This window comes from Hymenobacter seoulensis, from assembly GCF_054780535.1.
The window spans coordinates 1,268,091-1,498,776 of record NZ_BAAGWD010000001.1 but is presented as its reverse complement, the minus strand read 5'-3'; the positions used below and the strand labels follow the sequence as shown (position 1 = coordinate 1,498,776).

General features: G+C 54.5%; 191 protein-coding genes, 3 tRNA genes and 1 pseudogene (1 of these 195 running past the window's edge). 91 read left to right on the top strand and 104 right to left on the bottom strand.

Going from position 1 to position 230,686, the window contains the following annotated elements; translation table 11 throughout:
• Positions 1–802, bottom strand: partial view of a pyruvate kinase gene (gene pyk, locus ACYVHC_RS06415; protein ID WP_460612837.1) — the 5' portion only. It extends 638 nt beyond the left edge of the window; 802 of the gene's 1,440 nt are visible here — the first part of the coding sequence; it begins with the start codon at positions 800–802; its stop codon lies off the left edge, out of view.
• A gap of 156 nt (positions 803–958) precedes the next feature.
• Positions 959–1,387 carry an IPExxxVDY family protein gene (locus ACYVHC_RS06410; protein ID WP_460612836.1) on the bottom strand — a complete coding sequence of 143 codons (429 nt, stop codon included), beginning with the start codon at positions 1,385–1,387 and terminating at the stop codon, positions 959–961.
• A 162-nt stretch (positions 1,388–1,549) separates the two neighbouring features.
• On the opposite strand from ACYVHC_RS06410, the gene ACYVHC_RS06405 reads away from it, so the two are divergent.
• The 7 genes from ACYVHC_RS06405 (at position 1,550) to lgt (ending at position 8,593) form a co-directional block, all read left to right on the top strand.
• Complete coding sequence (locus tag ACYVHC_RS06405) at positions 1,550–1,786, top strand: acyl carrier protein (RefSeq protein ID WP_019948606.1); 237 nt, start codon at positions 1,550–1,552, stop codon at positions 1,784–1,786.
• A gap of 104 nt (positions 1,787–1,890) precedes the next feature.
• Complete coding sequence (gene fabF, locus ACYVHC_RS06400; RefSeq protein WP_460612835.1) at positions 1,891–3,144, top strand: beta-ketoacyl-ACP synthase II; 1,254 nt, start codon at positions 1,891–1,893, stop codon at positions 3,142–3,144.
• Positions 3,144–3,893, top strand: a complete 750-nt coding sequence (rnc, locus tag ACYVHC_RS06395) for a ribonuclease III family protein (protein WP_460612834.1) — start codon at positions 3,144–3,146, stop codon at positions 3,891–3,893. Before fabF ends, rnc begins: the two co-directional genes overlap by 1 nt.
• Positions 3,894–4,432: 539 nt before the next feature.
• Entirely contained in the window at positions 4,433–6,367 is a 1,935-nt protein-coding gene (gene nadE / locus ACYVHC_RS06390) for a glutamine-dependent NAD(+) synthetase (RefSeq protein WP_460612833.1), read from the top strand.
• Positions 6,368–6,568: 201 nt separating this feature from the next.
• A complete protein-coding gene (locus ACYVHC_RS06385; RefSeq protein ID WP_460612832.1) occupies positions 6,569–7,189 on the top strand; it encodes an RNA polymerase sigma factor in 621 nt (206 codons plus the stop codon).
• A 4-nt stretch (positions 7,190–7,193) separates the two neighbouring features.
• On the top strand, positions 7,194–7,478 hold the full coding sequence (locus ACYVHC_RS06380; protein WP_460612831.1) for a hypothetical protein: 285 nt from the start codon (positions 7,194–7,196) through the stop codon (positions 7,476–7,478).
• Positions 7,479–7,600: 122 nt separating this feature from the next.
• Complete coding sequence (gene lgt, locus ACYVHC_RS06375; RefSeq protein ID WP_460612830.1) at positions 7,601–8,593, top strand: prolipoprotein diacylglyceryl transferase; 993 nt, start codon at positions 7,601–7,603, stop codon at positions 8,591–8,593.
• A gap of 88 nt (positions 8,594–8,681) precedes the next feature.
• Here the strand turns inward: lgt and fbaA are convergent, their stop codons facing one another.
• The 3 genes from fbaA to yidD form a co-directional block, all read right to left on the bottom strand.
• A complete protein-coding gene (gene fbaA / locus ACYVHC_RS06370; RefSeq protein WP_460613135.1) occupies positions 8,682–9,770 on the bottom strand; it encodes a class II fructose-bisphosphate aldolase in 1,089 nt (362 codons plus the stop codon).
• A 167-nt stretch (positions 9,771–9,937) separates the two neighbouring features.
• Complete coding sequence (locus ACYVHC_RS06365; protein ID WP_460612829.1) at positions 9,938–10,846, bottom strand: hypothetical protein; 909 nt, start codon at positions 10,844–10,846, stop codon at positions 9,938–9,940.
• Positions 10,847–10,975: 129 nt separating this feature from the next.
• Positions 10,976–11,197 carry a membrane protein insertion efficiency factor YidD gene (yidD, locus tag ACYVHC_RS06360; RefSeq protein WP_460612828.1) on the bottom strand — a complete coding sequence of 74 codons (222 nt, stop codon included), beginning with the start codon at positions 11,195–11,197 and terminating at the stop codon, positions 10,976–10,978.
• Between the two features lie 135 nt (positions 11,198–11,332).
• On the opposite strand from yidD, the gene ACYVHC_RS06355 reads away from it, so the two are divergent.
• The 3 genes from ACYVHC_RS06355 to ACYVHC_RS06345 all read left to right on the top strand — a co-directional run bounded on the left by ACYVHC_RS06355 (position 11,333) and on the right by ACYVHC_RS06345 (position 16,956).
• Positions 11,333–13,639: a S46 family peptidase gene (locus ACYVHC_RS06355; RefSeq protein WP_460612827.1), complete on the top strand. Its 2,307-nt coding sequence runs from the start codon at positions 11,333–11,335 to the stop codon at positions 13,637–13,639.
• A 309-nt stretch (positions 13,640–13,948) separates the two neighbouring features.
• Positions 13,949–14,851 (top strand): PorV/PorQ family protein, encoded by a 903-nt coding sequence (locus ACYVHC_RS06350; protein ID WP_460612826.1) that lies wholly within the window; start codon positions 13,949–13,951, stop codon positions 14,849–14,851.
• Positions 14,848–16,956: a ComEA family DNA-binding protein gene (locus ACYVHC_RS06345; protein ID WP_460612825.1), complete on the top strand. Its 2,109-nt coding sequence runs from the start codon at positions 14,848–14,850 to the stop codon at positions 16,954–16,956. The genes ACYVHC_RS06350 and ACYVHC_RS06345 overlap by 4 nt, the downstream gene beginning before the upstream one ends.
• Before the next feature lie 97 nt (positions 16,957–17,053).
• Here the strand turns inward: ACYVHC_RS06345 and ACYVHC_RS06340 are convergent, their stop codons facing one another.
• The 5 genes from ACYVHC_RS06340 to ACYVHC_RS06320 form a co-directional block, all read right to left on the bottom strand.
• Positions 17,054–20,584: a reprolysin-like metallopeptidase gene (locus ACYVHC_RS06340; protein ID WP_460612824.1), complete on the bottom strand. Its 3,531-nt coding sequence runs from the start codon at positions 20,582–20,584 to the stop codon at positions 17,054–17,056.
• A 346-nt stretch (positions 20,585–20,930) separates the two neighbouring features.
• On the bottom strand, positions 20,931–22,889 hold the full coding sequence (locus ACYVHC_RS06335) for a DUF3857 domain-containing protein (RefSeq protein WP_460612823.1): 1,959 nt from the start codon (positions 22,887–22,889) through the stop codon (positions 20,931–20,933).
• 4 nt (positions 22,890–22,893) lie between these two features.
• Entirely contained in the window at positions 22,894–24,936 is a 2,043-nt protein-coding gene (locus tag ACYVHC_RS06330; RefSeq protein ID WP_460612822.1) for a DUF3857 domain-containing protein, read from the bottom strand.
• Between the two features lie 174 nt (positions 24,937–25,110).
• Positions 25,111–27,141 carry a hypothetical protein gene (locus ACYVHC_RS06325; protein WP_460612821.1) on the bottom strand — a complete coding sequence of 677 codons (2,031 nt, stop codon included), beginning with the start codon at positions 27,139–27,141 and terminating at the stop codon, positions 25,111–25,113.
• A 91-nt stretch (positions 27,142–27,232) separates the two neighbouring features.
• A complete protein-coding gene (locus ACYVHC_RS06320; protein ID WP_460612820.1) occupies positions 27,233–28,432 on the bottom strand; it encodes an MFS transporter in 1,200 nt (399 codons plus the stop codon).
• Between the two features lie 230 nt (positions 28,433–28,662).
• Here ACYVHC_RS06320 and ACYVHC_RS06315 point away from each other — a divergent pair, with 230 nt between their 5' ends.
• Positions 28,663–30,336, top strand: a complete 1,674-nt coding sequence (locus ACYVHC_RS06315; RefSeq protein ID WP_460612819.1) for a catalase — start codon at positions 28,663–28,665, stop codon at positions 30,334–30,336.
• 70 nt (positions 30,337–30,406) lie between these two features.
• Here ACYVHC_RS06315 and ACYVHC_RS06310 read toward each other — a convergent pair whose 3' ends face one another.
• Complete coding sequence (locus ACYVHC_RS06310; protein WP_460612818.1) at positions 30,407–31,975, bottom strand: hypothetical protein; 1,569 nt, start codon at positions 31,973–31,975, stop codon at positions 30,407–30,409.
• A 199-nt stretch (positions 31,976–32,174) separates the two neighbouring features.
• Between ACYVHC_RS06310 and ACYVHC_RS06305 the strand changes: the two genes are divergently transcribed.
• A complete protein-coding gene (locus ACYVHC_RS06305; RefSeq protein WP_460612817.1) occupies positions 32,175–32,435 on the top strand; it encodes a hypothetical protein in 261 nt (86 codons plus the stop codon).
• Between the two features lie 78 nt (positions 32,436–32,513).
• Here the strand turns inward: ACYVHC_RS06305 and ACYVHC_RS06300 are convergent, their stop codons facing one another.
• Both ACYVHC_RS06300 and ACYVHC_RS06295 read right to left on the bottom strand, forming a co-directional pair.
• The gene (locus tag ACYVHC_RS06300) at positions 32,514–33,242 is read right to left on the bottom strand and encodes a hypothetical protein (protein WP_460612816.1); all 729 of its coding nucleotides are present in this window, start codon (positions 33,240–33,242) and stop codon (positions 32,514–32,516) included.
• A gap of 90 nt (positions 33,243–33,332) precedes the next feature.
• Positions 33,333–33,704 (bottom strand): thioredoxin family protein, encoded by a 372-nt coding sequence (locus ACYVHC_RS06295; protein ID WP_460612815.1) that lies wholly within the window; start codon positions 33,702–33,704, stop codon positions 33,333–33,335.
• A 143-nt stretch (positions 33,705–33,847) separates the two neighbouring features.
• Between ACYVHC_RS06295 and ACYVHC_RS06290 the strand changes: the two genes are divergently transcribed.
• The 3 genes from ACYVHC_RS06290 to ACYVHC_RS06280 all read left to right on the top strand — a co-directional run bounded on the left by ACYVHC_RS06290 (position 33,848) and on the right by ACYVHC_RS06280 (position 37,028).
• A complete protein-coding gene (locus ACYVHC_RS06290; protein WP_460612814.1) occupies positions 33,848–35,725 on the top strand; it encodes an ABC transporter ATP-binding protein in 1,878 nt (625 codons plus the stop codon).
• Between the two features lie 24 nt (positions 35,726–35,749).
• On the top strand, positions 35,750–36,241 hold the full coding sequence (locus ACYVHC_RS06285) for a GNAT family N-acetyltransferase (RefSeq protein WP_460612813.1): 492 nt from the start codon (positions 35,750–35,752) through the stop codon (positions 36,239–36,241).
• A 175-nt stretch (positions 36,242–36,416) separates the two neighbouring features.
• Positions 36,417–37,028 (top strand): DUF4136 domain-containing protein, encoded by a 612-nt coding sequence (locus tag ACYVHC_RS06280; RefSeq protein WP_460612812.1) that lies wholly within the window; start codon positions 36,417–36,419, stop codon positions 37,026–37,028.
• Between the two features lie 43 nt (positions 37,029–37,071).
• Here ACYVHC_RS06280 and ACYVHC_RS06275 read toward each other — a convergent pair whose 3' ends face one another.
• The 4 genes from ACYVHC_RS06275 to ACYVHC_RS06260 form a co-directional block, all read right to left on the bottom strand.
• Positions 37,072–38,052, bottom strand: a complete 981-nt coding sequence (locus tag ACYVHC_RS06275; protein WP_460612811.1) for an XdhC family protein — start codon at positions 38,050–38,052, stop codon at positions 37,072–37,074.
• Between the two features lie 110 nt (positions 38,053–38,162).
• The gene (locus tag ACYVHC_RS06270) at positions 38,163–38,660 is read right to left on the bottom strand and encodes a hypothetical protein (RefSeq protein ID WP_460612810.1); all 498 of its coding nucleotides are present in this window, start codon (positions 38,658–38,660) and stop codon (positions 38,163–38,165) included.
• Positions 38,609–40,930: a xanthine dehydrogenase molybdopterin binding subunit gene (locus ACYVHC_RS06265; protein ID WP_460612809.1), complete on the bottom strand. Its 2,322-nt coding sequence runs from the start codon at positions 40,928–40,930 to the stop codon at positions 38,609–38,611. Before ACYVHC_RS06265 ends, ACYVHC_RS06270 begins: the two co-directional genes overlap by 52 nt.
• 95 nt (positions 40,931–41,025) lie before the next feature.
• Positions 41,026–42,489, bottom strand: coding sequence for an FAD binding domain-containing protein (locus ACYVHC_RS06260; RefSeq protein WP_460612808.1), 1,464 nt, complete (start codon positions 42,487–42,489; stop codon positions 41,026–41,028).
• A gap of 280 nt (positions 42,490–42,769) precedes the next feature.
• On the opposite strand from ACYVHC_RS06260, the gene ACYVHC_RS06255 reads away from it, so the two are divergent.
• Positions 42,770–43,708, top strand: coding sequence for a hypothetical protein (locus ACYVHC_RS06255; protein ID WP_460612807.1), 939 nt, complete (start codon positions 42,770–42,772; stop codon positions 43,706–43,708).
• A gap of 83 nt (positions 43,709–43,791) precedes the next feature.
• Here ACYVHC_RS06255 and ACYVHC_RS06250 read toward each other — a convergent pair whose 3' ends face one another.
• A complete protein-coding gene (locus ACYVHC_RS06250; RefSeq protein ID WP_460612806.1) occupies positions 43,792–44,385 on the bottom strand; it encodes an HD domain-containing protein in 594 nt (197 codons plus the stop codon).
• Between the two features lie 105 nt (positions 44,386–44,490).
• On the opposite strand from ACYVHC_RS06250, the gene ACYVHC_RS06245 reads away from it, so the two are divergent.
• Complete coding sequence (locus ACYVHC_RS06245) at positions 44,491–47,202, top strand: cyclic nucleotide-binding domain-containing protein (RefSeq protein WP_460612805.1); 2,712 nt, start codon at positions 44,491–44,493, stop codon at positions 47,200–47,202.
• Positions 47,203–47,268: 66 nt separating this feature from the next.
• Here the strand turns inward: ACYVHC_RS06245 and ACYVHC_RS06240 are convergent, their stop codons facing one another.
• The 4 genes from ACYVHC_RS06240 to ACYVHC_RS06225 all read right to left on the bottom strand — a co-directional run bounded on the left by ACYVHC_RS06240 (position 47,269) and on the right by ACYVHC_RS06225 (position 50,545).
• Positions 47,269–48,315 (bottom strand): adenylate/guanylate cyclase domain-containing protein, encoded by a 1,047-nt coding sequence (locus ACYVHC_RS06240; protein WP_460612804.1) that lies wholly within the window; start codon positions 48,313–48,315, stop codon positions 47,269–47,271.
• Positions 48,305–48,706, bottom strand: coding sequence for a response regulator (locus tag ACYVHC_RS06235; protein ID WP_460612803.1), 402 nt, complete (start codon positions 48,704–48,706; stop codon positions 48,305–48,307). Before ACYVHC_RS06235 ends, ACYVHC_RS06240 begins: the two co-directional genes overlap by 11 nt.
• Positions 48,707–48,794: 88 nt before the next feature.
• Positions 48,795–50,186, bottom strand: coding sequence for an ATP-binding protein (locus ACYVHC_RS06230; protein ID WP_460612802.1), 1,392 nt, complete (start codon positions 50,184–50,186; stop codon positions 48,795–48,797).
• Positions 50,187–50,263: 77 nt separating this feature from the next.
• Positions 50,264–50,545 (bottom strand): hypothetical protein, encoded by a 282-nt coding sequence (locus tag ACYVHC_RS06225; protein WP_460612801.1) that lies wholly within the window; start codon positions 50,543–50,545, stop codon positions 50,264–50,266.
• A 238-nt stretch (positions 50,546–50,783) separates the two neighbouring features.
• Between ACYVHC_RS06225 and ACYVHC_RS06220 the strand changes: the two genes are divergently transcribed.
• Entirely contained in the window at positions 50,784–52,769 is a 1,986-nt protein-coding gene (locus ACYVHC_RS06220) for a peptidylprolyl isomerase (RefSeq protein ID WP_460612800.1), read from the top strand.
• 96 nt (positions 52,770–52,865) lie between these two features.
• Here the strand turns inward: ACYVHC_RS06220 and ACYVHC_RS06215 are convergent, their stop codons facing one another.
• Positions 52,866–53,207 (bottom strand): cupin domain-containing protein, encoded by a 342-nt coding sequence (locus tag ACYVHC_RS06215; RefSeq protein WP_460612799.1) that lies wholly within the window; start codon positions 53,205–53,207, stop codon positions 52,866–52,868.
• A gap of 183 nt (positions 53,208–53,390) precedes the next feature.
• Between ACYVHC_RS06215 and ACYVHC_RS06210 the strand changes: the two genes are divergently transcribed.
• Together ACYVHC_RS06210 and cysK are read left to right on the top strand one after the other, a co-directional pair.
• Positions 53,391–54,227, top strand: coding sequence for a serine O-acetyltransferase (locus ACYVHC_RS06210; protein WP_460612798.1), 837 nt, complete (start codon positions 53,391–53,393; stop codon positions 54,225–54,227).
• A 77-nt stretch (positions 54,228–54,304) separates the two neighbouring features.
• Complete coding sequence (gene cysK / locus ACYVHC_RS06205; RefSeq protein WP_460612797.1) at positions 54,305–55,228, top strand: PLP-dependent cysteine synthase family protein; 924 nt, start codon at positions 54,305–54,307, stop codon at positions 55,226–55,228.
• 135 nt (positions 55,229–55,363) lie between these two features.
• Here the strand turns inward: cysK and ACYVHC_RS06200 are convergent.
• From ACYVHC_RS06200 to ACYVHC_RS06185, 4 genes are all read right to left on the bottom strand, one after another.
• Positions 55,364–55,437 (bottom strand) — tRNA-Ala (locus tag ACYVHC_RS06200).
• 166 nt (positions 55,438–55,603) lie between these two features.
• A complete protein-coding gene (locus ACYVHC_RS06195) occupies positions 55,604–59,089 on the bottom strand; it encodes a TonB-dependent receptor (RefSeq protein WP_460612796.1) in 3,486 nt (1,161 codons plus the stop codon).
• A gap of 241 nt (positions 59,090–59,330) precedes the next feature.
• A complete protein-coding gene (locus ACYVHC_RS06190) occupies positions 59,331–62,483 on the bottom strand; it encodes a TonB-dependent receptor (RefSeq protein ID WP_460612795.1) in 3,153 nt (1,050 codons plus the stop codon).
• A gap of 144 nt (positions 62,484–62,627) precedes the next feature.
• Positions 62,628–63,311: a C40 family peptidase gene (locus ACYVHC_RS06185; RefSeq protein WP_460612794.1), complete on the bottom strand. Its 684-nt coding sequence runs from the start codon at positions 63,309–63,311 to the stop codon at positions 62,628–62,630.
• Positions 63,312–63,356: 45 nt separating this feature from the next.
• Here ACYVHC_RS06185 and ACYVHC_RS06180 point away from each other — a divergent pair, with 45 nt between their 5' ends.
• Positions 63,357–64,766, top strand: a complete 1,410-nt coding sequence (locus ACYVHC_RS06180; RefSeq protein WP_460612793.1) for an FAD-binding oxidoreductase — start codon at positions 63,357–63,359, stop codon at positions 64,764–64,766.
• 405 nt (positions 64,767–65,171) lie between these two features.
• On the opposite strand, the gene ACYVHC_RS06175 is transcribed toward ACYVHC_RS06180, so the two are convergent.
• Complete coding sequence (locus tag ACYVHC_RS06175) at positions 65,172–65,675, bottom strand: acyl-CoA-binding protein (protein WP_460612792.1); 504 nt, start codon at positions 65,673–65,675, stop codon at positions 65,172–65,174.
• A 129-nt stretch (positions 65,676–65,804) separates the two neighbouring features.
• Here ACYVHC_RS06175 and asnB (ACYVHC_RS06170) point away from each other — a divergent pair, with 129 nt between their 5' ends.
• The 13 genes from asnB (ACYVHC_RS06170) (at position 65,805) to ACYVHC_RS06110 (ending at position 84,673) form a co-directional block, all read left to right on the top strand.
• A complete protein-coding gene (gene asnB / locus ACYVHC_RS06170; protein ID WP_460612791.1) occupies positions 65,805–67,712 on the top strand; it encodes an asparagine synthase (glutamine-hydrolyzing) in 1,908 nt (635 codons plus the stop codon).
• Positions 67,713–67,793: 81 nt separating this feature from the next.
• Positions 67,794–69,131: a UDP-glucose dehydrogenase family protein gene (locus tag ACYVHC_RS06165; RefSeq protein ID WP_460612790.1), complete on the top strand. Its 1,338-nt coding sequence runs from the start codon at positions 67,794–67,796 to the stop codon at positions 69,129–69,131.
• Positions 69,132–69,202: 71 nt separating this feature from the next.
• A complete protein-coding gene (locus ACYVHC_RS06160) occupies positions 69,203–70,150 on the top strand; it encodes a UDP-glucuronic acid decarboxylase family protein (RefSeq protein WP_460612789.1) in 948 nt (315 codons plus the stop codon).
• Between the two features lie 406 nt (positions 70,151–70,556).
• On the top strand, positions 70,557–72,326 hold the full coding sequence (locus ACYVHC_RS06155) for an ABC transporter ATP-binding protein (protein WP_460612788.1): 1,770 nt from the start codon (positions 70,557–70,559) through the stop codon (positions 72,324–72,326).
• A gap of 45 nt (positions 72,327–72,371) precedes the next feature.
• Positions 72,372–73,508, top strand: coding sequence for a glycosyltransferase family 4 protein (locus tag ACYVHC_RS06150; RefSeq protein ID WP_460612787.1), 1,137 nt, complete (start codon positions 72,372–72,374; stop codon positions 73,506–73,508).
• A 41-nt stretch (positions 73,509–73,549) separates the two neighbouring features.
• Positions 73,550–74,494 carry a hypothetical protein gene (locus ACYVHC_RS06145; RefSeq protein WP_460612786.1) on the top strand — a complete coding sequence of 315 codons (945 nt, stop codon included), beginning with the start codon at positions 73,550–73,552 and terminating at the stop codon, positions 74,492–74,494.
• Positions 74,495–74,520: 26 nt separating this feature from the next.
• The gene (locus ACYVHC_RS06140) at positions 74,521–75,651 is read left to right on the top strand and encodes a glycosyltransferase family 4 protein (RefSeq protein WP_460612785.1); all 1,131 of its coding nucleotides are present in this window, start codon (positions 74,521–74,523) and stop codon (positions 75,649–75,651) included.
• On the top strand, positions 75,644–76,789 hold the full coding sequence (locus ACYVHC_RS06135) for a glycosyltransferase family 4 protein (protein WP_460612784.1): 1,146 nt from the start codon (positions 75,644–75,646) through the stop codon (positions 76,787–76,789). The genes ACYVHC_RS06140 and ACYVHC_RS06135 overlap by 8 nt, the downstream gene beginning before the upstream one ends.
• A 34-nt stretch (positions 76,790–76,823) precedes the next feature.
• Positions 76,824–78,674: an asparagine synthetase B family protein gene (asnB, locus tag ACYVHC_RS06130; RefSeq protein ID WP_460612783.1), complete on the top strand. Its 1,851-nt coding sequence runs from the start codon at positions 76,824–76,826 to the stop codon at positions 78,672–78,674.
• Between the two features lie 839 nt (positions 78,675–79,513).
• Positions 79,514–80,497 carry a glycosyltransferase family 8 protein gene (locus ACYVHC_RS06125; protein WP_460612782.1) on the top strand — a complete coding sequence of 328 codons (984 nt, stop codon included), beginning with the start codon at positions 79,514–79,516 and terminating at the stop codon, positions 80,495–80,497.
• Positions 80,498–80,524: 27 nt separating this feature from the next.
• Positions 80,525–81,427 (top strand): hypothetical protein, encoded by a 903-nt coding sequence (locus ACYVHC_RS06120; RefSeq protein ID WP_460612781.1) that lies wholly within the window; start codon positions 80,525–80,527, stop codon positions 81,425–81,427.
• Positions 81,428–81,526: 99 nt separating this feature from the next.
• Positions 81,527–82,717, top strand: a complete 1,191-nt coding sequence (locus tag ACYVHC_RS06115; RefSeq protein WP_460612780.1) for a glycosyltransferase family protein — start codon at positions 81,527–81,529, stop codon at positions 82,715–82,717.
• 888 nt (positions 82,718–83,605) lie between these two features.
• Positions 83,606–84,673 carry a glycosyltransferase family 4 protein gene (locus ACYVHC_RS06110; RefSeq protein ID WP_460612779.1) on the top strand — a complete coding sequence of 356 codons (1,068 nt, stop codon included), beginning with the start codon at positions 83,606–83,608 and terminating at the stop codon, positions 84,671–84,673.
• On the opposite strand, the gene ACYVHC_RS06105 is transcribed toward ACYVHC_RS06110, so the two are convergent.
• Positions 84,625–85,989: a hypothetical protein gene (locus tag ACYVHC_RS06105; protein WP_460612778.1), complete on the bottom strand. Its 1,365-nt coding sequence runs from the start codon at positions 85,987–85,989 to the stop codon at positions 84,625–84,627. The two genes, ACYVHC_RS06110 and ACYVHC_RS06105, sit on opposite strands and share 49 nt — an antisense overlap.
• A gap of 17 nt (positions 85,990–86,006) precedes the next feature.
• Positions 86,007–87,263: a tol-pal system protein YbgF gene (locus ACYVHC_RS06100; protein ID WP_460612777.1), complete on the bottom strand. Its 1,257-nt coding sequence runs from the start codon at positions 87,261–87,263 to the stop codon at positions 86,007–86,009.
• Between the two features lie 348 nt (positions 87,264–87,611).
• Between ACYVHC_RS06100 and ACYVHC_RS06095 the strand changes: the two genes are divergently transcribed.
• From ACYVHC_RS06095 to obgE, 5 genes are all read left to right on the top strand, one after another.
• Positions 87,612–88,289: a M20/M25/M40 family metallo-hydrolase gene (locus tag ACYVHC_RS06095; RefSeq protein WP_460612776.1), complete on the top strand. Its 678-nt coding sequence runs from the start codon at positions 87,612–87,614 to the stop codon at positions 88,287–88,289.
• Positions 88,290–88,489: 200 nt separating this feature from the next.
• Positions 88,490–90,664, top strand: coding sequence for a sodium-translocating pyrophosphatase (locus tag ACYVHC_RS06090; protein ID WP_460612775.1), 2,175 nt, complete (start codon positions 88,490–88,492; stop codon positions 90,662–90,664).
• Positions 90,665–90,800: 136 nt separating this feature from the next.
• Entirely contained in the window at positions 90,801–91,340 is a 540-nt protein-coding gene (gene hpt / locus ACYVHC_RS06085; protein WP_460612774.1) for a phosphoribosyltransferase, read from the top strand.
• A gap of 119 nt (positions 91,341–91,459) precedes the next feature.
• Positions 91,460–92,083 (top strand): nucleoside monophosphate kinase, encoded by a 624-nt coding sequence (locus ACYVHC_RS06080; RefSeq protein WP_460612773.1) that lies wholly within the window; start codon positions 91,460–91,462, stop codon positions 92,081–92,083.
• Positions 92,084–92,203: 120 nt separating this feature from the next.
• Positions 92,204–93,292 carry an Obg family GTPase gene (obgE, locus tag ACYVHC_RS06075; RefSeq protein ID WP_460612772.1) on the top strand — a complete coding sequence of 363 codons (1,089 nt, stop codon included), beginning with the start codon at positions 92,204–92,206 and terminating at the stop codon, positions 93,290–93,292.
• Between the two features lie 95 nt (positions 93,293–93,387).
• Here the strand turns inward: obgE and ACYVHC_RS06070 are convergent, their stop codons facing one another.
• Entirely contained in the window at positions 93,388–93,762 is a 375-nt protein-coding gene (locus ACYVHC_RS06070) for a hypothetical protein (RefSeq protein WP_460612771.1), read from the bottom strand.
• Between the two features lie 192 nt (positions 93,763–93,954).
• On the opposite strand from ACYVHC_RS06070, the gene ACYVHC_RS06065 reads away from it, so the two are divergent.
• The 8 genes from ACYVHC_RS06065 (at position 93,955) to ACYVHC_RS06030 (ending at position 101,167) form a co-directional block, all read left to right on the top strand.
• Positions 93,955–94,584 (top strand): nucleotide exchange factor GrpE, encoded by a 630-nt coding sequence (locus ACYVHC_RS06065; RefSeq protein WP_460612770.1) that lies wholly within the window; start codon positions 93,955–93,957, stop codon positions 94,582–94,584.
• Between the two features lie 28 nt (positions 94,585–94,612).
• Complete coding sequence (gene dnaJ / locus ACYVHC_RS06060; protein ID WP_460612769.1) at positions 94,613–95,755, top strand: molecular chaperone DnaJ; 1,143 nt, start codon at positions 94,613–94,615, stop codon at positions 95,753–95,755.
• Positions 95,756–95,970: 215 nt separating this feature from the next.
• Positions 95,971–96,480 (top strand): RNA polymerase sigma factor, encoded by a 510-nt coding sequence (locus ACYVHC_RS06055; RefSeq protein ID WP_460612768.1) that lies wholly within the window; start codon positions 95,971–95,973, stop codon positions 96,478–96,480.
• A complete protein-coding gene (locus ACYVHC_RS06050) occupies positions 96,480–97,106 on the top strand; it encodes a hypothetical protein (protein WP_460612767.1) in 627 nt (208 codons plus the stop codon). Before ACYVHC_RS06055 ends, ACYVHC_RS06050 begins: the two co-directional genes overlap by 1 nt.
• A gap of 84 nt (positions 97,107–97,190) precedes the next feature.
• Positions 97,191–98,129 carry an ABC transporter ATP-binding protein gene (locus ACYVHC_RS06045; RefSeq protein WP_460612766.1) on the top strand — a complete coding sequence of 313 codons (939 nt, stop codon included), beginning with the start codon at positions 97,191–97,193 and terminating at the stop codon, positions 98,127–98,129.
• 15 nt (positions 98,130–98,144) lie between these two features.
• A complete protein-coding gene (locus ACYVHC_RS06040; protein ID WP_460612765.1) occupies positions 98,145–99,473 on the top strand; it encodes an ABC transporter permease in 1,329 nt (442 codons plus the stop codon).
• A 142-nt stretch (positions 99,474–99,615) separates the two neighbouring features.
• Positions 99,616–100,497 (top strand): ChaN family lipoprotein, encoded by an 882-nt coding sequence (locus tag ACYVHC_RS06035; RefSeq protein ID WP_460612764.1) that lies wholly within the window; start codon positions 99,616–99,618, stop codon positions 100,495–100,497.
• A 34-nt stretch (positions 100,498–100,531) separates the two neighbouring features.
• Complete coding sequence (locus tag ACYVHC_RS06030; protein ID WP_460612763.1) at positions 100,532–101,167, top strand: hypothetical protein; 636 nt, start codon at positions 100,532–100,534, stop codon at positions 101,165–101,167.
• On the opposite strand, the gene glpK is transcribed toward ACYVHC_RS06030, so the two are convergent.
• Positions 101,160–102,668, bottom strand: a complete 1,509-nt coding sequence (gene glpK, locus ACYVHC_RS06025) for an FGGY family carbohydrate kinase (RefSeq protein ID WP_460612762.1) — start codon at positions 102,666–102,668, stop codon at positions 101,160–101,162. The two genes, ACYVHC_RS06030 and glpK, sit on opposite strands and share 8 nt — an antisense overlap.
• 209 nt (positions 102,669–102,877) lie before the next feature.
• Positions 102,878–104,500: a glycerol-3-phosphate dehydrogenase/oxidase gene (locus ACYVHC_RS06020; protein WP_460612761.1), complete on the bottom strand. Its 1,623-nt coding sequence runs from the start codon at positions 104,498–104,500 to the stop codon at positions 102,878–102,880.
• A 125-nt stretch (positions 104,501–104,625) separates the two neighbouring features.
• Between ACYVHC_RS06020 and ACYVHC_RS06015 the strand changes: the two genes are divergently transcribed.
• From ACYVHC_RS06015 to ACYVHC_RS06000, 4 genes are all read left to right on the top strand, one after another.
• On the top strand, positions 104,626–105,084 hold the full coding sequence (locus ACYVHC_RS06015) for a GNAT family N-acetyltransferase (RefSeq protein ID WP_460612760.1): 459 nt from the start codon (positions 104,626–104,628) through the stop codon (positions 105,082–105,084).
• 157 nt (positions 105,085–105,241) lie between these two features.
• Entirely contained in the window at positions 105,242–106,054 is an 813-nt protein-coding gene (locus ACYVHC_RS06010; RefSeq protein WP_460612759.1) for an MBL fold metallo-hydrolase, read from the top strand.
• Positions 106,055–106,080: 26 nt separating this feature from the next.
• A complete protein-coding gene (locus ACYVHC_RS06005; protein WP_460612758.1) occupies positions 106,081–106,944 on the top strand; it encodes an alpha/beta hydrolase in 864 nt (287 codons plus the stop codon).
• Between the two features lie 116 nt (positions 106,945–107,060).
• Positions 107,061–107,942, top strand: a complete 882-nt coding sequence (locus ACYVHC_RS06000) for a 3-keto-disaccharide hydrolase (RefSeq protein ID WP_460612757.1) — start codon at positions 107,061–107,063, stop codon at positions 107,940–107,942.
• 76 nt (positions 107,943–108,018) lie between these two features.
• Here the strand turns inward: ACYVHC_RS06000 and ACYVHC_RS05995 are convergent, their stop codons facing one another.
• Positions 108,019–110,214, bottom strand: a complete 2,196-nt coding sequence (locus ACYVHC_RS05995; RefSeq protein WP_460612756.1) for an Ntn hydrolase family protein — start codon at positions 110,212–110,214, stop codon at positions 108,019–108,021.
• A 224-nt stretch (positions 110,215–110,438) separates the two neighbouring features.
• On the opposite strand from ACYVHC_RS05995, the gene ACYVHC_RS05990 reads away from it, so the two are divergent.
• Positions 110,439–110,852, top strand: coding sequence for a hypothetical protein (locus ACYVHC_RS05990; RefSeq protein ID WP_460612755.1), 414 nt, complete (start codon positions 110,439–110,441; stop codon positions 110,850–110,852).
• 76 nt (positions 110,853–110,928) lie between these two features.
• Here the strand turns inward: ACYVHC_RS05990 and ACYVHC_RS05985 are convergent, their stop codons facing one another.
• Positions 110,929–111,282 (bottom strand): HesB/IscA family protein, encoded by a 354-nt coding sequence (locus tag ACYVHC_RS05985; protein ID WP_460612754.1) that lies wholly within the window; start codon positions 111,280–111,282, stop codon positions 110,929–110,931.
• 259 nt (positions 111,283–111,541) lie between these two features.
• On the opposite strand from ACYVHC_RS05985, the gene ACYVHC_RS05980 reads away from it, so the two are divergent.
• Positions 111,542–112,078, top strand: coding sequence for a DUF7935 family protein (locus ACYVHC_RS05980; RefSeq protein ID WP_460612753.1), 537 nt, complete (start codon positions 111,542–111,544; stop codon positions 112,076–112,078).
• 101 nt (positions 112,079–112,179) lie between these two features.
• Here the strand turns inward: ACYVHC_RS05980 and bshA are convergent, their stop codons facing one another.
• Both bshA and ACYVHC_RS05970 read right to left on the bottom strand, forming a co-directional pair.
• On the bottom strand, positions 112,180–113,319 hold the full coding sequence (gene bshA / locus ACYVHC_RS05975) for an N-acetyl-alpha-D-glucosaminyl L-malate synthase BshA (protein ID WP_460612752.1): 1,140 nt from the start codon (positions 113,317–113,319) through the stop codon (positions 112,180–112,182).
• 263 nt (positions 113,320–113,582) lie between these two features.
• Positions 113,583–116,537 carry a glycoside hydrolase family 3 N-terminal domain-containing protein gene (locus ACYVHC_RS05970; RefSeq protein WP_460612751.1) on the bottom strand — a complete coding sequence of 985 codons (2,955 nt, stop codon included), beginning with the start codon at positions 116,535–116,537 and terminating at the stop codon, positions 113,583–113,585.
• 316 nt (positions 116,538–116,853) lie between these two features.
• On the opposite strand from ACYVHC_RS05970, the gene mutL reads away from it, so the two are divergent.
• The 3 genes from mutL to ACYVHC_RS05955 all read left to right on the top strand — a co-directional run bounded on the left by mutL (position 116,854) and on the right by ACYVHC_RS05955 (position 120,943).
• Positions 116,854–118,923, top strand: coding sequence for a DNA mismatch repair endonuclease MutL (mutL, locus tag ACYVHC_RS05965; protein WP_460612750.1), 2,070 nt, complete (start codon positions 116,854–116,856; stop codon positions 118,921–118,923).
• Between the two features lie 120 nt (positions 118,924–119,043).
• Positions 119,044–119,826 carry a rhomboid family intramembrane serine protease gene (locus ACYVHC_RS05960; RefSeq protein WP_460612749.1) on the top strand — a complete coding sequence of 261 codons (783 nt, stop codon included), beginning with the start codon at positions 119,044–119,046 and terminating at the stop codon, positions 119,824–119,826.
• Positions 119,827–120,049: 223 nt separating this feature from the next.
• Positions 120,050–120,943, top strand: a complete 894-nt coding sequence (locus ACYVHC_RS05955; protein WP_460612748.1) for a rhomboid family intramembrane serine protease — start codon at positions 120,050–120,052, stop codon at positions 120,941–120,943.
• Positions 120,944–121,111: 168 nt separating this feature from the next.
• On the opposite strand, the gene mdh is transcribed toward ACYVHC_RS05955, so the two are convergent.
• Positions 121,112–122,053: a malate dehydrogenase gene (mdh, locus tag ACYVHC_RS05950; RefSeq protein WP_460612747.1), complete on the bottom strand. Its 942-nt coding sequence runs from the start codon at positions 122,051–122,053 to the stop codon at positions 121,112–121,114.
• 196 nt (positions 122,054–122,249) lie between these two features.
• Positions 122,250–123,578, bottom strand: a complete 1,329-nt coding sequence (gene tilS / locus ACYVHC_RS05945; protein WP_460612746.1) for a tRNA lysidine(34) synthetase — start codon at positions 123,576–123,578, stop codon at positions 122,250–122,252.
• Between the two features lie 192 nt (positions 123,579–123,770).
• On the opposite strand from tilS, the gene ACYVHC_RS05940 reads away from it, so the two are divergent.
• From ACYVHC_RS05940 to ACYVHC_RS05905, 8 genes are all read left to right on the top strand, one after another.
• Entirely contained in the window at positions 123,771–125,471 is a 1,701-nt protein-coding gene (locus ACYVHC_RS05940) for an OstA-like protein (RefSeq protein ID WP_460612745.1), read from the top strand.
• A gap of 88 nt (positions 125,472–125,559) precedes the next feature.
• Positions 125,560–126,387, top strand: a complete 828-nt coding sequence (locus ACYVHC_RS05935; RefSeq protein WP_460612744.1) for an outer membrane protein assembly factor BamD — start codon at positions 125,560–125,562, stop codon at positions 126,385–126,387.
• A gap of 95 nt (positions 126,388–126,482) precedes the next feature.
• Positions 126,483–126,827: a DNA-directed RNA polymerase subunit omega gene (locus ACYVHC_RS05930; protein ID WP_460612743.1), complete on the top strand. Its 345-nt coding sequence runs from the start codon at positions 126,483–126,485 to the stop codon at positions 126,825–126,827.
• 199 nt (positions 126,828–127,026) lie between these two features.
• Positions 127,027–127,611: a phosphopantothenoylcysteine synthetase/decarboxylase family protein gene (locus ACYVHC_RS05925; RefSeq protein WP_460612742.1), complete on the top strand. Its 585-nt coding sequence runs from the start codon at positions 127,027–127,029 to the stop codon at positions 127,609–127,611.
• Between the two features lie 65 nt (positions 127,612–127,676).
• Complete coding sequence (locus ACYVHC_RS05920; RefSeq protein WP_460612741.1) at positions 127,677–128,330, top strand: phosphopantothenoylcysteine synthetase/decarboxylase family protein; 654 nt, start codon at positions 127,677–127,679, stop codon at positions 128,328–128,330.
• Positions 128,323–129,246: a DUF4835 family protein gene (gene porD, locus ACYVHC_RS05915; protein WP_460612740.1), complete on the top strand. Its 924-nt coding sequence runs from the start codon at positions 128,323–128,325 to the stop codon at positions 129,244–129,246. The genes ACYVHC_RS05920 and porD overlap by 8 nt, the downstream gene beginning before the upstream one ends.
• A gap of 162 nt (positions 129,247–129,408) precedes the next feature.
• Positions 129,409–131,082, top strand: coding sequence for a DNA repair protein RecN (recN, locus tag ACYVHC_RS05910; protein WP_460612739.1), 1,674 nt, complete (start codon positions 129,409–129,411; stop codon positions 131,080–131,082).
• A 146-nt stretch (positions 131,083–131,228) separates the two neighbouring features.
• Positions 131,229–132,050 carry an enoyl-ACP reductase FabI gene (locus ACYVHC_RS05905; RefSeq protein WP_460612738.1) on the top strand — a complete coding sequence of 274 codons (822 nt, stop codon included), beginning with the start codon at positions 131,229–131,231 and terminating at the stop codon, positions 132,048–132,050.
• Between the two features lie 61 nt (positions 132,051–132,111).
• On the opposite strand, the gene ACYVHC_RS05900 is transcribed toward ACYVHC_RS05905, so the two are convergent.
• The 4 genes from ACYVHC_RS05900 to ACYVHC_RS05885 form a co-directional block, all read right to left on the bottom strand.
• On the bottom strand, positions 132,112–132,726 hold the full coding sequence (locus ACYVHC_RS05900) for a DUF3885 domain-containing protein (protein WP_460612737.1): 615 nt from the start codon (positions 132,724–132,726) through the stop codon (positions 132,112–132,114).
• A gap of 46 nt (positions 132,727–132,772) precedes the next feature.
• Positions 132,773–133,177 (bottom strand): ACT domain-containing protein, encoded by a 405-nt coding sequence (locus tag ACYVHC_RS05895; protein WP_460612736.1) that lies wholly within the window; start codon positions 133,175–133,177, stop codon positions 132,773–132,775.
• A gap of 91 nt (positions 133,178–133,268) precedes the next feature.
• Positions 133,269–134,477 (bottom strand): porin family protein, encoded by a 1,209-nt coding sequence (locus tag ACYVHC_RS05890; protein ID WP_460612735.1) that lies wholly within the window; start codon positions 134,475–134,477, stop codon positions 133,269–133,271.
• Between the two features lie 193 nt (positions 134,478–134,670).
• Positions 134,671–135,078, bottom strand: a complete 408-nt coding sequence (locus ACYVHC_RS05885) for a hypothetical protein (protein ID WP_460612734.1) — start codon at positions 135,076–135,078, stop codon at positions 134,671–134,673.
• 188 nt (positions 135,079–135,266) lie between these two features.
• Here ACYVHC_RS05885 and ACYVHC_RS05880 point away from each other — a divergent pair, with 188 nt between their 5' ends.
• Positions 135,267–135,683: a tellurite resistance TerB family protein gene (locus ACYVHC_RS05880; RefSeq protein ID WP_460612733.1), complete on the top strand. Its 417-nt coding sequence runs from the start codon at positions 135,267–135,269 to the stop codon at positions 135,681–135,683.
• Between the two features lie 81 nt (positions 135,684–135,764).
• On the opposite strand, the gene ACYVHC_RS05875 is transcribed toward ACYVHC_RS05880, so the two are convergent.
• The 9 genes and pseudogenes from ACYVHC_RS05875 to ACYVHC_RS05835 all read right to left on the bottom strand — a co-directional run bounded on the left by ACYVHC_RS05875 (position 135,765) and on the right by ACYVHC_RS05835 (position 145,457).
• On the bottom strand, positions 135,765–137,018 hold the full coding sequence (locus tag ACYVHC_RS05875; protein WP_460612732.1) for a M1 family aminopeptidase: 1,254 nt from the start codon (positions 137,016–137,018) through the stop codon (positions 135,765–135,767).
• A 184-nt stretch (positions 137,019–137,202) separates the two neighbouring features.
• Positions 137,203–137,901, bottom strand: a complete 699-nt coding sequence (locus ACYVHC_RS05870; protein WP_460612731.1) for a hypothetical protein — start codon at positions 137,899–137,901, stop codon at positions 137,203–137,205.
• 225 nt (positions 137,902–138,126) lie between these two features.
• On the bottom strand, positions 138,127–139,194 hold the full coding sequence (locus ACYVHC_RS05865) for an SDR family oxidoreductase (protein WP_460612730.1): 1,068 nt from the start codon (positions 139,192–139,194) through the stop codon (positions 138,127–138,129).
• 182 nt (positions 139,195–139,376) lie between these two features.
• Complete coding sequence (locus ACYVHC_RS05860) at positions 139,377–140,384, bottom strand: hypothetical protein (protein ID WP_460612729.1); 1,008 nt, start codon at positions 140,382–140,384, stop codon at positions 139,377–139,379.
• Positions 140,385–140,541: 157 nt separating this feature from the next.
• Complete coding sequence (locus ACYVHC_RS05855; RefSeq protein ID WP_460612728.1) at positions 140,542–140,946, bottom strand: SH3 domain-containing protein; 405 nt, start codon at positions 140,944–140,946, stop codon at positions 140,542–140,544.
• 57 nt (positions 140,947–141,003) lie between these two features.
• On the bottom strand, positions 141,004–142,815 hold the full coding sequence (locus tag ACYVHC_RS05850; protein WP_460612727.1) for an ABC transporter ATP-binding protein: 1,812 nt from the start codon (positions 142,813–142,815) through the stop codon (positions 141,004–141,006).
• Positions 142,816–143,100: 285 nt separating this feature from the next.
• Positions 143,101–143,391 (bottom strand): annotated as a pseudogene (locus ACYVHC_RS05845) (GIY-YIG nuclease family protein).
• 113 nt (positions 143,392–143,504) lie between these two features.
• A complete protein-coding gene (locus tag ACYVHC_RS05840) occupies positions 143,505–144,482 on the bottom strand; it encodes an alpha/beta hydrolase family protein (RefSeq protein ID WP_460612726.1) in 978 nt (325 codons plus the stop codon).
• Positions 144,483–144,659: 177 nt separating this feature from the next.
• Positions 144,660–145,457 carry an alpha/beta fold hydrolase gene (locus tag ACYVHC_RS05835; protein WP_460612725.1) on the bottom strand — a complete coding sequence of 266 codons (798 nt, stop codon included), beginning with the start codon at positions 145,455–145,457 and terminating at the stop codon, positions 144,660–144,662.
• A 356-nt stretch (positions 145,458–145,813) separates the two neighbouring features.
• Between ACYVHC_RS05835 and ACYVHC_RS05830 the strand changes: the two genes are divergently transcribed.
• A complete protein-coding gene (locus tag ACYVHC_RS05830) occupies positions 145,814–147,391 on the top strand; it encodes a M28 family metallopeptidase (RefSeq protein ID WP_460612724.1) in 1,578 nt (525 codons plus the stop codon).
• A gap of 79 nt (positions 147,392–147,470) precedes the next feature.
• Here the strand turns inward: ACYVHC_RS05830 and ACYVHC_RS05825 are convergent, their stop codons facing one another.
• The 6 genes from ACYVHC_RS05825 to ACYVHC_RS05800 all read right to left on the bottom strand — a co-directional run bounded on the left by ACYVHC_RS05825 (position 147,471) and on the right by ACYVHC_RS05800 (position 152,204).
• Positions 147,471–148,925 carry a carbohydrate-binding protein gene (locus tag ACYVHC_RS05825; RefSeq protein ID WP_460612723.1) on the bottom strand — a complete coding sequence of 485 codons (1,455 nt, stop codon included), beginning with the start codon at positions 148,923–148,925 and terminating at the stop codon, positions 147,471–147,473.
• Between the two features lie 467 nt (positions 148,926–149,392).
• The gene (locus ACYVHC_RS05820) at positions 149,393–150,004 is read right to left on the bottom strand and encodes a hypothetical protein (RefSeq protein WP_460612722.1); all 612 of its coding nucleotides are present in this window, start codon (positions 150,002–150,004) and stop codon (positions 149,393–149,395) included.
• 118 nt (positions 150,005–150,122) lie between these two features.
• Positions 150,123–150,404, bottom strand: a complete 282-nt coding sequence (locus ACYVHC_RS05815; RefSeq protein ID WP_460612721.1) for a hypothetical protein — start codon at positions 150,402–150,404, stop codon at positions 150,123–150,125.
• 16 nt (positions 150,405–150,420) lie between these two features.
• Positions 150,421–151,281, bottom strand: a complete 861-nt coding sequence (locus ACYVHC_RS05810) for a dienelactone hydrolase family protein (RefSeq protein ID WP_460612720.1) — start codon at positions 151,279–151,281, stop codon at positions 150,421–150,423.
• A gap of 221 nt (positions 151,282–151,502) precedes the next feature.
• Positions 151,503–151,874, bottom strand: a complete 372-nt coding sequence (locus ACYVHC_RS05805; protein ID WP_460612719.1) for a cupin domain-containing protein — start codon at positions 151,872–151,874, stop codon at positions 151,503–151,505.
• A 96-nt stretch (positions 151,875–151,970) separates the two neighbouring features.
• Positions 151,971–152,204, bottom strand: a complete 234-nt coding sequence (locus ACYVHC_RS05800; RefSeq protein WP_460612718.1) for a Kazal-type serine protease inhibitor family protein — start codon at positions 152,202–152,204, stop codon at positions 151,971–151,973.
• 258 nt (positions 152,205–152,462) lie between these two features.
• Here ACYVHC_RS05800 and ACYVHC_RS05795 point away from each other — a divergent pair, with 258 nt between their 5' ends.
• On the top strand, positions 152,463–152,897 hold the full coding sequence (locus tag ACYVHC_RS05795) for a CsbD family protein (protein ID WP_460612717.1): 435 nt from the start codon (positions 152,463–152,465) through the stop codon (positions 152,895–152,897).
• 188 nt (positions 152,898–153,085) lie between these two features.
• A complete protein-coding gene (locus ACYVHC_RS05790; RefSeq protein WP_460612716.1) occupies positions 153,086–153,445 on the top strand; it encodes a YtxH domain-containing protein in 360 nt (119 codons plus the stop codon).
• Positions 153,446–154,120: 675 nt separating this feature from the next.
• On the opposite strand, the gene lysS is transcribed toward ACYVHC_RS05790, so the two are convergent.
• The 7 genes from lysS to ACYVHC_RS05755 all read right to left on the bottom strand — a co-directional run bounded on the left by lysS (position 154,121) and on the right by ACYVHC_RS05755 (position 163,120).
• Positions 154,121–155,683, bottom strand: a complete 1,563-nt coding sequence (lysS, locus tag ACYVHC_RS05785; protein WP_460612715.1) for a lysine--tRNA ligase — start codon at positions 155,681–155,683, stop codon at positions 154,121–154,123.
• A gap of 215 nt (positions 155,684–155,898) precedes the next feature.
• Entirely contained in the window at positions 155,899–156,936 is a 1,038-nt protein-coding gene (locus tag ACYVHC_RS05780) for a hypothetical protein (RefSeq protein WP_460612714.1), read from the bottom strand.
• A gap of 240 nt (positions 156,937–157,176) precedes the next feature.
• Entirely contained in the window at positions 157,177–159,324 is a 2,148-nt protein-coding gene (locus ACYVHC_RS05775; RefSeq protein WP_460612713.1) for a carboxy terminal-processing peptidase, read from the bottom strand.
• 328 nt (positions 159,325–159,652) lie between these two features.
• Entirely contained in the window at positions 159,653–160,510 is an 858-nt protein-coding gene (locus ACYVHC_RS05770; RefSeq protein ID WP_460612712.1) for a hypothetical protein, read from the bottom strand.
• A 190-nt stretch (positions 160,511–160,700) separates the two neighbouring features.
• Entirely contained in the window at positions 160,701–161,069 is a 369-nt protein-coding gene (locus ACYVHC_RS05765; protein WP_460612711.1) for a hypothetical protein, read from the bottom strand.
• 120 nt (positions 161,070–161,189) lie between these two features.
• Entirely contained in the window at positions 161,190–162,383 is a 1,194-nt protein-coding gene (locus tag ACYVHC_RS05760; RefSeq protein ID WP_460612710.1) for a proline dehydrogenase family protein, read from the bottom strand.
• Between the two features lie 281 nt (positions 162,384–162,664).
• The gene (locus tag ACYVHC_RS05755) at positions 162,665–163,120 is read right to left on the bottom strand and encodes a hypothetical protein (protein WP_460612709.1); all 456 of its coding nucleotides are present in this window, start codon (positions 163,118–163,120) and stop codon (positions 162,665–162,667) included.
• A 124-nt stretch (positions 163,121–163,244) separates the two neighbouring features.
• Here ACYVHC_RS05755 and aroB point away from each other — a divergent pair, with 124 nt between their 5' ends.
• Together aroB and ACYVHC_RS05745 are read left to right on the top strand one after the other, a co-directional pair.
• Entirely contained in the window at positions 163,245–164,285 is a 1,041-nt protein-coding gene (gene aroB, locus ACYVHC_RS05750) for a 3-dehydroquinate synthase (RefSeq protein ID WP_460612708.1), read from the top strand.
• 283 nt (positions 164,286–164,568) lie between these two features.
• A complete protein-coding gene (locus tag ACYVHC_RS05745; RefSeq protein ID WP_460612707.1) occupies positions 164,569–165,654 on the top strand; it encodes a 3-phosphoshikimate 1-carboxyvinyltransferase in 1,086 nt (361 codons plus the stop codon).
• Positions 165,655–165,735: 81 nt separating this feature from the next.
• Here ACYVHC_RS05745 and ACYVHC_RS05740 read toward each other — a convergent pair whose 3' ends face one another.
• The 6 genes from ACYVHC_RS05740 to ACYVHC_RS05715 form a co-directional block, all read right to left on the bottom strand.
• Positions 165,736–166,542 (bottom strand): TroA family protein, encoded by an 807-nt coding sequence (locus ACYVHC_RS05740; RefSeq protein WP_460612706.1) that lies wholly within the window; start codon positions 166,540–166,542, stop codon positions 165,736–165,738.
• A gap of 96 nt (positions 166,543–166,638) precedes the next feature.
• On the bottom strand, positions 166,639–167,709 hold the full coding sequence (locus ACYVHC_RS05735) for a M42 family metallopeptidase (RefSeq protein ID WP_460612705.1): 1,071 nt from the start codon (positions 167,707–167,709) through the stop codon (positions 166,639–166,641).
• 42 nt (positions 167,710–167,751) lie between these two features.
• On the bottom strand, positions 167,752–168,264 hold the full coding sequence (locus ACYVHC_RS05730) for a GNAT family N-acetyltransferase (protein WP_460612704.1): 513 nt from the start codon (positions 168,262–168,264) through the stop codon (positions 167,752–167,754).
• Between the two features lie 10 nt (positions 168,265–168,274).
• A complete protein-coding gene (locus tag ACYVHC_RS05725; protein ID WP_460612703.1) occupies positions 168,275–169,843 on the bottom strand; it encodes an acyl-CoA carboxylase subunit beta in 1,569 nt (522 codons plus the stop codon).
• A gap of 232 nt (positions 169,844–170,075) precedes the next feature.
• Complete coding sequence (locus tag ACYVHC_RS05720) at positions 170,076–172,697, bottom strand: ATP-dependent Clp protease ATP-binding subunit (RefSeq protein ID WP_460612702.1); 2,622 nt, start codon at positions 172,695–172,697, stop codon at positions 170,076–170,078.
• A 124-nt stretch (positions 172,698–172,821) separates the two neighbouring features.
• Positions 172,822–173,478, bottom strand: coding sequence for a WbqC family protein (locus ACYVHC_RS05715; RefSeq protein WP_460612701.1), 657 nt, complete (start codon positions 173,476–173,478; stop codon positions 172,822–172,824).
• A 245-nt stretch (positions 173,479–173,723) separates the two neighbouring features.
• Between ACYVHC_RS05715 and ACYVHC_RS05710 the strand changes: the two genes are divergently transcribed.
• On the top strand, positions 173,724–174,611 hold the full coding sequence (locus ACYVHC_RS05710) for a hypothetical protein (RefSeq protein WP_460612700.1): 888 nt from the start codon (positions 173,724–173,726) through the stop codon (positions 174,609–174,611).
• Positions 174,608–175,516 carry a lysophospholipid acyltransferase family protein gene (locus ACYVHC_RS05705; RefSeq protein WP_460612699.1) on the top strand — a complete coding sequence of 303 codons (909 nt, stop codon included), beginning with the start codon at positions 174,608–174,610 and terminating at the stop codon, positions 175,514–175,516. The genes ACYVHC_RS05710 and ACYVHC_RS05705 overlap by 4 nt, the downstream gene beginning before the upstream one ends.
• Before the next feature lie 80 nt (positions 175,517–175,596).
• Here the strand turns inward: ACYVHC_RS05705 and ACYVHC_RS05700 are convergent, their stop codons facing one another.
• Complete coding sequence (locus tag ACYVHC_RS05700) at positions 175,597–176,226, bottom strand: L-threonylcarbamoyladenylate synthase (protein ID WP_460612698.1); 630 nt, start codon at positions 176,224–176,226, stop codon at positions 175,597–175,599.
• A 329-nt stretch (positions 176,227–176,555) separates the two neighbouring features.
• On the opposite strand from ACYVHC_RS05700, the gene mltG reads away from it, so the two are divergent.
• From mltG to ACYVHC_RS05665, 7 genes are all read left to right on the top strand, one after another.
• On the top strand, positions 176,556–177,629 hold the full coding sequence (gene mltG, locus ACYVHC_RS05695) for an endolytic transglycosylase MltG (protein ID WP_460612697.1): 1,074 nt from the start codon (positions 176,556–176,558) through the stop codon (positions 177,627–177,629).
• Positions 177,630–177,705: 76 nt separating this feature from the next.
• The gene (locus ACYVHC_RS05690) at positions 177,706–178,194 is read left to right on the top strand and encodes an acyl-CoA thioesterase (protein ID WP_460612696.1); all 489 of its coding nucleotides are present in this window, start codon (positions 177,706–177,708) and stop codon (positions 178,192–178,194) included.
• Between the two features lie 79 nt (positions 178,195–178,273).
• Positions 178,274–179,239, top strand: a complete 966-nt coding sequence (locus ACYVHC_RS05685) for a YihY/virulence factor BrkB family protein (protein ID WP_460612695.1) — start codon at positions 178,274–178,276, stop codon at positions 179,237–179,239.
• Between the two features lie 118 nt (positions 179,240–179,357).
• Positions 179,358–179,444: transfer RNA gene (locus ACYVHC_RS05680), tRNA-Ser, on the top strand.
• 74 nt (positions 179,445–179,518) lie between these two features.
• Positions 179,519–179,603, top strand: a tRNA-Ser gene (locus tag ACYVHC_RS05675).
• Positions 179,604–179,781: 178 nt separating this feature from the next.
• On the top strand, positions 179,782–180,141 hold the full coding sequence (locus tag ACYVHC_RS05670; RefSeq protein WP_460612694.1) for a hypothetical protein: 360 nt from the start codon (positions 179,782–179,784) through the stop codon (positions 180,139–180,141).
• 32 nt (positions 180,142–180,173) lie between these two features.
• Positions 180,174–181,439, top strand: coding sequence for a PAS domain-containing protein (locus tag ACYVHC_RS05665; protein ID WP_460612693.1), 1,266 nt, complete (start codon positions 180,174–180,176; stop codon positions 181,437–181,439).
• Between the two features lie 107 nt (positions 181,440–181,546).
• On the opposite strand, the gene ACYVHC_RS05660 is transcribed toward ACYVHC_RS05665, so the two are convergent.
• The 4 genes from ACYVHC_RS05660 to ACYVHC_RS05645 all read right to left on the bottom strand — a co-directional run bounded on the left by ACYVHC_RS05660 (position 181,547) and on the right by ACYVHC_RS05645 (position 187,898).
• The gene (locus ACYVHC_RS05660) at positions 181,547–182,713 is read right to left on the bottom strand and encodes an efflux RND transporter periplasmic adaptor subunit (protein ID WP_460612692.1); all 1,167 of its coding nucleotides are present in this window, start codon (positions 182,711–182,713) and stop codon (positions 181,547–181,549) included.
• A gap of 73 nt (positions 182,714–182,786) precedes the next feature.
• Complete coding sequence (locus ACYVHC_RS05655; protein WP_460612691.1) at positions 182,787–184,046, bottom strand: TolC family protein; 1,260 nt, start codon at positions 184,044–184,046, stop codon at positions 182,787–182,789.
• Positions 184,047–184,101: 55 nt separating this feature from the next.
• A complete protein-coding gene (locus ACYVHC_RS05650) occupies positions 184,102–187,263 on the bottom strand; it encodes an efflux RND transporter permease subunit (RefSeq protein WP_460612690.1) in 3,162 nt (1,053 codons plus the stop codon).
• 218 nt (positions 187,264–187,481) lie between these two features.
• Positions 187,482–187,898, bottom strand: coding sequence for a hypothetical protein (locus tag ACYVHC_RS05645; protein ID WP_460612689.1), 417 nt, complete (start codon positions 187,896–187,898; stop codon positions 187,482–187,484).
• A gap of 280 nt (positions 187,899–188,178) precedes the next feature.
• Here ACYVHC_RS05645 and ACYVHC_RS05640 point away from each other — a divergent pair, with 280 nt between their 5' ends.
• Entirely contained in the window at positions 188,179–189,447 is a 1,269-nt protein-coding gene (locus ACYVHC_RS05640; RefSeq protein WP_460612688.1) for a zinc dependent phospholipase C family protein, read from the top strand.
• A gap of 68 nt (positions 189,448–189,515) precedes the next feature.
• Here the strand turns inward: ACYVHC_RS05640 and ACYVHC_RS05635 are convergent, their stop codons facing one another.
• The 4 genes from ACYVHC_RS05635 to ACYVHC_RS05620 form a co-directional block, all read right to left on the bottom strand.
• Positions 189,516–189,701 (bottom strand): hypothetical protein, encoded by a 186-nt coding sequence (locus ACYVHC_RS05635; protein ID WP_460612687.1) that lies wholly within the window; start codon positions 189,699–189,701, stop codon positions 189,516–189,518.
• A gap of 238 nt (positions 189,702–189,939) precedes the next feature.
• Positions 189,940–191,367, bottom strand: coding sequence for a TolC family protein (locus tag ACYVHC_RS05630; RefSeq protein ID WP_460612686.1), 1,428 nt, complete (start codon positions 191,365–191,367; stop codon positions 189,940–189,942).
• A 53-nt stretch (positions 191,368–191,420) separates the two neighbouring features.
• Positions 191,421–194,507 (bottom strand): efflux RND transporter permease subunit, encoded by a 3,087-nt coding sequence (locus ACYVHC_RS05625; protein WP_460612685.1) that lies wholly within the window; start codon positions 194,505–194,507, stop codon positions 191,421–191,423.
• Between the two features lie 112 nt (positions 194,508–194,619).
• The gene (locus tag ACYVHC_RS05620) at positions 194,620–195,783 is read right to left on the bottom strand and encodes an efflux RND transporter periplasmic adaptor subunit (protein WP_460612684.1); all 1,164 of its coding nucleotides are present in this window, start codon (positions 195,781–195,783) and stop codon (positions 194,620–194,622) included.
• Positions 195,784–196,052: 269 nt separating this feature from the next.
• Here ACYVHC_RS05620 and ACYVHC_RS05615 point away from each other — a divergent pair, with 269 nt between their 5' ends.
• Complete coding sequence (locus ACYVHC_RS05615) at positions 196,053–196,409, top strand: MGMT family protein (RefSeq protein WP_460612683.1); 357 nt, start codon at positions 196,053–196,055, stop codon at positions 196,407–196,409.
• Positions 196,410–196,596: 187 nt separating this feature from the next.
• On the opposite strand, the gene ACYVHC_RS05610 is transcribed toward ACYVHC_RS05615, so the two are convergent.
• The 8 genes from ACYVHC_RS05610 to xseA all read right to left on the bottom strand — a co-directional run bounded on the left by ACYVHC_RS05610 (position 196,597) and on the right by xseA (position 202,043).
• Positions 196,597–197,025: a response regulator gene (locus tag ACYVHC_RS05610; RefSeq protein WP_460612682.1), complete on the bottom strand. Its 429-nt coding sequence runs from the start codon at positions 197,023–197,025 to the stop codon at positions 196,597–196,599.
• Positions 197,022–197,834, bottom strand: coding sequence for a sensor histidine kinase (locus ACYVHC_RS05605; RefSeq protein WP_460612681.1), 813 nt, complete (start codon positions 197,832–197,834; stop codon positions 197,022–197,024). The genes ACYVHC_RS05610 and ACYVHC_RS05605 overlap by 4 nt, the downstream gene beginning before the upstream one ends.
• 51 nt (positions 197,835–197,885) lie before the next feature.
• On the bottom strand, positions 197,886–198,686 hold the full coding sequence (locus tag ACYVHC_RS05600) for a hypothetical protein (RefSeq protein ID WP_460612680.1): 801 nt from the start codon (positions 198,684–198,686) through the stop codon (positions 197,886–197,888).
• 6 nt (positions 198,687–198,692) lie between these two features.
• On the bottom strand, positions 198,693–199,103 hold the full coding sequence (locus ACYVHC_RS05595; RefSeq protein WP_460612679.1) for a hypothetical protein: 411 nt from the start codon (positions 199,101–199,103) through the stop codon (positions 198,693–198,695).
• Positions 199,104–199,136: 33 nt separating this feature from the next.
• Positions 199,137–199,769, bottom strand: a complete 633-nt coding sequence (locus ACYVHC_RS05590; protein ID WP_460612678.1) for a hypothetical protein — start codon at positions 199,767–199,769, stop codon at positions 199,137–199,139.
• A 78-nt stretch (positions 199,770–199,847) separates the two neighbouring features.
• Complete coding sequence (locus ACYVHC_RS05585; protein WP_460612677.1) at positions 199,848–200,234, bottom strand: hypothetical protein; 387 nt, start codon at positions 200,232–200,234, stop codon at positions 199,848–199,850.
• Positions 200,235–200,321: 87 nt separating this feature from the next.
• Positions 200,322–200,540 carry an exodeoxyribonuclease VII small subunit gene (xseB, locus tag ACYVHC_RS05580; protein WP_460612676.1) on the bottom strand — a complete coding sequence of 73 codons (219 nt, stop codon included), beginning with the start codon at positions 200,538–200,540 and terminating at the stop codon, positions 200,322–200,324.
• Between the two features lie 12 nt (positions 200,541–200,552).
• Complete coding sequence (gene xseA / locus ACYVHC_RS05575; protein ID WP_460612675.1) at positions 200,553–202,043, bottom strand: exodeoxyribonuclease VII large subunit; 1,491 nt, start codon at positions 202,041–202,043, stop codon at positions 200,553–200,555.
• A 331-nt stretch (positions 202,044–202,374) separates the two neighbouring features.
• On the opposite strand from xseA, the gene ACYVHC_RS05570 reads away from it, so the two are divergent.
• A complete protein-coding gene (locus tag ACYVHC_RS05570) occupies positions 202,375–204,489 on the top strand; it encodes a M13 family metallopeptidase (RefSeq protein ID WP_460612674.1) in 2,115 nt (704 codons plus the stop codon).
• A 105-nt stretch (positions 204,490–204,594) separates the two neighbouring features.
• Positions 204,595–204,972, top strand: a complete 378-nt coding sequence (locus tag ACYVHC_RS05565; RefSeq protein WP_460612673.1) for a hypothetical protein — start codon at positions 204,595–204,597, stop codon at positions 204,970–204,972.
• Between the two features lie 70 nt (positions 204,973–205,042).
• Here ACYVHC_RS05565 and ACYVHC_RS05560 read toward each other — a convergent pair whose 3' ends face one another.
• From ACYVHC_RS05560 to ACYVHC_RS05550, 3 genes are all read right to left on the bottom strand, one after another.
• Positions 205,043–205,801 (bottom strand): peptidylprolyl isomerase, encoded by a 759-nt coding sequence (locus ACYVHC_RS05560; RefSeq protein ID WP_460612672.1) that lies wholly within the window; start codon positions 205,799–205,801, stop codon positions 205,043–205,045.
• Positions 205,802–205,969: 168 nt separating this feature from the next.
• Positions 205,970–206,875, bottom strand: a complete 906-nt coding sequence (locus tag ACYVHC_RS05555; protein WP_460612671.1) for a manganese catalase family protein — start codon at positions 206,873–206,875, stop codon at positions 205,970–205,972.
• 354 nt (positions 206,876–207,229) lie between these two features.
• Positions 207,230–208,480: a zinc dependent phospholipase C family protein gene (locus tag ACYVHC_RS05550; RefSeq protein WP_460612670.1), complete on the bottom strand. Its 1,251-nt coding sequence runs from the start codon at positions 208,478–208,480 to the stop codon at positions 207,230–207,232.
• A gap of 183 nt (positions 208,481–208,663) precedes the next feature.
• Between ACYVHC_RS05550 and ACYVHC_RS05545 the strand changes: the two genes are divergently transcribed.
• A complete protein-coding gene (locus ACYVHC_RS05545; RefSeq protein WP_460613134.1) occupies positions 208,664–209,701 on the top strand; it encodes a hypothetical protein in 1,038 nt (345 codons plus the stop codon).
• A gap of 64 nt (positions 209,702–209,765) precedes the next feature.
• Here ACYVHC_RS05545 and ACYVHC_RS05540 read toward each other — a convergent pair whose 3' ends face one another.
• Together ACYVHC_RS05540 and ACYVHC_RS05535 are read right to left on the bottom strand one after the other, a co-directional pair.
• Positions 209,766–210,293, bottom strand: coding sequence for a CinA family protein (locus ACYVHC_RS05540; protein WP_460612669.1), 528 nt, complete (start codon positions 210,291–210,293; stop codon positions 209,766–209,768).
• 95 nt (positions 210,294–210,388) lie between these two features.
• Positions 210,389–211,684 carry an amidohydrolase family protein gene (locus ACYVHC_RS05535; protein ID WP_460612668.1) on the bottom strand — a complete coding sequence of 432 codons (1,296 nt, stop codon included), beginning with the start codon at positions 211,682–211,684 and terminating at the stop codon, positions 210,389–210,391.
• A 185-nt stretch (positions 211,685–211,869) separates the two neighbouring features.
• Here ACYVHC_RS05535 and ACYVHC_RS05530 point away from each other — a divergent pair, with 185 nt between their 5' ends.
• Positions 211,870–212,121, top strand: coding sequence for an acyl-CoA-binding protein (locus ACYVHC_RS05530; protein ID WP_460612667.1), 252 nt, complete (start codon positions 211,870–211,872; stop codon positions 212,119–212,121).
• Positions 212,122–212,204: 83 nt separating this feature from the next.
• Here ACYVHC_RS05530 and ACYVHC_RS05525 read toward each other — a convergent pair whose 3' ends face one another.
• Together ACYVHC_RS05525 and ACYVHC_RS05520 are read right to left on the bottom strand one after the other, a co-directional pair.
• A complete protein-coding gene (locus ACYVHC_RS05525; protein ID WP_460612666.1) occupies positions 212,205–212,489 on the bottom strand; it encodes a CDGSH iron-sulfur domain-containing protein in 285 nt (94 codons plus the stop codon).
• 115 nt (positions 212,490–212,604) lie between these two features.
• Positions 212,605–213,120, bottom strand: coding sequence for a GNAT family N-acetyltransferase (locus ACYVHC_RS05520; RefSeq protein ID WP_460612665.1), 516 nt, complete (start codon positions 213,118–213,120; stop codon positions 212,605–212,607).
• Positions 213,121–213,274: 154 nt separating this feature from the next.
• Here ACYVHC_RS05520 and ACYVHC_RS05515 point away from each other — a divergent pair, with 154 nt between their 5' ends.
• Positions 213,275–213,958 carry a hypothetical protein gene (locus ACYVHC_RS05515; protein ID WP_460612664.1) on the top strand — a complete coding sequence of 228 codons (684 nt, stop codon included), beginning with the start codon at positions 213,275–213,277 and terminating at the stop codon, positions 213,956–213,958.
• A 95-nt stretch (positions 213,959–214,053) separates the two neighbouring features.
• On the opposite strand, the gene ACYVHC_RS05510 is transcribed toward ACYVHC_RS05515, so the two are convergent.
• Complete coding sequence (locus ACYVHC_RS05510; protein ID WP_460612663.1) at positions 214,054–214,512, bottom strand: hypothetical protein; 459 nt, start codon at positions 214,510–214,512, stop codon at positions 214,054–214,056.
• 128 nt (positions 214,513–214,640) lie between these two features.
• On the opposite strand from ACYVHC_RS05510, the gene ACYVHC_RS05505 reads away from it, so the two are divergent.
• On the top strand, positions 214,641–215,264 hold the full coding sequence (locus ACYVHC_RS05505) for a deoxynucleoside kinase (RefSeq protein ID WP_460612662.1): 624 nt from the start codon (positions 214,641–214,643) through the stop codon (positions 215,262–215,264).
• Positions 215,265–215,337: 73 nt separating this feature from the next.
• Here the strand turns inward: ACYVHC_RS05505 and ACYVHC_RS05500 are convergent, their stop codons facing one another.
• The 5 genes from ACYVHC_RS05500 to ACYVHC_RS05480 all read right to left on the bottom strand — a co-directional run bounded on the left by ACYVHC_RS05500 (position 215,338) and on the right by ACYVHC_RS05480 (position 221,603).
• Complete coding sequence (locus ACYVHC_RS05500; RefSeq protein ID WP_460612661.1) at positions 215,338–216,009, bottom strand: DUF2461 domain-containing protein; 672 nt, start codon at positions 216,007–216,009, stop codon at positions 215,338–215,340.
• Positions 216,010–216,100: 91 nt separating this feature from the next.
• Complete coding sequence (locus ACYVHC_RS05495) at positions 216,101–216,856, bottom strand: DUF547 domain-containing protein (protein WP_460612660.1); 756 nt, start codon at positions 216,854–216,856, stop codon at positions 216,101–216,103.
• A 361-nt stretch (positions 216,857–217,217) separates the two neighbouring features.
• A complete protein-coding gene (locus tag ACYVHC_RS05490; protein WP_460612659.1) occupies positions 217,218–218,039 on the bottom strand; it encodes an MOSC domain-containing protein in 822 nt (273 codons plus the stop codon).
• A 218-nt stretch (positions 218,040–218,257) separates the two neighbouring features.
• On the bottom strand, positions 218,258–219,904 hold the full coding sequence (locus ACYVHC_RS05485) for a S8 family peptidase (RefSeq protein WP_460612658.1): 1,647 nt from the start codon (positions 219,902–219,904) through the stop codon (positions 218,258–218,260).
• A gap of 325 nt (positions 219,905–220,229) precedes the next feature.
• A complete protein-coding gene (locus ACYVHC_RS05480; RefSeq protein WP_460612657.1) occupies positions 220,230–221,603 on the bottom strand; it encodes a T9SS type A sorting domain-containing protein in 1,374 nt (457 codons plus the stop codon).
• Between the two features lie 1,164 nt (positions 221,604–222,767).
• On the opposite strand from ACYVHC_RS05480, the gene ACYVHC_RS05475 reads away from it, so the two are divergent.
• From ACYVHC_RS05475 to ACYVHC_RS05460, 4 genes are all read left to right on the top strand, one after another.
• A complete protein-coding gene (locus ACYVHC_RS05475; protein ID WP_460612656.1) occupies positions 222,768–225,335 on the top strand; it encodes a PIG-L family deacetylase in 2,568 nt (855 codons plus the stop codon).
• A gap of 87 nt (positions 225,336–225,422) precedes the next feature.
• Positions 225,423–226,094 carry a phosphatase PAP2 family protein gene (locus ACYVHC_RS05470; RefSeq protein WP_460612655.1) on the top strand — a complete coding sequence of 224 codons (672 nt, stop codon included), beginning with the start codon at positions 225,423–225,425 and terminating at the stop codon, positions 226,092–226,094.
• A 41-nt stretch (positions 226,095–226,135) separates the two neighbouring features.
• Positions 226,136–226,291: a hypothetical protein gene (locus ACYVHC_RS05465; RefSeq protein WP_460612654.1), complete on the top strand. Its 156-nt coding sequence runs from the start codon at positions 226,136–226,138 to the stop codon at positions 226,289–226,291.
• Entirely contained in the window at positions 226,288–227,991 is a 1,704-nt protein-coding gene (locus ACYVHC_RS05460; RefSeq protein ID WP_460612653.1) for a sodium:solute symporter family protein, read from the top strand. Before ACYVHC_RS05465 ends, ACYVHC_RS05460 begins: the two co-directional genes overlap by 4 nt.
• A 116-nt stretch (positions 227,992–228,107) precedes the next feature.
• Here ACYVHC_RS05460 and ACYVHC_RS05455 read toward each other — a convergent pair whose 3' ends face one another.
• The 3 genes from ACYVHC_RS05455 to ACYVHC_RS05445 form a co-directional block, all read right to left on the bottom strand.
• Positions 228,108–229,001 (bottom strand): DUF2911 domain-containing protein, encoded by an 894-nt coding sequence (locus ACYVHC_RS05455; RefSeq protein WP_460612652.1) that lies wholly within the window; start codon positions 228,999–229,001, stop codon positions 228,108–228,110.
• 103 nt (positions 229,002–229,104) lie between these two features.
• Positions 229,105–229,659, bottom strand: a complete 555-nt coding sequence (locus tag ACYVHC_RS05450) for a hypothetical protein (RefSeq protein ID WP_460612651.1) — start codon at positions 229,657–229,659, stop codon at positions 229,105–229,107.
• Between the two features lie 18 nt (positions 229,660–229,677).
• Positions 229,678–230,211 carry a YcxB family protein gene (locus tag ACYVHC_RS05445; protein WP_460612650.1) on the bottom strand — a complete coding sequence of 178 codons (534 nt, stop codon included), beginning with the start codon at positions 230,209–230,211 and terminating at the stop codon, positions 229,678–229,680.
• Positions 230,212–230,686 lie beyond the last annotated feature (475 nt).

Genomic DNA, 230,686 nt, shown 5'->3' with positions numbered 1-230,686 from the left:
TGAGCTTCTGGGCCATGGGCACCTCTTCCATCTTCACCTCTACGCCCAGGTCGCCACGGGCTACCATTACGGCGTCGGTCAGGGCAATGATTTCGTCGAGGTTTTTGAGGCCTTCGGGCGTTTCGATTTTGGCAATCACCTGCGCGCTCTTGCCGCTTTCGGCAATCAGGCTCTTAATAAAGCGGATGTCCTCGGCGCGGCGGGCAAAGGAAAGCGCAATCCAGTCCACATCGTTTTCCAGACCAAACTTTAGGTCTTCAATGTCCTTTTCCGTCATCGACGGAGCTGATACCTCGGAGTCAGGCAGGTTGATGCCTTTGCGGGGCTTTACCGTGCCGCCATAGATTACTTCTACATCTACTTCCTTGTCGCGGTCAGTGGCCAGTACGCGCAGCTCAATCTTGCCATCATCGATGAGAATCATGTCGCCGGGCTTCACGTCGCGGGCTAGGCCCAGGTAAATCGTGCTCAGGCGGGTAGCCGTGGTGGTTTCTTTCTCACCGCACACCAGCTTGATCTTGTCGCCGGCTTTAATTTCAACGGAGCCGCCTTCTACCTCACCCAACCGGATTTTGGGGCCCTGTAAATCCTGGAGCAAGCCCACGTTCATGCGCATGTCCTTATTAAGGCGGCGCACCGTGTTGATTACTGACAGGTGGTCTTCGTGGCTGCCATGAGAAAAGTTAAGCCGGAATACGTCTACGCCTTCCCGCATCAGCATGCCTAGCTTCTCGTAGGTATTAGAGGCGGGGCCAACGGTGGCAATGATCTTGGTTTTATTAAAATGCGGACGAGTTTCCATGTGTATTTTTTGCGTTCTGGAATTTCTGAAAAGGGCAAACATGCAGCATCCTGAGCCGGACCAAAGGCCTGCTGCTTAAGGCATAATCGGTTTAGACCAACAGGGTGCCTAGTACAGAGGCCTACGTTACGCTCAGGATGGCGGAGGTATTCAGGCTCAAAAGAGCAGATTTTCTTTGAATTTAAGGTCATTTGGGTCAAACTGGCTGACCAGTTGCACCTCAGGCAGCGCCGACAGCTGCACGAGCAACTCTTTGGGCGAAAGTAATCCGGAGCCGCTGCTTACCTGTAGCAGGTAATCGTACTCTTTAATATCGGGGGCTAGAAAGGGCTTTTTCAGCGGCGACGGATCAAGGGAACGGTTGCGTAGCAGGCGTAGCGTGTAGTGCTCTGTAGCGTGCATATAGTTGCTGATGACTAGGCGGCCCTTCGCCAACAAGTCATACACAATGTCCTGTTGCTTAACCAGGCGCAGGTGCAACGCCCGGTTCAGTACCCAGGCCAGCGTGTGCTCCCGCGTTGAGGAAACAAGCCCGAACAGGTCGAACTCGCAGTCGTATTCCACATCCAGCGTAAGGGTTTTCATGGGCGGCGGCAAAGGAAAGGAAACGCAAAAATAAGCACCGCAGTACCCCCACGGAACTCCCCTGGCCATAATCTTGTACCCGGAAGATTAGGGGGATGAAGTTTGACAATGTTAGCGAAGATGGTGTTATTTGTGCCGAGTTTTCCTTAAACCCCCACGGAAATGTCTGAAATTGCAGAAAAAGTAAAAGCCATCATCATTGATAAACTCGGCGTAGAAGCTTCGGAAGTTACTCCAGAGGCTAGCTTCACCAACGATCTGGGCGCTGACTCGCTGGATACCGTAGAGCTCATCATGGAGTTCGAAAAAGAATTCAACGTGTCTATCCCCGATGATCAGGCCGAGAATATCGGTACCGTGGGCCAGGCTATCAGCTACCTCGAAGAGCACGCCAAGTAATTCGCGGCACGCTTTTCTACCCTTAAAGTGCTTACCGGCCGGCCTGCCGCCGGCCGTTTTGCTTTTCTACTGATTTCCTTTCTTTCGCTTCTCTGAGCCAGCCTATGTCTCTTCGGAGAGTTGTCGTGACCGGCCTGGGTGCCATAACCCCGCTGGGTAACACTGCCCCCGCATATTGGGAGGGCCTGCAAGCCGGCGTGAGCGGGGCCGCCCCCATCACCCGATTCGATGCCAGCAAGTTCAAGACTCGCTTCGCCTGCGAAGTGAAGAACTATAATCCGGATACGTACTTCCCCACCAAGGAAGGCCGGAAGATGGACATCTTCACCCAGTTTGCCCTGATTGCTGCCGATGAGGCCATTAAGGATGCCAAACTGGACGAAGAAGGCATTGATAAAGACCGGGTAGGAGTTATTTGGGGCTCCGGTATCGGTGGTCTCACGTCCCTGCAAGCCGAGTGCATTGCCTTCGCCAACGGCGACGGTACCCCGCGTTTCAATCCTTTCTTCATCCCGAAGATGATTGCTGACAGCGCGTCGGGCAACATCTCTATCCGGCACAAGTTTCGCGGTCCAAACTTCGTAACCACCTCGGCCTGCGCTTCTTCTTCTGACTCTATCATCTCGGCCTTCAATTACATTCGCCTGAACATGGCTGATGTGGTAGTGACGGGTGGCTCGGAGGCGGCTATCACCGAATCGGGGGTAGGCGGCTTCAACGCCCTCAAGGCCATGAGCGAGCGGAACGACTCCCCGGAGTTAGCCTCACGCCCCTATGACAAGGAGCGCGACGGCTTTGTACTGGGCGAAGGAGCTGCTTCGCTGATTCTGGAGGAGTATGAGCACGCCAAAGCCCGCGGCGCCAAAATCTACGCCGAGCTGATTGGCGGGGGTATGTCGGCCGATGCCTACCATATTACGGCTCCGGACCCTGAGGGTAACGGCGTAGTACTGGTAATGCAGAACGCGCTGCGTGATGCAGGTATTAAGCCGGCTGATGTTGATTACATCAACACCCACGGCACCAGCACTCCACTAGGTGATGGAGCCGAGGTAAAAGCCATCCAGAAAGTGTTTGGCGAAGATGCCTACAACCTGAACATCAGCTCGACTAAGAGCATGACGGGGCACTTGCTAGGCGGTGCGGGCGCTATTGAAGCGGTAGCCTGCATTCTGGCTATGCAGCACAACGTGGTGCCACCTACCATCAACCACTTCACCGACGACCCGGAACTGGACCCCAAGCTGAACTTTACGTTCAACAAGGCGCAGCCCCGCGAGGTGAACGTGGCCATGAGCAACACCTTCGGGTTTGGCGGCCATAATACGTCCGTCATCTTCCGCAAACTCCGCGACTAATGCCCAGGCCCGGTCAGCCCCTGCCGTTGTTCGGCTTTTTTCGCCGACTGCTGGGTCGTGACCGGGCCTTCCGGCAAGCTATTGCCACCCTCACGGGTCACACGCCCGATAATGTGCGCCTGTATCAGCTGGCCTTTACGCACTCCTCGGTAGTGCGCCAGCAGGGTGACCAAGCGCGCCACCAAAGCAACGAGCGCCTAGAGTTTCTGGGTGATGCCGTGCTAGGCACGGTGGTAGCCGAATACCTATTTCGGAAGTTTCCATATGAGCAGGAAGGCTTTTTGACGGAGATGCGCAGCCGCATTGTAAATCGGGAAAGCCTCAATGCCATTGCCCTCAAAATTGGGCTAGATAAGCTGGTGCAGCTAGATGCAGCCCAGGGCCGCGCGGCCAGGTCTCGCTCCGTAAATGGCAACGCCCTAGAAGCCTTAGTGGGCGCAGTTTATTTAGATCAGGGCTACAAAACGGCCCGCAAGTTTGTGCTCAGCCGCCTCATCAAGCCCTATGTGGATGTGAAGGCCATGACGCAAACCACCACCAACTTCAAGAGCAAGCTGATTGAGTGGGCCCAGCGCAACGGCAAAAACCTGCGCTACGACCTTACCGGCGAAGCCCGCCCCGGCGGCGTAATGGAGTTTTCGGCTACCGTGCTACTAGATGAGAATTCAGTGGCAACCGGCATGGGCCTCTCCAAAAAGCAAGCCGAGCAGCTAGCCGCCGAGCGCGCGCTGGAAGTACTAGGGGTGTAGGAGTAACACAATGAGAGGTTGCCTGCATTTTCTGGCCTTTTCTCTGCTGATTACATTCGGACTTGGAAGTTTGTACTACATATACGATGTATGGCAACGGGTCGAAAAGCCTGTTGTGGTAATTATGCGTTCCAGCAATGAAGACTGCGACAGTGAATTTCGTTGTGTTTGGAGGATTGAGAACGTTGTAGAGGGACACCTGACAACAGCGCAAACTACTTCTCTTTGCTATCTAATGAACAGCAAAAGGAGCTACAGCAAGCGTGATAGCACAGAATGGATTAGAGTGGAAGGAATATATACCAATGAAAATGGGCAGTCTTTCTATGCTGATTGCAGAGGAACCCTACGGTTTTATGATAACTCTGTAGAGGTTACTGCTTCTTCACATTTCAAGTAGTTGTAATGTGTCCTCTGCAGGCTAAAATCATAACAACGACATAGCCTGTAGAGGGCGTAATGTTTTCGTGGAGGGCGCAGAGGGCAACCCGAACCGGGTAAATGGAGTTGATTTGCAGAATAAACTTCTTTCCTGACTTATGCGAATAGCCGGCGCCGCCCTCAACCAGATACCTTTCGACTGGACTCATAACCTACGAACCATCCGCGAAGCCATTGAGCAAGCCAAAGCTGCTGGCGTAGAGCTGTTGTGCCTGCCCGAGCTGTGCCTCACCGGCTACGGCTGCGAAGACCTGTTTCTGAGCGACTGGCTCCCGGAGTCAGCGCTGGCGCACTTGCAGCAAATCCGACCCTGGACTGACGGCATCTGTGTGGTAGTGGGCTTGCCGATACGCTTGAGCCACCGGACCTACAATACGGCTGCGGTACTACGTGATGGGCAGATTCTGGGCTTTGCCGCGAAGCAGTTTCTGGCCAATGATGGTGTGCACTATGAGCCGCGCTTCTTCTACCCCTGGCCTGCTGGCGAAACCACCACCGTGCAGTGGGAAGGGGAGGAGTGGACCCTTGGCGACATGATATTTGAGCACAAGGGGGTTAAGTTCGGCTTCGAGATTTGTGAGGATGCGTGGCGGCCCGATGAGGTGCGGCCTGCGGCCCGTTTGCGGGGCCGAGTGGATATGATTGTGAATCCCTCGGCCAGCCACTTTGCCATGAGCAAAACGGACCTGCGCTATAAGTTGGTGCTGAATGCCTCACGCAACTTCAACTGCACGTATCTCTACGCCAATTTACTAGGCAACGAAGCCGGCCGGATCGTGTACGACGGCGAGATTCTGGTGGCGCGCAATGGGCACTTGCTGCTGCGCAATCAGCTCATGAGCTTCAAGGAAGTAGATATGGAATGCGTGGATGTGGATTTCACCACCGAGCAAGTGCGCGCTGAGGAAATTCAGCCGTTGCCCGTTCCGGATGAGTACCGGGAGCTAAATCAGGCGCTGAGCTTGGCCTTGTTTGACTACCTGCGTAAAGCGCGCAGCCGTGGCTTTGTGCTGAGCCTAAGCGGGGGCGCCGACTCTGTGATGTGCGCCGTAGCCGTGGCAGAGCTGGTGCGCCTAGGCACCACTGAAATCGGAACCGCGGAGTTTATGCGCCGCTCCGGCTGCTTTACCACCGAGGAAATCGAGCGACTAGCTGGCCCGGCGGCTCCAACCCCTGATCAGAACACGCCTGGCCCCAAGGATGCCTCCCACTCGGAGCCTAGTCCCGATCAGGCCGCCATCAACAAACAGCTAACCCGCCGCTTGCTCACGTGCGCCTATCAAGGCACCGTTAATTCTTCCGACGATACGTTTAACTCAGCCAAAGAGCTAGCCGATTCCATTGGAGCCGTGTTCTACAACTGGACCATTGATGACGAAGTAACCGGCTACGTAGGCAAAATTGAACATGCCTTGGGCCGGGAGCTTACCTGGAAAACCGACGACTTAGCCCTGCAAAACATTCAGGCCCGGGTACGCGCCCCTAGCATCTGGCTGCTGGCCAACGTGCAAAATTGCTTGCTCATGACGACTTCGAACCGCTCGGAGGCTAGTGTGGGCTACTGCACCATGGATGGCGACACGGCCGGCTCCATCTCGCCCATTGCCGGCGTAGATAAGGACTTCGTTAAAAAGTGGCTGCGTTGGGCCGAAACCGAGCTAAACTACCCGGCACTGCGACATGTGAATAGTTTGCAACCCACTGCCGAGCTGCGCCCCCTGGAAGACAAACAAACCGACGAGCGCGACCTAATGCCATACGTGCTGCTCAACCGCATCGAGCGCCTAGCTTTCTACGACCGGTTAAGCCCTAAACAGGTGCTAGCAACGTTGGTGCAAGAAACCCCCGATGCCGACGCCGAGCAGCTGAAAACTTACGTGAAGCGTTTCTATAGCCTTTGGAGCCGCAACCAGTGGAAGCGCGAGCGGTACGCACCGGCTTTCCACCTCGACGATTACAACGTAGATCCGCGCTCCTGGCTGCGCTTCCCTATTTTGAGCGGCGGCTACACGGAGGAGTTGAATCAGTTATAGGTGCCAGGTAGCTGAGGCTGCGGTAGAAGGCAGGATGTTTTTTATATTTCTATTTCAGTACTAGGTAGTTGAAAGAAATATGGCCGCATTGGCGCAAGTTTTACGCGCCAATGCGGCCTAAGCAGATGTACCCTCAGTCGTCACCGGAAAAACCGGGTGCTGTCAAGGTGTCGTTTTTACCGTTCACTTCTCGCTTCGCTGGTGTATACCCTTCCGCTGCCTGTCGCTCACCGCGTTGTTTCTCCTGAGCACTGCTCCGCTGGTTCTATCGATGCTGAGTTGGTAGCGCAGTTGCAACAGGGAAGCGAAGAGGCGTTTCGCACGCTGGTAGAACGGTATCAGCATCGTATTTACCGCACCGTGCTGGCCCTGCTTCGGTCGCCGGAAGATGCCGAAGACGTAGCTCAGGAAGTGTTCGTGGAAGTCTACCGAACCATCGGCCGGTTTCGGGGTGAGGCGGCCCTGAGTACGTGGCTGTATCGGTTGGCCACTTCGCGGGCTCTGAAACACCAGCAACGGGCCCGCGCTCAGAAGCGCTTTGCCTATTTCACCAGTCTGCTAGGCTTCGACAACCAGGTGTTGCACGAGCCGGCTGATCATGCGCACCCGCAGGCGCAACTAGAGGGGCAGCAGCAAGTAGAGGTGTTACGCGCCCACATTGCCCGCCTGCCCGCCCAGCAACAGGTAGCCTTCACGCTACGCCACGAGCAGGAACTGAGCTACGAGGAAATAGCAGCGGTTCTCAACACTACGGTGCCAGCCGTAGAGTCGCTGCTGTTTCGCGCCCGCAAAACGCTCCGCAATCATCTTAACCTTCTCTAGCGCCATGCCTGATTCTGCCACTCGCCTCACTCCCGATGAAGAATGGGAAAACCTGCTGCACCAATGGCGTACTCAGCAGCATCCCCAACCGCGGCCTTTCTTCTACAATCGGGTGCGCGCCCGGCTTACTGGCGAGGCAGCAGTGGCGCCTCAGCTGCTGCCTACCTGGCTGCGCTGGCCCAGCTACGCCGTTATGCTGGGGTTTATACTGCTGCTGAGCGGCGACGGCGCTGTGGTGCGCTCCGGTGAGCCAGCCGGCCAGGCGCAAACCTATCCGGGCGGCCGATAAGCCTGTTTACCCGCTCACTGCTGGGCCTACTTACCATATTCCGCGCTTGCCTTGGCGTAACACTATAGGCACAGCTGAAACCCTTTCCGTACTTTCGGACCTCTAATCCTTTCTTTCTGCTTATGAGTTTCCTGAGCGCCATTCTGTGGAGCCCCAATCCTATCCTCGCGGAAATCGGGCCGCTAACCCTGCGTTGGTATGGCCTGCTGTTTATGTCGGGCTTTGTGGTAGGCACCTTTATTCTGGGCCACGTCTACAAATCCGAGAAGGTGTCGCCACGCTGGGTGGATGTCATTACCATTTATGTGCTGCTGGGTACCGTGCTGGGTGCCCGTCTTGGCCACGTGTTTTTCTATGATTGGGCTTCTTACAAAGACCAGCCCTGGGAAATCCTGAAGATCTGGCATGGCGGCCTGGCCAGCCATGGTGCTACCATCGGTATCATCTTCGCGGTGTGGCTGTTTAGCCGCAACAACAAGTTTGATTGGCTTTGGACGCTCGACCGGATTGTGCTGGTAGTAGCCGTAGGCGGCGCCCTCATTCGGATAGGTAACCTGATGAACTCCGAAATTGTAGGCCGCCCGACCGATGTTCCCTGGGCCTTCGTGTTCCCGCGCGACGTAGAGCACCTGCAGAAAGCCACCGCCGACCAAGCCGTTCCGGCCGGTTCTGTAGCCGTACAGCGGGCGCGTCAGGCCGATGGCGAAGTAACCTTCGAAACGCAACCAGCCGGCGCTACTGTGGCCTCCGGCACGGAGGTAGCCGTACCGCGCCACCCCACTCAAATTTACGAGTCGCTGTTCTGCGTAGTGCTGTTTGCGCTGCTCTACAGCATGTGGAACCGCACCAAGGAGCGCACGCCGCGCGGTCAGCTGTTTGGCTTGTTTGTGGTGCTGCTGTTCTCGTTCCGCTTCCTAGTAGAGTTCCTCAAGGAAGACCAGGTAGCGTTTGAGCAGGACATGAGCCTGAATATGGGCCAGTGGCTGAGCGTACCGCTGATTTTCATTGGCCTGTGGGTAGTATGGCGCGCCGGCAAAGACCCGCAAAACCCCTACGGCTACGCCCCGCGCGACCTGGAGGAGGAAGAAGCCAAAGCCGCTATCCAGACTCGCTAGGGTAGAACTGGCCCCCAACCCCATCAGCATACAAAAGCCCCTTGCTCATGTGAGCAAGGGGCTTTTGCTTAAGTGGCTACCTAGTAAACTAGGGGCGACGATTCACGGCGTTCAGGTCTTCGAAAGCCGACTTCAGGCGCGTAACGAAGGTTTTTTCGCCTTCCCGCAGCCATACGCGCGGGTCGTAGTATTTCTTATTCGGTGAGTCTTCGCCGGTGGGGTTACCAATCTGGCTTTGCAGGAAGCCTTCGTTCTTCTGATAGTAGTTTTTGATACCATCCCAGAACGCCCACTGCAGGTCTGTGTCGATGTTCATCTTGATGGCGCCGTAGCTGATAGCCTCGCGGATTTCCTCCTGCGACGAGCCCGAGCCACCGTGGAACACGAAGTTGATGGGTCGCTCGTCCTGCAGGTTGTACTTCTCCTTCACAAACTCCTGCGAGTTTTTCAGGATAACGGGCTGCAGCTTCACGTTGCCGGGCTTGTACACACCGTGCACGTTGCCGAACGCCGCCGCAATAGTAAAGCGCGGGCTAATTTTGCTCAGCTCCTCGTAGGCGTAGGCCACTTCTGAAGGCTGGGTGTAGAGCTTGCTGGAGTCCACGTCGGAGTTGTCCACGCCGTCTTCCTCGCCGCCGGTTACGCCTAGCTCAATTTCCAGGGTCATGCCCATTTTGGCCATGCGCTCCAGGTACTCTTTGCACACTTCAATGTTCTCCTCAATCGGCTCTTCCGAGAGGTCGAGCATGTGCGAGCTGAACAGGGGTTGGCCGTACTGCGCGAAGTGCTTTTCGCCGGCTTCCAGCAAGCCATCAATCCAGGGCAGCAGCTTTTTAGCCGCGTGGTCGGTGTGCAGAATCACGGGTACACCATAGGCTTCGGCCATCAGGTGCACGTGCTGCGCGCCCGAGATGCCGCCGGCAATGCTGGCCTGCTGCTTATCGTTGGGCAAGCCTTTGCCCGCGAAGAACTGGGCGCCACCATTAGAAAACTGAATAATAACCGGCGAGTTTAGGTCTCGGGCGGCTTCCAGCACGGCGTTTACCGTGTCGGTGCCCGTTACGTTCACGGCGGGCAGCGCGTAGCCATTGGCTTTGGCGTGTTCGAAGAGCTGCTGCACTTCGTCGCCGTGCAGCACGCCGGCGCGCAGGCCGGTGAGGGTGGTTTGTTCAGCCATTGGTTGGATGATGGTGACGCAGGCTAGGGAAAGGCCGCGCCGGGTTTTGGTATCTAAAGCCAAACTTAAGGAAAGAATAGGGCCCATCCACAGCCTAACCTCCAACAGAAGAAAACCTTCTGCTGCAAGCCGCCCTGGATAGGCCCCGAAACGTGAGCATTCTGGCCCTAAAACGCGTATTTATACAAAGCCCCCTGTTCGCTGCTAATATAAAGAGTGCCGTCGTCGGTGAACACGGCGCCTTCGGTCTGGCCGGCACCTTTCAGCGAAATCCGCTGGGGCGTTGCCTTCAGCAGTTCTTCAAAGCTGCCGCCTTCCAGCACAAACATTTCCTGGCGGGCTAAAAGCACCAACCGCTTACCGTTCGGGCTAAGGGCAGCATCCGTTACTTCACCCGGAATGGCTAGCTTGGTAACGGCTTTTGCCGTGTAGAAGCCCGGCTGATCGGGCACGGAATACACTTTGCTGGTCTGGCCCTGGCCCCGGTCTTTGGTAAACAGATAGATGTTGCCAGCGTGCCAGAGGGTAGCCTCACAGTCGAAGTTCTGGTCGGCTTTAGCCGGCGGAAAATCCTGCTGATCGGGGTACTTTAGCTTGATTTCCTGGACTTGCTTGGGGTTACTAGGGTTGAGGCGATAGATAACTAGGTCGCGGCGGTTGTTATTGTTGTTACCCACGTCGCCGATATAGAGGTTGCCCTGCGGGTCGCGCGCAATACTTTCCCAGTCGTCGCCTTCCACCGGAACGGGCAGCTCGCTGAGCGTGCGGCCCTGGGCATTAATCTTAAAGAGAATGGGGCGCGCGCCTTCGTCGCCGTGGGTGTAAAAGGTGTTGGGAGCGCCGGCCAGGGCCAGCCCCGAGCTTTCGGGCACGCCATCCATATTGCCTAAGCGAGTAAGGTTGGCGATATCTGCCACGCCTTTTCCTTTCTTACCCTTCTTCTTGCCCGATTTTCCACCTGACTTCTCGCCTACTTCGCCCCCCATCGGCTCGTCGGCCGCGTTTTTGGTTTGAGCTTCGGAACAGCTGCTGAGCAGAAAGGCCGCCACAGCGGCGGCAGAAAATAAAGTGCGCATAAAGAGGTGGAGCAAACTGAAAAAAATGCTGCTGCAGCTACGCGCTACAACAGCAACACAACCGCTTATACGAGGAAAGAGTGAAAGGGTGAGGTTTGACCTTCTGCCGGGCCTAGGCGGGGTGGGCTCTTAGGGCACTGGGTCGTAGCCGTGCCCGCCCCAAGGGTGGCAGCGGCTGATGCGCCGCAACGCCAGCCGCCCCCCGCGCCACGGGCCGTACTTGGTTACTGCCTCCACAGCGTAGGCCGAGCAGGTGGGGGTATAGCGGCAAGTAGCCGGTTTCAGGGGCGAAATCAGGTAGCGGTACACCCACAGCAACCCCAATACCAACTGACGGACTAGGTACGACATATCTGCAAAGAACCACAAACCCCACCGAATGATTGCGGCAGATGATTAGCGCGACGTTGCCCTTCGCAGCATTTCGTAAATTCGGCCGCCGGCCTGGCCGGTATCATTCCTTTCCCTTACTCTACTATTCCACCCATGCGTACCAACCATTGGGCGAAAGCCCTGCTCCTGACGCTGCTGCTGCCCCTGGCGGCCCACGCCGATGAAGGCATGTGGCTGCCCCTCTTCGTGAAGCGCCTCAACCAGGCCGACATGCAGAAGAAAGGCCTCAAGCTCACGGCGGAAGAAATCTACGATGTGAACAATGCCTCGCTGAAAGATGCGGTGGTGCAGCTTGGCGGCTTTTGCACCGGCGAGTTTGTGAGCAGCCAGGGCTTGCTCCTGACTAACCATCACTGCGGCTACGACGCCATCCAGAGCCACAGTACGCCCCAGAACAACATCCTGCAAAACGGTTTCTATGCCGCTACTAGGGCCGAGGAAAAGCAGAACCCCGGCCTGTTCGTGGATATTCTGGTGCGCATGGAAGACGTAACCGGCAAAGTGCTGGAAGGCCTCACGGCGGCTACTCCTGAGCAGGAGCGCATGGCTACCGTGCAAAAGCGCCAGCGCGAGCTAGCCGAAGCCGCCAAGGAAAACGGCCAGTACGTAGCCTACGTGCGCGACATGTTCGGCGGCAATGAGTACTACCTCTTCATTTATCAGCGCTTTGGCGATGTACGCCTGGTAGGCGCCCCGCCGGAAGCCGTAGGCAAGTTCGGCGGCGACACCGACAACTGGATGTGGCCACGCCACACCGGCGACTTCTCCATGTTCCGGGTGTATGCTGATAAAGACAACAAGCCCACCGCGGGCCCGCAGGAAGGCAACGTGCCCTACGTGCCCAAAAAGCACCTGCCCGTAAGCCTACAAGGCGTAAACGAAGGCGATTTTGCGATGGTGTTCGGCTTTCCGGGCCGCACACAGCGCTTTTTGCCCGCCGCCGGCTTGCAGCTCACCCTCGACCAAACCAACCCGGCCCGCATTAAGCTCCGCGATACCCGCCTGAAGCTGTGGAAGGAAGACATGGACCAGAACGCGGCGCTGCGGCTGAAATACGCCTCGAAATACGCCAACATTGCCAACTACTGGAAGTACTTTATCGGCCAGAATGAGGGAATGAAGCGCCTGAAAACCGTGGACGCCAAAAAAGCCGAAGAAGCAGCCCTGGCCCAGTGGATTGCCCAGGACCCCGCACGCCAGCAGCAGTACGGCGAGGCCCTGAACACCATCAACCAGGCGTATGCGGGCATGCGGGAATACAACCTAAGCACGCAGTATGTGAATGAAGGTGCCTTTGGTACCGAGATTATTACGCTGGCGGCCCGCATGATGCCCCTGGCCAGCACCCTAAAAGCAACGCCTACTGACAAGGTTGCCATCAGCAAAGCCGTAGCCGACCTGAAGGAGCCCGTAGCGGAGTACTTCAAGGACTACAGCGCCCCCACCGACAAGAAGGTGTTTGCCGCCCTCATGAGCCTCTACATGCAGGATGTGCCCAAAGCTCAGCAGCCCGACGTGTTTCAGACGGTGCAGAAGCAGTACGGCGGCTCGATGCAGAAGTACGCCGATTATGTGTTTGCCAACTCCTTCCTGACCTCGGAAGCCAAGGTGAATGCCTTCCTGGCCAACCCGACCCTAGCAAAACTGGAAGCCGATCCGGCCTACAAAACCTACCAGTCGGTGTACACCAACTATGTGCAGAACATTGTGCCCAAGCTGCAAGGCTTGCAGGCCGGACTGGGCCGGGCCAACCGCCAGTACGTAGCCGCCTTGCGCGAGAAAAACAGCACCAAGGTGTACTCACCCGATGCTAACTCGACCATTCGCCTGAGCTACGGCTCGGTACGCCCCTACAAAGGCCGCGACGCCGTGTCTTACGACTACAAAACCACGGCGCAGGGCATCTTGGAGAAGGAAGATGCCAGCAACCCCGAGTTTATGGTGCCCCAGAAAGAGTTAGAACTGCTGAAAATGAAAGATTATGGCCGTTTCGCGGATAAGCAAGGCAACCTGCCCGTGGCCTTCATCACCGACAACGACATTACGGGTGGCAACTCCGGCTCGCCCGTTATCAATGGCCGCGGCGAGCTGATCGGCTTGGCCTTTGATGGCAACTGGGAAGCCATGACCGGCGACCTGGCCTACGACCCCGAGCTGAAGCGCTGCATCAACGCCGATATTCGCTATGTGCTTTGGTGCATTGAGAAGCTGGGCGGTGCCAAGCACTTGGTAGATGAAATGACGGTAGTAAACAACGGTCCCAACCCCGGCGTTGGTGCTGCTACGGCCACTTCCGCTGCACCTGACATGAGCGACGTGGAAAAGATGAAGGTGAAAACCGACAAAGGCGGCAAAACCAAAATCAAGCGCAAAAAGGAAAAGGACGCGGCCGTGTTGTAATCACTAGGCCCAGCCCAACCTCAAAGCCCCGGTACCACATGGTGCCGGGGCTTTTTTGTGTTTCTATAGCAAGCTTGAGGCAGCTGCTACTGAAAGTAAAACTCATAGAGGCAGAGGTCGCGCCACTACCTCAACCGTGCGGCGGTTTAGCTGAACAGTAGGGGTAGCAACGGCCCCAACCTGAGGTAAAGCTCCACATAACAAGCCCTGGGTAGCTGCGTAGTTTTTCTCCGGAAAGGTGGCTGGCGTGCTAGTAAGCTGCTTTTCTATCGTCCTGCTTGGTTGGTGTTCGGCTGTTTACGTCAGTGTATGAGGAAGTTATATCTAACATTTTTAGTGCTTAGTGGAATATGGTGTGGTGCGCAGGCCCAAGGCAACGGGCCGGGTGTATGGGGTGCCCGGGCGGCCGGGCTGGGGCAAATAGGAACCGTACTGGAAGAGGATGGGTGGGCCGGCGCTGGCAATGCTGCTGCCCTAGGTAGCCTAAGGCTCCTAACCGTCGGGGTAGGGGCCGAAAACCGGTACCTGCTTCCGGCCCTGAACACTGTAGCGGTGGTGGCGGCTATGCCCCTAGGTCCTCGAAATGCCGCAACTGCTCCGGTAGCCGGAATTCCGGAGGCCATAGCGGCCGCTACGGCTCCGCGCTACGGCGTGCTAGGCTTTACGGCGCAACGCTTTGGCGGCAAACTGTACTCCGAACAGCGCCTGGGCCTGGGCTATGGCTACCGATTAGGCACCGTGCGGGTAGGCGCGCGAGTAGAGGTGCTGCAAACCAGCTTCGAGGGGCTAGGCAGCCGGCGCGTGGTAGCTGCCTCGCTGGGCGGGCAGGCCGATATCATTCCGCGCAAGCTCACCTTTGGCGCTACCCTCTATAACCTTAACCAAGCCCGTCTGGCGTCTTACCAGGATGAGCGAGTACCAACTGTGCTGCGGGCCGGACTAGCGTGGCGAGCCTCTGAGAAAGTACTGCTGCTGGCCGAAACGGAGAAAGACGTGGAGCAGGACGCCGACTTTAAAGCGGGTCTGGAGTATGTGCCGGTGCCCGTACTAGCGTTGCGCGCCGGCCTGTCTTCGCTGACGGGGCAGCTGACGGGCGGGGCTGGTTTTCAGGCTGGGCAGTTTCGGATTGACTACGCCGCCGGCTGGCACGAAGCGCTAGGGCTCAGCCAGCAAGTAAGTGTAGCGTGGCAGCATGAACCCAAGCAGCCATGAGGTTCCGGCTTTCCAAGGGGCTAGTGGCCTTCCTGCTGCTAACCCGTACCGCCGGAGCCCAGGACTTCCAGCGCCCCGCCGTCCCCGACCTCGACCGCCTTACCCAGGAGCTTTTCGCCGAAATCGAGAACGATGAAACGCCCTACGAGGACCTCTACGAAACACTGCTGCAGTACTACCAGACGCCACTTAACCTTAACACGGCAACCCGCGAAGAGCTGCGAGGCTTGCTGCTTTTCTCTGAAACCCAGATAACGAATCTGCTAGAGCACCGCCAGCGCAACGGCGCTTTCCTGAGCCTGTATGAGCTGCAAAGCGTAGATGGTCTGGACCTACGAACCATCTACCGGGCAGCTCCTTTCATTACGGTCGTGAACACGAATATGCAGGCCAGCCGGGGGCCACTCTGGCAGCGCGTGCTTCATGAGGATAACAATGCCCTGTTTCTGCGCTACGAGCGCACGCTGCAAAGCCGAAAAGGATACGACAGCCCCGATACCGTGCGCGGAGGCCTGCCTGCCACCCGCTACCTCGGCTCCCCCGATAAACTGTTGGTGCGCTACCGCGTGAGCCATAGCAAAGACTTTAGCCTAGGATTTACGACCGAAAAAGATGCCGGCGAGCAGCTCGCCTGGGACCCCGCTACCCGCCGGTACGGCGCCGATTTCCACTCGGCCCACCTGGTACTGCAGGAGCGGGGCCGCCTGAAAACGCTGGCCCTCGGCGACTACCAACTTCAGTTCGGGCAAGGGTTGCTGCTTTCATCGGGGCTTTCGGTGGGTAAGGGGGCCGAAACGATTACAACCCTGCGCCGGAGCTCGGTAGGCGTGCGTCCCTACTCCTCGGTGCTGGAGAATACGTTTTTTCGCGGGGCGGCGGCTACGGTAGCGCTTTCGTCCACGGTACGCGCCACGGCGTTCGTCTCGCGCAAGCGCATTGATGCCTCTGTGCAGCAGGCCCAAGATTCGTTGGCCGATTTCAGCGAATTCTCCTCCGGGCTGCTGCTCACAGGCTTCCACCGCACGCCCACCGAGCTAGCGAACCGGCAGGTACTACGCGAAACCGTGGGCGGCGGCAACCTCAGCTACGCCAGCCGCAGCGGCGACCTGCAAGCCGGCCTTACCGCCATCGGGACGCACTTCAACAAGCCCCTGCAGCGCCGCGACGAGCCATACAATGCCTATGAGTTGCGGGGCCAGCGTACCCTAGCGCTCGGGGCCAACTACAGCTATGTGTGGCGCAACCTGCTGCTGTTCGGCGAAACGGCCCGCAGCAGCAGTGGCGGTCTGGGCACGGTAAACGGACTGCTGGCTAGCCTGGCTCCTGCCGTTGATGCCGCGGTGCTTTACCGCCACTACACGCCCGATTTCCATACCCTCTATGGTAACGCCCTCAGCGAAAACTCGCGTAACATCAATGAAAGCGGCTTATACCTGGGGCTGAAGTTGCGGCCGGTGGCGCGGTGGGAAGTCTCGGCGTACTACGACCGGTTTCGGTTTCCGTGGCTGCGCTACCAAGCCGGGGCGCCCAGTACGGGCCACGACTGGCTGGTTCGGGTGGCGTTTACCCCTAGTAAAACCAACCTGCTTTACCTGCAGTTGCGCCAGCGCACCAAAGCCTATGATGCCGACACGCTACGGCCAGCGCCGCTGCTGGTGCCCACGCGCCGCCAAAGTTTGCTGCTCTTCTATGATTCCAGCCCGCTGCCCATCCTCAGCCTGCGCACCCGCCTGCAGGGCACTGAGTATCGTGAAGACGAAGGCCCGGCCCGCCACGGCTACGTATTGGCCCAAGATATAACCTTGCATCCGGCGCGTCGGCTGCGCCTATCGGCCCGCTACGCCCTCTTCGATACCGATGATTACGATACGCGCCAGTATGTTTTTGAGCAGGATGTACTCTACGCTTTTTCCATTCCGGTTCTCTCAGGCCAGGGTACCCGCACCTATGTTCTGGCGCAGGTTGATATAAACCGCCACCTCACACTGTGGCTGCGCTACGCCGATACGCACTACCGCCATCAAAACACGGTCGGCTCTGGGCTAGATGAAATTCAGGGCGCGCGGCGGTCCGAGATAAAATCCCAGCTCCGTTACCGGTTTTAGGCACCGCCCGCGGCAAAAACACTAGGTCCTGAAAACCAGCAAAGCGGCTCCGGATACTACCGGAGCCGCTTTGCTGGTTTGGTAAAAAGACTAGGGCTTATTGCTTCAGCAACTGTACTACGGCCGCGCCCTCGGGTAAGTCGAGATGCAGGTGGTAAAGCCCCGTGCTGAGGTGACGCAAGTCCAGAGAATACTGCAACGTGGCGGTGCCCTTCGTGAGAGTTTGCGCGGCTACCTGCCGGCCTAACGCATCAGTTACCCGCAGTGCTACCGGGCCGCGCTGGGCATTGGCCAGGCTGATGGTATACAGGCCCGTACTAGGGTTCGGATATACGTCAAGCCCATCTACCACCAGGGCGCTGATAACGCCCGTAATTGTGGAAATGGTCTGGCAGCTTTCGTTGGAATACGCCGAGTTGCCGGTGGCATTTACGGCGCGCACGCGGTAGCAATACGTGCCATTGGTGCTTACCTGGTCAGTATAGGCCGTGATGTTGGCCGGTACGGTAGCAATACGGGCAAAGGCGCCGCCATTACGGGCCCGCTCCACCTCGAAGCCCGTTTCATTGCCAGACTTATCCAGCCACAGCATATCAATGCTGGCTACGTTGTTGGTAAGGGTAGGCGTGAGGGTGGCCAGGGAGGTGGGGGCTGCTGGCAGCTCGCCTACCGTGCACACCTCTAGGGTCCAACCCGTAAGGGTACCTCCGTTGCCAGCGGTGTTGTCCGTTACGCTCAGCGTCCAGTCGCCGGTGGCTGGCTCGTTCAGCAGGTCAGAAAAGGAGTTGGCGGGACGCACGGTTGCCCCACTGGCAAGGGGGCAGGCTATGGCTGCGGCTGCGGCTTCATCAAAAGTCAGGCTGAGATTAGCCGTGCCCGGGCAAGCGCGCGAGAACAGCACTACCCGCCGGCCAGCGGGGCTGGTCAGGGCTATTTCCAGCTCGCCTACATTGGGGTGCGTAATGGCCACGTTCCGGACCCGGATGGCCGACACCCGCTCGGTATTATCTATCCGGATAGACGAGTTAGCCGTGGAGGCAGCCGCCGTGGAAATGGTGCGCGGAACCTGCGTGGCTGCCACGCTCAGGCAATTCTGGGTGCCCGTGGTAAAGGCTACCACCGCCGAGTAAGGAGCGGTAGTGCAGGGGCTGAGGGCGCGTACGCGCACATAGTACGTAGTAGTGGGTTGCAGCGCCGTCGGATAGGTAAAACTGGTGCCCGTGATACCCGTTTGGGTCAGCACTACATTCGTGAAGGCGGCATTGGTAGCTACCTGCACCTCGTATGCGGTAGCGTTCGGAACGGCACCCCACGTAAATCGAGGCCGCAGGGTAGTAGTGCCGCCCGCGGCAGGAGCTGTAATGGTGGCGGCTTGGGTAGCGGCCGGTAGCACCGTCAGGGGGATATCCAGCACCCTGACAACGCCGCCGCTAGTGCCCGTCAGCCGAATGATATACGTACCTGCCGCTGCAGTGCTGGTAGCGCTGAAGGTTGCCGTGGTGCTTGCCCCGGCTTGCACCGTGGCGCTGGCAAAACTCACGGTTACGCCGACGGGCAGGTTGGTAGCGGCTAGGTCAACGGCGCCGCTGAAGTCCTGTAGTTTCCCCACCGCAATAGTGCGGGTGCTGGATGTTCCCGGGCAAAAAGAAAGCGGTACCACCCCGCAGCCTGCGCCCTGCAAAAAGAAGGTGGGAGTAGTGGATGTCTGAACCGTGAAATTCTGATTTGAGATGTCGAAGAAAATGCCGCCACTGGCCTGCACCCTGATGCGCGCCGTGCCGGTTGCCGTTACGCTGGCAGGTAGCGTCACGGTTTCGCAGCCGTCGTTGGGGGTGTTGGCCAGCAGCGTGGTAGGGTAGGTAAGGCCGCCGTTGGTTGAGAGCAGAATATCAACGTTGGCCGCGCTGATGGGCGCTTGGTTGGTGTTGGCCACGTTCCAGGTTACCTGCTGCGGAGCCCCCACCAGCCACGTGGTGCCGGTGTTAGGAGCCGTAACTACAAAGGGCCCAGCTGTCCCAATCACGGCCACGCTCATGGAGTCGTAGTTGGTGCCGCCACCACCGGTGCGGTTGTCGCGGGCGACCAACCGGAAAATCAAGCGGCGCCCATAGCTAGGCAGCAGCTCGCCCCGGGTTTGGGTATTGTTGATGATATCTGAAAGGCGAGGAAAAGTGCGCGTTGGGGTTGAAATCGGAATGAATGCCCGGAAAATGGGTGCGTCGCCGGAGGGCGCGTTGGGTACGCCGGCTGGACCCAGGTTGAATTCTTCCCACGAGTAGGTCAGCGCATCCCCATCGGCATCGGTAGCCGAGCCCGTCAGGGTGAACGGCGTGCCTACCGGAACAGCGTAGTTGCGGCCCGCATTCACCACGGGTGGGGTGTTGCCGGTGGATGTTTTAACCCCGCAATTGCCAGCGCCATTGATGTGCGCTACAATCTGGTCGATGCTGTATGAGTGAAAATACGGGTCGGAGGTTGGCTGAATATCATCGGCGCCGCAAATGCCCGCGTAGGCCATAATCGTGCTGCCGGAGCCGGGCTCATACGCCGCCGTGTTCGAGCGGTTGCCACCCCCGCAGTTTCCGGTCTGGCTGTTAAAGGTGTGGTCGGCGCCAAACTGATGGCCCATTTCGTGCGCTACGTAGTCTACATCGAAGGCATCATTAATGGGCGAGGGAGAGCCGGTAACGCCGCGCGCCTTACCCGATACGCACACCGAGGGCTTCTGGGCAATGCCGCCGCCGCCGGTGCTGAACACGTGACCGATATCGTAGTTGTTGTTGCCAATGCGCTCATCCACCGTAGTTTGGTTTTGGTTGAGCATGGCCGAGCCGCTGTTGTTCGTGTACGGGTCGGTATCGGGGTCGAGGAAAATCAACGTGTCGTTGTTGCCCACCAGCACCAGCCGTACGGCCAACTCGCGCTCATAAATGCCATTGATGCGGTTGATGGACGCTACCATGCCCGCCATTGCGCCTGCCACGGTTCCGCCATGAAATGCCGTGTATTCGGCGGTGCAGGCCAGCGCTAACCGAAAGGTGTGCAGCGTACCGCCATTGGCTACGGCCTGCCGGGCCGCCTTTGCCAGCGGGGCAGCCACGCCGATTTCCTCAGCAGCGGATGTTTCGCACACAAACGGAAACGCACCCCGGTTCATGGCGCGCCGCTCAAAAACCAGGTGCACGTTCTGGCCGCGTACGGCCGGGTCAATGAAAACCGTTTTGTCGGGCGCCATAATCATGGCATGAAACCCATCAGGGCTGATATCGAGGCGGGCAGTTGCCGCCGGGTCATCAATGCCCTGGGCCGCGTAGGTATGAATGCTAGGAAATTTGGCGGCCAGCTCCGGCGCCATCACCGGTGTCTGCACCACCCGAAACCGTTGCGAAGTGCCATCGGGTAGGGGCAGGGAAATAACCGTAGGGGAGTTGCGGGCCGCCACCGTGCGCTCAGTAGGGGCCGGGTTGAGGGCCGCCTGCAGGGTAGTAAGCTGAAAGGTAACGGAGCGGAAGTGAGACAACGGCTGAACTGCCTGCCGGGCCGCCGCGGGTAGCTGGGGCGCATCAGCCCATAGTACCCGTTGGGCGCTGGCTGTCGGAAGAAAGGCTATCCAACTAGCTAACAGCACGCATCCGGTCAGGAATGGCTGCCAGGCCCATCGGCTAAGAGTAGGAGTTATTGGCATAGAGGCAGAAAAATCAAGCGAATAGTAGCAGCAAAAAGCTGCTCTAATGTAAGGTTTTAGCTTCGGGCGGCGTAGGCTTCAGCCCTATAAATTTGGTGGAGTTTACCGCTCGGGGAGGGCTAGTAACTGCCTGCGTAGCGAGGTGGTTCTGCTGACAGAGAGCAGTTACTAGGTGTTCTGGCGGTGCAAAATGCCGCTGCACACAGGCTGGGCACCACAAAAAAACACGTCCGTCGGAATGCGGCGGACGTGTTCACGAGGTAAGCTTTGCTGAAACTTCTGCGCAGTATTAGGCGTCGGTTTTCAGCAGTACCAACTGCGCTTTATCAGCCGCGCTGATCTTGCGCCGAAACTCCAGATAGGCCGGATAATCGGTGCGGGAAAAGCGGGTACGGGGCATTTGCAGCTGGCGGATGTATTGAATGGTGCCATCGGGCAGGGCCTGGTGCTGACTCGAATAGGTGCCAAACGGGGTGGTGAGCTTTACAGGATTTGGGAGCTGCTCTGGGCGCAGACTAGCCGGAATGTGCAGGCGTACCGTGTCGGTTTGGGTAAGTGCGTGGTCCAGCCACAAATCGGCCTGGCGCTCACCTACCGTGGCTGCTGGCGCCGAAAGCCGGCTCACCAGATTGGGCGTCACGAATACCCGCTTGCCACTTGGAGGTGCCAGGGAGGGTAGCGTCAGGGCCAGGTTTTCCGTTAGGCCCGGAATGGGCGCGCCGGACGCTGTGTGGCGGAACGATACTTTGGTAAGTGTGAAGTTCGGTAACTGCAACCGGCTGCTGACGTGCTTTTTCTGCTCGGCCAAATCAAGGCTGGTGATGCCCGAAATAGCGTCGTACTCCAGGCCGGTGCGCAAGGTGCGCAGGGTAGCCGTGGCATTTCCCTGCGCATCCAAGTACACGTCGGCTAGTCGTTCGCGGCGGTTCTCGGCGGCACCATAGCGTGGGGTGGGTACCAGCTTGCCGCCTTCGGGCAGCAGCAGCAGGGCATGGCGGTTGCCCGTGAAGCCGCCCATGTAGCCGAAAGGATTGCTCTGGCTGGTGCATTCCAGCCACACGGTATCGGGCTTCGCACTTTTCTGCAGCGGCACGCACAGCACCACGTGGTTGAACTGGGAGCTGGGGAAATCCGTCCGGATATCCTGCTCATCAGAACCTGCTTTTACTAGGGCCGCGTGGGAGGTAATGCCGGCTACCCCTAGCAGCGCTTTGCAATAGTTGGTGAGGGCTTTGCAGTCGCCGTAACCATTAGCAGCTACCGAGGAAGCCGGGAAGGTTTGCCACCCCCCGAGGCCTAGCTGAATGGAAATGTAGCGCGTGTTGGCTTGCAAAAACTCGTACACCTTCCGGATGCGGGCACGCTCATCGGTTTCGCCTTGTACCAGCGCCGTAATGCGGGCTTGCATCTCGGGCGGCAGCGCGTCACGACCGGCGTTCAGCTCATAATTCCAGCGGCTCAGGTCGGCCCAGGAAGTGAGCTTGCCGGGGTGGCCTTGCACCTCAAACTGCGAGGGAGCGGTAAGCACAACGGGCGTCAGTTCCCCCACCGAAGGCGCATCGGGCTCCTCTTCGCGAGCGGCCAAGTCGTGCACCTGCCACTCGTAAATTTCCTGGCTTCCTTGGGTGCGGCGCGCTAGGGCGGCTCCGGTCGGCAACCGCAGCTCTTGGTAGCGCAGGGCCATGCCCGTGGGCATCAGTACCTTAAAGGAGGCCTGCTCTACGCTGAGCTGCTCCACGGGCTGCGGCTGCCAGGTAGAGTAAAATAAGGGGTTATCCGAAACCACTTCGTACTCGAACTCCGCCGTGTACGGGTAGGTAGGCTGACTTAAATCGGCCACCCGGCCGCGGGCGTCGCTGGCCAGGCTAAACCCATCCGAGAGGCTGATATCGTGCACATCGGCGGAGCGCAGCTGGCGTAGTAGGCGGCCGTTGGCATCGTATACGCTGCCGCGGAAATAGCTGATGCTGTTGAGCTGGCTATAGTACACCAGCTCACTGGCCCAGCGGGCGCCGGCCTCATCAAGCACCGTAACCGCCCGCCGCACCGTTTCCACAGTGCGGCCAGCTGATTTTACCAGCAGCGTTTCCTCATGAAGCCGCACAATGGCGTGGGCATTTTCCCGCAGAGCAGCCGGCAGCGTGGCCACGGCATACTTGGGGGCAGGGCCATAGGCAGCCTGCGCCTGCGGCAGGCTGAACGACATGAGGGCCGCAACTGCGGCGAAGGGTAGCAAACGGGTGCGCATCAGCTTATACTTTCTTCTTGAGGACCAACCGCTCACCCTGCTTAGCCATCATGCGGGCAAAAAACTCACGCAGGTAAGCATATTCCTCGGCTGAGTATTCCGGGCGCCCTAGGCTCATGCGGCTCATAATCTGGATGGTGCCCACGCCGGGCTGCACGGCGTAGGTAAAGCGGCCGCCACCCTCCGGAATTTCAACCACCATGTTTTTGGGCGTTTCCTCCAACTCAAAGCCAGCGGGCAAGGTCACGTTCAGCATGATGGTCTCATCAAGCCCGGCCCCGAAGTTCACCGGAAAACGGCGATTTTCGTGCAGGAAGGGGTTTTTGTCGGTGCCGAAGTCGCGGAGCGGGCTGAGGTAGATGGTGCCCACCGGTGCGTCGCCGCCGGCCGAGGCAAACTCGTAGTCAAGGGTGAGCGGGCGGTTAAGCACATCTTTTTCCTTGAATGTAAACTTGGGAATGCTCCAGCCTTCGTGGTTGGCGGTAAGTTCCTCCACGTATTTTTTCTCGCCCAGCTTGCGGAGCTTATCCCGTTGATCGAAGGCCAGATAGCCGCCGTGTTCTTGGTGCACCTTGCCCGTAAGGCCGCCCTTGTCATCTACCAGAATATTGATCTGGCGGTAGGTGAGCATGCGCTCAGCTGGTTTCAGCTCTACCCAGCGCGAGTCGGTGGCTTTGGCCATTACAAGGCGGCCAATTCCGTTTAGGCAGCGGTAGGGCAGCATGCCGCAGGGTGCCAGCTCCTCGGTGGCATCAACCAGCATCTCCTTGCCTTCGGGCAGCGCTACGTGAGCAATCACGTAGTTGAAGCGGCTCATCAGGGGCACGTTGGTTTCCATGCGGCCGTGGTTGCGAGTGCTCAGCAGTACGGGGTTGGCCGTTAGGCCTGCTTCGCGCAGGGCCGCAATCAGCAGCAGATTTACGTCGGCGGCCGAACCGGTTTTCTGGTCGTAGACCCGGCGGATGTTACCTGAGGCCATTACGCCATTGTTACCATTGTGCTTTACGGCTCGGCGTACTAGGTCATGAATGGCGGCAACCCGGGTGGCGGGGTCAGCGTGCTGCGCCATAAGTGGCGTAAGCTGCTCTTTCAGAAAGCCAGCGCGGCTCAGCTGGGCCCCGAAGTTATCTTCGTTGAGAAGCTCCCGCTCAATTTTCTCCCAGGAGTTGGCTACGGGCTTGTAGGCCTCGTTCGGCCATTTCGTGCCGGCTAACTCAAAGTCGATTTTGGCGATGTAGTCGTTGGTGGTGGTCATGTAGGGCTCCTCGCGCATGGCTGGCACGTTCTTCATGGCCCAACGGTAGTTGGTCACGCGGGGCGTTACGGTTTCTGCCCCGCCTGATTCGCGGTTGCCACGCAAATCCGTGCTTGCCGACCAGCGGATGGTGTACTGGGTCAGGCCTTCGTTGCGCTCCTGCACTTCCAGCGGCTCATAGCCTTGCATCAGCATCTTGTAGTCGAAATACTCCGGAATGGCGGCGCGAAACTCGCTCCAGCGCACCGGAATATCCGATTGAAAAGTCCAATCCTGAAAGTTGAAGGTAAACGCCGACGATACGGTGTAGGCAAACTCCACAATGGAGCCTTCCCGCACGTTGGGCATCGTAAACTTGCGGATGGTTACGTTCGGGGTGCTTTCTTCGCGGAAAATGGACTCTGAGTTAAGCTTTTCCTTCACCACCTGCCCATTCGTGAGGTTGTAAGTGAAGCCTTTCAGGTTCATCAGCTTTTCCTCGGAGTTGCCGCGGTGGTAAAGCGGAATTTTGACGGTAGCGTAGTCATAGCCGGCTTTCTTCAGAATTTTGATTCGGGCCACGCGCTCAAACACCACGCGAAAGCCCTCTTCCGCGTACTCGAAGCGGGAACGGCCAAAGTCGCAGAGCACTACGGCAGGGGCGGTGCTGTCGGCCACGAAGTTTTCGGCGGTGAGGTCACGCTCATCAATCTTCCCGAACTTAATCGGGTCGGTCTGGGCCTGCGCCAGCGATACGGACGAACCGCTGCAAATACCGGCTAGTACCAGCCGGCGGAGTAAAGGTTGAATCATATAAACTCAGGTAAAGTACTTGTGACGACAATGGATACATTTCCTGGCTTCGCCTCCTACAAAGAGCCTGAAACCGGAAACAGCATGTTACAATAGGGTAGTGAGCAGTAGAGCGAAGGAGCGGGGTACTAGTGGTATTTGGGGCAGCAGCACTAACAGAACGAGAGCCCTACGTTACTGCCGTTGCAGTACAATGGGCTCGGCAAACTTGGCCATGGCGCGGGTATATAACTCGCGTATGGCTTGGTATTCTTCTGCCGTGTACTGGGTTTTGTTCAGGTGCAACCGCCCGTTTATAGCCAGGCTTTGCGGCGTAGCGCGGTTGATGGCATAAGTAAAGCTGCCTCCGTTGTTAGGCAGTGCTAGGGTAAGATTAGCCGGCAACTCCGTTGCCGAATAGCCACTAGGCAGCGTTAGCTCCACTAGGTACTCCAGGCGGCGGGCGTTGGCCAGGTCCACCGGATACAGGCGGTCGGGACTTTGAAAGGGGTTAGTGGCCAAGCCTAGCTGCTGAATGGGCCGCACATATAAGGTAGTAGCCGCCTGCTCGGCGCCCGGTAAATGGGTAGTAAGCTTGAGGGCCACGGGCTTGGTCACGTCATCAACTACAGCTTCGGCTTTCTCAATCTGCCACTCGGGGTGGCCCTGTTGCCACTGCTGGCGCAAGGCCGGCAACGGCAGGCGGTGCTCGGCGGCCGCATACCCGGCATACTCCTGGCGTACAGTACCCAGTAGGCTACCCTTCGCATCAAGTGTAAGCTGGGCATGGGTATACCGCATATGCGGCGTGGTGGTAGCAAGGGGCACCCACCGGCCCGCGGGCCCTAGCAACCTACCTTGCCCGTTCAGGCAGTTTTCGGGTAGCAAGTCGGGTGGTAGGGTAGGGTCAGTGGCATCGAGCAGCAGCTGCTTGTTGCCAGGCAGAGTTACATGGGCCGCCACATAGTTAAACTGATTCAAAGCGGGCATTTCCGTCTGAATTTTGCCGTGGCTGCGGGTACTCAATAAAAGCGGCTGCGCATCCAAGCCAGCCTCACGCAGGGCGTGAATTAGAAGTAGGTTTATTTCAGCAGAATTGCCTTGGCGCAGCTCCTGCACCTTTTTAGGTGTATTAAGCGCGTGCATAGAAGTCCTGCCATTGTACCCTACGGCTTGCTGAATTAACAAGCGTACAGCAGCTGCCCGGGCACTAGGGTCCGGAATGGTGCGAAGTGCCGTTGCACCGCTGGCAAGTGGAGAACTGCGCTGTAGATATTGTCCAAATGCCTCCCGTTCTAATAGCTCCTTTTCAATTTGTGCCCAGGTGCCCACAATGTAACTAGGGGCGCGGTTAGGGTCAAACTGAACACGCTCCAACTCAAAGTCAACCCGGCTTAGATAATCATGTTCTGTAGTAAGGAATGACTCTGCCTTGAAGGGCGGGACATCCTTTAGTACCCAGCGCCGGGTCAGGGCTTGAGTGGAGATATTATACGCTTGGTCGGCGGCAGCAGAAGTACCACCATAGCCGTTGTCGGTTGTTTCCCGGTAAGCCGTTGAATAAGAAGTGGAGCCAGTTTCATTTACCGCAAAGGGTATATATGAACGCGTCATTTCCTTGTAGGCCATGAATCCAGGAATTTGCACCCGGTACTCACTCCAACGTACTGGAATATGCTGCTGAAACTGCCAATCCTGCAGATTGATCCAAAAAGGTGAGCGAACCACGTATGTAAACTCCAAGATGGAGCCTTCGCGCACATTGGGTAGCGTGAAAGCGTACTCACTGTGGCGATCATCTAGCTTGCGGCTGAATACTGCTTCGGTTTTGAGCGGATCTTTGCTTAGATCCTTGCCATTGAGATTATACGTGAAGCCTTTGAGTTGCTGAATCTGCTCTTTTCTACTGTAGTCGGGGTCATGGTACAGTTCAACCCGCACCGTGGCGTTATCGTAGCCCGCTTTCTTCCGGACGATCATGCGCACGGTGCGCTCGAAAAACCACTCAAAGCCATCCTGCCCGCCTTTGAGTTTTGATTGACCAAAGTCGCAGAGTATTTCGGCGGCGGCGGAATCGGGGCGGGAAAGGATGACGGCATCTTCTTTGGCATCGAGCTTACCAAACCGAAGCGGAACCTCCTGTGCTTTCAGGATAGTTGGGGCAGCGAGCAGCAGCAAGCCGCTCAGAACTCCGCGCCAGTAAGCGGGAGCGATACACGTTAACATCAGAACACGGATAAATTATACCTGATAGGCCGGCTAGCACTCCGGCAGCGAAGTAAAGCTAGGGAAAAGTATAGCGCAGAACAAGCTCCCTTTACTCGTGCTGTACAGCTTTGTGGCGGCCGAACACTAGGTACGCCAAGCCCAACAGAACGGAAGCGGCGCTGAGGCCGTGCACCAACGGCAAACGCGCTGGCTCATTGGCATATAGCCAGCCGGCCAGCAAGGCGCCTAGGCCAATGCCGGCCTCCAAGGCTATGTACATGGTAGCCACGGCCCGGCCCCGCCGCTCGGGGTGGCTCAGGTCTACCGTCCAGGCGTATAGAGTGGGCGAATTCAGGCCCGTAGCCAACCCGAACAAGATAGCACCGCCCAGAAACAAGGGTGTGGTGGTAGCCAACGCCAGCAGCACCAACGATACCACCATGAGCGCCGAGGAGCCAATGAGTACGGGCACTCGGCCGTAGCGGTCGGAAGCGCGGCCGGCCAGCAGGCGCACTACCAGGGAAGCACCCGTGTAGCAGGTATAAAACAAACCCTTGCTGCCATGGGTGAGGCCAAGCAGACGGCTTTGGTCTGGAATTACCGTCAGGACGGCGCCAAACGGAAACAGGCACAGCAGCGTTGCCACGGCCGGAGCCAGCACACGCGGCTCCAGCACTTCGTTCCAATCAAGGCGCAGCAGGCTCCAGCTGAAGCGCTGGCGCTGGGCCTGGGGCAAGGTTTCCGTCATGGTGCCCTGCACTACCAAGCTTAGTAGGGCCAGGCCTGAGGAGCAGTAGAACATGGTGTTCAGAGAAAACTGCTCGGCCAGAAACGAGCCTAGGGCTGGGCCGGCGGCCATGCCTAGGGAGCCCGCCACTCCGAGCAGCCCCATGGCTTCGCCGCGGCGGGCGTACGGAATAATATCAGCAATGAAGGCGGCTGTGCCCGTTGGCTTAAAGCCCGTGCTAAAGCCGTGTAGCAGCCGCAGGCCCAAAAAGGCCGCTACTGTAGCCGTGAAGGGGTAAAAGAAGCCGCAGACAAAGCACACCAATGAGCCAAACACCATTACCGGAATGCGACCCACAGTATCGGCCAGCTTCCCGCTGAATGGGCGCGAAAGGCCCGCTGTAAGCGTAAACAAGGCGATAATGAACCCTTTGTACTCGGCTCCGCCTAGGCGCGTGAGGTAGTCGGGCAGTTCAGGTAGGAGCATGTTGAAGCTCATGAAGAACAGCAACGACGACAGGCACATCAGCCAGAAGCCAGGCGTGTACACGCGCGCAGAGGAGGGAGCAGAGGTAGCGGGCATTTCGGGGGCAAAGGTAGCCTCTCAAGCCAAGGTGGCGCGGTGCTAGCTCCCAATTTTCCCGAAAGTATGCTGTTTGATAGGATTTTTTGAGCTAGTAATTGGGTTAGATAGAGGAGATTAGCCGACGAGTATCAACAGAAGCCAAAATTCTTTTGGAGAAAAATTCTCCACTAGGTCTGCTCCCGGTCGTATCTTCACTGTACTACATCCATCATTCATTCTCTATTTGTATGGCACAAGATCAGCAGAGTCAACCGCAGAACGGCACCTCCGGCAATGGCACGGGAACTGCCGTGACTGGCGCCGGCACCTCGCACGACCAGCGCACCGCCGACGGCGAAAATGCTCAAACCTTAACCACCCGCCAGGGTCACCCACTTACCAATAACCAGAACCTGCGCACCGTGGGCAGCCGCGGCCCCGCCACGCTGGAGAACTATCAGTTCCTGGAAAAAATCAGTCACTTTGACCGGGAACGGGTTCCGGAGCGCGTAGTGCACGCCCGCGGCGCCGGCGCGCACGGCGTGTTTGAGGCGTATGGCAAGGTAGGCGACGAGCCGATTGAAAAATATACCCGCGCTAAGCTGTTCAATACCGCCGGCAAGCAAACGCCGGTGTTTGTGCGCTTCAGCACGGTGGGCCACGGCGGCCACTCGCCGGAAACCCTGCGCGACCCACGCGGCTTTGCCGTGAAGTTCTACACCGAAGACGGCAACTGGGACCTGGTGGGCAACAACCTGAAGGTGTTCTTTATCCGGGATGCCATGAAGTTTCCGGACCTGATTCACTCTCAGAAGCCCGATCCGGTAACGAACCGCCAGAGCGGGGAGCGAATTTTCGACTTCATTGCCAACACGCCGGAAGCCATGCACATGGTTTCCTTCCTGTTCTCGCCGTGGGGCATTCCGGCCAACTACCGCCAGATGCAGGGCTCCGGCGTGAACACCTACAAGTGGGTGAATGCCCAAGGCGAAGCGGTGCTGGTGAAATACCACTGGGAGCCGCTGCAGGGCATCAAGAACCTAACGGCTCAGGAAGCGGAAGCCATTCAAGCCAAAAACTTCAACCACGCTACCCAGGACCTGTTCGACAACATTAAAGCCGGCAACTTCCCGCAGTGGGAGCTGTGCGTGCAGATTATGTCGGATGATGAGCACCCTGAGCTGGACTTCGACCCCTTGGACGACACCAAAATCTGGCCCCAGGATCAGTTCCCGTTCCTGCCCGTGGGCAAGATGACGCTCAACAAAAACCCCGAGAACTACTTTGCCGAGGTAGAGCAGGTCGCGTTTGGTACGGGTGTGCTGGTAGATGGCCTGGATTTCTCGGACGACAAAATGCTACAGGGGCGCACGTTCTCGTACTCCGATACGCAGCGTTACCGTGTGGGCACCAACTACCTGCAGTTGCCTATCAATGCGCCCAAAAAGCACGTGGCTACCAACCAGCGCGATGGTCAGATGGCCTACCATGTTGATTCGGCGCCCGGTCAGAACCTGCACATCAACTACGAGCCCAGCAGCCTGAACGGCCTGAAAGAAGCGCCACGCACGGCTCCGGACCATATGCCCGAGTACACCGGCCGCTTGGTTCGCCAAACGCTGGACCGCACCAATAACTTTAAGCAAGCCGGCGAACGGTACCGCTTGCACGAGGATTGGGAGCGTGACGACCTGATCAACAACATGGTAGGTGCCTTGGCCGACGCCGACCGAAGAGTGAGCGACAAAATGGTAGAGCTGTGCACCAACTGCGACCCGGATTGGGGCCAGCGCCTCGCCGATGGGTTGCAGAAAGCCCGCAGCAGCATGCACGCCGCCGGCGGCAACCAATACAATGAAGCACAGCAGGCACAAGCCGTAGAGCAAGCCGAAGCCGTCTCGCACGAAGCGAAGCCGTACTAAGCCGCTTTTTTGCTTAGCAGAAAAAGGCCTCACCAACTGGTGAGGCCTTTTTATGTCGGTTTAGGTTTTGCTAGGGGGTAGGTTGCTCCGAAGTGCTCGGTACGGAGTCGGGCTCAACCGGGGCCGCGGTAGGCGCCAGAATTTGGGCGGAGTCCGGAGCTTGCTCATCGGAGGTAAGGTTTTCCTCGGACGAGGAGCTAGTAGCCTCGGCGTCCTCAGGTTCAGGTGGTGTAGAGTCCGACGACACGACGAGCGTATCAGGTTGAATATCGGAAAGGGAAGGAGCGGTAGCTGATGCTGCGGGTTGGTCTTCGTCTGCGGCTGATTTTTCGGTTTTGGGGCGGGAAGGCCGCTCGCGCCACTTTTCTGAGAGTTGCACCGTGCCCCAGATAGCGCCCCCCAACACGGCCAACGCGACACCCAGCACCATAACTGCGCGGGGCCACTGCAGCCGCCACGAAGGCCGCCGGATTAAATTGCCAGCAGCTGACCGAACAACGGATGGAGCAGGAGCGCTTGGAACTGGCTGGGTAGGGTTTGGGCTAGCTGGAGCCCTAGTAACCGGAGCGGCCGCAGGCAGAGCCCCTGGGGCAGGGGCGCTCTGCAACTGCTCAATTAGCTGCCCCAATTGCCGAATTCGGGCATCCAGCTCTTGGTTACGCGCTGCCGACTCGGCCTGCGTGGCCCGAATGGCTTCTTCCAGCTGGTTTTTTTCCTGGGTTTCGGCGGCTAGGCGGGCCTGTAGTCCGGCTACTTCAGCGGCGGCCGATGGCGCTTGGTTTAGCTTGGCCCGCAGCTCCTCAATGCTTCGTTCCCGCTCGGCTTCGCGGGCCTCCATTTGTTGGCGTTGCTGCGCTAGCTCTGTGCGCACCTGCTGGCTGAGCTGCTCCAGGCGCTGCAACTCCTGCTGGCTGGCCGCTACGGCCTCAGCGGCGGAGCCATACGGGGCATCATGCGGAATGTCGCCGGCACCTAACCAGCTCCACAGCTGGCGGGCCTTCTGCTCCCAGTAGCCGCCGGTTGGGTTGTCGTCGAGGGCATGGCTAGAAGCGTTGGGGCTGGAAGACGTGGAAATGCTGACGGCCCAGGCCGTGAGGGCCGGAGGCGAGAGGTTGAGGGAGGAGTTGCTGAGCTGCCGCAACCGCCGGTTCAGCTGCGTAAGGTGGCTGACCAGCTGAAAGTTTTCGGCGCCCGGCTTGCGTCGCAGGTAGCTTTCAACCCTCGGGCTGAACTGTACCGCGCCGGCAAACAACACCAGGCCCGTCACGTCCTCGGGGTGCACAAAGGCCGGCGCCAGCTGACCGCTGAGCCAGGAGGCTACGGCATCCTGCTGATTCAGAAACTGCTCGAAGGGGTTGGCGGCGTGCTCATCGCCGTGTAGCGTGTAGGAGCCCAGGTGCCAGGCGCCCGCCTCCTGGTCCGGAATATCTAGCAAGCCACCCTGAGGCACAAACAGCAGCACCGTGATGCTGCCAGGCCGCACCAGCAAAGCATCTACTACCTCGCCTTCGACCTCAAAGTTGCCTAGCAGAATGGTGGGAAAAGCGGTAGGTTCTGCCTCCAGCGCAGCCAGTACGGCCTGATATTGCGCCTGGCGGGCAGAATCTTCGAAGGGAGCGAACAGAAAGCTATGCAGCATGGGCAGTGCGGGTGGGCTGCCTCTAACGCAGGCCCAAAAGGAAAGGTACGGAAGCGAGGCAATATGTGCTGCAGGGTGCTCTGCGGGAGCTTCAGAAACCACTCATTAGGGGCTGTTAGGGCTCTTGCAGGCTACCTCAACACTATACCACTTCTAAAAAGCCGCCGTACACTATCCCAGATCCAACTATTCAGATGCTATGCCACTCCACGAGCAACTCGACAAGAAACTAAGCAAAACCTATGAGCCTTCTTCTCGCATTGATGATGTGTTCAAGGGCTACGACATTACGTTCCTGACCAACGAGCACGGCGAACCGGTTACGCTGTTTTTCGGGAAGCGCCGCCCCGATGGCTCAATATCAGGAGAACGGTTTACCCGCACCATTAAGCGCGAGCCTGGCAGCCTAGTAGTGAGGCACAGCCACTGGGATAACCAAGGCAAGATTATGAACCGATAACGCTTATTTGCTAGGGGAACCTGTACCCAAACCTTTTACTCAGAACTGCGGCCCGCAGGAACAACTCGTGAAAACTGGCTATTTCTTGCGGGCCGTTTGTATTTCGGCGAGCAGGGCCGTTGCGTCGTCACTCTTTTCCTGCTTTTGTTGCGCTAATGCCACGGCGGCACGGGCCACAGCAGCAGCCTGCGTTTCTTGGTGCGCTTGGTGCAGCAGCTGCGCGTGCAGCAAGGTGTTCTCGTAGGTTTTTTCTTGGCGCAGCAATATTGGCATAAACTTCAGGGCCAGGCCCAACGCCTCTTGCTGGCGCGCTAGCCCCTGTTCCTGCCCGAAGTAGTGCACATAGGTGGCTGTTTTGCGCAAGGTATACGCATCAGGATTAGGGCGGCGGGCATGGCGCAAGGTGGCACCGGCGTAAGCCACCCAGTCGCGGCGGGCTTCCAGAAAATTGATGGTGGCCAGGCTGTGGGCCCGGGCCGTATCCAGGAAGCTGGTGGTTACTAGGTGCCGCACGCGGCTGAAGGCGGCGGCATCCTTGCTTTTGCCGGCTTCTGCTGCCAAGCGAGCTAGTAGGCGCTCGGCCTTGCGCTGCACCTCACTAGCTGGGTAGTACCTCTGAAACGTCGACTGGTTCTGGAGGAAAAACTCGTTAGTTGCGGCACTAGTTTGCGTGAAAAGAAAGCGCAGATTTTTCTCTGACCGAAGCTGCTCCGCAGATTGGGTGGCCAGGTATTCAGTTAATATGCGGCTCTGCGGGCTTTGGGCCTCCGACGAAAACTCCAGCGCCCGGCTATAGGCATACAGCAAATCCGCGGTACGCTCGCCAGCTTGGTAGCGGCGTTGCAGCGCATAGAAAGCCGATTCCGGAACGAAAGCCGCCTTGGCATCGGCTATAAACTAGGCGGCGGGTTTTGCTCCCAGGCTTCGGTGCAGCGGTTGGCCGGTTGCATCGAGGTAGAGATACGTCGGGAAGCTGGCTATATCGTAGCGCCTGGCGAAGGCCGTATCCGTTGTGATGTTGACTTGGTAGCTTATAAATGTGCGGTTGTAGTGGGTGGCCGCGGCGGCATCCTGAAACGTGGTGGCCTCCATTTCGCGGCAAAAATGGCAACCCGGCGAGTACGCGTACACAAAAACCGGCTTGTGCTCCTGGCGCGCTTGCTTCAGCACCACCTCCCACGGGCTAGCGGCAAACCGAATGACCTGGTTCTGGGCCCAACTTGGCAACGTCAGCAAACAGAAAAGTATGGCCAGAGTAACGTGTTTCATTCTAGAGAAGTAATACATCGGATAGTGGAATACAGAGCGGCCCGGCCGCTGATAACACTCGAAATATAGCGCGTTTGCGCAACAGTGCCTGCCAAAACGGCCGCCCACGTACTTCGGCCTGAAGTGTGCCGTATAGCCAGTGTATGGCTCGTTCTGACTCTTTCTTTTCTACTATATCCGCCAAAAAACCGCGCCCCGATGGCAAGCCCAGCCTTACGGTGCGGGAGCGGTTTTCGGCCCTCAAAAACCTACCGGAATTTTTACGCCTGATCTGGCAGACCAGCCCAGCCCTCACGCTCGGCAACGTAGGCCTGCGTCTGCTGCGGGCCGCGTTGCCGGTGGGCATGCTGTATGTGGGTCAACTCATCCTTGATACAGTAGTGCAACTGAGCCGCCAGCCGGCCACGGAGCGGGAGCTGACCCCGGTACTGACCCTAGTGGCGTTGGAGTTTGGGCTGGCTGTGCTTTCCGATGCGCTAGGCCGCGGGGTGGCCCTGCTCGATTCGTTACTCGGCGACCTGTTTGCCAACCAGACTTCGGTACGCCTGATGCAGCACGCCGCCGAGCTGGATCTGGATCAGTTCGAGGACAGCACGTTTTATGATAAGCTGGAGCGCGCCCGCCGCCAAACCCTGTCCCGAACGGTGCTGATGGCCCAGGTACTCAGCCAAGCCCAGGACAGCATTACCATGGTGTTTTTGGCCGTGGGTCTGGTGGCTTTCAACCCATGGCTGCTGCTGTTGCTGCTGGTGGCGGTTGTGCCGGCCTTCCTGGGCGAGTCGCACTTCAATGAGAAAAGCTACTCCTTGGTGCACGGCTGGACGCCCGAACGGCGCGAGCTAGACTACCTGCGCCAAACCGGCGCCTCCGACGAAACGGCTAAAGAAGTTAAGATTTTTGGGCTTTCAGGGTTCCTGATTGACCGGTTTCGCACGCTGTCGGATCAGTTTTACAACCAGAACAAAGCCCTCGTGATTCGGCGGGCCGGCTGGGGTACGTTTTTCGCGGCTATTGGGGCAGGCGGCTATTACGCGGCCTACGTGTACATCATCAGCCAGGCCGTGCGCGGACAGATTTCTATTGGCCAACTGACGTTTCTGGCGGGCTCGTTCGGGCGCATGCGCGGGCTGCTGGAAGGCATTCTGAGCCGGTTCAGCTCGGTGGCCGAAGGGGCGCTGTATCTGCAGGACTTCTTCGATTTTTTCCACCTAGAGCCGCGCATCCGGCGCAATGAGGCCCAACCTGTCCGGCCGTTCCCCAACCCCATCCGGGAAGGGTTCCGGTTTGAAAACGTGGGTTTTAAATACCGCAACGCCGAAAAATGGGCCTTGCGCAACCTCAACTTCACGCTGCAGGCCGGCGAAAAACTAGCCTTGGTAGGCGAAAACGGCGCCGGCAAAACCACCCTGGTAAAGCTGCTTGCCCGCCTCTACGACCCTAGTGAAGGCCGCATTCTGCTCGATGGCTACGACCTGCGCGAGTACGACCCCGCCGAGCTGCGCCAGGAAATTGGCGTAATCTTCCAGGATTTTGTGCGGTTCCAGTTGCCGGCCGGGCAAAACCTAGCCGTGGGCCGCATCGAGCAGAAAGACAACCGCCCGCGCATTGAGCTGGCGGCCTCGCAAAGCCTGGCCGATTCGGTGATTGCTAAGCTGCCCAACGGCTACGACCAAATGATTGGGCGCCGCTTCAACGGCGGCGTAGACCTGAGCGGTGGTGAGTGGCAGAAAATTGCCCTGGGCCGAGCCTACATGCGCGATGCTCAGCTGCTCATCCTCGACGAGCCCACCGCCGCCCTCGATGCCCGCGCCGAGCATGAGGTGTTCCAGCGCTTCAGCGACCTGACCAAAGGCAAAACCGCCGTGCTCATCAGCCACCGCTTCAGCACTGTGCGCATGGCCGACCGCATTTTGGTGATTGAGCACGGCCAGTTTGTGGAAATCGGGAGCCATGAGGAACTGTTGGCCCGAGGCGGCCGCTACGCCGAGCTGTTTCAGTTGCAGGCTGCCGGTTACCGATAAAGTGCGGGGCAGTAACTTGGTCCTATGCAGATAGACTACCATTTCTGGCCCGTTTTGCCCACAGAGGATGCCGCTGCCTTTGAGCCTTTGGTGGCGTTGCTGGCCGAAGTCCTGGAAAGCACACCCACCAGTGTGGCAACTGATTTGCGCTACCGCCAAGGCCAGCAGCCAGTGCAGGCGTGGCTTGCCTCAGTAAATGGCCAACTGGTAGGCTGCAAGCTGGGCCATGAGCGGCAACCCGGGCACTACTACAGCTGGCTGGGCGGCGTGTCGCCAGGCTACCGCCGCCTCGGCGTTGCGGCCGCCCTTATGGAGCAACAGCACGCTTGGTGCCAGGAGCACAACTACCGCCGCATCCGGACGCAAACCTTTAATAAGTGGCGGGCCATGCTGCTGCTGAACCTGCGCCACGGCTTCGATATTGTAGGGACGATACAGGCGGCACGCGGGCTAACCATTGTCCTGGAAAAAGTGCTGGCACAAGAAGCAATGCCGCCTCCGGTACTAGCATCCTAATGCGCCCAAACCCAGGTTAAAATTGCCCTGCGTTTTTTTAAGTAAACCAGAAGCTTGCCCTACGCATCTCAAAAGCACTTCAGGAAAGAAAGACAGAATTTTACTGCTGATAATCAATCGATAAGCAACTTCATTTCGTAAATTGGAAGTACGTCTTTTTTCATTTCCAGTGCCTATGAAATTGCTTGCTACTCTGCTAGCCGGCGGCGGCTTGTTGCTGTCGGGCTGCCTGATGTCGCGCGAAGCTCGCGTGGAATCTGATTACAGCTACTCGGGGCATTTTCGCCGCTACCGCACCTACGAATTCATCAGTGGCGACGGCATCAATTCCGATACCAGCCGGCTGGGAGAAGCCCTGCGCGACGCCATCCGGACCCGGATGAAACTACAGGGCTACCGGCCCGCCAAGCGCCGTGCCGATCTGCTGGTGAACTTCCGGTTATTTGAGGGCGACATGCGCTTTAGAGGTTACGCGCAGGAAGACTTCACGAGGTGGGTGAAAAATGGCAACATCGAGGACGATGAAACTCCGCGTGAAGGCCGCAAAGGCTACCAACCCGTGCGCATGCTCCTTTCGGAGGGCACCCTACTTGTAACCCTGATTGATAACCAGACCAATCGGGCCGTGTGGAATGGGTATGCCTCCGGTGTAAGCGTGCCCCCCGGCCCGCAGGGTGAAGTAGTGCTGCGGCGCTCCGTGCGCTCCATTTTCGACCAGTACCATGTGTTTACAGAAGGCTACCTGCAAGGCAATAATGGCGGCGGTGGCTCAGAAACCGAAAACTAGCCTTGCCGCTGCGCGCTGCAGTTTACTAGCGCCCTGAAGAAGGTTACCGGTTGCGTTCCTGAATGATTTCGGCCGCTATACTGATGGCAATTTCCTCGGGGGTGCGGCTATGGATGGGTAGCCCGATCGGCGCCCGCAGGCGGGCCAGCTGTTCTTCCGGCACACTTTCGGCGCGCAGCGTACCTAGTAGCTCCGCTATTTTGGCCGCGCTGCCCAGCACACCCAGATACCGAACCGGATGCTGGAGCAGCTGGCGCAGTGCTACTAGGTCGGAGCGGTAGCCAAACGTCATCAGAACAACATAGTGGTTCGGGCCTCCGGGGATTTCGCGGGCTAGCTCTTCGTAGCGCACGGTGCGCTTATGATGCGCAAAGGTGTTGCTTAAATGCGTGTTCAAGCACGGTCGGTCGTCTAGCACCGTCAGCTCAAAATCAAGCATGCTCAGCACCTTCGATAAGGCTAGGCTCACGTGGCCGGCCCCTACAATAGTGGCGTGGTCGCGAAAGCCTAGCCGCTCGCTATAGTACCAGTCGGGGCCGGGCCGGAACTGAAACGTGGGCGCCGTGCTGCCGGGCAGTACCTGCAAGCCGTGTGCCGCCGATAACTCCAGCTGGGCCGGGGCCAACTCGCGCAAGGCCCGCTTGCACTCTACCACCGCCGGTAAATCAGAAGCCCTGAGCGGGAACACCAGCACCCATTGCTCGCCGGAGCAAATCATGCCGGAGCGGTCAGCGGAGGCTGCTTTCTGATGGATTTGCTGGCGGAGCAGGGGCTGCGGGGCGTCGTCGCGGAGCAGTGCGCGGGCCAGCTCCACAAACTTGTGCTCCATGATGCCGCCCCCAATGGAGCCGGCCAGACTAGCGGCCGTTACCGTCATTTTGAATCCTTGGCGGCCGGGGCTGCTGCCTTGGCTGGCGGGCACGCACAGCAACGCCACCGGAATGCCGGCCCGTAGGTTGGCGGCCGCGTGTTGCCACACGAGCAGGTCGCGCGGGGCCGGTGGCAAGTCAGGTACGAAATCCAATGTGGGGTAAGTAAACGAAATGGAAGTAGGTTGTGTGGCTACCAGCTTTCGTGAGGTAAACCAATGAGCGTAAGACAGGTTTGAGCAGCCACGGCACCTAGGTTACTTGGTTAGAGCCAAACGGCACTCACGGCATAATACACCGCCATCAGGCCCGAAAACACAGCACTGGCCACAAACCGCCACTCAGCCGATACTTTGTTCTGAATAAAGTAGTTGGCGCCCAACGAAGCCGGAATATTAACCAGAAACGACCGGGTTGCGAGCGGCAGCAGGCCTAGGGTTATCTGCTCTGGGTGGCCAGAAAACAGCCGCAGAAACACGTAGTGCCGCGCTATCCAGAGCGGGTTGAAATACAGCAACGACAGGGACGCGCGCAGCAGTTTCGTGGGCCAACTGGCTTGGGCGCTAGGCGGAACCCGGCGGTCAAGCCAGCGGAAATACGCGGGCACCTCAGTCGAGTAAAGAAGGCCGCCCACCAGTGCCATACCCAGCAGACGCTCCCACGAAAATTGGTGCAGCAATAGTGCCGCTACGGTGTCGCCGGCGGCGTAAATCAGGAAGCCGCGGAAGTGGTTGCGTAGTTGGATGGAGCGGGTGAGTGCCAAGCGTGGGTGGTAGAAGGGGCGTCGGGGTAGAGGTTCAGAAGTACTTTTTCCGGCGTCATGGGAGCGGAGAAAGGCAGCGGAGCATCGGGGCGGAAGGCTCGTACGGCGTCGCGCAGGGCAAAGTAGGTGCCAATGCCATACATCAGCGGGGGCTCGCCCACGGCCTTGGAGCGCATGACGGCCCTAGGGTGGCCGGGCGTATCTAGGAAATGCACATCCAGCACCTTAGGTGCCGAGTAAAGGTCCGGAATTTTGTAGGAGTTCAGCGAGTTGCTGAGTAAGCGGCCCTCCTCGTTGTACACCAGCTCTTCCAGCGTCATCCAGCCAATACCCTGCACGGCGCCGCCTTCAATCTGGCCGCGGTCTACAGCCGGGTTTAAGCTCTGCCCGAAATCGTGCGCAATGCGTACGGCCTCTACCTCATAGGTGCCGCGCAGGCAATCAACGCGCACCGTGGTGAGGGCAGTGCCATACACGTGGTAGGCAAACGGGTAGCCCTGATTGGTTTCCGCATCAAAATGCAAATCGGGGGTAGCGTAGTGGGCGTTTTCGGAGAGGCTGATGCGCTGCCAATACGCCGCTGAAACTAGTTTTTCCCAGGTAGTATCGGCGGGAGTGCCGGCGGCTAGCACCTGCTCGTTTTCAATATGCAGGCCTTCGTAGTCCATTTTCAGCTCCGTGGCGGCTAGGCGCAAGAGCCGTTCACGCAGGGCCAAACAAGCCAGCTCCGTGGCCTTGCCGTTCAGGTCGGCGGTGGCGGAGGCAGCAGAAGGCGAGGTATTGGCCACGCGCGTGGTGTTGGTGCTTTCTACCTTGATGCGGCCTAGCGAAATGCCTAGGGTTTGGGCTGCCACCTGGGCAATTTTCGTGTTCACGCCCTGGCCCATTTCCACGGCACCCGTGCTTACACCCACTGAGCCATCGGTGTAAATGTGCACCAGCGCCCGCGCTTGGTTCATGGCGGTTTTGGTGAAGGAAATGCCAAAGCAAATCGGCATTACGGCCAACCCCTTCTTCACTAGCTTGTGCGCAGCATTGAACTCCGCCACCTCTTGGCGCAGCGCCGGCAGGTTGTAGAGGTCAGCAGCAGTATCCCAGGCTTGCTCGGCGTGGCAGCCTTCCGTGGGCTGGCGGTACGGAAACAGGTCGCCTTCCCGGAGCAGGTTGCGGCGCTGAATGTCACTGGCTTCTACCCCCAAGCGCTCTGCCGCACAGGCAATGGCCGACTCAATTACAAACATGCCCTGCGGTCCGCCAAAGCCCCGGAAGGCCGTATTGGGCGGCAGGTTGGTGCGGCAACTGTAAGCCGTGGCCGTTACGTTCGGAACAAAGTAGGTGTTGGTGGAGTGAAATAAGGTCCGCTCCAGAACGGCCGGCGATAAATCGGCAGCGGCACCGGCGTTTTGGTAGAAAGTAGCCTCGTAGGCTACAATCCGCAGGTTTTCGTCGAGCCCGATTTTGAAGTCGGAGGAGTAGGGGTGGCGCTTGCCGGTCATGCGCATGTCGGCCATGCGGTCCAGCACCAGCTTTACGGGGCGCCGGGCCACAATGGCACCTAGGGCCGCCAGGGCACCCCACGGCGTGGCCTGGTCTTCTTTACCGCCAAAGCCGCCGCCTAGGCGCGTCACGTCGACTTCCACTTGGTGCATGCCGAGGCCTAGTACGCGAGCCGTGTGGCGCTGAACAGCCGTGGGGCCTTGCGTAGAGGAAACAATGCGCACGCCGCCCATTTCGGTGGGAAAAGCGTAAGCTCCCTGCGTTTCGATGTATAAGTGCTCCTGTCCACCCGACTCTGCCACGCCCTCGAAAACGTGGGCGCAGTGTGCCCAGGCCGCTGCTGAGTCGCCGATGCGGAAAGTGCGCGGTGGCACAATCAGCTCGTTTTGGGCGGCCGCCACCCTAGGGTCCACTATCACCGGCAAGGGCGCTACCGCTACCCGCACGTGCGCCAGAGCCGCATGGGCAGCATGCTCGGAGTTGGCCAGGACCAGGGCTATGGGCTGACCCCGGAAATGCACGTGGCCTTCGGCCAGCAACGGCTCATCGGGCACGATGCCGCCAATCTGGTTTTCACCCGGAATATCAGCAGCCGTGATAACGCGCACTACGCCGGGCTGTAGCAGAGCCGCTGAAGCATCAATGGCCAGCAGCTGGCCGTGCGCCACCGGTGACTCAACTACCGCAGCGTACAACGTGCCGTGCTGCACCGGAATATCATCGAGGTACTGAGACTCGCCGCGCACGTGGCGGTTCGGATCGAGGTGGTTCATGCAAAAAAGGGTGGGAAGTGGGGGCGGTAAGAGAGGGGAGAAGCAAAAGCGAGCGGTGCGTACTAGGCCTTGGATGACCAGCAACCGCCAGGCAATTACTCCGGCACTCCCGCGCCAAAGTGAGCCGTCAGGAGTTGGCGCAACAGCAGGCGCTTGTACTGCTCGGTGCCCCGCACGTCGCTGATGGGGCTGATTTCCTGCTGGGCCAGTGTGAGGGCCTGCTGCATAGTTTCAGTAGAAAGCGGCTTTCCTACCAGGCTGGCGGCGGCGCGGCGCAGCAGCAGCGGAATAGGCCCCACGCCGCCAGCCGAGAGGCGGGCCTGCTGCACTACCCCGCCCGAGAGGCGCAACCACGCTGCCGTGTTCACGCTGGCAATATCGAGGTGGGTGCGCTTCGAGACTTTTTCGAAGTTGAACACATCATCAGCTAGGGGCGCCGGAAACCGAATGCTAAGCACCTGTTCATCGGGTGCTTTCGCCAGCTTCTTGTAGTCGAGATACAGCTCCGAGAGCAACAACGTGCGGCGCTGCCCCAGGGCAGCTTCCAGCTCGATTTCGGCTCCCAATGCTAAAAACATGATGGTTAAGTCGCCGATGGGGGAGGCGTTGATGAAGTTGCCGGCCACGGTACCCATCTGGCGGATGGGCGTGCTGCTTACTAGCTTCAGAAAACGCGGCAACTCCGGCAGAACCTCCAGAAAAATGGGTGATTCCATGAGCTGCTGGGCCGTAGTGGCAGCCCCCAGAATAATGGTGTCAGCTTCCCGACGAATGCCGCGCAGGTGGCGTTGGTCGTACACCAGCTCAACAGGAACGGCGCGTACCTGCTCGGGGCGTTGTACCAGCAAATCGGTGCCACCACCGAGAATTTGCGCCCGCACGGCCGCTGCGGCATCTAGGCCATTTGATGGGTTTGGGCCTTGGGTAGGGCTAGTAGCTTCAGTGCCACCCGTTGCGGCGGCTGCCTCGGCGTTGCGCAGGGCCGCGAGCTTACTAGGTATGCCAGCGAAGTAAACCGGCACAAACCCCTGCTCCGCCAGCCACGGCAAGGGCGAAACGGCTGGACGCTGCTCTAGGTGCTGCTGCAACTGCGCTGCTGCCCGCTCTAGGCTTTTGTAGCCCGTGCAGCGGCAAATGTTGCCATCAATGGAAGCCAGCACCGAGGTAGGGGTACTAGGCTTTTCACTCAGGGCGTGCCCCGTCAACGACATTACGAAGCCTACCGTGCAAAAGCCGCACTGCGAGCCGCCTTCCGCCACAATGGCCTGCTGCACGGGCGTGAGGGCCGTGCGCGCCGCATTGATGCCCTCTACCGTTACCACATGCTTGCCGTGCGCATTGCCCAAGGGAGTCAGGCAGGAGGTCATCGACTGGTACTGCACTACCTCGCCGCCAGGCGCCAACTCACCCACCAACACCGTGCAGGCTCCACAATCGCCTTCACGGCACCCAATTTTGGTGCCCGTCAGGTGCTGGTTGTAGCGCACGAAATCGAGCAGGGTGCTGCCGGCTGGCTGGTCGGTGCGGATAAGCTGGTCGTTGAGGTAAAACTGAAGCATGGGGTGGCGGAAAAATCAGAAGCGGAAAGGAAAGTTACGGGAATTTAAGGTTTTGTCGCACCTATTTGCGCTTATCCGTACAGGGAGGTGGAGGGTGCTTTCGGTGGTATTTGCTTGAGCAGCAAGGTTGTAGCCGGTGAGGCGTGCGCTAGCCAATGCATTGGCGTAAACCTCTTGCGGCCAGCTGCCGGAGCCTCACCTACTACAGAGCTGCGCGGCTTTTTCTACTTTCGGCCTGGTTTTAGCCACGAGGCACCCTAGGCCTATTTCCTCTCCCCCTATGAAATCATTCTCCTCTCTTCGTGCTGCGCTTACCCTGCTGGCCGGGGCTGGCCTGCTGTTTACAGCGTCGTGCACCTCGCCCCGCGCTATTGTGAGCACCGGCAAAGTAACGCCCCGCGGCGAGTTTCGGGTGGGCGGCAACATGGCTTTTAGTGTGCCCACTGAAACCCTCAGCAAAACCGGCTCGGCGCTCCTGACGGCGGCCCGCGAAACGGCCAACAAGGATACCGTTCAGTACAACCAAACCATTGAAAAGCTGCAGATTGCGGCCTTGGCTTACGTGCTGGATCCGGTGCGCCCCAACTCCGACCTATACGTGCGCTATGGCCTCATTGAGCGGCTGGATGTGGGCTATAAGTATGGGTTTGGCTCGCACATTTTCGATGCCATGTACCAGTTTATGGGCCCCACCGGTACACCCGAAAACCCCGGTAGCCGCCAGGCGGGCACCACCTACGGCAGCATCGGGTTGCAGTTTGCCACCCAGCGCGCCAAGCTACCCAGCATTCCTTTCCTCGATAACGTAGCTGATTTCCTGGGCTTTCGGGCCAGCCGGCAGGATATTATTATCCCGCTCGTTTTCAGCCAATCACTAGGCACTGAGGAGGAAATAGGCGCTATTTCGTACGGTGTAATGTATGCGCACAGCTTCTTTAAATACGGATTCCAGCCCACCAACCTCTATAATGGGCCCGGCAGTGGCTCGGTGAGCAGCAAAATTCCTTCGCTTCCATCGGCCAAAAACAACTTTGGCTCGTTTGGAGCCTTCTTCAACGCCAAGCTGGGCTACCGCTACGCCTACTTTATTCCGGCCCTCTCAGTATACTACCAGAATTACGGCGAGTACCAACTGCTCAACAACAAATCCACCAAGCTCAGCGGCCTCACATTCATTCCGAGCCTAGGCGTACAGTTCCGGATTCCAGGCAGCCGCTAGGCACTTCTTGGCCTCAAACTGAAAGCCCTGCCACGGTTGTGGTAGGGCTTTTTTATGCCTTATTGCTCACCGCCCGGGGTGTACTAGCCTTCCGTAGTAAGCCAAGTCCGCAGCTCAGCCAAGCGTGCTTGCTTTTCAGCTTCGCGGCGGTGCAGGGCGCTAGCGGTCCAGTAGGAGTGTGCCTCCAGAAATTTCACCTGTATCTGGTTCCAGGCGCGCTCATCGGCTACCATATTTCGCTGCCGCAGCTCCGCATACAGCGTCTGGCTGATGGGCCAGAAATCGGGGCGGCCAAGGTAGTCGAGGTCGGCGTCGCAGAGCAACTGGGCCAGTACGGATGGGCCTGGGCTTTGAGGTACCTGCGTGGCCATAATCATCTGGCAGATAAGCACCACGTGCGCTTCTGAAAACCCAAAGCCGGGCAGCACCTGCCGCACTATCTCGCAGCCACATGCCTCGTGGCCTTGGTATGCGGTCAGGAAGCCTACATCATGATACAATGCGGCTACACGCAGCAGTGCCAGGTCTTCGGGGTCGGAAATACCTTCGGCCGCGGCCAATGACTGCGCCTGTTCCACTACATCGAGGGTGTGGTGCAGGCCGTGATAATACAGGGTAGGGGGCAAGTGCTGACGCAGCTGATCGAGCACGTACGCTTCGGCGCGTGGGCAGTCCATGGTGGGGTAGAGAGGAAATATCCGTCTCTAAGTACAGGAAAAATCCGGCTTCGTGCGACTGCCCCTCCTATCTTGCAACTTCTCAGCACCAGCTTTCTTTCTCGAATGACATTACTTGCGCGTTGGCAGCAGCTACTAGGTATCCGGCCCGAAGAAGGCCGGACGGTGGGGCTGTTCTTTCTGCACAACTTTTTGCTTGGCATCGGCACCATTCTCGTGTACGTGTCGGCCAACGTTATCCTGCTCGAAAATAACCCCGAGCGCAACTTGCCGCTGGCCTATGGGGTAGCGGCGGTGCTGATGATGGTAGCGGGCAAAATATACGCGCACTTCGAGCACCACTTAGGGTTGCAGCGCGTGGCGGTGCGCGTGTTGCTGGCCGTGGTGGCCCTTACAGGCGTGCTTGGCGTGCTGGTGGCCGTTGGGCACTCGGTGGCGGCGGCCGTGGCTATTATGGCAGGCTACCGCGTCATTTATCTGCTCACCAACCTAGAGTTTTGGGGCGTGTCGGCGGTGGTGTTTGATGTGCGCCAAAGCCGCCGCTTGTTCAGCGTCATCAGCTCCGGCGATATGCCCGCCAAGGCTCTCGGCGCCGTGTTGGCCATCCTGATTCATCATCACACCGACTTGCTCTGGCTGTTGCTCACCGCATTTGGCGCCTACATTGGGGCGTTGCTGGTATTGCAGGCTACGGGCCGGTTGCACCTAGTAGAGGCCCGCTCGGCCGCCCGCGCCCTTCGCTCCGAAACGGTAGCGCCGGCTTTGCAGCGCTGGTTTGGGAGCAGCCGCCTGGTGCTATCCATGTGCCTGAGCATGCTGGCCGTAGCCGCCGTGAACACCGGCATCGAATACACCTTCTTCGTAAATGTAAAGCAGCGCTTTCATGATCAGGCCCTCGTGATGCGCTACGTAGGCAACGTGCTGGTCCTGACGTATTTGCTGGCTCTCGTGTTCAAGTTGCTGCTCACGAGTCAAACGCTTGACCGTATCGGATTCCGCGGCACGCTACTAGCGTTGCCTGCCACCATATTAGTTGGGCTGGGCCTGTTTGGGGTGTTCCAGTACATTGGGGCCGATGACAGCTTGATGCTCCTGTATTTCTGCGGCCTGTTTCTGGCCCTGGAAATCCTGCGCCGCGCTGTGTTTGATCCGGTATTTCTGGTGTTGTTTCAGCCCTTGCCGGCCCATGAGCGGCTGCAGGCCCACACGCTGGCCAAAGGCTTTTATGAGCCGCTGGGCATGGGCCTGGCCGGCGTGCTGCTGTACGCCAGCCACAGCGTGCCTCAACTCAGCCAAGGCCTCACGTTTGCCTGGATGAGCCTGCTGATGTTAGTGGCGCTAGGCATGCTTTACCGCACCTATGGCCATTACCTGGCGGAGCTGCAACACGCCGTGAGCCGGCGCTTTGCCGGTCCGGATGAAATTCCGATGCCCTCCACCAACGGACATGCCCCCGGCCCAAACCCCACACCCGTACCCGATGCCGCCGCTATTCAGGCCTTAGTAGCAGACCTCGCCACCAAAAGCACCCGCAGCGCGGCTACTAGTCACCTGCTCCAGCTCGGAGAAGCAGCCTTGCCAGCCTTAACTCAAACCCTAGGCACCAGCACCGACGAAGCTCAGATCAGGCGCGTGGCCTTGCTATGCGGGCATGTGCAGCACCCCCAAAGCCGCCAGGCCCTGGTAACGCTAGCTCAACGTCCCGAGCTGGTCCGGCGCGAAGCCGCGCTGCGGGCTCTGCGCAGTTTTGATCCGGCCCCTACTGATGCTGCGGTGTTTCAGGCCTTGGTGCAGGAGGAACTGCAGCGGGCCCAGCAGTTGCTGCAAGGGCAGGCCACTACCCCCCATGCGCGCCTGCAAACCAGCCTTGAGTACGAGCTTACCCGCCTGCAGCAGCGCCTGTTTGGCTTGTTGTTGCAGTTGTATCCGCCCCAGCTCATTGCCGATGCCCAGCGCGGGGTAGTGCACGCCGCGCGGGAGCGGCAAGCTAATGCGCTTGAAATTCTCGATAACCTGATTCCGCGGCCGATGTACCAGGCCCTGCAAACGCTGTTGGAAATAGCGCCGGCATCTGAAAAAGCACGGCGGTTTGCTGCGCTACTAGGTCCTGCGGGCAAGGCAACCCCCAGCATCGTGCACAGCATAGTAGAACAGGGTGAGCACACTTTCTCCGACTGGACCGTGAGCCTGGCCCTGAGCACGTGGCAGCCCACGCCCTACACCATTGAGCTGGTACTACCCCATTTACACAGCGCAAGCCGGCTGGTACGAGAAAGTGCGGTAGCTGCACTCGAGCAGTTTGCGCACAATGCCCCTGAGCGCTACCAAAACCTGTTGGCCGCTCACCCCTCGTTATTATCCTTGCTTATGAGCCACCACGCCACCACGTCCTTCTTGCCGGCTACGGAGCTGGTACAGCTTCTCAAAAACACTGCCCTGTTCTCTGCTACCCCCGAAAACGTGCTTAGCAGCATTGTGCCTATTATGAAGGAGGTGGAGTTTGCGGATGGCCAGCAGATTTTTGCCAAAGGCGACCTAGGGACTTCACTTTTCATTGTGCACCAGGGCGAGGTAGGCATTTTCACCGGTAGTCAGCAGTTAGCCACTTTCCGGCCCGGCGACTTCTTTGGCGAATTGGCTCTCCTGGATGCCGAGCCCCGTTCGGCTACGGCCATAGCCCAAGGCAGGGTGGTAGCGTTCCGCCTCGATCAGGAAGACTTCTATGATGTGATGGAAGAGCGCAGTGAAGTGTTGCGCAACATTCTGCGCGTGCTTTGCCAGCGCTTGCGCCGCCAGAACGAGAAAATGCAGGCCTAATAAAACAGTCGAGGGTTTACTAGCCCCAGTGTGCTAGTAAACCCTCGGCCGCCTAGGTATATCTGGCTAGGCTACTACCTCGTAAATCATGACGGGCTGCACCTTGTTCTTGAGGGTAACTTCTTTGATGGGCTTGCACTGAAACGACTCTTTCAGCCGCTGATAGGTAGCCTCGGTAATGATAATCTGGCCCGGAGACGCCACGGACTGCAGGCGCTGGCTGATGTTTACATTATCCCCGATAACGGTGTAATCGAGGCGCTTCAGCGAGGCGGACCCAATGTTGCCCGATACCATTTCGCCGGTGTTGATGCCAATGCTGACCTCTGGCTGGTAGGGCTTGCCATTCGGTAAGGTGCTTTGGTTGGCTTGCACCACCGTACGCACCGCCAGCGCCGCATCCACAGCGCGGTCGAGGTGGTATTCGCCGCGGAACACGGCCATCACGGCGTCGCCCATAAACTTATCCACGTAGCCGCCTTGCGCAATAATCTCCTTCACCATCTGGTCGAAGTAAGTGTTGAGCATGGTTACCACATCAGCAGGGGGGAGTACTTCCGACAGCGACGTGAAGCCGCAGATATCAATGAATACCACCGTAGCCTCTACGGTTTCGCTGGCCATGAGCTGGTTTTCAAAGCCGGGCTTGCCTACAAAGTTGAGCACGGTTTCATCCACGTACATTTTCAGGATGTTGTTTTCCTGAATGGCGCGCAAGGTTTCGCGCAGCTGCTTTACGTGCGCCGCTGTTTTGTCCATGGTCACTTCCAGGTCCTGAAAGTCCACGGGTTTAGTCACGAAATCGAAAGCGCCGCGGTTCATGGCCGTCCGGATATTCTGCATGTCGCCGTAGGCGGACACCATCACCGTTTTCAGCACCGGGTTCACTTCCTGCAGCTTGGTCAGCAACGTTAGGCCATCCATCACCGGCATGTTGATGTCGGACAGAATAATATCCAGATCGGGATGCGCCTGCACGGAATCCAGGGCTTCCTGGCCGTTGTGGGCGAAGGTAAACTCGTAGTTTCCCTCCCGAATTTTGCGGCGGAATTTCTGCTTGATGAGCAGCTCTAAATCTGCCTCATCGTCTACAACCAGAATTTTAGTTTTCATGGTGGGCTAGCGAGATGAGTTTTTCTTTGAGGGCGGCAAAGTCCACGGGCTTGGTCAGGAAATCGTTGGCTCCCAGCTCCAGGGCTTCGTTTCGGCTATCGTCGTCGCCATAGGCCGTAATCATCATAACCAGCGGAGCCGCCGGAGGGGGCGGGGCCAGGTATTCCTTCTTGATCTGCTTGAGCAGCTCCAGGCCGCTCATGCCGGGCATGTTGATATCGGATAGAATCAGGACGACTTCGGAGGCATGATCGTGCAGGTAGGCAAGAGCCTCCTCACCCGAATACGCAAACGTGAACGAGAACTCGCCGCTGCGGATTTCGCGCCGGAAGCGTTGCTCGAACAGGGTGCGTACGTCCATTTCGTCGTCAACAACCAGTATTTTTATCATGAACTAAGGCTGCCGAAGCAGACAATGAGAGAAGTAAACATGAAAGACGGCAAAAAGCAGCAACTGGCTGTGTAGGATACTACAACAGTTACTTCGCTTTTTCGCCGCGGGGTAGGGTAATAATAAACTCCGTGCTTTCTCCTTCTACCGTTTCCACCTCCAGCGTACCGCCGTGGCCCTTCGTGACGATGTCGTAGCTGAGCGAGAGGCCCAGGCCCGTGCCCTCGCCGGTGGGTTTGGTAGTAAAGAAAGGCTGAAATATTTTTTCGACCAGAGCTTCGGGAATGCCCGTGCCGTTGTCGCGGACCCGCACCTGCACTTCATCAGAAGGCAGGCACCGGGTAGTTACCGTTACGGTAGGAGTGTAGTTAGGCAGTTTCAGGGCCTGCTTTTTCTGCACAGCGTAAAAAGCATTCGTGAATAGGTTCAGCAGCACGCGGCCTAAGTCCTGCGAAATGGCCTCGATGGAGCCCGTGCGCTCATCCAGATCGGTTACGAGGGTAGCGTTGAAAGTTTTGTCTTTGGCGCGCAGGCCGTGGTAAGCTAGGCGCAGGTATTCGTCGGCCAGCAAGTTCAGGTCAGTAGATTGCCGCTCGCCGTTGCTGGCCCGGCTGTGCTCTAGCATACCGCGCACAATGCTGGCCGCCCGCTGCCCGTGGTGCGTGATTTTCTGCAGGTTCTGCTTTAAGTCATTAAGCAAATCGGCTTCCAGGGCAGGGTCGCGGTCAGGGTTGTTCTGCTCTTCTTCCAGCTCCGTCACCAGCTCCGTACTCACATCCGAGAAGTTGGTAACGAAGTTGAGCGGGTTCTGAATTTCGTGGGCAATGCCGGCCGTAAGCTCACCGAGGCTGGCCATCTTTTCGGCCTGAATAAGTTGGGCTTGGGTGGTTTTTAGCTCTGTCAGGGCGTGGCGCAGTTCCTCGGCCTGCTGGGTAAGCGTGGCCGTGCGCTCGGCAACAAGTCGTTCCAGCTCGGCATTCTGGGCCTCAATCAGGCGCTTGGCTTTTTCATCTTCTTCGCGGGCTATACGTTCTTTTTCCAGGTTTTTCTTTTGACTGCGAGCAATCAGCAAGAAGGTAAATAACCAGATAAAGGCAAACCCTTTGGAGTTTTCCAGCGAGTCATCGTACTCTTTCAGCAAGCTGGCGCCGCCCAAGGCTATCAGGAGCTCCACGAGCGAGTAGAGCACAAACGGAGCCACTGCCAGCAAGAGGGTGCGGGCCGGCCGGTAATCGCGCACTTGGAACAACACAAGAACCACGGTTCCCAGCACAAAAAGCATGTAGAGCTCATCCAGCTGATCGGACTTCCATTGGATGGCTCGTGCCACTACAAACAGGAGCAGGCCCGGAAGCCATAGCCAGTTAAGCAGCCGATTTTGTACAGGTAAGCGTGTTGGTAAATCCAGAAACCGGCGCAATCCTCGTACGATGAGCAAGGCTACTCCCACACTGAGCAATACATCGGCATTAAGATTCATGGGTGAAGCAAGTGAAGGAGGCAGAGGGGGTTAAGAGCGGCGGCGGAGAAAAGCTTCAGCTTCCTGAAGAAGCAAAATCAGTTGGGTTTGGAAGGGGATTTGTCATCGGAGGAGAAAAGGCGGGGCAGGGGCACTTTCAGAATTAGCACCGGATTGCTGGTGGTGCGTGGGCGGCTGCGTTCCGTAATGGTTTTCACCTTTCCTTTCTCTTTAGAGCTCAAGATGCCCACATATTCCCCGATGAGGCCAACCACCGTGGGTAACGTCAGGTGCACCGTCAGCTCTTTCTGAGTGCTAACCGGAGCAGCTTGCCCAGTGCGGCTTTGTGCCTGGCTACTCAGGGTAGCGAGAAGCAGCACAGCAGACAATAAACCTAATTTGACACCCGACATCGATACTATAATTACTGCTGTAAATATGCCACTATAAACTAGTATCCCTATATCTGCCGCCGGCTTTTTGCTTTCCGGGCCGGCTTTAGCTCCGTCAGTACAGATGAGTTCTATTTCTGCTAGGGTCTTTTCGGGCTGAAACCGCCGCAAACTGCCCGGTGGCTAGGGCGAAAACTTGCCGAAACCCTCCTACCTTGGGGCTACTATGATGTACTCAGCCCTGTATCGGGCGGCCGTGCTACCGGCTGCTTTCAGTTGTCTGTTAATGGCTAGCTGCACGCCCCGGCCTAGTGCCACTAGGGTGGCAGCGGCACCCAACCGCTTTGCCGCCGACTCGGTGCTGCGGCGCATTGCCACCAGCCAGGATGAGCGCCGTACGGGCGTGCTGCTGTTGTATCTCACGAATTCCAACACGGCCTACCGGCAGGCAGCCGCCGAAGCCCTAGCCTCGGTGCAGGACAAAACCGCCACGCCCTCGTTGCTCACGCGCCTGCAAGACCCCGAGCCAAGTGTGCGCCGGGCCGCCGCCTATGCCCTAGGCCAAACTGCTGACTCAACCGCCGAAGCCGGCCTAACGCAGCGCATCAGCACCGACCCCGATGCTGTAGTGCGGCGCTATGTGCTGGAGGCATTGGGGCGTTGCACCTCGCGGGCGGGGCTAGTAACGCTCACGCGCCTGCCTGCCTCGTTGGCTTCTGATACGGCCGCTCTGAGCGGACAAGCGTGGGGGCTCTATCGGGCTGGGTTGCGTGGTCTTACCTCCGAGGCCGCTGTAGTGCGCCTAGTGCAGCTGCTAGGCCGCGACAAGCCCGTAACCGCCCGGTTGGCCGCCGCCAATGCCCTAGCGCGTACGCGCGGGCTCAATCTGGCTCCTTACGTTCCGGCTATAAGCGCGGCAGCGCAGCATGATCCGCATTATGCCGTGCGCAGCGGTGCCACCTCAGCCCTGAGCAAAGCCGCCACCGACCCTACTGTGCCGGGTATATTAGCTGCCCTAGCCCGCCGCGACCCAGATTATCGGGTGCGGGTAAGTGCGTTGCGTGCCCTGAGTGCCCCCATGTACGCACCCGTAAAGGAGGCCGCCTGGGATGCCCTGACTGATGCCAATGCTCAGGTGGCCTTATCAGCAGCTGAGTTTTTTCTGGCTCACGCCACTAACGAGCCCGGAACCTTATTTCTGGAGAAAGCCAACCGCTTGGAGCAATGGCGCGTGCGGGCCACGCTACTAGCTGCCGCGCTGCGCCAAACCGGTCCGGAGCGCCCCGCCATTCAGCGTGCGGTGCAGGAGCGCTACGCCGCGGCCACTAGCCCTTACGAAAAGGGGTACCTGCTGAAAGCCCTAGGCGAAGACCCCGCCGCCTTCAATTTTGTGCAGCAGGCCACGTTTGCGCCCAACCAATCGGTAGTAATTGGTACGTATGGCATGGAAGCCTTGGTAGCTATGCGCCACCAGGCAGGCTTTCCTGCTACCCTACAAGATGACTTTGCCCTGACCTTGCGACGCGGTGTGTTGAGTGGCGATGTGGCCCTCATGGGTACGGCCGCTGAAGCTATCCGGGACCCCAAGCTGGACTTGCGCCGGGTACTATCCAACCCTGATTTCCTGTTGCAAGCCCGCGACCGGTTGACTCTCCCGCGCGACCTAGAAGCGTGGCTTTCGTTGCAGCAGACCATTGATTTCCTGCAAAACCGCCCCGCTACGGCCGCGCCCATTGCCAAAGCTGCCACGCACCCCATCGATTGGGGAGTCGTGAATACCATCCCGGCCGGGCAGCGTGTGGCCGTGCGCACATCCAAAGGCGACATAGTAATGCAGTTGCTGGTGGAGCAGGCACCAGGCTCCGTCGCCAGCTTTGTTGAGCTGCTGCGAAAAGGCTTTTACGACGGCAAAAACTTCCATCGTGTGGTTCCCAACTTTGTAGCTCAGGGTGGCTGCCCCCGTGGCGACGGCTGGGGCAGCTCCGACTATAACCTCCGCTCCGAGTTTGCCGATTTACGCTACGGAGAAGGCGCCGTGGGGCTAGCGTCAGCGGGCAAGGATACCGAAAGCTGCCAGTGGTTTATCACGCACGCCCCCACGCCCCACCTCGACGGCCGCTACACCATCTTCGCGCAGGTAGTGCAAGGCATGGATGTCGTCAGCCGCCTCGATATTGGCGACCGTATTGAGAAAGTAGAGCTCATAAACTGATGTGCTGATACCAGAACCTGGAGAAAGCTTCGCCCACCAAAAAGCCCCAACTACATGTGTGCAGCCGGGGCTTTTTGTATAACATGCAAAAGCGGATTACTCTTCGTCGCGGCCGTGGGCCTGCGCGGGTGGGGTAGTGGCTTCTACTGCCGAAAAGGCTTCCAGTATTTTATAGGTGTGCGAGGCTCCCTTGGGCACCACCCAGGAGTTACCGGGTTCTAGCACAACCATCTGGCCTTCAATGTGCAGCTCGGCACGGCCTTTTAGTACGTAGCCCACGGTTTCGTATGGCCGTGAAGAAGGCTCTTTTGCTTCACTAGGTTGCTCATCTTCCCAGAGGCGCATGGCCACATGTACGCCCGAGGCTAGGTATTTTTCGCCATCGGTGCCGGTAGGGGAGAAGCGGGAATCAACTTTGGTGATGGTGGTATCAGCCATGAGATAAGTGAGTAAGGTGAAATACTAGTAATTCTCCAACCTAACGCGGTCCAGCTACAGGAGGTTGCTATTGGTGTTCAGGCAAACCTTACTTTCGCTGGGTGGTTAAAAAAAGTCGCCGACGGCTTATCTTCCACTTGTTGGCAGTTAAACGCAGGCCTTGGCCTTTTTTGTAGTGTAGTTATGCTTTCTCTTGATCAGGAGTTCCTACAGGAACTAGCCGAAGCGCATCGGCTAACGGCCGCTCCACTGCCGGCCGCAGCCTTTTGCCAACTGGCCGAAGACCTGCTAGATCTGCTGTTCCCGGAGCGCTCCGTGCGCCCCCTCCGCGACTCCGATGCAGTAGCCGCTACCCTGCGCCAGTTGCAAGATGATTTGACGGTTTTGCTGCGGGCAGTGCCTACGCCTCAGCCGGCGCCGGAGCTAGCCAGCGCCCTCATGGCCGGGCTCCCGTTACTGCGCGCAATGCTGCTGCAGGATGCCGCCGCTATTGTTGAGGCGGATCCTGCGGCTCAGGGCATGGCAGAGGTGGTAGGTACTTACCCGGGTTTCTATGCTATAGCCATGCACCGCTTTGCCCACGGCCTGCACCAGCGGGGCGTGCCGCGGGTGCCACGCATCCTGAGCGAATACGCGCACCAGCGCACCGGCATCGACATCCATCCGGGCGCACGTATTGGTCCTTCCTTTTGCATTGACCACGGAACCGGCCTAGTAATTGGCGAAACGTGCGTAATTGGCTCTCACGTCAAGATTTTTCAGGGCGTAACACTAGGTGCCCTTAGCGTGGCAAAGCACCTGCAGGGCATCAAGCGGCACCCCACCATCGAGGACCATGTGGTGATTTACGCCGGAGCCACTATTTTGGGCGGCAGTACCACGGTGGGCAGCCACAGCATCATCGGGGGCAATGTGTGGCTTACCGAGAGCGTGCCTTCGCACTCCCGCATTTACCATCGCGCCCAGATCCACGTTACCCGCACTCAGGACCCCACCGAGGACATCATGTTTTCCATCTGAGCAGTGAGCTACAGCTCGTCTTCGGGCCTGCCTGCTGCTTCTTTGCCTATTGATCATTCATTCATTTACTCAACCTAATGAAAGCCAACTCCATTCTCGATACCATCGGCAACACGCCTCTGCTACGCATTAATAAGCTGTTTGCTCATCGCCCCGATGTAGAAGTGTGGGTAAAGCTGGAGCGCGCCAACCCCGGCGGCAGCATCAAAGACCGCATTGCCCTGAGCATGATTGAGCAGGCTGAGCGAGATGGTATTCTGACGCCCGATAGCCTGATTGTGGAGCCTACCTCCGGCAACACGGGAGTAGGGCTAGCCATGGTGGCCGCCGTAAAAGGCTATAAGCTTACCCTAGTAATGCCCGAAAGCATGAGCATTGAGCGCCGCCGCCTCATGGCCGCCTACGGTGCGAACCTGGAGCTGACGCCCCGCGAGAAAGGAATGAAAGGCGCCATTGAGAAAGCCAACGAACTAGTGCGCGACACGCCCGGCGCCTGGATGCCGATGCAGTTCTCCAACCCAGCCAACATCAAAGTACACGCCGAAACCACCGCCCAGGAAATTTTGCGCGATGCTCCGGAGGGTGGCTTCGATTATCATATTACCGGCGTGGGCACCGGCGGCCACATTACAGCCGTAACGGAGCAGCTAAAGCCTCACTTCCCGAATATGAAGACGTTTGCCGTAGAGCCGGAGCTTTCGCCGGTAATCAGCGGTGGCGCTCCTGGCCCGCACCCTATTCAGGGTATTGGTGCCGGCTTCATCCCCGAAAACCTCCACACCGATGTGCTGGATGGTACCATTCAGGTGAGCCAGCAAGAGGCGTTTGAATATGCACGTCGGGCTGCTCGTGAAGAAGGTATTTTCATGGGCGTATCGTCGGGTGCGTCGCTGGCGGCGGTGGCCAAAAAACTGAACGAGGTGCCCCAGGGTGCCCGTATTCTCACTTTCTGCTACGATACCGGCGAGCGTTATTTGTCAGTAGAAGGCCTGTTCGTGTAAGTACTAGGCTATTAACTCAAGCAAAGTGCCCGTACTGGCTAGCCGGTACGGGCACTTTGCTTTTTACCGCGGGCGTCGAAACCCCTAGGCAACAAAAAAAGCCCAACCGGTAGGTTGGGCTTTTGAGTACGGGAGTGGAGAATATCGGAGTCGAACCGATGACCTCTTGCATGCCATGCAAGCGCTCTAGCCAGCTGAGCTAATCCCCCGTTTTATAGTTCCATTCGCCGGTTGCGTTTGGTGTGACAAAAGTACGGTGCCTTTTTGAATCTGCAAGTCTTGAAGGTAAAAAAGTGGAAAATAATTGCGCGTATGGAACTAAAAAAAGGGGTTGACGCTAGCGTCAACCCCTTTTTGCAAAGCTAAACCGTTGGCTTAGTTGAAGATGTAGCGCAGGCCAATCTGTCCCTGCCAACGCGAACCAATTCCGCCGGTATCATCGCGGAAGGTTTTGCTGAGCGGAACACCCGGTGTTACCGTGGTGGTGCCGTTCACCGTCCGAGAGGAGGGGTTCGTCAGGTAGCGGTACTCAAAAACAGGCTGACTATCAGCGTTGTAACCAGCAAAAGTCAGCGGGTTCACGCGGTTGGCCGTCTGGAAAGTACCCCAGTCGCTGTTGATCAGGTTGCCAACGTTGAAGATGTCGATGCTTACCTGCAGGCTATGACGATTCTCACCGATGTTAGTGAATATATCTTGCAGCAAGCGTACGTCGAGGCGGTTCTGCCAGGGGCGTACGGCACCGTTACGCTCCGCGTATTGGCCGCGGCGGGAGCTTAGGTACTTGTCCTGGTTGATGTACGCGTCCAGGTCAGCCCACTGCTGAGCTGCGGTATAGCGGCCACCGCCCTGAGCAGCCGTCAAGTTAATGTCGCGCAGGTTGATTTCGCTCTGCGTGCGGGGTACGTACATCAGGTCGTTCGACGTCTGGTTGTCGCCGTTCATGTCGCCGGAGTACACATACGAGAAACGGCCGGCAGGAGCAGCTTCAAAGAACAGCGAAAGGGTAGTGCCTAAGTGGCCCAAGTACTCCTTGCGGTACGATGCCGAACCGATGATACGATGCTGCTGCAGGAAGTTAGAATAGCTCAGCGCTTCTGCGTTCGGGTCGCCGGATACGGCACGGTCACGCCAGATAGATTGAGCAATCGAGCCGCCATCATTTACCGAACGCGAATCAGAGTACGTATAGGCAGCGCTCAGGTACAAGCCAGCATCGAATGACTTCTGCAGCTGGCCTGTCACGGCGTACGAATAGCCTTTGTTCGTGTTTTTCATCAGGATAGCATCACTGATGTTCGGATTAGTAGCAGAAGCACCACCACGGCCCGCGTAAATCTGGTAGTTACGGGTAGTAGCCGCCAAACCGTTCGTTATCACCACCGGGTTGTTAACGGTGTAGAAAATAGGCCGGGTATCGGCGCCGCTAGCGCGGTTGTAAGGAGACTCCTCGCTGCCGGGCAGGTTCACGTTCTGATGATACACCGCATTCAGGTCGCGGGTATAGAAGGCTTCCAGCGTACCGATGATGCCACCAGGTAGTTGCTGGTCGATAGCCAGGTTGGTGCGCCACACCTGCGGGAATTTGAAGTCCTTGTCGGTAACAGCCAAGTTGTAAGCCGTATTGGCGCTAGCATTCTCCGGACGGTAGGCATCTACACTAGGGTCGAAGTACGATGGAGTGCCCGTTACGGGGTTCACAGTAGCCGAGCCGCTCAGGCTGTACGAGCCGAACTGCACACCGTTATTGCTAGCCTGGTTCGAAAGCCAAACGAAGGGTACCCGGCCGGTAAAGATACCCGTACCGCCTCGTAGCTGAGTCTTCTTGTCGTCGTTTACATCCCAGTTGAAACCAACGCGGGGCGAGAACAGAACCTGCTTTTTGGGTACAGCGCCGGTGTTGATCTTCACTCCGTCGCGGAAGGTCAGGTTGGCCGCAGCCGTGTTCTGTGTCAGGTCTGAAGTCAGGAACGGAAGGTCAGCCCGCACCCCGTAGGTTACACGCAGGTTGTTACGCGGCGACCATTCGTCCTGGGCATACAGGCCAAGCTGGGCTGCTTCAATGTCGGCGAAGGGGAAGGCGCCGCCAGGAATAGCAGAGTACTGCAGGTTGTAGCGAGCTGGGCCCGGACGCGTTTCGCCAGGAGCTAGTGCAGTCAGTGAGCCCGAAGTCCGGTCGTAGTTGAACCCAGCGGAAGCGTAGAAATCTTCCAGTGAGTTGAACGAGTAGTTACCGTAGTAGTTCGGCGCAAAGCCGTTCCGGAACTTGTAGTATTCGTTATAAGTACCAACCGTTACGTTGTGCTTACCGAGGTAAGCCGTGAAGTTGTCACCAATCTGGTAAACGTCTGAGTTCAGGATGTTGAAAGCCGAGAAAGGCTCGTAACCAAATGAAGTCAGCGAGTTAGAGGCGTTAATGCCATTTAGGCCGGCGCCCGTGCTACGTCCAATGCTGGTTCCAATATCAACCAGCGGGAAAATACCGCCGCTGCTTTCGCGGTAATCGCGGAAAGCCGAGTAACCTGCCGTCAGGTTGTTGCTGTACTTACCACCACCTAAGGTGCTGTTCAGTTCAGCAATAAACGAGTTGAGGTTGTTATTGATAGTGTAGTAAGACGACGAGAATGGCAAGCCAAACTGCGACTGGGAACGCTGATTATTGATAGCTCCCGAGGTGCTTGGTGGAATATCCGCGTACGACTTCAGGTAGTTGTACTTGATGTTGAAGCGATGATTCTGGTTGATGTTCCAGTCAAGCTTCACCGTCGCCTTGTCACTGTTTGAACGCAGCTGATAGTTCTCGTAAGCGCCAGCATTGTAGCCATACTGCTGCTGCAAGAAGTTACTCAGAATGTCCAGTTCACGTGCCGAAGCTTGTGACGTCTGGGAGCCAGCTACTGGTGGCGTCTCAGAGCGGTTGGCCGTGAAGTTACCAGTCGGCGGGTCGTTACGACGCTCGCGCTCGGCATTCACGAAGAAGAACAGCTTGTCCTTGATGATAGGACCACCTACCCGGAAACCTTCGTTATGCAACCGGAAGTCAGGGTAGTCCTGCTTGAAGTCGCCTACTTTGCTACCTACAAAGTTCTGGTCGCGGTAGAAGCCGTAAAGCGAGCCCGACACTTTGTTGCTACCGGAGCGAGTCACTACGTTAATGCCAGCACCCGTGAACGAGCCTTGGCGTACGTCGAAGGGCGCAATGCTCACCTGAATCTGGTCGATGGCATCCAGCGAAATGGGCTGTGCACCAGCTTGGCCGCCTACCGTTGATTGCAGACCGAAGGCGTTGTTGAAAATGGCGCCATCAACGGTAATGTTGTTGAAGCCACTGTTGCGGCCACCAAAGCTTTGGCCATTAGCCTGGGGCGTAAGGCGGGTAAAATCGTTCAGCGAACGGTTCAGCGTAGGCAGGCGCTCAATCTGCTCGCGCTGTACTGTCGTTGCCGCGCCGGTTCGGCCAGCGTTGATAATAGGGTCCTGACGGCCGCTTACTACCACCTCACCCAGTACCTGTTCTGATTCGCTCAGGTTAATGTCCAGGCGCTGGTTCTGGCCTAGGCTTAGGGAAATATTTTCCCGCACCGCTTCCTTGTAACCTACGAAGGTTACCCGTACCGTGTAGGGTCCCCCTACACGCATGTTTTGCAGGTTGAAGCGACCTTCTGAGTTAGTAGGCGCTACGTACTGCGTGTTGGTAGGCGTGTGCACCGCAATAACTGTCGCACCGGGCAGGCCTTCGCCAGCTTTGTCGGTGATGACACCGTTCATTGCTGCTGTGGTAGTACCCTGTGCCCAGCTTACGTGTGCTGCCAAAACAGCCAGCGGCACCAGAGCTACAGAAGCGTAAAGATTGCGTTTCATAAAGGGGGATTAGTGAAAATCGACTGCAAAATTAAGGCACTGCTTTCAGGACCAATGTTATTAAAATGTTATTAATAATTGACTGGATAGAGATTAGTACTATTATAATTATTGCGTGAGTATATCTAATACGCTTGATATTGTTAAGGAGCTAAGTAGGAGATAAACAACATAAAAAAGCGGGCGGAGAATATCTCCGCCCGCTTCCGGGGTTGCACTAAAGCAAGTTGATCAGGAATGCTTAGTTGAAGCTGTAACGAACACCTAGCTGGCCCTGCCAACGCGAAGCGAAGGGAGCAATGTCGTAGCCACGGTTGCCGTTGGCAGCGAAGGTAGCAGGGAACGAGAAGGTCGGACGGACGTTCGGTCCACCTGTCGTTTCTGGACGCAACAGTTCGATTGCGTTGTTAGCTACGAAATACTGACGGCCCCAGTCATTGTTCAGCATGTTGCCCAGGTTTTGGATATCAAAGCTGATTTGCAGGCTGTTCTTTTTGCCTCCAGCAGTGAAGTTAAAGTCCTGTGCGATACGAATGTCAACCTGGTGCGTCCAGGGAGTACGAGCAGCAAAGCGCTCGGCGTACTGACCACGGTTGTTACGCAGGTAAGGATCGTTCTCGATGAAAGCTTCCAGCTGATTCTGAATTTCAGCCAAAGAACGGGTGTCCGTAGAACCGCTAGTTACTAGCTGAATTTCAGCGGCATCACGCGCATTGCGGGGGATGTAGATCAGGTCGTTTCCGAAGGCGCCGTCGTTGTTCAAGTCACGTCCACCCTGGCCATACACGTAAGCAATTGGCGAACCAGCCAAGCCTTCGTAGATAACCGAGATGTTGGTAGCCAGCTTATCAGCAGCGTAGCGGAAGGTGTAGCCACCGGTAGCCAGCACGCGGTGACGACGGTCGTTGGCTGAGAAGCCCAGCTCTGGGTTGTTCGGATCGAACTGTACTTGGTTGAACTGCCAGTTAGACAGAGCCGTGCTGCTAGCACCGCTGTTCACTTCTTTCGACTTGCCGTAGGTATACGCCACCGAAGTGTTCAGACCATTGGTGAACTGCTTCTGCAACTGTACAGTAGCGTTGTAGCGGTAGCCTTTGTTCGTGTTTTCCAGCAGCAGAACGTTGGTATAATCATTCGGATACACACGGCGGGCGCTTGGATACACAGGGCGCTGATCCGGTCCGGCCAGACGGCCGTTTGGAGCTACAAGGTTAATGTTCTTGTAGTAGATGTCGTTCAGCGTCTTGGTGTAGATACCTTCTACTGTGGCAACGATGTCTCCGGGCAGACGGAAGTCAACGGCCAAGTTCGAGCGCCATACCTGGGGAAGCTTGAAGTCTTCGCTTAGTACGTTGATTTCCGATGTACGAAGAGCACCTGAGCTGTACGTAGCTGGAATCTGCGAAATGTTGGTTTCAACAGTAGCTGGGTTCTGTACGTCAACGGCACCCTGAATCAGGCCGCTGTTGGTGAAGCTGTTCGAAATCCACACAAACGGTACCCGGCCGGTAAATACACCTGTACCACCACGTACCTGCAGTTTCTGGTCATTGTTTACATCCCAGTTGAAGCCTAAGCGCGGAGCCCACAGCAGCTGACCGTTTGGTACGTTCTGGGTGCTGATTTTGGAGCCGAAGCCTACGTTCACTTTCTCATTGTTCCCTGGCTTGTCGAAGAAGAACGGTACATCCAGGCGTACCCCCATCGTCAGGCGTAGGTTTTCCAGCGGAGAGAATTCGTCCTGGGCATAAATGCCCATCTGCATGGCGCTGAAAGAAGCCTCACCATTGTTGGCACGGGCATAAGAAGCCTGCACCCGGTTGGGCTTGCTGTCAAGGAAAGCCTGCAATGTGGGGAACTCGTAGTAACCAACCCCGTTGTTGATAAACAGGTTACGGAACTTGAAGAACTCGTTGTGCGTGCCAAGCGTCAGGTTATGCTTGCCAATCGTCTTGGTCACGTTGTCCGTGAGCTCAATAATGTCCTGGTCCAACTCATTGAAACCAGAGCTACGCTCGGTACCGAAGGTGTAGAGGTTACCCGCTTCACGAATTGCGAAGGTTGGGAATAGGGTGCCGGGCGTATCGCGCTTATCGCGGATGCGGGTATAGCTCACCAGCAGTTTGTTGGAAATACTTCCCAGGCTGCTGTTTAATTCAGCAACGCTGCTGTTGGTGGTGTTGTTGAATTTGTAAGCGTTGCTGCCAAAACGCAGGGAAGAAGAGCCGCGCGTAATGTTGTCGTCGAAAGCCTCAACAAAGTTGTGACGCACCGTCAGCTGGTGGTTCTGCGACAAGTTGAAGTCTAAGCGCCCAAAAATCTTGTTGCTTTCTGTCCGGCGGTTGATTTCACCGAATTCACCTACGTTGTAGCTATAACGCGAAGCAGCAGTGCTGGCAATCGTGTTGATAACGGTCTGATCGATACGTGAAGCAGAAGTGCCAGGTGTAAACGCTAGTGGCTCGCTGCGACGGCTAACTTCGCCGTTCAGGAAGAAGAAGATTTTGTCCTTCACGATGGCGCCGCCTACGCGGGCACCCGTCTGGTAGTTATAGAACTCAGCAGCCTTCGTGCGGGGCTCAGTTACGCTTTTGCCAACGATGTTCTCGTTGCGACCAAAACCGTAGATAGAAGCTGACAGGTCGTTGGTACCGGAACGCGTTACGGCGTTGATGCCGCCACCGGTAAAGTTACCAAGCGTTACATCGTAAGGAGCCAGTACGATCTGGAGTTCCTGGATAGCATCCAGCGAAATAGGCTGAGTGCCGGATTGACCGCCGGGAGTACCGCTACCTGCCAGACCAAATACGTCGTTGTTTACCGCTCCGTCAATGGTGATGTTGTTGTAGCGGTTGTTCGAGCCACCCAGTGAGCTGCTGCCGCCACCATTGGACTGGGGTGTGAGGCGAGTAAAGTCCTGCAGGCTGCGGTTCAGGGTTGGCAGGCGCTGAATCTGCTCGCGCGATACCGAAGTAGCTGCACCGGTCCGGCCCGAGTTAATTACTTGGTCGCGGGTGCCGCTTACTACTACTTCACCCAGAGTCTGCTCTGATTCGCTCAGGTTAATGTCCAGACGCTGGTTCTGGCCCAATGTCAGGAAGATGTTCTCGCGTACCGCTTCCTTGTAGCCTACGAATGAAATGCGCACGGTGTAAGGACCGCCTACGCGCATGTTCTGCAAGCTAAAGCGACCTTCTGAGTTGGTAGGCGCTACGTACTGCGTGTTGGTAGGCGTGTGCACCGCAATAACTGTCGCACCGGGCAGGCCTTCGCCAGCTTTGTCGGTAATGACACCGCTCATTGCCGAGGTTGTGGCTCCCTGCGCCCAGCTTGTGTGCGCTGCCAAAACAGCCAGCGGCACCAGAGCTACAGAAGCGTAAAGATTGCGTTTCATAAAGGGGGATTGGTGAAAAAAAGAGGTATGCTGAGAAAAACTAGGTTCAAAACTAGGGCTTCAAAATTTGAAGCCCATTGCGTTAATGCTGCATAGCCACAGCACCTTCACAGCTACTTTTCGGCGCAAAGGTAAGAGGGAAATTCACAATATTGGTCTTACTGCCTTAATGAATCTGCTGAGGTAGTAATCTGTCTCCAATGCGTTTTCTACAACTCCTAAGGAGCTGGAGGAGTGAATGAACTGTACACTTTCCGGAGAAGCCTCGGTGACTAAGCCGACGTGAGTTATGGTATTGCTGCCAGGTGAAGCTCCGAAAAATACCAAATCACCAGGCCGCAAGTCCTGAGGGCGTACTGGATTTCCCCAGAGAGCTTGTTCATTGCTGGAGCGCGGGATGTCCACATTAATGGCCGCGAAGGACTCATGCAGTAGCCCTGAGCAGTCCATACCCAGCCGGGTAGTGCCACCGTATTTGTAGGGAGTGCCCTGGAAAGAGCGTGCCGTTTCGATAACGGCGGATAATTGTGCGGGCACATTAGCCGGGAATGCGCGGCCAGCAGGGCGGCGCGCCACCACTTTTCTTTTGCCAGCGGCCGTTGAGGTCTTCGATTTTGACTTTACCGTAGCGCGGGAAATGCCGCGCTTTCGCTCCGCCGCTTTCATGCGCGCCATGTCACGCGCCGAGTAATACCGGCCGTTTCGGTAGTTTACTTTGCTGGTGCTGCTACAAGCGGCCAGCCAACTCACAAGTACCAGCAAAAAGACGGCTAGAAGTGGACGATGCCACTGCGCCGAATGCCGTACCTTCGTAACGTTTTCCCGCATTGGGCGCAAAGATAAGCGTAGCGGTCATTTTACTTACGAATACTCATGGAATTTCAAGTTTTGACTCCTGCGCTACTAGCCGAGTTTGAGGCTATTGTAGGTTCTGAGCATGTATTGACAGCCCATCGCGTGGAGGCGGAGGTATACGCCGATTATGGCCGAGACCATACGGAAGACCTTCATTTTGCGCCTGATGTGGTGGTTCGGCCGGCGAATGCCGAGCAGATCAGTGCTATTGTACGCCTGTGCCATCAGCACCATATTCCGGTAACGCCCCGGGGGGCTGGTACAGGGCTGAGTGGAGGAGCTTTGCCCATCCATCAGGGGCTAGTGCTGAGCACAGAGCGTCTCAACAAGATTATTGAAATAGACGAACGGAACCTGCAGGCTACCGTCGAGCCGGGCGTAGTTACAGAGGTATTCCAGAACGCCGTGAAAGAGGTGGGACTGTTCTACCCACCGGACCCCGCCAGCAAAGGCAGCTGTTTCCTAGGTGGTAACTTGAGCGAAAGCAGCGGCGGACCTAAGGCTGTTAAATACGGCGTCACGAAGGACTACGTGCTCAACATGCAGGTAGTGCTGCCCACCGGCGACATTATCTGGACGGGGGCGAATACGCTCAAAAATGCCACCGGCTACAATCTCACGCAACTGCTGGTAGGCTCCGAAGGCACACTGGGAATTATTACCTGTATCGTTTTCAAACTGCTGCCTTATCCGCAGCAGAATATCCTGATGCTAGCCCCGTTCCGACAGGAAATGCAGGCGGCCGAAGCTGTATCTGCCATCTTCAGAGCGGGTATTGTGCCTTCCGGGCTGGAGTTTATGGAGCGGGAAGCCATTGAATGGTCGTCGCGTTACCTCAATATTCCGCTTAATCTGCCGCCAGATGTGCGTGCTCACCTGCTGATTGAACTGGACGGCCAGGATCTGGATCAACTCTATAAGGAAGCCGAAGCCGTGTACGCTGTACTTGAGAACTATGATGTAGATGAGATTTTGCTGGCCGATACGGCTGCTCAAAAAGATGATCTGTGGCGTATCCGGCGCAACATCGGCAATGCTGTCCGCTACAACTCTGTGTACAAAGAGGAGGATACCGTAGTGCCGCGCGCTGAGCTGGCCACGCTCCTGAACGGCGTTAAGGAAATAGGGAGCCGCTACGGTTTCAACTCGGTCTGCTACGGCCATGCCGGCGACGGCAACCTGCACGTCAATATTATCCGTGGAGAGCTAGACGATGAGATGTGGCACAACGGACTGCGGCAGCCTATATCCGAGATATTTGAGCTGTGTGTAAAGCTGGGCGGCACTATCAGCGGCGAGCATGGCATTGGGCTGGTCCAGAAGCCCTACATCGGTATTGCCATCGGGGAGGCACAACTCAACCTAATGCGCGGCATTAAGCAAGTATTTGACCCGCACGGCATCATGAATCCGGGTAAAATATTTTAGTAGGGCCCGTGTGTATCAGCTGCCTCAGCGGAATGTTTTACCGGCCGCTAGTAGTGAGAATAGGAAATAAGCTCTGAAGCTAACTTTCACTAGCAGCAAACTGGCTACTTAGTAACTACTACTAAGAGGACAGAAACATTCGACACAGGCAGTTACTAGCCCCTGCAGTTGCCCAAGCCCGTATGGCGCCATCTTAATAAGTAGGAAGCTTCTGGTAGGCACTCGTCACAGTGCGCCCTCATGAAATCCGGCGCCAAATCAGTGGCGACGTACCCTATGAAACACCAGTTGCTAAAGGAAGCAATGCTTTACCCTTGAGAGCTACCTAGTAAATGAGAAGCCCGCTTAGCACTAGCACTAGTGCTAAGCGGGCTTCTCATTTACTAGGTCTGAAAAAGCCGCAAACTATATATCCTTTTGCTCACCTTTTAGCGCGTCCTCACCTCCATACGGGGCGCCGGCGGTAATATCGCCTTGTAGTCCACCCTGCGATACCCCGGGGGAGGAGTCGGGCTGACGGGAAGTGGTCGTGTTGATATCAGAGTTTACTTGGGAGCCAGTAGCGGGCTGGCCGCTGCCAGTAATAACGCTGGCCTGCTCGCCTACGGGCCCTGCTATTTCCTGAACTTTCTGGATGTACTGCCGTTTGGCGTCATCTTCACTGGTGCCCTTAAACCGGCTCCAGGAGTCCCACTGTGCCTGCGACATGCCTTGCGGGCCGCTTGGATTATCCGGTGAGTCGTCGCCTACAATTTCGCCCGACGTGTCGTGGTCGCCTTGGGTGGCTTGTTTGTAAAGTCCGTATAAATCGGTCATATGAGCAGCCGCTTGGTCGCCGGGTAGGTTATCAACGCGGGAAACAGCTGCTTCAAATTCTTGCTGGAGGCTCATCTGGTCTTGCAGGTTCATAATAGGGCTGGATTGTGGGAAATGAAGGGTTTTACCTGGAGTGTACTAGCGAGCCTACGCTTTAGTTGCGAGCCTAACTTATAGTTTTTAGAAACCGAAGTCCCATTAGTTCGTACTTTTGCCCGCCTTATGTGTGGAATCTCCGGAGTATTCGCTTTTACTGATACGGGTCGCAACTCACTAGCTTCGTTGCGTGCCTCAACCGACGCCATTACCAGCCGTGGCCCTGATTCCCAAGGGCACTTCATGTATGAGCGGTGCGGCTTGGGCTTTCGTCGGCTAGCTATTCTCGACCTCACCGCCGATGGTAATCAGCCCATGACGGATGAGTCGGGCCGGTATACTATTGTCTTCAATGGCGAGATTTTCAACTTTAAGGAGCTGCGCCAGAAGCTGGTAAGCAAAGGCCACCGCTTTCATTCCCAAACCGATACAGAGGTAGTACTGCACCTGTATATGGCGGAAGGCCGCAACTTCCTGAAAAAGCTGAATGGCTTCTTCGACTTTGCCATCTACGACAAAGAGGAAGACTCCATTTTCCTGGCGCGTGACCGAATGGGGGAGAAGCCCCTGCTCATTTACCGCGACGAAGATAAACTGCTGTTTGCCTCCGAAATGAAGTCGTTACTTGCGTTGGGAATACCGCGTAAGCTCGATTATGTTTCGTTGAGCCATTATTTGCAGCTCAATTATATTCCGGGTCCTGCTACTATCTTCAAAGGCGTCAAGAAGCTTTTGCCAGGTCACTACCTATATGTGAAAGGCAAAAAGGTTGTGCGTAAGCGCTGGTACAAAATTCCGTACGACGCCAAAAAGACTGAAAGGAACAAACTCACCTACGAGCAGCAGCAAGCCAAACTAGTTGACCTGCTCGATGATGCAACAGCTCGCCGCTTGGTGGCCGATGTGCCGGTAGGAGCTTTCCTGAGCGGCGGTATCGACTCGTCCGTAATTGTTGCCCTAGCTACTAGGCATACCCAGCAGCTGAACACTTTTAGCATTGGGTACCGCGATGAGCCTTTCTTCGACGAAACCAAGTACGCCAAGCTGGTTGCCGATAAGTACAAGACAAACCATACCGTCTTCTCGCTCACCAACCAAGACTTGTACGACCATATCTTCGATGTGCTCAATTACATCGATGAGCCCTTCGCCGATTCGTCGGCCCTAGCCGTATACATCCTTAGCAAACGCACCCGCGAAAAGGCTACCGTCGCATTATCCGGTGATGGGGCTGATGAGCTGTTCGGAGGTTATAACAAGCACATGGGCGAGTTTCAGGTGCGCCAAGGTGGGTTTAAAGCAGAAGCAGTCACGGGTCTGAACTTACTATGGGATGTGCTGCCCAAGTCGCGCAACTCCTTCTTTGGCAACAAAGTCCGCCAGTTTCAGCGCTTCTCACGCGGTATGCTGTCCGGCCCAAAAGACCGGTATTGGGACTGGGCTTCCTTTGCTTCAGAAAAAGATGCCCGCGGCTTACTGAGTGCCTCATCTCGCCGAAAAGTGGGCAAGAAACTGGCTGAAAAGCGCCGGAAAGACTTACTAGAAGACTTACACTCTGATGGAGACTTGAATGAGGTCTTGCTCACGGATACCAAGCTAGTACTGCCGTACGACATGCTAACCAAGGTGGATCTGATGAGCATGGCCAATTCCCTAGAAGTACGCCCACCCTTCTTGGATCCTAACGTAGTACAGTTCGCATTTTCGATTCCTGTCTCTAGTAAAATTGACGGGAAAATGAAAAAGAAAATAGTGCAGGACGCTTTTCGCCCCATGCTACCCGAGGAGCTATACAAGCGTCCCAAACATGGGTTCGAAGTGCCGCTGCTAAAGTGGTTTCGCGGTGAGCTGCGTCCTCTAATTGAAGATGACCTACTCTCCGACGCGTTTATCGAATCTCAGGGCATTTTTGACGTAGAAGCCATTCGCGGCCTGAAGCGCCAATTGTTTTCTTCCAGCCCTGGCGACGTGCACGCTCGTGTTTGGGCCCTCATTGTATTTCAGTGGTGGTGGAAAAAGCATATGCTAGCTTAGGACAAGAGGGCAAGCTTGTGAATACTGAATCCACAAGTTGTAGATAGTCCAACGAAAGATTTACATCACATTTCTTCCCATATGAAAATCGCAGTTGTAGGCACTGGTTATGTAGGCCTTGTCACGGGTACCTGCTTCGCGGAGGTTGGCATTGAAGTTACATGCATTGATATTGACCAACGTAAAATTGATAACCTACATAAAGGTATTCTGCCAATTTACGAGCCTGGCCTGGAGGAGATGGTCACTCGCAACGTAAATGCAGGCCGTCTCCAGTTTTCTACAAAGCTCAGTGAAGCCATTAAGGGCTGCGACGTAGCATTTATCGCGGTCGGGACCCCCCCCGGCGAAGATGGTTCAGCTGATCTGAAGTACGTACTAGCTGTAGCTCGCGAAATAGGAGAGTACATGACGAGCTACGGAGTTATTGTAACTAAGAGCACAGTACCAGTAGGCACGGCAGCTAAAGTTCGTAAGGAGATTGAAAATGCCTTGGCAAAACGCGGTGAGAATATTGAGTTTGATGTAGCATCAAACCCAGAGTTCCTCAAGGAAGGAGCCGCGATTGACGACTTCTTGAAACCAGATCGTATTGTTATTGGAGTTGCTTCTGGGCGTGCAGAAGAGGTAATGAGCCGTTTGTATAAGCCTTTCTTGCTGAACGGTCACCCCATCATCTTCATGGACATTCCTTCAGCTGAGATGACGAAATATGCTGCCAACTCAATGCTAGCTACTAAGATTTCGTTTATGAACGATATTGCTAATCTCTGCGAAATTATGGGCGCTGATGTGAACATGGTTCGTAAAGGCATTGGCTCTGATGCCCGGATTGGTACTAAGTTCATTTACCCAGGTATTGGTTACGGAGGATCATGCTTCCCTAAGGACGTGAAAGCCCTAATCAAAACTGCTTCTGAAAATGGCTATCAGATGCAGGTATTGCAAGCAGTTGAGAGTGTAAATGAAGGTCAGAAGGAAGTGCTTTTCAACAAAGTGATGAAGCATTTTGGTGGTAACCTGAAAGGTAAAAAGATGGCTGTTTGGGGACTTTCATTCAAGCCTAAAACAGATGATATGCGTGAGGCACCATCTCTTGTAATCATTGAAAAGTTGCTCGCAGAAGGATGTACAGTTTCGGCTTATGATCCAGTTGCTATGCCTGAGGCAAAACACACTCTCGCTGATAGCATCACATATGCCAAAGACCAATTTGATGCCCTTGTTGATGCTGATGCTCTGCTTGTAGTGACCGAGTGGCCTGAGTTCCGTTCTCCCTCCTTTGAGGTTGTAGGACGCCTACTAAAAGAAAAAGTAATTTTTGATGGTAGGAACATATATGACCCACAGGAAATGCAGGAAGCCGGCTTTGCTTACCACTGTATTGGAATTCGTACCACACACCATGAGCCTGCATAAACCAACTGAAGTACTTATCAAGTAATTGGTTTGCTTACTTCGTTAGGTGTTCAACTTGACCTACAAAAATTATGTCTGAAAAAAAACGCGTCCTGATTACGGGCGGTGCGGGCTTCTTGGGCTCCCATCTCTGTGACCGATTCCTTGCCGAAGGCTACCATGTCATTGCCATGGATAACCTCATCACCGGTGACCTGAGCAATATTGAGCACTTGTTCGGCAATGAGGACTTTGAATTTCATAACGCCGATGTATCGAAGTTTGTGTTCGTGCCTGGCAAACTGGACTATATCCTGCATTTTGCCTCGCCCGCTTCGCCTATTGATTACCTTAAAATTCCGATTCAGACGCTGAAGGTAGGCTCACTGGGTACGCATAACTTGCTAGGTCTAGCTCGTGTGAAAGGTGCCCGTATGCTTATCGCTAGTACCTCAGAGGTATATGGCGACCCGGAAATTCATCCCCAGGTAGAAGAATACTTCGGAAACGTTAACCCCGTAGGTCCCCGCGGCTGCTACGACGAGGCTAAGCGGTTCCAGGAAGCTATTACGATGGCCTACCATAATCACCATGGTCTAGAAACCCGCATCGTTCGTATCTTCAATACCTATGGCCCACGCATGCGCCTCAACGACGGCCGCGTGCTGCCGGCGTTCCTGAGCCAAGCTCTGCGTGGTGAAAACCTGACAGTATTTGGTGATGGCTCTCAGACACGTTCCTTCTGCTATGTTGATGATCTGGTAGAAGGTATTTATCGCCTACTACTGAGCGAATATGCTCTGCCCGTGAACATCGGTAATCCCGACGAAATTACTATCAAGGAGTTTGGTGAAGAAATTGCCCGCCTTACAAATGTAAAATTCAAACCTGACTATCGTCCACTACCTGAAAACGACCCTTTGAAACGGCGTCCTGATATTACAAAAGCTAAGGAACTTCTAGGCTGGAAACCGAAAATAGACCGTGCTGAAGGATTAAGGCGTACACTTGAATATTTTAAGGAGTCATTAAATAAATGAATTAAGTTGATATGATAATTTTGCCAAAAAGTGCGGTGATTGTAGATCAAATAATTTATGTTATGATTAATTCGGCAATATTAATGGTATCTTCTTGATAAACTACCATTAATATATATTTATCTAAACCAATAAAATAATTAATGCCGTTACATGTAACGGCATTAATTATTTTATTGGTTTAGATAAATATATATTAATGGTAGTTGTAATCAACATAAACTATTTAATTGTTAATAGGAATTATAATATAAAAGCATAGTAGTTTTATTGATATTGTTAATGGTATATAATAATATAATTCAGTTGTAGATTTTTCGTACCTTTGTATCCTAAGATTAACATGTTGCGCTTGTTGTGATGCGCTAAGTGTTTGAAGCTTTCAATTTTTGAAAACCTGATTTGCATGGATACTGGAATCATAGGCTTTAGTTTTAAAAGCATTCTGCATTATCTTACTTCCTCCCAGCAGCGCGAAGCTATCTGGATGTTCGTTCTATTACTAATATCTTCATTTTTAGATGTAATTGGCTTGGCGGCGCTAGTGCCTGTAATGATGGTTGCAGCAGAGCCAGGAGGAATTCAAAAAAATGAAATAATTTTATTTGTTTTTAATACTTTAAACTTTAGTTCTGAAAAATATTTTTTAATATTTTTAATAGTGTCTATATTTATATTTTTTCTATTCAAAAATTTATTTTCAGCGTGGGTCAACTATTTGCAAACTTTATTCACGGCAAAAGTCGGGTTGCAAGTAACGGAAACACAACTCAATAAATATCTTCATTTCCCGTTTTGGCATTTTAATGATTTAGGATCATCTAGTTTAGTTAATAACATTATTTATGTCCCTAGTTCTTATGTGAATGGAATAATTAGGCCAATATTTGTCTTGTTATCTGAAGTGTGCATTGTTATCGTTATAGTGATAGGCATTTTGCTGTATAAGCCTTTTCTATTATTTATTTTAGGCGTAGTATTATTGCCAACAACTTTACTAACGTATAAAGCACTGCGAGGTAAATCGCAAAAAATCGGAGATAGGCTTAACGCATTACGGCCAGAGACAATGAGTATTGTTAATGACTTGTTTACTGGATTTGTGGAATTGAAACTAGCTAATAAGCAATATGCATTTAGAGACGCGGCTATAGCAAAACAGCGAGAAGTGCAAAAATTGGATGCAGAATCTTATTTATACTCCTTATTGCCTCTTAAATTAATAGAAATGGTTGCAATATTAGGAGTGTTAACTATCTTTTTGTATGCTATTTTAGTGCCAGGTAACTCTGCAAATTTAATTGCTCTTGTTGGTTTATTCGCAGCCGCTGCTTACAGGCTGATGCCTTCAGTGAATAGAATTCTCACAGCCATGATTCAATTGAAGTCCTTTCAATATACAATTGAGAGTCTAGAATCTTTTAGTGGGGATGAGTATAACGAATCGCCAGAGCTAGATCAGAAACCTTTGCATTTTAATAAAACTTTAGAATTTAAACATTTACAATTTGGTTTTCCTCAAGAAGAAGTGCCAACGCTCAAAAGCATTGACTTAACCATAAATAAGGGTGAAAAAATTGGTTTCATCGGTAGTTCTGGTTCAGGCAAAACAACGCTGATGAATGTGCTTTTGCGCTTTTATAGAGAGCAGCAGGGTTGTATATTAGTAGATGGAATCCCTTTACTACCTACTTATTTAGTGGCTTGGCATAGAATAATTGGGTATGTTAAACAAGATACGTTCCTGATGGAAGCATCTATAAAGGATAATATAACATTGGGAGATGATAATGTGGATGAGGATAGACTGGTTTATGCTATAGAACAAGCATCCCTGCTTAATTTTATAAACACTTTACCGAATGGAATAAACACATATATAGGTGAACGCGGATCAAAACTGTCAGGAGGGCAACGGCAAAGGATTGGAATTGCTAGAGCAATGTATAAGCAAACCCAAATATTAGTATTAGATGAAGCTACAAGCGCTTTGGATAATGAAACAGAGAGAGAAGTAAATGAAGCAATTAATAAGCTGTCTAATACAGATATGACAATCTTGATAATTGCTCACCGAATAACCACTCTTCGTGAATGTGACAGAATATATGAGCTTGATAATGGACGAGTTATAGCTGAACATAAATATTCTGATCTAATTAATCAAATTATCTAATAAAGGGATATTTAGGATTTAAAAAATGAAAATATTGTTTCAAAAATGAGAATTGCTTTTGTTGCTTTAATGAGCAATGCTCCTTGGGGAGGAAGTGAGGTCTTATGGACTAAGACAGCATCTTATGCCTTAGATAAAGGGCATGACGTTTTTTTTTCAACTTATAATTGGCCAGCTCTTAATACAAACATTGAGTTGCTAATTAAAAAAGGGGCTATGTATTACTTAAGACCATTATATAATTTGCAATCAAGGATAATAAATAAGATATGCAAAAAGGTGGGTTTGGAATTCTCCGAAATATCTGCGTTAAAAAAATTTAATCCTGATCTTATTTTATTTAATCAGGGGGGGGCATATACATTAATGTATCATAGTGAACTTATAGATTACGTTAATGAATATAAAGTGCCATACGCATTAATTTGTCATAGTTATACTGATAACCCGACTTTAGATAAAAAACAGAGAAACTTTATTAATAGTATTTTTGCTAATTCTAAAAAAATATTTACTGTCTCTACTTCACAAGTTTCAATAATAGAAAGGCAGTTAGCTGCAAGAATACTTTCTAATGTAATAGTTCAAAATCCATGGAATATTCCAAAGATCAATCCTCTTCCATTTCCTAGTGAGACTTTAGATATACCGCAATTTGCTTCAATAGCAAGCTTAACAGTTCACACTAAAGGGCAAGATCTTTTATTTGAGGCATTAGGGTCTACAAAATGGAGACAAAGGAGCTGGGTGCTAAATTTATTTGGGGAAGGACCCGATAAAGAGTATCTAGAAGATTTAGCTCTATTTTACGGCATAGGTGATAGAGTGAAATTTCATGGACATGTGCAAGATATAGTTAAAATATGGTCTTTTTGTCACCTCTTGATATTGTCATCCCGAATTGATTCAGGTCCAATGGTTGTAGTAGAAGCAATGATTTGTGGGCGACCTGTAGTAGCTACTCCAGTTGGACTGGTAAGTGATTGGCTGAGTCCTGGCTTAACAGGATATATTACACATGGAATTAGTTCAAATGCTATTGACGAATCATTAGAGATGGCATGGGAGAATAAATCTGATTGGGAAAAAATTGGGTTACATGCATCTATATCTGCGGCAAAGCAGATTGATGTGGATCCAGTAAATACCTTCTTAGATCATTTGATCACAAGTGGTAACTAGCTTAATCAATAAAGGGTAAAGAATGCCTAATTTGGAAAAATATGAAAACTTTTGTCAGTCTTGCACATACTAGAGAAATTGAATATCAAAGAGCTGTATTCTCTATACTGAGCTTCAGTGCATGGAATGATAATAATGACAAAATTAGATACATACTTTATACTGATAATAAAGAATATTTTACAAAATACTTTCAACACTTAAATATTGAGTTTGTTGAACTTAATATGCGTACGATCAAGGAATGGATGGGTCCTGATCAATATGTACATAGGCTTAAAATAAAGTCTATGTTAGATTCATTTACTAAATATAATAATGATGATTTGTTTTTTATGGACTCGGATACTTTTACTTATAACAGTGTAGAAGGTTGGCTTGATAAGTTTGCTGATGGTAAAGCACTAATGTATGCAAAAGAATATTCTTTTGAAGAAGCAAAATTGTGGGGTAGCACTTCAGTGAAAGATTTTGAACCTGAAATAAATAATAAGACCTATATAATTAATAATAATGAATATTCATTTAAAACCAATCAATATTCATGGAACTCTGGTGTAATTGGGCTAAGCAGTACTGATTGTAACTTATTAAGAGATGTATTAGAAATATCAGATATTTTTTATAAAAACACAAAAGTTTTTTTTGTTGAGCAATATTCATTTTCATTGATATTTCAAACACGTATATTATTGGATGGTTCCACTGAATTTATACATCATTACTTTTCAAAAAAGAAATATATTGATAAGTATGTATTAAAATTTAACAAAGATATTTTGAGTTATAATTTAATATCAGAAAAAAAAGATTTTATAAAAAAATATACATCTGATTTAAATGCTATTGTTCAAGCAAATCCTAATTGGGATGAATTGCCTAAGATAAAAGATAAAGTCAACCTATTTTTTAAAAGAAATGGTGATATAAGTTTGATAAAAGACGTTCTATACATAATAAAAATCAAGCTGAAAAAGTATCTATAATACTACTAATTTAAGAGAAATGGAGTATGTCAAAGCTGCAAAAAAAAATAACATACATAGTTTCCGATGTTAATAAGTCATTTGCCATGGAATGGATGGCACAATACATTAATTCCGATTCGTTATCTGTTTCGTTTATCTTACTAAATAAGAGTACTAGCCATTTTGAAAAATGGCTATTAAAAATGAATATACCTACATACTTTGTTAAATATAAGTCTAAAATAGACTTTTTTAGAGCTTTTTGGGAAGTAAGAAGTCTGCTTAATAAAATTAAACCAGACATAGTACATACCCATTTCTTAGATGCTAATCTTGTGGGCTTGTCTGCATCTTACTCTTTAAGTATAAAAAAAAGACTTTATACAAGACATTCATCTACTTTTCACCATGTATTCTTTCCGAAAGGGGTTCTCTATGATAAGATCATAAACTGTTTAGCTACTGACATAATTGCGATTTCTAAAGTAGTTCGAGATTATGTACTTATTAAATTAGAAAAAGTGCCATCTAATAAAATTCATTTGATTCACCATGGTATAGATATTTCTAAATTTAATAATTACAATCGATTAGTTGTGGATAAACTTAGACTTAAATATAATGTAAATAATCATTATCCTGTTATTGGAGTAATTGCAAGGTATATTGAATGGAAGGGCATACAGTACATTATTCCTGCATTTTCAAATATAAAAAAGAATTATCCTAATGCTTTGCTTGTTCTAGCAAATGCACGGGGAAGTTATAAGAACGAAGTTTTAAAATTATTGGACACGCATTTGGATGTTGACTCTTATAGAGAGATACAGTTTGAAGAAGAATTGCCAGAATTATATCAACTATTTGATATATATGTTCATGTTCCTATTTCTGATCATATCGAAGCATTTGGTTTAACTTATATCGAGTCACTAGCTGCTAAAGTTCCTTCCATCTTCACACTTTCTGGCATAGCTTCTGAATTTATTGTAAATAGAAAAAACGCTTTAGTCGTTCCTTTTTGCGACAGTGCGACTATTGAAAATGCTTTAGAAGAATTATTGCAAGATTCATGCTTGAGAAATGAAATATCGGAAATGGGTTATAATGATGTTATTGATAATTTTTCGATTCAAAGATATATTGAAAACTTAAAAAATATATATAATGAGTAAATTTAAAGACAAAAGAATGAGGCTTGCATATGTGGTTTCTGGTGTTGACCGTATGATAAGTTTAGAATTGACAATTGACGCATTGTTATCACATGGCGTCGATGTATATGTTGTAATTATTCAGCCTGCAAGCGATAATTTCGAAAAGTATTTGCTTAAAAAAAATGTTAATTATGAAGTTATAGATTATGCTGATAAAAAAATAAAATGGCTGTCAATAATTTTGCACATATGTCAATATCTAAAAAAATATCATGTTGATATTGTTCATTGTCACTTTCTTTTAGCTGGAATACTGGGGTTGACAGCTTCGTATATAGCTGGTATACGTACCCGGATATATACTCGTCATCATGGTGCTGAGCATCATATATCCGGGGGATATGGGATTCAATTAGATAAAATTACAAATGCATTATCTACACATATTGTATCAATATCATCCGTTGTCAGAAATATATTGATAGATCGTGAAGGAGTCAATTCAAAAAAAATAATTAATATTCCTCATGGCCTGAATTTATCTCTGTATGATAATATTTCAAAAGAACGCTTAGAGCTACTTCGTTTAAAATATAACATTGGCCTCAATTATTACCCCATTATTGGTGTTGTGTCTCGTTATGATAAGTTGAAAGGGATACAACATACAATTGGTGCATTTCATGAGGTGCTAATAGAATATCCAAATAGTCATTTAATCTTGGCAAATGCTCGCGGCAGTTACACGAATGTTATTAAGAAGCTTTTAAAAGATCTTCCTAAAAATAGTTATACTGAAATTGAATATGAGTATGATAGCGTAGCACTGTATAAGATATTCGACATTTTCGTACATGTTCCTGAATCATATGAGTACGAATCTTTTGGATTAGTTTATATTGAAGCGTTAGCTTCCAGAATACCATCTATTTTTACCTTATCTGGCATTGCAAATGAATTTATAAAATCAGATAAAAATGCGTTGGTAGTTCCCTATTCAGACGAGCACGCTATTGCTTTATCTGTTAAACGAATCATTCGTGATACTAGTTTAGCTAATAATATAGTTTTACAAGGATATAATGATGTGCATGAATTGTTTCAATTCGATGATTATTTTATTAAATTGAAACAATTGTACTTGAATCACGTATAAGATATTTCTCGTTTCCTCTTAACTTCTAGTTTTTGTGTGCGGCATTGCAGGTTTTTTTAACATCAATAGTGATTTAGGCGAAGTTGATCTTCGTAAAATGACTAATTGTATTTCACATCGTGGGCCTAATGCTGATGGCTATTTTCTAGATCAATCAGTTGGGCTTGGCCATCGGCGTTTAAGTATTCTAGATCTTTCTGCTGCTGCTAACCAGCCAATGTTTTCACATGATGGTAGATATGTGATTATATTTAATGGGGAAGTATATAATTTTAAAGAAATAGCTTCTTCTTTAAATGTTGAAATGAATACCACTTCCGATACGGAAGTTATTCTTGAAGCATATATTCAATTAGGAGTTGATTTTGTTCACCTCTTGAATGGAATGTTTGCGATTGCAATTTACGATAAAGAAAATGATTCTTTAGAAATATTTAGAGATAGATTAGGTGTTAAACCTGTTTATTACTTTTATGATGGAATCAAATTTATTTTTGGATCAGAATTAAAAACAATTCTTTCTATTAAATCCATTCGAAATGATTTAACTGTTGATCATGAGGCTGTTAAGTTATTTTTGCATTTAGGTTACATTCCTCGTCCATATTCGATTTACAAGGAAATTAGAAAAATGGATTCGGGTTCGTATATTAAAATTTCTAAAAAAGAATTCTTTCAATTGCCTTATTGGGAAATAGAAAAAAAAATATCTGCCTCCGTCTTAAGTGATTATGACGAAGCTAAAGAAGAACTCAAAAAGTTGTTAATTAGCTCTGTAGGATATAGAATGATTGCGGATGTGCCGTTTGGTACATTTCTAAGTGGTGGAATTGATTCCAGCTTAGTCACTGCTATCGCCCAATCTTTATCTTCAAAACCAGTTAAATCGTTTTCAATAGGATTTGAATCTACAAAACATGATGAATCACAGTTTGCTAAGGCTGTAGCTCATGAACTAGGTACTAACCACCATGATTTTTTAGTAACTCATAAAGAAGCTATAGAAGTAATTTCCTCAATCGGTACTATTTATGATGAACCATTTGCTGATTCATCTTGTGTCCCAACATTAATGGTGTCAAAGCTTGCTAGACAACATGTTACAATGACACTGTCTGGTGATGGTGGAGATGAATTGTTTCAAGGATATGGAATGTATACTTGGGCAGATAGAATGAATGCTTCTGGATTTAATTTGATTAGAAAGCCAGCAGCTTTTGTGCTGGACAAAATGGGTAGTCGATATAAGCGTGTAGCTCAGCTAATTGACTATCCCAGTATGGAACATATACGTAGCCATATTTTTTCTCAAGAGCAGTATATGTTTTCAAGTCTTGAATTGGATACATTACTTAGATCCGATTGGAACGCCTCTGCATATTTACAAGAAAAGTGGCCATGGCCTTCAGGCCGGCTTCCAACTGCTGCAGAGGAACAAGCTTTATTTGATATGCAATATTATTTACAAGATGACTTGCTTGTAAAAGTAGATAGAGCTACAATGCGCCATTCACTAGAAGCTCGGGTTCCACTACTAGATTACCGTATTGTAGAGTTTGCCCTTAATGTCTCACCTCAACTTAAGGTAAAAGGCGGAGTGACTAAATATTTATTGAAAGAAATATTATATGATTATCTACCTAAAAGAATGTTTCAGCGCCCTAAATGGGGATTCTCAATACCTTTGGGGGATTGGTTAAGTAATGAACTTCACTACCTAATAGATGAATATTTATCTGAGGATACTATTATAAAAGTAGGAGTTGTTTCTTTTCACGAAGTCAAAAAGCTAGTTAAGCGATTTGATAATGGTGAAAAACACCTTTATAACAGAATCTGGCTTCTCATTGTTTTGCATCAATGGTTTGTTTTTAATAAAATTTAGTCATTATATTTATTATGATAGTAACTGCAGTGAAAAGACATGTAGAGTTAATTTAAATATAGTTTGCTAGTTGTAATTAAATCGGGTAAACTATTTTAATGTGTGATGATGACTATGCTTCTGGAATACGCAAAGTTTGTGTTCATATTTTATTATACTAATTTTGCGACAACATTATAAGGATAGATATTACGATCTGATGTACTAGCTATAGGCTATATCTTGAGAACATTAGTAACCAATAAGCAATTTCTAGTTATTAACCTCTCAACCTTTGGTAAAGAAGTAAGCACTTAATATTTAAGCTTAATTGTGCACCTTGAAATAAGTAATTTGCGGTTGATCGATACGTCACCCTAGTTGCCTAATCTAAAATTCGGCGTAAAACATATTTAAATGTTTTAAATTAAGTTATAGCATAAGTTTTGCCTCTCATCCAAGGTTGTATAGCGCGGCTTACTTCTTAACTATGTTCGAACCGAACATAGTTAAGAAGTAAGCCGCGCTTTGCTTGCTTAATGATAGGCCATAGAAATATTGCCTAGAGGTAATCAGTGTTGCTTACAACTGTCTTCAAACTAGATTTAATTGCATTGGACTATAGTTCGCTGACTTGATTAAAAAAAATGAAATAATGGCCATACATTGGTATGTGGGTTATACGAATTAGTAAATATGGTGCTCTGCTGCGTTTGTTCTAAGAAAGTTGTTGCTCTCGTCTCTTATGATAAGCTTTATATTAATTTAAACTTATAATCATATTTTCCTTTCTTGTTACTTTGTTTCTAATACATTTTGTATATTTGTGGAGAAAATTTTTTTTTAATTGAACTTAAAGTATGAAAAATATTAAAAGTGATAATGGCGTCGTGAATATTGCTGCAGCATTTGATCAAAACTATATTGTTCCATTTTATGCCTTAGTTTCATCTATTAATAAGCACAACTATAATAACTATATTAACATGCATTGCTTTGCTACGGGTTTATCTCAAGACCAAAGAGATGATTTAATTCTATTTGCAAACGAATTGTCTATGAAATTATTGTTTCATGACATTGATGAAAGCTCAACTGATGAATTTATTTTGCCAGAAGATACTCATTTTACTAAGGCTACTTATTATCGTTTATTTTTTCCAGAAGTTTTAGCAAAACAAGGTGTAGATAAATTTATTTACCTGGATATTGATATTATTGTAAATGGAGATTTACGGGAGCTTTATGAAACAGATTTAGGAGACTATTCCTTAGGTGCTGTTCCGGATAGCTTGACGGTATTCAATGGAGCGCGCATTGATCTTGGTATTTATAAAAGCGAAGACTATTTTAATGCTGGAGTTCTATTTGTAAACGTTAATAAATGGATTGAGCAAAGAGTAACAGAAAGAGCTATTGAATATTCCATTAAATACCCTGAAAGAATCATTGTTGCAGATCAAGATTGTTTAAATGGGGTTTTAGTCGGTAACTGGAAAAAACTCGATAACAAGTTTAATTTGATTCCGAAAGATTTTGGTGAATATCATATGTCGCTCAAAGAAATAAAGCACGCTATAAATGGTGCTATTGTAATTCACTTTGCAGGCGGTTCAAATAGCCAATATTCATCTAAGCCGTGGTCTGTTTTATGCAAAAGCCGTCTACAATATCTTTACTTTGATGCATTGAAAAATGTGCCAAAAAAATATAATAATAAATATTTAGATAAAATTATATTATCTAAAAACTTTAAAAGTTATATGAAAATAAAAATTTCTCATTTATACTTTAGCCATCCTGTATTTGCTGTCGTATGGAAAAAAATAAAAAAATTAAAGTAATTGAAATTTGACTCGTATTTCTGCATCATGAAAAACAAAACAAACTTAGTGTATTGGGGGACTGGTGGGGAAGTTGTTTATAGGCAGATTGTATTTTCAATTTTTACATTGTTGTATCATGTTGAATTTAATTTAAATCAAATAAAAATTGTTATTTATACAGATAATAATAGTTTCTTTCAAAAATGGCTTTCTGGTGTAGATTTTGATATTGAAATTTTGCACTACGAAGATGAAGTGAAGTACAAAGGGGAGTATAATTATTTGTATAGGATAAAGCCTTGTATTATAATAGATCAATTAGATAAAGGTGCAAATAAAGTGTTCTTTGTTGATAGTGATACGTTTTTTATGAAATCTCCAATAGCTCTTTTTAATATAGTGAATGAAGAAATTAGTGTGATGAATATAAATGAATACGATTTAATTGATGCTGGAGATGATGAATTAATTTCTTGGCTTCATATTAGAAAGGCAGTTAGAAATAAAGTTTTTAATATAAGAGGAAGTGAGTTTAATATCCCATTTTCTGCTCGAATGTGGAATTCAGGAGTTATAGGAATAAATAATAATAATAAAAACTTGTTAGAGGATGCGGTTTTATTGATCGATCAAATTTACAATAATTATCCTGCGTTTCATTCCGAGCAATTTGCTATTGGATATTTATTGTCAAAATGCACTAGGTTATTAGAATCTGAAGATTATATATATCATTATTTTTTTGGAAACAAAAAACAAATAATTAATCATCACTTAAATAAATTCTTTAAATCACACAGGCCTGGTGCGTTACATAACAATATTAATGATTCGTGGGCGCTTGTTTTGAAGAGAGATGAATTATTGCTTCCAACTCCATCTCTAATGGATCGATTAGTATTGCGTATTAATCTAATTAAAACAGTTGCATTTAAAGGGCATCTCTGATTTTTTTGATAATGCCTAAATTTCCTTTGCAATTCACATTCGTAAACAATCCAAATGTCCAGTTCTGCACCTCGTGTACTTTTTGTTTCATACGATGGTATGACTGACCCCCTAGGCCAGTCGCAAGTGCTACCGTACCTAGTAGGTTTGTCTAAGGCTGGATATAAGATTACGCTACTATCCACTGAGAAGAAGGGCCGGTTTGCGCAGTATAAAGATATTATTAGGGATATTACTGAGAGGGCGGGAATTCGCTGGGAATACATTTTTTTCACACGTAAGCCCCCTGTATTTGCTAAATTTTACGATCGGTACCAGCTACGGCAAAAAGCGTTAGCTCTGCATGAAGAAGTGCAGTTCGATATGACGCATTGCCGAAGCTATGTCAGCGCGGAAGTTGGATTGTTCTTGAAGCAGAAATTTGAAGTCAAATTCCTGTTCGATATGCGTGGGTTCTGGGTAGATGAACGGGTGGAGGGAGGAATGTGGAATCTGCAGAATCCTATTTACCGCCGTGCTTACCGCATGTACAAGCATAAAGAGACCGAATTTATTGCCGCTGCTGATGGTATCATTAGTCTCACAGAGAATGGCAAGGGTGAGATGATGACTTGGCCATCTTACCCTGGAACACCAATTACTGTTATTCCTTGTAGCGCCGACTTTTCAATATTCCCATTGCTGACGGATCATGACCGCCAAACTGCACGTCAGAAGTTAGGTTATGGTATCAATGAATTGGTGATTAGCTACTTAGGATCTGTTGGCGCATGGTATTTGTTGGACGAGATGTTAACTCAATTCGCAGTAATCAAGAAACATTATCCAGGTGCAAAAATGTTGTTCGTCACTCAAGAACCTAGTGAGATGGTATTAGCGGCGGCACGCAACATTTCCGGCTTAACTGACACAGACTTCATAGTAAGGCCCGCCACACGCAAAGAGGTACCGGAATTAGTGGCAGCTTCAGATGTAAACTTGTTTTTTATTAAGCAGAGCTATTCTAAGAAAGCCAGTTCACCCACAAAGCTTGGCGAGATACTAGCAATGGGCCTGCCCGTAATCTGCAACGACGGGGTAGGCGATGTTGCAGACATTATTTGGCAGACAAATGGTGGCACTATTGTGTCTAACCTGAATGAGGTCGGGTATGAAGCGGCAGCTCGTAGCATCCCAGAATTGCTACAAAAAGATGGCGCTCTCCTGCGGCAGAAAGCTCAGAAATACTACGATTTAGAAACTGCTATTGGGCGTTACAAAGGCGAATATAAGCGTCTGCTTGGTAGGTAATGGCAAGAAGATGTTGGTACCTGCGGCCGAAAGCTACTTTGCGACGTGAAAGTAAAGCGCCTGATTGATAAGCCGAATCTTTAATTCTTAACCCTGTAAAAGTTTTACCAGCTAGAGACCCTACAATATCAATTACGAGCAAGAAAACTTCTAAAGCGGAAGCAAAGTAAATAGTAGCGTTCGCGTAGCCTAGCACGTTAATCATAAAATAGCTGAGCATCATAATGAGATTTAGTGTAAAGGGTCCATAGACCAGTACCAGGCTAAAGCAATTTATTAGCCGAGGAGGCTCGTCAAAACTATATGGTAGTCTATATAAGCCTGGTTTAAATTAGCGCGGCAACTTAGAATATGATATACTTAGTCCATTAACGAGCGTGAAATTACTTATATCGTAAATATAACTGTTAACAACTTCTTAATTGCTGCAGCCTAATCATGATTGTCGTACTCTATCTATACTGTTATCAAAATTGCAGGGCATATATACTGATTTCCAAAATATTGTGAAAGCAAGAAGTTTTTTAACTACACGCTACGGATTTAAAACTAATTCTTATACGGCTGGTCAACTGTATTACTGCTATAGGTTGCCAGAATAATTTTATAAAATAGTCCAGATATTGAAAAGTTATTTTTTTTGAATTAGTTTAAGTGATAGTATATTCTAAATTATTATTCTCTGCTACTACAAATAGGATAGGGAAATAGAGAATATAAAAAAAATACGGTGGAGGGGTGACATTACCGTTAGATTTCTAATTCTTTTCAAGGTTTTAACGAACGAATCCGAATAAAGCATGAACAAGAAGTAAGGCTTCTTGTACCTTTGCTGGCTGCGCTAGGCCTCACTTACAGGCCATGTCAGTCTTTTCCTTGTATAAAGTTATGAAAATCCTTTTTGTAGTTCCTTATCCGGCCGGTAAAGCCCCATCTCAACGTTTTCGATTTGAGCAATATTTGCCGTTGCTCACAGAGGTCGGGCATACTTGGCATTTAGCTTCGTTTATCAACTTGGCTACCTGGAATATTTTATATAAGTCGGGGCACACGTTAGCCAAAGCATGCGGTATCCTAATGGGTTTCCTGCGTAGACTTGTGTTGCTGTTCAGCGTGCCTCAATACGATTACGTGTTCATTCATCGAGAGGCATCGCCTATAGGACCTCCCATATTTGAGTGGGTAATAGTTAAAATGCTAAAAAAGAAAATTATATATGACTTTGATGATGCTATTTGGCTACCTAATACTTCAGATGCTAATAAGATAGTAGCTGGTGTTAAATGGCATCATAAGGTGGAGGGTATATGCCGTTGGGCATATAAGGTAAGCTGTGGAAACGATTATTTGGCTGCTTACGCTAGGCAGTTTAACAGCCACGTAGCAGTAAACCCAACTACTATTGATACAGTGAACCTTCATAATAAGGTGCGTAATCAACTTACAGACGACCGTCTAGTAATTGGTTGGACAGGCACACACTCAACGCTAAAGTATATAGAGCAAGTTGTGCCTGTGTTAAGCAAACTTGAACAGGAGTTCGACTTCGAGTTCCGAGTAATTTCCAATCAGCCACCAAGCCTTCCACTTAAGTCACTGGTATACGTGCCATGGAAAAAGGAAACCGAAATTGCTGATTTACTCCAATTTCACGTAGGGCTGATGCCACTAGAAGACGATATATGGGCTAAAGGTAAATGTGCCTTTAAAGCCCTGCAATATATGGCCCTTGGTGAGCCCGCGCTCGTTTCGCCTGTGGGAATGAACACAGAAGTAGTCCAAGATGGCTACAACGGCTATATCTGCACAAACGCAGAAGATTGGGAAAATGCGTTGAAAAAATTGCTGCAAGAGCCTAACCTACGTAATGAGCTAGGTAGAAACGCGCGTCATACAATTGAAAAGCACTACTCAGTTACTGCTAATTTGCCTAATTTTCTTGCTCTTTTTAAATGATTAGGATGACGAGCAGATTTTAGCGCTCTAGCCTTTATTTGCATGATATAGAGCGCACTTAAGTAAAAGGGCATTAAGGGGATCTTATACCGCACCAATGTCCCAAAATTTCCGCTATTAACACCTACACCCACTGCGAATATTATAGAAAAAATAAAGCAAAAGGACAGAATAGGTTCACTTCCAATTAAGCGAAAACTCTTCCATATTCCTGTTTTGTAAAATAAGCTAATAGTTAAATAGATGAAAAGTGTGGCTTCTAACGCAGAGAGCAGCATTACTGGGTTTCTGGCTTCAAAAATAAAAGGCCGGAATAGAGATATCACAATAGCTTGAGGAGCAACTTTAACTATTGAAGAAGCTGATCCATCAAACTCGCCTATATCATACGCAGAACCACTTACTTGCTGTACAGCAAGATATTGGTTGTTTATTTTACTTCTTTCGCCAATCTTTTCTAGGTCATATTTTTCATCTCCAGCTGTTAAACTTGTTGCACCAAATGCTCCAGCTGTTAAGCCAATAACTATAAGTAGAGGTTTAAGCATTATTCGTAAAGTACGTGATTTTATTCTTTGACTATTTTCGTTGAATACCCAAAAAAGTGCTGGTGGAAGAAAAGAAAGTAAAATATAGACCTTTACAGAAATAATGATATAAGCGCCTAATGAGCCTAGTAAAATAGAAATAAATAAATTGCGACGGTAAATGGTAGCATGATAAAATCCGTAGAATACCCAGCCTAATGCTCCCATACATAGTGAGTCCTTCATTAATCCGGACCCCCAAAAGAAAACGGAAGGCAAAAAAAACACTGCGATTGACAACTTCTTATACGCTAAAGGGAATATTCTTAAAAAAGTCAAATACATAGCCCACATCCCAGAAAAGCTTGTGAGAGCAAAAAATAAGCTTATAATGGTGTATGTGTTGAAACAAAATAGTGCAAAAAAGGAGGCAATTTTAATGACAAAAAACTCTGTAGGAGCACGGTACCATATCATCATGTTAGCATAATTAGTAGTATCAGGATCATATTCTCCATTAGAAAATAGTAATTTCATCCCGATTGATGGCGATTCCATGAAGGCACTATATACAATTTTAACATGATTGTAATAATTAAATGTATCACCACCCCCGTAGTAAAATTGATAAACAAGGCCTAAACCAATAGCGCCTATAAATTTCACAGTTAGTGCTGGAATAAAATATTTACGCGTGAGCGCGTTTGTAAAGCGCCTACGAACAGCGAAGGCAACGCCGTAGAATAGCGCTAAATAAAAGGGTGTGAGAAATAAATCCTTAAGTTCCATGTATTGGGCAGCCTTTGCTACTTTCGATTGTTCTTCAAGTACGCTTTTGCTTCCTTGTATTGTTCCGAATCATGATCGGATTTGTCAAGGACTACAGAATAGTAGCGGCGAGCTGCTGTAATATCCTTTGTGCGGTCAGCGAGGCGGGCTAGTGCTAGGTTGGCAAAGAGGTAGAAGCCATATTTCGTTTCACCGTTTGTTTCGGCAAATACGAGGCAGCGTTGGTAGTACTCCTTGGCCTTTGCTAGATCCTTATAGCGGTTCTGCATAAGATAGCCAAGGAAGTATGTTGCGTAACGGCCGCTGTTGGCTTCATAGCCTGGTAGACCACGATTCAGTTTGTCTAGAATTTCGCGGCTGACACGTTCGCATTCTCGAAACTCACCTTGCCGGAAGCAGGCATTGGCATAAATGCGTTGTAGGTATCCGTTATCCGGGTAAGTGGTAGCCAGGTAGCGAGCCACTGGCATAGCTTGTTCTGGCTTGTCCTCTTCATTTAGGAGGATTCGCATCAGAAAGACTCGAGCCTCCGGGCCTACGTAAAATCCGTTATCAGCCACATTGCGCAACTGCTGTAGGCCTAATTGCTTGTTGCCCTTTGGGAAAAACAGAAGTACTGGCTTTAGAAGCGGGTAATTATCAGGAATCCAGACGGCGTAATAATTGAATAGGGCCTGGCCAAATAAGAACTCAGGACTCAGGCCGTTGGCCTCCTTGCTTTTATCGAGGTACGTAAGGGACCTTTTGGCTCCTACTGTTGCTTTGCGCCAGTCGCGACGCTCGGCGTGTAGGCGGGCATCAAAGCCGTAGCCAGCAGCCAAGAAGAAGCAGGCTTCGTAGTTTCGGTTATCAGCTTGGTATAGTGCTTCGCCTTTTGTGATGGCGGTATCCATGTAAGCGAAGAAAGTCTTGTCGTACTGGGTGGTTTGAATTCCCGACGGCATAATTTTCCACCATGTGCTCAGCCCCATTAGGAAATAGGGCATGGGATGATTGGGGTAGCGACGGCGCAGGCTGCGAAATTGGCGTTCAGCTTTGTCGTACTTAAAGTTGTAGAGGTTATAAACGGCTCCTTCTAACTCCGTTTGAATATCTTTATCTAATAGCAGCCATCCTTTGGTGTCAATTGCATTCGGCGCTACATCTACATTTTCCAGTTGTACCTGCTGCAGTGAATCCGATAAGGGAGCGGGGCGAGCAGTGTCAGGCACCTGTGCCCATCCTGCCCAGGGCAGAAGCAATAGTAACAGGATAAAATGGAGTCGTAGGAGCATAGACATATCGGACTACAATATCAAATACAGGCAGAAAAACGCCCCACCCAGCTCATCCGAACAGCTAAAGTAGAACATTTGACCTAGGTTTGGACAAATAAGATACATCCTATGCAGCTTTTACAAGCCCTTTGTCAGATAGCAGCACCTTCAGGAAATGAAGCTCCACTGACCCAGTACTTACTTCGCTACATTCAAGAGCAACAGTCAACTTGGCATAGGCAGCCAACTGTACTAGCTGGGGGAGAGTTCCAAGATTGCATTATTTTAATATTCGGAGAGCCGCGCACAGCTGTATTTGCTCACTTGGATAGCATTGGCTTTACGGTTCGTTACGGGAAACAACTTGTGCGAATTGGAGGGCCTGATGCCGAAACCGGATACCACCTTGTCGGGCATGACTCAGGTGGAGACATCGAGTGTACACTACTAGTTGATGAAGAAACCGAGGCGCTGAGCTACGACTTTCATCGGGATATTGATACCGGAACGGAACTGACTTTTCGGTGCGACTTCCGGGAAACAGACACAACGGTGCAGAGTTGCTACCTAGATAATCGGCTTGGAGTGTGGAATGCGTTGCGTTTGTGCGAGACTCTAGAGGATGGCATCGTGGCTTTCTCGTGTTGGGAAGAGCACGGCGGTGGTTCAGTGGCGTATCTGGCTCGCTATATCTATGAAACGTATGGCGTGCGCCAAGCCTTAATTTCGGATATAACCTGGGTAACGGAAGGGGTTCAGCCAGGGAAGGGGGTAGTGATTTCCTTGCGCGATTCTCTGATTCCGCGGCGAAGCTACGTGGAGCGAATCCGACGGATTGCGCGGGAGGCGGCTATTCCGCATCAGCTGGAAGTAGAGGGTAGTGGCGGCTCCGATGCCAAAGAACTACAACACGGCGCTCAACCCTGGGACTGGTGCTTTATAGGTGCACCGGAAGACAATGTGCATACGCCACATGAACTGGTGGATAAGCGCGACATTGAAAGCATGCTAGCTTTATATAAAGTGCTGATGCAGCAGCTATAGCAGCTGTTTAGGGCCGATAAGTATACTTCAAGAGCCGGATAGCTAGTGCTGCAGCACTAGCTATCCGGCTCTTCTGCTTATTACTAGCCCCTGATGTGGTGGTAAAGCTTGAGGATTAGCCAATAAACTCTATTTTACCTGCCTAATCGTTCCTTGCCAGTTCTCACTCTCCCAAACACTTCAACCTATTCCTACCGTTTATGATGAATTTTCTTTACGTAGTGCCGGCGCTAGGTGTACTGGCGTTGCTTTTTACATGGCTACGCTCTGGCTGGGTGACTCGGCAGGATGCTGGTGATGAACGGATGCAAACCATTGCCGGCTACATTGCCGATGGGGCCATTGCCTTCCTCAAAGCGGAGTATAGGGTGATGATCATCTTTGGGTTGCTAGCCTCCGCATTCCTGTTTTACCTAGGAAGCACCGGCGAAAAATCAAGTCCAGTTATTGTAATTGCCTTCCTGATTGGAGCCGTTTTCTCGGCGCTGGCCGGCTTTATTGGGATGAAGATTGCTACCAAAGCCAACGTGCGCACTGCCCAGGCAGCCCGCACTAGCCTGAGTCGAGCCCTGAACGTGTCGTTTTCGGGTGGTTCGGTGATGGGAATGGGGGTAGCAGGCTTGGCCGTGTTGGGGTTAGGCTCCCTCTTCATTGTGTTCTACCAGATGTTCGTGGTGAGCCGAGGAGGAACCGCCAACGGTATTGAGATGGAGACGGCTCTAGAAGTGCTGACTGGTTTCTCACTCGGGGCTGAAAGCATTGCGCTTTTCGCGAGGGTAGGGGGCGGTATCTATACCAAAGCGGCCGACGTAGGAGCAGACCTAGTAGGGAAAGTAGAAGCCGGCATTCCAGAAGATGACCCTCGCAACCCCGCTACCATTGCCGATAACGTAGGTGACAACGTGGGTGACGTAGCCGGTATGGGTGCCGACTTGTTTGGCTCTTATGTAGCCACGATTTTGGCTACCATGGTGCTCGGGCGGGAAGTAATAGCCCGAGGCGACGAGTTTCAGGGGCTTTCACCCATTCTGCTGCCGATGGTAATTGCCGGTATGGGCATTGTGGCCTCTCTCATCGGTATTCTGATGGTGCGAGTGAAGGAGGGCGGCAACGTGCAGGCAGCCCTCAACTTAGGTAACTACATCTCGGTGCTGGTGTCGGCGGTGGCTTCGTACTTCATTATTCGCTGGATGCTACCCACCGAAGACCTGACCATTCGGGGCGTCACGTTTAGCTCGATGGATGTGTTCTATGCGGTGGTAGTAGGCCTGGTGGTCGGCACGCTTATGAGCATTATTACGGAGTACTACACGGCTATGGGCAAGCGGCCGGTACTGAGCATTGTGCGCCAAAGCAGCACGGGGCATGCTACCACCGTTATTGGTGGCCTGGCAGTGGGAATGGAAAGCACGGTGCTCCCAATTATTGTGTTGGCAGCGGGCATTATACTGAGCTTTGAATGCGCTGGCCTGTATGGGGTAGCCATTGCAGCGGCCGGCATGATGGCTACTACCGCTATGCAACTGGCTATTGATGCCTTCGGACCCATTGCGGATAACGCCGGCGGCATAGCCGAAATGAGCGAGCTACCCAAGGAAGTGCGCGAACGGACGGACATTCTGGATGCGGTTGGTAACACTACGGCGGCTACCGGCAAGGGCTTCGCCATTGCTTCGGCGGCCCTGACGTCCCTTGCCCTATTTGCGGCCTTTATGGGAACGGCCAACATCACCTCCATCGATATCAGCAATGCCCGCGTGCTGGCGGGGTTGTTTGTAGGCGCCATGATTCCGTTCATCTTCTCGGCGCTGGCTATTTCGGCCGTGGGCCGTGCGGCTATGGCCATGGTGCAGGAAGTGCGCCGGCAGTTCCGTGAAATTCCCGGCATTATGGAAGGCACCGGTCGGCCAGAGTACGAGAAATGCGTGGCTATTTCTACCCAGGCGGCTATTCGGGAAATGATGCTGCCTGGCGCCATTGCCTTGGTAGTGCCGGTAATTGTGGGCTTTACGTTTGGGCCCGAAGTACTTGGCGGAACCCTGGCCGGCGTAACGGTTTCGGGCGTGCTGATGGCCATGTTCCAAAGCAACGCGGGCGGTGCCTGGGACAACGCCAAAAAGTCGTTTGAGAAAGGCGTGATGATTGACGGCACTATGCAGTACAAAGGCTCCGACGCCCACAAAGCATCCGTAACTGGCGACACCGTGGGTGACCCCTTTAAGGATACGTCGGGCCCTAGCATGAACATTCTCATTAAGCTCATGAGCATCGTGTCGTTGGTAATTGCCCCGCACATTGCTGCCCCCGAGCGGGGCGTGGCCAAAGCAGAAGTTGTGCCTGCTAGCCATCAGGTTATCGTAAACCAAATCAAATAAGTGCTGGCCTAAGGTTGAGCTGGTTTTGACCCCTAGTAATCAGACTCAAAAGTCAGGAAGCCGCCTTCTCACCGGGGAGGGCGGCTTTTTTCTGCTACCTTTGGCCGCCCGCTCACCACGGACCAACCCCTAACGGATGAACCCGGAACACATTTCACTGCACAACAAGCAGTTTGAGCCCTACCTGAAAGCTGCTGAGCTTGCGGCCGCTATCAAACAAGTAGGTGCCCGCCTCACGCACGACTACGCCGGCCAAACGCCCATGTTTGTAGCCGTCCTCAACGGCTCATTTATGTTTGCCGCTGATCTGCTGAAAGAAGTAGCCCTCGATTGTGAGGTATGCTTTATTCGGGTAGCCTCGTACCAAGGTACCAGCAGCACCGGCGAGGTGAAGGAAGTACTAGGCCTCACAGAGGACCTAACCGGTCGGCATGTAATTATTCTGGAGGATATTGTGGATACCGGTCATACCATGCGCATGCTGCTTGATATGCTTTCGGAAAAGAAGCCCGCTTCGCTGGAAGTGGCTACCCTGTTTCTGAAGCCCGAGTGTTTGCAGCATGAGCTTTCTATTCGGTACGTGGGCCTAAGCATTCCCAATGATTTCATAGTTGGGTACGGCCTCGATTTCGACGGGCTGGGCCGTAATTACCCCGACGTTTACAAAGCCGTGTAAGAAGCAGCTTCCGGACTAGGTAGCTAAAATTCGCTAACGTCCGTAGAGGCTTTCCTATTCGTTGCTTATATTTCCAAAACCCACCCGATTTTCCTTCCTCGCGTAACTCACCGCTACACATGCTGAATCTCGTGCTCTTCGGCCCGCCCGGCGCCGGCAAAGGAACGCAAAGCCAGAAGCTGATTTCCCGCTATAACCTGGTTCACCTCTCCACCGGCGACCTGCTGCGTGCCCAGATTTCTCAGGGCACTGAACTTGGCCTGCGTGCCAAAAAGCTCATGGACGAAGGCTTGTTAGTACCTGATGAGGTAGTAATCGGCATGATCGGGAGTGCCCTGAAAGATAACAAGCAAGCCGCTGGCTTTATTTTCGACGGCTTTCCGCGTACTGTGCCACAGGCCGAAAGCCTTGACCGGCTCTTGACGGAACACGACACCAAGGTCTCGTGCATGGTAGCGTTGGAAGTAGATGAGGAAGAACTGGTGAAGCGCCTGCTGGAGCGCGGCAAAACCTCGGGCCGCCCCGACGACCAAGACGTAACCAAAATCCGCAAGCGTGTAACGGTATATAATACTGAAACCGCCCAGGTAGCCGGCTACTATGCCGAGCAAAAGAAATTCCATGCTCTGAATGGCATTGGCGACATCGAAACCATCTTCGGGCAGATCTGCACCATCCTCGATGGGCACCTGCCCGCCGCTACCGAAGACAGCCGCCAAGCTACCGACGAAGTAAAAGCGTAACTTTGCGTTTCTAAATCGCAAAACTCTGTTCCTCTGAGCCTGCGAAGGGGCCTTAATCTATGATTCAGGTCCCTTCGCTGCGTGTAACCCGGAGGACAGAACTTCTCAACAACGCGCAGCATGGCTTCGAATAATTTCATTGATTACGTTAAAATAAATTGCCGTTCGGGTAAAGGAGGGGCGGGTTCGCACCACTTTTTCCGTGCTAAAGGCCTGCCCAACGGTGGCCCCGATGGCGGCGACGGTGGCCGCGGTGGCCATATCATTCTGGAAGGCAACTCCCAGCTCTGGACGCTGCTCCACCTGCAGTACCAGAAGCACCTGATTGCCAAAGCCGGCGAAAATGGCGGCGAAAACCTGCGCAGCGGCGCCCAAGGCGACGATATCATCATCCAGGTACCTTTAGGTACCATTGCCCGTGATGCCGAAACCGGCGAGAAAAAGTTGGAAATCACGGAGCACGGTCAGCGCCTTATCCTGACGCCTGGCGGCCGCGGTGGCCTCGGCAACGACCACTTTAAGTCAGCTACCAACCAAGCGCCCCAGTACGCCCAGCCCGGCGAGCCCGGCATTGATGAATGGGTAATTCTGGAGCTGAAGTTGCTGGCCGATGTGGGCCTAGTAGGTTTCCCGAATGCGGGCAAAAGCACGCTGCTCTCGGTGGTATCAGCTGCTAAACCTAAAATTGCCGACTACGCTTTCACGACCCTTACGCCCAACCTGGGGGTAGTAGCCTACCGCGACTACAAGTCGTTTGTAATGGCGGATATTCCCGGCATCATTGAAGGCGCGGCGGAAGGAAAGGGCCTAGGCCATCGTTTCCTGCGCCACGTGGAGCGCAACTCCATCCTGCTGTTCATGATCAGCTGCGACTCGCCCGACATTAACGCCGAGTACAACGTGCTGCTGAGCGAACTGGAGCAATTTAACCCCGAACTGCTGGAAAAAGAGCGGCTGCTGGCCATTACCAAGTCCGATATGCTGGACGAGGAACTGGAAGCCGAAATTCGCGAAACGCTGCCTACCGATCTGCCTACTGTCTTCATCTCCAGCCTGACGAATAAGAACATTCAGAAACTGAAAGATTTGATCTGGGACGCGATACAGCAAACTCGCCGCGACGCGCCTGAGTCGGCACGCACAAGCTACCGCGAAGAAGACGACTATTCTAACCTCAGCGAAGAGCAGGACGAAGACCAAAACGCTTAACGCAGCCGCTGGCGCAGCTCAGTTACAACTTCTGCGGGATCTTGTTGCTTACGGTGCTTAGCATGTTGGTTGCGAATCTTACTCCTTTACCTTCTTCAGAGCAGGCGGAGTACCGGTAGCACTACGCACACCAGGAACAAGAGAAGCCCATACGCAATGGTTGCTCTCACGGCAGTGCGTTTGATGATAGCAAGAATGAAAGCTATGCAGGGTGCCATCAAGAGTAGCCAGCCAAGCAAAGCACTTGCTGTATAAGATTGGGCACTGCGGTAATGATTTCCTCCTTCACCAACCATGGCTTCCGAGCCAAAGCTGTAGCTGGCAATTGTTTTTGGGTCAGCTATAACAGCAATTGTAAACCATTCGCTGAAGCTCATTGCCCAAATCAACGTTGCAAGAAAAGTCCCGGGAAGTAGCACTGCCCATGAAACGGCCTTCGTCGCAGGCGCTGAAGAGAGAGCGGAGTTCATGCTGTCAAGTAAACAGTTAGCACTTCCAATTACAATAAATACCTTATTCCATCAGGAAGAAGTAGACAGTTATGCCAGGAGCATTGACTTTACGCCACTGCGTCTGAACTAACTGCCCAACTACTGCGGTTTCTGTGCCACAATGACAGCCAACTAGGGTTTGGCAGGTTCCTTGTGCCCTAGTGAAACCCTATGTCTTCCCGATTCAACCCGTTCCGACGATTTCAAGCGAAAATGGCTGACGATAAAAACATCCAACCCGACGAAACCCAAATCGACCCGACGAATGCCGCTACTGAGCAAGTAGCTGGCGAGCTGCCGGAAGAGCCTAATGCCCCCGAAATAGGGGAGGTGGAAGGTGATGCTCCAGCCGCAGCAGGCTCGAAAACTGAAGCCGAGTTGGCTGATTTAAAGGATAAATACCTGCGCTTAGCCGCCGAGTTTGAAAACTACAAGCGCCGCACCACTAAGGAGCGCGCCGACCTGTTCAAATCGGCTAACCAAGAACTGATGGTGGCACTGCTGCCCGTGCTGGACGATTTTGACCGGGCCCGCCACCACACCAAAGACACCGATGATGCCAACGCTGTGCGCGAAAGCATCGACATCATTCATAACAAGCTCCAGAAAACCTTAAACCAGAAGGGCCTAGCCCCCATGGATGCCAAAGGTGGCGCTTTCGACCCCGATCTGCACGAGGCCATCACTCAGATTCCGGCTCCTTCGGAAGACCTGAAAGGCAAGATTGTAGATGAGGTAGAACGCGGCTACTATCTCGGCGACAAGGTTATTCGCCACGCCAAAGTGGTGCTGGGGCAGTAACATTTAGCGACGCGCACTTTCAATTGCCATGGCAACGAAGCGAGATTATTACGAAATACTGGGCGTAGCCAAAAACGCTTCGGGCGACGAGATTAAGAAGGCGTACCGCAAGGTGGCCATCAAATATCACCCCGATAAAAACCCCGACGACCCGAGTTCCGAAGACAAGTTCAAGGAAGCCGCGGAGGCCTACGAAGTCCTGTCGGATGAGCAGAAGCGAGCCCGTTACGACCGTTTCGGCCACCAAGGCATGGGCGGCAACGGTGGCGGTCCGAACATGGAGGACATTTTCTCCCAGTTCGGCGACATCTTCGGGGGTGGCGGCTTCGAGGGCTTCTTCGGGGGCGGTGGCCGCGGCCAACAGGGCGGCCGGCGCGTGCGCAAAGGTTCGAACCTGCGCATTAAGCTCAAGCTCGACCTAGAGGAAATTGCCAACGGCGTTGAGAAGAAGATTAAGGTGAAGCGCTATGTAGCGTGCAACACCTGCTCGGGCACTGGCGCCAAAAACGGCACCGACCTCAAAACCTGCGGTACCTGTAACGGCCAAGGCCAGGTGAAGCGCGTGGTGCAAACTATGCTCGGCCAGATGGTAAGCGCCTCTACGTGCCCTACCTGCGAAGGCGAAGGTAAAGTAGTAACCAGCAAGTGCGATGTATGCCACGGCGAAGGCCGGCAACTGCACGAGGAAGTTATTCCGATCAATATTCCGGCGGGCGTCGCTGAAGGCATGCAGCTGAGCATGAACGGCAAAGGCAACTTCCCGGAGCGCGGCGGTGTACCCGGCGACCTACTCATTCAGATTGAGGAGGAGCCGCACGAAGTGCTCAAGCGCGACGGCAACAACATCATGTTCGAGCAGTATATCTCGTTCGTGGATGCTGCGCTGGGCGCTAGCATTGAGGTGCCGACCATTGAAGGCAAAGTGAAGATTAAGGTTGACCCAGGTACCCAGCCCGGTAAAATCCTGCGTTTGCGCGGCAAAGGCATCAAGGACATCAACGGGTACGGCCGCGGCGACCAGCTGATTCATCTGAATGTCTGGACGCCGAAAACTGTAACCGGTGAGGAGCGCGACCTGCTGGAAAAGCTGCGTGACTCGCGCAACTTCACTCCGAACCCCGGCAAAAATGAGAAAGGCTTCTTCGAAAAAGTGAAGGAGTATTTTCAATAGATAATCGAAGCTAGCGGAATAGTTTACTAGCCCCTTATCAGCTTTAAACCCGTTTCTCAGTTGTGAGGAGCGGGTTTTTTGCGTGTATAGACCTAGTAGCCTGCTGCCTTTTTAGCGCCGGGGTTGGGGCGTGTATATAGCCTAGTAAAAATATTTTTGCGGGAAGCTGTAATGCCAGCGCGGGGGTAGCGACCTATGTAGCAAATCTTCCTCTTATGGCATCTGTTGCTCCTTCTCCGGATTTTGTGGCCGCCCTCAACCAGTACCAGCCCCTGCTGCAGCGGGTGTGCCGCGTGTACTGCCCCGAGCCCGACGACCGCCAGGATTTGTACCAGGAAATAGTGCTGCAGTTGTGGCGGGCCTGGCCCAGCTACGAGGCCAGGGCCGCCGCCAAAATCAGCACGTGGCTATACCGAATTGCCTTAAACGTAGCCATTTCCGACCTGCGCCAACGGACCCGAAAACCGCCACCTACTCGCTTTGGAGATGCCGTGCCTGATGTAGCCACCCCACCCGAAGGTGGCCCCGATGCAGAAGACCTAGCCCAGCTCTACCAAGCCATTGAGCGGCTCTCGGATGTAGAAAAGGCCTTTGTGCTGCTCTATTTGGAAGAACGCACTTACGAGGAAATGGCCGACATCCTCGGCATCACCCAAAACAACGTGCGCGTGAAAATGCACCGCGTGCAAGACAAACTCCGTCAACTCTTAACGCAACCTGTCTAATGGAACTCGATACGTTTCGCCGCAGCTGGCAGCAGCCAGTTTCAACTGATGCTACTGCCGCTTTTGATGCTGTTACCTTGTCGCAACTACTGAAGCGTAACACCTCTGGCTCATTGCCCAACTTGGTGCGCAATGCCCGCCTGGAAATAGGGTTTACAGTGGCGCTCTTGCTAGTGACCTGTGTAGGGCTGTTTTATGCCAAGCAGGCTGCCAATCAAGCTTCTTTTATCTGGATTCTGATTCTGTGTCTGGTTAGCCTAGTGTCGTATCACCGCTACCTGTTCAATGGCATCAAAGGCCTAGGCAATGCCAGTGCTACTGTGCGCGAGAATGTGGCACAGCAAGTAGAGCGGATTCGGGAAGTGATGAACCGTTCGTACCGTTCGGCGCTGTGGTCATTGCCAATATCCTTCGGTATTGGGTTTTACTTTTCTTTGACTAATGCGCTGGCTACCTATTCGGGCAAGCTGTTGCTGATGCAGCTGGCAGTGCTGGTAATTGGTTACGGGCTGGTGTGGTGGTTTACCCACTGGCTGATGGCGCGGTTTGCGCGGCAGTATTTGCAGGAGCTGTACGGCCAGCACCTCGACCGGCTGGAAGCTACGCTACGAGAGTTGGGGGAGTAAAGCGGCCGGTTGGTTGAATTGCTAGGCCACTGATATAGTAAAACCTCTACATTAGTCGTTGCCAATCAACTACACCTTTCTACCGTGCAACCCATTCTTCAAGCCATCAACGTACGCAAGGCATACGCCCAGCACGTGGCCCTCGACGGCGTCAGCCTCGATATTCCGGAGCGCAGTATTTTCGGCCTGCTGGGGCCCAATGGCGCCGGCAAAACTTCACTCATTCGCATCATCACCCAAATCACTGGCGCCGACGAAGGCGAAATCAGGGTGCGGGGCGAAAAGCTGCACCCTGGCCATATTGCCCAAATTGGGTACTTGCCCGAAGAGCGCGGGTTGTACAAGAAAATGAAGGTAGGCGAGCAGCTGCTGTACCTGGCCCGCCTCAAAGGCCTAACCCGCGTTGATGCTACCCAGCGCATCAAAAACTGGCTGGAGCGCCTCGATATCAAGGCGTGGGCCGAGAAAAATGTGGAGGACCTCTCGAAAGGCATGCAGCAGAAGGTGCAGTTTATTGCCACTGTGCTGCACGAGCCCAGCATCATCATCCTCGATGAGCCCTTCTCTGGCTTCGACCCCATTAATGCTAACTTGATTAAGGATGAGATTCTGAAGCTGCGCGAGCAGGGCGCAACCATCATCTTCAGCACGCACCGTATGGAGTCGGTAGAGGAGCTCTGCGACAACATTGCCCTGATTAACCGCAGCCGCAAGGTGCTCGATGGCTCCGTGCGCGACATCAAGGATACCTTCAAAACCCAAACCTACGTGGTGGAGGGCAAAGGCCGCCCCATGGTGCTGCACCCCGATTTTGAAGTGCTGGAACACCACGAGCGCGAAAACGGCCACTTCTACGATATCATTAAGCTACACGCCGGCACTACCTCCAACGACCTGCTGCGCTACCTCATCGGGAACGTGGAAGTGCACGCGTTCCGTGAGCTGATTCCGAGCATCAATGATATTTTCATTCGTCGGGTGCAGGAAACGATGCCCGAAAGTCTGGTAGAAGCCACCGTTTAATTCTGAGCCCTCATCATGGACAAAATCATACTCATATTTCAGCGCGAATACCTCACGCGGGTGCGCAAGAAAAGCTTCATCATCATGTCGCTGATTGGGCCGCTGCTCACGGTGGCTTTGTTTGCCGTGCCTGTGCTCATTGCCAAGATGTCGGATAGCGGCAAGGTAGTGGCCGTGTCCGATGCCGGCGGCATGTTTGCCGATAAGCTGCCCGAGGACAAGGGCGACATTCGGTTTGTGCGCACCTCGTCTGACTTGGCTACGGCCAAAGGAGAATTCCAGAAAGCCAAATACGATGCCCTGCTGTTTGTACCGAAACTGGACCTAGCCAGCCCCAGCGGAATTCAGGTGTTTTCGCGCAAAGGGCTCGGTTTGTCACTAGAGCGGGATATTAAGAGAGCCGTTGACAATGCTGTAGAAACCAAACGGTTAACCCAGGCTGGTATTGAGCGCGCCGTTCTCGACAACATGAAAGCCGATGTGGACTTGCAGACGGTTAGCTTGAGTGATGAAGGCGAGCGTAGCTCTAGCACCGGTGTGAGCACGGGCGTAGCCTACGCCTGCGGCTTCCTGATTTACATGTTCATCTTTATCTACGGCATCCAGATTATGCGCGGCGTGATGGAGGAGAAAACCAACCGCATTGTGGAGGTGGTTATTTCCTCGGTAAAGCCGTTTCAGCTGATGATGGGCAAAGTGCTGGGCATTGCAGCCGTGGGCTTCACGCAGCTGGGACTGTGGGTGCTGCTCTCAATTGGCATCTCCTCGGCCATGGCTGGCTCCATCAGCCCCGATAAAATGGTGCAGAACCGGGTAGAGCGGGTTAATGCTGCCGCAGGGGCTAGCACCACGCAAGCCAAGGAAACCAAAGAAGAGGGCAACAAAATGATGCTGGCCTTAAAGCAAGCCGATTTGAATGTGCCCCTGCTGGTAGGTTGCTTCCTGTTCTACTTCCTTGGCGGCTACCTGTTCTATGGGGCGCTGTTCGGGGCCATCGGCTCGGCGGTGGATAGTGAAACCGATACGCAGCAGTTTATGCTACCCGTCACGATGCCGCTGGTGCTCACCTTTGTAGTGTCGCAGGCTGTCCTGACAACCAACCCCAACGGTACGGTGGCCTTCTGGATGTCGATGATTCCGTTCACCTCGCCCATTGCCATGATGATGCGTCTGCCCTTTGGTGGCGTGCCCATGTGGCAGCTGGGCCTCTCCATGCTGTTCCTGATTTTGGGCTTTATGGGCACCATCTGGCTGGCAGCCCGCATCTACCGCGTGGGCATCCTGATGTATGGCAAGAAAGTAACCTATGGCGAGCTGTCGAAGTGGATGTTTTATAAAGGCTAAGCTGTGGCGCTGGCTGTAAAACAGCCGGAGGCAGAAGTATTCTGAACAACCTGGGCCCCGGTAGCTGTTAAAAAGCAGCTGCCGGGGCTTTGTGCTTATGTTTGCCCTAGTCTTTTTCAGCCGCCTCCCTTTGCTTGTTTGTATGAAGAGAACCTACCTGCTGCTACCGCTGCTGTGCCTGCTGATGAGCTTCACGATGAAAGCCGACGATAAACCCGCCTACCGCCTGTTTACGGGCGCGGGCAAAGCCACTGGCTACGACAAAATGCTGAAAGAGCTGGCTGCCGCCGATGTGGTGTTTTTTGGCGAGCAGCATAACGACCCTCTGGCGCACTGGCTGGAGTTGCAGGTAACCAAGGACCTAGTGCGCCTGCGGCAGGGCCAGTTGGTGCTAGGCCTGGAAATGTTTGAGCGCGACGTGCAGCCCCTCGTAGATCAGTACATTACCGGCGAGCTAGACGATAAAGCCTTCGAAGAGCAAAGCCGCCCCTGGCCCAACTACGCCACCGACTACAAGCCGCTGATGCTATTAGCCCGGCAACAGAAATTTCGGGTCGTGGGTACCAACGTGCCGCGTCGCTATGCCTCGCAGGTAGCCAAAGGCAGCCTCACCGCCCTGAACGAGCTTCCTGAAGCGGAAAAAGCCTGGATGGCTCCCTTACCAATAGCTGTTGATTTTGAGCTGCCGGGCTATAAGAACATGGCCAAGATGTTTGGCGGTGATGCCGCCCACGCGGCCGGCGTGCAGAATATCATTCAGGCGCAAGCCCTCAAGGATGCTACCATGGCCCATTTCCTCAACCAGGCCCGCCCCGAGGGCCACTTGCTGCTCCACCTCAACGGCGCCTACCACTCCGATAACCACGACGGCATACTAGCCTACCTGCGCCAGCAAAACCCCAAGCTGAAGGTGCTCACCATCACGACCGTCTCGCAGGAGCAGCTGAGCAAGCTGGATAAGGAACACGCACAAAAGGCCGACTTTGTGCTGGTAGTACCCGCCGACATGACCAAAACGTATTAGCAGCTGGTCGTCATCTGCTTTACTAGCCCTCACCATGATATCAACCCTGAACCCAGGCGCCCTGCCCAACGCCGCTACCCTCCAGCGCCTCTGCCAATCCTTGGCTGCTCTCGATGCCATTAACTCCCAGGAGCTGGAATACCGCTACTACACCTACAGCCCCAACTGGGACGAACATGAGGCGCTGTTTGAAATGAGCGACGGCGAAGGCGACCAGATGTTGGTGTTGTTCCGGCCCGAAGGGTGCTGCATCAACGGTTACCTCGAAGATTTTGAACAGCCCGACAAAGCGCAGGTAACACGCGGGCTGCCGGCAGCTTTTGAGGAGTTTATGCTAGGAGAGCCCGTAAACTCCATCGGAACCACCTTCTGCCTGTGGTATACGCCCGAGCACGGCTGGCAAACCGGTGTTATTGATAATGAAGATGATGGCTCGGAGGAGCTGTTGTTTATTTTCGATGGAGAGCCGGCTACCTACGCTGCCTGGGCCAACGAGTACTTCATCGACGAAACCGACCGCGACCCACTAGACGAGACCGCCGTGGCCGGCATTTACCAGCACGAGCCCGTAACGCGGGAGCTGGTTAAAGAGCTGATTGACCCCTTAGAAGACTGGGCGCAGCTGGAAACTGACTTGCAGGGCATCGGCTACCCCTATAACTTCAGCTAACCGGCCGAGCCTGGGCCCATACCTGAAGTGCCTGCACGGCCCGGTGCCAGTCGGCAATGGCTTGCTTAATGCCGGCGCGGTTGGCGTTTGGCCGGAAGGTAGTGTCGGGTTGCGCTAGGCCCTGAATTTCCTCAAAGCTGCTCCAGAAGCCAACCGCCAGGCCCGCCAGATAGGCGGCCCCAAGGGCGGTGGTTTCGGTGATGCGCGGGCGAATGATGCTCGTGTTCAGTACATCGGCCTGAAATTGCATCAGCAGGTTGTTGGTTGAGGCGCCACCATCAACGCGCAGCTCCACCACGGGCAGGCCCGAGTCGGCTTCCATGGCCCGTAGCACATCCATGGTCTGAAACGCTATGGCTTCTACGGCGGCCCGCGCCACGTGGGCTGCCGTAGTGGCCCGGCTCATGCCAAAGAGAGTGCCGCGGGCATAGGGGTTCCAGTGCGGCGCGCCTAACCCGGCAAAGGCCGGCACAAAGTACACGCCCTCGGTGCTGCTGACCTGCCGGGCCAGCTTCTCTACCTCCGCCGACGTTTTGATAATGCCCAGGTTGTCGCGCAGCCACTGGACCACGGCTCCGGCCATGAAAATGCTGCCTTCAAGCGCGTACTGCACTTGCCCGTTGATTTGCCAGGCCACGGTAGTCAGTAGCTTATTCTGAGAGATTTTGGGCTCGGGGCCACTGTTCATTAGCAGAAAAGAGCCCGTGCCATAGGTGCATTTCACCATGCCGGGGCTGGTGCATTGCTGCCCGAACAAGGCCGCCTGCTGGTCGCCGGCAATACCTGCAATCGGGATTTTGGAGGCGAAAACGGTGGTTTTGGTTGCGCCATACACCTCGCTCGATTGCCGCACCTCGGGCAGCATGCTTCGCGGAATATCGAACAGGCTGAGCAGCTCCTCATCCCACGCCAGCGAGTGAATGTTGAAGAGCATAGTGCGGGAGGCATTGGAAACGTCGGTGATGTGCAGCTCGCCCTGCGTGAAGTTCCAGATAAGCCAGGTATCCACGGTGCCAAAGGCCAGCTGCCCCGCCTCTGCTTTCTTGCGGGCCCCGCGCACATTATCGAGAATCCAGCGGACTTTGCTGGCGGAAAAGTAAGCATCGAGCAGGAGCCCGGTTTTTGCCTGAATCCGTTCTTCGTGGCCTTCGGCGCGCAATTGGTCGCAGTATTCGGCGGTGCGGCGGTCTTGCCACACAATGGCGTTGTAGATGGGCTTGCCGGTTTTGCGGTTCCAGACCACTACCGTTTCGCGCTGGTTAGTAATGCCAATGGCGGCAATGCTCTTCCCGTTTTTGCCAGCCTTCACAGTAGCCTCGGCCGCTACCCCCGCCTGCGTCGACCAGATTTCCAGCGGGTCGTGCTCTACCCAGCCGGGCTTCGGAAAAATCTGGGTAAACTCTTTCTGTGCCCGCGCCACCACGCGCCCTTTCTTATTGAATACAATAGCCCGGGAGCTGGTTGTGCCTTGGTCGAGAGCCAGTATGTAGTGCGCCGCCATGAAAGAGTAGGGTAGAGGTGGAGGAGTAAGTACTGATCAGCAAAAAGAAGAGGGGCTGATACTCAAGGAGGATATGCTAAGTAGGTAGCGCATCAAGCTAGAGTACCGAGGAACCTCGTGTGCTGACGTTGCCAAAGTAAACGCAACGGTTAGAGCGAGATGCTTCGACATGCTCAGCATAACAGTCAATTTTGGCTGCTTTACATCAGTTAACCAGCCGTGGCTATTACGGTGGCCGGTTTATCCTGCAACACATACTGCTGTGCTACTGCTGTAAAAGTCGCTACCTGCTGCTCCTGCCACTGTGGGGTTCGGCCAAGTTCTTGGGCTAGTAACGCGGCTACCGTAGGCGCCATCCGGATAGCGGCACGGGCATCGAGGAATAGTACCCGCACCCGGCGGGCCAGCACGTCTTCTACGGTGCGAGCCATTTCGTAGCGGGCGGCCCACACTACCTCGGCCTGCACAAACTCCAGGGTTTCATCTAGTTTCTGACCTAGGTTAGGCTGCTCAACAATAAGCTGATGCAAGGCGGGCTGATCGGAGCCGTACACGTACAGGTGCTGGGTATAGTCGGAGGTAGGTTGCGCGCCGTGGATGGGCAGGTGTGCGGTTTGGCTGGCGGCGGGGGGGAGTCGGCCAAGGGCAATGGCCTTGTCCATGGTGTCCTCGCCCATGCGCCGGTAGGTGGTCCATTTGCCGCCCGTGATGGTAATCAGGCCCGAAGCCGATACCAGAATTTTGTGGCTGCGCGAAATCTCCTTCGTCTTTTCGGAGTTGCCTTGCGGAGCGGCCAGCGGCCGAAGTCCCGCGAAAACACTGAGCGCGTCGGTACGTTGGGGCGCGCGGGTGAGGTAGCGGCCCGCAGTGCGCAAAATAAAGTCGATTTCTTCTTCCAGCGCCTGGGGCTCCGGGCTGTGCTGCTGGAGTGGCGTATCGGTAGTACCGAGGACCACGCGGCCGTGCCACGGCACCGCGAACAGCACGCGCCCGTCTTCGGTTTTGGGTATCATCAGGGCGTCATCACTGGGCAGAAACGACTTATCGAGCACAATATGCACGCCCTGGCTGGGCCGCACCAGCTTCCGGCTGCCAGGTGCATCCAGCTGCAGAATGTCATCCACGAAAACGCCGGTCGCATTCACCACCGCTTTGGCCTGAAGCTCATAGGTAGCGCCGGTTTCCTGGTCAGTAGCTTTTACCCCCGAAACTTGGCCCTGTTCATCTTTCAGCAGCCCAGTTACTCCAACGTGATTGAGCAGCGTGCCGCCGTGCTCGAGGCAGGTTTGGGCCAAATTGATGGCTAGGCGCGCATCATCAAACTGCCCATCGTGGTAGAGCACGCCACCTCGCAGGCCTTGGGGCTTGAGGTTGCCTAGGCGGCGCAGCGTTTCGGCCTTGCTCAGATGCACCGAGGCACCCAAGCTCAGCTTGCCAGCCAGCAGGTCATAGAGTTTCAGCCCGATGGTGTAGAACGGGCCACCCCACCACTCGTAGTTCGGAATGATGAAATCTTGATTTTTGACCAGATGCGGCGCATTTTTCAGTAGCAGCCCGCGCTCATACAACGCCTCTCGTACCAACCCCACGTCGCCCTGCGCTAGGTAGCGCACACCGCCGTGTACCAGCTTGGTGCTACGGCTGCTAGTACCTTTCGCGAAATCAACCTGCTCTAACAGCAAGGTTTTGTAGCCTCGACTAATGGCATCGAGCGCTACGCCCAACCCCGTGGCGCCGCCGCCAATTACAAGCATATCCCAGATGAGCTGGGTGCGCATCTGCTGCACTAAGTGTTCCCGCTTGTAATTAATTTCGGAGAGGTTCAGAGGCATAAGGAGGGTAGCAACTGTAGCTCGACGGCTCAGGGTGTGCTACAGCATCAACGTATTGCGCCGTAAATGGATAATTTCAGCCGCGCGCTGCCCTACAAAGCCTGCTTATATAACGCCATTTGCCCATGATATTTCGCGAGGCCCTGGAGGCCGACATTCCGCAGCTCTCTACGGTGCGCCTTTCAGTACAGGAAAATCGCCTTTCCAACCCGGCCCTGGTCACGCATCAGCATTACGTGGACTACCTCACCCAGCGCGGGAAAGGCTGGGCGTGCGAAGTAGACGGCAGAGTAGTTGGCTTTGGCATTGCTGACTTACTAGGCCACAGCATTTGGGCGCTTTTCGTGCTGCCAGAGTTTGCCGGCCTAGGTATCGGCAAAGAGCTGCACCGGCTCATGCTAGGGTGGTATTTCGCCCAAACCTCCGAACCCATCTGGCTCAGCACGTCCCCTGGTACCCGCGCCGAAGAGTTTTACCGCCGCCAAGGCTGGCAGGCTACGGGCCGGACCACCAGCGGCGAGATGCGGTTTGAAATGACGGTGGGGGAGTGGGATGGTAGAACTACGATCTATCCTCTTATTTAAAATCCTACCCATGCGCTTCAATGCTAATGCCGCGATACTCGCTTATGCTTTCGTTTTACTTAGTCAGCTAGCGTGGGCGCAAAAGGTCCAATCCAGTTTTACCGTAGTACCGCTCGGCGTAAAAGGTGGTCTGCAGGAAAGCAATCTTTCGGCCTACTTGGTAACACCAACTGGCTCAACGTCCTACGTGTGTTTGGATGCCGGAACGGTGTATAGTGGCGTCGAAAAAGCCATCAGCAATAAGGTGTTTTCTGCTCCGGCCGGTGAGGTAGTGCGCAATCAGATTAAAGCCTACCTTATTTCCCATGCCCACCTCGACCACGTAGCCGGCCTGCTCCTGAATGCCCCCGACGATGCGCCGAAAAGCATCTACGGCCTACAAAACTGCCTCACTACCATCCAGAACGACTATTTCAATTGGCGGGCCTGGCCTAACTTTGGGGATGGCGGCAACCTGCCGGCTCTGAAGAAGTACCAGCTGCGCGAGCTAGAGCCCCAGCAGGAAGCGGCCATTGAAAACACGGCCATGAGCGTGCAGGCGTTTGCACTAAGTCATGGCAAGCCCTACCAAAGCGCCGCGTTTCTGGTGCGTAGCGGCCGCAGCTACCTGCTTTACCTCGGCGATACCGGCGCTGACGCGGTGGAACAAAGTCAGAATTTGCGCGCGGTGTGGCAGGCCGTGCAGTCCTTGGTGAAAGCCTATCAGCTCAAGGCTATCTTCATTGAGGCTTCTTACCCCAACACGCAGCCAGAGAAGCAGCTATTCGGTCACCTCACGCCGGCGCTACTGATGCAGGAAATGGCGGCACTAGGCCAGCTGACTGGGCCAACCGCTTTACGTGGCCTGCCAGTGGTTATCACGCATAGTAAGCCCGGCAATGAAGCCGTCATCAAAAAGCAGCTCACCGAAGCCAATAAGCTACAGTTGAAGCTGGTATTTCCAGAACAGGGGCGTCGACTGGAATTTTAAAAGGTGTTATCTGCTAGCTTAGCTGCATGCTTCACTCCCCTCTGCGCACATCGTTTCTAGGCCAGGCTATGCTGTTTATTCTGGCGTTGCTGGTATTCTCTGCTCAGGCGCAAACTCAGCCGCCCAAGCGTGAGCCGTTCGTGCTAGGCCACATCGACCGCATTAAGTCGGTACAGCTGAATGAGGAGCGAGTGCTCAATATCTACCTGCCCGACGGGTACGACGCCGACCCCAAGGTGAAGTACCCCGTAATTTACCTGCTGGATGGTTCTGCGGATGAAGACTTCATCCATATAGTAGGGCTAGTGCAGTACCTGACGTTTCCCTGGATTGATGTGCTGCCCAAGTCCATTGTAGTGGGTATTGCCACCGTGGATAGAAGGCGCGATTTTACCTTCCCAACCCACAATGCTAAGGATCTAAAGGACTACCCGACGACGGGTAAGTCGGCGGCTTTTATGCGCTTTCTTGAGAAAGACCTGCAGCCCTACATGGAGAAGACATACCGCACCAATGGGCAAAAAACACTCATAGGTCAGTCGTTGGGTGGCTTGTTTGCTATGGAGGTGCTGCTGAAAAAGCCAACGCTTTTTAATACCTACGTTATTGCCAGCCCTAGCCTGTGGTGGGATGATGAATCTTTGGTAGCTCAAGCCCCCAGCTTACTAAAGCAGTCCTCAGCTGCTACGCCCGCCAACGTGTTCGTGGCCCTCGGCAACGAAGGCCCTGAAATGAAGAAAGCAACGGAAGCTATGGTGGCTACGCTGCGCGCTACGCCTGCAAGGGTCGGCCGCATTGACTATGTGCCGTTCTCGGAGGAAACGCACGCCACTATTCTGCACCGAGCAGTGTATAAGGCACTAGAGACGCTGTACAAGAAGGCGAAATGATACAGTATTATTTGGGTGGATATTATCTAACCATCAGGTAAGGCTAGGGCCCTCGTACATCATGCTTCGGAATCAGTAGATTGGGTGCGTTATCCATCTACTAGGTATTTCGCCCGATGAGAAATTCTATAACCTTGGTTTGCGGGGCTATCCTGCTGCTTGCCTCTACTTCCTCTATTGCTCCCAAAGAATGGGAACCCCTGCTCGATAAAAAACTGAGTAAGTGGCAGACCTTCCAGAGCTACCGCCATCAGGTGGGCTACCGGGGCCAGCAGCCTACCGATGCGCTGGGCCAGCCGTTAGCACCAATTGGCTACGGTAAGAATGAGGCAAATGTCTTCTCTGTGGTGATGCAGGAAGGTGAGCCGGTGCTGCGCATCAGCGGCGAAATTTACGGCTGCGTGTTCACCAAGCAGGATTTCCGTAATTATCACCTGAAGCTGATGGTAAAGTGGGGTGCTAAAAAGTGGGTACCCCGGCTAGATGAGCCTCTGGATAGCGGCATTCTGTATAACAGCCAGGGCGAATGCGGTGTGGACTACTGGCGTAGCTGGATGCTCAGCCAGGAGTTTCAAGTGTCGGAGGGGCTACGCGGTAATGCCATGGGTGACTTCTGGTGCATCGCTAACTCTACGGCCGATATCAGAGCGGCTTACAACAAAACCAACGACACACTTCGCTATAACCCAGCCGCTACTCCAGTAACTATGGGCAGCGGCGGCCCGGGGTTCTGCCAGGCTGCCGCCAACTACGAAGTGCCGAATGGCCAATGGAATGAACTGGAACTCATTAACGTGAACGGGCAGAGCGTGCACATCGTCAATGGCCACGTTGTGCTAGCTGTTAACAACTCTGGCACCGTTGTCAATGGCCAGCGTCAGCCGCTTACGTACGGCAAGATCCAATTACAAAGCGAGGCCGCCGAAGTGTTTTACAAAAACATCTTGATCAAACCTCTGGATGCCATGCCGGCCCAGTACGCCAAGTACTTCGATTAACAGCACATAGCAGGTCAGCAACAAAAATCCCCGGCTGTAACAGATGGGGATTTTTGTTGCTGACCTGCCTAGGCCACTACTGACCCGGCGAGTACGTTCGCTTGGCGTGTTTCTTTATGTCTTCGGGGTAGAATAGTACGTCCTTGAAGTCTTCCTCAACATATAGGCCCGCCTGATCGGTGAAATGGGGGGAGGAGGGCTGGTTGTTGTTGCCGCCAGCGAGCACCGAGCGGGCTTTGATGCGCGGGCCAAACTCTACTACTGCAATAAAGCTGTTACCCACGTCGCCGTAGCGCTTTTTGGTGCCAGGGCGGGCTTTGGAGCCGAAGGCAGCTAGGGAGCCCCAGGCAGAGGAAGCGAAGGCCACCGGTAAGCTGGGTTTCTGATCGTCGTAGGTTTCCTCAATGTTGCCGGTAAGGCGTTGAAAGCGGTTCACTTCGCCCCAGGGCTGCTTCCAGGTGCCGAAGTCGCGGGTTAATTCTTCAAGGGTTTCCTGAAGGGCGGCTACCTTTTCCGGAGGCGTAGTTTTAGCAATAGTAAATTTAGTGAAGCTGATATAGTCGAGGGGCTGATTAGCGGTGGCGCGGGTGCGGCCCAGACGCAGGATTTTCTCGCCCCAATAAATGGCGAGGGTTTGCGCTACCGAGGATTTGCTGTAGCGCTTGTCCCAGCCCTGCAACAGCTTCATGGCTTCTACCACGTCGCCTTCTGGTGGGTTGGAGCTATCCACTACAAACTGAAAATCCTTGGCTAGCGCCGGAATCAGCTCCTCGAACCCGGCCAGATAGGGGTCTTTGGCGGCGGCTATCAGGGTATCGAGGGTGAAGACTTTCTTGCGGCTGAGCACCCGCACGGCATTGATGCCGCGGTAGTTTTCCGCGTCGGGAGCCATATAAGCCGGGTACTTTGCTTTGGTGGGGCTACTAGGGCCAGAAACGGTGAAAGGCGTAGCATTACAGTTTTGGATCCAGCCGCTGGCTGGGTTTACTACTTGCACTAGGTCCTCGGGCTTGTGCAAGCCCTGCCACTCGGTTTTGGGGTTACTGCCATCTACCGGCTGGCTCCAGTCAAACTGCGGATCACGTTTAGGCATGAAGTTACCGTGCCAGTAAGCAATGGTACCTTTGCTATCGGCAAAAACGGTGTTGTTGGACGCATTGCCATTGAGCTTCATCGTTTCCCGGAAGCTAGCGTAATCGGTAGCTTTGGTGCGCAGGTAGGACTGCTCCAGCGCCTCCAGCGGCGTATCCATCATGCGCACCGTCACCCACTTAGTATCAGCCTGCTGGCCTACCACGGGGCCGTGATGCGTGCGGTAGGTAGTAAACTCCTTGCGCAAGATTTTGCCGTTTTGCTTGTAGGGAATAGAGAGGGTAGTCGTCTGGACGGGCCGCAGCTTCTGGCCGTAGCGGTAGTAGTACTTGCCGTCTTTCTTCTCCACCGTTTCCAGGTACTCATCCATGGAGTCGGCTTGGCTGGAGGTGTGCATCCAGCCGCAGTGTTCGTTAAAGCCCTGGTACACAAAAAACTGCCCCCACGTTACGGCCCCATACGCATTCAGGCCCGCTTGGCTGCTCACTTGCACCTCGGGGCGGAAGTAGAAGGAGGTATGCGGATTGATAAGGAGCAGGGCATGGCCGCTGGCACTTTTGGCAGGCGCGATAGCAAACCCATTGGACCCAACGGGCTCCCGCTCGGCCTTCTCAAAATCGGGGCGCTGCCAGGAAGTGGACTTGCGGTTGGCGTAGAAGTTTTTGAGGCGCTCTAGCGGCACTACACTGATGTTGCCGCCAATGCTGCCTTCGCTAAACATCAGCGGCATCCAGGGCTGGAAGCGGCGCAGCAGTCTCGGCTGCACGTTGGGATGCGTATAGAGGTAGTAATTGGTGCCGTCGGCGAAGGCGTTGAGCAGTTGCTTCATCCAGGCCGGGCTTTTCTGGTAGATGATGATGGCCTGGGTGCTATCCATGAACAAGCGGGCCCGCAAATCGTGGTAAATGGCTGATTCGCCTTCTACTTCCGCTAGCCGGCCTATGGCATCCAGGTAGTTGGTTTCCACCCTCGGAAAATCGTCTTCACACTGGGCATAGAGCAGGCCAAATACGGCATCGGCGTCGGTTTTACCTTGCACGTGCGGCACGCCCCAGGTGTCGCGGGTGATGGTGACTTGCTTGGCTTGCTGCTGCCAGCGGGCAATTTCAGCGGGCGTAAACGCTTGGGCTTGGGCCGCAGTAGCAGCTAGTACAAGGCCTAGAGGAAGAAAACAACGCATCAGGCAAGGAAAATAAATGGACAGCGCGCCACAGGCGTGGCCGCAGCGCTAACTTACTGCCAATATCCTCTATCCCGCGCACACCACAAACAGCCTGGGAATGGTAAGCGGGTAGCTAACAGCATACCCAGATAAGCAAAGGCAACCCAAACGCCAGAACCACACTAGTGGTTAGCGGATTTTACTAGGCCTTACTACCTCACAAACTGCCTCAGAGCGCCACCATGTCCCAACTGTTTCGCGTAACCTTCTGCGACCCATTCGATCCGGATATTCTGGAGCTTGGTGAAATGGACCAGGAACAGATTCGCGCTTTTTTAGACACGATTCCCTGGGCCGACTTACTGCGGAAAATGGAAACCCGGCCGGCAAGCGAAATACACTTTTCGCCTTCTCTGGAGGTCGAAAATCAGCAGAAGCACGGAATTTCCATCTCAGTTGCTGGTAAGCCCGACGACTATGAATTCTTACTGTTCTACCAACGGCCTAAGGTAAAAAAGTACTTTTTCGGCTTATTTTCACTTGATTGGAAGCAGTACTTATCAGATATAACCGGGCAAACCATACAGGATGCCGAGGATTGCCTGGAAGCTCTACTAGCTGGCGATTTAGCCTATCTTGACCGGAGAATCCGGTAAACAAAAAGTCCCGGCTGCTAGGCCAGGACTTTCGGTAAAGTGGTTTGACTGCCGAAGCAGGGTAGGTGGCAGCGCTCTACGATGAGAACGAAGAGCCGCAGCCGCAGGTGCTTTTTGCCTGGGGGTTGTTGAACACAAAGCCGCGGGCGTTAAGGCCGTCCTGGAAGTCAACTTCCATTCCGAGCACATACATGGCGTGTTTCTTATCCATGATGAGGGTTACGCCATCGAGGTCGAAGGTTTCGTCCTGGTCTTTGGGTTTATCGAAGCCGAGCAGGTAGCTCATGCCGGAGCAGCCCCCGCCCTGCACACCAACGCGCAGGCCGTATTCGCCGGGCACGTTTTTCTCGGTGAGAATATTTCGAACCTCCGCCAGCGCGCGGGAAGTGAGGCTGATGGGAGCAAGTTTCGTGGAGACGGCCGTTGCCATAGTATGTTCGTCTTAAGAGAAGTAAGGCTGCAAATATACGAAGCCCGCGGCAGTCGCCTTACTTTCCCACCTAAGGGATAGGCACTACACGTAACACAAGCTTCGTTTCGGGGTATAACACGAAGCGTAGGCCCTCGGTTCACCTATATTTGCAAAGCCTTGCGTAGCTCCAGCCGCGCGCTTTTTTCTCGGTTGTCATCTTACTGGTAAGCGCCAAGCTGGAGTTGTGCGCTACCCCCGCACGGCCACTCTAGCCCCCATGGATTCTACTTCCTACCTCTTCGATCTGCTCAAGATTATTCTGCCGTCCCTGATTGTGGCTGGGGCTATCTACTTTCTGTTTCAGCAGTTTTTGGAGAAAGAACAACAACGCCGCCTGATTGAGATGCGCATGGAGGCGAGCAAAACCACGCTGCCCTTGCGTTTACAGGCCCTGGAGCGCGTAACCTTACTGCTGGAGCGCATTTCGCCCAATAACCTGCTGGTGCGTGTAAGCAGCGCCGGCCTGCCTGCCTCTGACTATCACCGCCTGCTCTTGCAGGAAGTGCGTGCCGAGGTCGAGCACAACCTCAGCCAGCAGCTCTACATGCAGCCCGAAACTTGGGCTGCCGTAAAGCAAGCCCAGGAAAGCGTGGTAAACCTAATCAGCTCGCAGTTTCGCAGCCTGCCCAACCCGCAGGAAGCCCGCGGCCCCGAGCTAGCCCGTCGTATTCTGGAAAGCCTCATGGCCGACCAGGCTGACCCCACAGCAGGCGCCCTGCTTGCCGTAAAGCGTGAAGCGGTAGCTATGTTCTAGGTCGCCGAAGCGCACGAACCCTACAAGCGAATCCCGCTGGCCGTCAGAGCAATTTCTCTCTGACGGCCAGCGGGATTCGCTTGTTTTGCAGTACTTGGGGGCTATACGGCAGCTAGTGTGGCATTGATAGCGCGCTGGTAGCAGGCCTCGTACAGCGGCACAATTTTATCTACGTCAAAGGTTTCGGCGTGGGCGCGGGCAGCTGCCTTAAAGCGGGGCAGGTTGTCGTCCTGCAACACATACAAGGCATTTTTTACCATGTCCTCTACGTCGCCGATGTTGCTGACCATGCCCGTAATGCCGTGCTCGTTCAACTCCGGGATACCGCCGGCGTTCGTACTGATAACCGGAACCTCGCAGGCCATGGCTTCCAGCGCCGCTAAACCAAAGCTTTCCTTCTCCGACGGCATCAGAAACAGATCAGCAACACTGAGCACTTCCTCTACCGCCTCCAACTTGCCCAAGAAGCGGACATCGTTGCTGAGCAGGCCCAGGTCGCGGCAGATTTTCTCGATGCGAGGCCGGTCGGGCCCGTCGCCGACCAGCAGCAACTTGGCGGGCATCTGTTTGCGCACGCCATCAAAAATGTGCACTACGTCTTCTACCCGCTTCACGGAGCGGAAGTTAGAGGTATGTACCAGCAGCTTTTCCCCTTCCGGCGCAATGGCCGCCTTAAAGTGACCCTTGTTCAGCTTCTGGAAGCGGGCGAGGTTAATGAAGTTAGGAATCACTTCAATGTCCTTCTCAATGGCGAAGTACTCGTAGGTTTCGCGGCGCAAATCAGCCGATACCGACGTAACTCCATCCGATTGGTTGATGCTGAACGTCACGACGGGCTCATAGCTGGCATCTTTGCCCACCAGTGTAATGTCGGTGCCGTGTAGGGTAGTAACCACCGGAATGCGAATGCCACGCGTGAGCAGAATCTGCTTGGCCATGTAGGCAGCCGAGGCATGCGGAATGGCGTAGTGCACATGCAGTACATCCAGCTTCTCATTCTGCACAATGTCTACCATTTTACTAGCCAGCGCCAGCTCATAAGGCGGGAACTGAAACAGCGGATACGGCGGAATGTACACCTCGTGGTAAAACAGATTCTCGTTAAAGAAATCGAGACGGACGGGCTGGCTGTAGGTGATAAAGTGTACCCGATGGCCTTTCAGGGCCAGGGCCTTGCCCAGCTCAGTAGCCACGACGCCCGAGCCGCCGAAAGTAGGGTAACAAACAATGCCGATATTCATGAGAAGCTTCTGCTGGCCCCGTTCTGGTTAAAGAGCGGGTGAGGGGTAGGGAGGTAAAAAACGGATGGGCAGGCCTGGATAGCTAGCCTGCAACGGACACCGCTACAGCAGAACTGTTGCGGCGGAGTAGTCAGGGTAATGTAAAATTCTTGTCAGGAGGCAGCGGAATTTGGTTGGAGCTACAAAAAACTGGCGGCAAGACAACCCATTCGGATGTCTTGCCGCCAGTGCGTTTCAAGAGGCTAGTAAAGTCGGACAACAAATCATGTTTTCTGCAACGACTTGTAAATCACGTCGTGAATACGGGTACGGATGTTGTACTGACGCAGCTTGTTGTTGCCCGCGTCAGGATACACTCGGTTAGAAAGAAAGATGTAAAGGATTTTGTTTTCGGGGTCCATCCAGACGCAGGTTCCGGTGAAGCCCGTGTGACCAAACGTGGTGGCCGGCGAGAGGTTGCTGGTGGGGCCTTCGGGTTTACTAGGGTCTCCCCGGTCCCAACCCAGTGCGTGCCGGTTGCCGGCTACGGTGGCCCTAGCAAACTCGGTTACAACCGGCGTCTGGAAGAAGCGCTGCCCGCCGTAGCGGCCGTTCTGCATGTTCATCTGCATGAGCACGGCCAGGTCGTTGGCGTTTGAAAACAGACCCGCGTGCCCACCTACGCCCCCAATCATGGCAGCCGTTTGGTCGTGCACGGTCCCCTGTAGCAAAGCACGGCGGAAATACGTGTCGTTTTCAGTAGGCGCAATGCACGACTTCGGGAATTTCTCCAGCGGGTTGTACGTCATTGTGCCTAGGCCCAGGGGCTGATAGAAGGTCTTCTGCAAGAATTGGTCGAGGGGCTGCTGCAGTACTTTTTCGGCTACCCGCTTCAAGATGATAAAGCTTAAGTCGGAATACTCAACCGGATATTTGCCTTTCACTTTAGGAAGCAATCCGGAGCGTTGCACCCATGTCCAGACGGAGTCCTCAGTCGTGCGCAAGCTATACATCTCCGGGGTCACCTCCCGCGAGAACTCCGCCGACTCGGTGCTAGCGTAAAACGTAGGCTTCGGGCCAGATTTCGTGATGGTACGCTCCCAAGTCGGGATACCAGCCTTAAGGCCCGCCTGGTGCATCAGCACCTCGCGCACCGTCATGTCGCGCTTGTTGGTGTTTTTTAGCTCGGGCAGGTAAGCCGCTACTTTATCGTCAATGTTGAGTTTGCCCTGGTCTTTCAGGTACATAATAGCCTGCAGGGTGCCCGCTACCTTCGTTACCGAAGCCAAGTCATATAAGGTGCTGCTATTGATAGGCTGCGACTTATCGTAGGTGCAATAGCCGTAGCTTTTGTCGAAGACCACCATGCCATCCTTGGCCACCAGCACCTGGCAGCCCGGCGCCGCCGCATACGCCACCGACTCTAGCGCTACGTTGTCAATCTGGGCTAGCACACGCGAGTCGAAGCCAGCAGCTTCGGGCGTGCCGTAGCGGAGTCGTTTGAAATCTGGCGTGGGCAAACCCATTCCGGCCTTCAGGGTTTCAGATACCGTTACGGGTAAGCGGCCTTTGGCAGGCAAGGCACCAAACAGAACCTGAGGCACCACCAACTGAGCCGGGTAATTGTCTTCGTAGCCGCACACCAAGTTGCGCTGGCTTTCCAGAAACTTCAAAGCGTAAGCGTTGCCAAAGGCCACAACTACCGTTTTAATGTTTTTATTGGCCTGCAGCTCTTTCAGAAACTTGAGGGCCCCTTCGCCAATCCCGTAGTTATGGGTGGGCGTGTTGTTCATGTTGTGCAGGCTCACCACCACCACGTTGTAGGGCGAGAGGCGGCCGCTGATGCGGGCAAACGTCGAGTCAACGGCATAGCGGTTTGGCACCGCATACACCGGGCCGCTCTGATACTTGCCCATGATTTCCTTATACGTCGGCGCATCAGAGCCGATAGTAACGGACGCAATCCGCAAGGTATCAAGGCGCAGGAATGGAATCAGGTCGTCTTCGTTTTTGACCACGGTGGTGGCATGCTCATAAATCTGTTGCTGCACCAGGCGGCTCAGGGGCCGGTTCAGGTTGGTCATCAAATTCGGAACATCAATTGGCTGAAGACGCGTCAGGCCGGCCCAGTATTTGGCGCGCAGCATTTTGCGCACCCGCAGGTCGATATCTGTCTGGTCGATTTTACCGGCTGCCACGGCCTCCTTTATTTTCTGGATGGCCATCGGCACATCTTCCGAGAACAGCAGCACATCGTTGCCGGCAGCCAATGCTAGTGCATCCAGTTCGCCGGGTTTGTAGAGGTCGGCAACGCTCTTCATGTTGAGCGCATCCGTAAACACGAGGCCGCGGTACGCCATTTTCTCTTTGAGCAGGCCCGTTACCAAGTTTTTAGAAATGGTAGCTGAAAGGCTGCGTACGGTATCGAGCAGGGGCATGTAGAGGTGACCCACCATTACGCCCATTACGCCTTGCTCAAAGGCTTTCTGGAATGGATATAGGTCCACGTTGGTAAGCCGAGCCATGTCGGAGTTGATAACCGGCAGGGCCACGTGCGAGTCTACGTCGGTGTCACCATGACCCGGGAAGTGCTTTACTACGGCCATTACGCCGTGGTCTTGCAGGCCCCGGATGTAGCTAATGCCGCGCTTGGCTACTTGCTCTTTATTCTCACCGAACGAGCGGTTGCCGATAACCGGGTTGCTTGGATTGGAGTTGACGTCGATGACGGGCGAAAAGCTCACGTGCACCCCCAGCGTCTTCATTTTGAGAGCAATTTCGCGCCCCATCTGGTACACGTACTGGTCGTCGTCCATGGCGCCTAGGGTCATACCTTTGGCAAAGTGCATGGACGAATCTAGGCGCATATCCAGGCCCCATTCAGCATCCATGGCCACCAGCAGGGGTACCTTGGCGGCGGCTTGGTAGCGGTTGGTGAGATTGGCCTGCCGGCGCGGCCCGCCCTGCAGGAACATTAGTCCCCCGATGTTATAATTTTTGATCAGGAACTCCGTGTACTGGACGTGTTTGCGGTCCTTGTTGGAGTAGGCGGCCACCATAAACAGCTGGCCCAGTCGTTGATCAGGAGTAAGCGAGTTATACACGCTGTCAACCCAGTTCTGCTCGGCCGCCGTCATGGGTCGTATGCCTTCCTCTTCGCGTGGTGCCGAAGAGGAAATAAGCAGACCCATAATGGCCAGTACTAGCAGGAAGAGTCCAATCCGAAAGTCTTTGAGCATCGGCTCCGGTGGTTCGCGCTGAGGTGAAGGTTAGATAAAAGGCGAGTCGAAAAGCCCTACTTTTGCCTCTCCAAAAAGGGTGCCGGGTAGTGCCTCTGACCGGGCGCCGGGCCATATTAACTGGCTTTCGACTCCCTGCCTTCCTCACTTACCAACGCATAAGACTAAGAATTGGTCTTATGCCAGACACACAAAAGTTGGCCACAAACTTACGGATAATTTCCCGACGACGGTTGTTATCAAGCGGATAGCTCTGTTGGAGTACTCATAAAACGTGGTCCTTTTTTCGTTGATTTTGCCTTCATTTCGATAGTACATGGCAGATATTATTCAATTATTGCCCGAATATTTAGCCAACCAAATTGCAGCGGGCGAAGTGGTGCAGCGCCCAGCTTCGGCGGTAAAGGAGCTGCTCGAAAACGCAGTAGATGCCGGTGCCACGCAGGTGCAGCTGATTGTGAAGGAAGCTGGCAAGCAGCTGGTGCAGGTGGTAGATAACGGACTGGGCATGAGCCCGACCGATGCGCGCATGAGCTTGGAGCGCCATGCCACCAGTAAAATTCGTACCACCGAGGACTTGTTCCGCATCCGAACCCTAGGGTTTCGGGGCGAGGCGCTGGCTAGTATTGCGGCGGTAGCGCAAGTGGAAATCCGGACCAAGCAGCGCGACCAGGACACCGGCTCGTTGCTTTTGGTGGAAGGCTCGCAGATCAGTAGCCAGCAGCCCGTTGCCTGCCCCGATGGTACCAGTATTGCCGTCAAGAACCTGTTTTTCAATGTGCCCGCCCGCCGAAACTTCCTGAAGAGCAACGCGGTAGAAATGCGTCATATCCTGGATGAATTTCAGCATGTGGCCCTGGCCAACCCGCACATTAGCTTCTCGCTGTTTCAGAACGACCTAGAGGTATTTAACCTGCCAGCGGGCAAGCTGAGTCAGCGGATTGTGTCGTTGCTGGGCAATGGCTACAAAGAGCAACTGGCTCAGGTAGAGGAGGTAACCCCATTTATTGCGGTGAAAGGCTTTATTGGCAAGCCGGAATCGGCGAAGAAAAGCCGCGGCGACCAGTTCTTCTTCGTGAACAACCGCTTCATCCGCTCGGCCTACCTCAACCACGCGGTGCTGACTGCCTATGAGGGCTTGTTGCCTAAAGACACACACCCGTTTTACGTGCTGTTTCTGGAGCTTGACCCGAAGACCATCGACATCAACGTACACCCCACCAAAACGGAAATCAAGTTCGAGGACGAGAAGACCGTGTACGCCATTGTGCGAGCTGCCGTGAAGCAAAGCCTAGGCCTGCATAACATGGCGCCATCCTTGGACTTTGACGGCAACGTAAACTTTGGCCCAATTCAGCCGTTGCGCCTTTCCGGCAATGAGCGCAACCCCTTCGCCGATGATTTTCAGCCCGATGCGCTGGCCTCGGCGGCGGCGCGGGCAGCCGGCACCTCTGGCAGCTCGCGTGAGAAAGCAACCGGCTCCGATGCCTATGAGCGACAATTGCCGCCTAGGCCCACGGAGCAGGCCAAGCGCGAGCTCGAGAATTTCTACAAAAGCCTAAGCCAGATTAGTGTACCCGATGTGGAGCACGAAGCTACGGCCGTGGGCGTGCCTGTGCCTTCTGCGGCGGCAGTGGTTTCAACGCAACCACTAGCTAGTGAAGTGGCACCAACTCAACCGGAAGCGGACGAGGTGGCTGGAGCAAGTGCCATTGGGTTGCCCGAAGCAGAGGAGCTAGCGGCGCCAGAGCAACTAGTACTACCCGGCGTGACGGCCTCAACCCCCGAGCTTCCCCTGCGCGAATCCTCCACGGGGCCGGGCAACAAAGTGCTGCAACTGCATCAGCAGTATCTGCTGCTGCCTGTGAAGTCGGGGATGATGCTGATTGACCAGGTGGCGGCCCGGGAGCGGATTCTGTTTGAGCAGTATGCGCAGGCGCTGGAGCGCGAGGTTAGTGCCTCGCAAACGCTGCTGTTTCCGCGTACCATCACCTTCACGCCACAGGACTTTGCCATTCTGCGCGAAATAGAAGAGCCCCTGCGTGCGCTGGGTTTCCGCTTTACTGACTTCGGCAAGCACACTATTGCGGTAGAAGGCATTCCGGCCGATGTGCCGGCCCGCGACGAGAAAGAGCTACTGGAAGGTCTGATTGAACAGTTCCGGACGCATGCCGGCCCCATGAAGCTGAACCGCCGCGAGCAGATGGCCCGCGCCCTAGCCCGCCGGGTGGCCGCAACTGCCGCCGGTTCGCGCCTTTCGGAGCTGGAAATGACCACGTTAGTGGATAAGCTCTTCGCCTGCCAAGTGCCCAACTACACGCCCGATGGCCGCCGCACCATTGTGCTGCTGGAGCTGGGGCAACTACAGGAGCTGTTTCGGCGGTAGCGGAAGGAGCAGGGGCTAGGCCGCCTTTGGGTGGCAAATGCCGTACGTAGTTCCGTTGCTACCGGAGCCAGGCCCTATCTTGCCCCGCGAAGTCATTTATTCTGCGCTAATCCGTCGTTCATGTTTCAGCTTACTCCTACCGTTCGCAACCTGCTTATCGCCAATGTGGCGGTGTTTTTTCTGAGTACGCAGTTGCGCGCGCTTGGCATCCTGAACCTGTACCCCATTGGCTCGCCCAACTTTGGCGCCTGGCAGTTCGTGACTTACATGTTCATGCACGCCAACATCGGGCACATTTTTTCCAATATGCTGGCGCTGGCAGCCCTAGGGCCGATGCTGGAGCAGCGGTGGGGGGCCAAACGGTTTCTAACCTATTGGCTGATTTGTGGGCTAGGAGCTGGTATGCTCTACAACGGCTTGCGCACCTATGAGCTTAACCGTATGCAGCAGGACATCGAGGTGTTCCAGCAGGACCCCACGGATGTACATCTCAAGGACTTCGTGGAGCATAACCTGAGCAATAATGGGGAAGCTTTTGATCCGGTAATTCGTCAGCTTCATACTACTCCCGACGACCAGAAGCTTATTCAGGGCGTTGTGACAACTATGAATACCATTTACGAAAGCAGCCTCAACAGCCCCATGCTGGGCGCTTCGGGGGCCGTGTTTGGCATTATGCTGGCGTTTGCCTTCTTCTTCCCGAATACGGAGCTAATGATCTTTCCGCTCCCCATTCCAATCAAGGCCAAGTATTTCGTGATACTATATGGTCTCTACGAGTTCTATTTTGGAGTGCACCGTGTGCCGGGCGATAATGTGGCGCACTTTGCCCACCTAGGCGGAATGTTGGTTGGCTTGGTGGTGTTGCTGCTGTGGCAACGCAACCGCACCAGGCTCTACTAAGTATCTGGTTACTGGCTGCACCCAACTGCCACTCCGGCAGAATGGCTTCACTAAATAAGTAGCCATTTCCAGTCAGTTACTAGCCCTGTTTTGTTTACAAGCCATAAAGCTGCCAGTACGTGTGGCAGTGTGGTAGCTTGCACGAAAATTGTGGAAATTCCCGTCCCAGCCAGATACATTCCCTTCCTCATCCGGCTAGGTTCCAAATCTGCCCCACCTCCCTATGAGTATTGCCAACGATATCCGCACAGCGTTTAGCAAGCGGGATAATGCCCTGAACCAGCTGCTACTGCTGAATGTGTTGGTGTTCATTGCATTCATCCTGTTGCGGACGGTGATTTTCATCCTGACTAAAGACCGCAACGGGCACTTGCCTGTACTGGAGTGGCTAGCGGTTCCCTCGGTGCCAGCTACCCTGCTTACGCGCCCCTGGACACTGCTGACGTACAGCTTTATCCATTTTGATTTCTTTCACATCTTGTTCAACCTGCTGAACTTGTACTGGTTTGGTGCCCTAGTGCGCGAGTACTTGGGCGACCGGCGCCTCGTGAGTCTGTATGTGTTAGGGGCAATAGCAGGAGCTGCACTGTATCTGCTGGCGTTCAACCTGATTCCGGCTTTTAAAGGCACTCCCGCCATTTTGTACGGTGCCTCGGCCAGCGTTACGGCCATCGTTTTGGCTGCTGCTACCTTGCTGCCTGACTACACGTTTAGCATTATTTTCATTGGGCCGGTTCGTATCAAATACATAGCGGCCGTAGTAGTTATACTGAGTATTGCCGGCATCAATGGCGGCAACCCCGGCGGCGAAATCTCTCACTTGGGCGGCGCACTGTTGGGCTTCATCTTCGTGAAGCAGTTGCAGGCTGGCCGCGACCTAGGCCGCCCGGTGCAAGCCATTGGCGATTGGGTAACGCGTATTGCCACGGGGCGCCCTAACCTGCGAGCTACGCGGGGCGGCGCCGCTCCAGCTCCTGCTGCCGCGCCCAAAAAAGGTGTTATAGCTAAACCCGAGCAGGATGAAATCGACTTGATTCTGGACAAGATTTCGCGCTCCGGCTACGAAAGCCTCTCGAAAGACGAAAAGCAAAAGCTGTTCCGCGCCAGCCAGAAGTAACAGTAATGTACCTTTGGAATGCTAACAAGAAAGCCCGCTGATGGTGTCAGCGGGCTTTCTTGTTTAGGGGAGGGCTAGGCCTTCTAGCTTAGGCAAGCGCCGGAGCTTAAACAAAACCGGCTGCTCCGCTCACGCGAAACAGCCGGTTTCTAAACACTAGGTACGAAACTAAGCCGAAGCCTTGCTCATGTTGTCCAGAGCATCCATCACCTCTTTCACGTGGCCGCGCGAGGTTTCTAGCATTGCTTTCTCCTCATCGTTCAGCTGTAGTTCGATAACCTTCTCGATGCCGTTTTTGCCGAGGATAACCGGAGCACCCAAGTACACGCCGTTAATGCCGTACTCGCCCTGTAGCTCAATGCACACCGGGAACACCCGGCGCTGGTCGCGGACAATGGCTTCTACCATTTGCGCAGCGGCTGCACCTGGCGCATACCAGGCTGAGGTACCCATCAGTTTTACCAACTCGCCGCCACCGTTGGTGGTGCGAGCCACAATGGCGTCCAGTTCGGCCTTGCCGATCAGCTCGGTTACAGGGATGCCGCCAACCGTGGTGTAGCGGGGTAGGGGAACCATAGTGTCGCCGTGGCCACCCATGAGTACCGCCTGAATGTCTTTGGGGCTCACGTTCAGGGCTTCAGCTAGGAACGCACGGTAGCGTGCGGTGTCCAGGATGCCAGCCATGCCGAATACCTTTTCGCGGGGCAGGCCGGAGGTGAGGTGCGCTTGATAGGTCATCACATCAAGCGGATTGCTTACAATGATGATGATGGCGTTAGGAGAGTATTTTACAACCTGCTCGGTTACCGTTTTCACGATGCCAGCGTTAGTAGAAATCAGGTCGTCGCGGGTCATGCCGGGCTTGCGGGGCAGGCCCGAGGTAATAACTACCACATCGGAGTTAGCGGTGCGGCTGTAGTCGCCGGTTACGCCTACGGTGCGAGAGTCGTAGCCGATGATGGGGGCTTTCTGCCAGATGTCGAGGGCTTTGCCTTCGGCGAAACCTTCCTTGATGTCAACCAGAACAATTTCGTTGGCAATTTCGCGGGTGGCCAATACATCGGCGCAGGTTGCCCCTACGTTGCCGGCTCCAACTACGGTAACTTTCATTGGGTAAGGAATTGGGTGTGAACTGTGGGTTTGGGCCGTAAAGCTAACCCAAAACGAGTTTCGGCAAACCCAAACCAAGCGAAAGTTCGCTGCAACTACCCAACTGACTGAGCTTGTGGTGAAAGCAAAAGCCCGGCCTAGGCTAGTGAGGGTAGCGCAAGCCGGACCTTCGTGGTTTTGTAACCACACGGGTGAATTACATGCGCCGCACTACCAAAACACGCTCTGTTTCCTCGGTCACCTTAAACCGGTCGTCGGGACGGAAACCAATAACCCAGGCAATTTTGCCATCGGCGGAAACCAGCACTTGCACGTTTTCTTTCAAGTTGAGCGGTACTTTCTGATCAATTAGAAAGTCAGAAAGCTTCTTCTTTCCTTTCATCCCAATGGGCATAAACCAGTCGCCCTCCTGCCAGGCGCGCACCGTGAGCGGGAACTTCAGCGCATCAGCATCCAGGGCCGCTATGGCCTTGCCTTTCGGAATGTCATAGCCTTCGGTTACTTCTACTAGCTCGGTGCGCAGGTGCAAGCCGTCGATTTTCAGGGCTTCCTGCCCGGCTTGCAACTGGTGCGTCCCAAACTTTGTGAGGTTGCGTGGCGTGATGACCAGCTGCTCCCGGTCTTTCACCAGCAGGTGCGTCGGCGACTCAAAGCGGCGCCCCGACTCCGCCCCGAAGCTCTGCACAATGTCCTTCACTACTAGGTACGAAAAGCCGAAAGGCCGCAGCAGCTCGTGCAGCACCACGGCCGTGGCCGCCGTTTTCTGCAGCATCCGGATGTCGAGGTAGGTGGCTTCGGGCTCGGTGCGTTGGGCCTGGCTGGCGGTTTCTTCCACGTAGCGGCGCACAATTTCTTCGGCCCCACCCACGCGCTCCGCCGTGATGCTCATCGTATGGTCGAGGGAAGGATTGATGTCGCGCAGCACGGGGAGTACCTCCAGGCGCAGGCGGTTGCGCTGGTACACGGGGCTGTCGTTGCTGGCATCTTCGCGCCAGATCAGGCGGTTTTCCACCACGTAATCATACAGGTCAGGCTTGCTGACGGCTAGCAAAGGGCGCACGAGGTAGCCCGATTTGGGCCGGATGCCATGCAAACCAGCCAAGCCCGTGCCGTGGGTGAGGTTGAGCAGCATGGTTTCGGCCGTGTCGCGCTGGTGGTGGGCGGTGGCAATGTAGTCGTAGCCCTGTGTTTTACGGATGCGCTCAAACCACTCGTAGCGCAACGCCCGGGCCGCCATTTGGGTAGATATGCCTTCTTGCTCGGCAAACTTCTTGGTCTGGAAAAACTCGGCGAAGTACGGCACCTCGTATTGCTTGGCCAGCTTGCGCACAAACTCCTCATCGGCATCGGCTTCCTCGGCCCGCAGCCCAAAATGGCAGTGCGCTAGGGCAAACTCAGCGCCCAACTTATGCAGCACATGAGCCAGCACCACCGAGTCGAGGCCGCCGCTGACGGCTACCAGCAGCTTATCGGTGGGAGAGAAGAGGGCGTGTTCTTGAATATACTGTTGAATCCGTTCGAGCATGGGGCAAGGTGGGTGAAGAAGCGGGGCAGAAGGTCCGGAGGGGTTTAACCTCTTAGCAGGCCTAGTAACCTGGGCCATTAGAAGAGGAATTACGTCGGGAGCTATACCAGAGAGCTTTATTGAGTGCTGAAAAAACGTACTATTCCACAAAGAAAACCGTTAGCAACGGCCCTTCTGTACCTTTGCACTGAAATGTCGTTCCCGAAGCCTCTTTTTCTCTTTCTGCTCCTGCTACTGCCGAGCCTGGTTTGGGCCCAGCAACGTCCCGCTGCGCGCCCCGCCGGAGCCGCGCCTGTTCCGCAAAAAGGTCAGCAAATTGAGCTGCTAGGGGCCGGCCAGCTGGAAGGCGGCACCTTTAATGGTATTGAAATCCGGAAGCTGATTGGCAACGTGAGCTTCCGGCAGGGCACTACGCTGCTCTACTGCGACTCGGCCTACCAGTACACCGAGCGCAATGCGCTGGAGGCGTTCAGCAATGTGCGCATCATCCAGAACGATACCATTACCATCACTGGCGACCAAGGCACCTATGATGGCGACACGCGCAAAGCCCGCATGACCGGCAACGTGACCATGCGCGACCCGCGCATGACGCTCACCACCCAGCTGCTCGACTACGACCTCAACCGGAATACGGCTTACTACAGCACCGGCGGCCACCTCCAGGATCCGGAAAATACGCTGGACAGCCGGTTTGGCTACTACAATACGCAAACCAAAGTGTTCAGCTTTAAGCGTGATGTGAAGCTAGTAACCCGGGAGAACACCATCGATACGGATACGCTGCAGTACAACACGGTCAGTAAAATTGCCTACTTCTTCGGGCCCACCCGCATCAAGGGCAAACAAGGGAGTGTGTACGCCGAAAACGGTAATTATAACACAGTTACCAAGGTATCGAACTTTGCCCGCAACGCCAAGATCGAAACGCCTAACTACCTGCTCGGCGGCGACAAACTCTTCTACGACGAAGCCCGGCAGTATGGCTTGGCCACCGGTAACGTCTCGATGACTTCCAAGAAGGACAACATCGTGATTCGCGGCGACGTGGGCAAATATTGGCGCGCCGATGGCCGGGCCAAGGTGTATGGCAACCGCGCCGTCATGCGCAACATCAACGATAAGGACACGCTGTACTTGGCCGCTGATACGCTGGTCAGCCTCGAAGGCCGTCCGCCCCAAAACAAAGCCGGCGTGATTTACGCCTACCGTAAAGTGCGCATCTTCCGCACCGATTTGCAGGGCCGCTGCGACTCCCTGACCTACGACCGGCAGGATTCCATCATCTACCTCAGCCACGACCCAGTTCTCTGGAACAACAAAAACCAGCTCACTGCCGACTCCATGCAGATTCAGCAGCGCAAGGGAAAAATTGACCAGATGCGCCTCTACGGCCGGGCTTTCACTATTGGGCAGGACACACTGCTAAACTTCAACCAAGTGAAGGGCCGCACCATGGTGGCGTACTTCGGCGAGAAGTCGATAAAAAAAATTGATGTGGTTGGCAACGCCGAGAGCATCTACTATGCTCTTGAGGGAGACACGGCCGTGTCGGGGGTCAACAAGTCCTTATCCGCGACTATGACAATGCGGTTTGCCCAAAGCAAGCTCCAGAATATCACGTTCCGCACCAACCCCGAAGCCAGCTTTATTCCGCCGAATGAGCTAAAGGCCGAAGAGGCCAAGCTGACGGATTTCCGCTGGCGGGCTACGGAACGCCCCACCCGTCGCCAAACGTTAGGCAAGCACTTTGCGCCCCCCGCTAAACCCAAAAAGAAAGCAGTGCCAGCTAAAAAGGCTCCTGTCAAGAAAAAGGTTACTGCTCCTAAAAAAGCAGCGCCTGCAACACCAAAACCGGCTGCTCCAAGCAAGCAACCCGTCGTGAAAAAATGAGGTGGATGCCGGGTAATGCACTGGGGTTTAAACGCCACCACTGCCTAGTATTAGTTGCCTCACCGATTATCCTTACCTTTGCGCCCTTATGCTGTCTTTCCGTCCTGCCTTTTTAGTTCTGTTATTGAGCGCCTTGCTGCTCGGGTCTTGCACCGGCTATCAAAAGCTGTTGAAGAGCACCGACGTCAACAAGAAGTATGAAGCTGCCATTCAGTACTATGATAAAGGCGACTTTTTCAAGGCTGGCACGCTGCTCGAAGAATTGATTCCGCTGCTAAAAGGCCGCCCCGAGGCGGAAAAAGCCCAGTTTTACTTTGCTAATACCAACTACAAGCAGCGCAACTACACGCTGAGCGCCTACTACTTCAAAACGTTCTACGAGACGTACCCCAACTCGCAGTTCGCTGAAGAAGCGGCTTTCATGCAAGCCAAATCGTTGTTCCGCGACTCGCCCGATTTCCAGCTCGACCAGACGAACACGTACTCAGCGCTGGATGTCATCCAGGATTTTCTGAACCGCTTTCCCGAAAGCCGTTTCCGCGCCGAAACCGACGGTATGTCGCAGGAGCTGCAGAAAAAGCTGGAAAACAAAGCCTTCCGCGGTGCCAGCTTGTACTATGATTTGCGCTACTACCAGTCGGCCGTGACGGCGTTTACGGGCTTTCAGCAGCAATACCCCGCTTCGGCCTATGGCGAGCAGGCCGCTTTCCTGAAGTTGAGCGCCCAATACGACCTAGCAAAAGAAAGCGTAGAGGAAAAGCAGCGCGAGCGGTACCTGGAGGCCATTGCCTTCTACCAGAACTTCGTAGATGCTTTCCCGCAAAGCAAAAACCTGAAAGAAGCGGAGCGCATGTACGATGCCGCCCGCGACGAAGTAGCCAAATTGAAAACAGCCGAGTCGACGGCTGCTAATTAAGGCGCAGGAAGTGCCAACGCCGATTTATACCGGCACCACAAGCACTTTCCGCACATTTACCTTACCTTCTGCACATTCATAACACATCAGATAAGATGAAAACTCCGAACAGCGTACCAGCTTCCATCGTGACCCGCAATATGTCGGATTTCACCCACGAAACCGGCAACGTGTATGAGAGCCTGGCTATCATCTCGAAGCGTGCAAACCAGATTTCTGTAAAGCTGAAAGAAGAGCTGAACGGCAAGCTGGCTGAGTTTGCTACCACCGTAGATAACCTCGAAGAGGTGTTTGAAAACCGCGAGCAAATCGAAATTTCTAAGCACTACGAGCGTCTGCCTAAGCCTACTAACTTGGCAGTAGAGGAGTTTCTGGAAGGCAAGATTCACTACCGCACGCCTGCTGAAGAAGAGCAGCCTGAGGCCCGCAAAGCCGAGTAGCGCACGGACTTAGCTCACTAAAAACGGATTACACGGACGCAGTTAGTTGCTGGTTCGTGTAATCCGTTTTGTTTGGTAGCTATGGCAGGCTGCTTGGGTAGCTCTAAGGGGTTTGTGTACTTTGGAGGCCTAGTAGCCAAGTCAGTTTAAGCGCAGAAGGGAGCTAGCGAAAGGTGGTTTGTTAACATGAAGACATCGGATGCAGTCAATTAACTCTGTGTTGCAGGGGCGTAAGATTTTGCTGGGCGTTAGCGGCAGTATTGCGGCATATAAGTCGGCGGTGCTGGTGCGCTTGCTGGTGAAGGCTGGAGCTGAAGTGCAGGTTATTCTAACGCCCGCCGCCGCGGCCTTCGTCACGCCCCTAACCCTCGCCACGCTCTCCAAAAATCCGGTTCTGCAGGGCTTCCTGAAAGATGAACGGGCTGGCGAATGGCACAACCATGTGCACCTGGGCCTCTGGGCCGATGCCTTGGTGGTGGCACCGGCCTCGGCCAACACACTCGCGCATCTCGTCAACGGCCTCTGCGATACGCTGCTGGATGCCGTTTATCTCTCGGCTCGCTGCCCCGTGTTTGTGGCTCCGGCCATGGACCTAGATATGTATCAGCACCCGGCTACCCAAGCTAACCTAGCCCGTCTGCGCCAGTACGGCAATACAGTGTGGGAGTCACCGGCGGGCGAGCTGGCCAGTGGCTTAAGCGGCCCGGGCCGGATGCTGGAACCAGAGGACATGGTGACGGAGCTAGAACGGTTTTTTTCAGAACCCGCTATCTTGTCGGTCTGAGGCGAGGGATAGTATTTTGCTAGCTTCCTTCTGACCATAAACCTCCCGCTACTTAGCTCTCCAGAATGCGCGTTCTTATTACTGCCGGTCCTACGTATGAGCCCCTGGATCCGGTTCGCTTTATTGGCAACCACAGCACCGGCAAAATGGGCTACGCACTGGCCGAAACATTTGCCGCCAACGGAGCTGAGGTAGAGCTGGTAAGCGGCCCCACCAACCTGCCCAACCCGGCCCACCCTAACATCCGAACCCAGCGCGTACAAACCGCCGATGAGATGTTTGCCGCCGCGGCCGCCCTAGCGCCCGCCGCCGATGTATGGGTGTTTGCGGCCGCCGTTGCCGACTACAAACCCGCGCAGGTAGCGGAGAATAAGATTAAAAAGCAGGGCAACACGCTCACGCTGGAGCTCGTCAAGAACGTGGACATTGCCGCTACATTAGGCGAAATGAAGCGGCCCGAACAATTTTCGGTGGGTTTTGCGTTGGAGACAGACAACGAGCTGGCTCATGCCCTGGATAAGCTGCGGCGGAAGAATTTTGATATGGTAGTGCTGAACTCCTTGCGCGATGCCGGCGCTGGCTTCAAGCACGATACCAACAAGATAACGCTGCTGGAAGCCAACGGGGGCCTGACTACCTTTGACTTGAAGCCCAAAGCAGAGGTAGCCCTCGATATTGTGCGTACCGTTTTAGCCCGCCTGCAACCCCACCATGCGTAACCTCTGCCTGTCGTTTCTGCTGCTCTGCTTGCCTTTTCTGGCCCGTCCTGCCCAAGCGCAGGAGCTACAGGCTGAGGTGAGCGTGACTACCGAGAATGTAACCATCTCGGACCGTCAGCTGGTGCAGCAGATGCGCAACGACATGCAGACGTTTCTGAACACGCGCACATTCACCAACCAAACATACCGGCCGGCAGAGCGCATTCGGTGCCGCTTTTTCGTGGGCATTCGCTCTATTCCACAGAATGGCACTTACGTAGCTACCGTGCGGGTGCTGAGTACGCGCCCCGTGTATGGCACCGGGTACGAAACCAACGTGCTGAGCTTTACGGACCCCAGCTGGACGTTTGCCTACTCCCCGCAAAACCCGATTGACTACTCGGAAAACGTATTCGTCGGCAACCTGTCCTCATTGCTTTCTTTTTACGCCTACATTATCATTGGCATGGATCAGGATAGCTTTGCTTCCCTGAGTGGCTCGCCCTATTACGACCGCGCCCGGACCATCCTGACCAATGCCGCCTCCCAGAACACCACTAGTGAGGTAGATGAAGGCTGGAAAGATGCTAGCAGCGGCAACCGTTATTGGCTGCTCAACAACCTGCAGGACCCACAACTAGAGGCATTCAGAAAGGGCAGCTATGCGTATTATCGTCAAGGCATGGATGTGTTTATCACCAAGCCCGAGGAAGCCCGTGCCAGCATGGTAACAGCCCTGCAAGGCGTGCAGCAAGCAGTGCAGCGCCGGCCCGGAACGGTGCTGGCTCGTGCGTTCTTCACTACCAAAGCCGACGAAATTTCCAACGTATTTCGTACTAGCCCCGATCAGCAGCAGAAAACCCAAGTAGCAACCCTGCTTTCGGAGGCCGACCCCACCAACTCAGCTAAGTACCAATCCATTCTGCGGCAGCCGTAGCGCTAGTTTTAGGTGCTAAGAAATATTTTTGGCGAATAAAGTTAGTAACTAACTAAATGAGCTAGTAGCTTTGCTAAAGCTACTAGACCCGGTTGTGCCCGGACCGTAGCTTTTCTCATTCATTAGCTACGGCCGGGTTCCCGGCCCTCATGTTGGATTGCTATGTTGGTTGACCTGCGCATCCGTAATTACGCCCTGATTGAGCAGCTAGAGCTGCAACCTTCAGCTCTTCTCAATATTATCACCGGCGAAACTGGGGCCGGCAAATCCATTATGCTGGGTGCCATTGGGCTGCTGCTGGGCAATCGGGCCGACTCACGCATGCTCTTCGATACGGAGAAGAAATGTGTGATTGAAGGCCAGTTTGACATCAGTGGCTACCAGCTCCAGGATATCTTTGAAGCCGAGGATCTGGACTACGACACGCAATGCATTCTGCGGCGAGAGGTAAGCCCCGCTGGCAAAAGCCGGGCGTTCGTGAATGATACCCCCGTAACGCTGGAAACCCTGCGCAACATCGGCGCAAACCTCATGGATATTCATTCCCAGCACGATACGCTGTTGCTTGGGGATGCCGTGTTTCAGCTGAACCTGCTGGACCTTTATGCCGGCTTGGTGCCTAGCAGGGCGCAGTACAGCAATGCTTACCGTCAATACCGCAAGTTGGAAGCCGACTTGAAATGCCTCGAGGACCAAGTAGCTCAGGCCAACAAGGAGCTGGATTATCATAGCTTTTTGCTGAACGAGCTGGAAGATGCCCGCCTTGATAATGAACACCAGGATGAGCTGGAGCAGGAAGTAAAAGAGCTGGAACACGCCGAAGAAATCAAGTTCAAGCTCACGAATGCCCTTCAGAGCCTGACGGAAAGCGAGTATTGCGCTACCGGCGCCATGAAGGAGGCTGCTTCTTTACTAGGGCAGATTTCAGCTTATTCTGAGCAGGCCCGTGAGCTAAAACATCGTCTCGATTCCTGCCTAATTGAACTGCACGACATTGCCAACGAAATAGAGGTAGTAGAGCGCCGCACGGAAGGCGACCCTGCCCGCATTGATGAGCTGCAAGGCCGCCTGAATGTGCTCTACAGCCTCCAGCGCAAGCACCAGGTGCGTGATGTAGTAGCCCTGCTGGCTGTCCGCTCTGAGTTGCGGGATAAGGTTAGCTCGGTGCTCAACCTAGATAAGCAGATAAACCGCCTGCGCCGCGAATCAGAAGGAGCCTTGGCCGCCGTTCGGAAACAAGCTACGCGTCTTTCGGAGGCTAGGCGTAAGGTGTTTCCGAAGTTCGAGAAGGAGCTGGTTTCGTTGCTTTCAGACTTGGGCATGCCTAACTCGCGCATTGTGGTGCAGCACCAGGAAGGCGCGCCCGCAGCGAGTGGTATTGACGTTATCAGCATCCTGTTCACGGCCAACAAAGGTGCCCAGCCTCAAACGTTGAGCAAAGCTGCATCCGGTGGTGAGTTCTCGCGCCTAATGCTGTGCATCAAGTACATGCTGGCGGATAAAACTGCCTTGCCAACCATCGTTTTCGATGAAATTGATACGGGTATCAGCGGTGAAATTGCGGTGAAAGTGGGCCGAATGATGCAGCAAATGGCCAAGAAGCATCAGCTCATTACCATCAGCCACTTGCCGCAAATGGCCGCGGCCGGCGACACGCACTATTTCGTGTACAAAGAAGACCGTGCCGACCGCACTGTGAGCCGCATCCGGATGCTGAACCTAGAGGAGCGCATTCAGGAAATTGCTCAGATGATTTCCGGTGCCAAGCCCAGCCAGCACGCCTACCAAAGCGCCCGCGAGCTATTAGCCATGGGCGGCGAGGAATTGGTAGGATAGAATGTGAAGGGGAAGAATTGTGACGTTGTGAATAGCTAACTTGGCGCCGCATAACTGGCCTTGCGCGGGTTGCTCTGGGCATTATATCAGAGGCAGCAGCAGGGCTATCTATCGTTCACAACTTCACAAGCTCACAACTTCACCACATGTCTAACAACCTACTCGCTGGCAAGGTCGGCATCATTTCTGGTGCTCTAAACGAGGAATCAATTGCCTGGAAAGTAGCCCTGAAGGCCCACGCCGAAGGTGCCCGCTTTGTGCTCACCAACGCCCCGCTGGCCATGCGCATGGGCGAAATCAACAAGCTTTCGGAGCAGTGCAACGCGCCCATCATCCCGGCCGATGCTACCTCCATGGAGGATCTGGAGAAGCTGTTCAGTGGCGCCCAGGAGCAACTCGGCGGCAAAATTGACTTTGTGCTGCACAGCATTGGCATGAGCGCCAACATCCGGAAGGGCAAGCACTACGGCGAGCTAAACTACGAGTGGTACCAGAAAACGCTGGATGTGTCGGCCATGTCGCTGCATCGCATGCTGGCCGTGGCTGAAAAGCAGGATGCCTTCAACGAATGGGGCTCGGTAGTAGCCTTGTCGTACATCGCGGCCCAGCGTGCCTTCCTTGACTACACCGATATGTCGCAGGCTAAGGCGATGCTGGAAAGCATTGCCCGCAGCTACGGTCAGCGCCTCGGCAAGCTGAAGAAAGTGCGTGTGAACACCGTTTCGCAGTCGCCCACTAAAACCACGGCTGGCACCGGTATCAGTGGCTTCGATGCTTTTTACGAGTACGCCGACCGCCTTTCGCCGCTAGGCAACGCCCCGGCCGAAGCCTGCGCCGATTACTGCGTTAGCCTGTTCTCGGACCTGACCCGCTACGTGACCATGCAGAACCTGATGCACGACGGCGGCTTCAGCACCACTGGCATCTCGGAGGAAATTGTAGAGCTGATTACGAACAGCAAGGCCTAGCCCACGAACGTCAGCAAAGTAGAAAGCCCGGCCAACTTGGTCGGGCTTTTTTGTTGTCGAACTAAGTGAAGAGCGCAGTAATGCGCGTACGGTCATAATCCAGAATTAATTCGTTGTAGGCTTCATAAAGGTGGAGTAATGACTCTGCATCAGGGCCTAGTATATCCAGGCCACGGTCGTCGTACATGTGGAAAGCCAGACCCGTGCGCTGATTGAGAAAGAATACCTGACCATGAAGGGCTGGGGTCCTACAGAAGTCCTGGTTCGCAATTGCCGCCAGAATAGCAGCGTGTGGAATTTGCGAAGCACTCGTAACAAAGTGTGCTCTCGACCATTGATGGGGAGCAAAAAAGTGAGGATAAACGATGCGTTGAAAATGCACATCGGCTTTCCGGACCGAGAGCTGTTGGATCAGGAAGTTGCTGTTTCTGAGCCGGTGCCTTTTGTAGCGTGAATACTGATAGACTACCAGAACTGAATCAGTAGGTGCGAAGACTGCTTGAAATAGGAGGGACGCTCTGCGGACTACTTCCTGAAAGTATGCATCGTCAGAAGTAGCCAGTGCATCATCCTGTAAGTCAAAGCGAAGGTAGATTGGCCAGTTATGGAACAGGGGGGCAGCAAGTCTCAGGCTGGGATACTGTCGCCATAAAAACTGTGCTAGTGCATTGGGCATAGTTTGCCTAATCGCATGGAAAGAAATATTGGTGGAATACGTCCGCTTATTGAGCTGCGCTAGCCGATAGTTGCTGCAGCACCCGCAGGGCTTTTTCAGCGTCGGGTTGAGCCACGAAAATGTGGTCGTGGTAGAAGCCGGCTACCACGTTGCAGCTGATGTGGGCGGCGGTCAGGGCCGTGGCGAAAGCAGCTGTAAGGCCCACTGCTTCCAGAGACGAATGCACGCGGAGTGTAATCCAGGCAGCCACAAACGAGTAGGGGAGGTGCTGCTGATCGGCGAGGTGCTGGGGTACAATAACCATAGTGCCTTCTTGCTCCTGAAAAAGGCCGAGCACTTCTGACACAGGAAACACGCTTGGGTCTTGAACAGAGCAGAAAACGTAGGCGCCGGGGTTGAGCTCTGGCGTAAGGGTAGCAAGCAGCTGCGAAAGATCTGTTTCTCCGGTCATGAGGAAAGTGAGGCGTAAGGGCTGTTGAGTTGCTAGGTAGCAAGAAAGCCCAAACCCTCGGTGTCCGTCAGTGGGTGCCTGCGTGCAATGGCTAAAAATTTAGCTGCGCCTGCAGGCGCAACAAGCCGCCGCGCTGGCGGTTGTCGGGACGCTGGAAATCCTCGAAGCGGCGTGAGGAAAGCGTATACATGGTTACCAACTCAAAGCTGCTGACCGGCTGCCATTCCAGTCCAAACTCAGCCTCTCGCACGGAGTAGCTTCGAGCATCCCGCTCGTGCTTTTTGCCGCCATCATAGGTTTGCAGGCGCACAAACGGATAAAACTGCTGCTGCTTATACTGCAGCCGATAGTTGAAAAGCACGTAGCCGCCGTGCAGCCGTCGGGTTTCAATGCTGTCGGTGCGCGGGTTAAACTCAGGTCCGCGGCCAATGTTGTACTCGGCCTGCACGCCGAAGGGCTGGGGATACAGCACAAAGGTGGCAGCCATGCGCTGATCGAGGTAGCGCAAGTCGCGGCAATACTTCACGCCTTCGGAAAGCTGATCTTTGGCGAGTACATATTCGCCTGTGTATGCCTGCAAGGAGGGCTCGATTATCTGCTTCCCTATCTCAAAAGGGTAGGTGGCGCGGGCTACTATGTGGCGTTGGTTGTTGAGCTCTGGGCGGTTGGCGGTTTGGCCGTTGTAGGCACCTAGTCCGATTACGCCATAGTCGCCAGAGCCTTTCAGCCCATCTTTCACCAAGCGGCTGAAGCGCTGCCGAATTTTGGTAGGCGCCCAGTACAAGAAAGCACCTAGGTCTCGCTCGTTGGCCACGGCACTGTTCAGAGCATCGTTGCGGTCAAGGGCCAGGCGGTTCTGGCTCGACTGCATGTTCTCGAAGCCATAAGGAATTTTGCTTTGGCCAACCCGGATGCGGAATTCGTTGGTTTTCGTCAGGCCCAAATCGAGGTAAGCGTCGCGGAGTTGCACAAAATTCAGCGAGGTGCTGCCCCCGGGAGTGCTGGCAAAATCAGGCTGAATGTAGAAGTATACCCGCTCGTGCAGCTGCCCGAAAAAGATAATCCGGGCCCGGCGAATGGAAAAGCCACCATTGTTGCCCCACGATCTATCACATTGCTCGCACGAAAGGTCGGCGTTGGTTTCGAGCAGGCGGTTGTAGCGCGCCTGCACATAGCCCCGAATGGCAAAGGTTTCAAACCACTTTTTGGCCACCGGCGGCGCCTTTACTAGCGTGTCGGAACCTTGCCCGTGCGCGTATCCTGAAGCCAGAAACAACAGGCTGATTAACAGTTTCTTCATACAGAGGTAATGCTGACACAAAGTGCGGCATTACCTGTTACTTCAATATGTCCTGTGTATTATCTGAATGTTATGAATCCTGTTTTGGCCGAATCTAAGCCAGGCTAACTTCCTCTCTCAGATACATTTTACTAGGCCTGCAAACGGCTGAAAACGGCCGCCGGTAACCTGAGAAAGTAGCCAGCAGATACGGCTACTCCTGGGCCCGCAACCAGGCCTGAGCATCCTCTAGGGTCTCAAAAAGATGTAAATCGAGTCTATCGCCGATGCGATGCTGCAGGTCCTCGATGGAAATCTGACTGAAAATATCTGGCGACACTACCTGCCCCATGTAGCGCAACCCGGCTCCTATAATCAGGGGCGTCCAGATCTGTTCAATCCAATCGTTGGCTTCTGTGAAAGTGCCTACCAAGTCGCGGTGGTCGTTGAGGAGCTTGGGGCAGGGCTCTTGGCGCAATAAGTCTAGGTAAGTGAGGCCGCCATCCATTACCGTTGCCAACGTTTGGCGGCCAAACCAATGGGCATGGATGTAGTTTTCTCGCTTGTTTCGTTCTACCGTCAGGTATACGCTTCCATCTCCCCGACGTAACGACGTAATCATATGCAGCTTATTGAGGTAGGCACGTTGGCTGGTGTATGCAGCTTGCTAAACACCATCTGCTGCAAGTAACGGCAAGAAATCAGGAATGTTTGGTGCCTGGGTTTGCGGTAACCTTCCGAAGCAGGTGGCGTTCAAACTAGCTCCCCTCACCGGCGACTTTTATAAGGTCGCCTCTATCACTTACCCGTATGCAGCATCAACATAAGCTGGAAGAGGTATTGAACACGCCTCAAAAGAAGTTGGCCTTCTTTCAGAACCTAGTACTGGTAGCGGCCGCCGATGGCCAGCTGGACGAAGACGAAAGCCAGTTTCTGCTTGAAATTGGCAACCGGCTGGGGCTTACCGCCAAGGAGGTGCAGCCCATTGCCGATAACCTGTCGGTGCTCAGCTTTGTAGTGCCCTCCGAGGGGTTGCAACGCACCCTGGAGCTCCAGACCCTGGTGCAGATGATGCTACAGGATGGCCAGATTGACCCGCGCGAATACGGCCTGTGCATGGAATACGCCAACCGCATCGGGTACAGCAAGGAAATACTTGATGATATGGTTAGTCAGCTGGCTGGCGCTGGGCCCGTCGTGAACCGCAACCCGCCCACGGTGAGCTAGCCAGTAGGCAGCCATCAGAGCATACCAAAGCCTGGCACTTTTCCTGGAAGGGAAAAGGCCAGGCTTTCGTGTTGAGTGGGGCTAGGTGCGTAGCTTATTCTCCAGCCACGAGCGAGTTTCTGGGCCGCTCTGCTGTTCTACAATCTGCAAAAACTCTTCCGTAGTGGCTGCTTTGGCAGCGGCGGTTTTCGTCAGGATTTGAAAAAAAGGTTGGTCGCCTAGCCGCTGGTGCAGCTCATAGAGAATGATGGTTCCCTTGTCGTAGATCACCGACCTCCTGGTTTGATAATCGTACTTCGTAAGCTCAAAGCCTAGTATAGGCCCAGGGGCCAAAGCAGCCGATTTCTGCCGCTTTACAAGTTGCTTCCGGAAGCTGGCTGTATCGCCCACTGCCTGCAAGTAAAGCAAGCCCGAGTAGCTAGCAAAGGCCTCATTCAGCCAGTTGTTGTAGGTATCCCAGGCCCCGTAGCCCCACCACTTGTGGCTGATTTCGTGCGCCAGAATCATCAGGTCTTCCGGGTCCTGCTCCGTATTGAAGTTGAGGTAGGCAATTACAGCGGCGTTATCCAAAAGCCCCGAAGCAGAGCGGTTGAGACTAGGCAGCAGCAATGTAAAGCGTGTAATGGGGGCTTTGCTGCCGAAGGTCTGGTTCTGATGCCGGATAATGTTCTCAGCGTTTTCCAGTAATTTCCTGTCCAGCGCATTCATCGGGCGATTCGCTTTTACTAGGCTAACCTGCGGCCCTTTGCCTTCCGAAGACAGGGTAGTAAACCTACGGGCTGCTATTCCACCGATTTCGATATTGGGTGCGGTACCTGTGAAGGTATAACGGCCCGGAGCGGAGCGGCGAGGCAACTGCGTGCTCACCACGTGGTACACCTCTGGCACCAGCACTACCAACTGGTAATCTACCAACTCATACTCTTTGTGCAGGATGTTAGGCAGCCAGCCAGCCTGCGCAGTAAAGTCAACCACACTATCGGCGTAAAAGCGGCTGGGTAGCGTGCCGCTATACGCCACCGTTAGGCGCTGGCGAGGCTTGGCAGTGGCAAACTGAATGGCCAGCTGTTGCAGGGTGTCTTGTTGAAATATATCAAAGAAACGGCTGGAGCGGTAGCTGAGTACCTGAGGGCCTATTACCTGCGCCACCTGAAACGTTTTGTTCACATACAGTACCAGGCTACCCGGCGTGGCAGAAGCAGCATCGAGGGTATAGCGGCAGGAAAAGGAATGCGTGTCAGGCTGAATAGTTACTTCGACTTTTACCTTGTTTCGGGCTTGGCAGGGGAATAGGGTTGCCAGTACAAACAGGCCTAGTAGCAGGATAGACTTCATGAGAATAAGCACATAAAGTTGCTAAGCTATTGTATTTGGGTCTATATAAGATAACTACTACAGTTAATACAGCCTTAGCCGTACAGCGTCCGTGCAGGCTGTCAGCTATTCAGTAGGGGACCAAAGCGCCAGAAAAGCGTTAGGGGCTGCTACAGCCAGAAACTAGGGTAGCAGCCCCAGCTTGCTAGCTTGCTACTTCAGGTAAAGCCTCGGCATGGGTAGTAGCCTGGTAGGAGTCGGCGTACTTAAAATCATCCAGCCAATAAGCCGAGCTTACTACCTCGTATATGGCCAGCGTTTCCTCTTGCTTCACCAAGTGCAGCTGCCAGATGATGTTCGGGGCTTCGGGGAAGCTAGTACCCTCCAGCTGCTCGTGAAACAGGCGTTTTAACAGCGTATTGTCGGGCATGCCCTGGGCCAGCAGGCGCAGGAGCGGAGCTTCCGGCTGGTTCTGGAAAATCAGAAGGTCTTCCGCGGTTTCGGCTGTGAGCTGCACCTGAAACTGCACTGCTTCGGCCCTCGGGAACTTCCCGTTGTAGGCAGTGTAGAGCAACTGTGTTGCTTTAAAAAAGCCCTCGTGCTGGCTGAGTTCGGGGTTTTCTTCCCACAGCTTCTCCGTCAGCATCTGGTGGGCTAGGTTTTCGATCTGGCCCGTTGTGAGCTGGTCTTCAAACAAGTACTCCAGCACTACCTGCGCCGCCTCGGTAGGCTCCAGGTCGGTGAGGGCCATGTGGCACATGGTTTTCAGTTCGTCGGGGGGTAGTGCTTCGGGGTTGTCGTAGCCGGTTTTGAGCAGCAGGGCGTTGTAATCAGCGGCCTGCCAGGCATTAGGCAGTTCCGAAAGCGTATCGAAGGTGAGGCGTTCTACGGTGAAGTGATGCATGAGTGCAAATACAGGGTGTCGCCGCTAGGGCGAAGCGCAGGAGAAACCCGCACCGGTTGGGTTTACGGCGCTTACCCAGAAGCAACCGGTTATTTCAGCTAAATAGCTTTGCCGGTGGCCTGGCAGTACTACTAGGGTAACCCCACCCAAGCAACTGCCGGACCCGCCTGCATCATGGTGAAGAGCAGGCAGGTCCGGCAGTACAGAAAAGCAAAGGAATAAGCGTTACGGAATCAGGCGGTCGGCGCGGAGCTGCTCAAACAAGTCGAAGAACGAGTCTTCCGTAGACTGATACTCGCGGAAACCGAGCTTTCGGCTCTTTGCCATATCGGTCATCACTTCAATGGGCCGGCCCAGGTCTAGGTCGGTGTGCCAGGCGGAGGCTAGGCGCGCTAGGTTGGGCTCGGCTAGGTTATGGCGTTCGGCAATTTCGCGCCACACCGGGCCGTCGTGGGCTATTTCAGCTTCCAATGGGTGAATCGTGCCATCGAATCCTACGGCCTCCACGCCAAACCAATCGGCCAGCCGGCCCCACAGCCAACTCCAACGGAACACGTCACCGTTCACGATGTTGTACGCCTCATTCCGGGCGGCTTCGGTGGTAGCGGCCCAGATGAGCTGCTTGGCAATGATGCGGGCATCGGTTACGTCGGAAAGGCCATTCCACTGCGCTTCTGAGCCTGGCCACCGGAACGGCCGACCGGTTTCCTTGCAGATGGTAGCGTACACAGCCAGCGTGGTACCCAGGTTCATCTGGTTGCCTACGGCCTTCCCGATAATGGTATGCGGCCGGTGCACGCTCCAGGAAAATCCGTCGCGGGCCGCGGCGGCATACACCTCATCCTCCTGAGCGTAGTAGAAGTTTTCGATGTTGAGGCGTGGATGCTCCTCGCGCAGGGGCGTAAGCGGCAGGAATCCTTCTTTGGCGTACGCCTCAAATGGCCCGAGGTAGTGCTTCAGGCCCGTAACCAGGGCCACATGCTGCACTGAGCCCTTGGCAGAAAGCGCATTCAATAAGTTGCGGACCATGCCGGCATTTACCCGAATGTTCTCGGCCTCCGTGTCATTGCGCATCCAGCTGGTGATGAACACATGGGTAGGCTGAATATCGGCTAAGGCTGTTTGCAGGCTGGCTGGGTCAAGCAAATCGGCCGCTACGGGCTGCAGGCCGCTGATATTGGTGCCGGGGTTGCGGGCCAGGCCGTACGTGGTCCAACTGTTGAATAGCAGCTCACGGGCCAGGTTGCTGCCAATGATGCCGCTTGAGCCAACTACTAGGGCTATCTGAGTCATAAAGTGAAAGGCTGATGGAAGGTTCTAGGGGTACTTGCTACGGCAAGCGTAGTGTAGGACCCTTACGTGACACGCGTCAGCAAGGCCAGAAAAGGCTAGCAACTCACGTGGCGGAAGCTGCTAGAACAGATAAAACCGCATTTTGTAACGCACCACATAGCACCGTGCTAACCAACAGCGGTTTACCGCTTCTGCAAGTACAGCAAGGTAGACTGGTTGGATGGCCCGTATTTGTCGTTGATCAGGAAATACCCGCCCTTGTAGCCCGCAATTCCTTCCCAGTTGTAGGTCATGTATTCCTTGGGAAGCTCAAACAACGGTTTCCAGCGTAGTTTCTTGCGCGTATACTTCACGCTGATTAGCCGGCAATAATTCTGGTAATCGGCTCCGTTTCGGATAAATCGAGTATCCGGGGCAGATGGCGAGGTACGGTACACACTGTCTTCGGCGCCATTGTAGAAATAGTTAATGGCCGTAAAACGGTTCTTGCCATCCGGCACTATATCTGTCACGCGGAAAGGCAACCGAGCTACGGGCACATAGCGCGGAACGTCGGTTGTGGCCGCTGCCTGGGGTAGCAGAAAGGCGTAGTTATCGTGCGTGAAGTAGTTGTATTCAAAGAGCAGCAGCAGGTTGTTGTCGTAGCTCGTGATACCCTCAAAGCCGGCGTTGTGCACGTGGGTGCCGTTGGTGAGAGCCGGTTTGGCCAGCGGAACCAGGTAGTGCGTATCCATTCTGATGATTCCTTGGGCGTCATCTACTACCCCTTTCAGCACATAGCAGTAAGGCGAAGGCGTGGTGGTTTCGATGGAAAAGTAGGCGGTACTGCCCAGCATTGTCAGGCCTTCCAGTCCTTCGTACACCTGCCCCAGGCTATCAAGTCGTGCCCTGAGCTTGTCGAGGTCCTGAATGACGTATTTCCTATACCCCAGCTCCTGCGCTGGCTTCTTTGCTACCTGGGCATCAATACCGGGTAGGTCAATAGCATACACCTTGGCCTCGGCGCCCTCCTGCAAGCGGCTCTCAGCTAATAGCAGCAGCGTATTGTTGTAGATGTGCAACCCCGAAAACTGATTGTTGCGGTCCGCAATTTCCTTCGGCAGTCGGATGGTCTGGATGCTAAACGGAGGTTTCTGGGCGTAGGTGGCGAGGCTACAGCTCAGCAGGGCAGCCAGGAGAAAATGTTTCATCGGGCAGAAGGCAAGAATACGGCTCAAAGGTAGCCCCTGTGGCTTTCCTGCTACTCAGTAAAAGACCGTTTTACCTTATCCCAGCTCAATTCGTTTCGGCGCCATCCTGAAATAACCGCATGTTGCAGGATAGTAGCAGGCAGGGTTTTGCCTTGCACTACTGGTAGTCTTTCTGTTGTAGCTTCTGCTGAGTTTTCAACGCCTTCCGCTTCGATTCAGGAATCAACAGGAATCGTTGCTGGATATACCCATTTAAACGTGGGAATCCAGCTTCCGGCAACGATACTTGGCACCAGCCATCGGCCTGTATCCCCGCTAAATCCACAGTACTACCTTCATTAACTGTCCCAATAACGTGAGAAGCTCGCGCGGTATCAGTAGCCATTGTATAGACGGGCACGTTTTTTCCAGTTACCGATACTGGATGCAGGGTTGGGCCTATCATATAGTTAACCCATAGTGTAAGACATATATGGATAAATAAAATCCAGATAGCCAGTTGCATCCAGTTTACACGCCACTTGCCATCACGATGTGCTATCGGAGTAATTGTAAAACCCATCTGTCGTTAAAGAAGATATGAGTTTCAAAGGTAGGCAGGCTACAGGATAGATGTACCTCACGCCGCTGTATCGCCTACCTCGTCCTCGTCGTCCACCATTATCCGGGCCAGCTTCTCGATGTTGAGGCTACGGGCGGAGGCGTCGAAGATTTCGCGGTAAGTGCCGCGCAGGTCATAGAGCTCTTCGTGGGTGCCGCTTTCCACCATCCGGCCCTGCTTCATCACAAAAATGCAGTCGGAATCTACAATCTGGGCTAGGCTGTGGGAGATGATGACCACCGTACGGCCCTTCTTAATGGCATCGAGGGAGTTCTTGATTTGCTCGGTGGCAATGGCGTCGAGAGAAGCCGTGGGCTCATCGAGGAAGATGATGGGTGGGTTTTTCAGGAACAGCCGGGCAATGGCAATGCGCTGCTGCTGCCCGCCCGAAAGCTGTTGGGCATCCGATTCGTAGCCTTTTGGGAGCTCCAGTATCTGTTCATGCAAGTAGGCTTGCTTGGCGGCATATTGAATTTGCTCTAGCGTGGCGTCCATCACGCCGTAGCGGATATTTTCTTCAATGGTGCCCTTGAAAATGTGGTTCTTCTGGAGCACTAGCCCAATTTTCTGTCGCAGGGCATGGGTGTTGTAGTTGACTAGCGGCTTGCCATCGAGGAGCATCTTGCCATGGTCGGGCTCATAGAATTTGCACAGCAGGTTAATGATGGTGCTTTTGCCGGCCCCGCTCAGGCCCACCAGCGCCGTGGTTTTGCCGGCCTCAATAGTCAGGCACACATCGTGCAGGGCCTGGGTACCGCTTGGGTAGGTAAAGTCAACGTTGCAGATGTCGAAGGTGCCTTTTAAGTTGTCGGGTAAGAGCTGGCCGGTGGGCTCCACGGCATCCTCGGCGTCCAGGATATCGAAGAAGCCCTCGGAGTAGGTAAGGGCGTCGTTCATTTCGTCGTAGATGCGGTGCAGCTGGCGGATAGGGGCCGATACGTTGTTGAACAGCAGAATATGGAACATAATGGCCCCGATACTAATCTGCCGGTCGAGCACCAAGTAGGCTGTCAGAATGATGATCAGTACCACCCCAATTTGCTCGGTAAAGGTCTTGAGGCCGTCGTAGAGGAAGTTGGTTTTGCGCGTCTGGAGCTGGGCTTCCTGCAGGTTTTGCTGTACGCGGGCCTGCTTTTGCTCCTCATAGTCTTCGCGCACAAAGCTTTTGATGACCACTGCCGAGTCAATCAGGTTCACAAGGCCCTGGCTTTTGGCCTCGCGCAGGCCCCGCAACGCCCGGCGTGTGCCGTTGAGCTTATCGGCCTGGCGGTAGCTCAGCCAGAAGTACACCGGCAGCACCGCTACGGCCACCAGCCCCACGTAGAGGTTGGCCATGAACATAATCACCAGCGCCACAATGGAGTTGGCAAACAGCGGCAGAATGTCAATGAAGAAGTTCTGCACCAGCTTCATAAGGCTTTCCACACCCCGGTCAATGCGCGTTTGGAGCTTGCCGGTTTGGTTGCCGCTGTCGGAGTAGAAGCCGAGCTGGTAGCTAAGCACCTTGTGCACCGCATCCTGAGAAAGCGTGCTCGATACGTTGATGCGGATTTTTTCGCCGTAGAACTTCTGCCCGAACTGGATGCCGGTATTGATGATTTCCTTGCCTAGTAGCAGGGCGCTTACCAGCAGCAGCAGATCAGCGCCCTCTGCTAGGCCCTGGTTGCGGTCCAACATGCTCTGCACCGTGTCAACGGTATAGCGCAGCACAAACGGATTTACCTGCGCCGCCAATGAGCCTACCAGGGTAAGCAGCAGTGTAGCCACCACCAGCCCCCGGTAGGGCAGCACATACGGATATAGGCGCTTAATTATTTCCCAGAGGCTCATCGGGTCGTGCGGGGCTAGGTGAGGAGTAGCCGATTAGACGAGCTTCAAGGGGTAGGGGTTATTCGGAAGGAATAATACAGTACTTCACCATTCTTCCCGGATATACTCACCAGTATCACCTGTTACTTGAATCTTTTATAGTAATGGCAGATTCATTGGGCTTCGCAGAACGTCATGCAGAGCGCAGCGAAGCATCTCGCTCGGATTATTGAACTGGTTTAACAACGTCAGCACGCAAGATGCTTCGCTGCGCTCTGCATGACGTTCTATTATGAGAAGCCAGTATTAACCAGCCCATGTGCTCAAGTCGATTGGCGCCCAAGTGGGGTTCAGGCTGCTAATTAGGTCCTCTTTCTTGGCGCGGCTCCACCCTTTGATTTCCTTCTCTCTGCTAATGGCCTGAGCTGCAGTTGAACATGTTTCAAAATACACAAGCACATTACACTGATAGCGACCGGTAAATTTGCCCCAGCTACCCAACTGTTGGCTGTGCTAAGATAAGCGCCGTTCCAAGTTGTTGGTTACGCCCGTGTATAGCACTGTATGGGTAGGGTTTGAGAGCAGATACAGGTACATGAAACAGAAAAAGTTGCTGCCATGAGTTCGTTGTGCACTGCTAACTTCGCAGAAGGAGTCTGATCGGTTGCGGGCGAGCTGCTCCGGTTTCGCCTGGACATAGAGCTAGTGAATTACCCCTTCCGCTCCGTTTTGCGCAGGAACTTGATCAGGGCCGGGAAGTAGTGCTTGGGGTCGTCCCACATAGCGTAGTGCGAGCCTTCGGGGCAGATGTATTTCTGGCAGTTCGGAATCTGCTTCTGCATGTACTCAATATCGGCGGTCGGGATAAAGTCGTGCTGGGAGCCGATAACCAGGGTTGGCGGCTTGATGGAGGCTAGGCGGTCAGAGAAATCCCAGGCCAGCATAAACGGCATGAAATAGCCGGCGTAGGTGCGCGTAATGTGGGCTTGGCTGCGGGTAAAGGTGGCAGGCTCCTGGGGCAGGCGCATCATGTGGAGTTGCCGAAACTCCTTCATTACGTCGGGCGTGATGTACGGCGAGAGAGCCTTAAGTCCCATCGTATCGAGGCCTGCTATAACCTTGCCTTCCGTGGCTGCCCGGCGCCCGATAATGGCGGCGTATTGGCTGAAGCGGTGCTTGTTGAACACGGTAGCCTTATAGCCGATATCCGAGGTGATGAGCCCCTTCAGGTGCTGCGGATATTTGGCGGCATATTCCAGGGCCAGCATGCCGCCCCACGAGTGCCCGAGTAGGTAAAAATTATCTAGCCCGAGGCCTTGGCGCACCTGCTCCACTTCCTCCACAAACCGGTTGATTTCCCAGACACTCTTGTCGTCGGTTTTATCCGAGTAGTAGGAGTTGAGCTGGTCGTAGTAATAGATTTCGACGCCTTCCTTGGCCAAGTGCTCCGGAAAGTTCTCGAAGTACTCGTGCGTGTTGCCAGGGCCGCCGTGGAGCAGCAGCAGCTTGATTTTCCCCTGCCCAATTTTCTGGGTCCAGACTTTATACTTGCCGTCGATGGAAATCATTTTCACGCCAGGAGCCTGCAGTTTGGCTGTGTAGCTGCTGTCGGGGGCGGGTGTTTGGGCGAGGGCGAGAAATGGTAGCAGCAGCCATAGGCCGCTAAATACTAGGTAGCGAAACGACACAAACCGTCGATAAAGAATGAAGAGTATTTTCCTAGAGCACCAGTTGGCTGGCTGACTGCCCGAAGATGCATAAAGTTTTGAAGGTAGTAACCAGGCGCATAAGCTGGCCATGTGCGCTTGATTCAGGAAGTAAGCCCCAACTACAAGAGGTTTGAACCCATATAAGGGCTAGTGCCACTAGGCGGCCATGAAGTCTTCCATGGCTTGCAGGGTTTCAGTGGGCGCGCTAATGTGCGGGCAGTGGCCGGACACGGGCAGGGTAATAAGTGTAGCATCCGGAATGGCGGCCTTCAAGTATTCTCCAACTTCGGGCGGTGCTATAATATCTTCGGCGCACTGCACCAGCAGGCAAGGCGTTTTCACCTGCTTCACATCCGTCCGGTTATCCGCCAGAAACGTGACGCGGGCAAACTGCTTGGCAATGGTAGGGTCATTCTGGCAGAAGCTGTGGATCAGCTCCGTGGCCAACGTAGGCCGGTCGGGGTTGCCCATGATAAGCTGCGCGAAGGAATCGGCCCAGCCCACATAATCCTGCTCCATAAACGCCAGCATGGCATCAATATCGTCGCGGTCGAAGCCGCCTCGGTAGTCGGCATCGTTGAGGTAGCACGGCGACGGGCACAACAGCAGCAACTGCTCAAAGTGCTCAGGCTCTTTAATTGCGGCCAGAACGCCAATCATGGCGCCTACGGAGTGACCCACCAGAATGGTTTGTTTCAGGTCAAGGAAGTGACAGATGTCAAGCAAATCTTGTGCATAGCCATCAAGCGTGGCGTACTTCGCGGGGTTGTAGGCCGAGGCATCGGAAAGCCCCGCGCCCACGTGGTCAAACAGCACCAGCCGGAAGTGCTGCGAGAAGGCCGGGATGATGTAGCGCCACAAGGTTTGGTCGCAGCCAAAGCCATTGACAAACAACAAGGTGCGGGACCCTTGACCTACTATCCTCACGTTATTGCGCTTAATCACATTTATCATGGCCGGGGGATAATGGGAGCATGGATAATATATACCATAATTCACTAAATAAGTCAAATATTTATCAAAATAGGATATGTTCCTGCTTTGGGAAGTCGTCAGTAACCCGCAGCGCTAGGGGCTAAAAGCTTCCATGCTGCGTCTGTAGGCCACAAATAAGCGTTAGGAGGCCTTTACATATTACTTGGACCTAGTGGCCTAACCGGGAAAGAAAACGAGCCGCTACTTCTGGGAGGTTTGCCTGCGAGGAAGGGCTAGTATTACATTTTAAGCTGAACCTAACTATGGTGGCGCAACGCCGCGCTAACTTCAGGTACTTTATCTTCCTAAGCATCTTCATTCCAACCAATCCTTGCATGAATACACTCCGACTTCTCGCGCTGGCCAGTGGCCTCGTGGTTGCTGCGCCGGCACTTGCCCAACAGGGCACCAAAGCCGACCCCGCTATGCTGGCCAAAATCAAGGACGAAGGCCTGAACCGCTCCAAAGTAATGGAAACGGCTTTTTACCTGACGGATGTGTGCGGTCCGCGCCTGGCTAATTCCGATGGCCTGAACCGCGCCAACCAATGGACGCAGAAGCAGCTCACGAGCTGGGGCCTCACCAAAGCTGCTATTGAGCCCTGGGGCACGTTCGGCCGGGGCTGGGATATCGAGAAGTCGTATGTGGCCATGACGGCGCCGTATTACCACACGCTCATTGGCGCTCCTAAAGCCTGGACGCCGAGCACCAATGGCGCCCTCAAAAAGCAGGTAGTTGTGGTGAAAGTCACTACGGAAGCCGATCTGGACAAATACAAAGGCCAGCTACGCGACAAAATTGTGCTGATGGATGTGGTCAACCCACCCAAACCCAGCTTCGAGCCCGATGCCAAACGCTACACCGACGACGAGCTGAAGAAAATGGCCGACTACAAGCCGGAAGCTACGGCGGCTCAGCCCAATGCTGTCGAAATGGAGCAGCGCATGGCCGCTCGCCGCACCATGCTGGCCCTGCGCACCAAAATGTCAGAAATGCTAATGAGCGAAGGCGCAGCGGCTATTCTGAGCACCACTCGCGGCGGTTCCGATGGCACTTTCTTCACCAGCAACGGTGCGCCCTACGCCTCCGATGCCAAGCCCGTGCTTCCCGAGCTGGAAATGGCTCCCGAAGACCAGCTGCGCCTCATTCGCCTCTCCGAAGCGGGCATTCCGGTAGAAATTGAGTTGGAGTCTCGCACCCGTTTTCAGGACAAAGACCTGAAGGGCTACAACGTGGTAGCCGAAATTCCGGGCACTGATAAGAAGCTGAAAAGTGAAGTAGTAATGCTGGGCGGCCACCTCGATTCGTGGCACGCCGCTACGGGCGCTACGGATAACGCGGCTGGTTGCGCCATCATGATGGAAGCCGTTCGGATACTGAAGGCTGCGGGCGTGCAGCCGCGCCGCACCATCCGGATTGCGTTGTGGGGCGAAGAGGAGCAGGGCCTGTTTGGCTCGCGTAACTACGTGAAAAACCACTTCGCTGACCCCGCTACCATGAAGGTGTTGCCTGAGCACGAAAAGCTGGCCGCCTACTTCAACCTTGATAACGGCGCCGGCAAAATCCGGGGTATTTATGCGCAGGGCAACGAAGCCGTGGTCCCCATCTTCCAGGAGTGGTTGGCGCCCTTCGCCGACCTAGGCGCTACCACCGTAACGCTGCGCAACACCGGCGGCACCGACCACCTCTCGTTTGATGCCGTGGGCCTGCCGGGCTTTCAGTTCATTCAGGACCCTTTAGACTACGGCACGCGCACCCACCACACCAACATGGACACCTACGAGCGCCTGCCCGCCGACGATCTTAAGCAGGCTTCAGTGCTCGTCGCCTCGTTTGTATACCAGGCGGCCATGCGCGACCAAAAGCTGCCCCGCAAACCACTGCCCGCTGCCAAGCCTGAGCAGCGCATGTAGTGTTTTGCTAGATACGTAAACCATGAAAAGGCCCCGCTACGGTAGCGGGGCCTTTTTTGTGCACTAAGGGCTAGTACTCTTAGTTTACCAGCAGTTTTTGTACTGACTTAGTTGTCGAGTTGGTTACTTGAATAAGATACACGCCGCTTTTCAAGTGCAGGTCTTTCTCTACTTTCAGCTCGGGACCAAAAGCGGTGGTGTTCCATACCTGCTTGCCATTCACATCCAGGATTTCAACTTGAGAAGGGCTGGCGAGGTTCTGGTTGGGCAGCTCAATAAACAATGCCTCACCAGCCTTGTAGGGGTTTGGGAAAACGCCCAAATCCTTACGGTGCAGGGGTTTGGTTGTAGCCGTAACGGTAGCGGTTTTGGCACTGGCGGGCGGCGTAATCCTGATCCAGTTCAGATTCCAGCCGCCGGTTTGGGCAAACACGCCAAAGTTGTAGGTGCCGGCATTGATGTACACGCTCCGGGAAACGGTGGTCCAGTTTTGCCAGCCACCGGTAGCCGGAATGGTCGTATTGCCGAGCTGTACTGCGCCGGCATTCAAGTCAGAGGAAAGGGTGCCGCCGCTAGGGCTGGCCACACGGTACTCCAGCGTGTAAGTGCCAGAAACGGGGAAGTTTACGTTGTTGTACGCCATCCAGTCGCCGGCATCAATATAGCCTACGTTTTGGCCCCCACCGGTGTCGGTGGTGGTTTCTAGCTGCACGCCGTTCATGGCACTGTAGCTTTCGGCCTGAATGAGGGTAGCAGTAGGAGCAGGCGTGGTGGTACCTGATTTCTGATACACCCGCACATAGTCGACGTACATGGTAGCAGGCAATTTGCTTTCATCCACGGTCTGGCCCGGCCAGTTACCAGCCACAGCCAGGTTCAAGAGAAGGAAAAAGGGCCGCTGAAACTCCTCAGTGCCGCCAGTACCGTTGGTGATGTTGATTTCATGGTACTTGGTGCCATCTACAAACCACCGGATGTAGGTGGGCTCCCACTCCACGGTATACACGTGGTAGGCATCGGGCGTGGTGATAATGTTGCCGCCGTATTCGGCGTGGCCGTTGCTGTCCCAATGTACCGTGCCGTACACCTTGTTTTCGGAATTGATGTGCTCCATCACGTCAATTTCGCCGCAGGCAGGCCAGCTCACCGTGTTGATGTTGCTGCCGAGCATCCAGAAAGCCGGCCACAGGCCCTGGCCCAGGGGCAACTTCATGCGGGCCTCAATCTTGCCGAATTTAAACTCCTTTGTGCCCTGCGTTTTCATGCGCGAGGAGGTGTAGGGCATGCCGCCTACGGTTTCCTTTTTGGCTGTAATCTGCAGGATGCCGTTGGCTACCGTAGCGTTGGCGCGCTGGTAATACTGCTTTTCGTTGTTGCCCCAGCCGCCACCGCCGGTTTCAAACACCCAACTGGAGCTAATGCCATTCGTGAATTCATCGGCCCAGACTTGCTGGTAGGTTTGGGCTTGGGCGGGAGCGGTGCCTAGCAGCCATAGCGTGGCTGCTCCCAGCAGGGAGGTAAAAGTTCGTTTCATTGGTTGTGGGTTTTGGTGGACAGAAGAGCAGCAGGGTGATGCCGGGGCTTTGCGCTAGCGAGGGGGCTAGCAAAGCCGAGCCGGCAACTCCACTTTCAGCCTGATGCAAAGCGTTACTACCATGCTAACAGTGCCAAAGCGGAGTGCTAAGTATCCGTGATTTTTCTGCCAATGCAAGCCCCTCTGTAGTGCCCAAATCGCGCCTTTAGCCGTCGCTATACGCTTACCTCACATCCAAGTAAACGCATTATATATTGCTTTTGCGGCTCCCCCGCAGGCCTTGCCTAACCCTAGTGCATCAGTTAAAAAACAACTGAAAAACCAGCCAATTGCCAAAGTTTTTTACCCTGGCACGTGAAGCCGGCTGTGGCCAAATGAAACGGCCAGCTCCGTACCACGCAGGGTGGACGGAGCCGGCCAGGGTTTGCCCTCTCCAGAAGGCTAGTAAAACAGCAAAAGCACCTTGTTTAACAAGGCATCCAGTGGTCGATGCGGATTAGTTTGCCTTTGTCGAAAAACAGAAGCCATGCATCATCAGCAGGCGTTTTGCCGGTGGCCAGGCGCACGGCCCGCACCTTGCCAAAGCCATCTACCGTCACGGCGTTTTGGGCCTTTACAGCCAATGGAAATAGTTTAGAAAGCTCCGCCATGGTGGTGTTGTGCGTGAGCGTGATGCTGGGCGTGTGCAGTGCTAGGCCGGGATTGTGCCGGAAGTCGATGGACTCCAGCACGGCCGTGTCGCCGTACACTTCCGCCAAGCTTTGTTTGAAATGAGCGTACTGAAACTTCCGGCTGTAGAAGGAGGTGCATACCTCATTCAGGTTAGGGCTTACTAGGCTATCGGGTTGGCCTAATGCCTGGTATAGGTCTTGCGTTTTGCCAAGCAAGGGCTGCTTGCCGCCAATAGTTACCGTGTTCCACTCCAGGTACTCGTCGTTCTCCTCGGCCGCGGCCGCCGCTTTGCGCTGGGCTTTCTCTATCCGTGCTGCTCTGTTGACCAGCTCATCCTCTTGTTTGGTGTTCGCCTCTTGACACGCGCCAAGCAGTAGAGAGCAGCACAAAGCTCCTAGAAAACTCATGGGGTAGTAATTGTGTGATACCATTGAAATCGTACTGAGTCCGAATCTAGCGTGGTGGCCCGTACCTATCACCAGGTTTACTGCTGGTAGAAAGGCAGCTGTACACGCCAAGCTTATGTTAGAAGTTGAAGCTTCGATGGCCATAGCGAATAGCCAACGCCAGCCCAAAGCCAAGCAACGTATGAACCACAATGGCACCTAGTACGGCAACCAGCCGCTTAAGGCCATATTCATCATGCCCTAGGTGGAGCACTTGTAGCGTCAGGTACAGATGCGCACAAAGCACCAATAGGTTACAGATGAAGTACCGCCAGAAATACTGCCAGTTCCGGAGCAGGTGCACACTTACCAGCCACAACAGCGGCGAAGTCATAATCAGGACTAATAAGATATCATGCATACTGTATGGCAGAGCGCTAGCTTAGCTGTTGCTTGAACAACTTCAGCGTTCGGCTCCAGGCCAGTTGGGCGGCTTCGGCGTTGTAGCGGGCCGGCGAGGAGTCGTTGTTAAAGGCATGGTTTACACCTTCATATACATACTGTTCATACTGGATGCCTGCGGCTTTAAGGGCGGTTTCGTAGGCGCCTTTACCCGCATTCACGCGTTCATCAAGGCCGGCGTAGTGGAGCAGTAGCCTGGCTTTGATATTCGGAACGTCTTCGGGGGGCGGCTGGGTGCCGTAGTAGGCCACGGCGGCGTTCAGCTGTGCATCGTGGGTAGCGAGGCTGTTGGCCATGGCACCGCCCCAGCAGAAGCCCACGCAACCGGTTTTGCCATTGGAGTCGGGGCGCTGGCGCAGGTAGCGCAGGGCCGCTAAGTAGTTGTTCAGGTTCTGCTGCTTATCGAGCTTGCCGATGAGCGTGCGGCCTTCGTCTTCATTGGCCGGGGTGCCCCCAAACACCGACAGCGCATCAACCCCCAGCGCCAGGTAGCCGGCTTGCCCCACACGGCGGGTTATATCTTTAATGTGCGGCGTAAGGCCCCGGTTTTCGTGGATGACCACCACGGCCCCGCGCTTTTTCTTGCCCTTGGGGTGCACTAGGTAACCTTTCATCGTGATGCCTGCCTCGCCCGCCCAGGTAACTTCTTCGGTTACCAGATCCTGCTTATCAACGGGAACAGTAGCGGCAGTAGCGTAGCCGGGCTCTAGCGCCGCCAGGGCAGCGGCGGCGAGGGCCGTGCCGCCGGCCAGCTTCAGCAGCCGATCCAGAAACTCCTTGCGCGAAAGCGGGGCGTGGGTGTACTCATCGAAGAGGTTGATAATGCGCTGGTCCATAGGTCAAGATTATTATTTGTCCTCCAGATTTTCCGGCTGGTAGAAGCCTGGTCGTCAGATGGGTGCGGGGCTGTTGCCCATTGCTGGGCTGTGCTCGGTGTGTTCAGGAGTCGGGCTAGTGAAAGCGCAGCAGTGACACCCGAAACAGTTGTTCAGTAGAGCAACGCTTCAGGCCGCCAAAGCACCTAGTCGGCAGGCTTCGGCGGCCAACAGGGGCTAGGCTATTCCTCTTCTCTGTTCACGGTGGCCGGGCTGAATGCCGGCACACAGATAGACCAGTACTCGCACTCGGCATCAAACGGGTTAGAGTAGCGCACCCGGGCGCCAGCCTTAATAAGCAACGACTCGCCGGCGCCCAGTTCAACTAGGTCGCCATCTACCTCAAACCGTTTGCGGCCGCGCACCACAATCGTTACCTCGTCAAACTCGGGGCGCTGGTGCGGTTCGCTCCAGTGGGGCGGGGCCACCATGTGCGCCACGCTATACTCGCTGGTGCCGGTGCTGGCCTGCCCAATGTGCTCTTCGATGAGCTTGCCATCCGTGGTAGGAACAATAAAAGGGTTTTGCTGGCGGAAATATCGTTTTTCAGACATCAGAAGAAGGAGTAGAGGGTGATGATGAGTGGGGTTACGGGCTTTGAAGGGGGTAATAGCACACGCTATCCTTAAAGGCCTGAACCCAGGCAGGGTTTACTTACACTCGCCCTTCACGAAACTAGTTACGCCGGCATTGGTGGCCTGGCAGGCGTTGCCGTACACTTTGCCGTCGCAGCCGCACACGGGGACATATTGCATGGTGCACATGGCATCCTTCCGGATCTTGCTGGCATCAATGCATGGCTTTTGGGCCGTGGGAGGGGTAGCCTGTTGGCAGGCCGCTAGCAACAGGGGCAGCGTTCCGAGCAGAAAAGCTTTTTTCATCATGGAAAACAGGGAAAGGAGCAAGATAAGGCAACTACTAGCTGTCAAAATACGGCAACCCGCACCGAATACGTGGAAGTGGCAGAATATTTTAGTTCGCTAATTTTTACTTTCGTACAAAACCCGGGCCGCACGCCTTCGTATAGCTGCCCATATCCGGGGCCCACTGCTCACCTTAGAAGGAGCCAGCTGGTTGCGCCGGGTACCAAGTACCGAACTCATTGAACCCTATTTTTTTCATTCCTTCTCTCCCCAAGAATTATGTCATACCACGAAGAAGACAACTCCGGAAAAATCCTTCTCGCTGCTTTGGCCGGTGCTGGCGCTGGTATCATTGCGGGCCTGCTGATGGCTCCTGATAAAGGCAAAGCTACCCGCGAAAAGCTGGGCTCGGCTGCTACTAAGTACAGCGGCCAGCTGGGCGAGCAGCTCTCTAAATATGGCGAAGACCTCGACTCGAAGTTCAAAGGCTATATCGAGAAGCTGGAAGATATGGGCATCACGCCTCCCGGCTCTAAACTGAAACTGAAAGGTGACTGGAACGAGTCGAAAGGCAAGCTGAAGCAGCAGTATGCGCAGCTCACCGACGAAGACTTGGAGTACGCTGAAGGCCAGGGCGACGAGCTCGTAGGCCGCCTGCAGAACAAGCTCGGCAAAGCCAAGCACGAAGTAGTTAAAATGCTGAACGACCTGTAAGCTACTTCCAGCTTACTTTTTAAATCCCCTGCCTTCCTTGAAGGCAGGGGATTTTTGTTGTCCTGCGGTTGGGCTTACTTCGCTACCTAGGTGCCTCAAGTATCCAAACAACTCTATACTTTTCGCGTTACCTACTAGCCCGGTGCGCAGCCGGTTGGTTCTACTCTCACCCTAACTTGTTCCGTCACATGCAAGACACGAAAGGCAAAGTAATTCTCTCGCTGCTGGCTGGCGCCACGGCTGGTATTGTAGCAGGCCTGCTGCTGGCGCCTGAGACCGGCGACGAAACCCGCTCGAACCTCAAAAAGTCAGCATCGAAATGGGGCGACGGGCTGAATAAGCTGCTGAAAGAAGGCCAGGCCCGCCTAGGCTCTCTGAAAGCCGAAGCCCCACTTTCCGACCAGCTGCACACCAACCGCTCAGCGGCCGACAGCCTGCTGAATTCCCTCAGCGACTCCGCCTACGAAGTGTCGACTAGCTCCGACGTGGATTCGGACTACGATGGAATGGGCGGCGACACCCGTCATTTCCCAGGGTACAAAGCCTGAGAAATTTTTTCGCAAATTGTGTAACCTCCTCACTAGGCCGCCGTTAAAGAATATACAATCGGCTTGTAAGAAGGTTGGAGAAGTTGTAGCAAGTAAAATTGCCGACGCGTTGAGCTTCTGATAGGATCTGGTCAAACAACCCGTCAGTAAAATCGAACGATGTCCATCGCACATTTCTTCTGCACACCCCAATCGGAAGGGTAAGCCAATTGTATTTAGGGAAAGCCTCTCGCACTTTTTTTAGCGAGAGGCTTTCTTTTTTTACTGCCAGAGCTGTCTGTCAAAAAACATCTTGGCTTTGTAACCCTAGGTCCGTTACCGCGTTAAAGCTATCATAACCGACTTACAAGAAGTTGGATACGCACCTGTCGTAAAATTGCCGGCTGTAGAGCTTCTATCACGGAATGGTTAACAAACCGAGGTAGTAAAATCGCACATGCCCATCGCAAGCTTCCTCAGGCAAAGGCTATTCAACGGAATTATTTATTGTCAGTTATAAAAGAAAGCCTCCCGCTATTCAATCAGCGGGAGGCTTTCTGATTTTACTCACGGATAGAACCCGATTTTTCGGATTGCCCGGATGTTGCCTGAACAAAAAAACGGACACGCTGAGCAGCGTGTCCCTTTTTGTATGTTTTAGATCGAGAAATTCGCTCCAATACAGCAATCCGTGATTTATGCGTTTGCGTCGGGGTGCGGTGCGTTCTCCGACTTGCTGTACTCTGGCTTCATTTGCGGGAAGAAGAGTACATCCTGAATGGAGTTGGAGTTGGTCATGATCATGCTCAGACGGTCGATGCCAATACCAAGGCCGGCAGTAGGGGGCATGCCGTACTCCAGGGCGCGCAGGAAGTCCTCATCGAGTACCATAGCTTCCGTATCGCCGCGCTTCCCTAGCTCCAGCTGGTCCTCAAACCGGGCACGCTGGTCGATGGGGTCATTCAGCTCCGAGAAGGCATTACAGATTTCCTTACCGTTGCAGATGGCCTCAAAGCGCTCTACCAGGCCGGGCTTGCTGCGGTGCTTTTTAGCCAGCGGCGACATTTCCACGGGGTAATCCGTGATGAAGGTGGGCTGAATCAGCTTGGGCTCCACATGCTCCCCAAAAATTTCGTCGATGATTTTGGCTTTGCCCATGCTTGGGTCGAGGCCTACTTTCAGCTCTTTGGCAGCAGCGCGCAATTCGTCTTCGCTCTTGCCGTCAATGTTGAAGCCCGTGAAATGCTCAATAGACTCAGCCATGGTGAAGCGCTTCCAAGGGCGCTGGAAGTTGATGAGGTTGTCGCCGACCTGCACTTCGGTTTTACCGTGTAAGGCCAGGGCCACGCGCTCCACCATTTCCTCTACCAGGTCCATCATCCAGTAGTAGTCTTTGTAGGCTACGTACAGCTCCATCTGAGTGAACTCCGGGTTGTGGAACCGGCTCATGCCCTCGTTACGGAAGTCCTTCGAGAATTCGTACACGCCATCAAAGCCACCCACAATCAGGCGCTTCAGGTACAGCTCGTTGGCAATGCGCAAGTACAGCGTCATGTCCAGCGTATTGTGGTGCGTTTTGAACGGACGTGCGGCGGCACCACCATACAACGGCTGTAGGATCGGGGTTTCCACCTCCAGGTAGCCTTTGTCGTTCAAGTAATTGCGCATGGCCTGCACGAGCTGAGTCCGCTTCACAAACGCGTCGCGCACGTGCGGGTTCACCACCAAATCCACATAGCGCTGGCGGTAGCGCTGCTCCGGGTCCGTGAAGGCGTCGTAGGTGATTTTCTCACCCGTGGCCTCATCTGTACGCTCTTTTACGACCGGTAGTGGCCGCAGGCTCTTGCTCAGCAGCGTGAAACCGGTTACGTGCACCGAGGTTTCGCCCACCATCGTCTTGAAGATGTGCCCTTTTACGCCAACAAAGTCGCCTAGGTCTACCAGCTTCTTGAACACGGTGTTGTAAAGCTCTTTGTCCTCACCGGGGCAGATTTCGTCGCGGTTGATATAGAGCTGAATTCGGCCCGAGGCATCCTGCAATTCCGCAAACGAGGCCTTCCCTTTTACCCGAATCGACATCAGCCGGCCCGCCAGGCTTACGTCCTGGAAGTTATTGAGCTCAGGGTGGTAGTTATCGAGAATTTCCTGGGCGTAGAAGTTCACGTCGAATAACTCGGACGGATACGGCTCAATGCCGAGCTTCTGGAGCTCTTCCAGTTTATTACGACGGATAATCTCCTGTTCGCTGAGGTGATGCATAGTGCGAGGGGGTAAAAACAAAGCCCGCGTGGGGCCGGTCAAGTCAAGCTGCAAAAATAGCGCGGCTCACACACTTATTTGCATAAACCAACGAAGAGTTGGATGGTTGGGCCCGAATAGGAGTGTAGTAGCCATATAGGCAAACAAAAAGCGCCAGCCCAAAGGGCCAGCGCTTACGTGTATATGCAGTAAGACTACAAAAAAGATCAGGTGACTTAGGCCGCCATTCGCATGGTCGGCTCGTTGTCGCGGAGCTGAGGCTCAACGCGGGTGTGTAGGCGTTCCTGCACAAACGAGTTCTGCAGGTGCTTAGGCAGCTCTTGTACTAGCTGCTGGTAGCGCTCAAGGCCTACAGCTTTCGCCACGTAGGTTTCATGAATGCCGTTGAGGTAGCTCACAATATTGAGCAGCGACTGGTGGAAAAGCTTGAAGTCAATCTCGGCTTCCACGTAGCGCTCAATCTCGCGGCTGGTTTGCGAGATACGCAGGCGGCCCAACAGGTCGAAGATGGTGGTATAGCCTAAGCGCCACGTAATCTGCTGCCAATGCGAAGCCGTCCACTTGTCCAGCACCTTGCCGGTCTTCTGGCTACGCAGGGCCGTGTTGGGGTTGGCCTGCACTTGCTGCCTAGTCCACTGGGCCTTCATCTTCCGCGTAGTGCGCAAGAACTGACCAATCTGGGCCTGAGCATCAATTTCCTTGCTGGCAATATGTAGCCCCGCCTTGTAGCCCGCCAGGGGCAAGCGGTGAATGCTAAAGTCGCCGTACGCGCCAGCCGCATAAAACGAAACCGGACGCGGATAGGCATTGCGCACGACTAAGCGGCCCACCTCCCGGTTAATAAGCGAAGGGTTATTGCTGCGTACGCCCGCCGTGTAAAGGAACGCCTGCAAGCCAGCCATAATGGTATGGTGAGCCTGTGGGAACGTCCAGTGCAAGGCATTGCGCAGGTAGTCTTCGTCGCCAAGCTCAGCAGTAGAGCGAAGCGCGTACTCTGTACTCCAGGAGGCATGCAGCATTTTGCTGATAGCCTGAATGTCCGTCTCTGCAAGCTCAGCCTGATGTGCCCGGAAGAACGGAAGGTGCTGTAAGCCGCCCATGGCGTCATCACCTTCCTGAATGTGATAGTTAATAGCGAAGAAGTAGTTGAGAAACACCTGGGCCGGAATCGATTTGCGCCAGATTTCCTCTGCCTGTTTCTGCTCGTCCGTAACGAGTGGAATGATGTTCGTTTCCATGTTCATCGTTGTCATGCTTAGTAAACCAAGTTACTAAGAATTGAGTTCATATTTGCTAAAAATATTGGGCAAATATGTATCGTAATTAATATGCTGATAATCAGAGATTTATATATGAAATAATGGCTGTGAATACTGTGTGTTTTTTAAGTCGATTTACTAAAGGAAATTGCGTGAATATAACGGTCAAGAAAAAGCCTCCGTCCCTAGGTAGGACGGAGGCTTAAACCTATCAGGAAGCGGTACGCGCAGATCTTAAATTTGGTCTTGCAGTACAGCTACGGCTTCACGCAACGTAATGTCCTTCTTCAAGGGCTTCACAAAGCGCGAGGCACGGTTTACCTTAATGGTATCAGCACCTAACTGGCGCAGATCCGTTGTCAACGGAGCAATAGCCATGGCCTGAGCCGCATTCTGGATAGTTTCGTATTTATCTGACTCTACCTTAGCCTGTGCTTGCTCAGCGCGATAGTTAGCCAACTGCAACGATACTTTGGTGTCGTCCTTACGCTTTACCATGCGCTGTACCATACCGGAAAGCTGCTTAAAGCTAGGGCTGGCGTTTACACGAGCAATGCTAGCTTGGCGAAGCTTATCAATAGCAGGAGCACCGTTGTAAGAACGGTAGCGAGCCGGCGTGATTTCATCCCACTTCAAGGGGTAGTCAGTCTCCTTTTCACCCTGATCCAAATAGCTGTAAGCATCGGGCAGAATGATATCCGGAATCACACCCTTAAACTGAGTTGAGCCACCATTGATGCGGTAAAACTTCTGAGTAGTCAGCTTCAGCGAACCAAAAGGCTTGATGCTGTTGAACTCAGCCGGCATGGCTTCATCCAGGTCGAAGATGCGCTGTACCGTGCCTTTGCCATAGGTGCTGGCTGAGCCCATTACTACGCCACGCTTATAGTCCTGAATAGCCGCAGCCAGAATTTCGGAGGCCGAGGCGCTGTACTTGTTTACTAGCACCACCAGCGGGCCGCCGTACTGAATGCGGGGGTCACGGTCGTTGAGGATGGTAGCGGGGCCTTGGCCGCCGCGTACCTGCACTACAGGGCCGCTCTCTACAAACAGACCCGCCATTTCTACGGCGTCCTGCAAAGATCCACCACCATTAAAGCGCAGGTCGAGTACTACGCCCTGCACGTTTTCAGCTTTCAGCTTCTCCAATTCCTTCTTCACGTCAGCGGCCGAGCTACGACCACCGTTATCGTTGAAGTCGGCATAGAAGTTAGGCAGCTTAATGTAACCTAGCTTTTTGCCACCATCCTGAATAGTAGCCGACTGTGCGTAGGTTTCTTCAATTACTACTACATCCCGGATAATCGAAATGATTTTCGTGCTGGCATCCGGCTTCTTTACCGTCAGGCGCACTTCAGTGCCTTTCTTGCCTTTGATCAGCGACACAGCCTTATCCAAGCGCATGCCTTCAATAGAAACCGGCTCATCAGCACCCTGCGCTACACGCATAATGATATCGCCGGCTTTCAACTCGCCTTGGCGGTATGATGCGCTACCTGGGATAATGTCAGAAACCTTAATCTGGCCATCTTTCTCCTGCAACGATGCACCAATGCCCTCGAAGCGGCCCGTCATGGCGATATCAAACGTTTCCTTATCGCGGGGCGCGAAGTACTCCGTGTGGGGGTCATAGGTGTTAGCAATGGTATTAGCATACATAGCCAACCGGTCGTTGGCATCTGACTGCTGCAGATCTTTGAAGTACTCATCAAAATACTTCATTACCCGCTTGCGGGCTTCTGCTTCCATTTGCTCCGGAGTACGCATTGGCTCGGAGGTGGTAGCGGGCGAAGGGGTAGCCGAAGTTGAAGCCAATGGCTTATCCTTCTTCTTGGCCTGCTCGTCCATCATTTCCGAAACCCGGACCATCGTCTGGTATTTCAGAAACTTGCGCCACTCTTCGCGCTGTGCTGCTGCATTGGCGGCAAAGTTGGTTTTGTCAGGCTCTGTTTCGAAGCTTTCCTCCGTAGTGAAATCGAACGGCTTCGACAGAATATCCCGATACAGCGTCTGAATATCCTTTACCCGCTGCTGCATCAGCTGCGTGCTCAGATCCAGGAACTCATGCGTGCCGCGCTGCACCTGGTTATCAATATCATTCTGGTACTTGCGGAGCTGCTCTACATCTGACTGAAGCAAAAACTTCTTGCTGCCATCAACACGCTTGAGGTACAGATCAAACACCCGCTTGGAGAAGGCATCATCAATGCGCTCTGGCTGATAGTGGGCCGCGCTTAGGCCCTGGAGCATGGCCTTTATCAGGACTTCATCCTTCTGGGGGGAACGGCCGTCGTTGCGCCGGTAAAGCTTATAGGAAGCCAGCACAAACACCGCCAGCAACACCGAGGCATATAGGCCTATCTTTAGTCGGGGGGAAGACATGAATAATCGAAATGAGATGAAGGAAATTCTGAGCTAGGCTAGCGCCTGTAAGATAGGCTACGCAGGGGGCAGACTATCGGTTGATACGAAAACGCCATTGTTAGCTAAATAAGTGCCAAAACTAAAAGCGCATTCTTCAGCTAAGGTTGAAAAAATAAGGCGAAAGGTTGCATATACCTTGCCTCAGCAATTGGATATATAGTAGGTATCTGGCAATTACGCATGTAAAAATGAATTAGCCACCAACTATGTTTCAGCTGATACCATAAAAAAGGCCCTCCCTAAAGATAGGGAGGGCCTTTTATACTTAAAGAAGCAGTGCTAGTTACTAGTAACGACGCACCTTGTCGCCGTTATGACGACGGAATTCTTCTTCGAAATAGCGAGCATCTTCTTCGTTACGGGGCTTAACGCCCATTACAATGCCGCCATTTTTCACGTCTGACTCATATTCAGCAGCGTGCTCCTCAGGAATACCTGAACCTACGAGGGCACCTACTAGGCCACCCGTCAGGCCACCAGCACCGGCACCAGCCAAGGCAGCGGCAATAGGACCAGCAATTACGAGGCCAAGGCCGGGCAATGCTACCGAAGTACCAATGGCAGCTATAGCGCCAATGATAGCACCAGCAGTACCACCAATAGCAGAACCTACACCAGCACCTTCCATAGCTTTGTCGCCGAGGTCAGTGTCAGGAGTGTTTTCGCCAAAGTGAGCTTTACGGGTGTCGTCCGACATCAGCACGTTCACATCATCTTTGCTATAGCCACGCGAAGAAAGCGACTGATATGCACGCTCAGCGCTGCTACGGTCACGGAAAGTGCCATAAGTATGGCTGCTGCCTGAGCCGTAAGTAGTATTGCTGCCAGTTACTGCACGAGCAGCGTCGCCAGCGGCGTTTTGAGTAGCATCAATGCCAGCACCTACGGCTGCACCAACCGAACCAGCGGCGGCTGCACCTTTTTGCGTGGCACTATGGTCATGATGAGGATTTGAATCGGAGCTCAGGCCACCCTGATTAGAGTAGTCGCCAGTGCTAGAGTTACCCATGTTACCGCTCGAGTTCGTGCTGCCAGTACCTGCGCCGTAGCCGCTACCTGCATTGCTGCCAGCAGCACCAGTGCCATAGTTTGCGCCTGAGCCAGTACCTGTGTTCGTCGGGTTGTTCGAATCGTTGGTGTTCATGTGGGGGTGAGGGTTGAATGAATGATAGGAGAGAGACACCCCGCCGGACTGGAAAGGGAAAGGACGTGTCCGGTGGAGGTTTCACAAGGCTTAACGGTAGGTCTCTTGCTGGGGTTGCAATAAAATTCCGACTTAAGCCTCTTTATTCATTCAATATTAACATTATAAGCCCCACAACAGGCTTTTAATGTTACCCAAATTGTTCATAGTTGGCTTCCTCTTTCCAGAAAGCCCGGCATTCTCGCCGCATGGTCTTAAGGAAATCCTCTTCCTGCTTTAAGGTCCTCCAATCGCCTAGGCCTAGCCGCTCGCACAACTTATAAAAGTTGTCGCCTTGCCCTTTGGATCCTTCCACTTTTACCAAGCAACTCAGAATAGGACGACCCGCTTGGTACTCGTTTTCGGAAATCTCAGCGAGGATTTCGTTGAGCCGGGCTTTCTCGTGAGAAATTTCCAGGTTAAAGCCCAACTCGGCCTCCTGTACTAGGTTGAGGTAGCTGGTAGTGCCTACCTGGGTGCGGGCAAAACGGATAAGATGGCTGCGTACTCGGCCGGTCATGTGAGGGGCAATAGAGGGAACGAAAGCGGAATGTAATAAAAAAAACACCCGCTGCCTCGGATACAAACCGAAGCAACGGGCTCATGCTAACCAAAACTATGCCGCTCAGCTAAATATGATTTACGGACGGACCTTCCGGCGCTCCATTTCTTTCTTAATGAGTAGAAACTCCCGGCTGCTTTGGCCGGCAATTGCCGTGTTTTCGTCGGCACGGCGCAGCAGATACGGCATTACTGCTTCTACCGGGCCATAGGGTACATATTTAGCGGTGTTGTAGCCCGCATTTGCCAGGTTATAGCTCAGGTTATCGCTCATGCCATATAGCTGGGCAAACCAAATACGCGGATCGTTGGCCCGCAGTCCCTGCTTTTGCATCAGCTCCGTAAGCAGCAAGGAGCTTGCCTCATTATGAGTGCCGGCGCAAATACTGATGCGGTCAACGTGCGCTACACAATACCGAAGCGCCTCATTGTACAGATCATCGGTGGCTTGCTTGCTGGAGTTGATAGGGTTTTGGCGGCTTTGTTGCGCGGCTACCCGGCCTTCCTTTTCCATGTAAGCGCCCCGTACCAACTTGCCGCCTAGGTAATATCCATCGGTTTCCGCATCGGCGCAAGCCTTCTGGATTGCATCGAGCCGATCATGACGATACAGCTGGTACGTGTTCCAGACAATAGCCGACTCACGATTGTAGCGCTGCATCATGGCATATGCCAGCTGATCAATGGTTTCTTGGAACCAGCTCTCTTCTGCATCAATGAAAACCCGCACACCGTACTGGTGTGCCCGGGCACAAATAGCGTTAACACGCTTTTTAGTCCGCTCGAAGCTTTCCTGCTCGGCCACCGTAAGGGGCTTGCCGGCCTGCACCTTTTCCAGAATAACGGCATCACCAACGCCCGTTACTTTGAACACCGAAAACGGAATGTTCTGGGAGCGGTGCGCTAGGTCGATGGTAGCTAGAATTTCGGTGGTGGTGGCGTCGAAGCTTTTGTCGTTGCCCTCGCCTTCCACGGAGTAATCCAGAATGGTTCCGATGTGGTAGCGGCCTAGCTCCTTAATAACAGGCAGGCACTCCTGAATGGATTCGCCCCCGCAGAACTGGCTGAAGATAGAGTTTTTGATAATGAACTTGGAGCCAGGCAGGTGCCACTTCAGCGCCGCTTTCATGAGCCCTCCGCCGGTCTTGACCAACGAGTTGTTGTTCATGGCAGCAAAGAGCGCATACATTTTGCGCAACTCCCCATCAGACTTGGAGGCGAAGGCAACGGCGGTATCTTCGAAGGAAACGGGCGGGGCTTGAGTTTCAGGCATCGGGTGGAAGGTTTGAACGGCAATGGGTGGTGAGTTGCCGCCACAAAGATAGCCGGTAAACATTCTTTTAGGCAGTATAGTTGCGCCACCTGCCAGGCATTGCTGGGCCCTGGTACCCTCTGCCTTATCAGTGCTGATGTGCTGTAATGCTACTTTATCTGCCCAAACCTCCAGGGCACTAGCCCATCTGAAATAAGAAACCCTTGCGGAAAGAGTGTTTACTCATTCTACAAGGGTTTTCATGTATTGAACCAGCCGCATTGGGTAGTAGCTGGCTGTAGTTAGTAAGGCTTGGTGGTAGGCAGCTGGGCCGACACTTCCGGAACTACCCGCGTATACGTATGCTCTGAAAGCTTCCCACTCGCATCCTGCAAGCGCAAGCGGTTGCCTGATAAGGAGTAGAACTGGTTGCTTTGATAGCCTCGGTAAATAATGACATGGCGAGAAGGCTCGCCTAAGCCACCTTTAACGCGCCGAACTGAGAATACGGCGGCACTTACTAGGCTGCCATCCTGATAAAACCGAGCGCGGCCCCGACGGTCGAATTCAACTTCTACCCGATGGCCCGTGTTTGTTGGGGTGAGTAGGCGTTGGCTGCTGGCAGTGGTTTGCTGCCATTCCCAACGCCCAACTAGTTTTTCTTCTGCCGTAGGCAAGGACTCGCGGTTGCAAGCCCCACATAGTAACCCAATACCCGATACTGTCATGACGAATACGCCACGATTAAAGGAAGTCATAATAGAATAGAAGTAAGTTGCATTGTGTGGGCTGAAGCTGGGTGCTATAGTTGCATCAAATCAAGCTATTTTTGTCCAATTTCTTGCAAAGGTTGGGCCAAAAAATTTTTAAACTCAGATAATTTTGAACAAAAACCTGTTTATAGGATTCAAGGCGCTGTCTGAACTAGCCGATTTGCTGCTGCGGCCGGCTGTAAGTCAGGTAGTTGTACTAGCGGATTCTACCACGGCCCGCCAGTGTGTGCCTTTGCTAGAAAAATTCCTTCCGGCGGGCTATACCTTGGTGGAGTTCCCAGCCGGCGAGGAATACAAAAACCTGGACACGTGCGAGGCCGTATGGACGCGGTTAACCGAAGCCCGAGCCGACCGGCACGCTGTGCTGGTAAACGTAGGCGGCGGCGTGGTTACCGACCTAGGTGGTTTCTGCGCGGCCTTGTATAAGCGTGGCATCCGGTTTGTGCAGGTACCTACTACTTTATTAGCTCAGGTTGATGCCAGCATCGGGGGCAAAACCGGCGTCGATTTCATGGGCTTCAAAAACCAAATTGGCGTTTTTCAGGAGCCCGCCGCTGTTTGCATCGACCCGCGCTTTCTGGCTACGCTTGACCCTCGCCAGCTTAAATCAGGCTACGCAGAGGTGGTAAAGCACTGGCTTATTGCTGATGCGCAGGCTTTCGCCGAAAACCGGAACATTGGGGTGATGGTAGAGGACTGGACGCCGATTATTGAGGCATCGGTGGCGCTGAAGCAACGGATTGTAGAGCAGGACCCCCTGGAAAGCGGACTGCGCAAGCTGCTCAACTTCGGCCACACGGTAGGACATGCCCTAGAAAGCTATCTGCTGCTACAGCCCGGGCGCGAAATACTACACGGTGAGGCCGTGGCGGCCGGTATGGTTTGCGAAGCGTGGCTAAGCCACCATAAAGGGCTGCTGAGCGCCGACGAGCTGGACCGGATTGAAACGTTCTTGTTTTCGATCTATGAGAAAGTGCAGTTTGTGACCTTGGAAACCAATGCTATTGCCGATTTTGCGCGCCAAGACAAGAAAAACTCCGGCAATACCATACAGTGCACACTGTTAGAAGCCATTGGCCAGGGGGTATATGATCAGCCGGTGACGGTAGAGGAAATTGCGGAGTCGTTGCGGTATTACCACCGTTTGTAGCAACTTCATGAAACGGAGCTCCAGCTCTGTTTGCTACCCCTCTGGCCGGTTCGAAGTGGGCAGAGGGGTAGCGTATTTTTCACGAAGGGCGGGCTGGAGCTGCGTCCTGCAAGCCTGAAGTGCCATTAATACTTCTGTAACCATTGCCTGGCCAACTGGCCCACTGCGGGGCACGGCGCAGGTTCCTGCCTCGAAAAGCGAAAGCAACCGGGCCCTGATTATTCAGGCGCTGGCCGGCGGCGGAGAGCTGCACAACCTTTCCGACGCCAACGATACGCAACTCATGCAGCGCCTGCTGCAAAACCCGGCCTCGCCACTTTTCGACGCCGAAGATGCTGGTACGGTGATGCGCTTTCTCACGGCTTATCTCGCCATGACCGGCCGCCAAACCCAGCTCACGGGCACGGCACGCATGAAAGAGCGCCCTATCGCTGTGCTAGTTGATGCACTCCGCCAGCTAGGTGCCCGCATTGAGTATACTGGCGAAGAGGGCTACCCACCGCTGCGCCTCGATGGCCGTACGCCCCAGCCCGCCACTGAAACCGATGATTTTGCCGAACTAACCGTGCGCGGCGACATCAGCAGCCAGTACATTTCAGCCTTGCTGATGGTGGGCCCCACTTTGCCTCATGGCCTGCGCGTGTGGCTGACCGGTAAGGTAGGATCCCGCCCCTATATCCGGATGACGCAGGCGCTGATGCAGCACTTTGGGGCTGAGTGCCGCGACTTGGGCGAAGTGCTGGAGGTGCGCCCTCAGGCCTATCAGCCCACCAACTACACGGTGGAAGGTGACTGGTCGGCGGCCAGCTATTGGTATGCGATGGTGGCGTTGGCACCTGCGGGCTCCCATCTCACACTGCCCACCTTGCGCCGCTACTCCTGGCAGGGCGACCAGGCCATCGTCGGGATTATGGAGAAGCTGGGCGTGCAAACCGAGTTTTTGGCTGATGAAGCGGTTCGCCTTACCCAAATTCCGCCGGCCACCTCACTTACTCAAGACTTCACCGACTGCCCCGACCTAGCCCAAACGGTAGCCGTGGTTGCCGCCGCGTTAGGAGTGCCCACCGAAATGACCGGCCTGGAAAGCCTGCGCATCAAGGAAACGGACCGCATTGCCGCGCTTCAGGCGGAGCTGGCGAAGTTTGGCGGCTCCCTTACTGATGCGGGCGAAGGTCGGTTTATAGTTGGGGCCGAAAACTTTCAGGTACAGGGCCAGCACGTGGCTACCTACCACGACCACCGCATGGCTATGGCCTTTGCTCCACTAGCCCTGCGCGGCGCCCTAACCATCGAGGCGCCTCAGGTGGTTCGCAAATCGTACCCGCAGTTTTGGCAAGAGCTGCAAAAGGTGGGGTTTGATGTGCAGTAGATAAAAACTGATCAACTGTGCAGAAACCGGAAGCCTATTTACTCGATACCAGAGTGAGTAGGCTTTCGGTTTATAAAAGGGCTAGTGTTGTTGCAACTCCCGGAAATACGCCGCTGAGTGGCGCAGCCGACTTCCATACCAACTGAACAATTCTCCGTCTACTACCCGCACAGTAGCTTCCGGACAAAGCGCCTGAAACTCGGCTAGGTGTTTTTGGCTAAATGGATAGGGCTCCGAAGAAAGCAAAATCTGCTGGGGCGCAGCGGCCTGCAGCAGTTCAGCCGTAACTTCGGGGTAGCGCCCGAGGTGGCCGAATGCATTGGAAAAACCAGCTCGCGCCAGCATATCGGTAATAAACGTGCCGCCCGCTGCCACCATATAAGGCTTACGCCAGATGAAGTATGCCGCAGTTGTCAGCTCAGCTGGTGTGGTAAGCTCCGAGAAGGAGGTTGCTATGCTGGTGGCTATCTGTTCTGCTGCGTCCTTACGCCCCGTGATAAACCCTACCCGTTGGATCATGTCCAGTGAATCGTCAAGGGTCGTGATATCACTCATCCAGACAGGAAACATGTCTGCTAGCTGCTCTATGCCTTCCTGGTAGTTTTCTTCCTTGTTGCCAATAATCAGGTCGGGTTTCAACTCGGCAATCTGCTCGAAGTGGAAGTTCTTCGTACCACCAATAACAGCTGCATGCGAACGGGCCTCCGCCGGATGGATACAAAACTTCGTGGCACCCACTACCCGCTCTGCTAGCCCCAAATCATATAGCAACTCTGTTTGAGAAGGTACCAATGACACAATACGCCGCGGCGGAAACGGAACGGCCACGCGGCGGTTCATTTGATCCGTAACAGTAAGCGGAAGGCTAGGAATAGGAGGCAGATCCATAGAAAGCAAAGTAAAGCATCCGAACAAAAAAAGGCCTTGCCCAACGCAACGCACGCTGGCAAGGCCTTTTACTAGGCTTGAGCAAGCCGTAAAGTCTTACGAGAAGTACCTGAAATCGTGGCCGTCTTCAATGCGGAGCAGGCACTCGTAGATGAGCTTGGTTACGTTCTCCACGTCGTCTTTGTGCACCGTTTCCACGGTGGTATGCATGTACTTGAGGGGTAGCGAAATCAGGGCCGAAGCTACGCCCGCGTTGGAGTACGCAAAGGCGTCGGTATCGGTGCCGGTAGCGCGAGTGGCGGCGGCCCGCTGGAACGGAATCTCTGCGCTTGTGGCCGTTTCGATAATCAGGTCGCGCAGGTTGTTTTGTACGGCTGGGCCGTAGGTAATCACGGGGCCTTTGCCGCAGTGCAGGTCGCCGGAGGTTTTCTTCTCGTACATGGGCGCCTGCGTGTCATGAATCACGTCGGTGATAATGGCTACATCGGGCTGAATGCGGTGCGCAATCATCTCGGCGCCGCGCAGGCCAATCTCTTCCTGCACCGCATTCACGATGTAAAGGCCAAAGGGAAGGGTTTTATTATTTTCCTTCAGCATCCGGGCTACCTCCGCAATCATGAAACCACCAATGCGGTTGTCGAGCGCCCGGCCCACATAAAATTTGTTGTTAAGCACCGTGAATTCGTCCTCAAACGTCACGACGGAGCCTACGTGGATGCCCATTTCCTCCACTTCTTCCTTGCTGGAAGCGCCGCAATCCAGGAACACTGTTTCAATGGTAGGCGCTTTATCTTGCTCTACCTTGCGTACGTGGATAGCGGGCCACCCGAAAACGGCTTTTACAATGCCTTTCTTGGTGTGGATGTTCACGCGCTTGCTAGGGGCAACCAAGGGGTCAGAGCCACCATTCTTGCGCAAGTAGAGGTAGCCTTCCTTGGTGATGTAGTTGACGAAGTAGCTGATTTCATCGGCGTGCGCCTCAATTACCACCTTGTACTTAGCCTCCGGATTTACTACCCCCACTACCGTACCGTATGTGTCCACGAAGTACTCGTCGATGTAGGGTTTGATGTATTCCAGCCACAGTTGTTGGCCTTCTTTCTCAAAACCGGTAGGAGAGGGGTTATTGAGGTATTTCTGAAGGAAGTCGAATGATTCTTGGCGCATATACGAATGGCTCAAAAAGGTAAGAGAATCAAAAAATAACTACTAGGCGCTAGCTGTCGCGAGCCAGGCCATCGGGATATCGGCTTCTAGCCCTTGCGCTCCGGCTACCCGGCCCGTAAAGCGGCCTTCCTGCCGGAAACCCAGCTTTTCGTATAGCGCAATGGCGCGGGTGTTACTTTCCCGAACCAGTAGCTCTACCCGCGTAACCTGCGGAAACCGGTGTTGTACGTGGGCTAGTAGCTCCGTAAAAAGCCGGCGGCCCAAGCCTTGGCCCTGCGCAGCGGCGTCAATGGCAACCGTCAGGTCGCCGAGCACGTGCGCAAATATTTTCAGGCCAGAGGAGTACACGTGGATTTCGGCCACCAGCTGCCCATCCTGCTCAGCCACTAGCGCCACCCCGTGCGCCAAACTGCGACCCAAGAAATGCGCTACATAGTCAGCTGTAATTTCTTCTGGCTGCCGGGCCAAGCCACCAGATTCGCGCGACACTCGTTGGTAGAGGCTCTGAATAGCCTGAGCGTCCTGAAGGGTAGACGGGCGAATCTGGATAGGCATGGAAGCGGTACTACAGCGGAATATTTCCGTGCTTCTTACGTGGCAGGGTATCCACTTTGTTTTCGAGCATTTTGAACGCCCGGATGAGCTTTTGGCGCGTCTGCGACGGCAGGATTACTTCATCTACGAAGCCACGATGCGCCGCGCGGTAGGGGGTAGCAAATTTTTGCTGATACTCATCTACTTTCTCCTGCAGCTTGGCTTCGGGGTCATCGGCCTGCGCTATTTCACGCTTAAAGATGATTTCAGCGGCACCCTTAGCACCCATCACCGCAATTTCGGCCGTTGGCCAAGCGTAGTTCATATCGGCCCCAATGTGCTTGGAGTTCATCACGTCATAGGCACCGCCGTAGGCTTTACGGGTAATGACGGTGATACGCGGTACGGTAGCTTCGCAGAAAGCATACAGTAGCTTCGCGCCGTTCGTGATAATGCCGCGCCACTCTTGGTCGGTGCCGGGCAGGAAACCAGGCACGTCTTCCAGCACCAGCAGCGGAATATTAAACGAGTCGCAGAACCGTACGAAGCGGGCAGCTTTAGTGCTGGCATTGATGTCCAGCACGCCAGCCAACACAGCCGGCTGGTTGCCAACAATGCCGATGCTGCGTCCACCCAGGCGAGCAAAGCCTACCACAATGTTCTCAGCAAAGTTCTGGTGCACTTCCAGGAAAGAGCCCGCATCAATAATGCCCTCAATCACCTCCCGCATATCGTAGGGCTGATTGGGGTTTTCAGGGATAATGGTATCCAACACCGCGCGCGACTCGTCCTGGCCAGCTTCATAGGGCAAGGCTGGAGCCGTTTCCTCGCAGTTTTGGGGCATGTAGCTCAGCAGCGCCTTCAGGTGGTTGATGCAGGCTACCTCGTTGGCGCAGCTAAAGTGCGTTACACCGCTTTTGGCCGAGTGAGTGCTGGCGCCGCCCAGCTCTTCACTGGTCACATTTTCATGCGTTACCGTCTTCACTACATTCGGACCCGTCACGAACATGTAGCTCGTGTCTTCTACCATCAGAATGAAGTCAGTAATGGCGGGCGAGTACACGGCACCACCGGCGCACGGGCCCATAATTGCCGATAGCTGCGGTACTACTCCGGAGGCCAAGGTGTTCTTGTAGAAGATATCGGCATATCCGCCGAGGCTTACCACGCCTTCCTGAATCCGGGCTCCGCCCGAATCGTTGAGACCAATAACCGGCGCGCCATTCTTCATGGCTAGGTCCATAATCTTCACAATTTTCTCGGCGTGCGTTTCGCTGAGCGAGCCGCCAAACACCGTGAAATCTTGCGAGAAAACGTACACCAAACGACCATTTACGGTGCCGTAGCCGGTTACTACCCCGTCGCCTAGGTAGTACTCCTTGTCCAAGCCGAAGTCCTTGGAGCGGTGCATTACAAACTTCCCTATTTCCTCGAACGAGCCTTCATCTAGAAGCAGGTCCACCCGCTCACGGGCCGTAAGCTTGCCTTTTTTATGTTGGGCATCGATTCGGGCCTGGCCGCCCCCTAGTAAGGCTTCCTGGTTTTTGCGGTCGAGAACTTCGAGTTTGCTTAGTTGGGCTTCAGCGTGCGGGTCAGACATTGGGTGGGCTTAAAGGGAGGTCAATGTAGCTACTTAGGTCAGGAAGCCAAAGGTAACGTACCGATAAAGAAAAGCCGCACCAGAATTCGGGGCCTCGCAGATCAAGCATGTGAAGCTTAGCAAAAAGAGGAAAGGTCCTTCTGCTTCGTTTCTGCCAAGAAATAGGATGAGCTAAAACACAAAAAACGGCCGGTTCCTGTGTAGGAACCGGCCGTTTAATTGCTCTTGACGATTACTCGCCTTTCTTCTTGTTGTCCTTCGGCTCGTCATCGCTAGGTTCGGGAGCTTCCTCAGGACGCTCGTCGCTAGCTAAGTTGAGCGCTTCACCGCTTTTGCTCACGGCGAAGGTCAGTTCCTCGGCGCCTTCTGCGAAGTCGGCCGTAATAACGTCACCCTGGGCAATTTCAGCTTTCAGGATTTCCTCCGCAATCGGATCTTCGATATACTTCTGGATAGCCCGGTTCAGCGGACGTGCACCGTACTTAGGATCATAGCCTTTTTCAGCTACAAAGTCCTTGGCGGCTTCAGTCAACTCTACACGGTAGCCCAGCGTCTGGATACGGCCCAACAGCTTCGACAGCGAAATGTCGATAATCTTGTGGATATCGGCTTTCTCCAGGGAGTTAAACACGATAACGTCATCCAAACGGTTCAGGAACTCGGGCGAGAAGGTTTTACGCAGGGCGTTGGTGATGGTGCCCTTCGTCAACTCATCCATGTTCTCCTGACGCGCCTTGGTTCCGAAACCAATCCCAGCACCGAAGTCCTGCAGGTCACGAGCACCAATGTTCGAGGTCATGATGATGATGGTGTTCCGGAAGTCAACCTTACGGCCCAGACCATCGGTCAGAATACCATCGTCCAGCACTTGCAGCAGAATGTTGTATACATCTGGGTGCGCTTTCTCAATCTCGTCGAGCAAGATAACGGAGTAGGGCTTGCGGCGGATTTTCTCCGTCAGCTGACCACCCTCTTCATAGCCCACGTAGCCGGGAGGCGCGCCCACCAGGCGCGAGATGCTGAATTTCTCCATGTACTCCGACATATCAATTCGCACCAGCGAATCTTCTTTATCGAAGAGGTACGTTGCCAGCACTTTAGCCAGCTCCGTTTTACCTACACCCGTTGGGCCTAGGAATACGAACGAACCGATAGGTTTCTTAGGATCTTTCAGGCCAACGCGGGTACGCTGGATAGCTTTAACCAATTGCTTGATGGCCTTGTCCTGACCGATCACGCGGCCTTGCAGCTCTTCGCCCATTTTCAGGAGCTTGGAGCTTTCGTTCTGCGCAACACGCGAAACCGGGATGCCCGTCATCATGGCAATAACCTCGGCCACGTTCTCCTCTTTCACCGTGTAGCGCTTCTTCTTAGTCTCCTCTTCCCAGTCCTTTTTGGCCTGCTCGAGTTGATCAATCAGCTTCTTTTCGGTGTCGCGGAGCTTAGCGGCTTCCTCATACTTCTGCGACTTCACCACGCGGTTTTTCTCGCCTTTGATGTTCTCAATCTGCTCTTCGAGCTTGAGAATGTCTTCGGGCACCACAATGTTGTTGATGTGCACGCGCGCACCAGCTTCGTCGAGGATATCAATGGCTTTGTCTGGCAGGAAACGGTCCGACATATAGCGGTCCGACAGCTTCACGCAAGCTTCAATAGCCTTATCGGTGTACACCACGTGGTGGTGGTCCTGATACTTGTCCTTAATGTTGTTCAGGATTTCAATGGTTTCCTCAGGCGTGGTAGGATCTACCATTACCATCTGGAAACGACGGGCCAAGGCACCATCCTTCTCAATGTACTGACGGTACTCATCGAGCGTAGTAGCGCCAATGCATTGGATTTCGCCACGGGCCAGAGCCGGCTTGAACATGTTGGAAGCGTCCAGCGAGCCAGAAGCTCCACCAGCACCTACAATCGTGTGCAGCTCGTCAATGAATAGGATAACGTCCGGAGACTTTTCCAGCTCATTCATTACGGCCTTCATACGCTCTTCAAACTGGCCGCGGTACTTAGTACCAGCTACCAGCGAAGCCAAATCGAGGGTAACTACGCGCTTACCGAACAACACGCGTGATACCTTCTTCTGAATGATGCGTAGGGCAAGGCCTTCAGCAATTGCCGTTTTACCTACACCAGGCTCACCAATCAGAATGGGGTTGTTCTTCTTGCGGCGCGACAGAATCTGAGCTACACGCTCAATTTCTTTTTCGCGGCCTACAATAGGGTCAAGCTTGTCTTCCTCTGCGAGCTTGGTCAGGTCGCGGCCGAAGTTGTCAAGCACTGGAGTGCGCGACTTCTCATTGCCTTTTTTAGGGGTAGCACCGGCTCCGGCACCGCCGCGGCCTGCTGAGCCCCCAAAGAGGCGGTCGTTATCGTCGTCGTCGGCCTCGGGGCCGTTGGTGGGGTTGTTCGCCGTGTTACCGTGGTAGTCCAGCGAATCACGTACGGATTCGTAGTTCACGTTAAATTTGCTCAGGATTTGGGACGAAATATTGTCTTCATCGCGCAGAATCGACAGGAGCAAATGCTCGGTGCCAATAATTTCGCTTTTGAAGATTTTAGCTTCCAGGTAGGTAATCTTGAGAACTTTCTCGGTCTGCTTTGTCAGGGGGATAGAGCCAGTTATGCTCGTTCCCTGCGTAGCTGTATTGCGAGTGGCTTGCTCAAGGGCGTACTTCAGCTCGTCCACGGAAACGCCCAATTTCTTGAGCAGCCCGATGGCCGTGCCTTCCCCCTCGCGAATCATGCCCAGCAATAAGTGTTCGGTACCGATATAGTCGTGCCCAAGCCGGATGGCTTCCTCCCGGCTCAGGGAGATGACCTCCTTGACACGATTTGAGAATTTAGCTTCCATGCAGATAAGGTAGTGAAGAAAAACGGAACCCCGCAAGCACAAAATCAGGCATGTGCTGGCGGGTTAGGCCGCTGTATTCTGAAAACAGAGTGATGCGGGCGAAGGTTCGGAGGCGGCAACTACATTACGTAAGAAAACTGCCGGCGGACGGTCCCTGCATAAAGAGCAGGTCTAATATGCTGAGTTCCGGTACAAAATCTTTACCAAACGTCTGTGAGTACGGACGAACCGACTTCCTGTCAGGTTTTGGCTGGCTAGCTGCTTTCGGAGTAAGCCAATCGCGCCGATCTAGGATTGAGGATTCTGGTAAAGAAGGGTTGAGGCCCGCAAGAGGGGTAGTAGAAGGAGAGAGGAAATCCGAAGTGAGCTGTACCGGTAGCCGAAGCCGCAGGCAGCGCAAATGAAATTCCAGGAGGCGGTAGTTAAGCTCAAAAAGGAGCCGTGGTTTCTGTACGTAAATGTCGTGGAGATAGTCGGCGTAATATTCGAAGTACGGCGTACCGCCGTATGCGGTTTGCAAAGTGCGCCAATGCCGGTGTACCCAGTTCTGGCTGTAATCGATTTCAATTTCTGAAGTCAGGACTTTCTCACTGCGGTTGCCATTGATAACGGGCACAGTAAGGGGCTGTACGCCTTGAGCCGTGAGGATAAGGCACCGGTTGCGGTAGGTTTGCTTGTGATAGTTGTCGTGGGCCTCCAGCAACAGGGCGTCGGCTCCAATCAGTTCAGCAAAGAAAGCGGCGGGCGGATTGTACTGCGACTCAAATAAAACAGCGGGCATGCAAAAAGTATTAGGCCTGAACCAGGCCATGCGAAAGCGTGATGATACAAGAAAGTGTGGAAATACCGGAGCAACTCCTATATTAGGAGAGTCCGGGCTGAATATTGCAGTATGCTTCCCGGATCTGGAACCGCAGTTGTAAAAGTGGGAAGACGTTTTTGAAACGACGTTTCGGGTCTTAGTGTTGGTCGGGCTTGTAGAGATGACTTTCCACAGCTTGCTCACCCTATTACCGCCAATCTGACATGATGCCTACTGTACTCCGGTTTTTACTACCCCTCTGCTTACTGGTAACTTCGCTGCTACCAGCCTTCGGGCAGCACCAGTTGCAGCTTGATGTAGCCACCTATCGGCATGATGATGTGGCCGTGAAGGGAACGGTGGTAGAAGTGTATGCCACCATTGCGGGCAAGCACCTTACGTATCAGCGGCGCGGCCCGAAAATGTATCAGGCCGGCGCTACGGTGCTGCTGGAGGTAATCAAGCCCGATGGCACGGCCGCGTACCAAGAAACCATTACGCTAAAGCCGCCTGTGCTTCGCGATACTACCGCGGCCATTAAAAATCCGGTGAGCTTTCAGAAGCGCATCAACCTGCCCGAAGGCCGCTACACGCTGCGGGGCCAGATGCGCGACCTATATCGCTCTGCCAACGTGGATATAGTGGAGCAGCCTCTGGTACTGGAGTTTGGCGGCAGCAAGCCCCGCATGAGCAGCATTGTATTGCTAAGCCGCCCGGCCAGCCGCTCTTCAGTAGAGGCCAATAATTTTATGCGCAACGGACTTAGCCTGACGAGGGCCGTGGGCGGGCTGTATGCGCGCGGAATGGATAAGCTGTACTTTTACGCCGAGCTGTACAACGTCACGGCCGAACAACCCTACATGGTCAGCTACCGCTTGCGCGCCGATAAGGCAACCAAAAATGTGGCGTCGGGCCAGGGCACTGTACTAGGTGCTTCCGGCAGATCAACCGTGCTGACGGGGGAGCTAGACATTAGTAAAGTACCGGCCGGCGAGTATACACTGACTTTGGAAATCCGAAACGCGAAAAAACAAGTGCTTTCCACTCAAACCACCCTGATGCGCCGCGACCCGGCCGATTACGCTCCGGTTGGGGCCGTTATGCCCCGATGAGTTCTGTTACCCCCGTTCTGAAGTCCTACCCCTGGTATTACCGGCCCCTAGAGTGGCTGCTGGTTGGTTTATCAAAATTGCCTCTACAGCTGCTGTACGGCCTTTCATTTATTCTGTATGTGCTGATGGCGCATGTTTTCCAGTATCGCCGAAAGGTAGTGCTGGAGAACATGCGCCATTCATTTCCTGAGAAGTCAGAGACGGAAATACAGCAGTTGGCTACGGCTTTCTATCGTCACTTTTCGGAGCTGATGGTAGAAATCCTGAAGCTGGCCTCCATGCCGGCCGCTGAGCTTAAAAAGCGGGTGTGGTTCAGCAACCCCGAGGTGATGGAGCGGCACTTTGCGCAGGGCCGCACCGTACTCGGGCTTTCCTCGCACGCTGGCAACTGGGAATGGGTGCTTACTTCCGGCGCCGTGTGGCTTTCGGCGCATACTGATGGGGTGTACAAGCCGCTGAGCAACCCGTTTTTTGAGAACTTTATGTACCGGCTGCGCACGCGCACAGGCTCGGGCCTCATTCCGATGCGCGACACGCTCCGCGACATGGTGCAGCGCAAAGGCGAAGTACGGGTGGTGAGTATGCTTTCTGACCAGGCCGCCGGCCCCGAAGACCGACCGTACTGGACCACGTTCATGAACCAGGACTCCGGCTTCTATACCAGCGCCGACCGCTTGGCCGCCAAGTTCAATTGTCCGGTAGTGTACGTGAGCATTCGGCGGCTCAAGCGCGGCTACTATCAGATTGTGCTCACGGAACTCTACGACGGCGACTCGCCGCTACCCAAAGACAGCTACCCCATTACGGACGCGTTTGTAAAGCAGCTAGAGCAGGATATCCGGCTGTTTCCGGCCGATTACCTCTGGACGCACCGCCGCTGGAAACACAAACGAGTAGCAAAATAAAAAGCGGAGAACGGAAGTTGCTGGCTGACTAGGTACGTCAGAGCCGCAAACCCCCGTTCTCCGCTTTTTTGTGTTACAGCCTACAAATACTGCTCAATGTCGCCGGCGCCTTGCCGAATGATGTCGAAATCTTCATTGGTGCAGTCGACCACGGTGCTGGCGATGTTGTTGCCGAAGCCCCCATCAATTACTAGGTCTACCAAGGGCCGGTATTTCTCAAAGATGAGGTCCGGATCGGTGCTGTATTCCAGAATTTCGTCGTCGTCGTGAATAGAGGTTGACACGATGGGGTTGCCTAGCTCGCGCACTAGCAGGGTACAGATTTGGTTATCGGGCACCCGAATGCCAACCGTTTTGCGCTTTACGCCGCCGTAGCGCGGGGCTTTGGTACTGGCCTCAAAAATGAAGGTATACGGCCCCGGCAAGGCCTTTTTCAGCACCTTGTACACCGGCGTTGTAATGTTGTGGGCGTAGTCGGTGATGTGGGACAGGTCGGAGCAGATAAAGGAAAGGTTGGCTTTTTCCGGATGAATGCCCTTAATCCGGCAGAGCTTTTCCACTGCCTTCGCGTTGTGAATATCACAGCCGAGGCCATACACCGTGTCGGTAGGATAAATGATAACGCCGCCTTTGCGCAGGATATCAACGGCTTGCTGAATTTTATTCTGAGGAGGATTATCGGGGTGAATGCGGAGCAGAGTGGCAGCCATAGCAGAACAGAGGTTGAGTGAGCATTCCGCCCCGGTTCCCTAGGGCATCGGGGGCGGTCAAGGTACAAGCAGATCCAGAAACCTGCTACTCTTTTCGGTAAAAAGGCTCAGTAGGTTGTGTTGGTGTTGGTTTGAGGACAGGAGGGACCTAGTAAAAGTGGTGCTACCTTCCGCAGGCCTGGTTTCCGGCTTCGGATTATTGTGCCGGGTGCTGAATAGAGCAAATGAAGAAACCGTACTTTTGAACTCCTGAACTACCTTGGGTTTGCTGGCGCACAGGGGCTAGTAACACCAAGCAGTATTCCTGTTTTGCTACCTCTTCTGTTTTCATGGCCAAAACCCGCATCGATTACAAGGCAAAAGCTACGCGTCGCCGCAACCGCTTTGCTTACCTCACCGGCATTTTCGGGCTGCTGCTGGTTACCTTTTCCTATTATTTCTATCAGGTTTTCTTTACGCCCAACGTCGAGACGAAAGGCCGCCCTACTTACGTTCTGGTGCGCAAAGGGCAGTCGGCCCGGTCGGTTCTCGATTCCATTGATGCCAGCGGCGTGGTGGTAGACAAATTGAGCCTGCGCTTTGTGGCGCGCCTGATGAAGTACGAAAAGCTGGTGAAGCCCGGTCGCTATGAACTCAAAGACGGCTACACCAACCGCCAGCTCATCAATGACCTGCGCACCGGCCGCCAGTCGCCGCTGAAGCTCACATTCCAGAACATTCGGCTGCGCGAAGACCTGGCCCGCAAGCTTAGCACTGCCATTGATGCCCGGCCCGGCCAGTTCGATTCGTTGCTCAGCAGCCCCAGCTACACCAAAAGCCTAGGCTTCGACACCACGAACATCCTCTCGATGTTTATCCCGAACACCTACGAGCTGTACTGGAACTCCTCGCCCGACAACCTCATGCAGCGCATGAAAAAGGAGTACGCCAAGTTCTGGACCCCGGCCCGCGACGCCAAGCGCGAAAAACTAGGCCTGAGCCGCACCCAGGTGAGCACGCTAGCCAGCATTGTGGAGGCCGAGCAGCAGCAGCACGCCGATGAGCGCCCCCGTGTAGCGGGCGTGTACCTCAACCGTCTCAAGCGCGGCATGAAGCTCCAGGCCGACCCCACCGTGGTGTACGCCAACCGCGACTTCACCATCAAGCGCGTGCTGAATGTGCATTTGGCCAAAGATTCGCCTTACAATACCTATAAATACAGTGGCCTGCCGCCGGGCCCCATCAACCTGCCCAGCATTGCTAGCATTGATGCCGTGCTGAACCCCGAAAGCCACGACTATCTGTACTTCTGCGCCAAGGAAGATTTTAGCGGCTACCACGCCTTTGCCCGCAATGAGCAGGAGCACCTCGTGAATGCCCGTCGCTACCAGGCCGCCCTCAGCCGCGCTGGTATTATGAAGTAAATCAGTTACCGGTTATTAGTCACGAGTTGCCAGTGAAAATCTGTTGCCGCTCACAACCTCAATCAGGCCTCTGAATATGTATCAATCCGACACCCACATCCGGGTACGCTATGCCGAAACGGACCAAATGGGCTACGTGTACCATGGCAATTACGCGGCCTATTTTGAAGTGTGCCGTACCGAGGCCTTCCGGCAGCTGGGCATCAGCTACAAAGATCTGGAAGCCGATGGGGTAGGGATGCCAGTAGGAGAAATTCGGACCCGATTCCGCCGCCCCGCCCGCTACGACGATTTGCTGACCGTACGCCTGCTGTTAAAGCAACCTGCCGAAGGCTCACGGGTGTTATTTGAGTACGAAATCTACAACGAGGCCCAGGAACTGCTCACCGAAGGCCATACCCTGATGGTGTTCGTGAGCATGGCCACCGGTCGGCCCGTGCCCGTACCACAGGATATTCAGGCCAAGCTGGCGCCGTACTTCACCGACGATGAAACTGCCGGCCCGCTCACGCCACCGAAAACACCTTCTGATGCGCCGGCCCCGGCGGCGTTCCTGAAAAAATGAGCACCTAGGAATGCTGCCAGCGCCGTTGCTGTTTCGTGAGCAGTACTGCTAGGTGCCTGTGTACTCGTAACCCATATCCATGCGTCTTCCCGTTCGTCGCTACCACTTGCCCGATGTGCGCCGCCGCCGGTCTTACCGGCAGTTCATCGTGTTCTTGAAGCAGCTGCGCTTTCATGGCGGCAAGGCCTCGGTGTATGACGTAGTGGACCGGCTGCTGCAGGAAATCAAGCTCGATGGCGTAGCCAAGCGCGCTAGTTATATGGCGTTCAACTTCACCATCGCCATCTTTCCCACCATCATCTTTCTGTTCACGCTCATTCCCTATATCCCCGTTCCCAACCTGAACGTGGACATTCTGCAGTTCCTGTCGGATCTAATGCCGAAGGAAATGTACGTAGCCGTTTCCGGCACCATTGAGGATATTCTAAATATTCAGCACGGCGGTTTGCTGTCGTTTGGTTTCGCTACAGCTCTGGTACTCAGCTCCAATGGCATCATGGCCTTGCTTGATGCCTTTGAGAAAAAGTATCCGTCGTTTAAAAAGCGCACCTACGTCCGGAAGCGCGTCATTGCTACCCTGCTCACGGTGGTGTTGTCGGCGGTGTTGCTGTTTGCCGTGGTGGGTATCTTCTTCGGGACCTACATCATTGATGCGCTGGTGTTCAATGAAATCGTTCCCGAGCGCCTTACCGATCAGTTGATTACGCTGCTGCGCTACGGCTCGGTGGTGGGCCTATTTCTGCTCGCAACGTGCCTGGTGTACTACTACGTGCCGCCCATTCACGACAAATGGCCCTTTCTGTCGGCCGGCTCGGTGGTAGCCACGCTGCTGATTTTTCTGGTGTCGTTTCTGTTTATTCTTTACGTCAAGATTTTCGACAGCTATAACCACTTTTATGGCTCCATCGGCACGCTGGTAGGCTTTATGGTGTGGCTTGATTTTGTGTGCATGACCCTGATTCTCGGCTTTGAAGTCAACGTCAGCATTGATGCCGTGACCGGACGCCTGAAGCGGCCGGAGCTGGCCGCCCGTCACACGGTATAATTAGTGATTTGAGAATGAGCGGCTAAGCCAAAAAGTGAAAGAAAAAAACTGCCGCCTTATTGCACCTTAATATTTGCTGGCTACTTTTGCCATCCCAAACCACTCAGTTGGGCCTTACAGAGAGGTGGCAGAGTGGTCGAATGCGACGGATTCGAAATCCGTTATACCTGCAAGGGTATCGGGGGTTCGAATCCCCCCCTCTCTGCAAAAAGCTTTTTCAAATCGAGAAGAAGCCGTATTATTGTTGAATACCGCAAGGACGCATCCAGCTTACTTTCTAGAGGAGTGGCAGAGTGGTCGATTGCGGCGGTCTTGAAAACCGTTGAGGGTTAAACCTCCGGGGGTTCGAATCCCTCCTCCTCTGCGAACCGCGCGGTATCCAACAGCAAACCGTCTGACTTAACAGTCAGGCGGTTTTGTTTTTTAGGCCCAGTTATGGGAACTTACTGCTCAGCTTAAGGGTAGTGAGGGTTCGCCAGACTACTGCTTCCGCTGCATAGTATAGGTAGTAGCTGGTATGCCTGTTGTGATTTTGCCCCTCTATGTCTGAATTGCTTTACGATATCAACCTGCAACAATTGCCCGATGAGTTTCTGACGGGCGACTGGCGGGTAGCTGACCGCATTCTGAACCGAACTGATCCGCATACGGCGCTGGCTCAGGCCGAGCGGTTTCAGCTGCAGCCCGGTCGGGTAGATGTGCTGGCCCCCGGACAAAAAGACTCGGGCCGCTGGCTGGTGCAGCGCGATACCTTGCTGAACCGGCCATATCTGGAGCTGAATCTGGAAAAAGAGCAAACCCGAGCCCTGGTAACGCGCCTGCGCCGCTCCCGCGACGGGATAATCAGCCAGCTCAACCTCTATTTTCAGTCGGGCATGGAAATGCAGCTTACCCGACCTTAGTCTGTTTCTAAACGCCAAACGGTTTGCTTCATATGGCTTTAGCCGATTCTGATAACCTTGCTTCCTTGTCTGCCGCTTCAGCAGCTCCTATAAGCCCTTCCGTGGCTACTTCCGTACTGCTGGCCACTACGGATGCCGCCGGACAAATAGCGTATGCCAGTCCGCAGCTTCTTCAGTACACGGGCCTTTCGTTCACTCAGGTAGTTGAACAGTGGGCTTCACTGATTCATCCCGACGATCAGGCCCGCATTATTGGGCAGTGGCAGACGGCACTGAGCAGCGGACAAGAGTATCAACTAGAGTTTCGGTTGCGCCGCCACGATGGCCAGTACCGCTGGGTGCGTAGCAACGGCTACCCTCAAGTAGATGAGCAAGGCTCAGTGCAGCAATGGATTTCCAGCATCGTGGATGTAGAGAAGCTGCGCGACGGAACGGCAGCCGGTATTGGTTCAGCTGAGGATTTTAGCCTATTAGCGGAGCTGATTCCCCAGCTTGTCTGGACTACCGATCCGCAGGGGTTTCATACCTACTTCAATCAGCGCTGGACCAACTTCACGGGCTACACCCTGGCCGACAGCGTGGGCCCCGATATGTGGAACAACCTGCTCCACCCCGATGACCGGGAGCGGGCCCGTCAGGTGTGGGGCCACTCGCTGGCTACCGGCGAGTTCTACGAAATCGAATACCGCTTTAAATCGCAGAGCAACGACTATCGGTGGTTTTTGGGACAGGCGGTGCCCGTGCGCGATGAGGCCGGCCAGATTGTGAAATGGTTTGGTACCTGCACCGACATCCACGACCAGAAAATGCAGCAACTGGCCCTGCGCAAGCGGGAGCAGGACTTTACCAGCCTGGCCAATGCCATTCCGCAGCTAGCCTGGATGGCCGACGAAACCGGTAGCATTGTGTGGTACAACGACCGGTGGTTTCGGTTTACGGGCACTACCCTGGATGAAATGCTGGGTTGGGGCTGGCAGAAAGTACACCACCCAGATTTCGTAGAGGCTGTCACGGCTGGCTTCAAGCAAGCCATTGCTGTTGGCGAGAAATGGGAAGACACCTTTCCGCTGCGCCGCCACGATGGGGAGTACCGCTGGTTTTTGAGCCGCGCGCTGCCCGTGCGCGACGATGATGGCCGAATAGTACGTTGGTGCGGCACCAATACCGATGTAACCGAGCAGAAACAACTGCAGGACCAGCTGGAGCGCGCCTACGCTGATTTGGAAGCGAAAGTAATGTTCCGGACGCTTGATCTGGAGCGCGAAGTGCAGGAGCTGCGCCAGCGCCTCGGCGAATAACCAACCCTCGTAAACCATCAAAAAGCCCGTCTTGCTCAGGAGCAAAGCGGGCTTTTTGCGTTTAGAAGCGGAGGCTACCTAGTAAAATCGGCTAAACCGGTTGGCCGCTATTCTTCAGTATCCTGTCCTTTTTTCAGCTCGGCATCCAGGAAATAGGCGCCGCGGCGCACGAGGCGGGTTGTGTCCGGAATGGGATCTAGTACATTCACCACCACATCACCGTTTTCGGCGGCTCCCGTTTTCACGCGGTAGCGGTGGTACACGTTGGGCGCCGTTTGGGCGAAGATGTAGCTGAACTCACCCGCCTGCACAATGGCTTCTTCGGGCAACGTACGCTGGCGGGCGCCCGCCGTCTGGATATGGGCCGATACGTACTGGCCGGGTAGCACATCGTCGCGCTCTGGCTCCAGGTGGGCGTGCACGCTCACGGTCCGGGCATCTTCATTAAAGGCCTTTCCTACCAGAAACACCCTAGCGCCCATGTCCTCATTCGAGCCGCGGCTGGGTATCTTGAACAAGATGTGCTGCCCAACTTTCACGCGGGCAATGTCGCGCTCAAACACCTTCAGCTCCAGGTGCAGATCCGAGCGGTCCACGATTTCCACCAGCACATCCTGCGGATTTACGAACTGGCCGGGGTTCATGCTCACGGTTTTAACGTAGCCCTTGATGGGCGAGACAAGAGGTACCGTAGAGGATATTTCGCCTTTATCGAGGCGGACCATAGAAATGCCCAGCATGCGCAGCTGTCCGGCCGTAGAGCGCAGCAGTGCCTGCTCCGAGGCATAGTCGCTTTGGGCCTGCTGCAGCTTGCGTTTGGCGCCTACGTCTTCGGCATCGAGGGTTTGCTGGCGCTGCAGCTCCTTTTGCAGAAAGGCTACGCGGGCTTTGCTTTGGAGGTATTCTTGCTGGAGCTTCAGATAATCGGGGTGGCGCAATACGGCCACCACACCGCCACGCGCCACCTGCTGGCCCGGTAGTACCGCCACGCTCTGCACGTAGCCGCCCATCACGGCCGACACCGACGCATGGTTTTGGGGCGGTACATCAATGCTGCCATTGGCCTGCACATCAGAAGTCATGTTTTTCCAGGTGAAGGCGCCCGTTTCCAGCCCGGCTGCTTTGGCCAGGGCGGGGCTTACGCTTAGCTGGTTAGGGTTTGAGGCCGGAGCAGGGGTAGTAGGCCGTGCTGCCGCTTCGGTTTGGGTAGTTTTATCCGAGCCGCAGGAAGCCAGCACAAGACCCGCAGCCAGCAGAAGAAAAGTCGATTTCATGAGGAAGAGGTTGGGCAAAGCAGGATCGGTTTGGAGAGGAATGGCACCTAGTAAACCGCGCCGCTGCAGAAGGCTATTGAGAATCGGGGCCGGTGAGGGCCTGAAGTTGCAGTACCAGCTCGTTGTATTGCCGGATTTGGTCGAGGTACGCCGCGCGAATTTGCCAGGCCGGCTCCGTGTTCACCACGTATTCTACATATTCCACGTCGCCGGCCCGGAAGCTTTTTTCAGCGGTGTCCAGAATAAGGCGGGCCTGCGGTAAGGCGCTCTGCTCATAGTACGTAAGCGAGGCCCGGGCCCGGCCGAGTTGTTGGCGCAGGCCGGCTAGCTCGCCGCTTAGCTGGGTGGCTGCGTAGCGTAGCTGAGATGCAGCCGCCTGCTCGCCCAGCCGGGCCGCCTGGATGCGGCCTTTCTGCACTCCACCCAGCAGCGGCACTGCCACCCCGGCCTGGGCCACATGAAAGCCGTTTTCCTTGTTGATAGTCTGGTTGAAATAGCCCAGGCGCACATCGGGCAGGCGGCGCAACTGCTCCACGCGCGTTTGGCGGCGGCTGGTTTCCACTTCTTGCTCCAGCAGGGCCAGGGTAGGGTTAGAGGCCGATGTGAGGCTAGCCGTATCGGCGGGCAGGAGGGGGGCAACGGCTGCTGCTGTGGTATCGATGGTGGCGGGGCGGCCTAGGTTCAAGAGTACGCCCAACCGCTGCTGCTGCACTTGCCGGTCGGTGATGACAATGGCCAGCCGGTTTTGTAGTTCCCGCATGCGTGCCTCCGCCGATACCTGCTCCAGCCGGTTGGTTTCGCCCGTCTGGTACCGGATTTTGGCAGCACGGGCGGCCCGGCGGTACAGGCTGTCTTGGCGCCGAAGCAGGGCGGCACGGCGGTAGCTCAGCAGCAACTCATAATAGGTGCTCCGGATGGTGCGGGTAAGCTCCCGGCGCTGGGCGCGCACACGCTGCTCCGCCGTCAGGATCTGTCCCTCAAGCAGGCGGCGCTGAGCCCCATATACGCCGGGCAGGGCTGTTTGCTGCACAATGTTCAGGCTCTGGTCGCGCAAGGGTCCTGAAATCTGGCCCACCTGAAAATCGACCACCGTGCGAGGTACATCATAACCGGTTCGCGCGAGGGCACGTTGGCGCTCTACTTCCAGCGCGCCGCCTTGCACCAACAAGCTCTGGCGCAACCCCGTTTGCACGGCCTGTTCCAGCGTGAGCGGCCCATCTGCCGAAGCAAGAGCAGGAGCAGGGGCTGCCGGGGGCGGCAGCGTGCGGGGCGTCGTCTGGGCCCCGGCGAGGCCGGGCAACAACAGCAGCAGGAAAAAAAGGTATTTCAACATATGCAGTAGCAGCAACCGAGGCCCGGTTTGCGCGGGCCGAAGGGCTAGGAAAGGGTTATAGCTCATGATTCTCCCGGGCATCGGCCAGGGTTTCGGGCGTGGGCTCAGTGGGGCTGGGCTCACCGTCTTTGGTAAAGAAGGTATAAAGCACGGGCAGCACCACCAGGGTAAGCAGGGTAGCCGAAATCAGGCCGCCAATAACCACCGTAGCCAGTGGCTTCTGCACCTCGGCGCCACCTGAGTTGCTCAGGGCCATGGGCAGGAAGCCCAGGGAGGCCACGGCCGCCGTGAGCAGCACCGGCCGGAACCGCTCTGCCGTAGCCCTCACTACCCGTTCCCGCACCGAGTCAATACCCACTAGCGCCAGTTCATTAATGCTGGCTACCAGTACAATACCGTTCAGCACTGCTACCCCAAACAAGGCAATAAAGCCTACTCCCGCCGAAATGCTGAAGGGCATACCGCGCAGCCACAACCCCATAATGCCCCCAATGGCCGCCAGCGGAATACCCGTAAAAATGAGCAGGGCCTGCTTTACAGAGTGAAACGAAAGATACAGCAGCACGAAAATCAGGAGCAGCGCCACGGGCACGGCCACTGCCAGCCGCGACTTCGCCTGTTGCAGATTCTCGAACTGCCCGCCGTATTTCAGGGAGTAGCCTTCGGGCAGTTTGAGGCCAGCGGTGAGTTGCTGCTGAATGTCCTGCACCAAGCTCTCCACGTCGCGGTTGCGCACGTTCACGCCAATATTGATGCGGCGCCGGGCATCATCGCGCGATACCTGAATAGGCGCATTGCGGAAGTCAACGGCAGCAACCTCTTCCAGGGGGACTTTCTCCCCGTTGGGCAGATCTACGTAAAGCGCACGTAGGTCCTGAATGCCGCGGCGGTTGGTGCTATCGAGGCGCACCACCAGGTCAAAGCGCCGCTCGCCCTCGTACACTTGGCCTGCTACGTCGCCGGCAAAGGAGGCCCGCAGCAGCGTGTTCAGCTCCGAAACCTGGAGGCCATACTGCGCCAGCTTGCTGCGGTTGTAGGTCACGCGCAACTGCGGGAGGGCGGCAATCTGTTCCACCTTCAGGTCGCCAACGCCAGCCAGCGGACGAATGAGGGCGGCTGCTTCATTGGCTTTCTCAAACAGCAGCCCTAGGTCGTCGCCGTAAATCTTGATGCTGATATCAGACTTTACCCCGGAAATCAGCTCGTTGAAGCGCATCTGGATGGGCTGCTGAAACTCCAGGCTCACACCGGGCACGCCGGCCAGCGCCTCGCTCATCTTACCAGCCAGCTCCTCGCGGGTTTCTGCCGAGGTCCATTCCTTCTGGGGCTTGAGCACCACAATCTGGTCGGAGTCTTCCAGCGACATGGGGTCGGTGGGAATTTCCGAGGTGCCAATCTTGCTGACTACCTGCTCTACTTCCGGGAACCGCTCCAGCAGGATTTTCTGCACCTGTGTGCTGGTAGCAATGCTTTGAGCCAACGACGAGCCGGGAGGCAACCCTACGTACACGGCAAAGTCGCCTTCATCCAGCTGCGGAATGAACTCACCACCCATACGCGCAAACACTACCCCCGCCAGCACCAGTAACCCTAGGGCCGCTCCGGCCACCAACCCCCGCAGTCGCAGCGCGCCATGAATAATGGGCCGGTAGCCGCGGTACAGAAATTTCATGATGCGGTCGGCGAAGGTGCCTTCCTCCTTGATATCCTTGCGCAGGGCCCACGCCGATACGGCCGGCACATACGTGAGGCACAAGAGCATGGCCCCGATGATGGCAAAGCTCACGGTAAGGGCCATGGGCCGGAACATCTTACCCTCAATGCCAGTAAGGGCCAGAATGGGCAGATATACAATGAGAATGATGAGCTGCCCGAACAAAGCTGAGCGCATCATGCGGGTAGCGGCGGTTTCGGCTACCTGGTCCATGGATTCGTGCTCCGCTTTGGCGCGGAAGTGCACGAGGTGGAAAATCATGGCTTCCACAATAATCACGGCGCCGTCCACAATCAGTCCGAAATCCAGCGCGCCCAGGCTCATGAGGTTGGCCGAAACGCCAAACGTGCGCATCAGGCCCAGCGCAAACAGCATGCACAGCGGAATCATGGAGGCAACTACCAACCCGGCCCGCCAGTTGCCGAGCAGCAGCAGTAGCACCACCATCACAATAATGCCGCCTTCAATCAGGTTTTTGGCTACGGTGTGAATGGCCGTGTCTACTAGCTTGGTGCGGTCGAGGAAGGGGCGCACATACAGGCCTTCGGGGAGCAGTTTGTTAATTTCCTCTACTCGCGCCTTCACGCCCTTGATGGTTTGCTCCGAGGAGGCACCTTTCAGCATCAGCACGATGCCGCCCACGGTCTCGCCCTTGCCATCGAAGGTCATGGCGCCGTAGCGCATGGAGTGCCCAAAGCGCACATCGGCTACGTCGCGCACCAGCAGCGGCACGTTGTTGACTTGCTTAATCACCATGCTGCCTACATCTTGCAAAGAAGCCGCCCGGCCTTCGCCCCGGATAAAGTAGGCGTTGCGGCCGCGCTCCAGGTACGAGCCGCCCGTGTTGGCATTGCCGGCTTCGAGGGCGCGGTACAACTCACCCATCGTGACGCCGCTGGCGTTGAGGCGCTCGGGGCTGACGCTCACCTCGTATTGGCGCACGTACCCTCCAAAGCTGCTCACATCTACTACCCCCGGCACGCCCGCCAACTGCCGCTTTACTACCCAGTCCTGCACCTCGCGCAGCTTAGACAGGGAAAACTTCTGCTCGAAGCCAGACTTGATGCCGATACTGTACTGATAGATTTCGCCGAGGCCAGTTGTGATAGGCGCCATTTCGGGGCGCCCCATGCCAGCGCCCAGCTCGGCTTCTGCCGTGCGCAGCTTCTCGGCCACCAGCTGGCGGGTTTCCAGCGTACTCACGTCGTCATCGAACACAACCGTGACGACAGAAAGGCCAAAGCGCGAGGTAGAACGGATTTCGGTAACGCCCGGAATGGTGCGCAGGCTTAGCTCCAGCGGAATGGTAAGCAGCTGCTCCACCTCTTGGGCCGCCAGCGCCGGCGACTGGGTGATTACCTGAACCTGGTTGTTAGTGACATCGGGAATGGCATCGAGGGGGAGGTGAACGGCCGAATAGCCGCCCCAGCTCACCAAGGCCAGGAGCATGAGCACCACAAACAGCTTGTTGTGGATACTAGCCCTAATAATGCGGGAAAGCATAGAAGAAGGGGTTGCGGCCGCCGGCAGGGGTAGTGAAACCCTGTATGGTGCTGCGCCGCCCGCACCGTAACGGCAAGGCAACCAGCAACAGCCAACCGCCGCAACAAACAAGCGTTCAGACGGGTAGCCGGAGGCAAATCAGCAGAAAGAAAAGGGGGTTGCGTGGGAGCAACGGGGCCAGGCACGCAGACGCGCTTCGCCTGGGGGCGGCCAGCAGACTAGGCTCGCGGGGGCTCCAGCAGAGGCCGCGCCATACTGAACGCATACAGCGGGCCCGAGGCCACGCGGTAGTCGGCGGCGGGCCACCCTATGGCCGGCGCGGCCAGCCGCAGGGGGCTAGCGGGCAGCACGAAGCTCACCATCACGCAATCGTGGTGGTGCTGCTCCAGCGGGAGTTTCTGGTGGTCCTGGGCGTCGCGGGAGGAGTAGGGGTGGCGGCGGTGGTCGGCGCCGTGGGGGCCGTAGTGCAGCAACAGAAACGCCAGCGGCGAGAGATGCCCTTCGGCCAGGGTGCGGTGGTAGCGGTAGTGGCGAGCCAGCTCAGGCAATTTGCCCAGCTCCGAGAGGTCGTTTTGCGGCACCAGGCCGCTACCCAACATCAGCATCCCCAGAAAGAAGGCCACGACCTGTTTCATTGTGGCAAAAGTAACTCCTCCAAAAAGGAGTTGCTTGTAAAAACTGCTTTTACCGGCAAATTTGGAATCGGTATGAATTTAGGCTCTCCGAAAAATCTGCCTCTCCATCAGGTGGTTGCTGGCCAAAACGACCCTAGCGGTACCCGCTGCCTTGGACTTCGCGCTGCTGCATTATCTGGCTGAAATTAATTCATCTATGTAGCTACAACCACGGTACGGATGCGGCCGTACTGTCAGGGCTTGTGGTTGAGCTAGTGCGCTCAATCAACCCATTGTAAGTATGCTGAAATTTCTTCTGAGCCTGGTAGTCCTGCTGGGGTTCACTGCGCGTCCGGCCAAGGCCTATTCCGTGCTCACTCACCAAGCGAACATCGATTCGACGTGGGAGCGGTGTTTGGTGCCATTGCTGCAAAGCCGCTACCCCGGTGCCACCTATGAAGCGCTGAAGGAAGCCAAAAGCTATGCCTACGGGGGCTCTATTCTGCAGGACATGGGCTACTACCCCTTTGGCTCGGTGCTGTTCACCAACCTGACGCACTATGTGCGCAGCGGCGACTTCGTGCGCAATCTGCTAGATGAGGCCCACAACCGAAACGAGTATGCCTTTGCCCTCGGGGCGTTGGCACACTATGCCGCCGACGTGAACGGTCATCCGGCGGGCACCAATAAAGCCATGCCTTCGGTATATCCAGAGCTGAAAGCCAAGTTTGGCAACTCTATCACGTATGAGGAAGCGCCGGTGCAGCACACGCAGCTGGAGTTTGCCTTTGACGTGGTGCAGGTGGCCGCCGGCCGCTACCGCTCCGCCGATTATCAGCGCTACATTGGTTTTCAGGTAAGCAAGCCCGTGCTAGAGCGCGCCTTTCTGAAAACGTATGGTCTGGAGCTGGGGCAGGTGGTGCTGAACGTGGATCTGGCCGTGGCTTCCTTTCGCTTTGCTGTGCGCAGCCTGATTCCGATTGCCAGTCGGGCCGCGTGGCAGTCGCAAAAAAATGATATCCGCAAGCTAAGCCCCCAGGCTCGCCGCCGCGAGTATGTGTACAAGGAAAGTGAGCGGCAGTACCGCAAGCGCTACGGCTCCGATTACGAGCATCCGGGCACAGGCGCCCGCATTCTGTCGTACTTCGTGCGGGTGCTGCCCAAAATTGGGCCGCTCAAGCCGTTTGCCTTCAAAATTCCCACTCCGGAAGCCCAAGAATTGTTTAAAGCTAGCTTTAAAGGCGTGATGCGCAGCTACTGCACGCTGCTGGAGAAGGAACCCCGTGATACCTTAGCTCTAGCCCCTGCCTTAGCCAATACCGATTTTGATACGGGCAAACCAACCAAGCTGGGAGAGTATGCGCTAACCGACGAAACGTACGGTGAATGGCTCCGCAAGCTGGCCGATACTAAATTTGAGAAGCTGACCGCCCCGCAGCAGCAGCACATACTAGCCTTCTTCAACTCGCCTACTACGGAGCCAGCTGCCAAGGAAGAGAAGGAAGCCGATGAGCGCCGTAAAACCCTGGAAGCCCTGGACCAGTTGCGGGCCAAGCAACTGCCTAAGTAATAGCGAAAGTGCAAAGAGCCCCAGTGGGGCTCCAGCGTAAGCTATGCGGCTTTGTAATGAGAAGTGACCTAGTACGAGCGGTATGCCCGAAAGCGGCGATAGTTTGGCCGATGCACGTATGCCTTTCCTTTTACCTTGGCCCGCACAAAAGGTAGCTTGTGGCCCAAGCTAGGCAACGCCGCCGACGAGTCAATGGGCAAGCAAAACGACAACACGAACAACAGCAACGAAAAGCGGAGTACGAGAGCAGACATGAAGAGCAAGTAATGCGTGAAAACAGAGCGTGTTTGTGATTCAAAACTACAGGCACTCTTCACCGCACTGCTAGCTATTATCTCTACAGTCGTGCTTTCTGTTTGAACCGCTTTCCATTGTATCTGAAGCAATACCCAAAACCAAAAAAGCTGCTCCATCCAGTTGGATAGGGCAGCTTTTGGTGGTAAATCTACCGGTTGCCACAAAACACGAGGCTAATTAAATCGGCTTGATAGGTTACGGCTGGGTGGTATTCTCGCGCACCAAACCGCTGCTCAGGCGGCGCAGTACAATCTCAGCCTGTTTGGCCTGGTACCGGATATCGAGCAGGCGCACTTCGGCGTCGAGCTGGCTACGCTGGGCCTCCCGCAACGCTAGGGGCGTCAGGAGCCCAAGGCGGTAGCGCTCCAGGGCAATGGCCACATTTTCGCGGGCTAGCAGTATGTTCGATTCCTCCAACTCCAGCAGTTGCAGGCGGTTCTGGTATTGGGCGTATGCCTGTTCGGCCTCGGCATCAAGCTGGAGTTGCGTTTGCTCGAGTTGGAGGCGACTTTGGTCGCCGGCAATGCGCGCATTCTGCTCCAGGCGGTTGCGGTTAAACCCATCGAAGATGGGCACCGTGGCTACTACCCCATAGTTGAGGCCATACGTGCGGCCCGTGTTGGTTACCAGCTGCGTACCGAAGAAGGCGGCGCCGTTGATGTTGCGGTTCAGGCCATACCCGGAGGTAAGCCCGATTTGCGGAAACCGCGACGCCCGAACCAAGCGGCGGTCATAGTCGGCCACTTCGATATTGGTGCGGGCCTGTTGCAACCGCGGGTTGTTCTGGCGCACCGCCTGCAACACCGCTTCCCGCTCCAGGTCCTGCGCTACCACAATCGAGTTTTGGGGCTGAAAATCGAGGTTGGGGTTGCGGCCCAGCAGGTTGTTGAGGTTGATTTTAGCCGTTTTCAGCGCTTCCTGCTGCTGAATGAGCACCGAGCGGTCGGCGTTGTAGTCCACGCGGGCCGTGAGCACCTCTACCTTGGCACTCACTCCTACATCTACCCGCGCCTGGGTTAAGTCAATGCGGGCTTGGCCTATTTTCAGGGCTTCCTCAATGGAGTTGATTTTGCCTGATTCCCGGACTACTACAAAATACGCATCGGTGATGCTGGCTACCGTTTCCTCTACCGTAGCGCGCGTAAGCTGCCGCTGACTTTGCTCCAGGGCCTTGAGGCGGTCGTAGGCAATGAACATCCCAAAGCCATCAAAAATGGTCCAGGTGGCGGTTACGTTCGTGTTTAGCAGGTTCGACTTGGCATTGTTGGCAATGCTAGGCTCGGGCCGGCTCGACGACTCCTGCCGCACATTGTTGCGGTTGAAGGTACGGGTAAGGTTGCCATTTACGGTGGGCAGCTGCCCGGCATTGCCGCGGGTTACGTTGTTCTCGGCAATGCGCACATCCTGCCTGGAAAGGCGAATGTCATAGTTGTTTTCAACTCCAATCCGGATGGCATCGGCCAGCGTCAGGAAGGGCGCCGAATTTACAGTTTCGGGCTTTTCTGTTTGGGGCTTGCTCTGCGGCGTAGTTGTCGGCTTACCAGAAGGCAGTACTGGCTGCTGCGCCAGCACGGCCAGGGGAGAGGCAGCTAACAGAATCGCAAAAACGAGGGGACGGCGCATGGAGGAAATCAACGGCTGAAAGGAGCGCGGCGAACAAGAGGAATACATCAAAATTACGCTGCTACGGCTTTTTCTTCGGCTTCCGGCTGCTTGTGCTTATGCTTTTTAGCCGTGGCGAAATACGAGTACATCACGGGCACCACGTACAGGGTAAGTGCCGTGGCAAAAAACAAACCGCCTACTACCCCAATACCCATGGCCCGGCGGCTCAGGGCACCCGCACCCGACGCCACCGCAATCGGCAGAATACCCAGAATGGCGCACAACGAGGTCATCAAAATTGGGCGGAAGCGGGCCGTGGCGCCTTCAATCAGGCCGGTCATGTAGTCTTTGCCGTTCTCCACCTGTTGGTTGGCAAATTCCACAATCAAGATACCGTTCTTAGTTACTAGCCCTACCAGCATGATAATGCCAATTTGGGAGAACAGGTTAAGCGTCTGGTTGAAGTACCACAGGCTCAGTAACGCGCCAGAAAGCGCCAGCGGTACCGTCACCATGATGATAACCGGGTCGCGGAAGCTTTCAAACTGAGCCGCCAGCACCAGATAAATAAGTACTAGGGCCAAACCGAACGCAAACACCAACGACGAAGAGCTTTCCTGGAAGTCGCGGGAGGCGCCGGCAAGTTCTGTCGAGAAGGTATCGTCGAGGTTTTTGTCGGCAATAGCCTGCATGGCCGCAATACCGTCGCCGAGGGTACGGCCGGGGGCTAGCGAGGCCGAGAAGGTGGCCGAGTTGTAGCGGTTGAAGCGGTAGAGCTGCGGCGGGGTGCTGCTTTCCTCCAGCCGGATTACGTTATCCAGCTGAATCAACTCGCCGTTGGCGTTCTTCACCGAAAGCAGGCGTACATCCAAGGGCTGGCTGCGGTCTTCGCGCGCTACCTGCCCAATAATTTGATACTGCTTGCCTTCCCGGATAAAGTAACCGTAGCGCTGCCCGCTCAAACCCGACTGCAACGTCTGGCTGATGCTCTGTACCGACACGCCCAGGCTTTGCGCCTTTTCGCGGTCGATGTTTACGCGCAGCTCCGGCTTGTTGAATTTCAGGTTTACGTCTACGAACTGGAACGTGGGGTCTTGGCGGGCAGCATCCAGAAACTTCGGTACTGCCGTGCGGAGCTTATCGAAGTCCTGGGTCTGGATTACGAACTGCACCGGCAAGCCGCCGCCACCGCCACCAATACTCTGGTCTTGCGAAACCGAGGTGCGGGCCGCCGGTAGGCGCTTCACCCCTGCACTGAGCTTGTCGGAAATCTGCTGCTGGCCTACTTCCCGTTCGTCGGCATCAAGCAGCAGCACCCGTGCAATACCGGAGTTAGAGCCTCCGCCAAAACCCGGCGAGGTCACGGCAAATACGCTGCTCAGGTTTCGCTGGCCCGTCGAGTCCATGGCCAGCTGCGTGAGCTGAGTCATATACTTATCCATAAACTCAAATGAGGCACCTTCCGGGCCCGTGGCATTCACGTTTACGCGGCTTCGGTCCTCCACGGGGGCTAGCTCAGAGGGAATCACTTTCATGAAATACCAGATGCCCACGCCGGTGCCTACTACCACCAGCCAAGCCAGCCAGCGGTTGCGCAGGAAGGTTTGCAGGCTGTCCTGGTAGCCGCCAATCATCTTCACGAAGAAGGGCTCGGTTTTTCGGTAAAACCAGTTGTGCTTTTCCTCGCGCTTCAGTAGCACCGAGCACATCATGGGCGTTAAGGTCAACGAGACGAAGGCCGAAATGAGTACCGAACCGGCTACCACAATGCCAAACTCGCGGAACAGGCGCCCCGTGATACCCGTCAGGAATACTACGGGTAGGAACACCGCCGCCAGTACCACCGTGGTACTGATTACGGCCATCAGAATCTCCTCAGAGCCTTTGATGGCGGCCGTTTTGGGGTCTTCGCCTTCCTCAATTCGCGAGTAGATGTTCTCCAGCACCACAATGGCGTCATCTACTACCAGACCAATGGCCAGCACAATGGCCAGGAGCGTGAGTACGTTGATGGAGAAGTTCATCAGGTACATCACGAAGAAGATACCCACCAACGACACCGGAATGGCTACCACTGGAATAATAGTGGAACGCCAGTCGCGCAGGAACAGGAAAATGATGATTACTACCAGCACGAAAGCCTCGATGATGGTGTGCTCTACTTCCGTGATGGACTTGCGAATGAACACCGAGTTATCGAAGCCCGGCTTTAGGACCAGGTCCTTAGGCAAATCTTTGCCATAGAGCTCGATGCGCTTGTTAAACTCATCGGCAATGTCAATCTGGTTGGAGCCAGGCTGCGGAATTACGGCCAAACCCACCATCGGCACGCCATTTACCTTGAAAATGGTTTGGTCGTTTTCGGGGTAGAGTTCCGCGTAGCCAATGTCAGAAAGGCGTACCAGGGAGGCTTCGTCTTTGCGAATAATCAGGTTGTTGAAATCCTCGACGGTAGAAAGCCGACCCATAGTGCGCAAGGTCAGTTGGGTGGCTTCGCCCTGTACCGCGCCGCTAGGCAGCTCCACGTTTTCGCGGGTAAGGGCTGCCTGCACATCCACCGGCGATACGCCTAGGGCTGACAGCTTCACCGGGTCAAGCCACAGGCGCATGGAGTATTTCCGCTCGCCATACACCCGGATTTCGGAAACGCCGGGAATGGTTTGGAGGCGCTCCTTTAGCGTATTGTTGGCAAAGTCCGTCAGCTCGAGCAAGGTGCGCTTGTTGCTGCTCATGTAGGTCATCACAATGGGCTGCGAGTCGGCGTTGGCCTTACTCACTACCGGCGGGTCGATATCGCGCGGCAGGCGGCCCTGTGCCCCCGATACCTTGTCGCGCACGTCGTTAGCGGCCGTTTCTAGGTCGGCGTCGAGGTCGAACTCTACGGTAATCTGAGTGCGGCCGTCGCGGCTGTTGGAGGTCAGGTTCTTGATGCCCTGGATGCCGTTGAGGGCTTCTTCCAACGGTTCCGTTACCTGGCCCTGCATAACATCGGCCGAGGCGCCGGTGTAGGAAGCTGATACCGTGATGATGGGTGGGTCGACGCTCGGGTACTCCCGCACGCTGAGGTAGCGAAACCCAATCACCCCGAAAATCACGATGACCAGGCTCATCACAATGGCGAGCACGGGCCGGTTAATACTGGTGGAGGATAAGCTCATATTCGTACTATTATCTCGCAGGGTTGGATAGTGGTAAGGCAATGAATGCCCAAGCGGATAAGCCGGCGCTGCTTGCCAAGGCTTAGATTACCACAGCCAACTGCGTGGAATGTTACTTAGTGACCCGTACGGCGTCGCCGGGTTTAACCTGCAGAATACCAGTCCGGATAACCGAGTCGCCAACGGCTAGGCCATCCGTAATCTGAATCAGGCGGTCGGAGCGCACCCCAATCTTCACCTTCTTGGGTACCATTTTGCCGTTTTCCACCGTGTATACGCTATAGCCGGAAGCTTCCGGAATAACGGTTTCAGTGGGTACCTGCAAGGCTTCGGAGGTCTGGCCCAGCTGGAGGTTTACCTTCACGAAGGCGCCGGGACGCAGTTCGTTTTGGGTGTTGGCGTAGCGGGCCCGCACGGTTTGGGTGCGGCTCACGGGGTCAATCTGAGGGTCGAGGGCGTACACCTTGGCCTCGTACTTCTTGTTGGAGGCTTCGTCGGTAATCGTGATGGGGTCGCCGGTGCGCACTAGGTTCGCAAAACGGCTGGGCACGGTGAAGTCAATTTTAACCGGTTTCACGCGCGAAAGAGTCGTGATTTCGGCGCCGGGGCTCACGTACGTGCCCACAGTTGCGGTAGTCAGGCCCAGCACGCCATCGAAGGGTGCCCGCACGTATGCTTTAGCCAGCGAAGCACGTAGCGTCGCCAAATCGGCCTGAGCCGTGAGCAGCTGGTTGTTGGCTTGCTCGTATTCCTGGGCGCTGATGTATTCTTTATCGAGCAGGGTTTTCTGGCGGCGCTCCTGGTCCCGAAACAACTTAATGTTGTACTCCTGCTTGCGCAGATTCGATTGAATTTCGTCGGCGTTGATGCTCAGCAGTAGCTGCCCTTTGCGCACCGGCTGGCCTTCCTTGATGTTGAGGCTGGTAATCTTGCCCGAAATTTCGCTTTTAATAACTACCGACTCCTCCGCCAGAATAGAGCCCGTAGCGGCTACTTCATCGGCAAGGTTGGTGGTTTTCACTACGTACACCTCTACCGGTAGCTTTTGTCCGCTGCCCTTGGCACCAGGGCCAGCGCCTCCGGCGGCACCTTTACCACCACCAGCTCCGCCTTTACCGCCGCCTTTTTCGGCCGTCTGGGAGGGGAAGTACGTTATTTTGATAAACGCCAGCGCCCCTACAATGGCCAACGCCACCAGCATCCAGATGATGCGGCGGCCGGTGTTGCCAGAGCGGGTTTCGGTTACGTCTTGTTCGATGTGTTCTTGGGTTTGCATGTACCTCTAAGGAGTGGGCCCGGTTTAACGCAGTGTGTGGGCAGGAAGTGCCACAGTCACAACGCGTACAAGCAGGTTTAGGTTAAGACGAGGGGTAGGAGGCTTGTAGGCGGGGGTAAGACACAAAAAACGGGGCGAGGTTGCGCGAGGCACCTCGAGAACAAGGGCAAAGGCGGCAAAGCGGGCCGGGCTGTTTCGGCTGGTACGTTGCGTAGTGTAGCTTTGTAGCGCTAGCCCTTCCTGACTTCTAAACCCTATCGCCCTGCTGCATGTCTGTATCCCGCAACCCCACCGAAAAGCAGCGTAATTTCTTTCAGGAAGTGCATGAGGTGGTGCGCCTGGTGCCGCAAGGCCGGGTCACAACGTATGGGGCCATTGCGCATTATCTGGGGGCTAGGCACGGCGCACGCATGGTAGGATGGGCCATGATGGCCGCCCACACCGCCGAGGCGTACGTGCCTGCGCACCGGGTCATCAACCGCTTGGGGTTGCTCACCGGCAAGCTGCACTATGCCTCGCCAACGGCCATGCAGGAGGCGCTGGAAGCAGAAGGCATTCAGGTGCAGGATGACCAGGTGGTAGAATTCAAACGCCTGTTCTGGGACCCTTCCGCAGAACTGGAATAAGCTGCCCGCAGAACGCCAAGCGTCTACGTACCTGTTTTACTAGGCCTTGAAGGCAGCCAAACCGATGTAATCGGCTTGGCTCGCTCTGCCGAAACCATAACGAACGAAAAGGGCGCTTCTGGATGAAGCGCCCTTTTCAGTGAAAACCGGCAGCACACTAGTCAGCTCAGCCCATTCCGGCTGGAAGTTAGAATGAAATGGTAAGGGCAGAATGGGTAGATGAGCCAGTGTTAGGGGCAATGTTGATCACCGTCTGGATGGCCTTCAGCACCTCCTCGGGGCTAGCGTTTTTGAGCAGGTAGCCGTGCGCCCCTTCGGCCCGCAAAGAGTCAATCAGCTCAGGCTCATCGTGCATAGAAATGATGATGGTGCGCACCTGCGGATACTGGGCCCGTAGCAGCCGCACCGTCTGGAGGCCATCAAGTACGGGCATTTGCAGGTCCATCAGCACCACATGCGGAATCGTGCCCTGGTCGAGGCGCTCCAGCAGCTCCTGCCCGTCGCCGGCCTCAAACACAACTTCCATCCCCGGAAAGCCGCTGATGAGCGCCCGTAAGCCTTTGCGAAATAAAATGTGGTCGTCGACTACGGCCAGTTTGATAGCAGGTGTGCTCATACTAAGGAAAGACTAGAGGGCTGATTGGTAGCGAGGTAGGGCAGGGGCAAGGTTACCCAGACGCGGGTGCCCTGGCCGGGAGCAGACTCGTGGCGCAGCGTACCGCGCAGTACGGCCACGCGGCTTCGCAAATTGGTGAGCCCTAGGCCAGTACGAATGCCAGGCAAGGGAGGTTGATCGGCAAGGGTGGGGTCGAAGCCGACGCCGTTATCAGAATAGCACAGGGCCAGCGAGTCGGAGCCGAATTCTACCACAATCCGGATGTGGCCGGCGTGGGCGTGGCGCAGGCCGTTGCCTAGCAGTTCCTGCACCACGCGGTACACAATCAGCTCGTGCTTGGGCTCTAGTCGGCGTGGGGTGCCGTGCTGCTCTATTTCTACCTGCGTAGGGCCATCTGGCGGCATGGTGCGGGCCAGCGCCTCTAGGGCGAAGGGAAGCCCAAACTTCTGCAGGGCCGCGGGCAGCAGGTTGCGCGAGATGCGGCGCACTTCATTAATGGCCTGGTCTAGCAGAATAGTAGCTTCCTGGGTTAAATCGGGTTGGTTGAGCGTGTTGAGGTGGAGCTTGACAATGGCCAGCGTGGTGCCTACGCCATCGTGCAGGTCGCCGGCAATGCGGCGGCGCTCATCTTCCTGGGCCAGCAGGGCCGCTTCCAGTGCCTGTTGCTGCGACTCTTCCTGCATGGCCTGCATTTCCTGCTGTTGCTGAATCAGACGCCGTTGGTAGCGCACCACAAAGCCCACGATACCCAGCGCCAGCAGCAGCAGGATTGGCGTCACGAGGATTAAGGGAAGCAGTGCGTCGGGCATGGATGCGAGGCGGGCAGCAGATAGCTATATCAGGGGGCCAAGATACAGGGTTTACCTGACTAGATGGGCAGGTAATATTCGATATTGTGGAGGTTCCGTTGGGGGGCGCCACCCCACCCGAAACCGCAGCCAGCGCGGTAGCGCCCGCCTCGGGCGCACACCCAGCGGAAACAGGTTAATCAGGTATATGAGCAGCCCCAGCCGTATGGCACGCAGAAACGGATACGGCAGCAAACTCAGGGTAGCAAACGTGGGGCTGGTCGTATACATTTTACTAAGTAAACTGAACTGCGGCAACAGGGCGTAGCGCGGTAAGTCTTGAGCAATAATCACAAGCGTGGTGCACGAATAATAAATGACCACCATACTGCTGAGTACAATTTCCGGGTTGTGCAGCGGGCGCAGGGTAGGAGTGGTAATAGCCAAACTCATCATGTGGCGTAAGGCTATAAACACCAGAAATGAATTTCCAATAAACCGGCTGAACGTATTAATATTCGTCACGAGGCCGTCAGTCCAGATCGCGCTGATAATAGCCGATACTATAAATAACAGCCACCCGATGATCAGGAGCTTTTTATCCTTTTTGGGCGAAAGATGCAGGTAAATAAGTGCTAAGCACGTAACGTCGCAGAGCGTTGAGAAATGAAACGTGGGTACATTGTTGCGGTGCATTCGGCTGCCATACACCCCTAGTACATACAGCAGCGCATCCCAAAATATATACCAGCGCAACGGGCGCAGGGCCGCCGACAGCTGCGTATTGAACCCCCACAAAATACCTAGCAGAATAACACTGTCTCCTTTGCCTATCCGAATCAAAAGGTCAAAAAAAGACAGAAATGGAGTCATGCTATGTTAACCCAATGAGCTTGTTGGGTCGCACACTACCGGGCATTTCTGCGAGCCATCTCCCACAATCCCATCGGCATATACCGTAGCACCAGCTGCAGTTTGGCGCGGAATAATATCGTACCCGTCTTTATCCACGCCAACGACCAGTAGTTGAGGCTCTTCCTTTTTCTGGCCATTCTCATCCTTTTTCTCTAGCCCCATGTAAAAGCGCAACCCCACGCAGCCCTCCTGCTGCTGAATACTAGCGAGCAGGTCATTGCCAAAGTAGTAGGCATTGATGCGCTTGCGGCCATTCGTTTCGGCATCCGTCAGGGGCTCGGCGCGGTAGTTGGCCGTCCATTCTTCCGCCGTGCCCAGCGCAATAGGAGCGCCAGCGGTGGGGTTAAAGCCAGGTAGTGGTTCGTTGAATTCCATGGGCTAAGGCATTGTCAGAAAGCGTATTCAATACTAGGGCAGTGCCAGTATCTGAACAGGCTTAAAGGTTGCTTTTTTCTTGGCTACATAAAAAGCGTAAGTGAAAAAAGCCGCCATAATCATCAGCATAATACTATTGAGGGCGAACAGTAGAATGATGCTGTTTACATCATTGGTGCTGATGTAGGTATTGCTGATGATGTAGACCGAAACGGTTCCGTTCAGGTACAGGATGATACCAATGCCCGCAATAATTAACGGTTGCTCCAGCAGGCTTTCCGATGAGGACGTTCTGAACTTTTTGTCTAGGAATAGCAGCACTAGGCAAATACCAATGAAGCTTTCTAGCACGATGGTATAGGAGTTCAGCTGCTCTAGTCCTTCCCAAACCAAGGTGTCAAGGAGTGCAAAAACCAGGAAGGAAGCCAGTATCAGTGTAAACCAACGGACTGGGAACTTGAGCACGTGGCGAAAGGCCGCTAAATAGAAGATAGTTTCACCTACGCTGCATAAGTGCGCAATGATCATGTTTTGGTGCCAGAGGTAGGCAGCCAACCGCAACAGCACAAACATCAGGACCATAAAGCCAGCAAGGCTGCCCAGAATGCGCAACGGCGCCGACAGGTGTTTCCACCACATCAGCGCCGCTACAAACGGAATCAGCATGCTTGCATACGCAACTGGCTCTGAGTAGTCAGCCAATCGCAAAATCAAGGAAGATGAGTCAAGATTTTCCAGAGTGGCTTAGCTGTTAAGCGTATTTTCGGTGCTGCAATAAGGCGGGCAAGGCTTGCCAGGGCCAACGGTACCGGCATCGGTGGCAGCCATCATTGGGCTTTCCTCGGTTGTGTCCAGCGCCGCAAAGCTCTGAGCGGCTGGCAGCGGAGTTTCCAGCAAATCATTGTCCTGAGCATCAATTCCGACCATAATCAGGCGCCGGTCGTTTTGCTCGTCGCGGCCATAGTACACGCGTACTCCTTCGCAGTTGGGTTGTGCCAGAATAGCCTCCAACGTAGCACGCGAAAAGATGTGGCCTTTCACCCTACCATCGTGCTGCTCCCGGTACCGACGGGTCCAGTCACTGGCTTGGTCAAGTGTAAACGAGTTGTTAAGCGTATCAGAAGTAGGCATGCAACAGAGTACTAGGTGTGATAAGAGTGAAGATCGTGAAACTCAAATATACAGGATCAGACACCTAGGGCAAGCGGCATATTTCGGCTATACTTCGTCCTCGTCTTCCTCCTCCAGGTTTTCGAACACTTGATCAATAGCCGACTCGGCGGAGCGAAGCTTTTGTTTGCACAGCCGGATCAGCTCGGCGGAGCGCTGCACGCGAGCCGTAAGGTCGTCTACATCCACGGCATCGGTTTCGAGGGCGCGCAGGATGGTTTCCAGCTCTTCAATGGCCTGGCGGTAGGTAAGGTTTTGGGGCGACATGCTAAGGAACTACTAGGGGAGAAATAAGGGCAGCTGGCCGCCAATGCGGGCCGGTACCACGGCATCGGGCAGGCGCAAAAGGATTTCCTGGCCCGGCCGGAAGGGGCCTTTAAACGGCTGGCCTTTGGGCGTAAGCAACCGCACGGTGCCGGCTGCTGGTTGGGTTGAAAGCTGCGCCAAGCGTAGCTCCGCGCGGTGCAACAGACGGGTGGCGGCCAACTGCAACTCGTAACGGTGCACGAGCAGCCGCTCGCAGCGCCGGTGATGCAGGCGCCGGAAGTGTCGGGCCAGTATGCGGCTGCGTTTGCGGAGGCCTTGCTCGTGATGGCGCAGGCTGGTGCGGGCGGCCCGGTGCAGCTGGTGGCGCTTCCGGATGAGCAGGTGCTCTTGCTGGCGCAGCTGGGCGCGCGGCGTAGTAGCCGCCAGCCGAATGCGCTGGTGCAGGGTCTCGCGCTGGTCCTGGAGTTGGGCCTGGGCTGCCAGGTGGGCGTGGCGCAGCAACCGGTTCAGGCGGCTGGCTTCCAGTTGCACCCTAGCCTGCGCCAGCTCCCGAATACGGCCACCATAGCCTTCCAGGGCCGCTTCTAGCCGGGCTAATCGCTCAATCAGGAAAGCCGCTACGGCCGTAGGCGTTTTCAGGGCTGTGTGGGCCGTTAGGTCTACCACGGCTTCGTCCCGCTCGTGGCCAATACCTGTGATGATAGGTAGCGGGAAGGAGCCCACCGCCGCCGAGAGGCCGTAATCATCAAAGGCTAGTAAATCGGTTTTGGAACCCCCGCCCCGGATTATAACCACGGCATCGTACTCCTGGCGGCGCTGCCGGATGGCATCAAGTGCGGCTATGATGCTGGTGGGGGCATCGTCGCCCTGCATAAGAGCGGGAAAGAGCGTAAGGGCAAAATCGTAGGGCGCTTCCTGTATCTGCTGCACAAAATCCTGCCAGCCAGCGGCTGTGGGCGAAGAAATAACGGCCACGCGCTGCACCCCAATGGGCAAGGTCAGGCGCTTCTGGCGCTCCAGCAAATCCTGGGCCTCCAGCTTACGTAGGGTTTCTAGCCGCAGCCGGGCCAGGTCGCCAACGGTATAGGTCGGGTCAAGGGCTAGTACATCGAGGCTCAGGCCAAACTGCTCATGAAACTTCACCTGCACACGCAGCATCACCTTCAGGCCAATACGCAACGAAAGTCCCGTGTGCTCCTCAAACACCGGCGCCAACTGCTGAAACCGCTGGCTCCAGATGGTGGCCCGGGCCTGGGCTTTGAGCTGGGCGCCGCGGCCGGTAGTATGTTGGTCGGTGAGGGTGAGGTAGCAGTGGGCGCCATCGTAGCGCGGCAACGTGAGGTCAGCAATTTCGGCTACTACCCAGTACGAGTCGGCAAACCGCTCGGTGAGCGTCTGGCGCACACGGGCCAGCAGCTCGCTGAGCGGCAGGGCAGCAGGCGGCAACGAGGGCGAAGCAGCAGACAAAGGCCTGGTTTCAGGCCGGCGGTTATACAAAGGCATCAGATGCGCAAGTTACGCAGAAGGGGAATGAGCGAATGAAATTATAAGGCAAGAGAGTAGCCCCTCAAAAAGGATAAACAGGCGTAAGGACGCTGCCTCTGGATACTGTAACACCACAGTTCCGCTTTGGTGTAAGAGGTACCCTAGTAAAGCGGCTTTCCTGCTTCGGAAGGCCTAGCGAAACCATCTGCTTCCTGCGCTTCTGCCTCTTTATCCTTACTAGGCCACAGACTACGGTCCGAAATCGGCCTTGTGTTGGGCGGGGTGGAGAGGTGCAGCCAGGAATTTCTTTTACCTTGCTTTCCACATTCCACCTCCTTTTCTCTGTTTTATGAAAAAACGCAATAGCCTGACGCTAGCAGCAGTTGCGGCAGCGGGTCTTTCGCTGGCCGGCTGTGCTTCTAGCAAGCCAGCAGCACCTGCGGCGGCGGCCGCTTCTGCCCCCACCGAAACGGCTCCGGCCGCCGCTGCCGATCCGAAAGGCACCGGACTCAATGTCGCCAACATTGATAAATCGGTTAATCCCTGCGACGACTTCTTTCAGTACGCTTCCGGCAACTGGTTGAAAAACAATCCTATTCCAGCTTCAGAGGTACGGTGGGGCTCGTTTAATGAGCTAGCCGACAAGAACAACGCCGTGATGCGCCAGATTTTGGACGAAGCTGCGGCGAACACGGGCGCCGCCAAAGGGTCCAACGCTCAGAAAGTAGGCGACTACTTTGGCTCCGCTATGGACTCGATGGCCATCGAAAAGGCCGGCCTGAAATACCTGCAGCCGGAGCTGGCCCGCATCAACGGCATCAAAGACTTGAAAGGGCTGCAAAGCGAAATTGCTCGCTCGCAGCGCATCCGGACGGGTGCTTTCTTCACGGGCTATGTAGGCCAAGATGATAAAGTGAGCACGCAATACGCCGTGCAGCTGTTTCAGGGCGGCCTGAGCCTGCCCGACCGGGATTATTATCTGAAAGACGACGCCCGCTCGAAAGGCATTCGCTCCGCATACAATACGTATCTCGTCAACACCTTCAAGATGTTGGGCGAGAATGAGGCTACGGCGGCCAAAAATGCGGTGACCATCATGCGTATCGAAACGCGCCTGGCCAAAGCCAGCAAGAGCCGCGTTGACCTGCGCGACCCCTACGCCAACTATAACAAGATGACCGTAGCAGAAGCCAACAAGCAGTTTCCGAACCTGGGTCTGTCGGCGATGCTGCCCCAGCTGGGACTAGGCTCGGCGAAAGAGGTCATCATTGGTCAGCCGGCTTTCTTCAAGGAAGTAAGCACCATGCTGAAGGCTGAGCCGCTGGCCGATCTGAAAACCTATATGCGCTGGCACGAAGTAACGTCGCTGTCGTCGGCGCTGCCCAAGGCGTTTGCTGATGAGTCGTTCCGGTTCCAGCAGGTATTGAGCGGCGCCAAGCAGCAGCAGCCCCGCTGGAAGCGCATGCTGCGCTCTACGGATGGCGCCCTGGGCGAAGCGTTTGGCCAGATCTACGTGGAGAAAGCCTTCACGCCAGATACCAAGCGCAAAGCGCAGGAGATGGTTAACAACATCAAGGAAGCCATGGGCGAGCACATCCAAGGGCTGGAATGGATGAGCCCCGCCACCAAAGCCGAAGCGCAGAAAAAGCTAGCTGCCTTCACCGTTAAAATCGGCTACCCCGACAAGTGGAAGGATTATTCGGCTCTGAACATCTCGCGTGAGTCGTACCTGAAAAACGTGCTGGCCGCCCGCGAATGGGGCTTCAAAGACAACGTGAGCAAATTCGGTAAGCCCATTGACCGTCAGGAGTGGGGCATGACGCCACCCACGGTGAATGCCTACTACAACCCGTCGATGAATGAAATCGTGTTCCCGGCCGGTATCATGCAGCCGCCATTCTTCGACCCCAACGCCGATGACGCCGTGAACTACGGCGGTATGGGTGCCGTAATCGGCCACGAAATCACGCACGGCTTCGATGACCAGGGCCGCCAGTACGATGCCGAAGGCAACCTGCGCGACTGGTGGACTAAGGAAGACGCCGCCAAGTTTGAGCAGCGTGCTGATATGGTGGGCAAGCAATACTCCGCTTTCTCGCCACTTGACTCGGTGTTTGTGAACGGCAAGCTGACCATGGGCGAAAACCTAGCTGACCTCGGTGGCCTAAGCGTGGCGTACACCGCCCTGCAGAAGCAGCTGAAAAAGCAGTACCCCAATGGCCAGGCGCCGAAGTTCGATGGCTTGACGCCAGAGCAGCGCTTCTTCCTGGCGTGGGCGCAAGTATGGCGCACCAACGCGCGTCCGGAGTATCTGCGTCAGCAGGTCATGACGGATCCGCACTCCCCGGCTCAGTTCCGCACCAGCGGCCCGCTCATGAACATGCCGCAATTCTACGAAGCCTTTGGCTGCAAAGAAGATGCGAAAATGGTTCGGGCTCAGGCTGAACGCGCCAAAATCTGGTAGTCGTACTAACCTGACCTAGTTGAAAGGCGGTCTGCACCTAGTGCAGACCGCCTTTTTTTATGACGAGGAATATACTTTGAAAAGCAGCTTTCGTATTTGAGCGGCATGAAGCACCTGTTTTGCGCCAGCCTGGCCTTGCTGTTCAGCGCCACCCTAGTAAGTAGCTGTAACCACGCGCCCACCACCGCCGACCTGCGCCAGCAGGTACAAAATCCTAAGGTGGGCGACGTATATGTGGTGCGGTTTCAGCCGCAGGGCAAGCCTGAGCACCGTTACTACTTCTATCGGGTAGCAGCCGTGCGCCCCGCCGACATTGACCTGCACCCGGCTCGCCAAGACGCAGCTGACTCTTTAGCTGATGTAAGTGTACCCAATTTCTTCGCCGAAAAGCCGCTCATCTATACCCGGCCTGAGGCGCTAGAGCTGCTCTATGAGCAACCCGGCGACGTGCAGCACTCCCGATTAGTAGCGGTGCGGCGGTAAGTAGGCAGTGCGTTTACTAGGTCTCAGTTCACGTGAAACCGGTAGCAGGTGGTTTTAGCTACGTAGCAACCTAGTCAAGAACTTTGATTTTGATATGCACGTCGTTGGTGGGCCAACTGTCGGTGCCGACGGGCTCGTTGGCAATTTTATCAATTACCTCGAAACCTTCCACTACCTCGCCAAATACTGTGTACTGCCCATCGAGGCTGGGAGTGCCGCCTTGGGTGGCGTAGGTTTTAAGCTGCTCGGGGGTAAGCTGTCGGCCGGCTGTAGCTTGGGCCTGAGCCGGCGTCAGCTTCTGGCCCTGCACAATGTAAAAGTCGTTGTTGGAGGATAGCCGGCCCGGGTTTTCCTTTTCATCGTAGCGAGCCATACCCAAGGCACCGCGCTTGTTGTAGTGGTTGGGCCGTATTTCGGGTGGCAAGTGGTAGTCGCGCATCCGGATGGTGCGGAAGTCGGAGGTGCCGCCCTGGACGGCAAACCCTTTTACTACCCGGTTGAACACCGTTTCATCAAACACGCCCTTCCGGCTCAGCAGCAGAAAATTAGCGGTATGCAGGGGCGTATCGTCGTAGAGGCGGATGCGCATGTTGCCGTGGCGCGTTTGCAGCAGCACCTCGTGGGCCGGATACTGACGGCCATACTCCGTAAGCACAGCTACTGCGTTCGAGTCAGAGATACTCATCAGGTCCGGACCCGGTACCTCTGGTTTAGCAGGGGTTTCAGTAACTGCTTCCTTGGGTGACGTACGGTTGCAAGCCCCCAAGGAGGTAGCGCCGGTAAGTATGGCGGCCATCAGCCAGCCGGAAAGGGAAAGATGCTGAGGCATAAAGCAGACGCGTCGGTTAGTCAAGCGCAATGATACTACCCTACAAGCAAAGGGCCTCACTTAGTCAATGGCAACCGGAAAAACGCTACCCCAGCCAAAAGCCCGAACCGCCGCTATACAACGACAATTCGGGCCTTGGTATGGTAACTTAAAATACTAGCTGACTACTTATAACTTGATGCCCATCTTCTTGGCGATGTCGGCAAACATCTGGGGGTCATAATCGTCGGCGCCAGGTGAGTTTAGCTGAGGTTCCTCGGCAAGTTCGGGGTAGGGAACACCCTCAAAACCACCCTGAATTAGCTCCAGCGGCTGGCCATCTTCGGGGTGGGTACCGTTCCAGATAATGCCGGCCTGCTTGTAGTCATCGGGGCTGAAGGTGTAGAGCTTCAGGTGTAGCTTCTGCTCATCCTGCAGCTTTTTAGCTTCCGGGAAAGCATCGTTGCTGAGCTCAGGCACGGGTACCAGCTTGCTTACTTCCACACCAGTTAGTTTTTCAAGCGCTTTGGCATACGCCACCACGTGCAACCCGCCACGCACCAGCAGGTAGCCTACCATGGTACGAGCCGTGGGGTCAGATACCATTTCGTACACGCGCATTTTGTTGGCGCGGGCTCCGCACTCCAGGAAAAAGTTATGCAGCAGATCCAGCTTCAGGTTGCCGCTGGCGTGCACATACTGGCCAGTCCAGGGGTTGCCCATCGAGTCGAAGGGCACGGCGGCTTGGGCGCTGCTCAGGAAATGGTAGCTGTTGCGAGCATCCTTCATGTCGCCTAGTGGGGCCGGCACGGGGTCTTTGCCGCGGGGCGTTTGGCCCGTCAGGAGCAAGTTAATAGCGTAGGATACGGCCTCAATGTGGCTATATTCTTCCGCCGCAATACTGCACGTCAGATCATAGAATGGCCGCAGCCGATTACGCCCCCGGAAGTTGAACGACTGGAACGTGTAGTTCATCAGCGTCGACATTTCACCGTATTTCCCACCTAGCAGCTCCTGAATGGCGGCGGCATCGTTAGGAGAAGGGTTTTTGGGTTTGGGCAGCTCCACGGCCAGCCGGTCATACCGTAAGATCATAACGCGTATTGTTGAGGTTAAACATATAGCTGTCGGCCAATTGCCTCAGCTCACCTCCTCGAATATAACGAGGGGCACCCCGCTTCGTTAACAAATGCCCAAATGTTAAACGATGTTATTTGCTTGATAAATAAACAGTTACACCTGTATTGTGCCGCGTATATGGTAGAAAAGGAAGATCAGCCTAGCTCCTACGTCTGTTGCGTATGGCTGTTGATCAACGAAGTAATGCTAGTAGGTAAATTATTGAATATAAATAAGTTATCCTCGGATTGTAGCCTAAGAAGAAATAAAAAACGAGCGGCCCGCTCAGTTGCAGACCGCTCGTGTAAATTGGGATATGCCCCGAGGAGCTTACCAGCCGGAGCCGGCTGGGGTATCCCAGCCGTCGGAAGTTGCCTTCTTCTTGGGTTTGGCAGCTGACTTATCGGCTTTCTTGTTTTTCTCTTTCTGGCTGGGCCCGTCGGCGGGCTTGCTCTTCACCTTTACTTTCGTAGTGCCTTCGGCTACGGGTGGCGCCCCCGGAATTGGTGAGGCCGCCGCAGCTGGTGCCGGTGCTGCATCGGCGGGCAGAGGCTGCATATCCTTAGCAGCGTTAATCAGGTCGGGCCGCTCTTCCTGCTTCACCTTCTGGAGGGCAAACAGTTGCTGCTGCTCTACTAGTCCGTTGTCTTTCCACAACTTCATTTCCGCGTCCAGCTTTTCTTTTTCCTCTTTGGTAGGCGCTTTTTTCAGCATCTGTTCCAGGTTGGGGCTGCCCGCATCTTTCCAGGCGGTCATCCACACAGAAGCCACCATGGTGGGTGCCATTTTCAGGCGATACGCCACCTGTCCGCCCACTTTCTCATGATAGGCGTCAGCAAAGGCATCGGAGTAGGAGCGCCGGGTTTTGCCGTATTTGTGCGAGAAAATGTACTTAGTTTCCGGGGTATACTGGCGAGTTATAGCTTCTTCTTTATCGAAAGTATCGCCGAGGAAACCGTATGACTCCTGCACTACCTGCCAAATGTCCTTCAAGGGGTCTTTCTGGTAGCGGCCCGGATCGTTGTCGAGCTTGTACTTGGTGATGTTGCGTTCCGGCAATTTGCTGTCCCAGAGCGCCCGAATGCCTTCCTGCTTGGTTAGCTGCCCATCGTAGTTGAGCGTGGTATGCAGCGGTACGTGCGCATCGGCAACATAGTGGCCCAAATCGGCCGATAGCGCCAGAATGGCCGTGGTATCTTTTTCGCGGAAGGCCTGCGTGAGCTTGCCTTGGGTTTCGATGACAGCCCAGGGTAGGGTGCCATACTTGCGCAAGGTGTCAACGGTATATTTGGCTACTGCTTTATCCCAGGCTTTGGGCATAAGGCCAAACGGGTCGTCGCCGTAATGGTCCATGTAGATGAAGTGCTTGCTGGCCTCGCCAGGGTCTTGGTCGCGACGCTCATCAGCGGCCAAACTTAGTTTCAGCAGCTGGGGCAGGTGGCGGTAGTAAAAGCCCCGCATAGGGGCGGGCAGCGAATACACGGCAAGCTGAGTGATGGTCCGGTGCCCAAAAGAGCCCCAACCCGGCGACAACACCGGGCATAACAGCACGATAAAAAGAGTGAGCAGAAGTTTTTTCATACGGCAGCACAACGGTCATGAGTAGGCACTTGCGAAGTTACAAGAGAAGCAGTTGCGGTGCTGATTTTTCGTGGTCAGATTCAGAAAAGCCCTCCGCAACAAGCTGACCGCTACAGGAAGGCGGCGTATTTTCCCGCTTGCACGTACTTGCCAATTCCCACCACCCTAGTAGCTGCCCCACCCGTGACGCTCATTTCCAAAAAGAAGATACCCTATCCCATTCGGGAAGAATTGCGTGCCTACCTCAACCACTACGATCGGGAAACGCAGCTGCCCATCACGTACTTGGAAATGACGCGCATCAGTGGTGCATTTCCGCTGCTGGACCGCAATGGCCGCGACACGCTCTGGGAAACGGTGTTCTACGAGCCGCAGGCGCTACGGGAGCTCAGCGACGGGCTAGCCCAGGTGTATGCCCTGCTCAAAACCGCCGGCGACCTTTCTTTTACCGACCACCTAGTAGCTGACCGCATTGATTACTGCCGCTTCGGCAACTCCAATCCGTTTCGGGTCCGCATCGTTAATCAGCTCAACGATAACTACGACTACTTCTATGTGAAGCGGGCCGATGCCTCCAGGGTGTACGGCCTGGAGCTGGAGCATTTGCTTTCGCCTAACAGCATGAATTACCTAGTGCACGGCGACACGCTGATTGAGGAGCACATTGCAGGTATTCCGGGCGACGATTTTATCCGCGACCATCTGAAACGGCCTCACTTAAACCAGGTGCGTATTGCCAAGGAATTTGTGAAGTTCAATGAGCGGTGCTTTGCGCGGCTGCTCGGCGATATGCGGGCCTATAATTACGTCATTGATGTGACGCCCGACTTCGAGGACGAGCAGTACCGTGTGCGCGCCATTGATTTTGACCAGCAGTGCTATGAGGGCAAGAAGAACATGTACCTGCCGCAGTTTTTCAAGGATAACCGCGGAGTAGTGCTGCTGTGCAGCAAGCTCCTGGAGCCCGAAACCATTCGGCAGTACCAAACCGAGGAACGCACCCTTATGGCCCGCCGCGCCCGCTCTGAGCGTTACCGCCTCAAAGACCTTATTGATTGTCTGCGTCAGGATGAAGTCTCGCCACCCGAGAAGGTAGAGCAACTGAAAACCCAGCTCAACCTGCACCACAAAACACACCTGTTTACCCGCTGCAAAGGCATGGGCGATGTGGTGCGCCTGAACCTGAAATTGATGCTGGGCCGGAATATAGCGTTGAAATAAAGTCCCGCGGGGTTTGCCGTTCCAGAAAGCCTAGGCCTTGGGAAGCGGCAAACCCCGTGGGGCTTTACTTCATTTTCTCTGCTACAGCTGAGCCGGCATTTTGCTGGGCATGCTCATCCAGCAGGTTATGGAGGTAGTCGAAAATGTAGTCGACGGCCAACAGGCGCACCTTGTCGCAGTTTCCGTTGAACTCCTGGCGCAACTCATAAGCACGATTCTGGAACAGCACCGTGAAATACATGGTGCCCACTGGCTTATCGTCTGACTCAGAAGCTCCGCCGGCGCATAGGCCCGTTACGGCCACGCAAATATCGGCAGTGGGCAAGTGTTTGTGCAGGCCCATCACCATTTCGTTGGTCACCTGCTGGCTTTCGGCGGTATAGAGGGCTAGGGTTTCCTTTTTCACGCCAAGCAGGCGCTGCTTAGCTACAGGGTGATACGTGACCACGGAGCCCAACAGTACCTCGCTACTGCCAAAGGCTTTCACAAACTCTGAGGCGAGCAGGCCCGCCGTGCAGCTTTCGGCGAAGGCAAGCGTGAGCTTATACTGCAGAAACTTCTGCGCGAGGGAATTCAGGTCGTTGGGCTTCATTGAAAAGTATAAACAGCGTACCTCCACTACGGCTCCAGGCCATGCTTTTGTTATGGTTGAGGTAGGTCGTTCATTTGCAAATCGGCCTGCTTACGCTATTCCTGGCGGTATACTACCCCTTGCTTCATTACAAACCGTACCTGCTGCATGGCATTGATGTCCTGCACCGGGTCGCCTTGCACGGCTACTACATCGGCCAGCTTGCCGGGCTCCAGCGTACCAAGGTTTGCTGTTTGGCCCAGCAGCTCGGCCGCGCTTACGGTGGCCGAGCGCAGCGCTTCGGCGGCGGGCATACCGGCCTCTACCATATAGCGGAACTCCAGCGCATTTACCCCATGCCGAAACACCGAGGCATCGGTGCCAAACGCTATTTTCACGCCGGCCTTGTAGGCGCGGCCAAACGTGCCCTGCAACTTGGGCCCGATGGCTAGGGCCTTGGGCGTCACGAGGGGAGGGTAGTAATTGGCGATTTTGGCGGAGTCGGCTACGGATTTGCCGGCCGTGATGGTGGGCACGTACCAGGTCCCGTATTTCTTCATCAGCTTCATGGTTTCATCGTCCATGAGCGTGCCGTGCTCAATGCTGGTTACGCCCGCCCGAATGGCGCGCTTCATGCCCTCGGCGCCGTGGGCGTGGCAGGCCACATTCAGACCCAAATCACGTGCAGTTTGCACCACAGCCCGTATTTCATCTTCGGTGAATTGTGGGGCCGAGCCGTCTTTCGCCACGCTTAGTACGCCGCCAGTGCTGGCAATCTTGATGAGGTCGGCGCCGCGCTTGTACTGCTCCCGCACGGCTTGCCGGCCCTGGTCGGGGCCGTTGGCAATGCCTTCGGCGGGGCCGGGCATGCCCATCAAATCAAGGCGGTAGCCGTTGGTGGGGTCCATGTGGCCGCCGGTGCCCGAAATGGCTTTGCCAGCCGAGAAAATCCGCGGCCCAACTACTTGCCCGCGGTTGATGGCATTGCGCAACGACAGGTTCACGCCCGAGCCGCCTAGGTCGCGGACCGTGGTAAAGCCGGCCAGTAGCGTTTTGCGGGCGTGCTCCAAGGAGCTGAAGGCCACGTCGGCGGGGTTCTGCGTAAATTCCTTGAGGTAATTATCCTTACTGGTTTCGCCCTCTAGGTGCACGTGGCAGTCGATGAGACCGGGCAGTACCGTCCGGTTTTTCAGGTCGATGACCTTGTCCTGGGCGCCGGTGGGCGTGGTGTAACCTCGTTCCACGGCCAGTACGCGGCCATTTTCTACTACCACCGTCATTTCAGTCTGGGCGCGGTCTTGGCGCATATCCAGCAGGCGGCCGCAGTGCAGGTAGGTTTTCTGGGCCCAAGCGGCCGGGGCCAGCAGGAGCAGACCAGCAAAAGCGAAACCGGAAAAGTAGTTTTTGGTCATGGAGGAGAGGTGGGAAAAGCCGAGCGTGAGCCCGGTAGCAGTGAAGGATGGAGGAAATATACAACGCGGAAAAACGCTGCATGCAGCCTACTTCCGTTCCAATCCGTATCTTTTGCCATCTAACTCTGGCACTACTGGTTTCAGGCTGCCGTTTTTCATCGTTTCCTTTTCACCCAACCTCACGTATGGCTACTCCCGAAGAATTTGAAAGCGCCCAACAGCGTGTGCAGCAGCTCCCCAGCAAGCCCGACAACATGACCCTGCTCAAGCTGTATGCTTTGTTTAAGCAAGCTAGCGAAGGCGACGTAACCGGCGACCGGCCCGGCGGCTTCGACTTCAAAGGCATTGCGAAGTACGACGCCTGGGCTGGCCTGCGCGGCAAGTCGCAGGATGAGGCACGCCAGGAGTACGTTGACTTCGTGAACTCGCTTTTCTAGTTCTACTTACTAGCTCTCTTAAAGCACCAAAGCCCGTTCCTACTAGCTAGGAACGGGCTTTTTGGTTTTAGATGCGTATGGGGCTAGGCCAGCGGCTGAGCACCGGCGTCGGGGGTAGCCGGAGGGGTAGGAGCGGGAGCAGCCGGTGCGCCGGGGGTAGGCAAATCGAAGGCTACGGCGTTGTGCTCGAAGTGTCCTTTGTGCGACCCGTCGCAGAAAGGCTTGTTTTTGGAGAGGCCGCAGCGACAAATGCTGATGCGCTCACGTCCGCCCAAGCCATAAGGCTGTCCTTGCGCGTCTACCAGTTCAAAATCGGTGCCTTCCACCCGGAGAGAGCCATTGCTGAGGACGGTAAGTTTGGTTGCCATGTAGGTAAAATGATTTAGGTAGTGAAAGGAAGACAGAAGAAGAAAAAAGACTAGGTGCCCAAAAGCCCGAAAGCCAGCCAGGAAAGATAGGCATACCCGGCCGCAACGGCAGGGTTTACCGCAATTCCTTGCGCATCACGTAGTCGTTCATCCAGTACGGGCCGATGGCAATGTCTTCTTCGCGGTGACGCTGGAAGCCCAGGTGCTCATAAAAGGCCATGGCGGGGTTGTGCCGGTTCACGTTTAGCTCCAATACGCGGCCGCCGGCCGTGTGCACCGCTGTTTCCACGGCCTTTAGCAGCTTCTGGCCTAGGCCGTGGCCCTGCGCCGAGGGGAGCACGTAAATTTTGTGAAGCTTGTACACGCCTTCCTCGGCCTGCGCCGAAAAGGAAGCGTAGCCGCTCGGCTCATCCTCAACGTACACTAGCAGAAAGGTGTGGCCTTGCTCCGTCATCTGCCGCTCCAAGGAGGCCGGCGTATAAATCACGCGGTACATATAGTCAATCTGCTCCCGCGAGATAATGAACCGATACGTAGGCTCCCAGGTAGCTTCAGCTAAGGAAATAATAGTTGGAATATCGGCCAGGGTTGCAGGCTGGATACGAAGCGGGGAGGCGGTAGAAACTGACATAGCAGGCAAAAAACGGCATTAATTGGCGTAATACCGAGTTGGATTTGTCGTTTTGCCTGCTTTTGGGCCGGAAATTGCGTAAGCACTACACCAGTACGGCGTACCAGTCGTTTACTGGCATTCCTTCATCATACCCGCGACCTAACTCCTTCCTATGAAATCAGCCCGTTTTTCGGTGGTGCTTCTGACAGTAGCTGGCCTGCTAGCCTCACTAGGGGCTTCAGCACAGCAAACCTCCAAGCCTACCACTACCCCCAAACCAGCGCCCAAGCCCACCACTAGCTCTACCACGGCTGCAGTGGAGCGCGACCTGCGCGTGTTCAGTGACTGGGTGAACGATAAGGTAGATAAGGCCGCTACCTCGGCCCGGCGCGAGCTGCCGCGGATCACGGAAGAATTTGACCGCCAAAGCAAACGCATTGATAAAGCCGTCGATAGCCTCACGGTAGAGGGCAAGCGTGAGTACTCTACCCAAAAAGTGCGCTATCAGAAGTGGGCTACCCGCCAAGATAGCCTCGATGCGGCGGCCCAGCGCCCTGCTACCGCCGATGAAGCCCAACGCCGGCTGCTTGGTGAAGACGTAAACATTGGCCGCGCCCGCGCCACAGAACTACCCGACTTGTACTTCCGCCTGGTAGAACGCATGCGCTCCGACCGCCAGAACTGGACGGCTGCTGACTGGAGCACGGCCAGCGCCGTACTGGGCCGCCTGAATGCCCGTTACGAGCAAGTGCGCGAGCAACTGCCTCTGGAGGAGCGTCTGCGCATCCGGAGCCTGCAGGGCGAGTTTCGGACCTTGGAAAAAGCCCGCAACGTGAAAGATGTGATGCGCGAATAACTGGTTTGAGCCTGATTATAGCCTAGGGCGCGGCCTCACCAAACCGGTGAGGCCGCGTTTTTTTTGTGGGCAAACAGTTGCTGTTACCAGGAGGGCTAGGTGCCGGGTGAAGTGCTGGTTTGCGGCCGCCGATGCTGCCGCAGCCACTGCCAGGCCGCGGGCACATCATAAAACATCTGGATGGAAACGTACTGGCGTACGCGCTCAAAAAAGGTCATGCTAATGATCTGATTGCTCAGGTCAGGGGAGAAAACATACGCAATGGCGCGCAGGCCCAAGCTCTGAGCTTGCGGCACCCACTCATACTCCAGCCAGTCCATGGCTTCGCTCCAGTCGCCGGTGGCCAGGCTCTTATCATTCAGGGCAAGCGGGTAGTGGTATTGAGTTTGAAGCTGGATGACCTCAGTGGCAACTGAAATGACCTCGGTACCGGTAATGTTGCCGTGCCAGCGCACGTACAGCAGCTCATGCACGGGGGAATGCAGAATCTCGGCCAGCGGCTTGCCATGCGCGTCAGACAGCGTAACCAGCGCTTCCAGATGAAAGGGATGCATATGGATGGGAATAATAGATCAGGTATCAGAATATAGGGCTAATACTATCATTATACAACCCTGATTTTTCGCTCTTTGGTTCGGCTGGCATCCGCTATTTTTGCGGCTCCATTTTCTGAGCCTTTCTCATGCACATTGCAATCGTCGGCAACATTGGCGCCGGCAAAACCACGCTAGCCAATAAGTTGGCTCATCACTTCAACTGGGAAGTGTTTTTGGAAGATGTAGACCACAACCCGTACCTCAAGGATTTCTATGATGACATGCCGCGGTGGGCGTTTCATTTGCAAGTGTATTTCCTGAACAGCCGGTTTCGCCAAACTCAGCAGATAAAAGAACTACAGCAGGCCAGCAAAGGCGTTATTCAGGACCGCACAATTTATGAGGATGCCCACATCTTCGCGGCCAACCTGCACCAATCAGGCCTGATGTCGGAGCGCGATTATCAGAACTACCTGAACCTGTTCAACTCCATGATCAGCATGGTGAACCCGCCCGACCTGCTCCTGTATCTGAAAGCCGACCTGCCCAAGCTGGTGGCCCAGATTGACAAGCGCAACCGCGACTACGAAAACAACATCAAGATTGATTATCTGCGCCACCTCAACGACCATTATGAGGAGTGGATCAGCCAGTACAGCCACGGCCGCTTACTGATTGTGGATGTCAACAACCTCGATTACGTCAACAAGCCCGAGGATTTGAGCGTGATTATCGACAAAATCAACAGCACACTGTTCGGCTTCTTCTAAGATACTAGCCCTACAAAAACAGCCAACCCATACTGGGTTGGCTGTTTTTGTGTTGATGGCCGCTGTTGGGTGGTTATTCGTCGCGCATGGCTTCGTTTAGGAACTGCACAAAAGGCCGTGCGGCCTGCCATGCTTCCAGCACGCGCGCCGGGAAGTCGGGGCGGCGAACTTCGGCGTCGGAGAAGGAGCGCCACACGAAATAGCTTTTTAGCCGCAGCCACTCAATATCCGGATCGGTGCGGTCGTAGCCTTTGGGAGCTGTTTTAAGGGTTTGAGACGTATCGAGGCCTAGGGGGAACTGCTGCAGCAAACCCGGGTCTTGGCGCAAGGCATGAAACGCGGGTGCATTGTAATGAATTTCCTGCCGGATGCGAGCCAGCTGGGCGGGCTCGGGCATCCAGCGTCCGGCGCCCACGTAGGTCTCGCCGTTGGGCTCCACCGCCACAAAGTAGCCCGCCCACGGGCTATGCCGCCCGCCGGGCTTGAGGCCCGCGCCCATGTGCCGCTTGTATGGCTCGTCGCTCTGCTGAAATCGGTCGTTTTTATTGATGCGGAACATGACATCCTGCGCTTTGAGGCCGCGCAACCCCGGCTCAAATTCTGCCGCATCGCGCAGCAGGCTCTCCACAAAAGCGGTATACTCGGCGCGGGCCCGGTGGTAATCGGCGCGGTGCGCATCCATCCAGGGCTTGTTGTTACTGGTGGCCAGGTCGCGCAGAAAATCCAGAACAAGGGAAAGGTTCATAGGCAGAAAAGTACGAGCAACAGGGCAAAAGAAAAGCGGCCCCGTGCCGCCAAGCGGTACGGGGCCGCTGGCCCAGTGGTTGGGTTTAGGCTTAGTGGCGGCCTAGTGCTTCCGAAGTGCTGAGCTTGGCGCGGTCGTTAAGGGCCCAGCTAAACGATAGAAACTCAATCTTGGCGCCGGGCTCAATGGGCGTACTGCCGTAGCGGTTCAGGAAAGCGACTAGGTCGGCTTCAGTACCAAACTCAGCCGAGTAGGCTTCAAACAAGCCCGAGAGCCGTACGTGTTGCGGAGTGAGCTGGTTATACGCGGGGTCGTTGAGGAAGCGGCGGGCCTGGTTATCTAGTTGCTCATTCAGGCGGGCACCACTATAGGCTTCAGTAAGCAGGGGCGGACAGGAAGCGGCCCCGTACATCAGGGCGAAGTGCACGCGCGGGTCGTGAAACGTATCCCGGAGCATCTCGCGCTCAATCTGGTTGAGCGTGTATGCCTGGCCGCCTACTGTTACTACCGGCGCTTCCCACGGCGACTTCAGGCCGCCTACCGTTTTCACCCGGATATCGTTGATGCTGGCAACGGGGTAGTATTGCAACACCAGATAGGTAGCCGCGGCATTGTAGGTGTTCACCCAAAAGGCTTTGGTTTCATCGGGCGTCCAGGTTTGCGGGTCGGGCTTTACTTTGCGCAGGCTAGTGAGGTAGCCTAGCAGCATATCTTCCTCATCCAGCAAGCCGTCGTAGTTCAGGCGCCCGTCGGGCGTAACGTGCTGCTGCAGCAGCTTGCTCCAGGGCGCATGGAGCTGCTCCAGCATGGGGTTATCGGCAGCTTGCACAGCCAGAGGGGCTAGCAAACCACAGAATAGGAATAAGAACAGACGAGCAATAAGGGGCGTTTGCAGAGGCATGAAACTGTACCGGTGCGCAAGTAGGAGGGCGAAAGCAGCGTAACTATCTAAATAAGATAAGCTAGCTACTTAAGAGAGCAAAGCCAACAAAGCCGATTGTGCCAAAAATCAGATAAAAACCTGCTGGGCACTATTTCATCATTGACTACTCAAAAGTAGAAGTTTTTTGGGTGAGCTATAGCATGATATTTTAAAATACCTCACCAAAAAGTTCTATTTATAGTCCCTTGTGTCAAAACAAGGGTTTTGTGCCCGTCACTTTTTGCGAAACTGGCAATAAAGCTGAACAGCAGCTCAGCTTGCCTTGCTACTTGTGGCTGACCACGGCCACCGGGTCGCCGACTCGAAGCTTGCCAGCTCCGCTGCCGGTTACATTTTGCCCAAACAGTACGGAGTTGTCGTGGGTGCGGTAGGTGGCCAGCGTGCGCAGCGGTTCGCCGAGGGGGCTTCGTTGTGCGGTGTGTTGATTTACTGTAGTAAGCACACAACGGCCGCAGGCGCGCACGGCCCGGAACGGCAGGTCACCAATGTGAAACTGACTCCATGTATCTTCCTCAAACGATTCGCCGCCGCTCACCACTAGGTTGGGCCGGAAGCGGTCCATGCCTACCGGCTCAGCTAGCCGTGAATTCAGCTCGGCCAAAGATTCCTGCCCAATCAGCAGAAACGGGTAGGCATCGGCAAAACTTACTAGCTGCCCCTCGGGGTTGAAGTCCGGGTCCACGTCGCGCCGCACCATATCCGACATGTACACCAGTTTGCAGGGCTGGCCCAAGGCTTCGGAAAGCCAGGCATCACACTCTGGGTGCGCGCGCCAGGCAAACACAATATCGTCCCAGATGGTAACAAACAGGGTTTTTTCCGGTGTGGCCTCGAACGGCACATACAGCGGCAACAAATCGGGCCGGGCCTGGTGCGTGAGCAGAAAGCCGTTGTAGGCGGGCGCAACCTTCAAGTGGGCCATGCTGGCGGTCTGGCGCTGCGTCATGAACTGGTTTCGCTCATTCACAATCAGCCACCGCCGGTCGTGGCGCAGGCCCCGGGGCTCTACTTCTGCCTCCGTCAGGCGGATGCCGCCCAGAGATTTTACCGGATAAATATAGAGCTCGGAGAGAGTGAGAGTAGCCATGCGGCAAAGATGGCAAAATCCGTCAGAGCTGAATGCGTTGGCGGCTTCGGGTTTTACACTGCCTAGCAAATGCTTGGTTTAATGCTAGCAGAACGGCACACGCTACACGGGCCAAAACCAAGCCGGCCTGCTGTCGGAGACGTTCCAACAACAGGCCGGCTTAAAACCTGGCTCCTGAGCGCGGCATAAATAAGAGCTGGTTTGCAGCAAATCAGGACCTAGGGCGTAGGCTGCTGCGCTAACTGCACTGCGCGGTACAGGTTTACTAGCCCGCCGGTGCGCGAAAGCTCCGCGAAATCGACGAGGGTGGTGCTGCCGGGTTTGCGCACTTTGGTATGGTAGGGCACCGCCGACTGCATGATAATGCGCTTGAGCTGTTCGGCCGTCAGCTGTGGGAAGTACGATTTCAGAACGGCTGCCATGCCGGCTACCACCGGCGCCGCCATGCTGGTACCACTTAGGTTACCGTAGCGGCTGCCGGGCAGCGTAGAGTAAATCTGGTTGCCGGGCGCAAATACATCTACCTGGGTTTTGCTGTAGTTTGAGAAATCGGCCACCAAATTCTCGTCGTTGGTGCGCGAAGAGGCACCCACAGTCAGCAGGTTAGGAATTTGCTGGCCACTCAGGAACACCGAGGCCGGATACTGCGCTACTTTCCCGAGATCGTTGCTTTCGTTGCCGGCCGAATGCACCAGCAGTACGCCTTTGCTGCCAGCATACTTAATGGCTTCTTCCACAGCCTGGCGCTGAGGCGAGTAATACTTGCCAAAGCTCATGTTGATAATCTGAGCCCCATTGTCCACGGCGTAGCGGATGGCGTTGGCTACGTCCTTGTCCCGCTCGTCGCCATCCGGAACGGCGCGCACGGCCATGATTTTCACCTGAGAGGCCACGCCCAGCACACCCAGGCTGTTTTCCTGGTCGGCGGCAATAATGCCGGCTACGTGGGTGCCGTGCATGGGGTCGGGGCCGTGCACGTCGCGGTTGCCGTAATCTCGCTGCTTCACGTCCTCGGGCCGGTCGCCCACAATGGGGCGCGGATTGTACTTCAGGTTCAGGCCGTAGTCCAGCTCATCCTGAGTTTCCTTGAGGCCTTTCTTCATTTCCTCTAGCACATCATCGAGGGAAGCAAAGCCGGTTTGCAGGAGCGTATGGTACAACCCGTTGGTCACGGCGCGCAGCTTCAGATCGGGGGTAGGCGGGTTACGAAGCGTAGCCGTATCGAGGCGCGTAACGCCCAGGGCCTGCTTAAGGCCTTCGGCGCCTTGCGCATTTTCGGCGTAGGCCTGGCTGAACTCCTGCAGCCGCTGGGCATTTTCCTTCACTTTTGCCTCGTAGCTCTTCTTTACCTGTACATACAGGTCGTATTCGGGACGCTTGGCGGCTGGCACCGAGGTGCGGGTTTTGCCGGCGTATAGGGGCTGCAGCTTGGCCATGAGGCGGGTTTCTTCCACCGTCTCTTGGTTGATGTTACGCCCGTCCGGGCCTCCCAGGAAATTCCACCCTAGCACGTCATCCACGTACCCGTTGCGGTCGTCGTCTTGGCCGTTGCCCGCAATTTCCTTGGTGTTACGCCACAGAATCCGCTTTAAATCAACGTGGGCCGTATCAACGCCGGCATCAATAACGGCCACCAGCACCGGGGTAGCTGTTTTTCCCTGCAGCAGTTCGGCATACGCGCGGCGGGCACTAATGCCCATTATGCCTCCGTCCTGTTGAGGGTCAAGTAAGTGCCATTGCGGAGCCACCGCCGGAGTAGCCGGGGCAGTAGTAGTGGCTGGGGCAGTGGTTTGGGCCGACACAAAGGCCGGAAACAGCAGCGAAAAGCCCAGCAACCGTAGCCGGGAGAAGGGGAGAAAGATCATGCAAACAGAATCAGGAGCAGGAAAAGCAGAATGCAGGAAGTACGCAATGCGCCCACCGAGGTACGTACGTAGTACGTAACCACCGACAAGGACAGCCCGAAAAGTAAATAGCCGCTTGACCTGGCTATTATTTCTGACTTCGGCTGCACCTACAAGTATCTCGCCTGTTTTCTTTCTCTGCCTAAAATTCGCTGAGTAGGTTAAGTATACATAGCCATATCAGCGTCAGTGGCGGTTACTACCCTGAATAGGGCTAGTAACCGCCACTGACGCTGATATTAAGTAAGCTGCCGGCAACGGGGGCTGCCTTTGATTTTGCCGTATGCTATTCCTTTACAAAGCGGAGGGTTTGCACCGATTCGCCCCCTAGGGCCCGGATGATGTACAGGCCGTTGGGCAGGTGGTCGAGCGGCAAGGTAGCTGCCGATGAGCTGGCCGTGTGGGCCAGTACCTGCCGTCCCAGGCCATCAATCACCAGTACTTTTTGGCCAGCTTTCAGGCCGCTGATGGTTACCTCATTACGGGCGGGCACCGGACTTACCTGCAATGCTGTAGCGGCTGCTTCAACCAGAACCGGCATTACGGCCGTTACGGTTTCGGTGGCGGTGGTGCTTTTGCCATCAAGCTGGCGCAGGCGGTAGTACCAGCGGCCAGCACTCAGGTTAGCATCCAGGTAGCTGTACTCCCCGCCAACCGTGGTGGAGCCTTTGCCTTTCACACGGCCTACCTGCTGCCAGCCCACGTTACTATCGGCAGCGCGCTCTATCACAAACTCCACGTCGTGCTCCTCCATGGCGGTGGCCCAGTTCAGGCGCGCCCCGGCCGGTACGGCTGCCACCTCAAATTTGGTAAGCGTAACTGGCAGTGGGCGGCCGCGGCCAGCCAGCGTAAACACGTCGTTTTGGGTGATGTTTCTAATGCTAACTACCGTTACCTTATTCCCAACTGGGTCAAGGGTAGTAGCATGTAAGTCCTGCCAGGGGCCACCTTGTTCCGGCGTAGAAGAACGGAACAACTCTAAAGTGTTTTCGTCCATGTTGTACCCCGCGCTAGGTGTTAACTCGTTTGGCGTATTATCTCGGTACGAAAAGATCATCTTGAACTGAATACCTGTGGTCTTCGCCATATTTACTTTGTACTGGCGCAGAATGCTCTGGCTAAGAGCGGTGAAATCAGGTCCGTACGCTTTGCCGGTATAATACCTGCCGGTGTAGCGCGTAACAGTGGTTCTGCCCGGGGCTTCCGTTTGGGATTTCGGAGAAATGGTTACTCCAATACCGGCAAACGTAAAATCGTTGGGGGTGTCCAGCACGCCACTAGCCTCTACTGTGCCTTTAACATAGCCAGTGCCCGTCTCAGACAAAGCATTATTCTCAGTAGTGCTAAGGATTACTTTATAGTTTCCTGTTTCCATAACGCCGCCGGTAAGCGTCAGTGCGGATTTGATGGTGATATCGCCTTGCAACGCTTTGGTTCCGGTACCCGGAATGGACAACTTATAAAAAGTACCACCACCTAATTTTTGGAATCCATTGGCGGTAAGCGTGACAGTTCCCTGATTTGCTACGAAAGTAGCCTCATCAGCGTTGAAGTCGCCCCCAACCAATAAGTTAGAGTTGCTGCTGGAATGCAGGAATTTTGCGCCAGGGCTAACCGTGAAGTTCCTACCGATGCTCACGTTGTTCGCGCTGGACCCCATATCGACCTTCCCGGCCAGAATGTTCAGGTTATTAGATATAGTCCAACCCCCTGTGTTTCTTACTGTCAGTTTAGAGTTATTAACTGTGAAATCGTAAAGGGTTAGTCCGCCTTGGTCAATGGAAGTTGCTGGCTCGGCGGTGGCGGGGTAACTGGCGCTTATGTATTGGAACGGCTTTGCCGAGGCCATATCCGGTATGGTATAGTAGTAGTGTGCGTAGCGGGTATCATCCGTGCCAGTTTGATGGGCACTAGGGTTATCTTTAGGTACACACCCTTGGCCTGCCACATTAGGGTTATTAGGCTCATAGAGCACATACCCAAGCCAGTTAAATGATGTAGGATTTAGTTTGCTAGGGTCAGAGCCAATAGCAAACGTGCTGCGTGCAATGCGTAGCTCGCGGGTAGAGCTTTGAGTAGAAAATCTCACCCCATACTGCACCGTAGCGCTTTGCGAGGAAGTCGAAAAGGTGCCGTTGTTAAGCCATTCGCCCCCATTCGCAGTTGATGCTATATATAGAGTAGCACCTGAATTATCAAAAACTATCAGGTTATCTGCCGGGAATGGAGGAACGATGTTCACTGCACTGGTGGCCGAGAAAGCGAGCCTTCTCCCTAACAGCAGTCCTTCGTTAGGTTTCGTATCGAGTAGTAAAACTCCTGGATCCACCGTTTTTCCTGTTACGGCTATATAGATATAGTCCGCATCCCAGGTCATATACCATGTGAAGCTGCCAGTACTCTCGCTAGTGCCAGTTCCATACTCTCCCTGCCCAATAGTGCCGTCGGCAACCGGTGGGGTACTTTGTGCCTTCGCTACCCCTAGGCTCGACAATACTGTCAAGAGCATAATCAGCCATTGCTTCTTCAGAAGTAGATATCCTTTCATGGGGCCATTACATTAATATGTGCAGGCAAATTATAAAAATTTGTTAGAATGATTATATATGAAGCAACTAAATTTTGTTATTTGTCTAAAAATTATAACCATATAAATATAATACCGTAACTGCTACGTTTTGAAAATGCGTGGCGCGCAGTACTACTTTGCCCAGTGAAGGTTTGTGAATCGGCCTCTCAGAAGCGCATTACGGGCCGGAATTCTGGGGCTGATATCCTGACCCGGCGTGTATCTTTACCGCTCAGCTCCCAATTCAGCCGTTCCATGCGCTTTCTACTTCTTCGTGCCGCGCTGGCCATGGCGGTACTGCCGCTATTGCTAGCAACACCAGTTGCCGCTCAGGCTCCCAAAACCTATTCCTCCTCGGAAATCCTGCTGGGCCTGAAAAAGCTCAACGTACTAGGCTCCGTACTATACATAGCCGCTCACCCCGACGACGAAAATACCCGCCTAATTGCCTACATGGCCAACGGCCGCCTGTTGGAAACCGGTTACCTGAGTTGCACCCGCGGCGACGGTGGCCAAAACCTCATCGGCCCCGAATTGCGCGAGCAATTGGGCGTAATCCGGACGCAGGAGCTGCTGGCTGCCCGGCGCATTGATGGAGGCAAGCAGTTCTTTACCCGCGCCAACGACTTCGGCTTCTCCAAGACGCCTGAAGAAACCTTCACCATTTGGGACAAAGAGCAGGTGCTGTCCGATATGGTATGGGTAATCCGGCAGCGCCGGCCCGATGTGCTTATCACGCGCTTTCCACCTGATAGTCGCGCCGGCCACGGCCACCATACTGCCTCCGCCATTCTGGCCGCCGAAGCCTTTGATGCCGCCGGCGACCCGAAGCGTTTCCCGGAGCAGCTGAAGTACGTGCAACCCTGGCAACCCAAGCGCCTGTTCTGGAATACTGGCTCGTTCTTCGTGAAGCCCGGCGAAAATATGGACGGCTACCTCAAGCTCGATGCCGGTGGCTACAACGCACTGCTAGGCCAGAGCTACGGCGAAATTGCCGCTCGCAGCCGCTCTCAGCACAAAAGCCAGGGCTTCGGCTCAGCGGCTCAGCGCGGCGAGGCGCTGGAGTACCTGCAATATGTAAAAGGCGATAAGGTGAAGTCAGACCCATTTGAGGGTATTGACATGAGCTGGAACCGGGTACCCGGCGGCGCAGCCATTGGGAAGATGGTGGATGAGGTTATCCGAAAGTATGACCCTAGTAATCCCAGCGCCAGCGTGGTAGGGTTGTTAAAGGTGCGGAGCAGTATTATTAAGCTAAAAGAGGAATCTGGTAATTTTTGGTTTGACGAGAAGCTGAACAGTTTGAGTCAGTTAATTCAGGCTAGTCTTGGTCTTTATTTGGCAGCAACTACTAGTGAACCCAGCGTTGCAATTGGTCAGATTATCAAGATTAATAGAGAGGCACTTAACTCCTCAAATGTCCACCTAACTTGGCATCGGGATGTGCATAAGTCGGATGGTCAGGCAAAAACAGGAGAATTGACAATCGGTAAAGTTGTGAGTGACCTCGTTGACTTTGAAGTCCCGCAAACTATTAATGTTTCGCAACCTTTCTGGCTCACAGCGCCAAGCTCAGTTGGTATGTATCGCATCGACTCAACTGGTATTAGAACGGTACAGGGGTTTGGCTTTAGTAAGCGTCAATGGATAACTCAAGAATTAATTGGTAAGCCAGAGAATCCTAATGGTGTAAGTGTTTGGAACGAAGTTTTAATTATGGCTCCTGGAATGAAGGAGAGCCAGACATTAACATTTGAAGTTCCCGTCCAATACAAAAGCACTGACCCAGTAGAAGGGGAGAAGTACCGCCCGCTGGTAGTGGTGCCGCCCGTGACGGTGAATATTGGCGGCCAGGCCTATGTGTTTGCGGATAATGCGCCTAAAACTATTCCTGTAACGTTGCGCGCTGGCAAAGCAGGCGTGAAGGGCTCGGTGGCATTGGCCTTGCCGAAAGGCTGGAAGGCGGAGCCGGCTAGCTTCAACTTCGACCTGGTCAGCAAAGACGCTGAGCAAACTGTGCAGTTCCGGGTGCAGCCGGGGGTAGGGGCGCAGGAGGGCAAAACTGAGTTGCGCGCCGTGGCTATCGTAGAGGGCCAGCAGTACACGCGCGGCTATCAGGCCATCGAGTACAACCACATTCCGACCCAGATTCTGTTTCCGGAAGCAGTGGCGCCGCTCGTGAAGCTTGACCTCAAGCGCAAGGGGCAGGAAATTGGCTACCTCATGGGCGCTGGCGACGAAGTACCCGACGCCCTGCGCCAAATTGGCTACACCGTCACACTGCTCAAGCCCGAGGACATCACCGACCAGAGCCTGCGCCGCTTTGATGCTGTGGTACTAGGGGTGCGCGCTTACAACACTCTCGACCGCCTGAAGTCCTTGCAGCCCACGCTGCTGCGCTACGTGGAAAACGGCGGCAACATGGTAGTACAATACGTAGTAGCGCGCGGAACCGTACTACCCGAAATTGGCCCGTACCCCCTAAAGCTTTCCAACGACCGGGTGACGGTGGAAAATGCGCCCATTACGTTCCTGAAACCCCAGCAGCCGCTTCTAAATGCCCCCAACAAAATCACAAGCAAAGATTTTGAAGGCTGGGTGCAGGAGCAGGGCCTGTACTACCCCTCGCAGTGGGACCCCAAGTACCAGACCGTCATCAGCTCCCAAGATCCTGGCGAGAAAGCCAAGGAAAGCGCCATTCTAGTAGCCGACTATGGCAAGGGCCACTACATCTATACGGGCCTAAGCTTTTTCCGTGAACTGCCGGCCGGCGTGCCGGGCGCTTACCGCTTGCTTACCAATATGGTGTCGTTGGGCAAGTAGTATGCTGTAGCGCGGCAGCTGACCGGCATTGTCAGGTATAGCTGTGCTTCCTTAATCGATACATTCTATTTGCCTCACTCCAGCGGCATGCGTCAGTATCTGCGGCTCTTCTTGTTCGGTACGTTGGCTTTTGCGGTCCTGCTCGTGCTGGGAGTTTTCGTTGTGGATGAGCTGCTAGCTACTATCGTACACCAGCACGGGGCGCTACTCCAGCCTGTAGTTTTGCCTCTTATGCGCGGAGTTGACTGGCTGCAAGAGCACTTTTTCTATCATGGCCTGCCGATAGGCTGGCTGGGGTTACTGCTGGCGTTTGTGGTAACGCGCCTGCTCCGACAGCCGTCCAGTACCGTCTGGTTAGTCTCGTTGCTCACGGTACTAGGAAGCGAAGCGGCGGGCAATCTGCTGAAACTGTTCTTCAACCGCCCCCGGCCGCTGGATGTATGGAATCAAACGGCTCCAGATGCGGCTTTCTGGCAGCCCATAGGTCGGTTCGATGCCTTTCCGTCGGGCCACACGGCCTGGGTGGCGGGCTTGTTGCTCCCCATTGCGCTGCGCTTTCCAAAACTGCGGCCCGTGCTAGTGGTTGTCGTTGGGTTGGTTGCGCTGGGCCGGGTAGCGCTTGGCGTGCACTGGTTCAGTGATGTAGTGGCCGCCGTGTATCTGGCCTTGCTGCTCACCTGTGGATTCGAAATCGGGACCTGGTGGCTGCGACCTAGGGCTAGCGTTCAGTTGACTTCAGAGGCGCGGCATGCAACCTGAGTACGTATCTTTCGCCTGTTCTACGTTCACGTCCTGACCTTGTGCCCAAACTACCCGCCCACTCAACTCCCGATTCTGGCGCCGCCATACCGCCTCCACCCGTGCTTTCCTCGTGGCGGGCCTGGTACTGGCTGGTACTAGGGGCGTTGGGAGCTGAAATCGTCTTCTTTGTGTACCTCACGCGGTTGTTTGCATGAGTGGACTTGATTGGTTGGTGCTGGCGGGCGCCTTGCTGTTTATTGTGGGGTATGGCACCTGGCGCACGCGCCGAGCCGGCGACTCGCTAGATGGCTACCTACTGGGCGGGCGGCAAGCCTCGTGGTGGGGCATTGGCCTCAGCATCATGGCTACCCAGGCCTCGGCCATTACATTTCTGAGTACCCCGGGCCAAGCCTACGATGATGGCATGCGCTTTATTCAGTTCTACTTTGGCCTGCCCGTGGCCATGGTCCTGATTGCCATTTTTGCGGTGCCGCTCTACCACCGCCTGCGCGTGTTTACGGCGTATGAGTACCTAGAAGGCCGCTTTGATCGGCGCACACGCACGTTTACGGCGCTGCTGTTCCTGGTGCAGCGCGGGCTTAGTAATGGCCTTTCCTTGTATGCGCCGGCCTTGGTGCTGTCGGCCATCCTAGGCTGGAATATTCACGTAACCGTTTGGCTGATTGGTGGGCTGATGATTGCCTATACCGTATCGGGGGGCACGCGGGCCGTTACGGTAACGCAGCAAGGGCAGGTGGCAGTTATTTTCCTGGGCCTGCTGATTGCGGGCTATTTGCTGGTGCATTATCTGCCCGGCGATATGGGCTTTATGGATGCCATGCGGGTAGCGGGCCATCAGGGCAAGCTCAATCTGGTTGACTTTCACTTCGACCCCAAAGACCGGTATAACTTCTGGTCGGGCATGACGGGCGGCCTGTTCCTAGCCCTCTCGTACTTCGGAACAGACCAAAGCCAAGTGCAGCGCTACCTGGCCGGCCGCGACATAACCGAAAGCCGACTGGGCCTGCTCATGAACGGCTTGCTCAAGATTCCAATGCAGTTCGGGATTCTGCTGCTGGGCGTGCTGCTGTTCGTGTTTTATCAGTTCAACCTGGCCCCGCTTACCTTCAACCGGCCCGTGTATATTCGGGTGGCACACTCGGCGGCCTATGGCCCGGCGCTACGCTCGCTGGAGCGGGAGCACGCTACGTTGTTTGCTGCGCGCAGCAAGGCCACTACCCAACTCGTGGCTGCCCTCCGGACCGAGGATGCCGCTGCCATTGCCGCCGCCGATACCCATGTACAAGCCACCCAGGCCGCTACCCAAGGCCTGCGCGTGGAAGCACAAAAGCTCCTAAAAACCGCCTTTCCCACCACCGAAGCCAAGGACACCGACTACGTGTTCCTGACGTTTGTGCTGCAATACCTGCCTAGGGGACTAGTGGGCCTGCTGATTGCGGTGGTGCTGAGTGCCGCCATGGGCTCGGCTGCGGCCGGCCTCAATGCGCTAGCATCTACTACCATCGTCGATCTGTACAAGCCCCGCCGGCCCAACCGCTCCGAAACGCATTACGTGGGGGCCTCGCGGCTCGCGGCCGTTTCGTGGGGGGTCTTGGGTATTGGCTTTGCTACGTTTGCGGCCCGCCTCGAAAATCTGATTCAGGCCGTGAATATCCTGGGCTCCCTTTTCTACGGCACCATTCTCGGTATTTTCATGGTGGCGTTTTTCCTGAAATCAGTAGGCGGCAGAGCCGTGTTGGTAGCGGCTGTATTCGCGCAGATTGTGATTTTAGCGCTGTTTTTCCTGACGGATATTGGCTACCTCTGGTACAATATCATCGGGTGCGCCGTGGTAGTGGCCGGTAGCCTGCTGGGCCAGCAAATCAGAGGCCCGCTACCTGCCCGGGCTGAGTAAACCGCCAAGCCAGCACTTTCCTAGGGTGTTATAGGGCACCAACCGTTTTTACACAAAAGTGCCCCGGACTTCAGATGAAATCCGGGGCGCTTGTGAGCTTAGGCAGGGGTAGTAGCTTACAGCTTACCTACTTTCTTAGCCTCCATAATCAGGTCTTCGTTCATCTTCACGTAGTCGGCATTCTTGGCTTCCAGCGCCAGCTTACGCGACTGTTCAGCGGCCGTAACGGTGCCTTTGTAATCCTTCATCTTCATGCGGATTTTGGCTTCCGTGTGCACGTTCCAGAACTTAGGATCTTTCTCATTGGCTTTCTGCATCCACTCCAGGGCCTGCTTGGCGTCCTTGTTGCTGTCGTAGTAATACACAGCGGCGGCTGCCAGGTCGTTAGCTGAAGGCGTGGCGTTCTTGGTTACTTTCTCCTCAATCTGGGCCATTACTTTGGTTTCCACATCGGAGGCAATCTTAAACTTAACGCCGGTCAGCTCCCACTGCATATCCACGTTGGCGGTAGCCGGCGTGAGGTCAGTGAAGTTGATGCTGAAGCTTTCCACCTTGGCGGGCAGCTTGTAGCTTTTCACGGTGAAGCGGGCTACGTCTTCGTCGTCCTTGAAGGCATCGACGTTCGCGCCGGCTTTGGTATTCTTGTTCAGTACCACAATCCACTCCGTTTTATTCGGGATGGTGTAGATGCCATACTCGCCGGCCGGTACTTTTTTGCCTTCCACCGTTACGTCGTCCGAGAACTTAATGGAGGTAGTGGCATTGGCGCCCGTGCGCCAGCGCTTGGCAAACGGTACCACCGAGCCAAACGCCGTGCGGCCCTTCAGGCTAGGGCGCGAGTACACAATGGTTACATCGGTAAGGCCAACGCGCTGCTGAATAGTGCTTTTGGGGCTAGCCGCGGGCGTGTTGATCTGGGCGTGCGCCGAGCCAGCCGCTAGCAGGCCGCCAACAAACAGCGTGGTGCCAGCAGCACGGGAAGCAGACTTCAGGAAAGTTGAAGTTATCATGACACAAAGAAGACAGGTGAGAGAATGTATTACGCTGTAAAAATAGCTAAAACCCGCACATGGCTCAGGAATTTAGCTGAATGCTAACGTGCGGAATTATGCTTTAGCCGTTCAACTGTGGTACCTGCTGGCGGGTGAGCAGCTTTTCAATGTCGGCAGGGGTAGCAGGTGCCTGTAGACAGCGCAGATCGAGGTAGTAACAAGCCGCCTCGGAGGGGTAAAGCAGCAGCCACTCGGGCCGCACCCACACGGCGCGCCGCAGCTGCGGCCAGCGGCTCGTGAAATTCCCTAGGCTGCTAGTGCCGCGCAACCCCTCTGCCGTCAGTTCGAAATCAATGGGGTTTTGCATGGAGGCGTTCTGAGCGTAGGCGCGGCGCAACTGGTAGCGCACCAGCCCCGCCCGAAACAGCGCATACGCCACCGCCACGCCCAGAAACGCCAGCGTTGAGGGGCGTAGCAGGCGGCCGTGTTGCCACAAATCTAGGCCCACACTCACGGCTAGCAGCAGCACAGCCGCCCCTAATAGCCATTGGTTGATACGGGTTTTGGGTTGTGCACGCCAGAGCCGGAAGTTCAGTCGCACGTATTCTTCCGCCGACAAGTGTACGCCAGGCAGCCGGAGCGGCAACACGAGCCCGGATAAGTCAGAAGCAGTCATAGTTCCAGCGAAAGTAGCTTACGCCACGGCAACTTCGCGAAGCGGCAGCAGGTTCAGCACGTCTTGTGGGGTAGTAGGGAGCTGAACTTGACGCAAATCCAGGTAGTAGCAGTCTTCCACGGAGGTGTAGAACAGGATCCAGTCCTGTATCTGCTGGACCCGGTAGAAGGACTCCCACCGATAATATTGTACGCCGCTCTGTGCTTCTACTCGCACTCCCTCCGCTGTGAGCGTAAAGGCAGTTGGCTTTGGCTTGGCGGCATAGGTACGGTAGGCTCGGTGGTATTCCCACCACTGGTACAGGAGGCTAAGGCCGGTAAACAAGGTCGCAACCATCATCCAGCCCAAAAACTTCCCGTTGCCGAAACTATAGCTCAATGCCCCGCCCGCTGTGACAGAAGCCAGCCAGAACTTTACCTTATTTCGAAAGGAATCGGAGGTGTTAGGTCTTCGGTTAGGGTTTGCCGGGTGCCATTTTTCTTGCTGAAGCTGATGAATGGTTTGGTACTCAGAGAAAGTAGGCGCAGTAGCGGGAATAAGGAGTTCAGTCATCGGGAAGTTATTCCTGCTCAGTTATTATGGTAAATCGGTTCACGCCCAACGTCTGTAATTGCTGCAGAAAGGGCATAACCACGGTGCTGGTAGCCGCTGGTCGAGCCGCAAACACACAATAGCTCGGTGCCTATGCATGGTAAGTGCGGCCTGATTAGCAGCCTGCAGTAACGTTGCCAACTGGTTGTCAGCAGCAGAGTAAGGAATGCCTTGTGCGAATAACTGCCGCTCCCGTAAGGGCGCGTGTAGCCAAGCCGGGAGTTGCCGTACATCAACGCTTAGATAAGGCATACGCTCTACCTCCAAACGTTGAGCGGTCGATAGTTGCAGGCCGTGCCATTGGGCTAGTAGCTCAATAGCTTTGGTCTGTAGCTCTGGTGTGCTGGTGTGCATGTACAAACGCCTCTCAGCATCCAGTGAGAAAGTAACTTGTGTTGGTGGGACTTTCCAGCATACGTTGCTATTGCTAGGCAGC

Bases quoted from the DNA above. Each gene is read 5' to 3' on its own strand.
- ACYVHC_RS06410 (WP_460612836.1), bottom strand. From the start codon at position 1,387: ATGAAAACCCTTACGCTGGATGTGGAATACGACTGCGAGTTCGACCTG.
- ACYVHC_RS06405 (WP_019948606.1), top strand. From the start codon at position 1,550: ATGTCTGAAATTGCAGAAAAAGTAAAAGCCATCATCATTGATAAACTC.
- fabF (WP_460612835.1), top strand. From the start codon at position 1,891: ATGTCTCTTCGGAGAGTTGTCGTGACCGGCCTGGGTGCCATAACCCCG.
- rnc (WP_460612834.1), top strand. From the start codon at position 3,144: ATGCCCAGGCCCGGTCAGCCCCTGCCGTTGTTCGGCTTTTTTCGCCGA.
- nadE (WP_460612833.1), top strand. From the start codon at position 4,433: ATGCGAATAGCCGGCGCCGCCCTCAACCAGATACCTTTCGACTGGACT.
- ACYVHC_RS06380 (WP_460612831.1), top strand. From the start codon at position 7,194: ATGCCTGATTCTGCCACTCGCCTCACTCCCGATGAAGAATGGGAAAAC.
- lgt (WP_460612830.1), top strand. From the start codon at position 7,601: ATGAGTTTCCTGAGCGCCATTCTGTGGAGCCCCAATCCTATCCTCGCG.
- fbaA (WP_460613135.1), bottom strand. From the start codon at position 9,770: ATGGCTGAACAAACCACCCTCACCGGCCTGCGCGCCGGCGTGCTGCAC.
- ACYVHC_RS06365 (WP_460612829.1), bottom strand. From the start codon at position 10,846: ATGCGCACTTTATTTTCTGCCGCCGCTGTGGCGGCCTTTCTGCTCAGC.
- yidD (WP_460612828.1), bottom strand. From the start codon at position 11,197: ATGTCGTACCTAGTCCGTCAGTTGGTATTGGGGTTGCTGTGGGTGTAC.
- ACYVHC_RS06355 (WP_460612827.1), top strand. From the start codon at position 11,333: ATGCGTACCAACCATTGGGCGAAAGCCCTGCTCCTGACGCTGCTGCTG.
- ACYVHC_RS06350 (WP_460612826.1), top strand. From the start codon at position 13,949: ATGAGGAAGTTATATCTAACATTTTTAGTGCTTAGTGGAATATGGTGT.
- ACYVHC_RS06345 (WP_460612825.1), top strand. From the start codon at position 14,848: ATGAGGTTCCGGCTTTCCAAGGGGCTAGTGGCCTTCCTGCTGCTAACC.
- ACYVHC_RS06335 (WP_460612823.1), bottom strand. From the start codon at position 22,889: ATGCGCACCCGTTTGCTACCCTTCGCCGCAGTTGCGGCCCTCATGTCG.
- ACYVHC_RS06330 (WP_460612822.1), bottom strand. From the start codon at position 24,936: ATGATTCAACCTTTACTCCGCCGGCTGGTACTAGCCGGTATTTGCAGC.
- ACYVHC_RS06325 (WP_460612821.1), bottom strand. From the start codon at position 27,141: ATGTTAACGTGTATCGCTCCCGCTTACTGGCGCGGAGTTCTGAGCGGC.
- ACYVHC_RS06320 (WP_460612820.1), bottom strand. From the start codon at position 28,432: ATGCCCGCTACCTCTGCTCCCTCCTCTGCGCGCGTGTACACGCCTGGC.
- ACYVHC_RS06315 (WP_460612819.1), top strand. From the start codon at position 28,663: ATGGCACAAGATCAGCAGAGTCAACCGCAGAACGGCACCTCCGGCAAT.
- ACYVHC_RS06310 (WP_460612818.1), bottom strand. From the start codon at position 31,975: ATGCTGCATAGCTTTCTGTTCGCTCCCTTCGAAGATTCTGCCCGCCAG.
- ACYVHC_RS06305 (WP_460612817.1), top strand. From the start codon at position 32,175: ATGCCACTCCACGAGCAACTCGACAAGAAACTAAGCAAAACCTATGAG.
- ACYVHC_RS06295 (WP_460612815.1), bottom strand. From the start codon at position 33,704: ATGAAACACGTTACTCTGGCCATACTTTTCTGTTTGCTGACGTTGCCA.
- ACYVHC_RS06290 (WP_460612814.1), top strand. From the start codon at position 33,848: ATGGCTCGTTCTGACTCTTTCTTTTCTACTATATCCGCCAAAAAACCG.
- ACYVHC_RS06285 (WP_460612813.1), top strand. From the start codon at position 35,750: ATGCAGATAGACTACCATTTCTGGCCCGTTTTGCCCACAGAGGATGCC.
- ACYVHC_RS06280 (WP_460612812.1), top strand. From the start codon at position 36,417: ATGAAATTGCTTGCTACTCTGCTAGCCGGCGGCGGCTTGTTGCTGTCG.
- ACYVHC_RS06265 (WP_460612809.1), bottom strand. From the start codon at position 40,930: ATGAACCACCTCGATCCGAACCGCCACGTGCGCGGCGAGTCTCAGTAC.
- ACYVHC_RS06260 (WP_460612808.1), bottom strand. From the start codon at position 42,489: ATGCTTCAGTTTTACCTCAACGACCAGCTTATCCGCACCGACCAGCCA.
- ACYVHC_RS06255 (WP_460612807.1), top strand. From the start codon at position 42,770: ATGAAATCATTCTCCTCTCTTCGTGCTGCGCTTACCCTGCTGGCCGGG.
- ACYVHC_RS06250 (WP_460612806.1), bottom strand. From the start codon at position 44,385: ATGGACTGCCCACGCGCCGAAGCGTACGTGCTCGATCAGCTGCGTCAG.
- ACYVHC_RS06245 (WP_460612805.1), top strand. From the start codon at position 44,491: ATGACATTACTTGCGCGTTGGCAGCAGCTACTAGGTATCCGGCCCGAA.
- ACYVHC_RS06240 (WP_460612804.1), bottom strand. From the start codon at position 48,315: ATGAAAACTAAAATTCTGGTTGTAGACGATGAGGCAGATTTAGAGCTG.
- ACYVHC_RS06235 (WP_460612803.1), bottom strand. From the start codon at position 48,706: ATGATAAAAATACTGGTTGTTGACGACGAAATGGACGTACGCACCCTG.
- ACYVHC_RS06230 (WP_460612802.1), bottom strand. From the start codon at position 50,186: ATGAATCTTAATGCCGATGTATTGCTCAGTGTGGGAGTAGCCTTGCTC.
- ACYVHC_RS06220 (WP_460612800.1), top strand. From the start codon at position 50,784: ATGATGTACTCAGCCCTGTATCGGGCGGCCGTGCTACCGGCTGCTTTC.
- ACYVHC_RS06215 (WP_460612799.1), bottom strand. From the start codon at position 53,207: ATGGCTGATACCACCATCACCAAAGTTGATTCCCGCTTCTCCCCTACC.
- ACYVHC_RS06210 (WP_460612798.1), top strand. From the start codon at position 53,391: ATGCTTTCTCTTGATCAGGAGTTCCTACAGGAACTAGCCGAAGCGCAT.
- cysK (WP_460612797.1), top strand. From the start codon at position 54,305: ATGAAAGCCAACTCCATTCTCGATACCATCGGCAACACGCCTCTGCTA.
- ACYVHC_RS06195 (WP_460612796.1), bottom strand. From the start codon at position 59,089: ATGAAACGCAATCTTTACGCTTCTGTAGCTCTGGTGCCGCTGGCTGTT.
- ACYVHC_RS06190 (WP_460612795.1), bottom strand. From the start codon at position 62,483: ATGAAACGCAATCTTTACGCTTCTGTAGCTCTGGTGCCGCTGGCTGTT.
- ACYVHC_RS06185 (WP_460612794.1), bottom strand. From the start codon at position 63,311: ATGCGGGAAAACGTTACGAAGGTACGGCATTCGGCGCAGTGGCATCGT.
- ACYVHC_RS06180 (WP_460612793.1), top strand. From the start codon at position 63,357: ATGGAATTTCAAGTTTTGACTCCTGCGCTACTAGCCGAGTTTGAGGCT.
- ACYVHC_RS06175 (WP_460612792.1), bottom strand. From the start codon at position 65,675: ATGAACCTGCAAGACCAGATGAGCCTCCAGCAAGAATTTGAAGCAGCT.
- asnB (WP_460612791.1), top strand. From the start codon at position 65,805: ATGTGTGGAATCTCCGGAGTATTCGCTTTTACTGATACGGGTCGCAAC.
- ACYVHC_RS06165 (WP_460612790.1), top strand. From the start codon at position 67,794: ATGAAAATCGCAGTTGTAGGCACTGGTTATGTAGGCCTTGTCACGGGT.
- ACYVHC_RS06160 (WP_460612789.1), top strand. From the start codon at position 69,203: ATGTCTGAAAAAAAACGCGTCCTGATTACGGGCGGTGCGGGCTTCTTG.
- ACYVHC_RS06155 (WP_460612788.1), top strand. From the start codon at position 70,557: ATGGATACTGGAATCATAGGCTTTAGTTTTAAAAGCATTCTGCATTAT.
- ACYVHC_RS06150 (WP_460612787.1), top strand. From the start codon at position 72,372: ATGAGAATTGCTTTTGTTGCTTTAATGAGCAATGCTCCTTGGGGAGGA.
- ACYVHC_RS06145 (WP_460612786.1), top strand. From the start codon at position 73,550: ATGAAAACTTTTGTCAGTCTTGCACATACTAGAGAAATTGAATATCAA.
- ACYVHC_RS06140 (WP_460612785.1), top strand. From the start codon at position 74,521: ATGTCAAAGCTGCAAAAAAAAATAACATACATAGTTTCCGATGTTAAT.
- ACYVHC_RS06135 (WP_460612784.1), top strand. From the start codon at position 75,644: ATGAGTAAATTTAAAGACAAAAGAATGAGGCTTGCATATGTGGTTTCT.
- ACYVHC_RS06125 (WP_460612782.1), top strand. From the start codon at position 79,514: ATGAAAAATATTAAAAGTGATAATGGCGTCGTGAATATTGCTGCAGCA.
- ACYVHC_RS06120 (WP_460612781.1), top strand. From the start codon at position 80,525: ATGAAAAACAAAACAAACTTAGTGTATTGGGGGACTGGTGGGGAAGTT.
- ACYVHC_RS06115 (WP_460612780.1), top strand. From the start codon at position 81,527: ATGACTGACCCCCTAGGCCAGTCGCAAGTGCTACCGTACCTAGTAGGT.
- ACYVHC_RS06110 (WP_460612779.1), top strand. From the start codon at position 83,606: ATGAAAATCCTTTTTGTAGTTCCTTATCCGGCCGGTAAAGCCCCATCT.
- ACYVHC_RS06105 (WP_460612778.1), bottom strand. From the start codon at position 85,989: ATGGAACTTAAGGATTTATTTCTCACACCCTTTTATTTAGCGCTATTC.
- ACYVHC_RS06100 (WP_460612777.1), bottom strand. From the start codon at position 87,263: ATGCTCCTACGACTCCATTTTATCCTGTTACTATTGCTTCTGCCCTGG.
- ACYVHC_RS06090 (WP_460612775.1), top strand. From the start codon at position 88,490: ATGATGAATTTTCTTTACGTAGTGCCGGCGCTAGGTGTACTGGCGTTG.
- hpt (WP_460612774.1), top strand. From the start codon at position 90,801: ATGAACCCGGAACACATTTCACTGCACAACAAGCAGTTTGAGCCCTAC.
- ACYVHC_RS06080 (WP_460612773.1), top strand. From the start codon at position 91,460: ATGCTGAATCTCGTGCTCTTCGGCCCGCCCGGCGCCGGCAAAGGAACG.
- obgE (WP_460612772.1), top strand. From the start codon at position 92,204: ATGGCTTCGAATAATTTCATTGATTACGTTAAAATAAATTGCCGTTCG.
- ACYVHC_RS06070 (WP_460612771.1), bottom strand. From the start codon at position 93,762: ATGAACTCCGCTCTCTCTTCAGCGCCTGCGACGAAGGCCGTTTCATGG.
- ACYVHC_RS06065 (WP_460612770.1), top strand. From the start codon at position 93,955: ATGTCTTCCCGATTCAACCCGTTCCGACGATTTCAAGCGAAAATGGCT.
- dnaJ (WP_460612769.1), top strand. From the start codon at position 94,613: ATGGCAACGAAGCGAGATTATTACGAAATACTGGGCGTAGCCAAAAAC.
- ACYVHC_RS06055 (WP_460612768.1), top strand. From the start codon at position 95,971: ATGGCATCTGTTGCTCCTTCTCCGGATTTTGTGGCCGCCCTCAACCAG.
- ACYVHC_RS06050 (WP_460612767.1), top strand. From the start codon at position 96,480: ATGGAACTCGATACGTTTCGCCGCAGCTGGCAGCAGCCAGTTTCAACT.
- ACYVHC_RS06040 (WP_460612765.1), top strand. From the start codon at position 98,145: ATGGACAAAATCATACTCATATTTCAGCGCGAATACCTCACGCGGGTG.
- ACYVHC_RS06035 (WP_460612764.1), top strand. From the start codon at position 99,616: ATGAAGAGAACCTACCTGCTGCTACCGCTGCTGTGCCTGCTGATGAGC.
- ACYVHC_RS06030 (WP_460612763.1), top strand. From the start codon at position 100,532: ATGATATCAACCCTGAACCCAGGCGCCCTGCCCAACGCCGCTACCCTC.
- glpK (WP_460612762.1), bottom strand. From the start codon at position 102,668: ATGGCGGCGCACTACATACTGGCTCTCGACCAAGGCACAACCAGCTCC.
- ACYVHC_RS06020 (WP_460612761.1), bottom strand. From the start codon at position 104,500: ATGCCTCTGAACCTCTCCGAAATTAATTACAAGCGGGAACACTTAGTG.
- ACYVHC_RS06015 (WP_460612760.1), top strand. From the start codon at position 104,626: ATGATATTTCGCGAGGCCCTGGAGGCCGACATTCCGCAGCTCTCTACG.
- ACYVHC_RS06005 (WP_460612758.1), top strand. From the start codon at position 106,081: ATGCTTCACTCCCCTCTGCGCACATCGTTTCTAGGCCAGGCTATGCTG.
- ACYVHC_RS06000 (WP_460612757.1), top strand. From the start codon at position 107,061: ATGAGAAATTCTATAACCTTGGTTTGCGGGGCTATCCTGCTGCTTGCC.
- ACYVHC_RS05995 (WP_460612756.1), bottom strand. From the start codon at position 110,214: ATGCGTTGTTTTCTTCCTCTAGGCCTTGTACTAGCTGCTACTGCGGCC.
- ACYVHC_RS05990 (WP_460612755.1), top strand. From the start codon at position 110,439: ATGTCCCAACTGTTTCGCGTAACCTTCTGCGACCCATTCGATCCGGAT.
- ACYVHC_RS05985 (WP_460612754.1), bottom strand. From the start codon at position 111,282: ATGGCAACGGCCGTCTCCACGAAACTTGCTCCCATCAGCCTCACTTCC.
- ACYVHC_RS05980 (WP_460612753.1), top strand. From the start codon at position 111,542: ATGGATTCTACTTCCTACCTCTTCGATCTGCTCAAGATTATTCTGCCG.
- bshA (WP_460612752.1), bottom strand. From the start codon at position 113,319: ATGAATATCGGCATTGTTTGTTACCCTACTTTCGGCGGCTCGGGCGTC.
- ACYVHC_RS05970 (WP_460612751.1), bottom strand. From the start codon at position 116,537: ATGCTCAAAGACTTTCGGATTGGACTCTTCCTGCTAGTACTGGCCATT.
- mutL (WP_460612750.1), top strand. From the start codon at position 116,854: ATGGCAGATATTATTCAATTATTGCCCGAATATTTAGCCAACCAAATT.
- ACYVHC_RS05960 (WP_460612749.1), top strand. From the start codon at position 119,044: ATGTTTCAGCTTACTCCTACCGTTCGCAACCTGCTTATCGCCAATGTG.
- ACYVHC_RS05955 (WP_460612748.1), top strand. From the start codon at position 120,050: ATGAGTATTGCCAACGATATCCGCACAGCGTTTAGCAAGCGGGATAAT.
- mdh (WP_460612747.1), bottom strand. From the start codon at position 122,053: ATGAAAGTTACCGTAGTTGGAGCCGGCAACGTAGGGGCAACCTGCGCC.
- tilS (WP_460612746.1), bottom strand. From the start codon at position 123,578: ATGCTCGAACGGATTCAACAGTATATTCAAGAACACGCCCTCTTCTCT.
- ACYVHC_RS05940 (WP_460612745.1), top strand. From the start codon at position 123,771: ATGTCGTTCCCGAAGCCTCTTTTTCTCTTTCTGCTCCTGCTACTGCCG.
- ACYVHC_RS05935 (WP_460612744.1), top strand. From the start codon at position 125,560: ATGCTGTCTTTCCGTCCTGCCTTTTTAGTTCTGTTATTGAGCGCCTTG.
- ACYVHC_RS05930 (WP_460612743.1), top strand. From the start codon at position 126,483: ATGAAAACTCCGAACAGCGTACCAGCTTCCATCGTGACCCGCAATATG.
- ACYVHC_RS05925 (WP_460612742.1), top strand. From the start codon at position 127,027: ATGCAGTCAATTAACTCTGTGTTGCAGGGGCGTAAGATTTTGCTGGGC.
- ACYVHC_RS05920 (WP_460612741.1), top strand. From the start codon at position 127,677: ATGCGCGTTCTTATTACTGCCGGTCCTACGTATGAGCCCCTGGATCCG.
- porD (WP_460612740.1), top strand. From the start codon at position 128,323: ATGCGTAACCTCTGCCTGTCGTTTCTGCTGCTCTGCTTGCCTTTTCTG.
- recN (WP_460612739.1), top strand. From the start codon at position 129,409: ATGTTGGTTGACCTGCGCATCCGTAATTACGCCCTGATTGAGCAGCTA.
- ACYVHC_RS05905 (WP_460612738.1), top strand. From the start codon at position 131,229: ATGTCTAACAACCTACTCGCTGGCAAGGTCGGCATCATTTCTGGTGCT.
- ACYVHC_RS05900 (WP_460612737.1), bottom strand. From the start codon at position 132,726: ATGCCCAATGCACTAGCACAGTTTTTATGGCGACAGTATCCCAGCCTG.
- ACYVHC_RS05895 (WP_460612736.1), bottom strand. From the start codon at position 133,177: ATGACCGGAGAAACAGATCTTTCGCAGCTGCTTGCTACCCTTACGCCA.
- ACYVHC_RS05890 (WP_460612735.1), bottom strand. From the start codon at position 134,477: ATGAAGAAACTGTTAATCAGCCTGTTGTTTCTGGCTTCAGGATACGCG.
- ACYVHC_RS05885 (WP_460612734.1), bottom strand. From the start codon at position 135,078: ATGATTACGTCGTTACGTCGGGGAGATGGAAGCGTATACCTGACGGTA.
- ACYVHC_RS05880 (WP_460612733.1), top strand. From the start codon at position 135,267: ATGCAGCATCAACATAAGCTGGAAGAGGTATTGAACACGCCTCAAAAG.
- ACYVHC_RS05875 (WP_460612732.1), bottom strand. From the start codon at position 137,018: ATGAAGTCTATCCTGCTACTAGGCCTGTTTGTACTGGCAACCCTATTC.
- ACYVHC_RS05870 (WP_460612731.1), bottom strand. From the start codon at position 137,901: ATGCATCACTTCACCGTAGAACGCCTCACCTTCGATACGCTTTCGGAA.
- ACYVHC_RS05865 (WP_460612730.1), bottom strand. From the start codon at position 139,194: ATGACTCAGATAGCCCTAGTAGTTGGCTCAAGCGGCATCATTGGCAGC.
- ACYVHC_RS05860 (WP_460612729.1), bottom strand. From the start codon at position 140,384: ATGAAACATTTTCTCCTGGCTGCCCTGCTGAGCTGTAGCCTCGCCACC.
- ACYVHC_RS05855 (WP_460612728.1), bottom strand. From the start codon at position 140,946: ATGGGTTTTACAATTACTCCGATAGCACATCGTGATGGCAAGTGGCGT.
- ACYVHC_RS05850 (WP_460612727.1), bottom strand. From the start codon at position 142,815: ATGAGCCTCTGGGAAATAATTAAGCGCCTATATCCGTATGTGCTGCCC.
- ACYVHC_RS05835 (WP_460612725.1), bottom strand. From the start codon at position 145,457: ATGATAAATGTGATTAAGCGCAATAACGTGAGGATAGTAGGTCAAGGG.
- ACYVHC_RS05830 (WP_460612724.1), top strand. From the start codon at position 145,814: ATGAATACACTCCGACTTCTCGCGCTGGCCAGTGGCCTCGTGGTTGCT.
- ACYVHC_RS05825 (WP_460612723.1), bottom strand. From the start codon at position 148,925: ATGAAACGAACTTTTACCTCCCTGCTGGGAGCAGCCACGCTATGGCTG.
- ACYVHC_RS05820 (WP_460612722.1), bottom strand. From the start codon at position 150,004: ATGAGTTTTCTAGGAGCTTTGTGCTGCTCTCTACTGCTTGGCGCGTGT.
- ACYVHC_RS05815 (WP_460612721.1), bottom strand. From the start codon at position 150,404: ATGCATGATATCTTATTAGTCCTGATTATGACTTCGCCGCTGTTGTGG.
- ACYVHC_RS05810 (WP_460612720.1), bottom strand. From the start codon at position 151,281: ATGGACCAGCGCATTATCAACCTCTTCGATGAGTACACCCACGCCCCG.
- ACYVHC_RS05805 (WP_460612719.1), bottom strand. From the start codon at position 151,874: ATGTCTGAAAAACGATATTTCCGCCAGCAAAACCCTTTTATTGTTCCT.
- ACYVHC_RS05800 (WP_460612718.1), bottom strand. From the start codon at position 152,204: ATGATGAAAAAAGCTTTTCTGCTCGGAACGCTGCCCCTGTTGCTAGCG.
- ACYVHC_RS05795 (WP_460612717.1), top strand. From the start codon at position 152,463: ATGTCATACCACGAAGAAGACAACTCCGGAAAAATCCTTCTCGCTGCT.
- ACYVHC_RS05790 (WP_460612716.1), top strand. From the start codon at position 153,086: ATGCAAGACACGAAAGGCAAAGTAATTCTCTCGCTGCTGGCTGGCGCC.
- lysS (WP_460612715.1), bottom strand. From the start codon at position 155,683: ATGCATCACCTCAGCGAACAGGAGATTATCCGTCGTAATAAACTGGAA.
- ACYVHC_RS05780 (WP_460612714.1), bottom strand. From the start codon at position 156,936: ATGACAACGATGAACATGGAAACGAACATCATTCCACTCGTTACGGAC.
- ACYVHC_RS05775 (WP_460612713.1), bottom strand. From the start codon at position 159,324: ATGTCTTCCCCCCGACTAAAGATAGGCCTATATGCCTCGGTGTTGCTG.
- ACYVHC_RS05770 (WP_460612712.1), bottom strand. From the start codon at position 160,510: ATGAACACCAACGATTCGAACAACCCGACGAACACAGGTACTGGCTCA.
- ACYVHC_RS05765 (WP_460612711.1), bottom strand. From the start codon at position 161,069: ATGACCGGCCGAGTACGCAGCCATCTTATCCGTTTTGCCCGCACCCAG.
- ACYVHC_RS05760 (WP_460612710.1), bottom strand. From the start codon at position 162,383: ATGCCTGAAACTCAAGCCCCGCCCGTTTCCTTCGAAGATACCGCCGTT.
- ACYVHC_RS05755 (WP_460612709.1), bottom strand. From the start codon at position 163,120: ATGACTTCCTTTAATCGTGGCGTATTCGTCATGACAGTATCGGGTATT.
- ACYVHC_RS05745 (WP_460612707.1), top strand. From the start codon at position 164,569: ATGCAGCGCCTGCTGCAAAACCCGGCCTCGCCACTTTTCGACGCCGAA.
- ACYVHC_RS05740 (WP_460612706.1), bottom strand. From the start codon at position 166,542: ATGGATCTGCCTCCTATTCCTAGCCTTCCGCTTACTGTTACGGATCAA.
- ACYVHC_RS05735 (WP_460612705.1), bottom strand. From the start codon at position 167,709: ATGCGCCAAGAATCATTCGACTTCCTTCAGAAATACCTCAATAACCCC.
- ACYVHC_RS05730 (WP_460612704.1), bottom strand. From the start codon at position 168,264: ATGCCTATCCAGATTCGCCCGTCTACCCTTCAGGACGCTCAGGCTATT.
- ACYVHC_RS05725 (WP_460612703.1), bottom strand. From the start codon at position 169,843: ATGTCTGACCCGCACGCTGAAGCCCAACTAAGCAAACTCGAAGTTCTC.
- ACYVHC_RS05720 (WP_460612702.1), bottom strand. From the start codon at position 172,697: ATGGAAGCTAAATTCTCAAATCGTGTCAAGGAGGTCATCTCCCTGAGC.
- ACYVHC_RS05715 (WP_460612701.1), bottom strand. From the start codon at position 173,478: ATGCCCGCTGTTTTATTTGAGTCGCAGTACAATCCGCCCGCCGCTTTC.
- ACYVHC_RS05710 (WP_460612700.1), top strand. From the start codon at position 173,724: ATGATGCCTACTGTACTCCGGTTTTTACTACCCCTCTGCTTACTGGTA.
- ACYVHC_RS05705 (WP_460612699.1), top strand. From the start codon at position 174,608: ATGAGTTCTGTTACCCCCGTTCTGAAGTCCTACCCCTGGTATTACCGG.
- ACYVHC_RS05700 (WP_460612698.1), bottom strand. From the start codon at position 176,226: ATGGCTGCCACTCTGCTCCGCATTCACCCCGATAATCCTCCTCAGAAT.
- mltG (WP_460612697.1), top strand. From the start codon at position 176,556: ATGGCCAAAACCCGCATCGATTACAAGGCAAAAGCTACGCGTCGCCGC.
- ACYVHC_RS05690 (WP_460612696.1), top strand. From the start codon at position 177,706: ATGTATCAATCCGACACCCACATCCGGGTACGCTATGCCGAAACGGAC.
- ACYVHC_RS05685 (WP_460612695.1), top strand. From the start codon at position 178,274: ATGCGTCTTCCCGTTCGTCGCTACCACTTGCCCGATGTGCGCCGCCGC.
- ACYVHC_RS05670 (WP_460612694.1), top strand. From the start codon at position 179,782: ATGTCTGAATTGCTTTACGATATCAACCTGCAACAATTGCCCGATGAG.
- ACYVHC_RS05665 (WP_460612693.1), top strand. From the start codon at position 180,174: ATGGCTTTAGCCGATTCTGATAACCTTGCTTCCTTGTCTGCCGCTTCA.
- ACYVHC_RS05660 (WP_460612692.1), bottom strand. From the start codon at position 182,713: ATGAAATCGACTTTTCTTCTGCTGGCTGCGGGTCTTGTGCTGGCTTCC.
- ACYVHC_RS05655 (WP_460612691.1), bottom strand. From the start codon at position 184,046: ATGTTGAAATACCTTTTTTTCCTGCTGCTGTTGTTGCCCGGCCTCGCC.
- ACYVHC_RS05650 (WP_460612690.1), bottom strand. From the start codon at position 187,263: ATGCTTTCCCGCATTATTAGGGCTAGTATCCACAACAAGCTGTTTGTG.
- ACYVHC_RS05645 (WP_460612689.1), bottom strand. From the start codon at position 187,898: ATGAAACAGGTCGTGGCCTTCTTTCTGGGGATGCTGATGTTGGGTAGC.
- ACYVHC_RS05640 (WP_460612688.1), top strand. From the start codon at position 188,179: ATGCTGAAATTTCTTCTGAGCCTGGTAGTCCTGCTGGGGTTCACTGCG.
- ACYVHC_RS05635 (WP_460612687.1), bottom strand. From the start codon at position 189,701: ATGTCTGCTCTCGTACTCCGCTTTTCGTTGCTGTTGTTCGTGTTGTCG.
- ACYVHC_RS05630 (WP_460612686.1), bottom strand. From the start codon at position 191,367: ATGCGCCGTCCCCTCGTTTTTGCGATTCTGTTAGCTGCCTCTCCCCTG.
- ACYVHC_RS05625 (WP_460612685.1), bottom strand. From the start codon at position 194,507: ATGAGCTTATCCTCCACCAGTATTAACCGGCCCGTGCTCGCCATTGTG.
- ACYVHC_RS05620 (WP_460612684.1), bottom strand. From the start codon at position 195,783: ATGCAAACCCAAGAACACATCGAACAAGACGTAACCGAAACCCGCTCT.
- ACYVHC_RS05615 (WP_460612683.1), top strand. From the start codon at position 196,053: ATGTCTGTATCCCGCAACCCCACCGAAAAGCAGCGTAATTTCTTTCAG.
- ACYVHC_RS05610 (WP_460612682.1), bottom strand. From the start codon at position 197,025: ATGAGCACACCTGCTATCAAACTGGCCGTAGTCGACGACCACATTTTA.
- ACYVHC_RS05605 (WP_460612681.1), bottom strand. From the start codon at position 197,834: ATGCCCGACGCACTGCTTCCCTTAATCCTCGTGACGCCAATCCTGCTG.
- ACYVHC_RS05600 (WP_460612680.1), bottom strand. From the start codon at position 198,686: ATGACTCCATTTCTGTCTTTTTTTGACCTTTTGATTCGGATAGGCAAA.
- ACYVHC_RS05595 (WP_460612679.1), bottom strand. From the start codon at position 199,103: ATGGAATTCAACGAACCACTACCTGGCTTTAACCCCACCGCTGGCGCT.
- ACYVHC_RS05590 (WP_460612678.1), bottom strand. From the start codon at position 199,769: ATGCTGATTCCGTTTGTAGCGGCGCTGATGTGGTGGAAACACCTGTCG.
- ACYVHC_RS05585 (WP_460612677.1), bottom strand. From the start codon at position 200,234: ATGCCTACTTCTGATACGCTTAACAACTCGTTTACACTTGACCAAGCC.
- xseB (WP_460612676.1), bottom strand. From the start codon at position 200,540: ATGTCGCCCCAAAACCTTACCTACCGCCAGGCCATTGAAGAGCTGGAA.
- xseA (WP_460612675.1), bottom strand. From the start codon at position 202,043: ATGCCTTTGTATAACCGCCGGCCTGAAACCAGGCCTTTGTCTGCTGCT.
- ACYVHC_RS05570 (WP_460612674.1), top strand. From the start codon at position 202,375: ATGAAAAAACGCAATAGCCTGACGCTAGCAGCAGTTGCGGCAGCGGGT.
- ACYVHC_RS05565 (WP_460612673.1), top strand. From the start codon at position 204,595: ATGAAGCACCTGTTTTGCGCCAGCCTGGCCTTGCTGTTCAGCGCCACC.
- ACYVHC_RS05560 (WP_460612672.1), bottom strand. From the start codon at position 205,801: ATGCCTCAGCATCTTTCCCTTTCCGGCTGGCTGATGGCCGCCATACTT.
- ACYVHC_RS05555 (WP_460612671.1), bottom strand. From the start codon at position 206,875: ATGATCTTACGGTATGACCGGCTGGCCGTGGAGCTGCCCAAACCCAAA.
- ACYVHC_RS05550 (WP_460612670.1), bottom strand. From the start codon at position 208,480: ATGAAAAAACTTCTGCTCACTCTTTTTATCGTGCTGTTATGCCCGGTG.
- ACYVHC_RS05540 (WP_460612669.1), bottom strand. From the start codon at position 210,293: ATGAAGCCCAACGACCTGAATTCCCTCGCGCAGAAGTTTCTGCAGTAT.
- ACYVHC_RS05535 (WP_460612668.1), bottom strand. From the start codon at position 211,684: ATGACCAAAAACTACTTTTCCGGTTTCGCTTTTGCTGGTCTGCTCCTG.
- ACYVHC_RS05530 (WP_460612667.1), top strand. From the start codon at position 211,870: ATGGCTACTCCCGAAGAATTTGAAAGCGCCCAACAGCGTGTGCAGCAG.
- ACYVHC_RS05525 (WP_460612666.1), bottom strand. From the start codon at position 212,489: ATGGCAACCAAACTTACCGTCCTCAGCAATGGCTCTCTCCGGGTGGAA.
- ACYVHC_RS05520 (WP_460612665.1), bottom strand. From the start codon at position 213,120: ATGTCAGTTTCTACCGCCTCCCCGCTTCGTATCCAGCCTGCAACCCTG.
- ACYVHC_RS05515 (WP_460612664.1), top strand. From the start codon at position 213,275: ATGAAATCAGCCCGTTTTTCGGTGGTGCTTCTGACAGTAGCTGGCCTG.
- ACYVHC_RS05510 (WP_460612663.1), bottom strand. From the start codon at position 214,512: ATGCATCCCTTTCATCTGGAAGCGCTGGTTACGCTGTCTGACGCGCAT.
- ACYVHC_RS05505 (WP_460612662.1), top strand. From the start codon at position 214,641: ATGCACATTGCAATCGTCGGCAACATTGGCGCCGGCAAAACCACGCTA.
- ACYVHC_RS05500 (WP_460612661.1), bottom strand. From the start codon at position 216,009: ATGAACCTTTCCCTTGTTCTGGATTTTCTGCGCGACCTGGCCACCAGT.
- ACYVHC_RS05490 (WP_460612659.1), bottom strand. From the start codon at position 218,039: ATGGCTACTCTCACTCTCTCCGAGCTCTATATTTATCCGGTAAAATCT.
- ACYVHC_RS05485 (WP_460612658.1), bottom strand. From the start codon at position 219,904: ATGATCTTTCTCCCCTTCTCCCGGCTACGGTTGCTGGGCTTTTCGCTG.
- ACYVHC_RS05480 (WP_460612657.1), bottom strand. From the start codon at position 221,603: ATGGGGTCCAGCGCGAACAACGTGAGCATCGGTAGGAACTTCACGGTT.
- ACYVHC_RS05475 (WP_460612656.1), top strand. From the start codon at position 222,768: ATGCGCTTTCTACTTCTTCGTGCCGCGCTGGCCATGGCGGTACTGCCG.
- ACYVHC_RS05470 (WP_460612655.1), top strand. From the start codon at position 225,423: ATGCGTCAGTATCTGCGGCTCTTCTTGTTCGGTACGTTGGCTTTTGCG.
- ACYVHC_RS05460 (WP_460612653.1), top strand. From the start codon at position 226,288: ATGAGTGGACTTGATTGGTTGGTGCTGGCGGGCGCCTTGCTGTTTATT.
- ACYVHC_RS05455 (WP_460612652.1), bottom strand. From the start codon at position 229,001: ATGATAACTTCAACTTTCCTGAAGTCTGCTTCCCGTGCTGCTGGCACC.
- ACYVHC_RS05450 (WP_460612651.1), bottom strand. From the start codon at position 229,659: ATGACTGCTTCTGACTTATCCGGGCTCGTGTTGCCGCTCCGGCTGCCT.
- ACYVHC_RS05445 (WP_460612650.1), bottom strand. From the start codon at position 230,211: ATGACTGAACTCCTTATTCCCGCTACTGCGCCTACTTTCTCTGAGTAC.